The organism is Streptomyces sp. NPDC020917 (genome assembly GCF_044333795.1).
Lineage (GTDB): Bacteria > Actinomycetota > Actinomycetes > Streptomycetales > Streptomycetaceae > Actinacidiphila.
In genome coordinates this window covers 269,446-492,624 of sequence record NZ_JBIRRR010000002.1, presented here as the reverse complement: position 1 = coordinate 492,624, position 223,179 = coordinate 269,446, and the positions used below count along the sequence as shown (strand labels likewise).

Annotated in this window: 216 protein-coding genes, 4 tRNA genes, 1 other RNA gene and 3 pseudogenes; 115 read left to right on the top strand and 109 right to left on the bottom strand. The window is 72.9% G+C overall.

The features are described from left to right. Positions 1-69: 69 nt before the first annotated feature. The gene (locus tag ACH4TG_RS06235; protein WP_398240971.1) at positions 70-999 is read right to left on the bottom strand and encodes an RNA polymerase sigma-70 factor; all 930 of its coding nucleotides are present in this window, start codon (positions 997-999) and stop codon (positions 70-72) included. 200 nt (positions 1,000-1,199) lie between these two features. Between ACH4TG_RS06235 and ACH4TG_RS06230 the strand changes: the two genes are divergently transcribed. Continuing rightward, positions 1,200-1,682, top strand: coding sequence for a carboxymuconolactone decarboxylase family protein (locus ACH4TG_RS06230; protein ID WP_398240970.1), 483 nt, complete (start codon positions 1,200-1,202; stop codon positions 1,680-1,682). A 95-nt stretch (positions 1,683-1,777) separates the two neighbouring features. Here the strand turns inward: ACH4TG_RS06230 and ACH4TG_RS06225 are convergent, their stop codons facing one another. The 5 genes from ACH4TG_RS06225 to ACH4TG_RS06205 form a co-directional block, all read right to left on the bottom strand. After that, a complete protein-coding gene (locus ACH4TG_RS06225) occupies positions 1,778-2,740 on the bottom strand; it encodes an RNA polymerase sigma-70 factor (protein WP_398240969.1) in 963 nt (320 codons plus the stop codon). A 209-nt stretch (positions 2,741-2,949) separates the two neighbouring features. Further along, complete coding sequence (gene lysA / locus ACH4TG_RS06220) at positions 2,950-4,371, bottom strand: diaminopimelate decarboxylase (protein ID WP_398240968.1); 1,422 nt, start codon at positions 4,369-4,371, stop codon at positions 2,950-2,952. A gap of 13 nt (positions 4,372-4,384) precedes the next feature. Then, a complete protein-coding gene (locus ACH4TG_RS06215) occupies positions 4,385-4,765 on the bottom strand; it encodes an SAV_915 family protein (protein ID WP_398240967.1) in 381 nt (126 codons plus the stop codon). A 458-nt stretch (positions 4,766-5,223) separates the two neighbouring features. Continuing rightward, complete coding sequence (locus ACH4TG_RS06210; RefSeq protein WP_398240966.1) at positions 5,224-7,761, bottom strand: FtsX-like permease family protein; 2,538 nt, start codon at positions 7,759-7,761, stop codon at positions 5,224-5,226. 197 nt (positions 7,762-7,958) lie between these two features. Further along, positions 7,959-8,480: a hypothetical protein gene (locus ACH4TG_RS06205; protein WP_398240965.1), complete on the bottom strand. Its 522-nt coding sequence runs from the start codon at positions 8,478-8,480 to the stop codon at positions 7,959-7,961. Positions 8,481-8,712: 232 nt separating this feature from the next. On the opposite strand from ACH4TG_RS06205, the gene ACH4TG_RS06200 reads away from it, so the two are divergent. Together ACH4TG_RS06200 and ACH4TG_RS06195 are read left to right on the top strand one after the other, a co-directional pair. Beyond that, positions 8,713-9,267 carry a hypothetical protein gene (locus ACH4TG_RS06200; RefSeq protein WP_398240964.1) on the top strand — a complete coding sequence of 185 codons (555 nt, stop codon included), beginning with the start codon at positions 8,713-8,715 and terminating at the stop codon, positions 9,265-9,267. Further along, positions 9,264-10,586 carry a carotenoid oxygenase family protein gene (locus tag ACH4TG_RS06195; protein WP_398240963.1) on the top strand — a complete coding sequence of 441 codons (1,323 nt, stop codon included), beginning with the start codon at positions 9,264-9,266 and terminating at the stop codon, positions 10,584-10,586. The genes ACH4TG_RS06200 and ACH4TG_RS06195 overlap by 4 nt, the downstream gene beginning before the upstream one ends. Positions 10,587-10,646: 60 nt before the next feature. Here ACH4TG_RS06195 and ACH4TG_RS06190 read toward each other — a convergent pair whose 3' ends face one another. Then, positions 10,647-11,720 (bottom strand): alkene reductase, encoded by a 1,074-nt coding sequence (locus ACH4TG_RS06190; RefSeq protein WP_398240962.1) that lies wholly within the window; start codon positions 11,718-11,720, stop codon positions 10,647-10,649. 141 nt (positions 11,721-11,861) lie between these two features. Here ACH4TG_RS06190 and ACH4TG_RS06185 point away from each other — a divergent pair, with 141 nt between their 5' ends. Next, positions 11,862-12,254 (top strand): MerR family transcriptional regulator, encoded by a 393-nt coding sequence (locus ACH4TG_RS06185; protein ID WP_398240961.1) that lies wholly within the window; start codon positions 11,862-11,864, stop codon positions 12,252-12,254. Between the two features lie 63 nt (positions 12,255-12,317). On the opposite strand, the gene ACH4TG_RS06180 is transcribed toward ACH4TG_RS06185, so the two are convergent. Beyond that, entirely contained in the window at positions 12,318-12,566 is a 249-nt protein-coding gene (locus ACH4TG_RS06180) for a hypothetical protein (protein ID WP_398240960.1), read from the bottom strand. A 292-nt stretch (positions 12,567-12,858) separates the two neighbouring features. Here ACH4TG_RS06180 and ACH4TG_RS06175 point away from each other — a divergent pair, with 292 nt between their 5' ends. Further along, a complete protein-coding gene (locus tag ACH4TG_RS06175; RefSeq protein ID WP_398240959.1) occupies positions 12,859-13,380 on the top strand; it encodes a hypothetical protein in 522 nt (173 codons plus the stop codon). Positions 13,381-13,414: 34 nt separating this feature from the next. On the opposite strand, the gene ACH4TG_RS06170 is transcribed toward ACH4TG_RS06175, so the two are convergent. Next, complete coding sequence (locus tag ACH4TG_RS06170; protein ID WP_398240958.1) at positions 13,415-15,688, bottom strand: DEAD/DEAH box helicase; 2,274 nt, start codon at positions 15,686-15,688, stop codon at positions 13,415-13,417. Between the two features lie 334 nt (positions 15,689-16,022). Between ACH4TG_RS06170 and ACH4TG_RS06165 the strand changes: the two genes are divergently transcribed. After that, on the top strand, positions 16,023-16,358 hold the full coding sequence (locus ACH4TG_RS06165; protein WP_398240957.1) for a hypothetical protein: 336 nt from the start codon (positions 16,023-16,025) through the stop codon (positions 16,356-16,358). Between the two features lie 97 nt (positions 16,359-16,455). Here the strand turns inward: ACH4TG_RS06165 and ACH4TG_RS06160 are convergent, their stop codons facing one another. After that, on the bottom strand, positions 16,456-17,292 hold the full coding sequence (locus ACH4TG_RS06160) for a helix-turn-helix transcriptional regulator (protein WP_398240956.1): 837 nt from the start codon (positions 17,290-17,292) through the stop codon (positions 16,456-16,458). A gap of 112 nt (positions 17,293-17,404) precedes the next feature. Between ACH4TG_RS06160 and ACH4TG_RS06155 the strand changes: the two genes are divergently transcribed. Continuing rightward, complete coding sequence (locus ACH4TG_RS06155; protein WP_398240955.1) at positions 17,405-18,010, top strand: NADPH-dependent FMN reductase; 606 nt, start codon at positions 17,405-17,407, stop codon at positions 18,008-18,010. 10 nt (positions 18,011-18,020) lie between these two features. Here the strand turns inward: ACH4TG_RS06155 and ACH4TG_RS06150 are convergent, their stop codons facing one another. Further along, entirely contained in the window at positions 18,021-19,544 is a 1,524-nt protein-coding gene (locus ACH4TG_RS06150; protein WP_398241195.1) for a flavin monoamine oxidase family protein, read from the bottom strand. Between the two features lie 358 nt (positions 19,545-19,902). On the opposite strand from ACH4TG_RS06150, the gene ACH4TG_RS06145 reads away from it, so the two are divergent. The 5 genes from ACH4TG_RS06145 to ACH4TG_RS06125 all read left to right on the top strand — a co-directional run bounded on the left by ACH4TG_RS06145 (position 19,903) and on the right by ACH4TG_RS06125 (position 24,703). Beyond that, the gene (locus ACH4TG_RS06145; protein WP_398240954.1) at positions 19,903-20,907 is read left to right on the top strand and encodes a metal ABC transporter solute-binding protein, Zn/Mn family; all 1,005 of its coding nucleotides are present in this window, start codon (positions 19,903-19,905) and stop codon (positions 20,905-20,907) included. A 56-nt stretch (positions 20,908-20,963) separates the two neighbouring features. After that, positions 20,964-21,974 (top strand): metal ABC transporter ATP-binding protein, encoded by a 1,011-nt coding sequence (locus ACH4TG_RS06140; protein WP_398241194.1) that lies wholly within the window; start codon positions 20,964-20,966, stop codon positions 21,972-21,974. After that, the gene (locus tag ACH4TG_RS06135; protein ID WP_398240953.1) at positions 21,971-22,885 is read left to right on the top strand and encodes a metal ABC transporter permease; all 915 of its coding nucleotides are present in this window, start codon (positions 21,971-21,973) and stop codon (positions 22,883-22,885) included. Before ACH4TG_RS06140 ends, ACH4TG_RS06135 begins: the two co-directional genes overlap by 4 nt. Next, the gene (locus ACH4TG_RS06130) at positions 22,882-23,793 is read left to right on the top strand and encodes a metal ABC transporter permease (RefSeq protein WP_398240952.1); all 912 of its coding nucleotides are present in this window, start codon (positions 22,882-22,884) and stop codon (positions 23,791-23,793) included. The genes ACH4TG_RS06135 and ACH4TG_RS06130 overlap by 4 nt, the downstream gene beginning before the upstream one ends. A gap of 109 nt (positions 23,794-23,902) precedes the next feature. Beyond that, complete coding sequence (locus tag ACH4TG_RS06125) at positions 23,903-24,703, top strand: polysaccharide deacetylase family protein (protein ID WP_398240951.1); 801 nt, start codon at positions 23,903-23,905, stop codon at positions 24,701-24,703. A gap of 724 nt (positions 24,704-25,427) precedes the next feature. Here the strand turns inward: ACH4TG_RS06125 and ACH4TG_RS06120 are convergent. The 4 genes and pseudogenes from ACH4TG_RS06120 to ACH4TG_RS06105 all read right to left on the bottom strand — a co-directional run. Then, positions 25,428-26,756, bottom strand: coding sequence for a hypothetical protein (locus ACH4TG_RS06120; protein ID WP_398240950.1), 1,329 nt, complete (start codon positions 26,754-26,756; stop codon positions 25,428-25,430). Next, the gene (locus ACH4TG_RS06115) at positions 26,746-28,629 is read right to left on the bottom strand and encodes a hypothetical protein (RefSeq protein WP_398240949.1); all 1,884 of its coding nucleotides are present in this window, start codon (positions 28,627-28,629) and stop codon (positions 26,746-26,748) included. Before ACH4TG_RS06115 ends, ACH4TG_RS06120 begins: the two co-directional genes overlap by 11 nt. Positions 28,630-28,815: 186 nt before the next feature. Beyond that, positions 28,816-29,952, bottom strand: a pseudogene (locus ACH4TG_RS06110) (SpoIIE family protein phosphatase); the annotation flags it as partial. 246 nt (positions 29,953-30,198) lie between these two features. Beyond that, a pseudogene (locus tag ACH4TG_RS06105) lies at positions 30,199-30,723 on the bottom strand (ATP-binding cassette domain-containing protein); the annotation flags it as partial. 190 nt (positions 30,724-30,913) lie between these two features. Between ACH4TG_RS06105 and ACH4TG_RS06100 the strand changes: the two are divergent. The 6 genes from ACH4TG_RS06100 to ACH4TG_RS06075 all read left to right on the top strand — a co-directional run bounded on the left by ACH4TG_RS06100 (position 30,914) and on the right by ACH4TG_RS06075 (position 39,003). Further along, positions 30,914-32,008: an alpha/beta hydrolase gene (locus ACH4TG_RS06100; protein WP_398240948.1), complete on the top strand. Its 1,095-nt coding sequence runs from the start codon at positions 30,914-30,916 to the stop codon at positions 32,006-32,008. A gap of 422 nt (positions 32,009-32,430) precedes the next feature. After that, positions 32,431-34,149, top strand: a complete 1,719-nt coding sequence (locus ACH4TG_RS06095; protein WP_398240947.1) for an FG-GAP repeat domain-containing protein — start codon at positions 32,431-32,433, stop codon at positions 34,147-34,149. 79 nt (positions 34,150-34,228) lie between these two features. Next, entirely contained in the window at positions 34,229-34,969 is a 741-nt protein-coding gene (locus ACH4TG_RS06090; RefSeq protein ID WP_398240946.1) for a DUF72 domain-containing protein, read from the top strand. Between the two features lie 58 nt (positions 34,970-35,027). Further along, on the top strand, positions 35,028-35,375 hold the full coding sequence (locus tag ACH4TG_RS06085; protein ID WP_398240945.1) for an MmcQ/YjbR family DNA-binding protein: 348 nt from the start codon (positions 35,028-35,030) through the stop codon (positions 35,373-35,375). A gap of 260 nt (positions 35,376-35,635) precedes the next feature. After that, positions 35,636-37,441: a discoidin domain-containing protein gene (locus ACH4TG_RS06080; protein WP_398240944.1), complete on the top strand. Its 1,806-nt coding sequence runs from the start codon at positions 35,636-35,638 to the stop codon at positions 37,439-37,441. Between the two features lie 302 nt (positions 37,442-37,743). Then, positions 37,744-39,003, top strand: coding sequence for a S8 family peptidase (locus tag ACH4TG_RS06075; RefSeq protein ID WP_398240943.1), 1,260 nt, complete (start codon positions 37,744-37,746; stop codon positions 39,001-39,003). Between the two features lie 103 nt (positions 39,004-39,106). Here ACH4TG_RS06075 and ACH4TG_RS06070 read toward each other — a convergent pair whose 3' ends face one another. After that, a complete protein-coding gene (locus ACH4TG_RS06070; RefSeq protein WP_398240942.1) occupies positions 39,107-39,742 on the bottom strand; it encodes a TetR/AcrR family transcriptional regulator C-terminal ligand-binding domain-containing protein in 636 nt (211 codons plus the stop codon). Beyond that, complete coding sequence (locus tag ACH4TG_RS06065; RefSeq protein ID WP_398240941.1) at positions 39,739-40,125, bottom strand: VOC family protein; 387 nt, start codon at positions 40,123-40,125, stop codon at positions 39,739-39,741. Before ACH4TG_RS06065 ends, ACH4TG_RS06070 begins: the two co-directional genes overlap by 4 nt. A 154-nt stretch (positions 40,126-40,279) precedes the next feature. On the opposite strand from ACH4TG_RS06065, the gene ACH4TG_RS06060 reads away from it, so the two are divergent. Continuing rightward, positions 40,280-40,900, top strand: a complete 621-nt coding sequence (locus ACH4TG_RS06060; RefSeq protein WP_398240940.1) for a class I SAM-dependent methyltransferase — start codon at positions 40,280-40,282, stop codon at positions 40,898-40,900. A 13-nt stretch (positions 40,901-40,913) separates the two neighbouring features. Here ACH4TG_RS06060 and ACH4TG_RS06055 read toward each other — a convergent pair whose 3' ends face one another. The 11 genes from ACH4TG_RS06055 to ACH4TG_RS06005 all read right to left on the bottom strand — a co-directional run bounded on the left by ACH4TG_RS06055 (position 40,914) and on the right by ACH4TG_RS06005 (position 48,531). Next, positions 40,914-41,741 carry an isocitrate lyase/phosphoenolpyruvate mutase family protein gene (locus ACH4TG_RS06055; RefSeq protein WP_398240939.1) on the bottom strand — a complete coding sequence of 276 codons (828 nt, stop codon included), beginning with the start codon at positions 41,739-41,741 and terminating at the stop codon, positions 40,914-40,916. Continuing rightward, positions 41,738-43,021 (bottom strand): hypothetical protein, encoded by a 1,284-nt coding sequence (locus ACH4TG_RS06050; protein ID WP_398240938.1) that lies wholly within the window; start codon positions 43,019-43,021, stop codon positions 41,738-41,740. Before ACH4TG_RS06050 ends, ACH4TG_RS06055 begins: the two co-directional genes overlap by 4 nt. A gap of 101 nt (positions 43,022-43,122) precedes the next feature. Then, entirely contained in the window at positions 43,123-43,878 is a 756-nt protein-coding gene (locus ACH4TG_RS06045) for a hypothetical protein (protein ID WP_398240937.1), read from the bottom strand. Continuing rightward, entirely contained in the window at positions 43,875-44,462 is a 588-nt protein-coding gene (locus tag ACH4TG_RS06040) for an RNA polymerase sigma factor (RefSeq protein WP_398240936.1), read from the bottom strand. The genes ACH4TG_RS06045 and ACH4TG_RS06040 overlap by 4 nt, the downstream gene beginning before the upstream one ends. 65 nt (positions 44,463-44,527) lie before the next feature. After that, positions 44,528-44,935 (bottom strand): hypothetical protein, encoded by a 408-nt coding sequence (locus tag ACH4TG_RS06035; protein ID WP_398240935.1) that lies wholly within the window; start codon positions 44,933-44,935, stop codon positions 44,528-44,530. Between the two features lie 138 nt (positions 44,936-45,073). Beyond that, on the bottom strand, positions 45,074-45,628 hold the full coding sequence (locus tag ACH4TG_RS06030) for a dihydrofolate reductase family protein (RefSeq protein WP_398240934.1): 555 nt from the start codon (positions 45,626-45,628) through the stop codon (positions 45,074-45,076). A 141-nt stretch (positions 45,629-45,769) separates the two neighbouring features. Then, entirely contained in the window at positions 45,770-46,177 is a 408-nt protein-coding gene (locus ACH4TG_RS06025; RefSeq protein WP_398240933.1) for a rodlin, read from the bottom strand. A 181-nt stretch (positions 46,178-46,358) separates the two neighbouring features. Beyond that, positions 46,359-46,757, bottom strand: a complete 399-nt coding sequence (locus ACH4TG_RS06020) for a hypothetical protein (protein WP_398240932.1) — start codon at positions 46,755-46,757, stop codon at positions 46,359-46,361. Between the two features lie 167 nt (positions 46,758-46,924). Next, positions 46,925-47,419 carry a chaplin gene (locus ACH4TG_RS06015; protein WP_398240931.1) on the bottom strand — a complete coding sequence of 165 codons (495 nt, stop codon included), beginning with the start codon at positions 47,417-47,419 and terminating at the stop codon, positions 46,925-46,927. 124 nt (positions 47,420-47,543) lie between these two features. Further along, positions 47,544-47,789 (bottom strand): chaplin, encoded by a 246-nt coding sequence (locus ACH4TG_RS06010; protein WP_398240930.1) that lies wholly within the window; start codon positions 47,787-47,789, stop codon positions 47,544-47,546. A gap of 331 nt (positions 47,790-48,120) precedes the next feature. Continuing rightward, a complete protein-coding gene (locus ACH4TG_RS06005) occupies positions 48,121-48,531 on the bottom strand; it encodes a rodlin (RefSeq protein ID WP_398240929.1) in 411 nt (136 codons plus the stop codon). A 143-nt stretch (positions 48,532-48,674) separates the two neighbouring features. Here ACH4TG_RS06005 and ACH4TG_RS06000 point away from each other — a divergent pair, with 143 nt between their 5' ends. The 9 genes and pseudogenes from ACH4TG_RS06000 to ACH4TG_RS05960 all read left to right on the top strand — a co-directional run bounded on the left by ACH4TG_RS06000 (position 48,675) and on the right by ACH4TG_RS05960 (position 60,369). Further along, entirely contained in the window at positions 48,675-48,857 is a 183-nt protein-coding gene (locus ACH4TG_RS06000; protein ID WP_398240928.1) for a hypothetical protein, read from the top strand. A gap of 77 nt (positions 48,858-48,934) precedes the next feature. Continuing rightward, complete coding sequence (locus ACH4TG_RS05995) at positions 48,935-50,101, top strand: glycosyltransferase family 4 protein (protein WP_398240927.1); 1,167 nt, start codon at positions 48,935-48,937, stop codon at positions 50,099-50,101. Between the two features lie 641 nt (positions 50,102-50,742). Next, positions 50,743-52,635 carry an exopolysaccharide biosynthesis polyprenyl glycosylphosphotransferase gene (locus ACH4TG_RS05990; protein WP_398240926.1) on the top strand — a complete coding sequence of 631 codons (1,893 nt, stop codon included), beginning with the start codon at positions 50,743-50,745 and terminating at the stop codon, positions 52,633-52,635. A gap of 176 nt (positions 52,636-52,811) precedes the next feature. Beyond that, positions 52,812-54,092 (top strand): annotated as a pseudogene (locus tag ACH4TG_RS05985) (O-antigen ligase family protein); the annotation flags it as partial. Positions 54,093-54,754: 662 nt separating this feature from the next. Then, positions 54,755-56,482 carry a lipid II flippase MurJ gene (locus ACH4TG_RS05980; protein ID WP_398240925.1) on the top strand — a complete coding sequence of 576 codons (1,728 nt, stop codon included), beginning with the start codon at positions 54,755-54,757 and terminating at the stop codon, positions 56,480-56,482. Next, on the top strand, positions 56,479-57,294 hold the full coding sequence (locus ACH4TG_RS05975; RefSeq protein WP_398240924.1) for a polysaccharide deacetylase family protein: 816 nt from the start codon (positions 56,479-56,481) through the stop codon (positions 57,292-57,294). Before ACH4TG_RS05980 ends, ACH4TG_RS05975 begins: the two co-directional genes overlap by 4 nt. Next, positions 57,291-58,502, top strand: a complete 1,212-nt coding sequence (locus ACH4TG_RS05970) for a glycosyltransferase (protein ID WP_398240923.1) — start codon at positions 57,291-57,293, stop codon at positions 58,500-58,502. Before ACH4TG_RS05975 ends, ACH4TG_RS05970 begins: the two co-directional genes overlap by 4 nt. Positions 58,503-58,510: 8 nt before the next feature. Beyond that, a complete protein-coding gene (locus ACH4TG_RS05965; RefSeq protein WP_398240922.1) occupies positions 58,511-59,188 on the top strand; it encodes a lipopolysaccharide biosynthesis protein in 678 nt (225 codons plus the stop codon). Then, positions 59,185-60,369, top strand: a complete 1,185-nt coding sequence (locus ACH4TG_RS05960) for a GNAT family N-acetyltransferase (RefSeq protein WP_398240921.1) — start codon at positions 59,185-59,187, stop codon at positions 60,367-60,369. The genes ACH4TG_RS05965 and ACH4TG_RS05960 overlap by 4 nt, the downstream gene beginning before the upstream one ends. On the opposite strand, the gene ACH4TG_RS05955 is transcribed toward ACH4TG_RS05960, so the two are convergent. Continuing rightward, positions 60,335-61,699: a glycoside hydrolase family 26 protein gene (locus ACH4TG_RS05955; protein ID WP_398240920.1), complete on the bottom strand. Its 1,365-nt coding sequence runs from the start codon at positions 61,697-61,699 to the stop codon at positions 60,335-60,337. The genes ACH4TG_RS05960 and ACH4TG_RS05955 overlap by 35 nt on opposite strands. A gap of 370 nt (positions 61,700-62,069) precedes the next feature. On the opposite strand from ACH4TG_RS05955, the gene ACH4TG_RS05950 reads away from it, so the two are divergent. Together ACH4TG_RS05950 and ACH4TG_RS05945 are read left to right on the top strand one after the other, a co-directional pair. Further along, positions 62,070-62,492, top strand: coding sequence for a tyrosinase family oxidase copper chaperone (locus tag ACH4TG_RS05950; protein ID WP_398240919.1), 423 nt, complete (start codon positions 62,070-62,072; stop codon positions 62,490-62,492). A gap of 16 nt (positions 62,493-62,508) precedes the next feature. Beyond that, positions 62,509-63,375 (top strand): tyrosinase family protein, encoded by an 867-nt coding sequence (locus ACH4TG_RS05945; RefSeq protein ID WP_398240918.1) that lies wholly within the window; start codon positions 62,509-62,511, stop codon positions 63,373-63,375. A 118-nt stretch (positions 63,376-63,493) separates the two neighbouring features. On the opposite strand, the gene ACH4TG_RS05940 is transcribed toward ACH4TG_RS05945, so the two are convergent. After that, positions 63,494-63,784, bottom strand: a complete 291-nt coding sequence (locus tag ACH4TG_RS05940) for a chaplin (protein WP_398240917.1) — start codon at positions 63,782-63,784, stop codon at positions 63,494-63,496. A gap of 328 nt (positions 63,785-64,112) precedes the next feature. On the opposite strand from ACH4TG_RS05940, the gene ACH4TG_RS05935 reads away from it, so the two are divergent. After that, on the top strand, positions 64,113-64,658 hold the full coding sequence (locus ACH4TG_RS05935) for a DUF5949 family protein (RefSeq protein WP_398240916.1): 546 nt from the start codon (positions 64,113-64,115) through the stop codon (positions 64,656-64,658). Positions 64,659-64,748: 90 nt separating this feature from the next. Here the strand turns inward: ACH4TG_RS05935 and ACH4TG_RS05930 are convergent, their stop codons facing one another. Beyond that, positions 64,749-65,012, bottom strand: a complete 264-nt coding sequence (locus ACH4TG_RS05930) for a hypothetical protein (protein WP_398240915.1) — start codon at positions 65,010-65,012, stop codon at positions 64,749-64,751. A gap of 204 nt (positions 65,013-65,216) precedes the next feature. On the opposite strand from ACH4TG_RS05930, the gene ACH4TG_RS05925 reads away from it, so the two are divergent. Then, a complete protein-coding gene (locus ACH4TG_RS05925; RefSeq protein WP_398240914.1) occupies positions 65,217-66,278 on the top strand; it encodes a hypothetical protein in 1,062 nt (353 codons plus the stop codon). An 8-nt stretch (positions 66,279-66,286) separates the two neighbouring features. On the opposite strand, the gene ACH4TG_RS05920 is transcribed toward ACH4TG_RS05925, so the two are convergent. From ACH4TG_RS05920 to ACH4TG_RS05905, 4 genes are all read right to left on the bottom strand, one after another. Further along, the gene (locus ACH4TG_RS05920) at positions 66,287-66,871 is read right to left on the bottom strand and encodes a hypothetical protein (RefSeq protein ID WP_398240913.1); all 585 of its coding nucleotides are present in this window, start codon (positions 66,869-66,871) and stop codon (positions 66,287-66,289) included. A 29-nt stretch (positions 66,872-66,900) separates the two neighbouring features. Then, positions 66,901-67,308: a DUF1992 domain-containing protein gene (locus tag ACH4TG_RS05915; protein WP_398240912.1), complete on the bottom strand. Its 408-nt coding sequence runs from the start codon at positions 67,306-67,308 to the stop codon at positions 66,901-66,903. Between the two features lie 59 nt (positions 67,309-67,367). Beyond that, positions 67,368-69,092, bottom strand: coding sequence for a SpoIIE family protein phosphatase (locus tag ACH4TG_RS05910; protein WP_398240911.1), 1,725 nt, complete (start codon positions 69,090-69,092; stop codon positions 67,368-67,370). A 177-nt stretch (positions 69,093-69,269) separates the two neighbouring features. Continuing rightward, positions 69,270-69,758: a MarR family winged helix-turn-helix transcriptional regulator gene (locus ACH4TG_RS05905; RefSeq protein WP_398240910.1), complete on the bottom strand. Its 489-nt coding sequence runs from the start codon at positions 69,756-69,758 to the stop codon at positions 69,270-69,272. A 1,124-nt stretch (positions 69,759-70,882) separates the two neighbouring features. On the opposite strand from ACH4TG_RS05905, the gene ACH4TG_RS05900 reads away from it, so the two are divergent. Both ACH4TG_RS05900 and ACH4TG_RS05895 read left to right on the top strand, forming a co-directional pair. After that, positions 70,883-71,179, top strand: a complete 297-nt coding sequence (locus ACH4TG_RS05900; RefSeq protein ID WP_093712089.1) for a type II toxin-antitoxin system VapB family antitoxin — start codon at positions 70,883-70,885, stop codon at positions 71,177-71,179. A gap of 21 nt (positions 71,180-71,200) precedes the next feature. Continuing rightward, positions 71,201-71,875, top strand: a complete 675-nt coding sequence (locus ACH4TG_RS05895) for a LytR C-terminal domain-containing protein (RefSeq protein ID WP_398240909.1) — start codon at positions 71,201-71,203, stop codon at positions 71,873-71,875. Between the two features lie 198 nt (positions 71,876-72,073). On the opposite strand, the gene upp is transcribed toward ACH4TG_RS05895, so the two are convergent. Continuing rightward, positions 72,074-72,709, bottom strand: a complete 636-nt coding sequence (upp, locus tag ACH4TG_RS05890; RefSeq protein WP_398240908.1) for a uracil phosphoribosyltransferase — start codon at positions 72,707-72,709, stop codon at positions 72,074-72,076. 181 nt (positions 72,710-72,890) lie between these two features. On the opposite strand from upp, the gene ACH4TG_RS05885 reads away from it, so the two are divergent. The 4 genes from ACH4TG_RS05885 (at position 72,891) to ACH4TG_RS05870 (ending at position 74,433) form a co-directional block, all read left to right on the top strand. Then, the gene (locus ACH4TG_RS05885) at positions 72,891-73,067 is read left to right on the top strand and encodes a hypothetical protein (protein WP_398240907.1); all 177 of its coding nucleotides are present in this window, start codon (positions 72,891-72,893) and stop codon (positions 73,065-73,067) included. Between the two features lie 226 nt (positions 73,068-73,293). Beyond that, on the top strand, positions 73,294-73,833 hold the full coding sequence (locus tag ACH4TG_RS05880; RefSeq protein ID WP_398240906.1) for a hypothetical protein: 540 nt from the start codon (positions 73,294-73,296) through the stop codon (positions 73,831-73,833). After that, the gene (locus ACH4TG_RS05875) at positions 73,803-74,315 is read left to right on the top strand and encodes a nucleoside deaminase (protein ID WP_398241193.1); all 513 of its coding nucleotides are present in this window, start codon (positions 73,803-73,805) and stop codon (positions 74,313-74,315) included. The genes ACH4TG_RS05880 and ACH4TG_RS05875 overlap by 31 nt, the downstream gene beginning before the upstream one ends. Before the next feature lie 31 nt (positions 74,316-74,346). Further along, positions 74,347-74,433, top strand: a tRNA-Ser gene (locus ACH4TG_RS05870). Between the two features lie 74 nt (positions 74,434-74,507). Here the strand turns inward: ACH4TG_RS05870 and ACH4TG_RS05865 are convergent. The 17 genes from ACH4TG_RS05865 to ACH4TG_RS05785 form a co-directional block, all read right to left on the bottom strand. Beyond that, a complete protein-coding gene (locus ACH4TG_RS05865) occupies positions 74,508-75,803 on the bottom strand; it encodes a tyrosine-type recombinase/integrase (protein WP_398240905.1) in 1,296 nt (431 codons plus the stop codon). Positions 75,804-75,885: 82 nt separating this feature from the next. Further along, positions 75,886-76,107: an excisionase family DNA-binding protein gene (locus ACH4TG_RS05860; protein WP_398240904.1), complete on the bottom strand. Its 222-nt coding sequence runs from the start codon at positions 76,105-76,107 to the stop codon at positions 75,886-75,888. Positions 76,108-76,305: 198 nt separating this feature from the next. After that, positions 76,306-77,457, bottom strand: coding sequence for a DUF3631 domain-containing protein (locus tag ACH4TG_RS05855; protein ID WP_398240903.1), 1,152 nt, complete (start codon positions 77,455-77,457; stop codon positions 76,306-76,308). Then, positions 77,454-77,816: a hypothetical protein gene (locus tag ACH4TG_RS05850; RefSeq protein ID WP_398240902.1), complete on the bottom strand. Its 363-nt coding sequence runs from the start codon at positions 77,814-77,816 to the stop codon at positions 77,454-77,456. Before ACH4TG_RS05850 ends, ACH4TG_RS05855 begins: the two co-directional genes overlap by 4 nt. Beyond that, positions 77,813-78,718 carry a bifunctional DNA primase/polymerase gene (locus ACH4TG_RS05845; protein ID WP_398240901.1) on the bottom strand — a complete coding sequence of 302 codons (906 nt, stop codon included), beginning with the start codon at positions 78,716-78,718 and terminating at the stop codon, positions 77,813-77,815. The genes ACH4TG_RS05850 and ACH4TG_RS05845 overlap by 4 nt, the downstream gene beginning before the upstream one ends. Positions 78,719-78,985: 267 nt before the next feature. Then, complete coding sequence (locus ACH4TG_RS05840; RefSeq protein WP_398240900.1) at positions 78,986-79,672, bottom strand: hypothetical protein; 687 nt, start codon at positions 79,670-79,672, stop codon at positions 78,986-78,988. Between the two features lie 10 nt (positions 79,673-79,682). Further along, positions 79,683-80,006 (bottom strand): RRQRL motif-containing zinc-binding protein, encoded by a 324-nt coding sequence (locus tag ACH4TG_RS05835; protein WP_398240899.1) that lies wholly within the window; start codon positions 80,004-80,006, stop codon positions 79,683-79,685. 205 nt (positions 80,007-80,211) lie between these two features. After that, positions 80,212-82,401, bottom strand: a complete 2,190-nt coding sequence (locus ACH4TG_RS05830; protein WP_398240898.1) for an FtsK/SpoIIIE domain-containing protein — start codon at positions 82,399-82,401, stop codon at positions 80,212-80,214. Between the two features lie 86 nt (positions 82,402-82,487). Continuing rightward, entirely contained in the window at positions 82,488-82,685 is a 198-nt protein-coding gene (locus ACH4TG_RS05825; RefSeq protein ID WP_398240897.1) for a DUF6257 family protein, read from the bottom strand. A 205-nt stretch (positions 82,686-82,890) separates the two neighbouring features. After that, the gene (locus ACH4TG_RS05820) at positions 82,891-83,208 is read right to left on the bottom strand and encodes a hypothetical protein (RefSeq protein WP_398240896.1); all 318 of its coding nucleotides are present in this window, start codon (positions 83,206-83,208) and stop codon (positions 82,891-82,893) included. A 44-nt stretch (positions 83,209-83,252) separates the two neighbouring features. Beyond that, on the bottom strand, positions 83,253-84,089 hold the full coding sequence (locus ACH4TG_RS05815; protein ID WP_398241192.1) for a protein spdB: 837 nt from the start codon (positions 84,087-84,089) through the stop codon (positions 83,253-83,255). A 53-nt stretch (positions 84,090-84,142) separates the two neighbouring features. Next, positions 84,143-84,436, bottom strand: coding sequence for a DUF6303 family protein (locus tag ACH4TG_RS05810; RefSeq protein WP_398240895.1), 294 nt, complete (start codon positions 84,434-84,436; stop codon positions 84,143-84,145). Next, positions 84,433-84,729, bottom strand: coding sequence for a hypothetical protein (locus tag ACH4TG_RS05805; protein ID WP_398240894.1), 297 nt, complete (start codon positions 84,727-84,729; stop codon positions 84,433-84,435). The genes ACH4TG_RS05810 and ACH4TG_RS05805 overlap by 4 nt, the downstream gene beginning before the upstream one ends. A gap of 160 nt (positions 84,730-84,889) precedes the next feature. Continuing rightward, positions 84,890-85,087 carry a hypothetical protein gene (locus ACH4TG_RS05800; protein WP_398240893.1) on the bottom strand — a complete coding sequence of 66 codons (198 nt, stop codon included), beginning with the start codon at positions 85,085-85,087 and terminating at the stop codon, positions 84,890-84,892. Positions 85,088-85,105: 18 nt separating this feature from the next. After that, an RNA gene (locus ACH4TG_RS05795) (hammerhead ribozyme type II) lies at positions 85,106-85,175 on the bottom strand. Next, positions 85,175-85,555 (bottom strand): ATPase, encoded by a 381-nt coding sequence (locus ACH4TG_RS05790; RefSeq protein WP_398240892.1) that lies wholly within the window; start codon positions 85,553-85,555, stop codon positions 85,175-85,177. Before ACH4TG_RS05790 ends, ACH4TG_RS05795 begins: the two co-directional genes overlap by 1 nt. A gap of 7 nt (positions 85,556-85,562) precedes the next feature. After that, on the bottom strand, positions 85,563-85,736 hold the full coding sequence (locus tag ACH4TG_RS05785; protein WP_398240891.1) for a hypothetical protein: 174 nt from the start codon (positions 85,734-85,736) through the stop codon (positions 85,563-85,565). A 511-nt stretch (positions 85,737-86,247) separates the two neighbouring features. On the opposite strand from ACH4TG_RS05785, the gene ACH4TG_RS05780 reads away from it, so the two are divergent. Both ACH4TG_RS05780 and ACH4TG_RS05775 read left to right on the top strand, forming a co-directional pair. After that, entirely contained in the window at positions 86,248-87,006 is a 759-nt protein-coding gene (locus ACH4TG_RS05780; RefSeq protein ID WP_398240890.1) for a GntR family transcriptional regulator, read from the top strand. After that, positions 86,996-87,547, top strand: a complete 552-nt coding sequence (locus ACH4TG_RS05775; protein ID WP_398240889.1) for a GNAT family N-acetyltransferase — start codon at positions 86,996-86,998, stop codon at positions 87,545-87,547. Before ACH4TG_RS05780 ends, ACH4TG_RS05775 begins: the two co-directional genes overlap by 11 nt. Positions 87,548-87,969: 422 nt before the next feature. On the opposite strand, the gene ACH4TG_RS05770 is transcribed toward ACH4TG_RS05775, so the two are convergent. Then, positions 87,970-88,170, bottom strand: a complete 201-nt coding sequence (locus ACH4TG_RS05770) for a hypothetical protein (protein WP_398240888.1) — start codon at positions 88,168-88,170, stop codon at positions 87,970-87,972. Positions 88,171-88,239: 69 nt separating this feature from the next. Between ACH4TG_RS05770 and ACH4TG_RS05765 the strand changes: the two genes are divergently transcribed. The 5 genes from ACH4TG_RS05765 to ACH4TG_RS05745 all read left to right on the top strand — a co-directional run bounded on the left by ACH4TG_RS05765 (position 88,240) and on the right by ACH4TG_RS05745 (position 91,675). Beyond that, positions 88,240-88,836, top strand: a complete 597-nt coding sequence (locus ACH4TG_RS05765) for a TetR/AcrR family transcriptional regulator (protein ID WP_398240887.1) — start codon at positions 88,240-88,242, stop codon at positions 88,834-88,836. Between the two features lie 229 nt (positions 88,837-89,065). Continuing rightward, a complete protein-coding gene (locus ACH4TG_RS05760) occupies positions 89,066-89,206 on the top strand; it encodes a hypothetical protein (protein WP_398241206.1) in 141 nt (46 codons plus the stop codon). Positions 89,207-89,238: 32 nt separating this feature from the next. Next, a complete protein-coding gene (locus ACH4TG_RS05755; RefSeq protein WP_398240886.1) occupies positions 89,239-89,532 on the top strand; it encodes a Dabb family protein in 294 nt (97 codons plus the stop codon). Between the two features lie 308 nt (positions 89,533-89,840). Next, on the top strand, positions 89,841-90,668 hold the full coding sequence (locus ACH4TG_RS05750) for an RNA polymerase sigma factor SigF (protein WP_398240885.1): 828 nt from the start codon (positions 89,841-89,843) through the stop codon (positions 90,666-90,668). A gap of 167 nt (positions 90,669-90,835) precedes the next feature. After that, positions 90,836-91,675 (top strand): RNA polymerase sigma factor SigF, encoded by an 840-nt coding sequence (locus tag ACH4TG_RS05745; protein ID WP_398240884.1) that lies wholly within the window; start codon positions 90,836-90,838, stop codon positions 91,673-91,675. Positions 91,676-91,818: 143 nt separating this feature from the next. Here the strand turns inward: ACH4TG_RS05745 and ACH4TG_RS05740 are convergent, their stop codons facing one another. After that, positions 91,819-92,016: a hypothetical protein gene (locus tag ACH4TG_RS05740; RefSeq protein WP_398240883.1), complete on the bottom strand. Its 198-nt coding sequence runs from the start codon at positions 92,014-92,016 to the stop codon at positions 91,819-91,821. A 60-nt stretch (positions 92,017-92,076) separates the two neighbouring features. Here ACH4TG_RS05740 and ACH4TG_RS05735 point away from each other — a divergent pair, with 60 nt between their 5' ends. From ACH4TG_RS05735 to ACH4TG_RS05725, 3 genes are all read left to right on the top strand, one after another. Continuing rightward, positions 92,077-93,015, top strand: coding sequence for an aldo/keto reductase (locus tag ACH4TG_RS05735; protein ID WP_398240882.1), 939 nt, complete (start codon positions 92,077-92,079; stop codon positions 93,013-93,015). A gap of 222 nt (positions 93,016-93,237) precedes the next feature. Beyond that, the gene (locus ACH4TG_RS05730) at positions 93,238-94,794 is read left to right on the top strand and encodes an MDR family MFS transporter (protein ID WP_398240881.1); all 1,557 of its coding nucleotides are present in this window, start codon (positions 93,238-93,240) and stop codon (positions 94,792-94,794) included. A 361-nt stretch (positions 94,795-95,155) separates the two neighbouring features. After that, positions 95,156-95,617, top strand: coding sequence for a PPOX class F420-dependent oxidoreductase (locus tag ACH4TG_RS05725; protein ID WP_398240880.1), 462 nt, complete (start codon positions 95,156-95,158; stop codon positions 95,615-95,617). 1,033 nt (positions 95,618-96,650) lie between these two features. Here ACH4TG_RS05725 and ACH4TG_RS05720 read toward each other — a convergent pair. Genes ACH4TG_RS05720 through ACH4TG_RS05705 form a run of 4 tightly spaced genes read right to left on the bottom strand, consistent with a single transcriptional unit; the run spans position 96,651 to position 102,643 of the window. Then, positions 96,651-98,942 (bottom strand): ArnT family glycosyltransferase, encoded by a 2,292-nt coding sequence (locus ACH4TG_RS05720; protein WP_398240879.1) that lies wholly within the window; start codon positions 98,940-98,942, stop codon positions 96,651-96,653. Then, complete coding sequence (locus tag ACH4TG_RS05715) at positions 98,939-100,315, bottom strand: glycosyltransferase (protein ID WP_398240878.1); 1,377 nt, start codon at positions 100,313-100,315, stop codon at positions 98,939-98,941. Before ACH4TG_RS05715 ends, ACH4TG_RS05720 begins: the two co-directional genes overlap by 4 nt. A gap of 25 nt (positions 100,316-100,340) precedes the next feature. Further along, the gene (locus ACH4TG_RS05710) at positions 100,341-101,873 is read right to left on the bottom strand and encodes an ATP-binding protein (RefSeq protein ID WP_398240877.1); all 1,533 of its coding nucleotides are present in this window, start codon (positions 101,871-101,873) and stop codon (positions 100,341-100,343) included. After that, positions 101,870-102,643: a response regulator transcription factor gene (locus tag ACH4TG_RS05705; RefSeq protein ID WP_398241191.1), complete on the bottom strand. Its 774-nt coding sequence runs from the start codon at positions 102,641-102,643 to the stop codon at positions 101,870-101,872. Before ACH4TG_RS05705 ends, ACH4TG_RS05710 begins: the two co-directional genes overlap by 4 nt. Positions 102,644-102,896: 253 nt before the next feature. Here ACH4TG_RS05705 and ACH4TG_RS05700 point away from each other — a divergent pair, with 253 nt between their 5' ends. After that, on the top strand, positions 102,897-103,826 hold the full coding sequence (locus tag ACH4TG_RS05700) for an MEDS domain-containing protein (protein ID WP_398240876.1): 930 nt from the start codon (positions 102,897-102,899) through the stop codon (positions 103,824-103,826). A 168-nt stretch (positions 103,827-103,994) separates the two neighbouring features. After that, entirely contained in the window at positions 103,995-107,309 is a 3,315-nt protein-coding gene (locus tag ACH4TG_RS05695; RefSeq protein ID WP_398240875.1) for a choice-of-anchor D domain-containing protein, read from the top strand. A gap of 83 nt (positions 107,310-107,392) precedes the next feature. On the opposite strand, the gene ACH4TG_RS05690 is transcribed toward ACH4TG_RS05695, so the two are convergent. Both ACH4TG_RS05690 and pyrE read right to left on the bottom strand, forming a co-directional pair. After that, positions 107,393-107,986 carry a DinB family protein gene (locus tag ACH4TG_RS05690; RefSeq protein WP_398240874.1) on the bottom strand — a complete coding sequence of 198 codons (594 nt, stop codon included), beginning with the start codon at positions 107,984-107,986 and terminating at the stop codon, positions 107,393-107,395. A gap of 217 nt (positions 107,987-108,203) precedes the next feature. Continuing rightward, a complete protein-coding gene (gene pyrE, locus ACH4TG_RS05685; RefSeq protein ID WP_398240873.1) occupies positions 108,204-108,764 on the bottom strand; it encodes an orotate phosphoribosyltransferase in 561 nt (186 codons plus the stop codon). A gap of 95 nt (positions 108,765-108,859) precedes the next feature. On the opposite strand from pyrE, the gene ACH4TG_RS05680 reads away from it, so the two are divergent. Continuing rightward, positions 108,860-109,477 carry a GrpB family protein gene (locus tag ACH4TG_RS05680; RefSeq protein WP_398240872.1) on the top strand — a complete coding sequence of 206 codons (618 nt, stop codon included), beginning with the start codon at positions 108,860-108,862 and terminating at the stop codon, positions 109,475-109,477. Here ACH4TG_RS05680 and ACH4TG_RS05675 read toward each other — a convergent pair. Then, on the bottom strand, positions 109,458-109,898 hold the full coding sequence (locus ACH4TG_RS05675; protein WP_398240871.1) for a GNAT family N-acetyltransferase: 441 nt from the start codon (positions 109,896-109,898) through the stop codon (positions 109,458-109,460). The two genes, ACH4TG_RS05680 and ACH4TG_RS05675, sit on opposite strands and share 20 nt — an antisense overlap. Before the next feature lie 264 nt (positions 109,899-110,162). Between ACH4TG_RS05675 and ACH4TG_RS05670 the strand changes: the two genes are divergently transcribed. The 3 genes from ACH4TG_RS05670 to ACH4TG_RS05660 all read left to right on the top strand — a co-directional run bounded on the left by ACH4TG_RS05670 (position 110,163) and on the right by ACH4TG_RS05660 (position 113,188). Continuing rightward, positions 110,163-110,699 carry a hypothetical protein gene (locus tag ACH4TG_RS05670; RefSeq protein ID WP_398240870.1) on the top strand — a complete coding sequence of 179 codons (537 nt, stop codon included), beginning with the start codon at positions 110,163-110,165 and terminating at the stop codon, positions 110,697-110,699. Positions 110,700-111,059: 360 nt separating this feature from the next. Next, on the top strand, positions 111,060-112,112 hold the full coding sequence (locus tag ACH4TG_RS05665) for a beta family protein (RefSeq protein WP_398240869.1): 1,053 nt from the start codon (positions 111,060-111,062) through the stop codon (positions 112,110-112,112). Positions 112,113-112,447: 335 nt separating this feature from the next. After that, entirely contained in the window at positions 112,448-113,188 is a 741-nt protein-coding gene (locus ACH4TG_RS05660; RefSeq protein WP_398240868.1) for a hypothetical protein, read from the top strand. A gap of 128 nt (positions 113,189-113,316) precedes the next feature. Here ACH4TG_RS05660 and ACH4TG_RS05655 read toward each other — a convergent pair whose 3' ends face one another. Next, a complete protein-coding gene (locus tag ACH4TG_RS05655; RefSeq protein ID WP_398241190.1) occupies positions 113,317-114,246 on the bottom strand; it encodes an intradiol ring-cleavage dioxygenase in 930 nt (309 codons plus the stop codon). A gap of 347 nt (positions 114,247-114,593) precedes the next feature. On the opposite strand from ACH4TG_RS05655, the gene ACH4TG_RS05650 reads away from it, so the two are divergent. Further along, positions 114,594-115,346 (top strand): hypothetical protein, encoded by a 753-nt coding sequence (locus ACH4TG_RS05650; RefSeq protein WP_398240867.1) that lies wholly within the window; start codon positions 114,594-114,596, stop codon positions 115,344-115,346. 103 nt (positions 115,347-115,449) lie between these two features. After that, a complete protein-coding gene (locus ACH4TG_RS05645) occupies positions 115,450-115,698 on the top strand; it encodes a hypothetical protein (protein ID WP_398240866.1) in 249 nt (82 codons plus the stop codon). A 202-nt stretch (positions 115,699-115,900) separates the two neighbouring features. On the opposite strand, the gene ACH4TG_RS05640 is transcribed toward ACH4TG_RS05645, so the two are convergent. The 4 genes from ACH4TG_RS05640 to ACH4TG_RS05625 form a co-directional block, all read right to left on the bottom strand. Then, positions 115,901-116,224 carry a hypothetical protein gene (locus ACH4TG_RS05640; RefSeq protein ID WP_398240865.1) on the bottom strand — a complete coding sequence of 108 codons (324 nt, stop codon included), beginning with the start codon at positions 116,222-116,224 and terminating at the stop codon, positions 115,901-115,903. A gap of 476 nt (positions 116,225-116,700) precedes the next feature. Further along, the gene (locus tag ACH4TG_RS05635; protein WP_398240864.1) at positions 116,701-116,985 is read right to left on the bottom strand and encodes a CPCC family cysteine-rich protein; all 285 of its coding nucleotides are present in this window, start codon (positions 116,983-116,985) and stop codon (positions 116,701-116,703) included. A gap of 156 nt (positions 116,986-117,141) precedes the next feature. Continuing rightward, positions 117,142-117,214 (bottom strand) — tRNA-Arg (locus tag ACH4TG_RS05630). A 192-nt stretch (positions 117,215-117,406) separates the two neighbouring features. Beyond that, a tRNA-Ser gene (locus tag ACH4TG_RS05625) sits at positions 117,407-117,500 on the bottom strand. Between the two features lie 192 nt (positions 117,501-117,692). Between ACH4TG_RS05625 and ACH4TG_RS05620 the strand changes: the two genes are divergently transcribed. The 3 genes from ACH4TG_RS05620 (at position 117,693) to ACH4TG_RS05610 (ending at position 124,550) form a co-directional block, all read left to right on the top strand. After that, entirely contained in the window at positions 117,693-118,157 is a 465-nt protein-coding gene (locus tag ACH4TG_RS05620; protein WP_398240863.1) for an SSI family serine proteinase inhibitor, read from the top strand. Positions 118,158-118,604: 447 nt separating this feature from the next. Beyond that, positions 118,605-122,333 (top strand): PAS domain-containing protein, encoded by a 3,729-nt coding sequence (locus ACH4TG_RS05615; RefSeq protein ID WP_398240862.1) that lies wholly within the window; start codon positions 118,605-118,607, stop codon positions 122,331-122,333. A 792-nt stretch (positions 122,334-123,125) separates the two neighbouring features. Beyond that, positions 123,126-124,550: a PLP-dependent aminotransferase family protein gene (locus ACH4TG_RS05610; protein WP_398240861.1), complete on the top strand. Its 1,425-nt coding sequence runs from the start codon at positions 123,126-123,128 to the stop codon at positions 124,548-124,550. 109 nt (positions 124,551-124,659) lie between these two features. On the opposite strand, the gene ACH4TG_RS05605 is transcribed toward ACH4TG_RS05610, so the two are convergent. The 5 genes from ACH4TG_RS05605 to ACH4TG_RS05585 form a co-directional block, all read right to left on the bottom strand. Next, complete coding sequence (locus tag ACH4TG_RS05605) at positions 124,660-126,324, bottom strand: long-chain fatty acid--CoA ligase (protein WP_398240860.1); 1,665 nt, start codon at positions 126,322-126,324, stop codon at positions 124,660-124,662. A gap of 130 nt (positions 126,325-126,454) precedes the next feature. Next, entirely contained in the window at positions 126,455-126,979 is a 525-nt protein-coding gene (locus ACH4TG_RS05600; protein WP_398240859.1) for a SigE family RNA polymerase sigma factor, read from the bottom strand. 290 nt (positions 126,980-127,269) lie between these two features. Continuing rightward, positions 127,270-128,127 carry a DUF1906 domain-containing protein gene (locus tag ACH4TG_RS05595; RefSeq protein ID WP_398240858.1) on the bottom strand — a complete coding sequence of 286 codons (858 nt, stop codon included), beginning with the start codon at positions 128,125-128,127 and terminating at the stop codon, positions 127,270-127,272. Positions 128,128-128,186: 59 nt separating this feature from the next. After that, on the bottom strand, positions 128,187-129,272 hold the full coding sequence (locus ACH4TG_RS05590; RefSeq protein ID WP_398240857.1) for a ribokinase: 1,086 nt from the start codon (positions 129,270-129,272) through the stop codon (positions 128,187-128,189). A gap of 130 nt (positions 129,273-129,402) precedes the next feature. Next, entirely contained in the window at positions 129,403-129,708 is a 306-nt protein-coding gene (locus ACH4TG_RS05585; RefSeq protein ID WP_398240856.1) for a hypothetical protein, read from the bottom strand. 545 nt (positions 129,709-130,253) lie between these two features. On the opposite strand from ACH4TG_RS05585, the gene ACH4TG_RS05580 reads away from it, so the two are divergent. The 3 genes from ACH4TG_RS05580 (at position 130,254) to ACH4TG_RS05570 (ending at position 134,597) form a co-directional block, all read left to right on the top strand. Beyond that, positions 130,254-131,165, top strand: coding sequence for an LAETG motif-containing sortase-dependent surface protein (locus tag ACH4TG_RS05580; RefSeq protein ID WP_398240855.1), 912 nt, complete (start codon positions 130,254-130,256; stop codon positions 131,163-131,165). A gap of 172 nt (positions 131,166-131,337) precedes the next feature. Next, a complete protein-coding gene (locus tag ACH4TG_RS05575; protein ID WP_398240854.1) occupies positions 131,338-132,300 on the top strand; it encodes an NAD-dependent epimerase/dehydratase family protein in 963 nt (320 codons plus the stop codon). Positions 132,301-132,818: 518 nt separating this feature from the next. Continuing rightward, positions 132,819-134,597: an MOSC domain-containing protein gene (locus tag ACH4TG_RS05570; RefSeq protein ID WP_398240853.1), complete on the top strand. Its 1,779-nt coding sequence runs from the start codon at positions 132,819-132,821 to the stop codon at positions 134,595-134,597. Between the two features lie 41 nt (positions 134,598-134,638). On the opposite strand, the gene msrA is transcribed toward ACH4TG_RS05570, so the two are convergent. Beyond that, on the bottom strand, positions 134,639-135,154 hold the full coding sequence (gene msrA / locus ACH4TG_RS05565) for a peptide-methionine (S)-S-oxide reductase MsrA (RefSeq protein WP_398240852.1): 516 nt from the start codon (positions 135,152-135,154) through the stop codon (positions 134,639-134,641). 270 nt (positions 135,155-135,424) lie between these two features. On the opposite strand from msrA, the gene ACH4TG_RS05560 reads away from it, so the two are divergent. From ACH4TG_RS05560 to ACH4TG_RS05540, 5 genes are all read left to right on the top strand, one after another. Then, a complete protein-coding gene (locus tag ACH4TG_RS05560) occupies positions 135,425-136,519 on the top strand; it encodes a Dyp-type peroxidase (RefSeq protein WP_398241189.1) in 1,095 nt (364 codons plus the stop codon). Next, positions 136,516-137,325: a family 1 encapsulin nanocompartment shell protein gene (locus ACH4TG_RS05555; RefSeq protein WP_398240851.1), complete on the top strand. Its 810-nt coding sequence runs from the start codon at positions 136,516-136,518 to the stop codon at positions 137,323-137,325. The genes ACH4TG_RS05560 and ACH4TG_RS05555 overlap by 4 nt, the downstream gene beginning before the upstream one ends. 117 nt (positions 137,326-137,442) lie before the next feature. Then, entirely contained in the window at positions 137,443-137,943 is a 501-nt protein-coding gene (locus tag ACH4TG_RS05550; RefSeq protein WP_398240850.1) for a methylated-DNA--[protein]-cysteine S-methyltransferase, read from the top strand. Positions 137,944-138,009: 66 nt separating this feature from the next. Then, positions 138,010-138,558, top strand: coding sequence for an RNA polymerase sigma factor (locus ACH4TG_RS05545; protein WP_398240849.1), 549 nt, complete (start codon positions 138,010-138,012; stop codon positions 138,556-138,558). Further along, the gene (locus tag ACH4TG_RS05540) at positions 138,555-139,256 is read left to right on the top strand and encodes a methylated-DNA--[protein]-cysteine S-methyltransferase (protein WP_398240848.1); all 702 of its coding nucleotides are present in this window, start codon (positions 138,555-138,557) and stop codon (positions 139,254-139,256) included. Before ACH4TG_RS05545 ends, ACH4TG_RS05540 begins: the two co-directional genes overlap by 4 nt. 63 nt (positions 139,257-139,319) lie before the next feature. Here the strand turns inward: ACH4TG_RS05540 and ACH4TG_RS05535 are convergent, their stop codons facing one another. Next, positions 139,320-140,204 carry an EI24 domain-containing protein gene (locus ACH4TG_RS05535; RefSeq protein WP_398240847.1) on the bottom strand — a complete coding sequence of 295 codons (885 nt, stop codon included), beginning with the start codon at positions 140,202-140,204 and terminating at the stop codon, positions 139,320-139,322. 182 nt (positions 140,205-140,386) lie between these two features. On the opposite strand from ACH4TG_RS05535, the gene ACH4TG_RS05530 reads away from it, so the two are divergent. Then, positions 140,387-141,451 carry a chitinase gene (locus tag ACH4TG_RS05530; protein WP_398240846.1) on the top strand — a complete coding sequence of 355 codons (1,065 nt, stop codon included), beginning with the start codon at positions 140,387-140,389 and terminating at the stop codon, positions 141,449-141,451. A 76-nt stretch (positions 141,452-141,527) separates the two neighbouring features. Here the strand turns inward: ACH4TG_RS05530 and ACH4TG_RS05525 are convergent, their stop codons facing one another. From ACH4TG_RS05525 to ACH4TG_RS05515, 3 genes are all read right to left on the bottom strand, one after another. After that, entirely contained in the window at positions 141,528-141,830 is a 303-nt protein-coding gene (locus ACH4TG_RS05525) for an FG-GAP repeat domain-containing protein (protein ID WP_398240845.1), read from the bottom strand. Then, positions 141,827-142,057 (bottom strand): hypothetical protein, encoded by a 231-nt coding sequence (locus tag ACH4TG_RS05520; RefSeq protein ID WP_398240844.1) that lies wholly within the window; start codon positions 142,055-142,057, stop codon positions 141,827-141,829. The genes ACH4TG_RS05525 and ACH4TG_RS05520 overlap by 4 nt, the downstream gene beginning before the upstream one ends. A 162-nt stretch (positions 142,058-142,219) precedes the next feature. Further along, positions 142,220-143,608, bottom strand: a complete 1,389-nt coding sequence (locus ACH4TG_RS05515) for a serine/threonine-protein kinase (RefSeq protein WP_398240843.1) — start codon at positions 143,606-143,608, stop codon at positions 142,220-142,222. 247 nt (positions 143,609-143,855) lie between these two features. Between ACH4TG_RS05515 and ACH4TG_RS05510 the strand changes: the two genes are divergently transcribed. The 3 genes from ACH4TG_RS05510 (at position 143,856) to ACH4TG_RS05500 (ending at position 146,496) form a co-directional block, all read left to right on the top strand. Beyond that, positions 143,856-144,815 carry a Ku protein gene (locus ACH4TG_RS05510; RefSeq protein WP_398240842.1) on the top strand — a complete coding sequence of 320 codons (960 nt, stop codon included), beginning with the start codon at positions 143,856-143,858 and terminating at the stop codon, positions 144,813-144,815. A 46-nt stretch (positions 144,816-144,861) separates the two neighbouring features. Further along, the gene (locus ACH4TG_RS05505; protein ID WP_398240841.1) at positions 144,862-145,347 is read left to right on the top strand and encodes a hypothetical protein; all 486 of its coding nucleotides are present in this window, start codon (positions 144,862-144,864) and stop codon (positions 145,345-145,347) included. A gap of 282 nt (positions 145,348-145,629) precedes the next feature. Continuing rightward, positions 145,630-146,496: an alpha/beta hydrolase gene (locus ACH4TG_RS05500; RefSeq protein ID WP_398240840.1), complete on the top strand. Its 867-nt coding sequence runs from the start codon at positions 145,630-145,632 to the stop codon at positions 146,494-146,496. An 89-nt stretch (positions 146,497-146,585) separates the two neighbouring features. Here the strand turns inward: ACH4TG_RS05500 and ACH4TG_RS05495 are convergent, their stop codons facing one another. After that, positions 146,586-147,176, bottom strand: coding sequence for an SMI1/KNR4 family protein (locus tag ACH4TG_RS05495; RefSeq protein WP_398240839.1), 591 nt, complete (start codon positions 147,174-147,176; stop codon positions 146,586-146,588). A 23-nt stretch (positions 147,177-147,199) separates the two neighbouring features. Between ACH4TG_RS05495 and ACH4TG_RS05490 the strand changes: the two genes are divergently transcribed. Both ACH4TG_RS05490 and ACH4TG_RS05485 read left to right on the top strand, forming a co-directional pair. Beyond that, a complete protein-coding gene (locus ACH4TG_RS05490) occupies positions 147,200-147,355 on the top strand; it encodes a hypothetical protein (protein ID WP_398240838.1) in 156 nt (51 codons plus the stop codon). A gap of 222 nt (positions 147,356-147,577) precedes the next feature. After that, complete coding sequence (locus tag ACH4TG_RS05485; RefSeq protein ID WP_398240837.1) at positions 147,578-148,360, top strand: hypothetical protein; 783 nt, start codon at positions 147,578-147,580, stop codon at positions 148,358-148,360. A 97-nt stretch (positions 148,361-148,457) separates the two neighbouring features. Here ACH4TG_RS05485 and ACH4TG_RS05480 read toward each other — a convergent pair whose 3' ends face one another. The 6 genes from ACH4TG_RS05480 to ACH4TG_RS05455 form a co-directional block, all read right to left on the bottom strand. Further along, positions 148,458-149,228 (bottom strand): hypothetical protein, encoded by a 771-nt coding sequence (locus tag ACH4TG_RS05480; RefSeq protein ID WP_398240836.1) that lies wholly within the window; start codon positions 149,226-149,228, stop codon positions 148,458-148,460. Positions 149,229-149,392: 164 nt separating this feature from the next. Further along, positions 149,393-149,854, bottom strand: coding sequence for a hypothetical protein (locus tag ACH4TG_RS05475; protein WP_398240835.1), 462 nt, complete (start codon positions 149,852-149,854; stop codon positions 149,393-149,395). Between the two features lie 432 nt (positions 149,855-150,286). Next, positions 150,287-150,655, bottom strand: a complete 369-nt coding sequence (locus tag ACH4TG_RS05470) for a hypothetical protein (RefSeq protein WP_398240834.1) — start codon at positions 150,653-150,655, stop codon at positions 150,287-150,289. 113 nt (positions 150,656-150,768) lie between these two features. Then, positions 150,769-151,527 (bottom strand): hypothetical protein, encoded by a 759-nt coding sequence (locus ACH4TG_RS05465; protein ID WP_398240833.1) that lies wholly within the window; start codon positions 151,525-151,527, stop codon positions 150,769-150,771. Positions 151,528-152,119: 592 nt separating this feature from the next. Further along, positions 152,120-154,096, bottom strand: a complete 1,977-nt coding sequence (locus ACH4TG_RS05460) for a fibronectin type III domain-containing protein (protein ID WP_398240832.1) — start codon at positions 154,094-154,096, stop codon at positions 152,120-152,122. 136 nt (positions 154,097-154,232) lie between these two features. Beyond that, the gene (locus tag ACH4TG_RS05455; RefSeq protein ID WP_398240831.1) at positions 154,233-155,441 is read right to left on the bottom strand and encodes a HupE/UreJ family protein; all 1,209 of its coding nucleotides are present in this window, start codon (positions 155,439-155,441) and stop codon (positions 154,233-154,235) included. 168 nt (positions 155,442-155,609) lie between these two features. Between ACH4TG_RS05455 and ACH4TG_RS05450 the strand changes: the two genes are divergently transcribed. Together ACH4TG_RS05450 and ACH4TG_RS05445 are read left to right on the top strand one after the other, a co-directional pair. Continuing rightward, positions 155,610-156,284 (top strand): hypothetical protein, encoded by a 675-nt coding sequence (locus tag ACH4TG_RS05450; protein WP_398240830.1) that lies wholly within the window; start codon positions 155,610-155,612, stop codon positions 156,282-156,284. 173 nt (positions 156,285-156,457) lie between these two features. After that, complete coding sequence (locus ACH4TG_RS05445) at positions 156,458-156,943, top strand: hypothetical protein (protein WP_398240829.1); 486 nt, start codon at positions 156,458-156,460, stop codon at positions 156,941-156,943. Positions 156,944-156,974: 31 nt separating this feature from the next. On the opposite strand, the gene ACH4TG_RS05440 is transcribed toward ACH4TG_RS05445, so the two are convergent. From ACH4TG_RS05440 to ACH4TG_RS05430, 3 genes are all read right to left on the bottom strand, one after another. Beyond that, entirely contained in the window at positions 156,975-158,213 is a 1,239-nt protein-coding gene (locus tag ACH4TG_RS05440) for an FG-GAP-like repeat-containing protein (protein ID WP_398240828.1), read from the bottom strand. 177 nt (positions 158,214-158,390) lie between these two features. Beyond that, positions 158,391-159,524, bottom strand: a complete 1,134-nt coding sequence (locus ACH4TG_RS05435) for an FG-GAP-like repeat-containing protein (protein ID WP_398240827.1) — start codon at positions 159,522-159,524, stop codon at positions 158,391-158,393. 128 nt (positions 159,525-159,652) lie between these two features. Continuing rightward, complete coding sequence (locus tag ACH4TG_RS05430) at positions 159,653-162,001, bottom strand: tetratricopeptide repeat protein (protein WP_398240826.1); 2,349 nt, start codon at positions 161,999-162,001, stop codon at positions 159,653-159,655. A 186-nt stretch (positions 162,002-162,187) separates the two neighbouring features. Between ACH4TG_RS05430 and ACH4TG_RS05425 the strand changes: the two genes are divergently transcribed. From ACH4TG_RS05425 to ACH4TG_RS05410, 4 genes are all read left to right on the top strand, one after another. Continuing rightward, complete coding sequence (locus tag ACH4TG_RS05425; RefSeq protein ID WP_398240825.1) at positions 162,188-162,586, top strand: hypothetical protein; 399 nt, start codon at positions 162,188-162,190, stop codon at positions 162,584-162,586. Positions 162,587-162,642: 56 nt separating this feature from the next. Then, a complete protein-coding gene (locus ACH4TG_RS05420; RefSeq protein WP_398240824.1) occupies positions 162,643-163,143 on the top strand; it encodes a hypothetical protein in 501 nt (166 codons plus the stop codon). A 429-nt stretch (positions 163,144-163,572) separates the two neighbouring features. Then, positions 163,573-163,776, top strand: coding sequence for a hypothetical protein (locus tag ACH4TG_RS05415; protein ID WP_398240823.1), 204 nt, complete (start codon positions 163,573-163,575; stop codon positions 163,774-163,776). 164 nt (positions 163,777-163,940) lie between these two features. Then, positions 163,941-166,211 carry an FG-GAP repeat domain-containing protein gene (locus ACH4TG_RS05410; RefSeq protein ID WP_398240822.1) on the top strand — a complete coding sequence of 757 codons (2,271 nt, stop codon included), beginning with the start codon at positions 163,941-163,943 and terminating at the stop codon, positions 166,209-166,211. Between the two features lie 292 nt (positions 166,212-166,503). Here the strand turns inward: ACH4TG_RS05410 and ACH4TG_RS05405 are convergent, their stop codons facing one another. After that, positions 166,504-167,154: a response regulator gene (locus ACH4TG_RS05405; RefSeq protein ID WP_398240821.1), complete on the bottom strand. Its 651-nt coding sequence runs from the start codon at positions 167,152-167,154 to the stop codon at positions 166,504-166,506. After that, positions 167,142-168,401 (bottom strand): histidine kinase, encoded by a 1,260-nt coding sequence (locus ACH4TG_RS05400; protein WP_398240820.1) that lies wholly within the window; start codon positions 168,399-168,401, stop codon positions 167,142-167,144. The genes ACH4TG_RS05405 and ACH4TG_RS05400 overlap by 13 nt, the downstream gene beginning before the upstream one ends. A gap of 170 nt (positions 168,402-168,571) precedes the next feature. Between ACH4TG_RS05400 and ACH4TG_RS05395 the strand changes: the two genes are divergently transcribed. From ACH4TG_RS05395 to ACH4TG_RS05375, 5 genes are all read left to right on the top strand, one after another. Continuing rightward, positions 168,572-169,033: a hypothetical protein gene (locus tag ACH4TG_RS05395; protein ID WP_398240819.1), complete on the top strand. Its 462-nt coding sequence runs from the start codon at positions 168,572-168,574 to the stop codon at positions 169,031-169,033. A gap of 72 nt (positions 169,034-169,105) precedes the next feature. Beyond that, positions 169,106-169,807, top strand: a complete 702-nt coding sequence (locus ACH4TG_RS05390; RefSeq protein WP_398240818.1) for a class I SAM-dependent methyltransferase — start codon at positions 169,106-169,108, stop codon at positions 169,805-169,807. 716 nt (positions 169,808-170,523) lie between these two features. Continuing rightward, positions 170,524-171,942: a hypothetical protein gene (locus tag ACH4TG_RS05385; RefSeq protein ID WP_398240817.1), complete on the top strand. Its 1,419-nt coding sequence runs from the start codon at positions 170,524-170,526 to the stop codon at positions 171,940-171,942. Between the two features lie 153 nt (positions 171,943-172,095). After that, positions 172,096-172,389 (top strand): hypothetical protein, encoded by a 294-nt coding sequence (locus tag ACH4TG_RS05380; RefSeq protein ID WP_398240816.1) that lies wholly within the window; start codon positions 172,096-172,098, stop codon positions 172,387-172,389. A 615-nt stretch (positions 172,390-173,004) separates the two neighbouring features. Continuing rightward, positions 173,005-173,859, top strand: a complete 855-nt coding sequence (locus ACH4TG_RS05375) for a hypothetical protein (protein ID WP_398240815.1) — start codon at positions 173,005-173,007, stop codon at positions 173,857-173,859. A 6-nt stretch (positions 173,860-173,865) separates the two neighbouring features. Here the strand turns inward: ACH4TG_RS05375 and ACH4TG_RS05370 are convergent, their stop codons facing one another. The 3 genes from ACH4TG_RS05370 to ACH4TG_RS05360 all read right to left on the bottom strand — a co-directional run bounded on the left by ACH4TG_RS05370 (position 173,866) and on the right by ACH4TG_RS05360 (position 175,551). Beyond that, positions 173,866-174,603, bottom strand: coding sequence for a hypothetical protein (locus ACH4TG_RS05370; RefSeq protein ID WP_398240814.1), 738 nt, complete (start codon positions 174,601-174,603; stop codon positions 173,866-173,868). Further along, positions 174,593-174,778, bottom strand: a complete 186-nt coding sequence (locus ACH4TG_RS05365; RefSeq protein WP_398240813.1) for a hypothetical protein — start codon at positions 174,776-174,778, stop codon at positions 174,593-174,595. The genes ACH4TG_RS05370 and ACH4TG_RS05365 overlap by 11 nt, the downstream gene beginning before the upstream one ends. 185 nt (positions 174,779-174,963) lie before the next feature. Beyond that, complete coding sequence (locus ACH4TG_RS05360) at positions 174,964-175,551, bottom strand: hypothetical protein (RefSeq protein ID WP_398240812.1); 588 nt, start codon at positions 175,549-175,551, stop codon at positions 174,964-174,966. A 150-nt stretch (positions 175,552-175,701) separates the two neighbouring features. On the opposite strand from ACH4TG_RS05360, the gene ACH4TG_RS05355 reads away from it, so the two are divergent. After that, on the top strand, positions 175,702-176,625 hold the full coding sequence (locus tag ACH4TG_RS05355) for an FkbM family methyltransferase (protein ID WP_398240811.1): 924 nt from the start codon (positions 175,702-175,704) through the stop codon (positions 176,623-176,625). Between the two features lie 64 nt (positions 176,626-176,689). Here the strand turns inward: ACH4TG_RS05355 and ACH4TG_RS05350 are convergent, their stop codons facing one another. From ACH4TG_RS05350 to ACH4TG_RS05340, 3 genes are all read right to left on the bottom strand, one after another. Continuing rightward, positions 176,690-177,058 (bottom strand): hypothetical protein, encoded by a 369-nt coding sequence (locus ACH4TG_RS05350; RefSeq protein ID WP_398240810.1) that lies wholly within the window; start codon positions 177,056-177,058, stop codon positions 176,690-176,692. Then, positions 177,055-177,816 carry a GntR family transcriptional regulator gene (locus ACH4TG_RS05345; RefSeq protein WP_398240809.1) on the bottom strand — a complete coding sequence of 254 codons (762 nt, stop codon included), beginning with the start codon at positions 177,814-177,816 and terminating at the stop codon, positions 177,055-177,057. Before ACH4TG_RS05345 ends, ACH4TG_RS05350 begins: the two co-directional genes overlap by 4 nt. Before the next feature lie 239 nt (positions 177,817-178,055). Next, complete coding sequence (locus ACH4TG_RS05340) at positions 178,056-178,361, bottom strand: hypothetical protein (RefSeq protein ID WP_398240808.1); 306 nt, start codon at positions 178,359-178,361, stop codon at positions 178,056-178,058. 59 nt (positions 178,362-178,420) lie between these two features. Here ACH4TG_RS05340 and ACH4TG_RS05335 point away from each other — a divergent pair, with 59 nt between their 5' ends. Both ACH4TG_RS05335 and ACH4TG_RS05330 read left to right on the top strand, forming a co-directional pair. Continuing rightward, positions 178,421-179,176, top strand: coding sequence for a GntR family transcriptional regulator (locus ACH4TG_RS05335; protein ID WP_398240807.1), 756 nt, complete (start codon positions 178,421-178,423; stop codon positions 179,174-179,176). Positions 179,177-179,228: 52 nt separating this feature from the next. Next, the gene (locus ACH4TG_RS05330; protein ID WP_398240806.1) at positions 179,229-179,840 is read left to right on the top strand and encodes a hypothetical protein; all 612 of its coding nucleotides are present in this window, start codon (positions 179,229-179,231) and stop codon (positions 179,838-179,840) included. 20 nt (positions 179,841-179,860) lie between these two features. Here the strand turns inward: ACH4TG_RS05330 and ACH4TG_RS05325 are convergent, their stop codons facing one another. Genes ACH4TG_RS05325 through ACH4TG_RS05315 form a run of 3 tightly spaced genes read right to left on the bottom strand, consistent with a single transcriptional unit; the run spans position 179,861 to position 182,214 of the window. Continuing rightward, positions 179,861-180,634 carry an SAVMC3_10250 family protein gene (locus ACH4TG_RS05325; protein ID WP_398240805.1) on the bottom strand — a complete coding sequence of 258 codons (774 nt, stop codon included), beginning with the start codon at positions 180,632-180,634 and terminating at the stop codon, positions 179,861-179,863. 30 nt (positions 180,635-180,664) lie between these two features. Further along, complete coding sequence (locus tag ACH4TG_RS05320; RefSeq protein ID WP_398240804.1) at positions 180,665-181,429, bottom strand: glycosyltransferase family 2 protein; 765 nt, start codon at positions 181,427-181,429, stop codon at positions 180,665-180,667. Beyond that, positions 181,426-182,214: a GntR family transcriptional regulator gene (locus ACH4TG_RS05315; RefSeq protein ID WP_398240803.1), complete on the bottom strand. Its 789-nt coding sequence runs from the start codon at positions 182,212-182,214 to the stop codon at positions 181,426-181,428. Before ACH4TG_RS05315 ends, ACH4TG_RS05320 begins: the two co-directional genes overlap by 4 nt. 338 nt (positions 182,215-182,552) lie before the next feature. Here ACH4TG_RS05315 and ACH4TG_RS05310 point away from each other — a divergent pair, with 338 nt between their 5' ends. The 11 genes from ACH4TG_RS05310 (at position 182,553) to ACH4TG_RS05260 (ending at position 190,167) form a co-directional block, all read left to right on the top strand. Next, positions 182,553-182,846, top strand: a complete 294-nt coding sequence (locus tag ACH4TG_RS05310) for a hypothetical protein (RefSeq protein WP_398240802.1) — start codon at positions 182,553-182,555, stop codon at positions 182,844-182,846. Then, positions 182,843-183,997 (top strand): hypothetical protein, encoded by a 1,155-nt coding sequence (locus ACH4TG_RS05305; RefSeq protein WP_398240801.1) that lies wholly within the window; start codon positions 182,843-182,845, stop codon positions 183,995-183,997. Before ACH4TG_RS05310 ends, ACH4TG_RS05305 begins: the two co-directional genes overlap by 4 nt. Before the next feature lie 123 nt (positions 183,998-184,120). Further along, positions 184,121-186,217, top strand: coding sequence for a cell division protein FtsK (locus tag ACH4TG_RS05300; protein ID WP_398240800.1), 2,097 nt, complete (start codon positions 184,121-184,123; stop codon positions 186,215-186,217). Positions 186,218-186,397: 180 nt separating this feature from the next. Further along, the gene (locus ACH4TG_RS05295; RefSeq protein ID WP_398240799.1) at positions 186,398-186,649 is read left to right on the top strand and encodes a hypothetical protein; all 252 of its coding nucleotides are present in this window, start codon (positions 186,398-186,400) and stop codon (positions 186,647-186,649) included. 42 nt (positions 186,650-186,691) lie between these two features. Next, positions 186,692-186,886: a hypothetical protein gene (locus ACH4TG_RS05290; protein ID WP_398240798.1), complete on the top strand. Its 195-nt coding sequence runs from the start codon at positions 186,692-186,694 to the stop codon at positions 186,884-186,886. A gap of 17 nt (positions 186,887-186,903) precedes the next feature. Next, positions 186,904-187,119: a hypothetical protein gene (locus tag ACH4TG_RS05285; RefSeq protein ID WP_398240797.1), complete on the top strand. Its 216-nt coding sequence runs from the start codon at positions 186,904-186,906 to the stop codon at positions 187,117-187,119. A gap of 23 nt (positions 187,120-187,142) precedes the next feature. Further along, entirely contained in the window at positions 187,143-187,772 is a 630-nt protein-coding gene (locus ACH4TG_RS05280; protein WP_398240796.1) for a hypothetical protein, read from the top strand. Positions 187,773-187,774: 2 nt separating this feature from the next. Then, the gene (locus ACH4TG_RS05275; protein ID WP_398240795.1) at positions 187,775-188,074 is read left to right on the top strand and encodes a DUF6303 family protein; all 300 of its coding nucleotides are present in this window, start codon (positions 187,775-187,777) and stop codon (positions 188,072-188,074) included. Positions 188,075-188,161: 87 nt separating this feature from the next. After that, positions 188,162-188,488 (top strand): hypothetical protein, encoded by a 327-nt coding sequence (locus tag ACH4TG_RS05270; RefSeq protein WP_398240794.1) that lies wholly within the window; start codon positions 188,162-188,164, stop codon positions 188,486-188,488. Further along, positions 188,485-188,709, top strand: coding sequence for a helix-turn-helix transcriptional regulator (locus ACH4TG_RS05265; protein WP_398240793.1), 225 nt, complete (start codon positions 188,485-188,487; stop codon positions 188,707-188,709). The genes ACH4TG_RS05270 and ACH4TG_RS05265 overlap by 4 nt, the downstream gene beginning before the upstream one ends. 57 nt (positions 188,710-188,766) lie before the next feature. Continuing rightward, the gene (locus tag ACH4TG_RS05260; RefSeq protein WP_398240792.1) at positions 188,767-190,167 is read left to right on the top strand and encodes a tyrosine-type recombinase/integrase; all 1,401 of its coding nucleotides are present in this window, start codon (positions 188,767-188,769) and stop codon (positions 190,165-190,167) included. Positions 190,168-190,329: 162 nt separating this feature from the next. On the opposite strand, the gene ACH4TG_RS05255 is transcribed toward ACH4TG_RS05260, so the two are convergent. Beyond that, positions 190,330-190,416: transfer RNA gene (locus ACH4TG_RS05255), tRNA-Ser, on the bottom strand. A 51-nt stretch (positions 190,417-190,467) separates the two neighbouring features. Next, positions 190,468-192,444, bottom strand: coding sequence for a trypsin-like peptidase domain-containing protein (locus ACH4TG_RS05250; protein ID WP_398240791.1), 1,977 nt, complete (start codon positions 192,442-192,444; stop codon positions 190,468-190,470). Positions 192,445-192,617: 173 nt separating this feature from the next. Between ACH4TG_RS05250 and ACH4TG_RS05245 the strand changes: the two genes are divergently transcribed. The 3 genes from ACH4TG_RS05245 to ACH4TG_RS05235 all read left to right on the top strand — a co-directional run bounded on the left by ACH4TG_RS05245 (position 192,618) and on the right by ACH4TG_RS05235 (position 195,741). Next, a complete protein-coding gene (locus ACH4TG_RS05245; RefSeq protein ID WP_398240790.1) occupies positions 192,618-193,454 on the top strand; it encodes a glycerophosphodiester phosphodiesterase in 837 nt (278 codons plus the stop codon). A gap of 256 nt (positions 193,455-193,710) precedes the next feature. Next, complete coding sequence (locus tag ACH4TG_RS05240) at positions 193,711-194,388, top strand: ATP-binding protein (RefSeq protein ID WP_398240789.1); 678 nt, start codon at positions 193,711-193,713, stop codon at positions 194,386-194,388. Between the two features lie 381 nt (positions 194,389-194,769). Beyond that, positions 194,770-195,741 carry a DUF5926 family protein gene (locus tag ACH4TG_RS05235; RefSeq protein WP_398240788.1) on the top strand — a complete coding sequence of 324 codons (972 nt, stop codon included), beginning with the start codon at positions 194,770-194,772 and terminating at the stop codon, positions 195,739-195,741. Positions 195,742-196,446: 705 nt separating this feature from the next. On the opposite strand, the gene ACH4TG_RS05230 is transcribed toward ACH4TG_RS05235, so the two are convergent. Then, positions 196,447-197,130: a bifunctional DNA primase/polymerase gene (locus ACH4TG_RS05230; protein ID WP_398240787.1), complete on the bottom strand. Its 684-nt coding sequence runs from the start codon at positions 197,128-197,130 to the stop codon at positions 196,447-196,449. Between the two features lie 567 nt (positions 197,131-197,697). Here ACH4TG_RS05230 and ACH4TG_RS05225 point away from each other — a divergent pair. Beyond that, positions 197,698-199,293, top strand: a complete 1,596-nt coding sequence (locus ACH4TG_RS05225) for a PP2C family protein-serine/threonine phosphatase (protein WP_398240786.1) — start codon at positions 197,698-197,700, stop codon at positions 199,291-199,293. 94 nt (positions 199,294-199,387) lie between these two features. After that, positions 199,388-200,902 carry an aminopeptidase P family protein gene (locus tag ACH4TG_RS05220; protein WP_398240785.1) on the top strand — a complete coding sequence of 505 codons (1,515 nt, stop codon included), beginning with the start codon at positions 199,388-199,390 and terminating at the stop codon, positions 200,900-200,902. An 87-nt stretch (positions 200,903-200,989) separates the two neighbouring features. Here the strand turns inward: ACH4TG_RS05220 and ACH4TG_RS05215 are convergent, their stop codons facing one another. Beyond that, the gene (locus ACH4TG_RS05215) at positions 200,990-201,433 is read right to left on the bottom strand and encodes an ATP-binding protein (RefSeq protein WP_398240784.1); all 444 of its coding nucleotides are present in this window, start codon (positions 201,431-201,433) and stop codon (positions 200,990-200,992) included. Between the two features lie 205 nt (positions 201,434-201,638). On the opposite strand from ACH4TG_RS05215, the gene ACH4TG_RS05210 reads away from it, so the two are divergent. The 9 genes from ACH4TG_RS05210 (at position 201,639) to ACH4TG_RS05170 (ending at position 212,827) form a co-directional block, all read left to right on the top strand. Then, positions 201,639-202,442 (top strand): hypothetical protein, encoded by an 804-nt coding sequence (locus ACH4TG_RS05210; RefSeq protein ID WP_398240783.1) that lies wholly within the window; start codon positions 201,639-201,641, stop codon positions 202,440-202,442. A gap of 535 nt (positions 202,443-202,977) precedes the next feature. Next, on the top strand, positions 202,978-203,775 hold the full coding sequence (locus ACH4TG_RS05205; RefSeq protein WP_398240782.1) for a YcnI family protein: 798 nt from the start codon (positions 202,978-202,980) through the stop codon (positions 203,773-203,775). A gap of 182 nt (positions 203,776-203,957) precedes the next feature. After that, positions 203,958-204,650 carry an SCO family protein gene (locus tag ACH4TG_RS05200; RefSeq protein ID WP_398240781.1) on the top strand — a complete coding sequence of 231 codons (693 nt, stop codon included), beginning with the start codon at positions 203,958-203,960 and terminating at the stop codon, positions 204,648-204,650. After that, positions 204,647-205,267, top strand: coding sequence for a copper chaperone PCu(A)C (locus ACH4TG_RS05195; protein WP_398240780.1), 621 nt, complete (start codon positions 204,647-204,649; stop codon positions 205,265-205,267). Before ACH4TG_RS05200 ends, ACH4TG_RS05195 begins: the two co-directional genes overlap by 4 nt. A 7-nt stretch (positions 205,268-205,274) precedes the next feature. Further along, the gene (locus ACH4TG_RS05190) at positions 205,275-207,446 is read left to right on the top strand and encodes a copper resistance CopC/CopD family protein (protein WP_398240779.1); all 2,172 of its coding nucleotides are present in this window, start codon (positions 205,275-205,277) and stop codon (positions 207,444-207,446) included. Then, positions 207,443-208,870 (top strand): iron uptake transporter deferrochelatase/peroxidase subunit, encoded by a 1,428-nt coding sequence (efeB, locus tag ACH4TG_RS05185; RefSeq protein ID WP_398240778.1) that lies wholly within the window; start codon positions 207,443-207,445, stop codon positions 208,868-208,870. The genes ACH4TG_RS05190 and efeB overlap by 4 nt, the downstream gene beginning before the upstream one ends. A 279-nt stretch (positions 208,871-209,149) precedes the next feature. Then, on the top strand, positions 209,150-210,079 hold the full coding sequence (gene pheA, locus ACH4TG_RS05180) for a prephenate dehydratase (protein ID WP_398240777.1): 930 nt from the start codon (positions 209,150-209,152) through the stop codon (positions 210,077-210,079). Between the two features lie 604 nt (positions 210,080-210,683). After that, positions 210,684-211,973: a serine--tRNA ligase gene (serS, locus tag ACH4TG_RS05175; protein WP_398240776.1), complete on the top strand. Its 1,290-nt coding sequence runs from the start codon at positions 210,684-210,686 to the stop codon at positions 211,971-211,973. Then, positions 211,970-212,827, top strand: a complete 858-nt coding sequence (locus ACH4TG_RS05170; RefSeq protein WP_398240775.1) for an HAD family hydrolase — start codon at positions 211,970-211,972, stop codon at positions 212,825-212,827. The genes serS and ACH4TG_RS05170 overlap by 4 nt, the downstream gene beginning before the upstream one ends. Here ACH4TG_RS05170 and ACH4TG_RS05165 read toward each other — a convergent pair. The 5 genes from ACH4TG_RS05165 to ACH4TG_RS05145 all read right to left on the bottom strand — a co-directional run bounded on the left by ACH4TG_RS05165 (position 212,760) and on the right by ACH4TG_RS05145 (position 217,288). Next, entirely contained in the window at positions 212,760-213,500 is a 741-nt protein-coding gene (locus tag ACH4TG_RS05165; RefSeq protein WP_398240774.1) for a rhomboid-like protein, read from the bottom strand. The genes ACH4TG_RS05170 and ACH4TG_RS05165 overlap by 68 nt on opposite strands. 155 nt (positions 213,501-213,655) lie before the next feature. Then, entirely contained in the window at positions 213,656-214,375 is a 720-nt protein-coding gene (locus ACH4TG_RS05160; RefSeq protein WP_398241188.1) for an ABC transporter permease subunit, read from the bottom strand. Between the two features lie 78 nt (positions 214,376-214,453). Further along, complete coding sequence (locus ACH4TG_RS05155; protein WP_398240773.1) at positions 214,454-215,371, bottom strand: ABC transporter ATP-binding protein; 918 nt, start codon at positions 215,369-215,371, stop codon at positions 214,454-214,456. Continuing rightward, positions 215,368-216,291, bottom strand: a complete 924-nt coding sequence (locus ACH4TG_RS05150; RefSeq protein ID WP_398241187.1) for an ABC transporter permease subunit — start codon at positions 216,289-216,291, stop codon at positions 215,368-215,370. Before ACH4TG_RS05150 ends, ACH4TG_RS05155 begins: the two co-directional genes overlap by 4 nt. A gap of 1 nt (position 216,292) precedes the next feature. After that, complete coding sequence (locus ACH4TG_RS05145; protein WP_398241186.1) at positions 216,293-217,288, bottom strand: ABC transporter ATP-binding protein; 996 nt, start codon at positions 217,286-217,288, stop codon at positions 216,293-216,295. 445 nt (positions 217,289-217,733) lie between these two features. Here ACH4TG_RS05145 and ACH4TG_RS05140 point away from each other — a divergent pair, with 445 nt between their 5' ends. The 3 genes from ACH4TG_RS05140 to ACH4TG_RS05130 are packed head-to-tail and all read left to right on the top strand — an operon-like array spanning position 217,734 to position 221,780. Then, complete coding sequence (locus ACH4TG_RS05140; protein WP_398241185.1) at positions 217,734-219,659, top strand: SDR family oxidoreductase; 1,926 nt, start codon at positions 217,734-217,736, stop codon at positions 219,657-219,659. 37 nt (positions 219,660-219,696) lie between these two features. Next, positions 219,697-220,593 (top strand): metal-dependent hydrolase, encoded by an 897-nt coding sequence (locus tag ACH4TG_RS05135; RefSeq protein ID WP_398240772.1) that lies wholly within the window; start codon positions 219,697-219,699, stop codon positions 220,591-220,593. Positions 220,594-220,622: 29 nt separating this feature from the next. Further along, complete coding sequence (locus ACH4TG_RS05130; RefSeq protein WP_398240771.1) at positions 220,623-221,780, top strand: MerR family transcriptional regulator; 1,158 nt, start codon at positions 220,623-220,625, stop codon at positions 221,778-221,780. Between the two features lie 106 nt (positions 221,781-221,886). Here the strand turns inward: ACH4TG_RS05130 and ACH4TG_RS05125 are convergent, their stop codons facing one another. Further along, complete coding sequence (locus ACH4TG_RS05125) at positions 221,887-222,675, bottom strand: SDR family NAD(P)-dependent oxidoreductase (RefSeq protein ID WP_398240770.1); 789 nt, start codon at positions 222,673-222,675, stop codon at positions 221,887-221,889. A 5-nt stretch (positions 222,676-222,680) separates the two neighbouring features. After that, positions 222,681-223,106, bottom strand: coding sequence for a nitroreductase/quinone reductase family protein (locus ACH4TG_RS05120; RefSeq protein WP_398240769.1), 426 nt, complete (start codon positions 223,104-223,106; stop codon positions 222,681-222,683). Positions 223,107-223,179 lie beyond the last annotated feature (73 nt).

The following is a 223,179-nucleotide window of genomic DNA, read 5'->3' as shown; positions in this document are numbered from 1 at the left end:
CACGCCGGCCGGTGGAACGGGACCCGGCGGGACGGGGGAGCGCAACGGGGGAGCGGGTCGGGCGGGACGTCAGCGGGTCACCGCGGTCTCCTGCTCGACCCGCGACAGCTTCGCCGGGTTGCGGACGATGTACAGGCCGGTGATCAGACCGTGGTCGGTGCGGACCGCCACGACCCCGTCGAGGTCGCCGCCGAGCCGGACGATCAGCGCGGCATGCCCGTTCATCTGCGCGGGCTCGACCGTGCCGAGGCGGCCGATCCTCGGCAGGCCCACCGCGAGCAGCCGCGTCACCTTGTCGTACCCGACGACGGGTTGCAGGGCGGCCTGCTTGACGCCGCCCGCGTCGCCGAGGAACACCACGTCGGGCGCGAGCCGGTCGAACAGGCCCTGGAGGTCGCCGGTCTCGACCGCGTGCCGGAACGCCTCCAGCGCACCGCGGGCGTCGGCCGCGGAGACGTCGCCGTGCGGGCGCCGCGCGGCGACGTGCGCCCGCGCGCGGTGCGCGATCTGCCGCACCGCGGGCTGGGTCTTGCCGACGGCCTCGGCGATCTCGGCGTACTCCAGGCCGAAGACCTCGCGCAGCACGAACACCGCCCGCTCGGTCGGCCCGAGCGTCTCCAGCACCAGGAGCATCGCCATCGAGACGCTGTCGGCGAGTTCGACGTCCTCGGCGACGTCGGGCGCGGTGAGCAGCGGCTCGGGCAGCCAGGGGCCGACGTAGGTCTCCTTGCGGCGGGCGAGGGTGCGCAGCCGGGTCAGCGACTGGCGGGTGGTGATCCGCACCAGGTAGGCCCGCCGGTCGCGGACGCCGTCCAGGTCGACGCCCGCCCAGCGCAGCCAGGTCTCCTGGAGCACGTCCTCCGCGTCGGCGGCCGAGCCGAGCATCTCGTAGGCGACGGTGAACAGCAGGTTGCGGTGGGTCACGAACGCCTCGGTTGCGGCGTCCGGCAGGCCGCCGTCGGGTCGCCCGGCCTGGTCAGCGCTGTGTTCGCCCGTCATCCCCGCTCCCGCCCTTCGGTCGTTCCGCCGCCGCGCAGCGGTCCTTGCACTCCCCCCTAGGACGACGGCCGCGCGCGTCCTGTGACAGGTCCGTCCGGTGGCGCACGTCACATCCGGCAGCCGTCACAGCCCCTGGGCGGGCGGCATCTTGTGTTCGTTCCACGCAGGAGCATACGAACGCCACAAGTGAGGACGAACCCATGGAACCCCGGCTCAACCTGATGGACACCCCGACCGCCGCGAAGGTCGGCAAGCGGTTCTACAGCACCTCGGTCGCGCTGCAGGAGTCGACGACGCTGCCGAAGTCCCTCCAGGAACTGGTGTCGTTGCGGGCCAGCCAGATCAACGGCTGCGGCTGGTGCGTCGACATCCACACCAAGGAGGCGGCCGAGGCCGGCGAGACCCCGCTGCGGATCAACCTGGTCGCCGCCTGGCGCCACACCACGGTGTTCACCGGGGCCGAGCGCGCCGCGCTCGCCCTGGCCGAGGAGGTCACCGAACTCAGCGCCGGCAAGGGCGTGTCCGACGCGACCTGGGACGCCGCCCGGGCCCACTTCGACGACGACCAGCTGGGCGCGCTCGTCTGCCTGCTCGCGTTGATCAACGCGAGCAACCGGATGAGCGTGACCGTCAACATGCTGGGCGGGAGCTACGACCGCGGCGCGTTCGCCTCGCTCGACTGACCCGCGCGACCGGCCGGCGGCCCCACCTCCGGCACGCCACCGGGCCCGGCCCCCCGCGATCGTCCGGATGCGGGGGCCGGGCCCGGCGCCGGTTGTCAGGCGCCTGCCCGGGAGCCGGGACCGGCGCCGTCGAGGCGCGCGGCCAGGCCGTCGGCGATCCCGGCCTCGCGGTCGAGGGCGCGGGTGTCGGCCACCGGGCCGAGATGGGCGAGCTTGTCGGGGTTGCTCAGCGAACGGATGGTCCGCACACGGCCGTCGACGACGTCCAGGGTCCAGGTGGTGACCACCCGGCCGTCGCCGTCGCGGAAGATCGCCCCGGGCTGGCCGTTCAACTCGTGCACCTCCAGGGAGCCTTCGAGCCTGCCGAACAGGTCGGCCAGGCCGGCGATCACCCGCGCCACGGTCTCCGGGCCCAGGAACTCGCTCGCCACCCGCGGTGCCTTGCCGCCGCTGTCGCCGATCAACGCCACGTCGGCGGACAGGAGTGCGGTCAGCCCTTCGAGATCGCCGGTGCGGAACGCGGCGAAGAAGCGCCGGGCCAGCTCCTCGCGCTCCCCGCGGTCGGCCTCGAAACGGGTCCGGCCCGCCTCCATGTGGCGGCGGGCCCGCACCGCGAGCTGCCGGCACGCCGGCTCCGAACGGCCCACCGCCGAGGCGATGTCGGGGAAGCCGAACGCGAAGACCTCGCGCAGCACGAACACCGCCCGCTCCAGCGGGCTCAGCCGCTCCAGGAGCAGCAGCGCGGCCAGCGACACCGAGTCCCGCAGCTCGGCCGACCGCTCGGGGTCCTCGTAGGGGTCGGTCAGCAGCGGCTCGGGGAACCACGGCCCGACGTACGCCTCGCGCCGCACCCGGGCGGAGCGCAGCACGTCGAGCGAGACCCGCGTCACCACCGTCGACAGATAGGACCTGGCGGAGTCGGGCCGCACCGAAGCGGCCGCGTACCGCAGCCACGCCTCCTGCACCGCGTCCTCGGCCTCGCCGACCCTGCCCAGGATCCGGTACGCGATCGAGAACAGCAGCGGCCTGAGCTCCTCGAACTCCTCGGCGCGCGTCACACCGGCTCCCTCGTGCAGACCCACCCCCGGGAGGTGCGCCGCGGTTCACGGGCCCAACTCCCCTTCAGGCCGCGGCGGTCCACCGGCCGCACGCCCCACGCTCATCATAGGCACCGCCCGGACCCGCACCCGCCGGCGCTGCGGACGGGGGCGGTGAGCGGGCGGGCTCGGTGGAGAGGCGGGCGCGGGCGCCCGCGGATCCCGGCGGGTCAGAGGCCGACGTCGCGGTTGCGGAGGTCGGCCAGCGACTCGCGGCGCACCAGCAGCCGGACCCGGCCGCGGTCGACGGCCACCACGGGCGGGCGGCCGACCATGTTGTAACCCGAGGCCATGGACACGTGGTACGCGCCGGCCGCGGGCACCGCCAGCAGGTCGCCGGGCCGGATGTCGGAGGGCAGCGGCACGTCCGCGGCCAGCACGTCGCCCGCCTCGCAGTGCCGGCCGACGACCGTCATCAGCGACGGGCGCGCACCGGAGACCCGGCCGGCCAGCCGCGGCACGTACCGCACCCCGTAGAGCGCGGGCCGCGGGTTGTCGCTCATCCCGCCGTCCACGGCCACGAACGTCCGCCCGCCGGTGCGCTTGACGACCAGCACCCGGTACACGGCCACGCCCGCGGGACCGGCGATCGCCCGTCCCGGTTCGAGGGTCAGCCGCGGCACGTCCAGGCCCGCCGCGGCGCAGCTCTCGGCCAGCTCGGCGGTCACCTTCCGGGCCAGCACGCCGATGTCCAACTCCGGTTCGCCGGGCCGGTAGCAGATGCCGTGGCCGCCGCCCAGGTCGAGCTGCGGGAGCTGCACGCCGTGCGTGTCGCGGACCCGCGCCAGCAGCCCGACGAGCCGCCGCACCGCGGCCAGGTACGGCTTCACCGCGGTGATCTGCGAACCCAGGTGGCAGTGCAGGCCGACCAGTTCGAGTCGCGGCTGCTCCAAAATCCGGGTGAGGGCGTGCTGCGCGGAGCCGTCGGCGAGGGACAGGCCGAACTTCTGGTCGTCGGTGCCGGTCCGCACGTGGGCGTGGCCGCCCGCGGCGATGCCGGGCACCACCCGCACCAGCACCTTCTGCCGGTCACCGGCGGCGACGGACGCGGCGAGCCGCGGGATCTCCGACGGGCTGTCGACGACGATCCGGCCGACCCGCAGCCGCAGCGCCGCGTTCAGGTCCTCCGGGCTCTTGGCGTTGCCGTGCAGCACGATGCGGTCCGGCGGGAAGCCGGTGGTGACCGCCAGCTCCAACTCCCCCGCGGAGCACACGTCCAGGCCGAGGCCCTCCTCCTGCACCCAGTGCGCCATCGCCCGGCACAGGAACGCCTTCGCGGCGTAGACGACATCGGCGTCGGGGAAGGCGCGCAGATACGTGCGGCAGCGCTCGCGCACCTCCGCCTCGTCCAGCAGGTAGACGGGCGTGCCGTGGCGTTCGGCGACCTCGCCGAGCGGCACGCCGCCGACCGCGACGCCCGCGCCGGGCACCTCCCGGGCGGACGCCGGCCAGGGGGTACCGAGCGGTTCGCCGCCCGCGGGGTGCGCGGGGATGTTCCGGGATGTCGCGGAGGCGACGGGCGTCGCCGGGTCGCCGGGGCGCGTCGGGGTCACGGGGGTCACCTCTGTGGCCTGGGGCATGACGGTGGTCATCCTCGGCACCTCCTCAGCCGATCCAGAGGGTGAGTGCTTCGACGGCGGCGGCCATCGCGGTCACCCGCATCACGCCGACCATCTGGGGATCCCAGCTCGTCCGCGCTGACGGCTCGGAAGCGGGGGCGCTGGGCGCGGGCGGCGCCGGTACGGGTTCGGGCGCGGGCGCGGGCGCGGGCTGCGGCTTCGTCGCCGGTGTGCCGTCGTGGCGCACGGGCGGGGCCGCGAGCTGCGGGTCCACGGTGAGGGTGGTGACGCCGAGCGGCTCGGCCAGCGCCCGCAGCGCGGGCACCGACAGCCTGGTGCACGCCTGGTCGCGGCCGAGGACGTCGGTCATCCGGCGGTGCGTGGTGAACCCGACGGCCGTGCGGCCGCCGAGCGGGGTACGGAACATGCGGGCCGCGAATCCGTGGGGCCCCGGCCGGACCGGCACATACAGAAGTCCGGCCGGGAGTCGATCTGAGGGCTCCGGATCGTCCGTGGAAGTCGAGTCGTTCATCGCGAGGCTCCTTCGAGCACTGAGGTCCCCGGGCCGGGAAGGAAGCCCGGGGCACGTCAGTGACGGTATGTCCGCCCCGCCCGTCTCCCCCGCCGCCCCTGACGCACCCCTGACGGCGCACCCCCACGCGTTAGCGCAACGCTGATGCCGCGCCCCCGTGGGCTGCCTTTCCCCGGCCGCCCCCGGCCCCAAGGGCCACCGGGAACCCCGCCCCGCCCTCCACGTCGAACCGTTCACCGCGTGCCCGGGCAGCCGGGGAGCGCCTGCCCGGCGAGGGCCCGGCGGACCCCGTGAGCCCTTGACCGCGCCTTCGCGCAAGGGGCGCCGGGCCGAGGCCGGGGCGGGAAGTCCCGCTACTCCCCCGCGCCGGCCGCGTCCGCCGGGTGGGGGCGCAGGGCGACGCGGCCCGGGAGGGCGACGGCGGGCAGGGCGAGCAGGGCTGCCAGGCCGATGACGAGCAGGGACGCGGGCAGGCTCACGGACGGGGCCGCGCTGCCGGTCATGCCGGAGCTGAAGGCCGTCAGGACGGCGAGGGCGATGCCGGCGCCGAGCACGGCCGCCAGCGCCACGACGGCGGTCCCCTCGCACGCGAGCATCCGCAGCACCTGGCGGCGGGTCGCGCCGGCGAGCCGCAGCCGGGCGAACTCCCGGACCCGTTCGGCCGTGGACATCGCCAGCGTGTTGACCGCGGCGATCGCCGTGAACACCAGGACCAGGCCCATCGCCAGGAACTGGGCGCCCGCGCTCGACCGCCCCACCCGGGTCGTCAGGGCGTCGGCCGCGCCCCCGGGCGCGAGGACCCGCACGCCGGGGTAGGCGCGGACGGCCGCGGACAGCGCACCGGGCCCGGCGTCCGCGCCGGCACGGACCAGCACGGCCGCGGACAGCGGGTCGTCGACATGCCGGGCGACCAGGTCGTGGGCCATCGTCAGATCGCCGAACCCGAGCCCGCGGGCGTAGACGGCCGCCACGCTCAGGGTCACGCGGGTGCCGTCGCCGAGGGTCACCGGCAGGGTGCTGCCGGGCCGCAGGCCGCGGGCGCGGGCCGCGGTCTCGCTGACCGCGACGCTGCCGGCGCCGAAGTGCGCGAGCGAGCCGGAGACGACGTCCGGGTCCCAGGTGCGGGTCAGCCCGGCCGGGGTGACGCCCTGGGCGGGGTACTTGTCGAGCCCGACCCGCACGGTGGTCCGCACCACCTCGGTCACGGCGGTCACGCCCGGCACCCGCCGGACCGCGCCGGCCGCAGCGCCGGGCACGCCGGGCCCGTCGGAGACCAGCGTCCAGTCGGCCCGCGTGCCGTCCGCGGCCTGCCGGTGGGCGGCGTGCCCCAGCGTCGTCTGGGTGAACAGCACGGTCGAGGCCATGGCGACGAGCAGGGCGAGCGGGGTGACGGCCGCGGCCGTGCGGGCGGCGTTGCCGCGCAGGTTGCGCCGGGCGAGCACACCGGGGAAGCGGCCGCCGACCCGCAGCGGACCGGCCAGCAGCGCCGCCCCGGCCCGCACCAGGACCGGCCCGAGCAGCGAGACGGCCGCGGCCAGCACGACAACGGTCAGGAACGTCACGGGAGTTGCGGCCGGCTCGGTGTGCAGGACACTCAGCACGCCCACCAGCGCCCCGCCGCCCGCGAGCAGCACCAGCCCGGCGACCGTGCGGCCCGCCGAACTCCCGTGCTCCAGCACGGACTCGGCCATCGCCTGCGCCGGGGTGAGCCGGGTGATCCGGCGTGCGCAGACCCGCGCGGCGGCCCACGCGCCGGCCGTGGTCGCCAGCACGCCGGCGGCCATCGGCAGCAGGCCGACGGACGGCCGCAGGGTGGCCGGGATCGTGCCCATGTCCGTGAAACGGCCCAGCAGCCAGTGGGCGAGGGGGAGTCCGGCCACGGCGCCGAGGACGCCCGCGACGGCGCCGACGAGCAGCGCCTCGCGCCCGATCAGCCGCCGCAGCTGGCCGGCGGTGGCGGCGACCGAACGCAGCAGGGCGAGTTCGTGGCGGCGCTGCCGCAGCGACAGCGCGAACGTGCCGACGACGACCAGCACGGCGACGAGCAGCGCGGTGCCGCCGATGGCGCCGCCCATGCTGACGAGCTGGATCCGGGCCCGGGAGGCGTCGGGGAACTCCACCGGGCCGCGCCCGTCGCCGGTGTGCACCTCGGCGGTGGTGCCGGCGAGCGCCTGCCGCAGGGCGGCCGGGTCGAGCGTCCGGCCGGGCTCGGGCAGCACGCCGACGGCCGCGACCTGGCCCGGGCGGGCGGCGAGCCGCCCCGCTTCGGCGTCGTCGAAGAACAGGCTGGTCTGCTGGGCGAGATCGCCGCCGGCGGGCGCGGCGACACCGCTGACCCGGTACGTGCGGGGCGCCGAGGTCGACTGCACGGTGACGCGGTCGCCGGGTGCCAGGTGAGCGCGGCGGGCGAGGGCGCGGTCGACGACGACGTCCACGCCGGACTGCGGCGCCCGGCCGTCGACCAGGGTGAAGGGCGTCAGCCGTGCGGACGTCCAACTGTGGCCGTACGACGGCACGTCCGCGCTCGGCACGCCCATCACGACTGCGGGGAAGGTGAGTTCGGGCACGACGGCGGCGACGCCCGGGACGCGGGCGAGGTCGCCGGTCACGCGCGCGGGCAGCCAGACGCGTTCGGCCAGCGGCTTGGCCTTGTGCTTGACCTTCGTCTTGCCCTTCTTGTGCTTGACGGTGGTCTGGTGCACGTTCTGGTCCGCGGACACGACCACCGGCGCGGCGGCGTACCGCTCGGTGGCGATCCGGCCGGTCAGCCCCGTCTCCAGCAGGCCGCCGCAGGCGGTGACCAGGGCGGCAGCGCAGAACAGGGCCAGGAAGGCACCGAGGAATCCGCTCCTGCGGGCCCGGAGGGTTCGGAGCGCGAGACGCAGCAACATGGCGAGGTCCTTGGGGCAGAGGGCCGCACCGCTGATCCGGTACGGCGGCCGGCGAGCGGCCTGCCCGCCACGATCCCGGTTCGGCCCGCGCCGCACACTGGAGAGCCCCGCCGTCCTCGTACGGGGGTCAGCCCCCCCTTGCGCGCCGCTCTCGCCGCCGCGCCTGGCCCCAAGTCGGGCCCGGGACCTGTCCGGAGCTAGGCGGCGCGCAGCCAGGAGTCGAGGACGGCGAAGTCGCGGTCGGTGAGTCCGGAGCGGTGGTCGACGCGGTGGAGCAGGGCGCGGACGGGGTGCCGGGCCGCGACCCAGGCCCGGTCGGCGGCGGTGATCTCGTCGTCGACCCAGACGAAGGCGCGGCCGGCCGACCAGCCGAGGAGCGTGCGGGTCTTCCAGTGCAGCCCGCGCGGCGGCGGCTCGTCGGACAGGTCCGGCCAGCACACCACGGGCAGTTCGGGCAGGCCCAGCAGCGGCGAGATCCACAGGTTGGCGTCGAACTCCCAGGTCGTGGCCCACACCAGCTCGCAGGGCAGCGCCATGAGCCGGGGTCCGAGCGCCGGGTTGATCCGGGACAGCAGGGGGTGCACGGAACCGAGTCGGGGAACCGCGGCGCTCTCGTACGTCGGGTAGCCGTCCGGCAGTTGATCGGCCGAGGCCCCGAAGGGGATGAGCGGTCCGTCGACGTCGAGGAAGAGCAGCGGGGGACGTGCGGGACCGGTCACCCTTGCACCGTAACGGCCGGGGCGTGCCGGGACCCTCGCGGAGCGGCCGTGCTTCACCCGCCCAGCCGTCCTCCGCCGGCCGCCCTGCGCCGGCCCGCTCGCCCTCCGCCCGCAGCCACCCGCCGCCCGCCGATCCGTCATCAACTCCGCGCCACATTCCACTGTTGACACGTCGATGCTGGACCTTCTATTTTTGACAGGTCGGAATCGGAACGCTCAGTCGGAGACTGCCATGTCGTACCTGCGCACCTTCCTCCCGTGGATCCTCTTCGCCGTGCTGCCGTCCGGCAGTTGGCAGTGGGCCGCGCTGGCCGCCCTGGGCGTCGCGGTGGCGGTGGTCGTCGGGCAGCTGCGGGCCGGTGCGGGGCCGGACGCCCTGATCATCGAGATCGGCTCCGCGGTGTTCTTCGCCGTGCTGGCCGTGATCGCCTTCGCCGACCCGCACTCGGGCGTGCACGCCTACACCGGGGCGCTGTCCTCGGGAATGCTCGCGGTGATCGCCGGGATCTCGCTGGCCGTCGGGAAGCCGTTCACCCTCGGCATCGCCAAGCGCACCACGCCACGCGAGTACTGGACCGCCGAGCCGTTCCTCCGCGTCAACAACGTGATCACCTCCGTGTGGACCGCGGCGTTCGCCGTGACCGCGGGCGTGCTCACCGCCGTGGCGCACGCCGGCCACGCCCACTCCGCCCTCGCCACCGTCCTGCAGATCGCCGGCTTCGCCGTCCCGATGGTCTTCACCGTCCGCTACGTCGCCCGCGTCCAGGCCGCGGCGGCCGCCCGATGAGCGCCACGCCCGCGGCTCCCCGCCACCTGTCCGGCAACTACGCCCCGGTCACCGAGGAACTCACCGCGTACGACCTGCCGGTGACCGGGCGCGTCCCCGCGGAGCTCTCCGGCTGGTACCTGCGCAACGGGCCGAACCCGGCCGACGCGGCCTCCGGCCACTGGTTCTTCGGCGACGGCATGGTCCACGGCGTGCGGCTGGACGGCGGCCGGGCGGTCGCCTACCGCAACCGCTGGGTGCGCACCACCAGCCTCACCGACGGCGCCCGGCCCTACGACGCCCAGGGCCGCCGCGACCTGACCGCCGGCCCCGCCAACACCCATGTGGTCCGGCACGCGGGCCGCACCCTGGCGCTCGTCGAGACGGCCCTGCCGTACGCGCTCACCCGCGACCTGGACACCGTCGGCCCGTACGACTTCGGCGGCCGGCTGCACACCGCGATGACCGCGCACCCCAAGACCTGCCCGGCGACCGGCGAACTCCACTTCTTCGGCTACGGCATGCTGGAGCAGCCGTTCCTGACCTACCACCGGGCAGGCGCGGACGGGGAGTTGGTGGTCAGCCGGCCCGTCGAGGTGCCGAGGCCGACGATGATGCACGACTTCGCCCTGACCGCGGAGCACGTCGTCTTCATGGACCTGCCCGTCGTCTTCGACGTCGAACTCGCCCTGGCCGCACGGACCATGCCCTACCGCTGGGACGACGGCCACGGCGCCCGGCTGGGCGTGCTGCGGCGCGACGACCCGCACGGCGCGGTCCGCTGGTTCACCGTCGACCCCTGCTACGTCTTCCACCTGCTCAACGCCTACGACGCACCGGACGGCAGCATCGTGCTGCACGTCATGCGCTACCCGGAGATGTGGCGGCGGACGGGCGAGACCGTCGACCGCGGGCAGCAGGCCGTGCTGTGGACCTGGACCGTCGACCCCGCCACCGGGACCGTCCGCGAGGAGCAACTCGACGACCGGCCCGCGGAGTTCCCCCGGGTCGACGACCGGCTCACCGGTCTGCGCGCGCCCTGCGGTCACGTCACCAGCGGCCATGCCGTGGTCCGCTACGACCTGGCCGGCGGCTCCACCGCGGTGCACGACTTCGGCGCCCACCGCACCCCCGGCGAGGCCGCGTTCGCCCCCGCCGACGGCGCGCCCGGCGGCCGCGGCTACCTGCTCACCTACGTCCACGACGCCCGCACGGACGCAAGCGACCTGGTCGTCCTCGATGCCGGCGACCTCGCGGCCGCGCCCCTGGCCACCGTCCACCTCCCGGCCCGCGTCCCCTTCGGCTTCCACGGCAACTGGCTGGCCGACGAGGCGGATTGAGGCCAGGCGGGGGGCTGCGACTGGTGGGGGAACAGGTGCGGGTCAGGCCGCTGAGGCCGCTCAGGCCGCGTACTGGTAGGCCGGGTAGGTCAGATAGCCGTTGTCGCCGCCGGTGTAGAAGGTGGCCTCGTCGACCGGGGCGATCGGCGCTCCTGTGCGCAGCCGCTCGACGAGGTCGGGGTTGGCGAGGAACGCCCGGCCGAAGCTGATCAGATCGGCGCCGAGCCCCAGCCAGTGGTCCGCCGCGGCGCGGTCGGCCTGCTTCGGACCCATCGGCATCACCGGGTTGACGATGAGCGCACCGGGCCACGCGCGACGCAGCGCGGTCAGGGTCGGCTCGTCCGTCGTGGCCTCGATGTGCACGTAGGCCAGGTCCAGCCGGGCCAGTTCGGCCAGCAGCGCGGCGTACAGCTCCGGCACCTCGGTCTCCCGCACGCCCCAGAAGGTGCCGCCCGGCGAGAGCCGGATGCCGGTGCGGGCCGCGCCGACCGCGTCGACGGTCGCGGCGGCGGCCTCGACGGCGAAGCGGATCCTGCCGGCCACCGAGCCGCCGTAGCCGTCGGTGCGCAGGTTCGCGTTCGAGGAGAGGAACTGCGAGATCAGGTAGCCGTTGGCGCCGTGCAGCTCGACCCCGTCGAAGCCCGCGTCGACCGCCCGCCGCGCGGCCCGCGCGTAGGACTCGGCGTGCTCGGGGATCTCGTGCGTCTCCAGCGCGCGCGGTTCCGGCGCGGGCTGCGGGCCGGTGGGGGTGAACACCTCGCCCACCGCGGGCACGGCCGAGGGCCCGACCGGCTGCAGCCCCGTGGTGTCCGGGTGCGAGACGCGGCCGCCGTGCATCAGTTGGGCGAAGAGGCGGCCACCGTTGGCGTGCACGGCCTCGGTCACCGGTCGCCAGGACGCGGCCTGCTCGTCCGTGTGCAGTCCGGGCGTTCCCGGGTTGGACTGGCCGACCAGGCTGGGCTGCACGCCCTCGGTCACGATCAGCCCGGCCGTGGCGCGCTGCGCGTAGTACGTCGCCATCGACGCGGTGGCCAGGCCGTCGGCGGTGGCGCGCACGCGCGTCATCGGGGCCATCACGACGCGGTTCGGCAGGGCGAGCGAGCCGAGCCGGTAGCCGCTGAGCAGTGTCGTCATCAGGGCACTCCTTGCCTTCGGGTTCCCGGATCTCGGGCCCGGCAGCTACGCTAAAACCTGACATCGATGTGAGAGGCAAGCCCGCGATCGGTGACGCGGCTCACACGCGGCGGGACGGACGAGGAAGGCGAGGCGGGCGCGATGCGCATCGGAGAGCTCGCGCGGCGCAGCGGCGTCAGCGTCAGGTCGCTGCGGTACTACGAGGAGCAGGGCCTGCTCAGGAGCGAACGCAGCCCCAGCGGGCAGCGCCACTACGGCGACGGGGACGTCGAGCGGGTGCTGTTCCTGCAGCGCCTCTACAACGCGGGGCTCTCCAGCCGCACCATCCTGGAGCTGCTGCCCTGCGTGGACGCGCCGAGCCTCGGCAACTCCCTGGCCGCGCTGGAGCGGATGGCCCAGGAGCGCGAGAAGCTCTCGGCCCACATCGACGACCTGATCCGCACCCGCGACGCGCTGGACGAGGCGATGCTCCGGGCCCATGAGGCCAAGCAGCAGATGGAGGCATGCGCGTCCGGCGCGTCAACCGCCGCCTAGGTTCGACGCCGCGCCCCCGGATCACGCCCGGGCCCCGGCGGACCCGCCCTGCCCGGCCCCGGCCTAGCGACGGAAGATCAGGAAGGCCGAGGTGTGCCCGCGGTTGTCGCCGGCGAACGTGGACCGGTCGAGCCGCCAGCCCAGTTCCTCGACGGCCTCGATCACCTCGCCCACCGCGTCCAGCGACCCCGACCACCCCGGCTCCAGGACCCCCTGGTCGATCCGGCACACGAACACCGTACGTCCGGCGTCCAGCACCTTCTGCGCCTCGCCGCGCACGCCGGCGGCCCCGGCACCCTTGCTGATCCCCATGCGAGCCCCCTCATGACGTGATCACCCATTCCACCCGATCAAGCCGCCCGCGCGACACCGCCGTTGCCCACCCGTCCACCCTCCCGGGAAGCCTGCGGGTCCGCGGCACCCCGGTCCGGACGCGGCGGCATCGCGTAGGGGGCGATCCCAGGGCGGTGGGGGACGAGGGGTGGCGACCCGATGGAGGGCCACGAGGCTACCGCCCCGGCGAGAAGCCGGCGTTGCCGGATCCGGCCCAGCGGTGCTCAAGGTGTCTGGTGCCGCCCTCGCGGGATGGCCCAAGCTGGCCCGCATGGACTGGTTGCCACTGCTCTCCACCCTGGCCGGGGCCGCGATCGGCATCGTCGCCACGCTCATCGCCGACCGGAACCGGTGGAAGCGCGAGGATGCCAAAGAGGCCCTGCGGCTGCGTCTCGACGTCTACACGCAGTACACCACCACCGTGAAGGTCCTCGGTGAGACCCTGCGGGCCCTGGCCGAACGCGACCATGCCACCGACGGCGAGCGGGCACTCGCGCTGCGCCAAGCCTTCCGGGACTCGGGCATCTCCATCGCATCGGAGCGGATGTGGCTGATCGCGCCCCAACGCGTCGTCGCGGCCTCCAACAACGTGTTCCACTGCCTGCGCCGCATCTGCGACGGCTACGCCGGCGGCACCGCGGTCAGCAGCCCCGAGGATCGCGCCCGCTGGGAGGCACGCGGCATCGCGGCCGCAGAGATGCGCAAGCTGATGCGCGACGACCTCGGCGTCGGCCCGCTCACCGAGCGCCACACCCCCCTCATCCCCGACGACGACCACCCCGCCGCCACGTGACCACGCCGAAGGGCGACGTGAAAGGCCCGCCTGGCTAGGCGCGTTCGGCGTGCAGGCGGAGCTGCTCCTCCTCGACGATGCGCCGCGCGAGCGAACCCTCGGAGATGTCCACGGCGTCGGGAGTGGCGGCGGCCACCTCGCTGCGGCGCGCATAGGCGTCGAAGAGGCGGGACTTGGACTCAAGGATCTGCAGCAGCCGCTGGTCGACGCCGGTGGTGGTGAGCAGGCGGTGGACCTGGACCGGCCGCACCTGGCCCATCCGGTGGGCGCGGGCCACCGCCTGGTGCTCGATCGTCGGCTTGAGCTGCGGCTCGCAGATGATCACCACCGACGCGGCCTGCAGATTGAGGCCCACGCCACCGGCCTCGATCTGCGCGAGCAGCACGGCGTGGCCCTGCACGGCGCCGAACGCGTCGACGGCTGCCTGGCGTTGGGCCGGCGTCTGGCCGCCCGCCAGCGGACCGTGCACCGCCGCGGGCCCCGCGTCCTCGACGAGCGCCTGCCGCACGGCGGCCAGCACGTCGCGGAAGTACGAGAACACGACGACCTTGAGGCCGCTGCCCGCCGCCTCGGCGACGAGTTCCCGCAGCCGCTGCAGCTTCGCCGACGTCCCGGGGCGCGCGAACGCGGCCCGCCGCATGGCCATGAAGTTCCCGCCGGCCACCGCCTCCCGGTAGGCGTCCTGGTCGGCGGCCGACAGCTCCTGCCACTCGTCGGTTTGCACCAGCGTGGGCAGTTCGGTGAGCACGTCCGCCTGGTTGCGCCGCAGGTACGCCGGTGCGACGGCGGCGCGGAAGGCGTGCGACCCGGCGGCGCCGTCCGCCGCGCCCACCTCGGGCACCAGATCCGGCTGCAAGTGCCGGACGAGCGCCCGGAATTCGCCGACCCGGTTCTCCATCGGGGTGCCGGTCAGGAAGAGCACGCGCTCGCTGCCCGCGGCCCACTCGGCGACGGCCCGGGACCTGCGCGTCTCGGGGTTCTTCACGTAGTGCGCCTCGTCCACGACGAGCATGGCCACGTCGACGCCGCCGTCCGCCGGGGGAACCGCCTTCCCCGGTCCGAGCCCATCCCCCTTCACGAGGACGGGAGTTGCCGGGACCGGAGCCGCCGCGTCTGGTGCGGGAGCCGGCGCGGTGAAGCCGCGCAGCGCGTCGTACGTGGTGACGCCCACGCCGCCGCGGGCGCGCCACTCCGCGAACGCCTCGTGCCGGTCGGGGCCGTGCAGCGGGACGGCCCGCAGAGCGCTGCGGCCGCGGATCTCGCGCGTCCAGTTGACGAGGACGCCCGCCGGGCACACCACCAGGAAGTGGGTCCGGCCGCCGGCCGCGAGGTGCGCGAGGGCGGCGACGGCCTGGACCGTCTTGCCCAGCCCCATCTCGTCGCCCAGGACGACCCGGCGCTGCGCGAGCGCGAACCGGGCCCCGAACGCCTGGTAGCCGCGCAGCGACACCCGCAGGTGGGAGTCGTCCAGGGGCTGCTCCCTGACCCGTTCGGCCACCTCGGACGGCAAGTAGCCCTCGGCGGCGGCCCGGTCGGGGCCGCGGCCGGACAGTTCGGCGAGCAGGCTGTAGTACTCGGCCGACCGCACCTCGAAGTCGACCCACGCCTCGATCTCGCCGGCCGGGGCACGCAGCAGGTCGACGGACGCCTGGGCGAGCAGTTCCGGCACGCCGTCGCGCTTCGCCCGCGCGCAGACCTCGCGCAGCCGGTCGGCCGCGGACAGCGCCTGCTCGCGCGCCGCCCGCCGCAGCAGCCACAGGCGGAACCGGCCGGCCGCAGGACCGGCCTGCGCCAGCAGCGGTGCCAGCTCCCGGTCGAGCGCCTCCGCGACGCCGACCGCGCGGCGCGCCTGGGGTCCGGCCTCCACCAGCCGGTGCAGCGCGACGACCAGCGCGGTCGTGCGCGGCGCGCGGTCGGCGAACTCGATGCGGACGGCGACCGTCTCCTCCACCGCCCCCGCGATCTGGCCGGCCGCGGCGAGCGCCTGGTCCGCGGTCTGCGGACCGACCCCCGGTATGTGGCGCAGCTCGTGGCGCCCGGCCTTCAGCACGTCACCGACCGTGGCGTACCCCGCGGACTCGACGGCGCCGAGCCGCAACCGGCCCTCGGTGACGTCCTTCAGCCGCGCGACCGGGATCGCCGCCAGCTCCCGCGCGGCCAGCTCCTCGCGGATCGCCCGCAGCGGCTGCCCCACCTCGGCCACCGCAGCCGCGTGGTCCTCCGGCACCGCGCGGGCCGCCGCGGCCAGCCGTGCCGCGGCCCGGAGCGCGGCACGCCGCTCGCGCAGTGCGCTCCCCGCCCGTGCCATACCGCCCCCGTCCTCTGCCGTTTTCACCGCTTTCGCGTCGCCTCATCCTTCCACGCGGCCCCGACATCCCGGGTTCCGGTTCCCGGGTTCCGGGGCGTCGCGCGTCCCGCCGGCCCGGCGCCCCCGATGCGGCCATGCCTTCCGCGCGGGACGTCCCGCGACCCCGTCCCGGCCGCGGGCGCCCGCCCCGCCGCGCACCCCACCCGCGCGCCCGCGGCGGGCCGGCCGGCGCACCGGCCGTGCACAGCCCGCAGGTTGCCGGGTTCAGCGGGCCGTGGCGGGCAAGAACATGGGCATGGGTTCGTCAGAGCCGGAGCAGAGGAGAGCGCACGGAATGTCCGCAGCGGAAGCAGAGCCCGCCCCCGATCCCCGTCCCGTGCACGCCACCGCGGCGTACCGGGCGGAGGCGACCGGAGGCAGCGAGCGCTGGCACCTGGTGGTGCGGGGGCTGGACCACCATCCCGACCGGGGCCAGGTGGACGCCCTGGTGGTGACCGTGACGCCGGGCCCGGGCGGCGGCCTCCCGGCCACCGAACTCGACCGCATGCTGCGGCAGTGCGGGTTCGCCCGGGACGGCGAGTGGGCACCGGCCCCCGACGGTCCGCGCTGGACCGTCCCCTGCCACCAGCGCGACCCGGGCGCCGCTCCGCCCCCTCCGCGCCACCGCTGACGACGCAGCCGCGACGGCAGGAGGACGCACGGGTAGAACGTGCGGGTAGGGCAGCGGCTAGGACGCGGCAGCGGGACGTCGCTGTGGAGAGGCGCGCCTAGGAGATGGCGCGCAGGCGGCCGTGCCCGGGGCGGCGGAGCTGTTCGACGGCCTGGACGCTGGCCTCGTCCGCGGGCAGGAAGACGACCAGTTGCTGGGCGTCGCCAGGGAGTTCGAGGGTCTCGCGGCGCAGCCTCAGGTCGCTGCCGGAGGGGTGCCGCAGCCGGAGGACGCCGCGCTGCGGTACGACGTGGCTGTGCAGGCGGCGGGTGAAGTCGGGGCCCGCGACGGGCGCGAGCTCCGCGGTGAACCACTCGCTGTTCTCCACCGACGGCCCGAGCCACAGGTCGAAGGCCAGCTCGTCCGCGACCGCGTCCCAGTCGGCGAAGAACGCCCGGGCGCGCGGGTCGGTGAAGACGAAGCGGGTGAGGTTGGGCGAGCCGGCGTCGAGCAGCCCGGTCCCGCCGGCGACCGCCTCGAAGCCGCCGGTGTACGCGAGGACGTCGCCGAGCCGGTTGGTCACCAGCGCGATGCCCGGTTCGAGCAGGCGCAGGGTCTCCAGGACGGACGGGCGCACGGTGTGGCGCGGCGGCGCGGGCCGCGCGTGGACGACGCACTCGCCGCCGCTGATCTTGGCGAGGTAGCGCAGGTGCTCGCGCTCGACGCCGTCGAGGCTGAGCCCGTCGGCGAGCGCGTGCACCACCGCGACCGACGGGCGGCGGTCGCGGCCCTGCTCGATGCGGGTGAGGTACTCCACGCTGATGCCCGCGCGGGCGGCCAGGTCCTGCCGGCGCAGGCCCGGCGACCGGCGGCGCCCGCGCTCCGGCAGCCCCAGCGTCTCCGGCTGGATGCTGTCGCGCTTGGCCCGGATGAAGTCCCCCAGCGGCGTGCCCATGCGTCCGAGCGTAGGCCGCCCCGCGCCCGTCCGGCAGCGCTCAGGCTGGCCCTGGCAGGGCCAGCCTCGAGCCGGTCTGGCTACGCCCGCGGGACCGCCCGATCGTGGAGGCATGGACACCATCACCACCACCCGCCACAAGCTCGTGATCCTCCTCGGCAGCGTCAGGGAGGGCCGGTTCGGCCCCGTCGTCGGCACGTGGGTCACCGAACAGGCGCGGCTGCACGGCTACTTCGATGTCGAGGTGGTCGATCTGGCCGACCTCGACGTGCCGTTGTCGCTGCCCGCCGCCTCGCCGAAGCACGCGGGCGACGGCTACCCGCGGCCCGAGGCGATGGCGGCGCTGACCGCGGCGCTGGAGGGCGCGGACGCGTTCGTCGTCGTCACGCCGGAGTACAACCACAGCTACCCGGCGTCCCTGAAGGCCGCCATCGACTGGCACTTCACCCAGTGGGCGGCCAAGCCCGTCGCGTTCGTCAGCTACGGCGGCGCAGCCGGCGGCCGGCACGCCGTGCTGCACCTGGAGAACGTGCTCACCGAGCTGCACGCGGTGACCATCCGCGAGGGCCTGGCCTTCCCGAACTACTTCACCTCCTGGCAGGACGGCCGCCCGCTCGACGCGAACGCCGCCGGGTACGCCAAGACCATGCTGGAGCTGCTGGCCTGGTGGTCCGCCGCGCTCCGCACGGCCCGCGACACCACCCCCTACCCGGGCTGAGCCGCCGGCCTCAGGCCAGGACGCGGCGGTGGAGGGCCGTCACCGCGCTCCTGGCGGAGGTGAACGCGCCGTGCTGCCAGGCGTCCATGTAGCTGAGCCAGTCGCCGGCGAAGTACACGCGGCCGGACGGCTCGGTGAGCGGCTTGTACCGCGGGGCGTCGGGGCCGCCGGGCGTGCTGTGCCAGGCGGCCTCCTGGTACGGGAACTGCCGCCAGTGGTGGGAGAACGACGACACCAACTCGCTGCGGTACTTCTCGCCGTAGATCTTCACCCCGGCCGCCACCGCCCGCTCCTCGCGGGCCCGCGGGGTGAGCGCGGCGTAGGAGTCGGCTCTGGAACCGGTGTTGTAGTAGCCGATGACGACGCCGCGCCGCCCGTGGAAGCCGTAGGACGGGTGCCAGATGTGGGTCACGTCCAGGTCGGTCTCGGTGATGCCGCCGTAGATCCGGTGGTCGGTCTCCCACCACCGCGAGCCGTACTCCAGGCCGATCTTGCCCGCCGAGGACGGGGTGATCGCCTCCAGCGCGGACTGCACGCCGGGCCCGAGGTTGTGCGGCACCTTGGCGAGGATGTTGGGCGGCATGGCGGCGACGCAGAAGTCGGCGTCGACGGTCCTGGTGCGGCCCGCCTGGGTGTACGTGACGGTGACGCCGTCGCCGGTGTCGGTGACCCGGGTGACCGCGCAGCCGATCCGGATCCGCTGCTGCCCGACGGCCTGCGCCAGGGCGTGCGGTATCCGGTCCATGCCGCCGACCGGCTGGAACATCAGCATCGCCTGGTCGAACTCGAACTCGAAGGCGAAGTAGCGGCCGACGCCGGTGGCGAAGACCTCCGACACGGAGGGCACGCCGCCGGCCACCACGCCCGGCGTGCCGGCGGCGGCCGGCCACACGGAGTAGCCCCGGCGGGTGCTGCCGGTGTAGTCGAAGGTGTCGCCGAGGTCGCCGTAGTCCTTCAGGAACTCCATCAGCCGCTCGCGGTCGGCGGCGGTCAACTCCGCGTCCAGGGCGCCCTGGTCGGCGGCCTTGGCGAGCAACTCGGTGACGTAGCCGAACATGTCGGCCTTGGCGGCGCGGTAGCGCATCGGCGCGGTCATGCCCGCGGCCTCGTTGTACAGGTAGGCGTCCGCGTTGACGTTGGTGAACACCTCGATGGGCACGCCGAGTTCGCGGCAGTAGTCGAGGGTGACCATCCACTGGGCGATACGGGCCGGCCCGGCGTTCATGTACTGGCCGTCGGAGAAGCGGGCGGTCTGGCGGTTGCCGTAGAGGTCGGTGGTGGTGTCGCCGCCGCGCACCGTGAAGTTGCGGCCGCCGGGCCGGTCGCGGGCCTCCAGGACCGTGCAGTCGTAGCCCGCCTTGCCGAGTTCGTAGGCGGTGGTCAGTCCGGCGATGCCGCCGCCGAGCACGACCACCTTGGCGGCGGCGCGTCCGGTCAGGGTGAAGTCGCCGGTCCGGGGCGCCCGGTAGGGGGCGCCGCGGGTGGCCGCCTCCGCGGTGGGCGTCAGACCGAGCGCGCCCATGGTGGCGAGCATGGCGCCGGCGCCACCTGTGGCACCGACGGCGCGCAGGAAGTCGCGGCGATTGAACCGGGTCATCTGTCGTGTCCCCTTTCGCTGCTGGCGGAGGGGACTCTGGCAGCGCGGCGTTACGCCCCGTGCGGCGCCGCGTGTCCCCCACGTAAGCGCAACCTCTCCCCGTCCCGTGCTCCGCACGTCACCCGCGTGTCCGGCCGGGTCCCGGGGCCGCCCGCCGAAACCGCCGGTGAGGGCCCGCTGGTCACAAGATGGCAATGATTTTCATCATTTTCCGGCCGACCATGGTTGTGAAAGTCATTTTCATCTACGGTGAGGAGGTCAGCACCGCCCAGTCCGGTCAGGAGAGCACCCCGTCATGAAGGCAGCACCACTGCGTCGCCCCCTCCGCCGGAGGCGGTCCGCGCCGGTCACGGCGTCCCGGTTGGCCCTCGGCGGGGCCGCCGTGGTCGCCGCACTCACCGTCGCGGCCTGCTCCACCGGCTCCCCCTCCGGGGCGGCCGACCCGGCGGCCGGCGGCAAGGCCGACGCGAAGGGGGGCGGCCGGACGATCCAGGTGGTGGCCGCGGAGAACTTCTGGGGCAGCATCGCCAGCCAGCTCGGCGGCAGCCACGTCCACGTGACCAGCATCATCGACAACCCCGACGCCGACCCGCACGACTACGAGCCCACGGCGGCCGACGCCCGGTCGGTGGCGGGCGCGCAGTACACGATCGTCAACGGCATCGGCTACGACGCCTGGGCGGACAAGCTGCTGTCGGCCACGCCCGGCTCCGGCCGGACCGACCTGAAGGTCGGCGACCTGGTCGGCATCAAGCCCGGCGGCAACCCGCACCGCTGGTACTCGCCCTCCGACGTGCACGCCGTCATCGACCGGATCTCCGCGGACTACAAGAAGATCGACCCGGCGGACGCGGCCGACTTCGACCGGCTCAAGACGGCGTTCGAGACGCAGACCCTCGCCCCGTACGACCACGCCGTCGCCGGGATCAAGGCGACGTACGCCGGCACCCCCATCGGCGCCTCGGAGTCCATCGTCAGCCCGCTCGCCGAGGGCCTGGGCCTGAAGATGCTCACCCCCGCAGGCTTCCTGAACGCGATCAGCGAGGGCAGCGACCCGACCGCGCACGACAAGGCGCTGATCGACCGGCAGATCACGGGCAGGCAGATCAAGGTCTACGTCTACAACAGCCAGAACGCGACGCCGGACGTCCAGCAGCAGGTCAAGGCGGCCAAGGCCGCAGGCATCCCGGTGGCCACCGTCACCGAGACCCTCACCCCGGCCGGGGCGTCGTTCCAGGACTGGCAGGTCCGCCAGCTCCAGGGCATCCAGCAGGCCCTGGCGAAGGCCGCGGGCAAGTGACCGCCGGACCCGCCGGGCCCCGGGCAGCCGGCGCCACCGGGACGACCGTCCCGGTGGTGTCCCTGCGCGGCGCGTCGGTACGCGTCGGCGGCCGCACCCTGTGGTCCGGCGTCGACCTCGACGTCGGCACCGCGCGCGGCACCGGGAGCACCGGCACCGGCACCGGCCACTCCGGCAGCGCGGGCCACGACGGCCTGGCCCGGGGCGAGTTCGTCGCCGTGCTCGGCCCGAACGGCGTCGGCAAGTCCACGCTGCTCAAGGTCCTGCTGGGTGTGCTGCCGCCCGCCGGCGGCCAGGTGCGGGTGCTGGGCGCCGCGCCGGGCAAGGCGGGCGACCGCGTCGGCTACCTGCCGCAGCGCCGCAGCTTCGACGCGTCGCTGCGGCTGCGCGGCGTGGACGTCGTCCGGCTCGGCTGGGACGGCGACCGCTGGGGCGTGCCGCTGCCGTTCTCGGCCGGCCGGCGGGCGGCCGCCCGCCGGATCGCCGAGGTGGTGGAGCTGGTCGGGGCCGGCGCCTACGCGCACCGGCCGATCGGGCAGCTGTCGGGAGGCGAGCAGCAGCGGCTGCTGATCGCCCAGGCACTGGTCCGCCGGCCCGAACTGCTGCTGCTGGACGAGCCGCTGGACAGCCTCGACCTGCCCAACCAGGCCGCGGTCGCCGCGCTGATCGGCCGGATCTGCCGCGAGGAGGGCGTGACCGTGATGATGGTCGCGCACGACGTGAACCCGATCCTGTCGCGGCTGGACCGGGTGGTCTACCTCGCGGAGGGCGGAGCGGTCAGCGGCACGCCCGCCGAGGTGATCACCTCCGGGACGCTGACCCGCCTGTACCGCACGCCGATCGAGGTGCTGCGCACGTCGGACGGCCGGCTGGTCGTCGTCGGCCAGCCCGAGGCGCCCGCGCACCACAGCGACCGCCACGCGGGACCGCCCGCGCCCCGCGCCGCCGAGGGAACGTCCGGCCCGTCCGGGGACCGGGTGGCCGAAGGGCCCGGGGCCGAAGCGGCCGAACCGCACGGGGACCCCGCGGCCGGCCGGCCCGCCACGCCCGCGGGCGGCCGGACATGACCGCGCTGGCCGCCGTATACGGGCAGTGGTCCTGGAATCCGGTGACCGACCTGCGCGAGATGTGGGCGTTCCCGTTCATGCTGAACGCCTTCCGGGCCGGCACGATCACCGCGGTCGCGTCCGCGGTGATGGGCTGGTTCATGGTGCTGCGGCGGCAGAGCTTCGCCGGGCACACGCTGGCGGTCGTCGGCTTCCCCGGCGCGGCCGGCGCCGTGCTGGTCGGCGCGTCCGCGGCCTACGGCTACTTCGTGTTCTGCGTGGCCGCCGCGCTGGTGATCGCGGCGGTGCCGCGGGCCGGCCGGGACGCGGGCGGCCAGGAGGCGGCGCTGACCGGCACCGTGCAGGCGTTCCTGCTGGCCTGCGGCTTCCTGTTCACCGCCCTGTACAAGGGCCTGCTCGGCGGGGTGACCGCCATGCTCTTCGGCAGCTTCCTCGGCATCACCACCACCCAGGTGTGGGTGCTGCTCGCGGTGGCCGCCGCCGTGCTGGTGCTGCTCGCCGCGATCGGCCGGCCGCTGCTGTTCGCCTCCGTCGACCCGGACGTCGCCGCGGCCCGCGGCGTGCCGGTCCGGCTGCTGTCGACGGCGTTCCTGGTGCTGCTGGGCGCGGCCGCCGCGGAGACCAGCCAGATCACCGGCACGCTGCTCGTCTTCGCCCTGCTGGTGATGCCCGCCGCCACCGCCCAGGCGCTGACCGCGCGGCCGGGGCCGAGCCTGGCGCTGTCCGTGCTGATCGCGGTCGCCGTGACGTGGCTCGGGCTCACCACCGCGTACTACTCCGACTATCCGCTCGGGTTCTTCGTGACGACCTATGCCTTCGCCGCCTACGTGCTGGCCCGCCTCGGCCGGCTGGCCGCGGACCGGCTGCCGCGCCCCGCCCCGGCCCGCGTGCCGGCCGGAGGTGCGGCATGACGTACGCCATGACGCACGCGATGACGCAGCCGCTGGCGGCGGTCCCGGCCGCGGGACCGCACCTGACGGTGCTGGCCGGCGCGCTCGGCCACCCGTTCTTCCAGCACGCGCTGCTCGCCGGCACGGCGATCGCCGCCGCGGCCGGGCTGACCGGCTACTTCCTGGTGCTGCGCGCCCAGGTGTTCGTCGGGGACGCGCTCAGCCACGTGGCGTTCACCGGCGCCCTGGCCGCCCTGGCGATGGGCGTCGACCTGCGGATCGGGCTGTACGCGGCGGCCATCGCCGTCGCGCTGCTGCTCGGCTCCCTGGGGCGCCGCGGACGCGCCGACGACGTGGCCATCGGCAGCGTCTTCTCCTGGATCGTCGGCCTGGGCGTGTTCTTCCTGACCCTGTACACCACCTCCCACAGCGCCGGGAACGGCAGCGCAGGGGTGAGCGTGCTGTTCGGCTCGATCTTCGGCCTGTCCGCGACCCAGGCGCTGACCTCGGCGCTGGTCGGCGCGGGCATCTGCGTCGCCGTGGTGGCCGTCGCGCGGCCGCTGCTGTTCGCCTCCCTCGACGAGGCGGTGGCCGCGGCCCGCGGGGTGCCGGTGCGGACGCTCGGCTTCGTCTTCCTGGCGCTGGTCGGCGCGTGCGCGGCGGAGGCCACGCAGGCGGTGGGATCGCTGCTGATCCTCGGGCTGCTGGCCGCGCCCGCCGGGGCCGCGCACCGGCTGACCGGCCGTCCGCTGCCGGGGCTCGCGCTGTCCGCGCTGCTCGCGGTCGCCGAGATGTGGACCGGGCTCGCCGTCAGCTACGCGGTGCCGCGGATGCCGCCCAGCTTCAGCATCCTGGCGGCGGCCACCGCCGTGTACGCCGCGACGTACGTCCCCCGCCTGCGGCGACGCCCCGCGGTGGTCCCGGCCTGACGGGTCCGGCGCCCCGGGGGAGGGCGGCCGGGGAGTACCTATACGCCCTGTGTATAGTTCCGGGCGGTCCGCGCGTGCGGGCCCGCGATCGACACAGGGGGATCCCCGCATGCGAAGCACGATCACGCCGGCCCGCGGGCTGGCGGCGCTCCTGACCACGGCCGCCCTCGGGCTGGGCCTGGGCGGCTGCAACGGCTACGACGCGACGGCGCCCGCCAGCGCGCGGCAGAACGCGACAGCCGCCGGCCGGGCGTCGTTCGCATCCGGCCCCGACGGCACGGTCGACTGCCGGAAGGCCAAGTGCGTGGCGCTCACCTTCGACGCCGGGCCGAGCGTGCGGACCCCGCAGATCCTGAGCATTCTCAGCAAGTACCACGTGCACGCCACGTTCTTCACGCTCGGCAAGAACCACGTGATGGTGCACCCCGAGATGGTGCGGCAGATGGCCGCGGACGGTCACGAGATAGAGACCCTCACCTGGTCGCACCAGATACTCACCAAGATCAGCAAGGCCGAGGTGCGCAAGGAGATCACGGAGGGCCGTGACGCGGTGGAGAAGGTGACCGGCGTCCGGCCCACTCTTCTGCGCCCGCCGCAGGGCCGCACGAGCAGCGCGGTGACCGCGATCGCGAAGGACCTCGGCATGGCCGAGGTCGAGTGGAGCGCGAACGGGGCGGACTACCGGACGACGGACCCGGCGTTGATCACTTCGCGGATACTGAAGCAGACGAAGCCGGACGGGATCATTCTGCTGCACGACTTGGTGGACCCCACCAATGAGGGATACAACGGCACGGTTGCGGCGATACCCGGGATCATCAGTGCGCTCCAGCAGCGCGGGTACACCTTTGTGACGGTGCGTCAGCTTTTGGCGCCGGGGGCGCCGCAGGCGGGCAAGGTCTACAAGTAACTCCCCCGCTCCGCCTGAGGTGCCCCGTGCGGCTTCCGGGGTGCCTCTCGCTGCGCGTGGCCGTCTGCGGGTCTCGTCGCGCCCCCGGCGTCCGGGGTGCCTCTCGCTGCGCGTGGCCGTCTGCGGGTCTCGTCCTGGCTGGTCGCGCAGTTCCCCGCGCCCCTTTCGGTGCACCTTCGGTGGGTGGGGTCAGGGCCGCCACGGGAGTATCTCCTCGGAACTGTGCGTGCGGCTCCCTCCGCGAAGTGGGCCGGGTGTGTGCACAGTTCCTGCGGGGACACTCCCGCACCGTCCCCTCCCAGGCCGGCCCCCGTCTGCGGGAAGCAATTGGGCGGGGGCCACCCATAGGGGCGCGGGGTCCCCCAGCGCTTCGCCTGGGAGGTGCCCCCAGCGCGACAAGCCACAACGGCGCGGCACCCGGCAGCGGCGGCCCGGGGGCTGCCCGGATTCCCGCCCCGGAGGGGCGATGCTCCAGGAGCGCGGGGAACTCCGCGCCCAGCCGCAACGCACGTCGCAGACGGCAAAGCACCCCCGGGGGCTGCCCGGTTGCCGCAGGGGCGCGGGGAACTGCGCGAACAGCCACAGCGGACCGTTCGGCGGCAACGCACCCCGAAGGGGCAGGACCAGCCCCGCAGGGGCGCGGGGAACTGCGCGAGCAGCCACAGCGGACCGCGGGACGGGGACGCACCCCCGGGGGGCTGCCGGGGAGGCGGGGCGGGTGGCCCTAGGCGGAGCCGGGGAAGCCGGGGAAGCCGCGGAGGATGCGGGGGACGAGGGCGTCGGGGTCGTCGGAAGGGGCCCCCTGGGAGGTGAGAGCGCCATAGCCCGTGGCGGCCCAGACACTTCGCTGCGGGGGGAGTTCGAAGTAGGGCACGCGGCGCCCGTCCGCGTCGACGTCCGTCAGGACCTCAGGCGCCCGATGCCCGCGCACCGCCTGCCCGCAGGCCCGGCACGCGGCGACGTGCAGCGTGTCCCGTCGCCCGAGCGGCCGCCAGTCCAGGCGCCGCGTGGCCCGGCCGTGCAGCGGATCGAAGAAGCACAGCGGCAGCGCGTCCTCGCGCCCCTCGTACGCGTCGCGGCCCTGCGCGACCAGCACAAGGACGCCGACGAGATCGGGGGTGCCGTCCGCGGCGTCGAGCACCTTGCCGGCGGCGGCGTACGCGTCCAGCGCCCGCCCCAGGCCGGGACGGCGCTCCGGGTCGGCGTCCTCGAGGAGTTCGCCGAGCGCGATGACCTCGGCGTCGGCCCGGCGCCGCAACGCGGCTGTGTCGGCGGCCTCCTCGGCGGCGAACACCGCCTCGGGGAAGGCGAACGGCGAGCCGGCGCCGCGCCGCGCGCCACGGCGCCGCCGCACCAGCCACAGCCCGCCGCCGGCGCACAGCACGACCGCGGCCACCACGCCGAGGACCACCGGAAGCGCGGAACTCCCGCCGTGCGCACTGCTCGTGGCACCCGCGGACGGGGAGGGCGCCGCCGGGGAGCCGTTGAGGTAGGCGGTCGCGTCCTTGTAGACGCGGTCGCCGTCGCCCTGCGCGATGAGGTCGACGGCCCGGCCGACCCGGGCGGCGAGCCCGGCGTCCTTCATGTCCTTCTGGAACTCGACCGCGGCGACCGCGTGGAACACCTGGTGCCGGTCGGCCGGCCATTCGGTGCCCTGGAGGGAGTCGTAGGACGGGTCCATCGTGATGAGGATCAACTCCCGCTGCCCGAGGCGCTCGTGCAGCACGTCGCCGAGCACCTGCGGGTCGCCGTCGAACGCGTCGCCCTTGGTCAGCGGCACCAGCGCCACCTTGATCGGCAGCTTGGTCCGCCCGATGCGGGCGGTCAGCCGGGACTGCTCGGCGGGGGGCACGGCGGCGGCGTAGGCGGGGTCGACGTAGACGGGCGAGCGGGCCAGCGCGTCAGCGATCCGCTGCCCGGCGGACGGGGCGGCGACGGCGGAGCCGGCCGCCGCGAACAGCGCGGCCAGCAGGATGCCGACCAGCGCGATGCCGCCCGCCGCCACGGAGCGGCGGCCCGGGCCGGTCGTGAACGGCCCTGCGTCACCGGACACTTGCGTACTCCTTCGTGGTGGCGACGAGCCGGGAAATCCCGTCGCGGGCGGCCGGCAGCGGTCCCGGCGCCTTCTCGTACGGCACCCGGCCGGAGCCGCGCGGGCCCGGCAGGGTCAGCCGGCGGGCGTCGAGCGCGGCCGAGCCGCGGCCGGGCCGGCAGGCGGCGCAGGCGTGGGCGCCGTCGACGGCCGGGCCGTGCAGCGGGTTCACCGCGCACAGGGTGCGGTAGGTGCGGCCGGCCAGGGCGGCCCGGCCGGCGCGGGCAAGGACGGTCGCGGCGGCGAGGTCGGCGGGTCCGGGCTGCGGGCCGTCGTGCCGGCCGGGCCCGCCGGTGAGCAGCATGGCCGCGTCCAGGCACTCCCAGGCGCGTTCCCGGCCCGGGGCGTCGTCCTGCGCGGCGGCCACCTCCTCTGCCAGCGCCTTGACTTCGCTGCCCGCGGTGCGGGACAGCCAGCCGGCCGTGGGGTGCGCGGGCGCCTCCTGCCCTTTCGCCGCCCGCCGCCGGCCGCGGGCGAACGCGCCCGCGGCGCCGGTGACGGCGGCGGTGATGCCGAGCAACAGCCCGGCGGCGAGGGCGCCCATGAACAGGCCGGGCCAGAAGTCCCCGTGGAACAGCGGCGGAAGGCGGTGGCCGGCGACCGGCTCCGGCGGATCGTCGGGCCCGTCGGGGGCCGGATCGGAGTGCGGCACCGTGCCGAGGTACGTCATCAGCTGGTCCAGCCGCTGGCCGAGGCGGTGGTCGACGGCCGGGTTGTCGTCGTGGTCGTAGGCGAGGGACATCGGCAGGTCCAGCGTCAGCCGGGCGGCGTCCACGGGGATCCCGAAGTCGTAGACGTGGACGTCGCCCCGGAGCGGATCGGCGATGACGTAGATGCCCTTCTGGTGCAGCCTGCGGTGCAGTCCGGCGGCGAACACGCTCTGGTCGCCGGCCGATTCGTCGTCGCTGAGCTGCGGCACCACCGCGATCTTCACCGGTCCGGGGGTGTACGCGGCGATCCTGCGGGCGAGTTCGGCCTGCTGTGAGGCGTCCAGCACCTGCGGGCTCTCGGGGTCGGAGTAGACCGCGGCGTGCTGGAGTCCGGCCGCCACCCGGTCCAGGCGGGTGGTCAAGTCGGCCTGCGTGGGCGCCTGCTGCGGGCCGTCGACCTTCTGGTCGAAGACCTGCGGCGCGCCCAGCAGCACGGTCGCCGCGAGCGCCGCGGCCGCCGCGCTCTCCGGCAGCCGCAGCCCCGTCCTGCTGCGCTTGCGCCGCACGTACAGGCCGATGAGCAGCACGCTCAGGGGGACGGAGGTCAGCAGGACGCCGGTGAGGAAGCCCTGGTTCTGGCGGTCGGTGCGGTCGATGTAGAAGGGCGCGACGTCCTTGCCGGTGTTGCCGTACTCCGCGCGCAGCTGGTCGGCGCGTGTGGCCGCGCGCTGCGGGCCCGAGGCGACGGCGTCGGTGAACGCCTGGAACGAGCGCAGGGCTCCCGCGTCGTAGGGCAGCGAGTACAGGGCGATGTCGGAGGCGTCGGTGGCGGGCGCCGAGACCCCGAAAGTCCGGGCGCTCTCCACGCCGTTCGGGCCGACGAGGACGTAGAGGCCGTCGCGGCCGAGCCGGTCGTGGACGGTACCGAGCAGCCCGTCCCAGGACTGCTGGGGCAGCACCAGCACAAACGTGGGGACGCCGGTGCGCCTGGCCGCGGCCGCGAAGGCCGGAGCCGTGGATCGCGGTACCTCGCGCGGGAGTTGGTCGGTGAGGTACACCGGGTCGGTGCGCAGGGCCGCGGCCAGCGCCTCCGCCTGGGACGGCTGCGCCGCCGCGGTTCCGGTGGCCGCGCCCCACGCCAGTGCCGCGGCGGCCACCGCGACACCCCATCTACGCCACGTCATGGCCCGCCTCCCCGTTAACCGGCGCCTGCCCGCAGACTATCGTCGCGTCCTCGCCGTCCGACCTCAACGCACGCGGCCCGCCGGCCGGGTCAAGGGAGGGTCAGGGACGCGCGCACGGCCGGGCGGACGAGTCCGGGCCGCGCGTACGGGCCGCGCATCCGGGCCGGGCGCGGTCCCGCGCTCGCCTCAGCGGCGGGCCGCGGGAAGCGTCTGCTCGATCCAGATGATCTTGCCCTCCGCGGTGTACCGGGTCCCCCACCGCTCGCCGAGCTGGGCGACCAGGAACAGCCCGCGGCCGCCCTCGTCGGTGGTCGCCGCGTACCGCAGGTGCGGGGCGGTGCTGCTGGCGTCGGCCACCTCGCAGATCAGGGTGCGGTCGAGCAGCAGCCGGACCCGGATCGGGCCCGCGGCGTGCCGGATCGCGTTCGTCACCAGCTCGCTCAGCACCAGTTCGGTGGTGAACTCCAGGCCCTCCAGGCCCCAGCGCCCCAGCTGCTCGGCGGCCCGGGTGCGCACCGCGGACACCGCCGCCGGGTCCTGCGGCACGTCCCACTGCGCGATGTGGTCGTCGGGCAGCGCCCGGGTGCGGGCGATCAGCAGCGCCACGTCGTCCTGCGGCACCGCGGGCAGCAGCGCGTCGCACACCGCGTCGCACGTCGCGTCGGGACCGCGGTCCGGGCCGGACAACGCGTACCGCAGCCGGTCCAGGCCGTCGTCGATGTCGCGGGTGCGGTCCTCGACCAGCCCGTCGGTGTACAGCACGATCCGGCAGCCCTCGGGCAGCTTCACCCCCACCGACTCGAAGGGCAGGCCGCCCAGGCCCAGCGGCGGCCCGGCGGGCACGTCGAGGAAGGTGGCGGTTCCGTCGGGCAGCACCAGGGCGGGCGGCAGGTGCCCGGCCCTGGCCAGGTCGCAGGTCCGGCTGACCGGGTCGTAGATCGCGTACAGGCAGGTCGCGCCGGCGATGGTGGCACCGCCGCCGGGCCCGGCCTCGTCCTTGTCGATCCGGGCCACCAGGTCGTCCAGGTGCGCGAGCAGGTCGTCGGGCGGCAGGTCGAGCATCGAGAAGTTGTGCACCGCGGTGCGCAGCCGTCCCATGGTCGCGGCGGCGTGCAGCCCGTGGCCGACGATGTCGCCGACGACCAGCGCGACGCGCGCGCCGGACAGCGGGATCACGTCGAACCAGTCGCCGCCCACGCCGGCCTGCGCGGGCAGGTAGCGGTAGCCGACGTCCAGGGCGTCCTGCTCGGGCAGCCCGTGGGGCAGCAGGCTCTGCTGCAGGGTGACGGCCATCCGCTGGTTGCCGGTGACGGCCGAGTCGATCTGCTCCTGGGTGGTGTAGCGGTTGTCGAAGTCGCCGGTGTTGCGGCCGACCCGCAGCACCGCGATCCGGTCGGCGACCGCGCGGACCTCCTCCATCTCGTGGCTGACGAAGACCACGCTCGTGCCCTCGTCGCGCAGCCGGCGTATCAGGTCCAGCACCATGTCGGCCTGGCGCGGCCCGAGGGCGGCGGTGGGCTCGTCCAGCACCACCAGCTCCGGCCGGCCGATCAGCGCCCGCACGATGGCCACGCCCTGCCGCTGCGCGCCGGACAGCGAGGCGACCGGCACCCGCAGGCTCGGGATCTGCACCGACAGCGCCTCCAGCATGGCGCGGGCGCGCTTCTCCATCCCGACCTCGTCGAGCATGCCGAACCGGCGCAGCTCGCGGTTGAGGTAGAGGTTGTCGACGGTGTCGAGGTTGTCGCACAGCGACAGGTGCTGGTGCACGGTGGCGATGCCGAGGCGCTGGGCGTCGAGCGGGCGGCGCGGGTCGGCGTCGCGGCCCCGCCAGGCGACGGTCCCCACGTCGGGCACGGTCACCCCGGAGATCACCTTGACCAGGGTGGACTTGCCCGCGCCGTTGCTGCCGACCAGGCCCACGACCTCGCCCTCGTGCACGTCGAGATCCACGTCACGGAGCGCCTGCACCGCCCCGAACCGCTTGCCGACACCGCGCACGGTGAGCAGCGGAACCTCGCTCACGGCACCACCTCCGCCCCTGCCGGCACGGTTCCGGTTACCGAGTCTGCCCGTCTGGCCGCTCCTGCGCATCGGGATGAACGGAAAGGAGTGACCTGCCACGACTGAACCATTCCCCCCGAACAGCCATCTAACGGATGGATGCGGAGGCCGCCGACCCGCGGACCGCGTCCGGAGCCGACCCGCGGCCGCACACCCGTGCCGTGCGGCGGGTCCGACTCGTTATCGAGCCGCCAGGCGGCCCGCGATCCCAGGGAGCGTCATGAGTCTCACCGGCAGCGCACTCTTCGTGCTGAGCATCCTCGTGGTGCCGGTGGTCATGGTGGGGATGCTCGTCGCCTGGAACCGGCTGCCGGGACCGCCGGCCGTGCGGCTCGCCGGCCGGCTCGGCATGGTCCTGGTCAGTCAAGCCGCCGCCGTGCTGGCCGTCCTCATCTGGGTGAACAACACCTACGGCCTCTACGAGTCGTGGAGCGACCTGATGGGCGACAACGGGCAGGTCCAGCTGAACGCGGCCGGCCCCGGCGGTCACGGCGCGCCGGCCGACCCGGCCGTCGAGAAGCAGGCGGTGTTCACCACGGGCCAGGACGGCGTGCTCAGGACCACCGCGATCGGCGCCCGCTCGCACATCACCGGCACCGTCCTGGTGTGGCTGCCCCCGCAGTACTCGCAGCCCGCGTACCGGCACACCCGCTTCCCGGTGGTCGAGCTGTTGCCCGGCTACCCCGGCAGCCCGGGCGCCTGGTTCGGCGCGATGGGCGTCGGGCGGGAGATGGCGGCGCTGATCGCCGGCCACCAGGTGTCGCCGATGATCCTGGTCGCGCCGAAGATGAACGTGCTGGGCCGGGTCGACCCGGGCTGCGCCGACCTGCCGCACGGCGCCATGACCTCCACCTGGCTCGGCACCGACGTGCCCGACCTGGTCAGGCAGCACTTCAGGGCGGAGGCGGGCGCCCGCCACTGGGCGACGATGGGCTACTCCGCCGGCGCCTACTGCGCGGTCAACACCGCCCTGCACCACCCGGGGACCTTCCACGCCGTGGTCAGCCTGTCCGGCTACAACGCGCCCGAGGCGTCGCTGGTGACCCGCGACCCGGCCCTGGCCCGCGCCAACAACCCTTACCTGGAGCTGCACAACGCCAAGCACCAGCCGAACGTGGTGCTGCTGATGGCCGGCAGCTACCAGGACAGCGACACGGTGTACGCGGCGAAGGCCCTGCTGAGCGCGCTGCACCACCAGGGCACGAGCCGCCTGCTGACGATCCGGCGCGGCGGCCACAACACCCAGGTGTGGCGGGCGATGCTCCCCACCGCCCTGGGCTGGCTCTCCCAGCAGGTCGCCGGCACCCACATCTGACCGGCCGGCGGCCCGCCGGGCCGGCCCTTCGGGCGCGGCCCGGGCCGCGCGAGGCCGGGAGTGCCGTCCGCCGTGCCCGTCCCCGTACCGGTTCGTGCTGCGTCATCGCCTTGCCCCTTTCCGGGCGATCGACCCGGCCGCCCCCTGGCTGGCGCGCGGCGGGTGCCCTCCGGCCACCCTTGCCGACCGGACGCGGGCGCGCCAGCGTCCACGCACGGAGAACTGACTGCACGTCAGAACGGGATATGCCCCTGCACTCTGCCGGAGGGCAGGTCTAGACTCACCTGGCCCGGGCCGAACACGTGCTCGCCCGGCCTCATGCTGCTGCGCTCATGACGCAGCGCAGTTCAGAATCCCGTGGGGGGATCATGTTTTCTCACTCTTCTTCGGCGCGCCCTGCTGCGCGCCGCCACGGCCGCCTGGTGGCGGCCTGCACGGCCGGTGTGCTGGCCGCCGGCGCCTTCGCGCTCGGCCCCGCCGGAACCGCTTTCGCGGACGGCGGCTCCGCGCCGCACAAGGTCCAGCTCTCCGCGCCGCAGAACACCACCCACCCGACGTCCACGCTGAAGAAGCACAAGAAGACGTCGTTCTCGACCGCGGCGGGCAGCGCGCTGACGACGCCGCGCTACGACTACGACGGCGACGGGTACAGCGACCTGGTGGTCCAGGAGCTGGACCACTCGGTCGCCGTCCTGAGCAGCGCCAAGATCACCCAGGGCCAGCAGGGCTACACCACGCTGGGCACCTCGAACGTCCTGTACCGGGACATCCTCATGCCCGGCAAGGTGTCGAGCGGCTCGGCGGGCGGCGAGGTGCTGGGGCTGACCCAGTCCGGCCACCTGAGCCTGTTCGCCTCCGCGGACGCCCTGGTGAACGGCTACGCGAACTGGACCGGCAACGGCTGGCAGATCTACAACCAGGTCGTGGCCGTCGGCGACATCGACGGCAACGGCTACGGCGACCTGCTCGCCCGCACGCCGTCCGGCGACCTGTACCTGTACAAGGGCACCGGGAACGGTTCCGCCCCGTTCTCCGGCCGGGTCCAGGTCGGCTACGGCTACGACATCTACGACCAGCTGATCGGCGCCGGTGACATCACCGGCACCGGCTACGAGACGCTGGTCGCCCGCGACCTCAACGGCGACCTGTGGATGTACAAGCTGGACGGCACCGCCGCCAAGCCGGTCGCCTCCCGGGTGAAGATCGGCTACGGCTGGAGCAGCTACAACCAGCTGATCGGCTGGGGCGACGACAACGGCTCCACCGGCCAGATCATGGGCCGTACCGCCGACGGCACCCTGTACTGGTACACCGGCACGGGTACGGGCACCGGCACCGGCACGCTCACCCCGCGCGAGCGCTTCGGCCCGGACTGGAACTCGCCGGTGGTCTCCGGCCAGGGCCACACCGCGGTGTGGGGCAAGAGCGACCTGATCGCCGTGAGCACCGGCGGGACGCTCTACTACTACTTCAGCTACAACACGGGCGTGTACAGCGCCCGCCAGCAGCTCGGCACCGGCTGGAAGGGCACCAAGCTGATCCTCCCGGTGGCCCTGACCGACAGCGGCGACGTCCCGCTGCTGGAGATCTACAACGGCCAGCTGTGGAACGACCAGGGCTCCGCGCCGGTCTACATCAGCTCCGGCTGGGGCGGCTACAACAAGGTGTTCGGCCCCGGCGACCTGAACAACGACGGCCGCTCCGACCTGCTCGCCCGCGACACCAGCGGGGTGCTGTGGCTGCTGACCGGCCGCGGCGACAACTCGTTCTACAACCGCGTCAAGGTCGGTCCCGGCTGGGGCCAGTACAACCAGCTGACCGGCGCCGGCGACATCAACGGTGACGGCTACGCCGACATCGTGGCCCGCGCCGGCAACGGCCACCTGTACCTGTACCTGGGCACCGGCAACAGCAAGGCGCCGTTCAAGTCCCGCATCGACATCGGCGGCGGCTGGAACAGCTACACCAAGCTCGCCTCGTCGGGCGACATGGACGGCGACGGGCGCGCGGACCTGGTGGCCGTGACCCCGGGCGGCCAGCTCTACCGGTACAGCGGCACCGGCCACATCGGCACCAAGACGTTCAAGCCGAAGGCGAAGATCGGCACGGCGGGCTGGAACTCCTACGCCGCCCTGTACTGATCCTTCGGCCGGCCCCGCTGTGGGCCGTCCGATCCACGTGCCCGGTACGCCTCCCCGCGTACCGGGCACGTATCGCGTCATGCCCCTGCTCATCGGAACCTCCGGGTGGCAGTACCGGGACTGGCGCGGCGGGCTCTACCCGCAGCACCTGCCGCAGCGGCTGTGGCTGGAGGAGTACGCGGCCCACTTCGCCACCGTCGAGAACAACAACGCCTTCTACCGGCTGCCGACCGCCGAGACGTTCGCCGACTGGCGGCGGCGCACGCCCGACGGATTCGTGATGGCGGTCAAGGCCAGCCGCTACCTCACGCACATCAAGCGGCTGCGCACGCCGGAGGAACCGGTGCACCGGCTGATGGAGCACGCCGCCGCCCTCGGCGACCGGCTCGGCCCGGTGCTGCTCCAGCTGCCGCCGAATCTGAAGGCCGATCCCGGCACCCTCGACGCGTGCCTGCGCTGCTTCCCGCGCACCGTGCGGGTGGCCGTCGAGCCCCGGCACCCCTCGTGGTGGCAGCGCGAGCGCGAACTGCGCGCGGTACTGGAGCGCCGGGACAGCGCGCTGTGCTGGGCCGACCGGGACTCGCGCCCGGTGGCACCGCTGTGGCGCACCGCGTCCTGGGGCTATCTGCGCTTCCACGGCGGCCGCGCCACGCCGGCCCCCCGCTACGGCCGTACCGCGCTGCACTCCTGGGCCGAGCGGGTGCGGGAGGCGTGGCCCGACGAGGACGACGACGTCTACGCGTACTTCAACAACGACACCGGCGGCGCCGCCGTCACCGACGCCCGGGCCTTCGGGCGTCAGACCCTCCTGCGACGATGAGGGAGCTACAGCGCCGGGTCCCGCCGGCCCCGCCCCGACACCCGAAGGCCGGCCATTGATGCTCGATGCCGAGGACGTCCGCCGCATCGCCCTGTCCTTCCCCGCGACGGTGGAGAAGGAGCTGTGGAACCACCCCACGTTCCACGTCGCGGGCCGGATGTTCGTCACCGTCCCGGACGACGGCACGTCGTTCGCGGTCCGCTGCCCGCGGCACGAGCGCGCCGAGCTGATCGCCGCGGAACCCGGCAAGTTCTGGGTCCCGCCGCACGAGGCCCACTCCTCGTGGGTCCGCGCCCGCCTCGCCGCCCTCGACGACGAGGCGGAGCTGCACGACATCCTCCTCGACTCCTGGCGGCAGGCCGCCCCCGCGGACCTCGCGGACACCTTTCCCCCGCCGGCGTCCTGACCGGCCGATGACCGGCCCGATGATCGGCCGATGACCGGCCGGGTCGTCCGGACACCCCCGGAGCCGTGGGGGTGTCCACCCAACTGCTGGGCGGAAAAGGGCTGTTACGGGGGTCCGTAAACGTTGCCGGAACCCTTGACAGGGGTACGGGGAGCGACGACTCTCCTGAGAGCGCTCTCACAGTTCCCTGACGCCCACGGCGCCCGCGTCCTGACCAGTCGCGGTCGCCAACCCCCCACAACAGGTGAAGAGGAGTACGCATGTCCCTCAGAGACACGCGGCTGCGGGCACGCCGGCGGTGGTCTGCCGGCCGGGCCGCGGTCGGGGCGGTGGCCCTGGCCGCCATCGCCACGGCCACGCTGGCCGGTACGCCGTCCCAGGCGGCCCAACCCCCCACCACGGCCGCGGCGCGGCCCGCCGCGGTCCAGCCGTCCGCGGTACCGGCCGCACCGGCCGGGTTCACCACGACCTGGAGCGACGACTTCAACGGCGCCGCCAACACCGGCCTGGACACCGGGACCTGGCGGTACGACGCCGGGCCCGGCAGCAGTTTCGGCACCGGCGAGATCGAGACCACGACCACCAGCACCTCCAACGTCTACCAGGACGGCAACGGCCACCTGGTGCTCAAGGCCCTGCACTCGGGCACCGACCCCAACTCCGGCTGGACGTCTGGCCGGGTGGAGACGCAGGCCGACGGGTTCGGCGCGGTGCCCGGCGGCGTCGTGCGGATGCAGGCCTCCATCCAGCAGCCGGACGTGACCACGGCCAACGGGGCCGGCTACTGGCCGGCGTTCTGGATGCTGGGCTCGCCGCTGCGGATCGGCGTCGGCTGGCCCGGCTCCGGCGAGGTGGACATCCTCGAGGACATCAACGGCCGCAGTTCGGTGTTCGGCACCCTGCACTGCGGGGTGGGCTCCGGCGGCCCGTGCAACGAGACGACCGGCATCGGCTCGGGTGAACGGGCCTGCTCCGGCTGCCAGACCGGGTACCACACCTACGCGGTGGAGATCGACCGCTCCACCTCGCCCGAGCAGATCCGCTACTACCTCGACGGCGCCAACTACTTCACCATCAACTCCAGCCAGGTGGACGCCGCCACCTGGGCCAACGCCGTCGACCACAGCTACTTCATCATCTTCGACCTGGCCATCGGCGGCGGCTTCCCCGCGGCCTTCGGCGGCGGCCCCAACGCGAACACCGTCTCCGGCGGGCAGTTGAACGTCGACTACGTCGCGGTCTACAACAAGCCGCCGGCCGGCAGCCTGGGCACGAACATCGCCCAGGGCAAGCCGACCACCGCCTCGTCGGCGGAGAGCGCGTCGTTCCCTGCGTCCAACGCCACCGACGGCGATCTGACCACCCGCTGGTCCAGCGGCTTCTCCGACCCGCAGTGGCTGCAGGTCGACCTCGGCCAGAGCTACAACCTGACGCACGCGACGCTCACCTGGGAGGCGGCCGCGGCAGCGGCCTACCAGCTACAGACGTCCAGCGACGGCACCAACTGGACCACCGTCTACTCCAATGCCAACAACCCGCAGGACATCCAGGACACCGCGCTGAACGCCACCGGACGCTACGTGCGGATCTACGCGACCAGCAGGGCCTCCCAATGGGGCGACTCCCTCTACGAGTTGGCGCTCTACGGGACACCGGGGTCCGGCGGCGGAACCGGCGGCACCACCCTGCTCTCGCAGGGCCGCACGGCCACCGCCTCCTCCACCGAGAACGGCAGCTTCACCGCGCCGAACGCGGTGGACGGCAACACCGGCACCCGCTGGTCCAGCGCGTTCTCCGACCCGCAGTGGCTGCAGGTCGACCTGGGCGCGACCCACACCATCAGCCAGGTGGTGCTCAACTGGGAGGCGGCGTACGCCACCGCCTACCAGATCCAGACGTCGAACGACGGCACCAACTGGACGACGGTCTACTCCACCACGACCGGCACCGGGGGCACCCAGACACTCAACGTCTCCGGCAGCGGCCGCTACGTGCGGATGAACGGCACCGCACGGGCCACGCAGTACGGCTACTCGCTCTGGGAGTTCCAGGTCTACGGCAGCTGAGCCGGGTCTCACGGGCCGGCTTCCCCGGCTCTCCCCGCCCCGCGCCGGGCCCGTTCGGGCCCGCGGCGCGGGGCGGTCCGCGTGCGCCCGGCCCACCCGCACCTGAGGCTCCGTCAGAACACCCCCCGGGTGGCCCCGCGAACGTACTCCGAACGCCGCCAATCGACTGATGCGGACGCCCGCTGACGGTGTGTCGTGATCATCAGACCTCATGATCGTCGGACGTTGGGACGGCTTTCACCTGCGTGATGCGCTTCACGCGGGTCGTCGCTGTCCCCTACGGAGTTCCACGGAGACCACAGATGCGCATGCTCGCACGCGGCCTCACGGCCGCGGTCACGCTGATCGCCTCGGCGGCAGCCCTCCCTGCGGCCACGGCCCAGACCACGCAACCCACCCCCCGGCCGGAGCGCAGCACCCTCGCGCCCCTGCACCGCGCGATCGACGCGGTGCCCGACCAGTACATCGTGACCCTCGACAACGGCATGGACCCGTCGGCCTTCGCCCACCAGTTCGGGGTCGCGCCGATGTTCCACTACACCAAGGTCTTCTCGGGCTTCGCCTCGACGTTCAGCGCCTCGCAGCTGGACGCCGTGCGCCGCACGCCCGGCGTGGCGGCGGTCGAGCAGAACGCGACGGTGACCGCGGACGACCTGGGCGGCACCACCGACCGCGACGCCACCGCCACCCGCACGCCCACCACCCGGCACCCGGGCGCGGGCCTGCGCGGCAGCCGGGCCGCCGCCGCCTCGTGGGGCCTGGACCGGATCGACCAGCGCAACCTGCCGCTGGACAACCAGTTCACCACCATCGGCGAGGGCCAGGGCGCCACCGCGTACGTGCTGGACACCGGGATCGACTACGGCCACAGCGAGTTCGGCGGCCGCGCGGTGCCGGGCTACGACGCGATCGGCGACGGCCGCAACGGCGCGGACTGCGAGGGCCACGGCACCCACGTGGCCGGCACCATCGGCGGCGCGACCTACGGGATCGCCCGCAAGGCGACGCTGGTCAGCGTGCGCGTGCTGGACTGCCAGGGCGAGGGCACCCTCGCCGGCATCATCGCCGGCATGGACTGGGTGGCCCAGAACGCCCACCAGCCGGCCGTGGCCAACGCCTCGCTCGGCGGCAGCTACTCGCCCGCGCTCAACGACGCGGCCGACGCGCTGTCCGACAGCGGTGTGCTGCCGGTGGTCGCGGCCGGCAACGACAGCGCCGACGCCTGCAACGTCTCCCCGGCCAGCGCGCCGCGCGTGCTGACCATCGGCGCGACCGACCGCACCGACCACGAGGCGAGCTACAGCAACTCCGGCTCGTGCGTGTCGATGTTCGCGCCCGGCACCTCGATCGTCTCGGCCAAGCTCGGCGGCGGCAGCGTCGCCCTCAGCGGCACCTCGATGGCCAGCCCGCACGCGGCCGGCACGGCCCTGCTCTACAAGGCCGAGCACCCCGACGCGGACGCCCTGTCGGTCGCGGACGCGCTGAGCGCCAACGCCACCCAGAACGTCCTGACCGTCAACGGCGGCTCCCCGAACCTGCTGGTCTACACCGGCGGCCTGTGACGGGTCCCGACCCCCTCGCACCACACTCCCGAGGACCTCTGAGGCCACTTCCCCGGTCTCAGAGGTCCTCTCCTGTTCCCGCCGCTCCTGTTGCCGCGCCCGCTCAGTGGCGGTGGCGGCGGTCCTCGCGCGGCTGCTCGCTGATCCGCACCAGCCGGTCGAAGTCGACGGCCACACCGCGCAGCAGCAGGTCGACCAGCCGCCGGGCCGACTCGCGGTCGACGGGGGCGCCGCCGAACAGCGCCCGCTGGTAGACCACCGAGGCCAGCAGGTCCACGAAGAGGTCCGGGTCGACGTCCGGTCGCAGGTCGCCGCGGGCGACCGCGCGCCGGACCGCGACGGCCGCCGCGCCGCGGCTCGGCTGCACGAGCGTCTCGACGAGTGCGCGGTGCAGCTCGGGGTCGGCGGCGCAGTCCGCCACCAGCGGTGCCAGCACGCCGCGCGGCAGCCGCCCGTCGAGCGCCTCCGCCAGCAGCCGCACGCTCTGGTGCAGGTCGCAGCGGGTGCAGTCGTTGTCCGGCACCGGCGGGGTGACCAGCACGGTGGCGAGCGCGTCGATCACCAGCCGCTGGCGGACCGGCCAGCGGCGGCGGATGGCGGCCTTGGTGGTGCCGGCCCGCGCGGCGGCCTTCTCCAGCGCGAAGCCGGCGTACCCGCCCTCGCGCAGCAGCCCGACGGTCGCGGTCAGCACCGCCGCGTCGATCGCGGGGTCGCGGGGCCGCCCCACCACGGCGCTCACGCCCGGACGTCCTGCGGGTACCAGCGCAGCTCGACGGTGTTGCCGTCCGGGTCGCGCACGTAGACCGAGGTCGCCCAGCCGCGGGCGCCCCAGCGCCTGACCGGGCCCTCCAGCACGGTGAACTCGCCGGAGTCCAGCACGTCCTGCCAGTCCAGCGGCTCCACCACCAGGCACAGGTGGTCGACGTTGGACTCGCCGCGCGGGCCGTGGACCAGGTCGATGACCGTGCCCTCGGTGACCCGCACCGAGGGGAAGGGGGCGGATCCCGCCCGCCACTCGTCGACCCGCTCGGCCGCCAGGCCGAGCCGCCCGCCGTAGAAGTCCAGGGAGCGCTCGACGTCGGTGACGTTGAGCACCAGATGATCGAAGGCCGTCACGTGCATGGGGTTCCCCCAACCGTCGTCGTGTCCGTGCGGTCGTCCCGGACCGGCCCGATTTACGATCCGATCCGGTTCGGATCGTAATAGCCGCGGGCGGCAGCGTCAACGGGAGGGGCCGCGGTGGGAGACTGGAGGGGGACGTCACCGGAGGTAGCTCATGGGTGTCTACACCGAGCAGGTCGTGCCGCGGGTGATCAACGTCGCCTGCGGGGTCGCCGAGGCGGGCCGGCTGCGCGGCCGGGTGTGCCGGGACCTGACCGGCGAGGTCGTGGAGATCGGCTTCGGATCCGGCCACAACGTCCCCTACTACCCGCCCGCGGTGACGGGCGTGGACGCGGTGGAGCCGTCCGACGTCGGATGGCGGCTGGCCGCCCGCAGGGTGGAGGGCGCCAGGGTCCCGGTGCGGCGCTCCGGGCTGGACGGCCAGAAGCTGCCGTTCCCCGACGCCAGCTTCGACACGGCGCTGTCCACCTGGACGCTGTGCACCATCCCCGACGCGGACGCGGCCCTGCGCGAGCTGCGGCGGGTCCTCAAGCCCGGCGGCACCCTGCACTTCGTCGAGCACGGCCTCGCCCCCGACGCGCGCGTCCGCCGCTGGCAGTACCGCCTGGAGCCGCTGCAGAAGCGGCTGCTCGGCGGCTGCCACCTCACCCGGCCGATCGCCGACCTGCTGCGGACGGCCGGCTTCACCATCGGCGAGCTGGACGTCTTCTACGAGAAGGGCGCACCGAAGACGATGGGCGCGGCCTCGCTCGGCGTCGCGGTCCCCGCGCCCTGATCCCGCTCCCGGCTCAGACGTCGCTGAGCGCCTGCACCGCGTCGTACCCCGGCACCGGTCCCGCCGGACGCCGGCCCGCGCGGACGTCGGCGGCAGCCGCGACGGCGGCGCCCAGGGCGCGGCGGAAGAGCAGCGAGCCGAGGCTGACCCGGGCGACGCCCAGCGCGCCGAGTTCCGCGACGGTCGGGCCGTCCGGCGCGTAGAGCACGTTCAGCGGCACGCCGAGGGTGCGGACCAGCGCGGCGATCCGCTCGGGGTCGCTCAGCCCGGGCACGAACACCCCGTCCGCGCCCGCCTGTTGATAGGCGGTGAGCCGCCGCCCCGTCTCGTCGGGGCCGGCGGGCCGGAGCCAGTGCGTGTCGGTACGGGCGTTCACGAACACGCCGGGGACGGCCGCCTTCACCGCGGCGACCTTCGCGGCGTGCACGTCCGCCGGAGTCAGCGTGCCGTCGGCCCGACCGTCCTCCAGGTTCACCCCGACCGCACCGGCCCCCGCCAACTCGCCTACGAAAGACGCCACTTCGTCCGGGTCGTCGCTGAACCCGCCTTCGGCGTCGACCGACAGCAGCCATGCGCCGCCGCCGAGCCGCCGGGCCACGGCCAGGGTCTCCTCGCGCGCCGCGCCCGCTCCGTCCGGCAGCCCGGCGGCCGCGGCCACACCCAGGCTGGTGGTGCCGACCGCCGCGAACCCCTCCGCGGCGAGCGCGGCGGCCGACGCGTGGTCCCAGGCGTTCGGCAGCAGCAGCGGGGCGCCGGCACGGTGGTGCAGGGCTGCGAACTCCCGTGCGCCGTCGCGGGTTTCGCCGCCGTGCGCGCCTGCCGTCGCGCCTCCGCCGGTCATGACGCGTCCCGCGGCAGCCGGCCCACGGCGTCGGCGTAGTACGTCGACCCCTCCAGGTGGAAGGCGAGTTGGCGGAACGTCCAGCCGCGGCCCGGCGAGTGGTCGAGTTGCTCGGGCGTCAGCGCGCCCAGCCGCTGCGACCACATCCGGGCCAGCCGCGTCAGCCGGCTGCGCGCCTCGTCGAGGTCCTCGGGCGTGAACGGCGCCAGGTCGCCCGGGGTGGTCGTCGCCGAGGCGTGCCAGTGGTCGGGCTCCGGCTCCTCCCCGGCGAGCCGCGCCTCCAACTCCGCGAGGTGGTCCAGCAGATGGTCGGCGGTCCGGCGCACGGCCTTGTGCGGCGTGTAGACGCGGTCCTCGCTCGGCACCGGCCGCCCGTCCCACCGCGTCCAGGTCTCCGCGACGTCCAGGAGGTGCGCCACCATCGCGGACACCACCTGCGCCGGGTCCCGCCCGTCGGTCCCCGGCACCTCGTCGGGGTCCTCCGCCTCCAGGACGCCCGCGGCCAGGGCGAGCGCGTGCGCGGCGCCCGGGCAGCGGCGGGGCTCGGCGCCGAAGGTGAGGACCGGGTGGCCGGCGGGGTCGCGGTTCGCGGCGGGGTCCCGGTTGGCGGCGGCGACGTCCAGCAGGACCAGGTCGCCCGCGGCGATCCGGGTACCGCCGATCCTGGTGTCGCGCACCGCGAGCCGGCGCATCGCGAGCACCGGCGGGTCGTGCCGCAACGTCGCCTCCAGCACGTCCTCGACGGACGCGGTCGCCGCGTGCGGGTGCCGGCGGGCCCTGGCGACGAGCGCGGCGGTGGCGTCGCACGCCTGCACGAGCAGGCCGATGCGGTTCGCCGCCGCCTCGTCGCCCTCGGTGCCGATGCGCGGCACCAGCCAGGCCACGGCGGCGTCCGCCTCGGCGGCGGTCTTCTCGTCGGCCGCGCCGAAGTACGCCCGGGCCGCGGTGGCCACGGCCTCCGCGACGCGGTCCGGCTCCGCCAGGCCCAGGGCCCCGGCCAGCACACGGACGACCAGCAGCCGGTCGTCCCCCGCCGGCTCCGCGGCCGCCTCCCGGGCGGCGGCAGCCCGCAGCACCCGTGGTTCCAGCCGGGCCAGTTCGTCCTCCACCAGGCCCCTGCGCCGGGTGTGCTCGTCCCCGGCGCAGAACCGGGCCACGCTGCCGCGCAGCCACTCGATCCCGTAGGGCCGGCCGCCCTCAGCGGGAACCGGCACGAGGTGCGGGTCGCTCAGCGCGGCCGCCACCTCCTGATACCCCTCGACCACATGCTCGCTCGCCATGCCTCCACGCTAGGCGCGGGACGTTTCGGCCCTCACCGAACGGACGGCCGCGGGCGGCGGCCGGTCATGGCCAGGCACCAGGGCCAGGGCTAGGGCTAGGGCTAGGGCGTGATGGTGATGGTCACGCCGAGGGACAGGGGTGTGGCGGTCGTCGGGTGGGCGGTGAGGGCCTGGCAGTAGGCGTGGACATGGGTGGGGCCGCCGGCCTGCTTGGTGAGGCGGGCCAGGTCCGCGGGGTCGAGCGGATGGCCGCCGGGCGCGTTCGCCTCCTGCTTGAGGTAGGCCACGCACAGGCCCTTCAGGCTGCGCGGCCGGGCGCTGGGCGTGGGCGACGTCGCCTTCGGCGGGTGCGTCATGGTCGGCGCATGGCCGGGCGTGCTCGGCGGTGCGGCCGGCGCGGTCGTGGGCGCGGGCAGGACCGGCGCGGGGGAGGTGGCCGGGGGTGACGCCGGTGGCGTCGTCGGCCGCGGGGTGTCCGGGTGCGAGTGGTGGAAGGGCCGCGGCAGGTCGCCGCCCTGCGCGGCGATCGCGACGCCGCCGAGCGCGAGGGCGGCCGCCGCGCCGCCGAGCAGCGCCTTGACGGTGAACGAACGCGGGCCGCTGCTGCGCCGCACCCCGGCCCGCCCGGCCACCGCCCGCTCGGCCCGTACCGCCGTCCCGGCCCGTCCGGCCTTGGCGGCGTGCGCCTCGCGGAACGCGGCCAGCGCCGCGGCCTCGCCCTCGGGCCGCCCCTCCAGCGGACGCGCGGCCGCGGCGAGCAGCCGTGCGATGTCGCTCTCGGCGTCCCGCCCGTCCAGGACGCGTTCCGCCGCCGCGGGGTCGGGCCACCCCTCACCGCGCCGCCTGCGCTGCCTCATTCCTCTCCCCTCCCCACCGCGAGCTGCTCCGACAGCCGCTTCAGGCCGCGGTAGGCGGCCGTCCGCACCGCCCCGGGCCGCTTGCCCAGCACCTTCGCCGCCATCGGGGCGTTGAGCCCCAGCACCACGCGCAGCAGCACGGCCTCCGCCTGGTCCTGCGGCAGTTCGGCGATGAGCCCCAGGGCCGTCTGCGTGGACAGGTTGTCCAGCGCCTCCCCCGCCGAGTCCTGCAGCGTCACCGGCTCGCTGGTGCGCTCGTCGAACGCGGCCGTCCGCGGACGGGACTTGATCCGCCGCAGGTGGTCCATCGCCCGGTGCCGCGCGATGGCCGCCGCCCAGCCGCGGAAGCCCTGGCCGTCGCCGCGGAACCCGTCCAGGTCCCGGACCACGTCGTGCCACGTCTCGGACGCCACGTCGTCGGCGTCGTCGCCGACCAGGCCGCGCAGGTAACCCAGCAGCATCGGATGGACCTCGCGGTAGACGGTGCCGAACGCGGCCTCGTCACCGTCCCGGGCCCGCGCGACCGCGTCGCCCAGTTCCCCGTCGTCCATCCTCGCGCGCCGGCGCACCTCCGCCTTGCCCACTGCACCTCTTCGCGCTCACCGTCACGTGCGACCTTGCCCCGTCCGGGCCCGTGGACCGGCGGGCCTCACGACCGCGCCCAGTCCGTCACCTCCAGGCAGTACCGCTGCAGGCTGTCCTGCGGTCCGTTCTCGTACCGCAGCACGGCTCTGCCGAGCGGGTCCCACATCCGCCCGTCGGGCGTCCGCAGGCCGAACGGCTGCCCGAATCTATCGCGCTCGTGCTCATCGATGACCACCCAGGTCGCGCCCGCGGTCCTGACCAGCACCTGTCCCGCGTACGCGCCGAATCCGCGCAGCGCGGGCAGCACCGCCTCCAGGGGCGGCTGCTCGCGGCGGATGCCCCCGATGAGCCGGTCGACGGTGGCCAGGCTGGCCGGCGTGTAGTCGAGCCGGATGCCGGAGCCCTCCCGTACGACGGCGACGATGTCCGCCGCCAGCCGGGGCGCGCTCGCGGCCGGCGGCAAGGTGGTCACCGCGTGTTCCATCAAGTCCCTCCGCCCGCTGGTCCGTCCGCACGTTCCGTCCGTCATGCCACCGCGCGGAACCGCACGGCACACAACTGGGGCGCAGAGCGGCGGCAAAACGTCACACCACCGGCCCGGCAACCGGCGTCAGCGGTGCCGGACCGCGTAGGTGAGGTACGCGAACGGCCCGGCGCGCTCCACATCGGTGAGTTCGAGGGCGTCGGACGTCAGCCTCCGGGGCAGCACCGGCGCGCCCCGGCCGAGGAAGACCGGCGCGACCCCGAGCACCACCTCGTCCAGCAGGCCCTGGTCGGCGAACAGGCCGACCAGTTCGCCCCCTCCGACCAGCCAGACCACCCCGTCGCCGGCGGCCGCGGCCATCGACGCGTGGACCGGCCGCACGTCGCCGCGCACGAAGGTGATGTCGGCCCCCGGGATCGCCGGCAGGTCCCGGTGCGTGAACACCCAGCAGGGCCTGTCGCCGTACCACTCGGGCCACTTCCCGGGCTGCTCGAGGAGCCCCTCCTGGGCCAGGACCCACTCGTAGGTGGTCGCGCCCATCGCGAAGGCGCCCACCCGCGCGAAGAACGGGGTGAACCGGTCGCTGCGGCTCTCGATCCCCAGCAGCCAGTCCAGCGAGTTGTCCGGGTCCGCGATGAACCCGTCGACGGAGGTGGCCGTGTAGTACGTGGTCTTCGCCATCGCCCCACGGTAGGCGGGGCCACCGACAGCCGCGGGTGCCGCGGGCGGGCAGCGGCGCCCGGTGACGCGGGAGTACCCCGGAAAAAGCGGAACGGGCCGCCGGCCGAGATCGGCCGGCGGCCCGCTGCGGGGCGGGGTGCCTCAGTGGTTGGCCTCGCCGTTGCCGGACAGGACCGGGATGTTGCTGAGGACGTGCGACAGCGGCTCGTCGCCCTTGATCTGGCTGCTGTTCTCGGTGCACTGCTGGTTCTGCGGGGAGGACAGGACGTTGATGTCCTGGGCGGTGATCGGGATGAAACCGATCAGCGAGCCGACGTTCGCCTTCAGCGGCAGGCCGACGCACGGCTTGTTCAGGGTGCCCTGGACCAGACCGATCTGGGGGCTCTCGGTGCCGCCGGTCGCGGTGTTGCCGTAGGCCTGCTCGGCGCCGTTGCCGTTCACCGTGGTGGTGCCCTCGTCGTTGCCGATGGCCATCGCCGGGGAGGCGGTGGCGCCGACGGCGACGACCGAAGCGGCGAGAGCAGCACCGGCGAGCATCTTCTTGATCATTGTTGTCCCTTATTTGGTGCTTGGATGCACGGTTCGGAAAGGTCTGGTGGAGCGGTCTGATCAACCGCCCACACGGGGATTGGTTCCGGCGTTTCACTCCGACGGGCGAGAGCCGGACCTGCGATGACGTCCGATCGCCGCAGGCCGCCGGTGGGGCCGGAGCCGGGGCCGGCTGGCGGCCTCAGCCGCCGAGCGGAAGGCCGCCCAGCGGCAGCCCGCCGAGCGGGAGACCGCCCAGGGGCAGCCCTCCGAGCAGGGAGGAGGCGGGCAGAGCTCCGCTCAGTCCGGGCACGGAGGCGCCGTGGGCCGTGTCCGTGACCTGGCCGAGGAGGCCGCCGGCCGCGACCGGGCCCTGCAGGTCGCCCGTGGTCCGGTCCGCCGTCTGCAGCGTCTGGCCGAGGGGCGTGCCCTCGACCACCTTCTGCACCGGCTGGGCGGCCAGGAGCTCGTCGACGCCGCCGTTGATGCTCGTCGGCATCCCGGGCGTGGCCGCCGCGCCGCTGTCCGCGAAGGCGGGAGCCCCCACGCCGACCGCGATCACGGAGCCGGCCACGGCCGCTGCAATCTTCGAGTACTTCACTTGCCGCCCTTTCGGTAGCTGACGCCGTATTTCGTCGTCTGTCGTTCTCCGTGGACAACGACGAGGGATTGCTGCGGAAACGTCGAGTAAACGGCGAACCGGACAATCACCCGAACGGTGTTGATCGGCGCGCTATTGCTCGTATCTAATGCCGGGCGCGCGCCGGTCTAATGCCGGGCGTGCGCCGGGCGCGCCTGGCGGCGGCCGGCGAGGGCCTGCGCCGGGCGCACGCCGCGCCGGTAGAGCACCGCGCCGCCCAGCAGCAGGGCGGCGCCGGCCCCGGCGGCCAGCCCGAGCTGCTCGCCGCCGGACCCGGTCTCGGCCATCCGCGGCACGTCGGCCTGCGGCTGCGGCGTGGCGGGCGGGGCGGTGGCCGGCGCCGGGGGAGGCGTGGTGGTGGGCGTCGGGGTGGGCGTGGCCGGCGCGTCGGCGCAGGAGCTGCCCAGCGCCGGGTTGAGGGCGGCCACGGCGTTCACGCTGTCGCCGCAGACGTTCACCGGCACGTCCACCGGCGCCGAGATGCTGTTCCCGGACAGGAGGCCGGGCGAGCCGGCGGCGGTGCCACTGGCGTCGGAGTCCGCGCTGGCCAGGCCGCCCGTGGCCGCCAGGACGCTGCCCGCGGCGGCGACGGTGAGCAGGCCGCGGCTCAGGATGTGTCGCATCGGTCGATCTCTCTCCGCTGTGAGGGGTGGTGCCGGTGGATGCCGACACGCACCGCCCCGGGGCGCGGGTACGCGCTCCGGGGCGGTACCTGTGCGGGCCGCGGGGCCCGGCAGGTCGACGTCGTCAGTTGCCGCTCACGTCGGCGCAGGTGCCGCCGAACGCCGGGTTGAGCAGCCCGATGACGTCCACGGTGTCGCCGCACAGGTTGACCGGGACGTCCACGGGGACCTCGACGGCGTTGCCGGACAGCACGCCGGGCGAGTGCGCCGCGCCACCGATCGCGCCGGAATCGGCGAAAGCGGGGGCAGCGGCACCGCCGAGGGCGATCATCGTGCCCGCGGCGAGGGCCGCGACCTTCGTGTACTTCACTGTGACTCCTTTTCCGAGAGCGGTGCGATGGTCCGTCACGGATTTCATGACGGCCGTCCCCGGAATTCCGGGACCGGCTGTACCGCTACCGACGGGGCTAACGAGGGCCGGCGGCAAGAGGCAACTCCCCGGCCGGCATGCCGATCACTATCCACTCGAATGGTGGGTGTACGCGATCGGAATGACGGGGTGGGGAATTACGGTGCCGGAGGAATTCCCGCCCGTGCCCGACGGGCGGGGAACGCCGGACGGCCCCGGCCGGCCGACGGGGGTCGGCGGCCGGGGCCGCGCGGGGCCGGGGCGATGGCCGGCGTGGGCCGGCGCCGGGCCCTCAGCCGTTGTGCGTGCCGTTGCCGGACAGCACCGGGATGTCGTCCAGGATGTGCGAGAGCGGCTCGTCGCCCTTCGACTGCGTCGAGTTCTCGGTGCACTGCTGGTTCTGCGGCGAGGACAGCACGTTGAGGTCCTGCACGCTGATCGGGACGACGCCCACCAGCGAACCGAGGTTGGCCTTGGCCGGCAGCGCGATGCACGGCTTGTTCAGCGAGCCCTGGATGAGCGCGAAGGACGGGCTCATGTAGCCGCTGGTGTACGTGTTGCCGTACGCCTGCGTGGAACCGTTGCCGTCGGCGGTGGTGGTTCCGTGGTCGTCGCCGATGGCCATCGCCTGCGGGGCGACCGTCGCGGCGACGCCCGCGAAGGAAGCGGCGACAGCGGCCGTCGCGAGGATCTTCTTGATCACGGTTGGTCCTTCTGAGAGAGGTTGCCCCGGTACCAGGGCCGATATGACCAACACCGCGGACCACGGTTGGTAATGATCCTTCACTCGAATGGATAAAACGGGCACGGAGGGTGGGTTTCACCCTCGCGCAAGGGTGCGGAGACATGCCCGCCCTTGACTATTTGTCCACCCCGATCATGCGATCGTCATACGAAATCAAGAGCAGTGAAGTGCCGCGCGTCGTACCCGATTTCCTCGAGGAACGTGCATTCCTGTTCTGGGGGGATTACCTGACAGGCACGGTAATCGTTGACCGCTACGCGACCCCGCCGCTCGCCGGAGGGTGAACGGGCCGCGGACGAACTGGACTTGGGCTTCTCCGGAGCCTCCCGGAGGAGCCCCGGAGAGAGGGAACGGCGCCGCGATGCCGCAACACCCCTACGGACTCGCCGGGTTGGCGGTGCTCCATATGACGCAGCCGGTCGAGGGCGGCGTGGCACGCGTCGTCACCGACCTGGCCGCCGCACAGGTGCGGGCCGGCGCCCGCGTCGTCGTCGCCTGCCCGTCCGGCGGCCCGCTCGCGCACGCGGTCACGGCCGTGGGCGCCGAGGCCGTCCGCTGGCCGGCCCGCCGCGCACCCGGGCCCGGGCTGCCCGTCGAGGTCACCGCCGCGGCCCGCATCCTCGGCGACGTCGACCCCGACCTGCTGCACCTGCACAGCGCCAAGGCGGGGCTGGCCGGCCGGCTCGCCGCCCACGGCACCGTCCCCACCGTCTTCCAGCCGCACGCCTGGTCCTACGAGGCCGCCCGCGGACCCGTCGCCGCTGCCGCCGTGCGCTGGGAACGGCACGCCACCCGGTGGACCGAGCGCGTGGTGTGCGTCAGCGAGGCCGAACGCGCGTCCGGCCGGGCGCACGGCATCCGGGCCGCGTGGTCGGTGATCCCCAACGGCGTCGACACCGGGCACTTCACCCCCGCCGCGGACCCGGCCGCGGTCCGGGCGACCCTCCCCGCCCTGTCGGGCCTGGACCCCGACGCCCCGCTCGTCGTCTGTGTCGGCAGGCTGTGCCCGCAGAAGGGGCAGGACGTGCTGCTGCGCGCCTGGCCCGCGGTCGCCGCGCGGCTCCCCGGGGCCCGCCTGGTGCTGGTCGGCGACGGGCCCGACGCCCCGCGCCTGCTCGCCGACGCCCCCGACGGTGTGCTGCTCGCCGGCCCGGTCGCCGACGCCCGCCCCTGGTACCAGGCCGCGGACGTCGTCGTGCAGCCCTCCCGCTGGGAAGGCATGGCGCTGGCCCCCCTCGAAGCGATGGCCTGCGGCCGGCCGGCCGTCCTCACCGACGTGGCGGGCGCCAGGGAGAGCCTGCCGTACGGCGACGCCGCCCACTGCGTGGTGCCCGTCGGCGACGAACCCGCCCTGGCCCGCGCCCTGCTGCGGCTCCTCACGGACCCCGCCCTGCGCCGCGCCACCGCCCTGCGCGCCCTCGCCCACGTCCGCGACCGCCACGACGTCGACACCGCGACCTCCGCCGTCGCCACCCTCTACGCCGACCTCCTCACCCTCCCCGCCCCCCAGCTGGGAGCCCCCCGATGACCCACCCCGACACACCACCCCCCGACTTCCCCCCGGAGGACCGCGGAGACCCCCGCGAGCGTCCCCCCACCAGCCCGCAATCGAACCACCCCCACCAGCCCCCACCAGGGTCGCGAGGAACTGCGCGCCCAACCGAGGCGGACCCGGACCCGGCAACGCACCCCGCTCGGGCAGACGCAGCCCCGCAAGGGGCGCGGGGAACTGCGCGCCCAACCGAAGCCGACCGTACGACGGCAACGCACCCCACCCCGGCAGACGCAGCCCCACCAGGGCCGCGAGGAACTGCGCGCCCCACCCAAGCCGACCGTACGACGGCAACGCACCCCACCCCGGCAGACGCAGCCCCGCAAGGGGCGCGAGGAACTGCGCGCCCCACCCAAGCCGACCGTACGACGGCAACGCACCCCACCCCGGCAGACGCGGCCCCGCAAGGGGCGCGAGGAACTGCGCGCCCCACCGAAGCCGACCGTACGACGGCAACGCACCCCGCAGGACGGCCTCCGCTCCCAGAGCGGCCTACTCCGGCGGAGCCGAACGCAAGCCAGGCCGCAGGCCACATCGTTCCGCTCGTCCCCCAGGCGACCCCGACGCCTGGTCCGGCCATCGGCCAACTGGCCCCGCAGGCCCCGCAGGCCCCGCACGTGACGCACCTCGGCGGCCCTCAGTGCCTGACCGGCCCGCAGGACCTCCCCCACATCCCCCACCTCATCGAACTCGGCGAACTCGGCGAACTCGGCGACGGCGCCGACCACGGGAACGTCACCCCGTTCGCCCCCCGCGCAGGGACCCTGGCGACCTGCGACTCGCCCACGTTGAATCTGTGGTGGCGCGGCCCCGGGCCCACCGGCTCCCCCACGGTGACCGTGGAACTCGCCAGGGAAGCGGCCGTGGACACCGCCGGCCCCCCGCACCGCGGCACGGTCGTCGCCCTGCGCCACCCCGGCGACCCCGTGGACGCCGCCGCCGTTCCCGGCACCCCGGCCGTCCAGGCCGCAGAGCCCGCACCGCCCGCACGAGCCGATCGCACCGCACAGGCCGCCCATCCCGCCGCGGCGCAGCCGCAGCCGCACCCGCACCCGCCCGCACCGACCCGCACGCCGCAGGCGAACCCGCAGGCGAACCCCCCGGCGAACCCCGCCCCCCGCGCCCGCCCCCGCGGGCTCCGCCCGCACGGCGGAACCCTGCTGATGTGCGCGGACGCCGCCGGCGTGCTCACCGGCGCGCTGGCCGCCCAGGCCACCCTCGCGGCCACCGCCGTCGCCGCCGCCGTCCTGCTCGTCGCCCTGTACCGGCGCAACCTGTACCGCCCCGGCTTCGCCCCCGCGGCCCTCGCGGAGGTGCCGGCGATCGCCGCGCGGGCAGCGCTCGGCTGGGGTGCGGCCGCCCTCGCGGTCAGCGCGATGGACCTGCCGGGGCTGCTCGGCGCGGTCGCCGCCACCACCGCGACCGCCTGCGCCCTGCGCGCCGCCGTGCACGGCCTGCGGCGCCGCGCCGCCCGCCGCGCACCGGGCTCCACGCTGATCGTGGGCGCGGGACCCGGCGTCCGGCAGGTCACGTCCGCGCTGCACGCCCACCCTGAGTACGGCATGCGCCCGGTGGGCGTCGTCACGCCGGGGCCCGGCGCGGGCGCGACCGACCCGGCCGTGCGGCTGCTGGCCGCCGCGCTGCACGCGCAGGCCCCGGACGACCCGCCGGACGTCCCGCTGCCGGTGCTTGCCGGGCACGCCGAGATCACCCGCGCGGTGATCCAGAACTCGGTGCGGCACGCCGTCGTCCTCGGCCCGCCGACGCTCGACGCGCGCACCACCGCGACGGTGCGGCTGCTGGCCGCGCAGGGCTGCTGCGTCTGGCACGCGGAGGAGGGCGGGCGCGCCCGCCGCGGACCGGCGTCCACCGCCCACCTGTGGGGCTTCTCGTGCCGGCGGCTGGAGGTCGAGCCCTACCCGGTGCCGCTCCCGGGCCGGTGGGCCAAGCGGACCATGGACACCGCAGCGGCCGGCCTCGCGCTGCTGCTCCTCGCCCCGCTGCTCGGCGCGTGCGCGCTCGCCGTCCGCCTCGCCGACGGACCCGGCGTGCTGTTCCGGCAGGAGCGGATCGGCCTGGGCGGACGGCCGTTCACGCTGCTGAAGTTCCGCACGCTGCGGCCGCGCAGCGCCGACGAGTCGGCGACCCGTTGGAACGTCGCGGGCGACCACCGGATGAGCGCGGTCGGCCGCCTGCTGCGCCGCACCTCGCTCGACGAGCTGCCCCAGCTGTGGAACATCCTGCGCGGCGACATGAGCCTGGTCGGGCCGCGGCCCGAACGCCCGTACTTCGTCGAGCAGTTCAGCACCGCCTACCCCGGCTACGAGGACCGGCACCGGATGCCCGCGGGCCTGACCGGCCTGGCCCAGGTGCACGGGCTGCGCGGCGACACCTCGATCGCCGACCGCGCGCGGTTCGACAACCACTACATCGACAGCTGGTCGCTGTGGCAGGACGTGGCGATCATCCTGCGCACCGTCCGCGCGGTGTTCCGGATGGGCGGCAGCTGATGGCCCACGCATCCCGGCCCGCCCGGCGACCGGCGTCCGGTCCCGCCCCGCACCCGGCCTCCGGCCCGCACCGGCAGCCGGCGGCCCGGCCCGCCCCGCGCAAGGGACCGTCGCCCACCGCGCCGGATGCCCCGCACGCCCCGCGTGCCCGGGGCGCCCGCCGGTCCCGCGGCCCGCTGCCGGCCCGGTTCGCGCCCCTCGCACCCCTCGCGCCCGCCGTCGCCACGATCCTGCTGCTGGCCGTCCCCGTCGCTACCGGCGACGTCAGCACGTCCGGCAAGGTCACCCCGGCCGACGCGGCCTCCGCGGTGCTCGTGCTGATGTGCGCGGCGCGGCTGGTGCGGGAGCGGCGGCGGCCGCTGGGACGGCTCGCGGCGCTGGTGCTCGGCGCGCCCGTCGCGGGTTTCGCGGTGGCCGCCGTCACCTCGCTCGACCCGGGCGCGGGCGTGGCCGGGTTCCTGCGCTACGCCCAGGTGTTCGTCGTGGTGCCCGCCGCGGTGGTTCTGCTGCTGCGCGACCGGCGGGACTTCGCCGTGGTCGCCGGCGCGATCGTCCTGCTCGCACTCGTCCAAGGCGGCGTCGGGGTCTGGCAGTTCGCGACGCACACCGGCGCCTCGTACGCGGGGCAGGACGTGCGCGCGGTCGGCACGTTCGGCCCGTCGGACGTGATGGGCATGGCCACGGTCGTCGCGTACGGGGTGGTGATCGCGGCCGGGTACGCCCTCGCGCCGGGCAACCCGCGCCGGCTGCGGCTGGCCGCGCTCGCCTGCACGGCCGCGCTCGCGGTGCCGTTGGTGGTGTCCTTCAGCCGCGGCACGTGGATCGCCACGGCCGCGGCGTGCGCGGCGATGACGGTGCTGGCCGGGGGGCGGCAGGCGGTGCGGGTGTTCGCGGCGACCGCCGCGGGCGCGGTCCTGCTGGTGGGCGGGGTGGGTGTCGGGTCGCAGATGATCGGCCAGCGCCTCGCCAGCATCACCCAGGTCACCAGCGCCCCCGACTCCTCGGTCACCGACCGGTACGCGCTGTGGTCCGCCGCGGTGTCGATGTGGCGCGAGCACCCCGTGACCGGCGTCGGCCTCAAGCGGTTCCCCGACGAGCGCGACTCGCACGCCTCCCTCGCGCTGTCCTCGGGCAGCGACACCGCCGGGGCCGGGCAGGCGTTCACCCGCGAACCCCTGCTCTCCCCGCACAACATGTACCTGCTGGTGCTCAGCGAGCAGGGCCTGCTGGGCTGCGCGCTGCTCACCGGCTCGTGGGCCGCGCTGCTGGTCCGCGGCACCGCCCGCCTCACCCGGCGGCCCCGCCCGCCCGGCCGCCGCGCCGCACCTCCGGCCTGCGGGCTGGCCGCGCTCGGCCTGCTGCTGTGGACCTGCGTCGACTTCCTCTACGCCGACATCGGCGGCCCGGCCACCGTCCTGACGGCCCTGGTCCTGGGCCTGTGCGCCTGGTGGCCGCTGCACACCGCGACGCCGACGACGCCCGCCCTGACGCCGGGGCCGGGGCCGGGGCCGGCGACGACACCGAGCCCCACCCTGGACCCGGCCTCCCCCGCTCCCGGCGCCTCCCACCGCGCGCCGGCCCGCCGCCCGAAGTGGGCCGTCGACCCCGACGACGAGCCGGCGCCCGCCCGGGCCGCGCGCACGGCCCCGCGTCACACGGGCCGCCGCACCGCCGACGCGCCGGGCCTCCCCGGACAGGACCGCCCCGCCTCGGACCTCAGGCCCTCCGACCTCAGGCCCTCCGACCTCACGCCCTCCGACCGGGCGGCCTCCGAGCTCCCCGCGTCCGGACTCCCGGCCCCGGAATTCCTGGCCCGCCCCGGCGGTGCGCCATGACCCGCCCGGCGCCCCGCGGACGCCACCGGCAGCCGCGCTCGACATCCCCGATGCCCTCGACGAACCCGACGCCCCCGGTCCTGGGAGCGCCCCCCCGGAGGCTCCCCGCGCCGCCCGCGCCACCCGCACCGGACCCGCAGCCCGAGCCGGCACGGACCGCCCCGCCCCGGAACGTCCGCGCACAGCCCGCCGGCCTGCCGCCCGCCGGACCGCAACCCGTCCAGGCGGAGCCGGTCGCCCGGAAGCGCGTCCCCGCCCGGTCCACGGCCTCGCGGCCCTTCATCGTGGACGCCGATCTCGCCATCACGGGTCACGCGAACCTCATCCCCGCGGCCTCCGGTCACCCGGCCCCTCCCACCGAGCACAACGGCCCCGCGAGGCGGGCCTCCGGCCCCGCCCTCCCGGTCGAGCCGGAGCGGACGGCGGCCGAGGGCGGCGGGGAGCGGGGGCTGGCCCGGGCCGCGGGCGTCACCGCGGCGCTGACCGTCGCGGGCTCGCTGCTCGGTCTGGTGCGCGACCAGGCCGTGGCCCATCTGTTCGGTGCGGGCGCGGAGAGCGACGCGTTCCTGGTCGCGTGGACGGTGCCGGAGATCGCCGCGACCGTGCTGATCGAGGACGCGATGGCGCTGCTGATGGTGCCCGCGTTCAGCGCGGTGCTGGCGCGCGGCGCCGGGACGCGCTCGCTGGTGCGCGGCACGCTGCCGCGGCTGCTGGCGTTGCTCGCCGTGCTGACCGCGGGCCTGGCCGCCGGCGCCCCGCTGCTCGTGGAGCTGCTCGCGCCGGGGCTCGCCGATCCGCGGACGGCGGTGGCCTGCACCCGCCTGACCGCCCTCACCGTCTTCACCTTCGGCCTCGCCGGCTACGTGAGCGCCGCCCTGCGCGCGCAGCGCCGTTTCGTGCCGCCGGCCGCGATCTACGTCGCGTACAACGTCGGCATCGTCGCCGTCCTGCTCGCCCTGCACGGCCGTTACGGGGTGCGGGCGGCGGCAGCCGGCGTGGCCGTCGGGGGAGCACTGATGGTGCTCGTCCAACTCCCGGCATTCCTGGCGGCGTTGAGGCAGGAACCGAAGCAGGGGCCGGAGCAGGCACCCCGGCAGGGCCGGCGGCAGGGCGGCCGGCAAGGGCGAACAGGCCCCCGTGACAAGCCCGTTCACCGTGACGCGCTGGGCGCCGCCCTCCTCGTCCCGGTCGTCTTCTTCACCGTCGGGCGCCAGGCCCAGGTGCTGCTGGAGCGCTTCTTCGCCGCGCCGCTGCCCGCGGGCGCCATCTCGCATCTCAACTACGCCCAGAAAGTGGCGCAGTTGCCGATGGTGCTGTCGCTGATGATCTGCACGGTCACCTTCCCCGCGGTCTCCCGCGCCCTGGCGCTGGGCGACCGGGAGCGGGCCAGGCAGCGCGTCGAACGGGATCTCACGCTCGCCGGCGTGGTGGTCCTGGTCGGCGCCGCGTACGTCGTCGCCTGCGCCCCGGCGATCGTCCATGTGCTGTTCCAGCGGGGCGAGTTCGGGCCGTCCGACACCACGGCGACCGCCGCGGTGATGCGGGTGTACGCGCTCGGGCTGCTGGGGCAGACGATGGTCGGCGCGCTGATCCGGCCCTACTTCTCCGCCGCCCGCCCGACCTGGTACCCGGCGCTGGCGATGGCCGCCGGGCTGCTGGTCACCGCCGCCGGCGACGCCGCGGCCGTGCGGCCGTGGGGCGCCTGCGGCATCGCGGCGGGTAACGCCGCCGGCATCACCGTCACCGCCGTCCTGCTGCTGCACGGCATCGGCGCGCACAGCGTCGCCGTCCGCGCCCGCAGCCTGGCCCCGGGGCTCGCCAGGATCGCGCTGGCCGCCCTCGCCGCGACCGCCGCCGGCTGGGCGCTGACCGCGGCCGTGCCCGGCGCGCTCACCGCCGCGCTGCTCGGCGGTCTCGCCGTGCCGGCGGTGTTCGCCGCCGCCGCGCTGGCCGTGCGCGCCCCGGGGGTCCCGTATCTGCTCGCCACCGTGACACGTAAGGCCCGCTCATGACCCCTGAACTCGTCGGACCCGCACGGCGGTCCGTGACCGCCAGGCGCGCGCCCTGGGCGCTGATGTACCACGCGGTGGGGGACCCCCGCGACGACCCCTACCTGGTCACCGTCGGCCCCGACCGGCTGGCGCGGCAGCTGCGCTGGCTCTGCCGGCACGGGCTGACCGGCGTCAGCATGCGCGAGCTGCTGGCGGCCCGCGCGCAGGGCCGCGCGGACCGGCTGGTCGCCCTGACCTTCGACGACGGCTACGCCGACTTCCTCACCACGGCGGTGCCGCTGCTGCGCGAACACGGTCACACCGCCACGGTGTTCGTGCTGCCCGGCCGGCTCGGCGGCCTCAACGACTGGGACGTGCAGGGGCCGCGCCGGCCGCTGCTGGACGCGGCCGGCATCCGGGCGGCCGAGGCCGAGGGCATGGAGATCGGCTCGCACGGCCTGATCCACCAGGACCTCACCGGCACCGACGACGCGACGCTCGCCGCCGAGACCACCGAGAGCCGGCGGCTGATCGGCGAGATCACCGGGACCGCGCCCGTCGGGTTCTGCCACCCGTACGGCGCGCTGGACACCCGCACCCTGCTCGCGGTGCGCCGGGCCGGCTACGCCTACGCGTGCGCCGTCGACCCCGGTCCGCTCGCCGGCATGTACGCGATGCCGCGCACGTACATCGGCAACCGCGACAACTCCCCGCGCCTGCACGCCAAGCGCCTGCTGCACCGGCTGCGCGGCGCGCACCTGATCGAACCGGCCCCGCATGCGGACCGCGCCCCACGCCCGGAGCCGACCGCACTCCCGAGGGAGGACTCATGAAGGTCCTGCACGTCATCACCGGCCTGGGCATCGGCGGCGCCGAGCAGCAACTGCGGCTGCTGGTACGGCATCTGCCCGCCGAGAGCGAGGTCGTCACCCTCACCAACCCCGGCCCGGTCGCCGACGCGCTCATCGCCGACGGCGTCACCGTCACCCACCTGGGCATGGCCGGCAACCGCGACCTGACCGTGCTGCCCCGGCTGGCGAGGGTGATCCGCGCCGGGCGCTACGACATCGTGCACACCCACCTGTACCGGGCCGCCGTGTACGGCAGGGTCGCGGCGCGGCTGGCCAGGGCGCGGGCGGTGGTGGCCACCGAGCACTCCCTGGGCGCCACCCAGATCGAGGGCCGTCCGCTGACCCCGGCCAACCGCGCCCTGTACCGGGCGACCGAGCGGCTGGGTGGCGGCACCCTCGCGGTGTCCGGCACGGTCGCCCGGCGGCTCGTCGAATGGGGCGTCCCAGAGCACCGGATCCACCTGGCGCCCAACGGCATCGACCCGGCCGCGTTCACCTTCTCCGCGCCCGCTCGCCTGGCCGCCCGCACCCGGCTGGGCATCCCGCTGCACGCCTACGTGGTCGGCGGGGTGGGCCGCCAGGTGCGCGAGAAGAACTTCGACGGCCTGATCCGCGCGGTCGCCGCCGTCCCCGACACCCACCTGCTGCTGGCCGGCGACGGGCCGGAGCACGTGATGCTGCTGCGGCTGGTGCACCAGCTCGGTGTGGCCGACCGGGTGCGGTTCGCCGGCCCGGCAGAGGACCCGAGCGCCGACAACCCGACCGTGCCCGAACTCCTCGCCGCCATGGACCTGTTCGTGTCGCCGTCGCCCGAGGAGGCGTTCGGGGTCGCGGTGGTCGAGGCGCTGGCGTCCGGGCTGCCCGCCCTCTACGTGGCCTGCCCGGCCGTCGAGGACCTGCCGCCGCACGACGCGCCGGGCGCCCGCCACGTCGAGGCGTACCAGCTGGCCGCCGCGGTCCGTGAGGAGCGGCTCACCGGGCCGCGCCGCCTGCCGGTACCCGCGGCCGTCGAGCACTACGCCATCGCCCGCACCGCCGAACGCGTCATGGCCGTCTACGAGGCGGTGCTCGACCCCGGTGCCGCCGCCGCACCCGCGCCGGCGCCCGAGACCGCCGCGGTCTCCGTCCCCGAACCGGCCTCCCCGCCCGCCGTGGCCCCGGAGCCGACCGCCGCACCCGCCGAGAAATGAGCCCGACGATGAACGACGTCCGCGAACCGCGCTCCCGCAGGACGCGCGGCACCTCGTGGTGGCGCGCGCTGCCCCGCTGGATCCCGCTGCCGGTGGGCGCCGGCCTCGGCCTCGTCTGCGGCCTCGGCTACGGGCTGGCCGCCACGCCGCAGTACACGGCCACCGCCTACGTGCTGGTCGTCCCCCAGCACGGCGCGGACCCGCAGACCGCGCTCGGCTTCGCCCAGGCGTACGGCCGGATCGCCGCCGGCCCCGAGGTGCTGGCGGGCGCGCAGACCGCGGCCGGCACCCCGGCCGCCTCCCTGCGCGGGCACGTGGCGGCGGCGACCTCGCCCGACGCGCCGATGATCTCGGTGACCGGCACGTCGGACACCGGGGGACAGGCCGCCAGGATCGCCGACGCCGTCGCGAACTCCCTGACGGCGACGGGGAACCGCACGTCGGAGGCGACCGGGGTACGGCTGCTGCTGTTCTCCCCCGCGGCCGCCCCGGCCGGCCCGTCGTCCCCCTCGGCCACGCTGTCCGCCGCGGTGGGCGCCAGCGCGGGCGGCCTGCTCGGCGGCCTCGCGCTCCTCGCCCGCCGCCGCCCCGAGGACGGCTACGACGGGCACGACCCGTACGACCCGCGCAGCGCCGCCGTCCCGTCCCCCTCCCCGTCCCACGAGCACCCCCGGGCCGCCGTATGACCGCCCTGACCCCCGGCACCGTTCACACGCCCGGCGCCGGGGCCGCGGTCGCCGGCACCGCCCCCGCCGCCGGGGAGCTGACCGTGCAGATCTGCCGTGACGCCGACGCGTTCGGCGGGCTCGCGCAGGCGTGGGGGCGGCTGTACCGGCGGTGCGGGCCGGCCACCGCGTTCCAGAGCCACGCCTGGCTGTGGTCGTGGTGGCTGTCATACGGCGGCCGCCGCGGCCTGCGGGTGGTGCTGGTGCGGCGAGGCAGCGAACTCGTCGCCGCGGCACCGCTGATGCGCGTGCACCGCCCCCTGCCGGTGCTGGTGCCGCTGGGCGGCGCGATCACCGACTACACCGACGTGCTGCTCGCCGACGACGAGCCGGACGCGCCGGCGGCGCTGGCCCGCGGCATCAGGCGGGCGGCCCGCGGGGCCGTGGTGGACCTGCGCGAGGTGCGGGCCGGTGCGGCCGCCGAGCGGCTGTTCGCGTGCTGGTCCGGGCCCCGGCGGCGGATGCCGGACTCGATGTGCCTGGAGTTGCCCGGGCTACCGATGGACGGGCTGATCGCGCGGGTCGGCAGTTCCCGCGGCCAGCGGATCCGCTCGTCGCTGCGCAAGCTCGACGCGGCCGGGATCGAGGAGCGCGACGTGCCCGCGCAGGACGTGCCGGCGGCCGTCGGCACGATGGTGCGGCTGCACCTGGTGCAGTGGCGCGGCCGCAAGGTGACGCCCGAGCACGCCCGGCCGCGGTTCGCCGCGCATCTGGCCAGGGCCGCCGCGCTGATGGTGGCCGCCGGGGACGCGACCGTCACCGAGTTCCGGATCGGCGGACAGGTCATGGCCGCCAACCTGACCGTGCTGTCACCGCAGTTGGCCGGCGGCTACCTGGTCGGCGCGCACCCGGCACTGCGGGACGAGAAGGTCGACGTCACCACACTGCTGATGCGGCACGGCGTCCGGCAGGCCGCGGGCGGCGGCCGGGAGACGCTGAGCCTGCTGCGCGGCGCGGAACCGCACAAGTCCCACTGGCGGCCCGAACAGCGCGCCAACCAGCGGCTGCTGCTGTCCGGCCGCGGCTCGGCCCTCGCCCTGCTGGCCCGCTACGGCCTGGCCAGGGCGCGGGCGGCCGCGGCCGGCTCGTCGCGGCTGCGCCGGCTGCTCAGGAGGCCTGCGCGGCCTTCGGGCGAAGCCTGACGCACACCCCGCCGCCGGCGTGCCGCTGCCCCGTCTGCGGGCTCATCTCCACCGGCGAGCACGTCTCCACCGTGCGGCGGCCTCTGCCGCCGCCCTGCGCCGGCACCGCGGGCGCGGGCGAGGCGGCCTGGCCCGTCGGGGCCGCGGGCGGCTCCGTCTTCTTGCCGTACATCAGCGCCCGGTACACCGCCGACGCCTTCGGGTTCTTTGCGCACCGCCACACGCCGTGCGGGCAGTAGTCGGTGATCGTCTGGTACAGCGGGTGGTGGGAGCCGATCCAGGACAGCATCTGGGCCATGTAGTCCGGGTTGTCGCCGTTCCTGAACAGGCCCCACTCCGGGTACGAGACGGCCTTCTTGTGCGCGGCGGCGAAGTCGACCTGCGCCTGCAGGCCGTACGGCTCGGTGACCTGGTCGGAGAAGCTCTCGCCGCCGGGCTGGTCGTAGGAGTCCATGCCGATGATGTCGACGGTGGAGTCGCCGGGGTAGCACGCGGTCCAGGCGATGGCGTCCCGCCCGCGGTTGGGCGCGAAGTCGAAGCGGAAGTGCTGGCCGGGCACCGCGCGCATCGCGTCGACGATCCGGTTCCAGTACGCCTTCCAGCCCTCCGGGTCGGGACCGCAGCGGTGGCTGTACGTGGCGCCGTTCATCTCCCAGCCGAGCACGATCACCGTGTCGGGGACGCCGAGTCGCACCAGGCGCTGGGCGAGGCGGGTGAAGTGCGCGTCGTCGTCTCCCCGCGCGCCGGCCTGGATGAGGTCGCGGACCTCGCCGTCCGGCAGGCTGTCCTCGTTGCGCTCCTGCATGGGGACGTTGAGCACGAACATCCGGCCGGGCTCGGCGCGCTGCCACCGCGCCCACGGCTCCAGCAGGTCCCCGGCGCCCTCGATGGAGTCCCAGCTGTCGCCGGGCAGGTAGGTGTGGCCGACCCGCACGGTGGTGCCGCCCAGCCAGCTCTGCAGGGCCGACAGGTTCTGCACGCCGTCCTCGCCGGAGTCGGTGAACGCCCCCATCGGGGCGAGCGAGCCGCCCTTGCTGCCGGTCCTGGCGGCCGCCAGGGCGCCCAGCAGGGCGTTCCCCGGCCTGCCGGCCGGCGCTCCCGCCGCCGGCTGCGACGCGCCCTCGGGCCGGCCGCTCGTACCGCCAGAACCGCCGGTGGACGCCGCGCCCGCGGAACCGGCCGCGGTGCGGTCGGCTGCCGGGGCCGGCAGCGGACGCGGCCTGGCCGGCGACTCGCCGCCGAGCGCCGATGCCGCCAGCCCCGCAAGCAGCAGGGCGGCCGCGGCCGCCCCGATTCCGGTTCTCGCCACCCAATGACGTCGGACGGCCATGGTCACTCCCTCGTCGTCGGCGGACGGCGCCCCGAGTCGCACCGCCTACTGACGATCAGTCATAACGTACGAAGAACAAATGCGCGCCGCCGATTCGGCCGAACGTGCGGCAGCCGCATTCCCGTACCGGGAACCGGTACCGGCACTCTGCCGTCGATCCCTCCCGAAAGGACTCTCCGCCACCCCGCCAATACCGCCGCGAAGGAATTCCCGACATCACTCGGCCGGATGAATTTCCCTTGCCCGCTTGCCGATTATCCGCAGTTTCCCACTCGTTCGGGGAGAGGATGAGCCCCGCTCGGGCGCGGCAGAAGGGCCGATCCGGGCGGCCGGGCGAACAGCGGAACGCCCAACACGAGAGGAGCCGGCCATGGTGACGCGCAGAAGGGTGATCAGAACCGGCCTTACGACGGTGGCCGCCGTGTCCGGTACCGCGGCGGCGATGCGGCCCATGCTGGCCGCGGGAAAGCCCGCGGCGCACGGCACGGCGACGGCCGGGGGATCGCCGGCGGACGCGGTGCCGGCCGTCCCCGCCGGCACCCCGCTGTTCGACGAGGTCTACCGGGGCCGGCGCATCCAGGGCTTCACGACCGCCGACGACGACCGCATGGGCATCCTCGTCGACGGCCGGCCCCTGCACGTCATGCGGCGGGTCGACGGCACCTGGATCAGCATGGCCAACCACTACCAGCCCTACCCGACGCCGCTGGCCACCGCCCGTGGCGCGGTCGACGTCATGGGGCGCGCCTCCCTGGCCGCCGCACCCGTCCACCTCCCGTTCCTCCAACCCTGACCGCGGGAGGCCGACCGTGTACACGCGCATGAACCAGCGGCATCTGACGAGCAGCCAGCGCACCCAGTTCGTGCAGGCCGTGCTGGAGCTCAAGGAGGCCGGCCGCTACGACAAGTACGTCAGGCTGCACGCCGAGTACTTCGCGTCCGACGGCGAGACCGGGCTGCGGGTCGCGCACATGGCGCCGACGTTCTTCCCCTGGCACCGGCAGTTCCTGCTGACGTTCGAGCGGGAACTGCAGACGATCGACCCCGGCGTCAGCATCCCGTACTGGGACTGGACCGTCGACCGTTCGGCGACCTCGCCGCTGTGGGGTCCGGACTTCATGGGCGGCAACGGCCGCGACAGCGACGGGCAGGTGATGACGGGCCCGTTCGCGTACCGGACCGGCGACTGGCCGATCACCTTCGGCGTCACGCGGGAGCCCTACCTCACCCGCAACATCGGCCGCCCGGACCGCCCGATCGTGCTGCCCACCAAGGCCGAACTGGACAACGCGCTCGCCATGGGCACCTACGACACCGCGCCGTGGAACTCCGCGCCCTCCACCATGGGCTTCCGCAACAAGATCGAGGGCTGGACGGTCAGCGAGACCAAGGGCGGCTACCTGCACAACCGGGTGCACCAGTGGATCGGCGGCCACATGATCGGCGGCGCCTCGCCGAACGACCCGGTCTTCTGGCTGCACCACGCCTTCATCGACCTGATCTGGATCCGCTGGCAGCGCAAGCACCCCGGGTCGGGCTACCTGCCGGCCAAGCCGCTGGCCGCGCACGACCCGGAGCACGGCCGGGTGATCAGCGCCGGCGAGCCGATGCCGCCGTTCGGCGTGAAGCCGTCCGCAGTCCTCGACCACCGGAGGTTCTACCGTTACGAAGAGTAGGTGCGGGGGCGGGCAGGTCCACGACGAGCGACCGGGGCCGCGCCCCCCGGCATGCCTGCGGCCCCACGCCGCCCTGATGGGGGTTCAGGGGGCGGGAGGCCGCGGGAGCGCCTGCGGACTACCAGCTGCCGTTGCCGCCCTTGCCACCGTCGTCGCCGCCGCCGTGGGCGGAGACGTTGTAGCACTGGGCGCCGAAGCCCGGGTTGAGCAGCCCGATCACGTCGACGGTGTCGCCGCACGCGTCGACCGGAACGTTCACGGGCGCCTCGACGAGGTTGCCGGACAGCACGCCCGGCGAACCGGCCGCGGCACCCTGGGCGTCGGCGTCGGCAGCCGCCACACCGGCGCCGCCGGCCAGCACGGCACCCGCGGCAATGGTGAGGGCCGCAGCCTTTGCGATACGCGACATCAAGATCTCCCTGAGACGAGAATCAGCCGCAGACCCTGCGGCTTTTGACGCTCTGCGCAACTGGGCGAGATCACGCGTGGTCACGCATGTTGAGCTGAACCGGTGACGCACGGATTCCTCCAGGAGCCGCCGGCCGTACTGTTCGGCCGAGCAGTTCGGCCGAGCAGCACGGCCGAGCCGATCAGGGGTGGCCGAGAATGCGCGCGCCCCGTTCGGGTAAACGCAGGCACGCGGAATTCCCCGAACGGGCGAATCCTGGCGCTCGGGGTCGCCCGCAGGAGTGCCAATGAGGGCGGGTGCCGCCGGTGCGCGATTAGGGTCCGGACGCATGAGCCAGACGAATGCCGCGGCCGCCTCGCGGACCTCGCCCACCCGTCCCGGCGGCAACGCCGCGTCCGCCGCCCCCCTCCCGAGCCGGCTCGGCACCCTCGTGGTGATCCCGTGGGCCGGCGCGAGCGAGGAGGACGGCGAGGACATGTCGTTCCTGATGGCCTACTCCCTCGGCGACGGGGTGGACGGGCCGGAGGGCACCGAGCGGGCGGTGCTGGAGGCCGCCGAGGAGATCGGCCTGCCCGTCGGCGGCGCCATCCTCGACGTGGCCAGCGCCCAGCGGCCCCCGGTCAAGGTGCTGGTGGAGGGTGGCAAGGCGATGGTCACCATGCCGTACCTGCGCGCCAACTGCCCCGTCCCCGACCAGTGGACGGCCGCCGCCCGGGCCCGCCGCTCGGTGTACCTGATCCTCGCCAGCCGGCCGTGGCCGCAGGCCGTGCCGGGTGCCGTCCTCACCGAGGCGGACCTGCGGGCGTTCGCCGGCGACCCGGAGGTGCTGGGCACGGCCGCGCACGCCCTGGTCCCGGTCGGCTCGCTGCAGTAGCCGTACCCCGGGCCCGTTCCGCCCCCGCACGCCCGAAGGGGCGCCCCCGCGACGGGGGCGCCCCTTCGGTCGTGAACGGGCCTGCGCGGGTCAGCCGTTGACCAGCTGGTTCCCGGCGTTGACGGCGTCCGTCCCGGCCTGCACCGCGTTCTTCACCGCGGTGACCTTCTGCCCGACCCCGGACTCGTCGAGCACGCCGGAGGTGGCCGCGCCGGCCGACGTGCCCGCGGCCTGAGCGGTCATCGCCGTGCTGGTCAGGGTGCCGCCCAGGTCAGCGGCGAGGGCGGCGGGTGCGGCGGCGGCCAGCAGGAAGGACCCGGCCGCGGCGGTGGTGAGGATTCGGCATACGTTCATGGTCCCTACAACGCCGGGCCCCCGCGCCAGGGCACGCCCCCGGCGCCCAGCCGTCACCTCCCGTCCGCCGACTTCACCCGGACAGGCCGCACGCCCTGTTGCGGGCCCGTGACAACCAGCGCACAGCGCAAGGACGTTGCGTGGGCACCATCTACTCAGCGCAGCACGCGCCGACCACGCATGAACGTCCTGGGGGAAATCGTCATGTCCGCTCCTTCCCGCCGCCGCACATCCGCCGCCATCGCGCTGACTGCGGGCATCACCGCCGGCGCCGCCCTGATGCTCACCGCGTGCGGGCCGGACGACCCGACGAGCGCCGGGTCCACCGCGCCCAGCGCCACCGCCACCGCCACCGCCACCGGCGCCGGATCCGGCAGCGGCTCGGGCAAGGGCGCGGGCAAGGGCTCCGGTGCCAAGCCGGTGGTCTCCACCTCGCCGGTGCTCAACGGCACCGGGCACAACGGCCTGACGATCAGCGACGGTTCGCGGTACGTGGTGATGAACGGCACCCGGGTGGACTTCGGCACCGCGGTCCGCGACCTGTCCTGGTCCCCCGACGGCCGCAAGGCCGTGTTCATCGACGGCGACGGCGACCTGGCGACCAGCAACCCGGACGGCAGCGGCCGGGTGGTCGTCGCCCGCAACCCCGGCAAGCAGAACTGGTCGCACCCCACCTGGATGGTGCGCACCGCCGACAAGCAGAGCGGCCTGCCCGCCGCCGACAACCTGTTCTTCGCGGTCCGCACCGCGAACGGCGTCTCGAAGCTCTACGGCGTCCCGGCCACCGGGCACGACGCGACACCCGAGGTGCTGAGCCTGAACAGCGAGTCGGGCGAGGACATCAAACCGCTGCCGCAGTCCGGCAACGCCTGGCCCAGCGCGGCCGGCACGTACGGCACCGCCGTCTACGCCAACCCCGGCACCGGCCAGGTGTACATCCGCGACGACAACCTGCGCCAGCAGGGTGCCGCGCTCACCCACGGCTCGGAGCCCACGCTCGCCCCGACGCAGGACCAGGACATCGTCTTCGTCCGGTCCGTCGGCGGCCACGACCACCTGTTCCTGGAGCACTCCACGGACAAGGGCCCCACCTTCCGGGACCTCACGCCGAACGCCACCACCGACTACACCGAGCCGGCCTGGTCGCCCGACGGCCGCACCATCGCCGCCCGCACCCCGGACGGCATCGCGACGCTGCCCTCCGACGGCTCGCACGCCCCGGTGACGGTCTCCGGCTACCACGGCCTGCCCGCCTACCGCGCCTGACGCCTGAACTACCCTTTGCTGCGAGCGAGTTCGGCCCTCAGCTCGGCCAGGTGCGCGTCCGCCGTGTCGTGCGGGAGGAACTCCACGACGTCGACGAACCGGAACAGCACCTGGGTGGGCGTGACCGCGAACTCGTAGTCGGCGAAGCCCACCACCGCGCCCAACTCCCCGCGCACCGCGCCCCGGACGACATGCTCGGTCATGGCGTCCGGGGCCTGCGCGTCCAGGCCGCGGCGCGCGTTCGGCCGCGCCAGGTAGGGGCACACCATCGAGGCGTAGAGCATGCACGCCCGGTGCCCCGGGCCCTCAAGCGTTGCCGCGAGATTGCGGTACGGCCGCCCGGCCGCCCGTGCCTCGCCGATCGCCCGGCTCTCCGCGGCGCCCACCACGCGCCACACCGGGCCGCGCGGCATCAGCACGTTGCACACCGAACACAGCCGCTCCCGGGCGCAGTTCGCACTGCGCTCGTAGTCGGTCAGCGCGAACTGCGGCTGCTCGCCCTCCCACGGGGTGATCGCCGGCACGGGATAGCCGCGCACGTCACGCGGCCTGGCACCGACCGACGGCGGCATGGGGACGGAGTCGAAGCGCACCGCCCATGCCTATCAGGTGCGGCCCGCGGTCAGGAAGAACTCTCCCTGCTCCGGCGCCAGTCGGCGACCGCCTGCTCGACGTCGTACGGCAACAGGTTCAGCGGCGGGCCCTCCGGCGGTACCCGGATCGCCGCCTCGATCTTGGCGTTGACCTCGGTCAGGATCCGCCGCACCTGCTGCTCCGAGGGCGCCTCGGCCGCCGCGGCCAGCGCGTCCTCCGCCTCCTTGCGCAGCACCAGGCTCGGCGGCAGGAACGACAGGCCCTCGCGCCGCATCTTCCCCCTGATCCACCACATCTCGTCGTAGGGGGTGTTCAGCGACGGCAGCGGCTTGCCCGCGCCCGGCAGGTCGGCGAACGCGCCGCGCTCCTCCGCCTCGCGGATCTGCTTGTCGGCCCAGGTCTCGAAGGACACCCCGGGCGGCTTGCGTTCGGTCATCTCGCACCCCTTCGCGCCGGTCGGCGGGTTCGCGTGTGCCGTGCGCCTTCGAGCGTACGTCAGCCGGCGAACGGGCCGGCCGGACCGGCGGCACCCGCGGCGCGCGCGGCCAGCACCGCCACGTCGTCCTCGGCCGCCTCCGGCGCGAGGCGGTGCACGATGCGCGCCAGCAGCGCGTCCAGCGGACCCGCCGCCTGCGGCAGGCTCAGCCCCGCCAGCCGGTCCAGCGAGTCGTCGATGTCCTCGGTGCGCCGCTCGACCAGCCCGTCGGTGTACAGCAGCAGGACGTGCCCGTCCGGCCACGCCACGTGCACCGTCTCGTACACCCCGCGCAGGTCCGCGCCCAGCGGCGGCCCGGGCGGCACCGGAAGCAGGCCCACCGTCCCGTCCGGGCTGATCACCGCGGGCGGCAGGTGCCCGGCGTTGGCGAACCAGGCGTCGCCGCGCACCGGGTCGGCCAGCCCCAGCAGGCAGGTGCCCGGGCGCTCGGCGCCGGCCGCGGTCAGCAGCTCGTCGAGGCGGCGCAGGATGCGGTCGGGCGTGCGGTGGCCGTCCTCGCCCTCGTACTCCCCGGCCACCACCCGCAGCATCGACCGGTAGTGGCTCATCTCCACCGCCGCGTCCACGCCGTGCCCCATCACATCGCCCATGGCCAGCAGCGTCAGCCCGCTCGGCAGGGCCAGCGTGTCGAACCAGTCGCCGCCCACCAGATCGGTGGCCCCCGCGGGCAGGTAGTGCGTGGCCACGTCCACCCGCGGATGCGGGACGCCGGGCGCCGCCAGCAGGGCGCGCTGCAGCTCCACCGCGATGCCGTGCTCGCGGCTGTAGCGCCGCGCGTTGTCCAGGCTGATCGCCGCCCGGTCGGCCAGTGCCCTGGCGACCGCCGCGTCGTCCTCGGTGAACGCCGGCGAGTCGCCCGCCCGGACCATCGACACGGTGCCGATCCGCGCGCCGCGCGCGGACAGCGGCACCACCATCCCCGAGTGGATACCGGCCGCCCGGTACGCCGCCACCCGCTCCGGGTTCGGCGCGGACCGGCTCAGGCTCTCGTCCGACCCGAAGTTCGACACCACCGGCCGCCCGGTCTCCAGGCACCGGGGGATCGCCGCGCTCGGCTGGTAGTCGACGTACTCGCCCGGGACGCCGAACTGCCGCACCTTCGCCGCCAGCGGCGCGCGCGCCGCCATCGCGGCCCGGCGCAGCCGCAGCATCCCGTCCGGCGCGGGGCGGTGGCCGTCGCCGGTCAGCGACAGCACCTCCACCGTCGCCACGTCCGCGATCACCTCGACCAGCAGGTCGCACAGCTCCTGGCAGGTCCGCTCGGTCTCCAGCGTCGAGCCGATCCGCACGGCCGCCGCGTCGAGCAGCAGCAGCCGCTCCCGGGCCCGCTCCACCTCGCGCTGCGTCTCCCGGTCCGCGCTCACCTCCTGCACGACCGCGCCCAGGCCGTACACCCCGCCGTGCCCGTCCTCGATCCGGTGGTAGCTGCCCTGCCAGTAGCGGCGGGCGTGCAGCGAGTCCGCCCGGGTCTGGCCGCTGGTCATCGTCTCCCGGCTCAGGCCGTCCGCCAGCACCTGGCGCAGCACGTCCTCGCGGGCGTCGACGCCCGGCACCACCTCGCCGAACGTGCGCCCCACGTGCGCGGCCGCCGGAACCCCGTTCATCCTGGCCAGCGCCGGATTGACGTACCGGAAGCGCAGCGACGTGTCGAGCAGGGCGACGCCGGCCTGCGTGCCCTCCAGCAGGGCGCGCCACAGCCACTGGCCCGACGGGAGGTCGTGCATCGTCCCTCCTGCTCCGCATACTGCGTACTGCGTACGGCGTTCCGGGCTCCGGCGCGGCGCTGCGCGCGCCGGGTGGGCCCGGCGCCGTGGTGGTCCCGCCTTCCACAGTGCCGGGCGCCGCGCGGATCGGCGATTCAGAGGGGCTCGGGGGGCGCCAGCCTGCCGCGGGGGCGTGCGTCAGCCTGCCGCCGGGGGCGTCCCCGACTCCGCGTCCAGGGCGTCGGCGATGCGGTCACGCAGCGGCGTGTGCTCCAGGGCGGCGAGCGCCTCCTCGACCAGGCGGCCCAGCGGGTACGGCAGCTCGGCCTCGAAGGCCCGCACCGCGGTCACGGTGGCCGCCCACTCGCGTTCGAGCGCGGGCACCAGCGCCTCGGCCTTCGCGGTGAGCCGCACGATCCGCTGCCGGGCGTCGGCGCCGGCCTCCGTGACCACCAGGTCCTGGCGGACCATCTGGGCGACGGTCTGGCTCGCGGCGGAGTGCGTCACGCCGAGGGAGCGGGCGAGGTCCCTGATCGAGGCCGGCCCGTCCGCGGCCAGGACCCGCACGACGGGCGTGAAGCGCGGCCGGAACCCGTCCGCCAGCCCGAGCGCCGGGTAGGCCGACGCGACGTCGGCGTCCAGCAGCTCCAGCAGGTGCCGCAACCTGGTGCCCAGCAGTTCGGTCATACCCCCGATTCTGCGGCTCCCCCTGAGGTGTTCCGCCGCCGCCTCCCGTACTCCCTCCTTTCCCCCTGCCCTGGCCGGCCGTCTGCCGTTCTCGCCCCCACCCCTCCGGGGTCCGGGGTGCCTCTCGCTGCGCGTGGCCGTCTGCTGGCCTCGTTCTGGCTGCTCCGCATCCGGGTTGCCCTCGGCTTCCGGGGTGCCCCGAGGGTGCTTTGCCGCCTGCCGCGCCGTCGTGGCTTGTCGCGCAGTTCCTCGCGCCCCTGGCGGTGCACCTTCGGTGGGTGGGGTCGGGGCCGCCACGGGAGTATCTCCTCGGAACTGTGCGTGCGGCTCCCTCCGCGAAGTGGGCCGGGTGTGTGCACAGTTCCTGCGGGGACACTCCCGCACCGTCCCCTCCCAGCCCGGCCCCCGTCTGCGGGAAGCAATTGGGACGGGGGTCACCCCCGCAGGGGCGCGGGGAACTGCGCGACCAGCCACAGCCGGTCCGCACCCGGCAACGCAGGCCCGGGGGCACCCACGACCCCCGCCCCGGAGGGGCGATGCACCAGGAGCGCGGGGAACTCCGCGCCCAGCCATGCACGCACGTCGCAGACGGCAAAGCACCCCCGGGGGCTGCCCGGCTGCCGCAGGGGCGCGGGGTCCCCCAGCGCTTCGCCTGGGAGGTACCCCCAGCGCGACAAGCCGAGACGGCGCGGCACCGGGCAGCGGCGGCCCGGGGGCTGCCCGGATGCCCGCCCCGGAGGGGCGATGCTCCAGGAGCGCGGGGAACTCCGCGCCCAGCCATGCACGCACGTCGCAGACGGCAAAGCACCCCCGGGGGCAGCCCGGCTGCCGCAGGGGCGCGGGGTCCCCCAGCGCTTCGCCTGGGAGGTACCCCCTGCGCGACAAGCCGAGACGAGACCAGCAGACGGCCACGCGCAGCGAGAGGCACCCCGGGAGCCGAGGGCAACCCGGCTGCGGAGCAGCCAGAACGAGACCAGCGGGCGGCCACGCGCAGCCAAAGGCCCCCCAGAAGGAGCAACAGGGAAAACCTTTTGCCGTGCTTGCCCCAAAAAGCGAGGGAACCCCAACCCTCGCACCCAGCGCCCATGCTGCGCCCGAACGAGCCAGCCCGGTAGGCTTTCCGTGTGATCTTCAAGCGCATCGGAAACGGGCGGCCGTACCCGGACCACGGCCGGGTCAGCACGCGCGAGTGGGCGGACGTCGCCCCCCGTCCCGTGCGGCTGGACCAGTTGGTGACCACCAAGGGCCAGCTCGACCTGGAGACACTCCTGGCCGAGGATTCCACGTTCTACGGGGACCTCTTCGCCCATGTCGTGAAATGGCAGGGCGACCTCTATCTCGAGGACGGCCTGCACCGGGCCGTGCGCGCCGCGCTCCAGCAGCGTCAAGTGCTGCATGCCCGGGTCCTGGAGATGGACTGACAATCCGCTTACGCTGCGCTCATGAGCATGCTGACCCCCTCCGGAATGGGCGGGAAGTACCGGATCACGGGAAACGCTTACCCGCGCATGCGCCGACCGCGTCGGCGCGGCCGGATCGTCGCGGGCCTGGTGGCGTCCGTCGTGGTTCTGGGCCTGTTCGGCTGGGGAGCCCTGCAGCTCTTCCACGTGTTCAACGGCGATGACGGCGGCGCCAAGGCCAACGCCGGGCCGCAGAGCACCCCGAGCTGCAAGCCCGCGCCGACCCCGACCCGCACCGCCAAGCTCGCCCCGCTGCCCCAGCCGGCCGGGGTGACCCTGAACGTCTTCAACGCGACCACGCGCGGCGGCCTGGCGAAGTCCACCGCCGACGAGCTCGCCAAGCGCGGCTTCAAGGTCGGCACGTTCGGCAACGCGCCGACCCCGTACGACAAGAAGGTCACGCAGTCCGCGCTGGTCGTGGCCGGTCCGGCCGGCGAGGCGGCGGCCCGCGAGGCCGGTACGCAGGTCGCCGGCTCCACGGTGAAGATCGACCCGTCCCGCAAGGGCGCGTCGGTCGATCTGATGATCGGCGACGGCTTCAGCGTCCTGGCCACGCCCGCGGACGCCGCCAAGGCCCGGATCGTCGCGGCGAACCCGCCGCCCCCGAAGCCGGTCTGCACGGTGCCGACGACGGCGGCGGCCAAGCCGAAGGGCTGACGGCCGAAGGACTGAAACTCCGGCCGCCGTCCTGGGGCGGGGGCCGGGGCCATCGGAAGAGCCTCCCGGCGCGTGGCCGGAGCCCCTCGCCGGACCTGTCACCGCCGGCCCCAGGTGAAGGCCGCCGACGGCCTCAGGAGGCGATTGCCGACGGCCCCAGCCGGCCCTCCAGGCTGAGGCCCCCTGCGCGTTCCGGCCTCAGCCGACCGTCCCGTAGAGGCGGTCGCCCGCGTCGCCCAGGCCCGGGACGATGAACCCCTGCTCGTTGAGCCGCTCGTCGACCGCTGCCGTGACCACGGTGACCGGCTTCCCGGCCAGCTCGCGCTCCATCAGCTCGACGCCCTCGGGCGCGGCCAGCAGGCACAGCGCCGTCACGTCGTCCGCGCCGCGCTCGATGAGCAGCCGGATCGCCGCGACCAGGGTGCCGCCGGTCGCCAGCATCGGGTCGACCACGTACACCTGCCTGCCGGACAGGTCGTCGGGCATCCGGGTGGCGTAGGTCTGGGCGGCCAGCGTCTGCTCGTCGCGGACCATGCCCAGGAAGCCGACCTCGGCGGTCGGCAGCAGCCGCACCATGCCGTCCAGCATGCCCAGGCCGGCCCGCAGGATCGGCACCACCAGCGGGCGCGGGTAGGACAGCCGGACGCCGGTGGTGGGCCCCACGGGGGTGCGGATGTCGACCTGCTCGGTCCTGACGTCCCGGGTGGCCTCGTAGGCGAGCAGGGTGACCAGCTCGTCCGCCAGGCGGCGGAAAGTCGGCGAGTCGGTGCGCTCGTCGCGCAGCGTGGTGAGCTTGTGCGCGACCAAGGGGTGGTCGACAACGTGGAGACGCATGGGGACGACTGTATCGGGACCCTCCGCCCGCGTGTCCTGGCACCTTCCCCGCGGGCCCGTCCGGGGCGTCCTCCGCACCTTCTGCGGCCCGGCTGGGGTAAACCGCCCGATCGGGGGAAACTGGACGGGTACGCCCGGTGCGCCACCCGGGTGAACCGAAACGGGGACGGTGAAGTCCACGATGCCGGACGCGACGGACCGCAACGCCGAGGACCGCGAGATGGAACGCCGCAGGAAGCGGGCGGTCTTCCTGTGCGAGATGGACGAGGCCAAGGCGCTGCGCGAGCGGGTGCAGCCGCGGCGCGCCCGGGCGAACCGCATGCGCCAGCAGATGCGGATGCGGACCTTCCGCTGGTGATCCACCGGCCCGCAACAGGCCGCCAAGATCACGCATTTACCCGAAGGTGACGAAGAACTGGCACGTCGCGGTGCCGAAGACCTCTCGCATCGCCGTTGTTTCTGCCACGATGCCGATGGGTGGGACCGACATGAGGCTGCGACGGCACGGAGCAGTACAGTCCTCATGAGCGACAACAAGCAGCCCTGCCCGGTCCGGACGGCCTGAGACCAGTGGGAGAGTCACGGTGTACTTCGCCGCACTGCTCGCGCGCACCGAGGACGGTTGGCAAGCGAGCGAACCCGATCTCGACGATGTGGAAACCCTCGCCGACCTGAGCGATCTGGCCCGTGCGGCCGGCGAGGAGGATGAGACGGTCCTGGTCTTCATCGAGCAGGAGGACGCCTGGTTCGGCGTCATCCGGCTCGACGGTGAAGACGATCCCAGGATCTACGTGTCCGACGCGGCGGCGGCCGCCCGTAGCTCGTACGGGGAGATCCTGCTCACCGACGAGGTGCTGGGTCGCGACCCGGAGGACCTCGACGACCTGGTCGACCTCGACGGAACCGAGGACGGCGAGGACAACGACGACGAGGACGCCGTCGCCGGTCCTTCCGAGGACCATGTGCCGGTGGGCCCGCTCGGCGAGACCGGCCTGCTGGCCGACCTCGGCATGAGCACCAAGGAGCTGCTGGCGCTCAGCGGCGACGGTGCGCTGACCGGGGAGGCCCTGGGCGAGATCGCCGACGCCCTGGGCTGCGCCGACGTCCTGGAGGCGGTCCGCTGACGGCGACCCCGCCGGCCGATCCCGTCCGCGACCCCTGGGCGTCCGCGATGCGGCTCGCCCTGGCGGAGGCGGAGCACGCCCCGCTCACCGGTGACGTACCGGTGGGCGCGGTCGTGCTGGGACCGGACGGCGAGGTGTTGGCGCGCGCCCGCAACGAGCGCGAGGCCACCGGGGATCCCACGGCCCACGCCGAGGTCCTCGCGGTCCGCCGCGCGGCCGCGGCACTGGGGCGGTGGCGGCTGACCGGCTGCACCCTGGTGGTCACCCTGGAGCCCTGCACGATGTGCGCGGGCGCGATCGTGCTGTCCCGGCTGGACCGGGTGGTCTACGGCGCGGCCGATCCCAAGGCCGGAGCGGCCGGTTCCCTGTGGGACCTGGTCCGCGACCGCCGCCTCAACCACCGCCCGGAAGTGATCGCCGGAGTCCTCCCGGAGGAGACCTCGGCGGTCCTTACCCGCTTCTTCCGCACAATCGATTTCTGAGCACTGCCCCGCGTGGGCTAGGATCTCTCTCGGTAGCGTGTCCGAGCGGCCTAAGGAGCACGCCTCGAAAGCGTGTGAGGGGGCAACTCCTCCGTGGGTTCAAATCCCACCGCTACCGCTCTGAGCAGGACCGATGGGGCAACCGCCATTTTTGGCGGTTGCCCCATCGGCATTCTGGTCTCAGTTCTGGTCTCAGTTGGCCGGTACGAGAGCGCCTGACGAGCCGTCGCCCTCGTCTCCGGGTTCCCCAGCCGCGGCGCCCCACAGTGTGCTCCCGACCCGCTCAGCGATGCTCTGCAGTACCGGATCTGTGGCGTGCTGGTAACGCCTCCGCATGGCTCCTCCGGGCTCCCAACCCATCACCTTGTCGACGGCAGTGTCGGAGATGCCCAGGAGGAAGAGCACCGTGGCCGCGGTGTGACGAGCATCATGCAGCCTGCCGTCCCGGACCTTGGCATCCGCCAAGAGCCGCTTCCACTCGTCGTAATCGAACCGAGGGTTGATCGGCTTGCCCACGGCGTCGGTGAACACCCAACCGTCGTCCTCGTGCGTGACCGTCCAGAGCTGCCGTGCCGCCTTCTGCGCTCCACGCTGGACGACCCGGTGCTTCTCCAGCATCGTCACGATCTGCGGAGGCAGTCCCACGGGCCTACGACCGGCCCGAGACTTGGTGTCCTTGGTGGCTGGTCGGATGGGCCGCCGTTCGGGGCAGTACCCCCCGTGTGTCTTCCCGCAGGTCCCAGCGCATCCGTGCTCGTACTTGGGTCGCAGGCGACTACGACGGACCCTCAGAATGCCTGTGGTGAGGTCCACATCGGCCCACTTGAGTCCCAGCGCCTCGCCCTGCCGCAGGCCCAAGGCCAGCGCCAAATACCAGCGCACCGGATCGCGTCGCCTGGCCGCCGCTTCCAGCAGCCGGGTGATTTCCTCCAGCGTGTAGGGCTCCACCTCCTCTTCGGTGACGGTGGGAGCCTTGGCCAGGCGCGCCGGGTTCTGCGGAATGTGCCGGCGCCGTACGGCCTCGTTGAGGGCCGCCCGTAGGGTCCGGTGCGACTGGTGGACCGTCGCGGGCTTGCTCCCAGCGGCCCGCATCTTCTTGTAGAACCGTTCGATGTGCTCGGGCTCTAGCTTGTCGAGGCGGTGGGCGCCAAGGCCCGGCGACAGGTGGACCCGCACCGCGACGCGGTATCCCGCGATCGTATTGACGCTCACCACGGGTTCGGCGATGTTCTCCACCCAGTGCTCTAGCCACGCCTTGACCGTCCACGGCTTGCCGGGCTTGGGCATCCTGCCCGCATCCCGGAGTTTCTCCAGCTCCTTCACTGCCTTGTGGATCTCGGGCTTGGTTTTCCGGGATACGTGCCTCCGGTCGGGGGTGCCGTCGTCTTTCACGCCAACGGTCACCCGACCGTGCCAACGGCCGTCATTCCCGAGGTAGATGGTGGATGCGCCATTCGGCTGACGGGTGCGCTTCGGCTTCTCTTCCACAGGTCACTTCCAAGATTGTGGGCAGGCGAAAGCCGAGGTGGTGGCGCCCGTGGAGACGCCACCACCTCGGGTGTTGCGAGGTTCAGGCCGCGCGGTGCTCCTGACGCAGCCGGGCGACGTACTGCGGGATGGCCTCAGCGGGCACGCGCCGCAGCCTCCCAACGGGCACCGACTCCAGGGCGCCAGAGCGGATGAGCTTGTAGCAGGTGGTCCGACCGATCGTGAGGCGACGGGCAGCCTCTTCGACGGTGAGCAGGATGAGTTCCGCGCTCGTGGCGGACTCGGTGACAACGGCGGTGGTCACTGCGACTCCTTCGCGGTGCGGGGCTTCGGGCCCCTCTTCCTCTGGATCCGCTACTTCCGCTACCTCCGCTACCGCGCAGGTCAGGGGCTTGTGGGTGGTAGCGGATGGGGTAGCGGGTAGCGGATGTGCCGCTACCGGCCGGAGGCCCGACCGGTAGCGGATGTGCGGCGCTGGTAGCGGATACGAGAGCGCGTGCCGCTACCTGCTCGGGGCCTCTGACCTGCGCGGTAGCGCAGGTAGCGGAAGTAGCGCACTCTCAGGGAGAGGGGGGCAGTAGCGGGTCCATGCGTCGTGGAGGTCGCTGGCGTAGTAGCCCTTGACGACCCCATCGCCGGTCTTGATGTTCCGGGCCTTGATCGGGTCGTTGTCGGCGGTGACGTACTCCCCGAGCCGCTTGGCCAGCGCTCGGGCATCCAGCGGCTTACCGCCGATGTCGGCCCACGGGGAGTCGTCCAGGGAGTTGAGGCTGACCAGGATGTGCGCGGTCGGCATCCGCTCGGAGCCGTTGAAGATCAGCCGTAGGTCGGTGAGCAGCTTGATGCCGATGCTGGCCTTGTCGCTCTGCTTCGCGGCCTTGACCAGTTCCAGGCAGGCCACGCGGGCCCGCGCCGGCCAATGCCCGCCTGCCGCATCGGCCACCGCCAGCAGCGGTTCCCACACGTCTGCCGGCCGGTCCGTCACGCCCTCCGGCATCTCCGGGAAGGCGCCGTCCACCTGCGCGCGGACGCTCGCGGACCACTTCGCGAGCCGATCCCGCAGGGCGTGGCCTTCGGGTTCGTTGAGCCGCTTGCGCCACGGCTCGATCACCTCGTTGGGCGCCCGGCGGCGCATCCGCACGATGACCGAGCGGGTCAGGATCGTGTCCGGCAGCGATCCGAGTCCTGCCATAGCGACCGCGCAGAACGACGGGAACTCGGTCGGAGTCTGCGACGATCCGTCGCCGACGCACCGCCACGTGGACGCACCGCGCCGGTGGCCAGCGTTGATGAACGCCCGGAGCTGCTCGTCACCTCCGGCCAGCGGGCCGAAGATGGCGTCCACCTCGTCAAACAGGATGGTGGGGCGAGTCTCGGTCGCGGACACCGCCCGGAACATGGCGTTGGCCGTGGCGTTCGCGGCCATCATCCGGTTCGGGACCAGGGTCTCCATCACCTCCAGGGCCCGGGACTTGCCCGACCCCGGCTCGGGCGACAAGAACGCGATCCGCGGTGTGGAGTCGAACGCGTCCACCAGGTGCGCGTGGGCATCCCACAGCGCCACGGCGACGTAGGCGGCTTCCAGGGGAAAGACGTTGAAGCGACGGTGGAAGGCTTCCACCTCGTCCAGCAGGGCAGCGCCGTTCTCGCTCATGCCGCCTGCCTCCTCTCCGGTGCGGGGTTGAGCAGCGGGCACACCTCGCGGTGCGCGTTGTGGGTCTCGATCAGGACCAGCACGTCACGGCGCCCGGAGGCTTCCACGTGCCGACCGCACAGGCAGTCCGAGGTGGCCCACGGGATCGTGTTCCAGCTCGGCGGAGCGACGACGTGCAACCACGCGATGGGCTGGCGCCCATCTGCCGGGCGCGGGTCAGGGAGAAGGGATGAAAGGACGCCTTCGGCGACGACCTTCGGCGCCCCACCCACCGTGACGGGTGCGGCCGGTGTGGCGGTGCTGGGCTGGTCAGGGGTGTCGGTGAGGCTTTTCAGGCGGGGGGATCCGGTGTGGTTCATGCCGTCTCCCGGGGTCGAGCGGTACGGATGGACCAGTCCAGGGCGCTGCGGATGGTGGCGCGGCACTCGGATGCCGGCAGTCCCGCCGACTCGCCCCCCGCCTGAAAAGCCTCCTCAACGGCGGTGCGGTCGAGGTCTCCCCACGCCACGAACCGGCCCACCGCCCGCACCGCGCGCAGCAGTTCGGCGTTCCGCCCGCCCTCACTCGATCCGCGCACTGCGGTGACCTCGCGATCGAGGACCACCACGGCGAGTCGGGGCGCGTTGCGGGGCGGTGTGGGCCGGATCGAACCCGTCACGGGCCTCTGAGGGGCCGTCAGGGCGCTTTGGAGCCATCCGGGTAGGTTTGTTGGGGGAGCATCCGACAGGGCCGCATACGGGCCCTCAGGGACGCGACTGCCGGGGGCGACGACTTGCCCGCCCCATGCGCGGGTGTCCACCTTCTTGGCGAGGGTGCCCGCGGTGTTGGTCAGCCGAATGCCGGGCGGGGCGGTGAAGTACAGGTGCGTGCCGCCGCTCGCGGTCCGGATCGTGCGGGTGACCGGGACGGCCTGTCCGGCGCGCTCGCAGAGCGCAGAGAAGTTCGTCGCGCCGTCAGGCGTGCCCTTCTCGTCTGTCGCCTTGACCGTGTCCAGGTCCACCACGACCAGCCCGGCGGGGCCGGTCGCGATACCGACGTTGAACGCCCCTGCTGCCCAGCAGCGCTCGATGCGGGCGGGGTCGGTTGTGGCGCGCTGCTCGAACGTCCGGTGACCACCTCGGCAGTCCCCCGTTCCGGGGCAGCGGCGCTCGCCGTGCAGCGCGGGCACCTTGCTGCCGGGGCGCAGCGGGATGACGGGCCAGCCGCGCCCGGCGGCGGCTAACGCTGCGCACAGCAGCGCGGGTCGGTCGGGATGAGCCATGCTGGGAGTTCTCCAGTTCCTTGATGGGGTGCTGGTGTCGGGGCGGCCGCGCTTCTTTGGCGAGAGGGAGCGGCCGTTCCGTTCACAGGGGGGGATATGGCGGGTTGGCGGTATTGGGTGTTGATGTTGGGGCCCGCCGTGGTGGTTGGGGCTGGGCTTGTGGCATGGGGACGGCTGTCCGTGCTCCAGGCCGCCTTTCTGCCGTGGGTGCCGCTTGTCATCGCCTTGGGCAATCGGCCGAAGCGCTGAACTCTTTCGCTGGCGGGGTCATCGAGAGGCGGGGCAGCAGCCCCAATGCACGACGCGGCCGGTCAGTCCGTGGCCGTACTCGCCGACTCCCGGGCAGGGGTACTCGGTGGTCCAGGCGAACGGGCGGATGTCGGCGGCGCCGGCGAAGACCCGCAGGGCCGCGCCGTCCGGGGCGTCAGGCAGGGCGTAGACGCGCCCTCCGTCCAGGGAGGCGAGCAGCCGCGCGGCGTGGTGCTCGCAGCCGCTCACACCGGCATTGGTGGCGTCCAGGACCGTGACGACCGCAGGGCCGATGCAGGGCGTGGGGTCGTCGGGGTGCGCGGCCGGACACCGGGGAGCGACGGGGAGGGTCAGGGGCGGTCCAAGCCACACCGCGGGGACCGCGCCGGGGGTGCCGGCGGGGACGGGGTCGGCGATCCAGCCGTGTCCGTCGCGGGTGAAGACGGTGGGGTGCGCGGTGAGCGTCCAGCGGCCGGTGCGCAGGTCGTTGCGCAGGTCGGTGAGGGCGTCGCCGAACAGGGGGTCGCAGACGGGGTCGTGCAGGTAGGTGCGGGTGTACCAGTGGAAGGCGGCCAGCGCGCGGCGGGTGTCGAGGGAGCCAACGGCGATCATGCCTTCGTCGTCGTCCTCCCCGAGTCCGCACAGCAGCAGCCCGTATCGCTCGGCTGCCATTTCGTCGCGGGTGGGCGTGAACGTCTCGGTCATGCGGGGTCTCCTAGGCGACGGTGAGCGGGTCGTGACAGGGCCAGCAGCAGCCCAGCGCGGGTGGGATGACGTAGCCGCGATCGAGGCGGCAGGCGGGGCAGGTGCGGCGGGCCCGCATCATCGCGGCGTGGGAGCGCCAACGGCCCGCGGTCATCGGCCGAACGGGAAGCGCTCGGGTGCGGTCGTAGAGAAGTGCGAAGCGCCGTCCGCGTCGCCACCGGATCTCGGCGACAGGATCGACGCCCCCGGGCCGCAGTCCCGCGGCGCGCAGTTGGCGGCGGGTCAGCAGCCCATCGGGGGCGCAGCGGTAGGGGTAGACGGGCAGGGCAGGCACGAACGCTCTCCCTTCTCGCTTTGGTGACTGTGCGTACAGGGAGGGAGGCATGAGGGACCCCGGGAACCCGTGTTTTCGGGGTTTCCGCAGGTCCGAGCGGGGTGCCTCCCTGACTCCCTGCGAGGGTGTTGGTGCTGATCAGGTCAGGGAGGCGGAGTCAGGGAGGCGGTCAGGGAGAACTCCCTGCCTCCCTGACTGCCTCCCTTCACTCAGCGTCACTCTCGGCGGTGTCCTCGGCCCGGTCGTCCAGCGCCTCACGGACCCGATTGCGGTCCACGACCATGCGGCCATCGGACTTGCGGACCGCACCGGAGGGGGCGAGCACCTCGCGCAGATCGGCGAACGTCCACTCGCGGTACTCGCGGCCGTTGCGCTCGGAGAGGCGGTTCAGCACCTCCTGCGTGCGCATCCGCTCCGCCTGCCCGAGCACCGCGAAGATGTCGGCGAGGTGGTCCACTTCCTCACCGGCCGGAGCGTCGGACGCTGCCGCGGGCGTGATGCCCTCGCGCAGCGCCAACGCCCGCGCCACGACCGGGCCGACCTGGTCAACCTCTGCGTCCTTGCGGACGTAGTAGGCGCGGACCAGCTCGAACGCGTTGGGGGTGAACCCGACGGTCAGTGCGGTGCCGATGTTCTCGGCGGGGTTGAGGGTGGTGGCGGTGATGCCGGCGCGGTGCTTGCCGGTGCCGAGCAGGCCGTCGTTGGCGACGTGGTCGCCGACCGCGAACGCCACCCGCTGGTTGGTGTTGCGGGTGACGTCCTTCGGGATGCTGGACGCGGTCGGGGAGACGGTGACGAACACCAGCGTGATGCCGACTTTCCGGGCCTTCTTGAGCACCTTGATGGCCAGCTCAGCGGCCTCCGGGCCGTACTTCTTGTGCTCGAACAGCTCGTGGCACTCATCGAACACCACCACGCGCGGGCGCATCCGCGGGTCCCGTTCGGCAAGTTCCCGGGTGAGCTTGGCGGTCTCGCCTCCCAGCTCCTCGAGCAGCTTGCCGCGCCGGGTGACCTCGTCGCGCAGGTCCCGCAGCGCGTCCAGCGCGTCCTTGACCTGCTCGTCGTCGTCGCCCTTGACCAGGGTGCGCAGGCGCTCGCGCATCGGGTCGTAGTCGACGTTGTAGGCCATGACGTACACGTCGATCTCGACCAGCGGATCGAGCATCGCGCCCAGGAGCAGGGCCACGACCAGGGACGACTTACCCGAGCCCATGATGCCGCCGACCATGTAGTTCTTGGCCATGAGCTTGCCGAACACCGGCTCTCCGCGCTGGGAGATCCCGACCGGCACGCCCTTGAAGTAGTCCGCGGACCCTTCGGTGAGTAGGGGCCACGGCGGGACCTTGCCCGACAGGCTGCCCTGGTCGGCCACCCACAGATCGAGGGTGCCCGGCGCGGTGCTGGGCTCGGTCGGCCACACCTCCACGGGCAGGCGCAGCAGGTTGTGGGCGAGCACGTCCTTGTGCTTGTTGATCATCTCGACGGTGACGCCCATCGGGAGCTGCAACTGGGTGTGCCAGCCGTTCCCGAGCCGGGTCGTGGGCTGAACCCATCGGGCCTGCCAACCAGCCTTGAACGCCTGGTTCAGCGGGCCGATACCCAGGTGCCGCAGGGCGTCCAGGATCGCGCCCTCATCCGGCACCACATCGCGCTGCTCCTGCTGGTCGGCGGGCAGCGCCCACTGAGGTGCGGCCTGGCCCTTGCGTCCGATGTTCCACAGCGCTGCCAGTCCCAGCCAGGGGCCGAAGAACGTGGCAGGTCCCCACACGATCGACGCCAGCCAGACCAGGGTCTGTATGGCGTGGATGGTGAACATGATCGGGGCGATGGTCAGGCCCGGCTGCTTCTCGGCGATGGCCAGCACCACGCCCAGCGCGAGCAGGCCGCCCGCGGTGCCGACGGTGCCGACCGCGGCGGACTTCACCATCCGCGGCCCGGCGGTCAGCAGCTCCATCCGGCGCCTGTGGCGCTCCTCCCGGGCCTTGGCTGCCGCCTGCGCCCACTCCAGGGCCACCTCATGCTGACCGGCCGCCTCCGCGGCGCGCATCATCCGCTCATGCCGGGCGACCGTGCGCGCATCCCAGGCGCGCTTCGCAGTGATGCGGACCCCGCCCAGGACGTAGGCGGTGTGGCGTGCGGCCAGGCGGACGCCGGTCTTGGTGTGGTCGTGGGTGATGACGTGCAGCGTCACACCCGCGGCACGCTTGAGGTGGCCCGCGGCACGCGCGGCACGGACCCATCCTTCCTTGCCCATTCCCGGGATGCCGGAGGGGATGACGACGCCCTCCAGCACGCGCGGCGCGGGGTCGTCGGCGGGAGCCGGTTCGGGGGTGCGCTTGGTCAGGTCGGGGGCGGGTCGGGGCCGCCGCGCGTCAAGGTCGATGATCTCCGTCATGCTGATGGTCCCTGCTCTCTGAGTTCAGGTGCGGGGCCCGGACCGGCCGGATGTCTTGGCGGATAGGCGGCCGGTCCGGGGCGAAGTCACTTGCTGGCCGCGGCGGCGGCCTTCTCGGCACGCTTGCGCGCGCCGTCGAGGATGCGATCGAGCTTGCGTTGCAGGTCGCGCTGGTCAACGTCCTCGCCCGCCACGCCGCGTTTGGCCATGCGGGCGATCAGCCAGGCGACCTTGGCGGCTTCCCCGGCAGTCAAGGGCGGGTCGTCTCGGTGGGTGCGGATCACGGTGGTCCTCCCCGGTCAGAGCTTGCGGAGTTCGTTGGTGGCGCACAGGACCGGCCCGATCAGTGGGCCGATCCGGTGCACTGTCCACCGCCCGCCGGTCAAAGGGCCGGGCGGGACTTCATCGACGATCCGACCGGTCCTGCCGACCGCGTGCGGGTCATCCGCGCAGGCCACGATCAGGACGCGGTCTCCGGCAGCGAACACGTCACCGCCTCCGGGCGGTGCCGCGGATGTCGCGGTAGATGCCGTAGACGACCAGGGCGACCAGGGCGGTGCAGGCGGCTGCGATGGCCAGGGCGACCGCAGCGAACGCCACGGTGACCATGAGCATTGAGCCGCCCACGGCGATGGCCAGCCACTTACCCGCCTGTCCGGCGCCGGACTGCTGGACGACGACCGGCGGTGGAGCCGCGGGCTGCTGGGCGGCTTGAGCGGCTTGGATCGCGGCGAGCACCATCGCGAACTGCTCGCCCTGCCGGGCGGCTTCCACGGCGTCGGCGGAAGCCTTGCTGATCTCGGACACGTCTGTGCCTCCGGTCTTCCAGTCGGGGTGGAACGGGGTTGGGGTCAGCCGGTCGCGCCATCGGCGGTCAGCCGCTTCCAGCACGCCCGCAGCCGCGTCTCAGACGCGCTGTGGCCCCCGGCGCGGAACCGGGTCGCGGCCTCGCGGTACGAGGGCGGCGGGGTCTGGGAGGCGAGGATCTGGCCGACGATCGCGTCCAGGTCGTCATCCGACAGGGCGGGTGCGTCCAGCGCGGCGATCGGCTCGAACGGGCCCCACACCGGAAGCTCCCAACGGGGCTCTGACGTGGGCGTCGCACGGCCCGTCACGCTGCCCAGCGCGGCCGCGGTGTTCTCTTCCTCACGGGCCTTGTTCAGCACCGCCCACGCCTCCGACAGGGCGGCGGCGGTAGCGGCTTGAACCCGGGCGACGCGGGCGCCGGCCTCGGTCACCGCGGTGAGGCGGGTCTCCTCGGTGGTGGCGTCGGCCCGCAGCCTCGCCCGGGCGACGGCCGCGACATCGCGGGCGTCCTGCTGGATCGTGCGGATCGACTCCAGCGCGGTCGGGGTGAGCGCGGTGCGCTCCCACAGGCTGTGGACAAGCCACAGGGCTTTGGCTGCGATCGGCAGCCATGCCACGGCCAGCCACGCACCCGCATGCGCTCCCGCGAGCAATGCGTGAGCGACCAGGACACCGGTCGCGAGCAGGCCGAACGACCAGCCGACCGCCGTGACCGGGGTGGAGTGGTCGCCCTGCGCAGCAAGACGCCGCTCGTAGGCCAGCGTCGCCAGCCAACCCCCGTCCAGACCGAGACCGACGACCAGAGCGACCGGCCACGGCATCGCCTGACCGAGCCACATCACGACCACGGCCAGCGTGAGCACCATCGACACCAGGGTCATGGCCACGGCCGGGGCGACGGTCAGCAGGCGCTTGAAGGGCTTCCGAGTGCGGTTCACTCCTGCTCACCTCCCATGTGGCGCACGTCGATCCCCGCGATCAGGGCCACCGGCCCACAACGGGGAGAGTCGGGGTCGGGAAACAGCTCGGCCCACTCCCATTCGGCGCCGGGAGCGGGCTGGTAGCCGAGTTCGGCGAGCGCGTCGCGGCGCTGCGCAGGGGTGGGGATGTCGGCGCCGTCGTCCCACCGGTACTCCGGGCACTGGGCGGGCCAGGGGCCCGCAGGGTGCACGAACAGGTACCAGGTCAGGCAGTCCATCGCGAGGATGGCCCGCTCGGTGATGCTCATGCCGCCACCTGCCTTCCGCGCGGGCGGCGACGGGCCGGAACGGCGGGGCGGGCCGGGGCCAGGTCCAGCAGCTCCGGCATCGTGCGGCCGATCGTCTCGACGGCCAGCGCGGTGGTGCGGTCGTACAGGCCCGGGTCGTCGGCGAGGATGTCCCGGGCCGCAGCCTCGCGGGCGGCGCGCTCCTCCTCGCTCTCACCCTCCACGCCAAGCCACAGGTCCAGCGGGGTACCCAGGGCAAGCTCAACGAACTCAGTGGCGTTTGCGGCCACGTGACCAGCGACGATACTTCTCATGGGTCGTGCACTCTCCTTAGACGGTGGGGAACGGCCCGAAAGGGCGGCCCCGGAGTTGCACCTCCGGGGCCGTCAGCCGTTCAGCAGTGGGGGGTACCCCGGGCCCGATTCGATCGGGCACCCTCACGGCGGATCCGGGGCGGTGGGTCAGCGCTTCGGCTCAGTGACCGTCGTCGCAATGACGGATCGTGTACGTGTACATGCCGCACTCGGAACCGTCGTTGTCGAACCGGACGTCGGCCTGCACCTGGTTGCCGTTCGCGCCGGTTCCCCTCGTGTCGTTGGTCACCGTTCCGTGGTCCTGACGACCACTGGTCACCTCATAGACACGATCGCCCTTGTTGAAGAAACGCCCCATGATTCGATTCCTCCTCGGTTTCGTCTGTCTCATCAGGACCGGTTGACGAATTCCGGTCGACGCCCCCGCGCGGGGGGGGGTTTCGACTCAGCGGTCTACGACGTCCTTGTCGAGGTCGCGGTGGTGAACGGTGACGGTGTGACCGGCGATGGTGAGCAGGTCGGCCAGGTCCATGGCGAAGCTGGGGGCGCGGTGCCTGCCCCCGGCGCAGCCATCGGCGATGACGAGCGGGACCGCACTGGGCCCCGCTGCGAACGCGTCCGCTGCCGCAGCCACGACGCCCACCAGGGCGGCAATGCCGGGCGTTGCCCGGACCGCCGCGCGAACCGGTTCGTCCAACGCGGTCATGTACCGCAACTCCGGGCTGACGTGCGGGTCCCGGAAGTGCTCGCGCAGATCGATCGAGAGGTGCGCGGCCGGCGGCTCCCCGTGCAGGAAGCCGAACGACGTGATCACGACGACGCTCATCCCACGGTCACCAGCCCTTCGGCTGGTTCGTCAGGTGAGCGGCGTCCTCGTACGCGCCGCGGGCCTGCTCCTGCTGCCAGGTCAGATCCGCGCCGGTCGGCGCCGGTTCCTGCGAGGTGAGTGCAGCGGCCATGGAGTCAGCGGCTGACTGCAACTGCCACGCGGTGTCGGTGGTGCTCATCGGCGACCACCGCCGTTCTCCGAGCGCTTGTTGGCCTCCCGGACCTTGTCCGAGAGCTCCCGACGCTCGTCTTCTGTCAAACTGCCGATCACAGGTCCTCCAGTCAGGTGCCTGTACCGCAGCGCCCGGGTCGTACCCCGGGCGCTGCACTCGTTTGAGGTCGCTTCCTGCGGCCCCATGCCGACCACCGCCACGAACGGGCGCGATGGACGACATGCAGCACAGGTCTGCAAACGCGCAGCTCAGAAGCCACGCGAACCGCCTTTTCGACTCGGGGAGGCGGGGCCCACCTATTGAGTTCTCAAGGAACCGGCGCTTCCTTCGAGCCCGTCTCACGGGGCCCTCCGGGCATCGCTGAGCAGCCCAAAGAAGGGCCACCCGATTGGTGGTTCCGATGGTTCTACTGGTACCAACCACCTGAGAGGGATGCTGCCCCGCACCCTGGGGGGCTGTCAAGGACATTGGTTCAGGTTGTTGGTACCAGTGCCGTTCGTGAGGCATCATGTGCGGCATGGCGACCGGACAGACACCCCTGTACATGCAGCTCGCGGACAAGCTGCGGGCCAAGATCGGCACGGAGATCCAGCCGGGCGACACGATGCCCAGCGAGCGAAGCCTGTCGGAGACCTACTCGGCCTCACGCAACACCGTCCGACTGGGACTCCAGAGGCTTGTCTCTGAGGGGCTCATCTCTCCAAGTCAGGGTCGCGGTTACATCGTTAACCGGCAGGACGTACTGGTCTACAATGCGTCGAAATCCGAAGAGAAGGATCGCCGTATTTCGGCAGGTGTGGACGCTTGGGTCCAGGACATCCGCGAGCAGGGGAGAAATCCGAGTCAGCAAATTACTGTCGGCATCGAAAAGGCTGACCCGCTGATTGCCGACAAGCTCAATCTTGAACCAGGCGACTTGCTTCTCGTTCGGCGCCGGGTTCGCTATGTGGATGAACAACCTTGGTCCACCGAGGATTCGTACTACCCTCACGAATTGGTTCGCGATACTCCGATCGCCGAGCCTGCCGATATACCACAAGGCGTAATTGCCTACATGGCCACAATTGGCCATGCGCAGGTTAGGTATGTCGATGACGTATCAGCCACCATGCCAAATCCCAAACAAGCGGACCTCTTGTCTATGGACCCTGGAGTGCCTCTGCTGGTAAGGATGCGCGTCGGCTACACCACAGATCGGCCTGTGCGTGTCACCGTGACCGTAATGCCGACTGACCGTAACGTCTTGCGCTACGAATTGGGAACCCATGAGCAGTGACGGCGAAGCGTGGGCCATTCGGGCCGCCCGAGATGAAGACGCTCCGGTGATAGCGCAGATGTGGGCTGAGGCATCATTTTGGCTAAAGAGTCGCGGCTATGATCAGTGGCAGTACCCCGCGGACCCCGTGAAGATTGGCCGAGATATTCGACTTGGCAATGCGTTCTTGGTTTTCCGGGAGCGCGAATGCGTCGGGACTATATCGATCGACGAGTCCGCCGATCCCGAATTCTGGGCGGAGAGCGATGTTCCTGGTGATGCGCTCTATGTCCACCGCATCATTGTGCTAGACGTCGCTAGGGGAACATCTTTGGGAGCGTCGCTTCTGGATTGGGCATCAGAGCGAGCCGAAATAGCCGGGAAGAAGTGGCTCCGGCTCGACGCCTGGAAGACGAACTCGAAACTTGGTCGGTACTACGAGTCTCAAGGCTTTGAGCACGTGCGGACAGTTGACTTGCCGCACCGTAACTCCGGTGCCTTGTACCAGCGGCGCGCGGGCCTGGTTAATCGTCAGGGGCCGGCGTTGGTAGCGGCTCCTTGAGTCGCCGTGGGCACCAGTACGTGCGTAGGGCCCGGTCTGGATAGGCCGGGCCCTACGCACGCCGCGAACACCCGGCGCCGCAGGTCAGAGTCCCGGCTACTGGTCTCAGTTCTGGTCTCATTCACCACGGTCCGCGGCCGTTCAGCGCCGTTCATGGGCCCACTCCCATCGCAGGCAGGTACGTCCCTGACCTGCGCCGTACGCCCGCTCACAGACCTCGAAAGCGTGTGAGGGGGCAACTCCTCCGTGGGTTCAAATCCCACCGCTACCGCTCTGAGCAGGACCGACGGCGGCCCTACGAATTCTCGTAGGGCCGCCGTCGACGTTCCGGCTCCTGCTTCTGCCCCTGCTCCCGCCCCAAGTCGGCCGGTATGGGCGCTCCTGACGGGCCGTCGCCCTCGCCTCCCGGTCCCCTCGGGCCCTCACTCCTGCCCGCGGGACCCCTCGCGGAGCGCCTGTACGGCGGTGACGACGAGGAAGCTGGCGGCGAGCACCGCGAAGAACAGGCCGACGGTGGCCGCGGTGCCGACACGGCCGGGCGGGAAGACGATCTGTCGCGCGATGTTCAGGCCCGCGATCGTGATGAGGTACATCCACCACGGAGCCCGGCGGTAGCGGTACATGGTGTGCGCCCTTCTTTTTCACACGGACGTATCGAAATCAATGTAACACGCGTGTGTGATAATCGCCGGGTGCCGAAGGTCGTGGATCACGAGGGGCGACGGGGGGAGCTGGCCCTCGCGCTGTGGCGCGTCGCGCTGCGCGACGGCTTCGACGCGGTGACCGTCCGCTCGGTGGCCCAGGAGTCCGGCTGGTCGGCCGGGGCGCTGCGGCACTACTTCCCGGACAAGACCCAGATGGTGCTGTTCGCCATCGACTTCGTGGTGGAGGCGGTACGGGAGCGGATCGGCCGGGCCAACGCGGCCGCCGGCGAGCTGTCGCTCGAGCTGGTCCAGGACCACCTGGAGCAGCTGCTGCCGCTGGACGACGAGCGCCGGCTGGAGTCGGAGGCCTGGTTCGCCCTGGTCGCCCTCGCGCACCGCGACCCCTCGGCGGCCCGACGCCGCGCCGAGGTCGATGACCTGATCCGCGACTCGGTGGAGAGCGCCGTGGCCGCCCTGGAGGAGCTGGACGCCCTCGGCGCGGGCCGCACCCGGGCGACGGAGACGACACGGCTGCACGCCCTGCTGGACGGCATGGTGCTCCAGCTCCTGGCCCACCCGCCCCGGCTGACCCCCGCCCAGGCCCGCGCCGTCCTCACCCGCCACCTGTCAGACCTGCGCACCTGAGACCCGCCCGGCCCCCCGCCGCGCCCGCCCTCCGAACGCACCGCCGCGCCCCCGCGCGGCGGGTTCGGTGGGGTGGTCAACTGCGATCGTTTTTAAGCATGATGAGGCTGACCGGTCGTCTGATTACGCTGTTCGGTGGATAGACTTCATCGATTGCAGACTTGTCACCGCTGGCGCGGACGCGTGGCCGAGGAGGGGCGAGAACATGGCACAGGCCAAGAAGATCACCATGTATGCACTGGTGCTCTTCATCCTGTACACGATCATCGACCAGCCCGCCCGAGCAGCCGACCTCGTACAGGTGGGGTTCGTCGGCATATCCAACGCTGCCAAGAGCATCGGGCAGTTCATGCACGACCTGGCCAACTGACCGGCCAGTCCGCAAAGGTGGGAAGGGGTTCCATGATCCGGCATCTGGTGCTGTTCAAGCTCAACGAGGGCGTCGACCGCGACGAGCCGCGGGTCGTCGCCGGCGCGAAGGCGTTCGCCGAGCTGGGCGCCAGGATCTCCGAGGTCGTGTCCTGGGAGTGCGGCTGGAACGTCTCCGAGCGGCCGATCGCCTACGACTTCGCGATCAACTCCTCCGTCGCCGACACCGACGCACTGGAGCGCTACCTCGCCCACCCGGCGCACCAGGAGGCCGTCGCGCCCTGGGGCGAGTTCGCCACCTGGGTGATCGCCGACTACGAGATCTGAGGGACGCCCCGCCGGCCCGCCGCCCCTCCTGGCACGCCCGGCACGTCCGCCGTTCGACCCCGCCCCCCGCGCCTCACGGCGCCGGGGGCTTTGTCGTGCGCCCGGCACCCGTACGCCCGTGCGACCGCGTTCGTACAACACGGCAATATACGGTGCTTGCGCAACCTGGACATGAATTGTGATGCTATGTCTGCTTTTCCCAGTTTTTGCCAGCTTCTCCGGCTTTCGCGGCGGGGGCCGCCACCGCTCGTGCGCGCGCCCCGGATGCCGCCGATGCTCGGCTCGCGTGGACCGATAAGGGGTGTGGTGTGCCGGTGTCGGCCCGTACGGCGTCAACAGCCTATCCGCGTGGCAGGACGCGGGCGCCGAACAGCAACGCGGCGGACGCGCGGGCGCTGACCCAGGTGCTCTTCGAGCAGATCGCCGAGTTGGAGCCGGGCACGCCGGAGCACGCCCGGGTGCGGGCCGCACTCATCGAGGTCAACCTGCCGCTGGTGCGCTACGCCGCGGCCCGCTTCCGCAGCCGCAACGAGCCGATGGAGGACGTGGTCCAGGTCGGCACCATCGGCCTGATCAACGCCATCGACCGGTTCGATCCGGAGCGCGGCGTGCAGTTCCCGACGTTCGCGATGCCCACCGTGGTCGGCGAGATCAAACGTTACTTCAGGGACAACGTGCGGACCGTGCACGTCCCGCGGCGGCTGCACGAGCTGTGGGTCCAGGTGAGCGGGGCCATCGAGGACCTGACCGTGCTGCACGGCCGCTCCCCCACCACCGCCGAGATCGCCGAGCGGCTGAAGCTGTCCGAGGACGAGGTGCTCGCCTGCCTGGAGGCCGGCCGCGCGTACCACGCCACCTCACTGGAGGCCGCCCAGGAAGGCGACGGCGCCCCCGGCCTGCTGGACCGGCTCGGCTACGAGGATCCGGCGCTGTCCGGCGTCGAGCACCGCGACCTGGTGCGCCATCTGCTGGTCCAACTCCCCGAGCGGGAGCGGCGGATCCTGCTGCTGCGCTACTTCGGCAACCTGACGCAGTCGCAGATCAGCGCCGAACTCGGCGTCTCCCAGATGCACGTGTCCCGGCTGCTCTCCCGCAGCTTCGCCCGGCTGAGGTCCGCAAACCAGCTCGAATCGTAGCCCTCCGGGATTAGGCCACCTGCAAAGATATGTCGACATGGCGCTACAGCGTGTTGCCGACATGTGACATTCTGCGGATACCGCGTTTGTCGCGGGCGGACCTCCGGTATTCCAGAGGAGGAACAACCGTCGCTCGCGACACCCGTCCGCGACCTCAAGGGGGTGGCATGTCCGTACAGGTGGGCAGTCCCAAGGTGCTCCGTACCGACGCAAGCGCACCGCACGACGCTCTTCACGGCGAGGCCATCGACACCCGTACGCTGTCCCGTTCGCTGTTCCTGCGGCTGGCGGAACTGCCGGTGGACAGCCCGGAGCGCACCTACGTGCGCGACACGCTGATCGAGCTGAACCTGCCCCTTGTGCGGTACGCCGCCGCCCGATTCCGCAGCCGGAACGAGCCGATGGAGGACATCGTCCAGGTCGGCACCATCGGCCTGATCAAGGCGATCGACCGGTTCGACTGCGAACGCGGCGTGGAGTTCCCGACGTTCGCGATGCCCACCATCGTCGGCGAGGTCAAGCGCTTCTTCCGCGACACCTCGTGGTCGGTGCGGGTGCCGCGGCGCCTGCAGGAGCTGCGGCTGGCACTGACCAAGGCGAGCGACGAGCTGGCGCAGCGCCTCGACCGCTCCCCGACGGTTGCCGAACTGGCCACCTGCCTGGGGGTGTCCGAGGAGGACGTGGTGGACGGCCTGGCCGTCGGCAACGCCTACACCGCCAGCTCGCTGGACTCCCCGCCCCCGGAGGACGACGGCGGCGAGGGCTCGCTGGCCGACCGGCTGGGCTACGAGGACACCGCGCTGGAGGGCGTGGAGTACCGCGAGTCCCTCAAGCCGCTGCTGGCCCAACTGCCCTCCCGCGAGCGGCAGATCATCATGCTGCGGTTCTTCGCCAACATGACCCAGTCGCAGATCGGCGAGGAGGTCGGCATCTCCCAGATGCACGTCTCCCGCCTGCTGACCCGCACGCTGGCGCAACTACGTGAGGGCCTCACCTCGGAGGGCTGACGCACGAGCTCCCGGAGTGGCCGGTCGAGGAACGAGGCCGACCGCGAAGGGAACGAGCAGAAAGACCGACCGAAGGACGCACGGGCTGACGCGCAGGCCGACGGCGAGGAGCGGTCGGCCTCGGCTCGCGGTGAGGCGGGGCCTTACTTGAGTGCGAGGGCGACCACTCCGATGATCACGACCAGCGCGACGACCACGCCGATCACCAGTCCGGTACGGCTGCGGGACTCCGCACGCTGCACCTCGGCAGTCGCCGGCCGCTCATCCACGAAGGCGCGAAACATCTGCGTGCTGCCCGCGGGGTCGTAGTTGTTGTCAGGGTTCGGGGTGTGGTTCGCCATGCCGCCTGACCCTAGCGTGTCAGCGGAATACCCGGCACCCCCCTGGTGTTGCGGTGACCCATGGCACGCATCGGCAACTCTGATCTCGACGTATTCCCCCTCGCCCTCGGCGGCAACGTCTTCGGCTGGACGGCGGACGAGGCCCAGTCCTTCGCCGTCCTCGACGCCTACACGGCGGCCGGCGGCGACTTCATCGATACCGCGGACACCTACTCGGCCTGGGTCGACGGCAACTCCGGCGGCGAGTCCGAGACCGTCATCGGGCGCTGGCTGGCCCGCCGCGGCAGACGCGACGACGTCATCGTCGCCACCAAGGTGGGCGCCCACCCGGACTTCAAGGGCCTCAAGGCCGCGACGATCAAGAAGGCCGCGGAGGCGTCGCTGCGCCGCCTGGGCACCGACCACATCGACCTCTACTACTCGCACTTCGACGACCTGGACACCCCGGTCGAGGAGATCGTCACGGCCCTGGACGCGCTGGTGAAGGAGGGCAAGGTGCGGGCGCTGGGCGCCTCGAACATCTCGCCCGAGCGGCTGGCCGCGTCCCTGGACTTCGCCGAGCGCGAGGGCCTGACCCGCTACGAGATCCTCCAGCCGCACTACAACCTGGTCGAGCGCGGCCACTACGAGGGCCCGCTCGCCGACCTGGTCGCGGCCCGCGGCCTGTCCGCGGCCCCTTACTACGGCCTGGCGGCCGGCTTCCTCACCGGCAAGTACCGGCCGGGCGCCGCGAGCGTCGGCAGCGCGCGGGAGTACCGGGCCGCGACGTACCTGGAGCAGGAGCGGGGCCCGAAGGTACTGGCGGCGCTGGACGAGGTGGCCGCCGCGCACGGCGCCGAGGTGGCGACGGTGGCGCTGGCGTGGCTCGCCGCCCAGCCGACCGTGGTGGCGCCGATCGCCAGCGCCCGCACGGTGGAGCAGCTGCCGGCGCTGGTCGCCGCCGCCGGGCTCAAGCTCGGCCCGGAGGAGGTCGCGGCCCTCTCGGCCGCCGCAGCGTAGCCCGCGGCACCGTTTTCGTCCTGACTCATCCGGCTCGTCCCGCTGAGACGAACCCCACCCGGTGTGGGGTTCGTCTCAGCGGACCCACAGCAAGTGGCGTATGCATGCATTTTCCCCTACGGTTGCTTTAGGCAACTAACATGGAGGTGTGCGAGGCCAGTGGCGTCGATACGGACCCAGAGCGACCCGAGCGGGACACCGGCGCACGCCGGTGACGCTCCCATGTCGCACCGGCAGATCATGGAGGCACTGTCCGGCCTCATCCTCGGACTCTTCGTGGCGATCCTGTCGTCCACGATCGTCTCCAACGCGCTCCCACGGATCCTCGCCGACATCGGTGGTGGCCAGAGCGCGTACACCTGGGTCGTCACCGCCTCGCTCCTCGCGGTCACCGCGACCACCCCGATCTGGGGCAAGCTCTCCGACCTGTTCAGCAAGAAGCTGCTGATCCAGCTCGCGCTGGTGATCTACGTGGTCGGCTCGGTCGTGGCCGGCTTCTCGACCAGCCCGGGCATGCTGATCGCCTGCCGCCTGGTCCAGGGCGTCGGCGCGGGCGGCCTGTCCGCGCTCACCCAGGTGATCATGGCCGCGATGATCTCGCCGCGGCAGCGCGGCCGGTACAGCGGCTACCTCGGCGCGGCCTTCGCGGTCGCCACCGTCGGCGGCCCGCTGATCGGCGGCGTCATCGTCGACTCGGCGCTCGGCTGGCGCTGGTGCTTCTACGTCGGCGTGCCGTTCGCCGTCATCGCGCTCATCGTCCTGCAGAAGACGCTGCACCTGCCCGTGGTGAAGCGGCAGGTGAAGATCGACTGGGCCGGCGCGTTCTTCATCACCGCCGCCGTGTCGCTGCTGATGATCTGGGTCTCGCTCGGCGGCCAGAACTTCGCCTGGATGTCCTGGCAGACCTTCGTGATGGTGCCGGCGGCCCTGGTGCTCGGCGCGATCTTCCTGTTCATCGAGACGCGCGCCGCCGAGCCGATCGTGCCGCTGCGGCTGTTCCGCAACGCCACCATCACTCTGACCTCGCTGGCCAGCCTGTTCGTCGGCGTCGCGATGTTCGCCGGCACCGTCTTCCTCAGCCAGTACTTCCAGCTGGCCCGCGGCAAGACCCCGACGATGTCCGGGCTGATGACCATCCCGCTGATCGCCGGGCTGTTCCTGGCGTCGCTGTTCAGCGGACGGGTCATCACCCGCACCGGCCGGTGGAAGGGCTTCCTGGTGGGCGGCGGGCTGCTCGTCACCGCGGGCGCCGGCACGCTGGGCATGATCCGCGCGAACACCCCGTACGCCGAAGTCGCCGTCTACATGGCCCTGCTGGGCCTCGGCATCGGCATGATGATGCAGAACCTGGTGCTCGCCGTGCAGAACCAGGTGTCTGCGGCCGACCTCGGCGCCGCCAGCTCCCTGGTCACCTTCTTCCGGTCCCTGGGCGGCGCGATCGGCGTCAGCGCGCTGGGCGCGGTGCTCGGCAACCGGGTCACCCACTTCGTCACGCAGGGCCTGGCGGCCCTGCACGTGAAGAACGCGGGTGGCGCCGAGGGCGGCATCCCGGACGTGGCGACGCTGCCCGCGCCGGTGCGGGGTGTGGTCGAGGGCGCCTACGGGCACGGAGTCGGCGACGTGTTCCTCTACGCGGCCCCGTTCGCGCTGATCGCCTTCCTGCTGGTGCTGTTCGTCAAGGAAGTTGCCTTGCACAACCGAAGCGGTTTGCAGCAGGCCACGGCGGGTACAGGCCGTTCGGCCGATGACGTCGCGGGGGCGGCGGTCGGCGAGAAGTAAAGGATTCCCGGCCGTCGGCCTGTTCCCGCAGCGGAGAGGTCCAGGCAGGCGGTTCGGGAGGAGGGTCCTGGCGGCAGCCGAGGCAGGGGACGGCCGAGGCCGGCCGCCGGGGCCCGTACGTACCGCGCCGCGCGAGGTTCGCGTGGCGCGGTTCCGTTTGCTCCGGTGGGACCGGTCCGCTTCGTGCGGGTCCGCTCGGCGCGGGGCGGGTCCGCTCGGCGCGGGGCGGGTCCGCTCGGCGCGGGGCGGGTCCGCTCGGCGCGGGGCGGGTCCGCTCGGCGCGGGGCGGGTCCGCTTGGCGCGGGGCGGAGGGGGCCGGTGCCTTCCCCGTGGCGCGGGGGCGCGGACGTAGGGTGCGGTTATGGCTCCCAACATCGCCACGAACACGAGCGTCGACCTCGACGCACTCCTCGACTTCGTCCGGCCGCGGCACCGGGCGATCCTGCTCACCACCCGGGCGGACGGCCGACCGCAGGGCTCCCCGCTGACGTGCGGCGTCGACGACTCCGGGCGGATCGTCGTCTCGACGTACCCCGAGCGGGCCAAGACGCGGAACGCGCGGCGTGATCCGCGGGCCAGCGTGATCGTCCTGTCGGACGAGTGGAACGGGCCGTGGGTCCAGGTCGACGGCGTCGCCGAGGTGCTGGACGTTCCCGAGTCGGTCGAGCCGCTCGTGGAGTACTTCCGCAACATTTCCGGGGAGCACCCGGACTGGGACGAGTATCGCGAGGCGATGGTGCGGCAGGGGAAGTCCCTGATTCGGATCACGCCGGAGCGGTGGGGGCCCATTGCGACGGGTGGGTTCCCGGCGCGGCTCGCCTGAGTCCCCGGCTCCGCCTGAGGTGGACCGAGGTGCGGCTTCCGGGGTGCCCCCGGCCGTGCTTTCCCGTCCAACGGTTCGCTGTGGTTGTTCGCGCTGGGGGACCCCGCGCCCCTGGCGGCTTCCGGGGTGCCCCCTGGCCGCCGTGGCCGTCTGCCGGTCTCGTCCCGCCTGAGCGCGCAGTTCCCCGCGCCCCTGGCGGTGCACCTTCGGTGGGTGGGGTCGGGGCCGCCACGGGAGTATCTCCTCGGAACTGTGCGTGCACCTTTTCCGTGAAGTGGCCCGGGCGCATGCACAGTTCCTGCGGGGACACTCCCGCACCGTCCCCTCCCAGCCCGGCCCCCGTCTGCGGGAGGAATGGGCCTGGGCTTCCCTGCCCACCGGGCGCACCCATGGGGGCGCGGGGTCCCCCAGCGCTTCGCCTGGGAGGTGCCCCCAGCGCGACCAGCCACAGCGGACCGTCCGACGGCAACGCACCCCCGGGGGCACCCCGGATTCCCGCCCCGCAGGGGCGATGCTCCAGGAGCGCGGGGAACTCCGCGCCCAGCCACCCACGCACGTCGCAGACGGCAAACCACCAGGCGGGGCAGCCCAGTTGCCGCAGGGGCGCGGGGTCCCCCAGCGCTTCGCCTGGGAGGTGCCCCCAGCGCGACCAGCCACGACGGCGCAGCACCCGGCAACGGCGGCCCGGGGGCACCCCGGATTCCCGCCCCGCAGGGGCGATGCTCCAGGAGCGCGGGGAACTCCGCGGCCAGCCACAACGCACGCCGCAGACGGCAAACCACCAGGCGGGGCACCCCAGTTGCCGCAGGGGCGCGGGCGGGGAACTTCGCGACGAGGTAGGACGAAGCCCTCGTGCGGCAACGCGCAGCGAGGGGCTCAACCCGGCGAGGGAAGTGCTTCCAGGCGGTCCTCGTCGGCGGCACCGGCTCCTACGACTACAAGCGCAGGACGCCGAGGAGTCCTGACCCCCGACCGGAAAGGGGGAACCCCCGCGCGGAGGGGGGGAGTTCCGCGCGGGGGGCGATTGGGGGCGTCAGGACTTGGGCTGCGTCAGGTCGTAGACCGTGGTGGAGCCGACCGTCTTGGCGGTGTAGTGGGCCTCCACCCAGGTGGAGATCTGGGAAGCGGTGCCGGAGCCGCCCATGCCGCCGCCACCGCCGAAGCCGCCACCACCGATGAAGTAGTGGATGCGCCCGTCGGCGACGTACTTCTGGAACTGCGCCAACGTCGGTGACGGGTCACTGCCGTTGAAGCCGCCGATCGACATCACCGGCTTCTGCGCGGCGAGTTGGTAGCTCGCCTGGTTCTGCGAGCCGATCGCCGCCGCGACCCACGTGTACTTGCCGGCGTTCGCCTTCAGCAGCGCGGTCATCTGGGAGCTGACCTTGGCGCCGTCGAGCAGGCCGCCCATGCCGCCGCCTCCGCCGCCGCCGAAGCCGCGCATCTCGCCGAGCCCGCCCTGGGCCTGGTTGCCCTGGCCCTGGCCGTTGGTCTGGCCGTTGCCGTTGGTCTGGCCGTTGCCCTGGCCCTTGCTGGTGCCGCCGCCGGGCATCCCCGGGAAGCCGTTCTGCCCGCCCTGCGGCATCTGTCCCTGCGGGAACTGCCCCTGTCCGGTGGTGCCACCGGTCGTGCCGCCCGGGAACTGGGGCATCCCCTGGCCGCCGAAGCCGCGCCCGCCACCGGGAGCGCCTCCGCGGCCGCCGCCCGGGAAGCCGCCCATGCCGCCCTGGACGGACGGTCCTGCCGTGACGATCGAGCCGCTGTGGCCGGTGCTGACCGTGTCCAGGGTGTAGGCGACCGGGCCGCCGAGCGCCGCCGCCAGTCCGGCCACGGCCGCGACCGTGCCGACGCGGGCCACCGTACGTCCGGGCCACGCGGCGGCGAGGAGGCCGAGGGCCGCAGCCAGGCCGGCGACGACCACGGCGGTGCGCAGCCACGGGTGCCAGCCCGACGACCGGCCGAGCAGTTCGGCCGACCACAGGCTCGTGCCCAGCACGCCGACGGCCAGGGTGCCGGCGGCCGCCCAGTGGTCGCGCCGCTGCCACAGCACGCTCGCGCCCATGCCGACCAGCGCCGCGATGTAGGGCGCGAGGGCGATGTTGTAGTACTGGTGGAAGATCCCGGACATGAAGCTGAAGGTCGCGAAGGTCATCAGCAGGGCGCCGCCCCAGAGCAGGAACGCGGCCCGCGCGGTGTCCGCGCGGCGGGCCCGCCGGGTGACGACCAGGCCGGCGACCAGGGCCAGGAAGGCCGCGGGCAGCAGCCAGGCGATCTGGCCGCCCATGTCGGCCTCGAAGAGGCGGCCGATGCCGGTCTGCCCCCACTGGCCGCCGCCGCCCGGCCCTCCGCCGCCGCCGACACTGCCGGTCTCGTTGCCGGTGATGCGGCCGAAGCCGTTGTAGCCGAAGGTCAGCGACAGGAAGCTGTCGTCCTGCGAGCCGCCGATGTACGGGCGGGACGACGCGGGCCACAGCTCGACGATCGCCACCCACCAGCCGCCGGCCAGCACCATCGCCAGGCCCGCGTACAGCAGTTGGAGCAGGCGGCGGCGCACCGGGGTGGGCGCGCACACCGCGTAGACGACGGCGAGCGGCGGCACGATCAGCCAGGCCTGCAGGGTCTTGGTGAGGAAGGCGAGGCCGAAGACCGCGCCGGCCACCACCAGCCAGCGGGTGCGGGCGCCCTCCAGCGCGCGCAGCACGCAGTAGACGGCGGTGACCATCAGCAGCGCGAGCAGCGCGTCGGGGTTGTTGAAGCGGAACATCAGCGCGGCGACCGGCGTGACCGCGAGCACGGTCCCGGCCAGCAGGCCCGCGCCGACGCCGAACCGGCGGCGGACCGCCGCGTACAGCACGCCGACGGTGGCCACGCCCATCAGGGCCTCGGGCACCAGGATCTGCCACGAGCCGAGCCCGAACACCCGGACCGACAGCGCCATCGGCCACAGGGCGGCCGGCGGCTTGTCCACGGTGATCGCGTTCGCCGCGTCCGAGGAGCCGAAGAAGAACGCCTTCCAGCTCTGGCTGCCGGCCTGGACGGCCGCGGAGTAGAAGGAGTTGGCGTAGCCGGACGCGCTCAGGTCCCACAGGTAGAGCACGAGGGTGCCGACGAGCAGGCCGAGGAACGCCGGCCTGGCCCACGCCGGGTCCTCCGGCCGCCCGCGCCACAGCCGGGCCGCGCGCGAGGCGGGCCGCGCCGGGGCGGCCGCCTCGGGCCCGTCGAGGGCGGGCGCGTCGGGCACGGGCGTGTGGAAGGTCTGCGCCGGCAGGTTCCCGGGGGGCGGGAGATTGCTCGGCGGAGGCGGGGTGTTGCTCGGCGCGGTCATCGCGCACTCCTCAGATCGGGGGCGGTTTCGTGGGGGGCCGCGGGAGTCTGGTCGGGAACGGGTTCGTGGATGACGGGTTCGTGCAGGGCCGGTTCCTGGACGGCGGGTTCCGACGCCGCCGGCGTCCGGTCGGGGAACACCCAGGCGCGGAAGAGCAGGAACCGCAGGATCGTCGCCGCGAGGTTGGCGGCGATCAGCGCGGCCAGTTCGGTGCCGTGCCCGGGGTGGGCGCTGGCCGCGTGGACGGCCGCCAGCGAGCCGCTGGTCAGGGCCAGGCCGATGCCGAACACGACCAGGCCCTGGGCCTGGTGGCGGACGGCCCGGTCCCGGCCGCGCACCCCGAAGGTCAGGCGCCGGTTGGCCGCGGTGTTGCCGAGCGCGGACACCAGCAGCGCGAGGGCGTTCGCGGGCTGCGCGCCCATGCCCAGCCGGAACAGCATGTACAGCGCGAGGTACACCAGGGTGCTCAACGCGCCGACCACGCAGAATCCGACGAGCTGGCGGGCGAGCCCCGGGGGCACGTCGGGCAGGTCGCGGTCGCGCGGGTCGTCGCCGAAGGGGCGGCGCAGCCGGTCCAGGGCGAGCCGGCCGGTGGCCAGCGCCCGCCCGACCCGCCACACGCCGCGCAGGTCGTCGGTGGCGGTGCGCACGATGTCGACGCTGCTGTCGGGGTCGTCGACCCAGTCGACCGGCACCTCGTGGATGCGCAGTCCGGCGCGTTCGGCGAGCACCAGCATCTCGGTGTCGAAGAACCATCCGCTGTCCTCGACCATGGGCAGCAGCCGCTGCGCGACGTCCCCCCTGATGGCCTTGAAGCCGCACTGGGCGTCGGAGAACCGGGCGGCGAGCGAGCCGCGCAGGATCAGGTTGTACGTGCGGGAGATGAACTCCCGCTTGGCGCCGCGCACCACGCGCGAGGACCGGGCGAGCCGGGAGCCGATGGCCAGGTCGGAGTGGCCGGAGATGAGCGGTGCGACCAGCGGCAGCAGCGCGTTGAGGTCGGTGGACAGGTCGACGTCCATGTACGCGAGGACGGGTGCGTCGGACGCCGTCCACACCGTGCGCAGCGCGCGTCCGCGGCCCTTCTGCTCCAGCCGGAAGTACTCGACCTCCGGGAGCTCCGCGGCCAGGGATCTGGCGACCGCGGGGGTCAGGTCGGTACTCGCGTTGTCGGCGACGGTGATCCGGAACGGGTAGGGGAAGGTGCCCGACAGGTGTGCGTGCAGGCGGCGCACGCAGGGCTCCAGGTCGTCCTCCTCGTTGTACACGGGGATGACGACGTCGAGCACGGGTGCGCCGGCTGCGTGGTCAGGGGCTGCGGCCGTGACCGGCAGATGCTGCCGGGCGGGCAGGTTGCCGAGTGGGGTTCGCATGGTTCGACCCTCGGCAACCGCCCTGTCATGACGATGTGGCGAAGCTTGGCACCGGCTGTGAGTGCGCGGGCGGCAGAGTGACGCTGAACACGGTGCGTCCCGGGGCGCTGTCGACGGTCACGCTGCCGCCGTGCGCGGCGACCACGGAGTGGACGATCGCCAGCCCGAGACCGGTGCTGCCGGCGTTCCGGGAACGCGAGGCGTCACCGCGGGCGAACCGCTCGAACACCCGCCGCCGCAGCTCGTCGGGGATGCCGGGGCCGTCGTCCTCGACCTGCAGCAGCACGCCGCCGCGGGGCGGCCGGGCGACCCGCGCGGTCACGGTGGTGCCCGGCGGGGTGTGGGTGCGGGCGTTGGCGAGCAGGTTCGTCAGCACCTGGTGGAGGCGCTGGGCGTCGCCGTGCACGCAGGCCGGCCGGTCGGGCAGGTCCAGGCGCCAGTGGTGGTCGTGCCCGGCGGCGCGGGCGTCGCTGACCGCGTCGACCACCAGCGGCGACAGGTCGGTCTCGGTGAGGCTGAGCGGGCGGCCGGCGTCCAGCCGGGCGAGCAGCAGCAGGTCCTCCACGAGCGTCGTCATCCGGCCGGCCTCGGACTCGATACGGCCGAGCGCGTGCCGGGTGTCGGGGCCGGTCGACTCCCGCCCGCGGCGGGTGAGTTCGGCGTAGCCGCGGATGGACGCCAGCGGGGTGCGCAGCTCGTGGCTGGCGTCGGCGACGAACTGCCGCACCCGCATCTCGCTCTCCTGGCGGGCGTGCAGGGCCGAACCGACGTGCCCCAGCATGCGGTTGAGGGCCGCGCCGACCTCGCCGACCTCGGTGCGCGGGTCGGCGTCGCCGTCCGGGACGCGTTCGAGCAGCGCCACCTCGCCGCGGTGCAGCGGGAGTTCGGAGACGCGGGTGGCGGTCGCGGCGAGCCGGCGCAGCGGTTCCAGGGCGATCCGCATGAGGGCCGCGCCGGCCAGGCCCGCGGCGACCAGGCCCGCGGCGGTCACCGACACCTCCACCCACATCAGGGTGGACAGGGTGTCCTCGACGCCCGCGGTGGTCATGCCGACGATCACGGTGGTGCCGTCGGAGGACGGCAGCGCGGACTCCACCCGGTAGGTGCCCAGATCCGGAATGTGCAGCGTGTGCGGCTTCCCGTCGCGCGGCACGCCGGCGAACGACGACGCCTGCGCCTGGGTGAGGTCCTTGGGGACGAGCTGGCCGCTGCTGGAGTTGGTGGCGCTGACCGCGGCCTGGCTGACGGTCCCGGTCGCGGTGACGATCGCGCCGACCGTCTCGCCCTCCTGGCCGCCGCCGGCGAGGAACGCGAACGGCAGGCCCGAGGCGTGGTACGGATCGGGCGGCGGGGCCTGGTCGGGGCGGTGCGGGCCGGAGGCGCGCATGGCCACGTCCTGGACCTTGGAGTCCAGCTGCCCGTACAGGAAGTCGTGGAGGGCGAATATCGTCACCGCGCCGATCACCGAGCACACCACGGCGACCAGCGCCACGCAGGACGCGACCAGGCGGCGGCGCAGCGACCAGCGGCGCCGGGGCCCGGGCCGCGTCCCGGTCACGCAGGTTCTCCCGGCTTGATCAGGTAGCCGGCGCCGCGCCGGGTGTGGATCATCGGCGAGCGGCCGGCGTCGATCTTGCGCCGCAGGTAGGAGATGTACAGCTCGACGACGTTGGCCTGGCCGCCGAAGTCGTAGCTCCACACGCGGTCCAGTATCTGCGCCTTGCTGAGCACCCGGCGCGGGTTGCGCATCAGGTAGCGCAGCAGCTCGAACTCGGTGGCCGTCAGGTGGATGTTGTCCCCGCCGCGGCTGACCTCGTGGCTGTCCTCGTTGAGCACGAGGTCGCCGACGACCAGCATCGACTCGTTGCGCACCGCGGCGGCGCCGGAGCGGCGCAGCAGGCCGCGCAGCCGGGCCACGACCTCCTCCAGGCTGAACGGCTTGGTGACGTAGTCGTCACCGCCCGCGGTCAGGCCGGCGATGCGGTCCTCGACGGCGTCCTTCGCGGTCAGGAACAGCACCGGCACGTCCGGGGTCTCCCGGCGGAGCCTGGCCAGCACCTCCAGCCCGTCCATGTCCGGCAGCATCACGTCGAGCACGACCGCGTCGGGCCGGGCCTCGCGGGCCGCGCGCAGGGCGGAGGAGCCGTCGGACTCGGTGCGGACCTGCCAGCCCTCGTAGCGCAGCGCCATCGAGAGCAGGTCGGCCAGCGGCGCCTCGTCGTCGACGACGAGCACCCGCACGGGGGAGCCGTCGGGACGGGCCAGCTCGCCCGCGGGGGCCGGAACGGCCGCGGTCTCGGCGGCGCCCGCCGAGGTGATCGGGGTCATCGGAGAGGTGGTAGCCATGCCGACCACCCTGTGGGCCCGCTATGAAAGGAGTCTTGGCCGTTTCTGTGAATCGTCTGAGAATCCGGTCGGAGGGCCCCGGGCAGACCCGGTCGCCCGCTGTCCGCCGTCCGCCGTGATCACCGTCCACCATCGGGCGGTCGGATCCGGTCACACCCGGTCGGCTGGGGTCACGGGCGGGGGAGAAGCGGTCTGCGGGACCCGCGGGACGTCACCCGGGCGTACGTTCCTGGCCATGGCTGGAGGGGCCGGCAGGACCGAAGGTGCCGGCGGGACGGCCGGCGCCGGCAGGGCCGGCGGGGCCGGCGGAGCACGCACGCCCCGGGCGGTCGCGGTCGAGCGGCTCGCCCCGGGCGATCACGCCTGCCTGCCGTCCGACGGACCCGAGGGGCGGTGGGCGCTGCGCGCCGCCTTCGCGGCCGCCGGGCTGGCCCGCGGGGAGCGCGTGCTGCTGTTCCCCGGCGCGGGCACCGATCCGGCGCACACCCTGGAGCGGCTCGCCGCGCACGGCCTGCCGGCCCGGCAGGCGGCGGCCGACGGCCGTCTCGCGGTGATCCGCGACTTCCCCGGCTACGACCCGGTGCGCGGCTTCGAGCCCGAGGTCCGCACCGGCTACCTGGTACGGGCCGCGGAGGTCGCCAGGGCCCGCGGCTTCACCGGGCTGCGGGCGGCCGGCGACATGGAGTGGGCGACCGGGCCGGACGTGGACGCCGCGGCGCTGGCCGACTACGAGCGGAGCCTGACCCCGCTGTTCGCCGAGCTCGGCTTCACCGGGCTGTGCGAGTACGACCGCCGGGCGTTCCCCGCGCGGGTGCTGGATCCGCTGCTGCACACGCACCCGCTGTCGGTGGTCCCGGTGCCGGGCGCGCTGCACGCGGTGCGCGACGGCGACGTGCTGCGGCTGGCCGGTGACGCGGACCTGGCCACCCGCACCGTCTTCGAACTGGCCGTCCGGGAACCGGGCCTGGCCCTGATCGACCTGACGGGTCTGGCCTTCCTCGACGCGCACTGCGCCCGCGAACTCGTCCGGCTGGGCGCGCCTGCGGCCGGCGTCCCGGCGGGGCCGTCGCTGCAGTGCACGGGGGCGCAGGCGCGGCTGCTGAGGATGTGCGGGATGCACTCCGACCAGGGCGTCGGAGCGCTCGTCGTCAGAGGTGAGGGGTAGCCCCACAGCGGCGACCCTTTGTGTGATTGGATGCGCGGGCCCGTGCCTGTGCGCCGCGCCCTCCCGTGTCATCGAGGAGGCCGCCGCGGCCCAGGGGGGACGCGGGCCACTTTCACCAGGGGACTCAAGAGGGGGGTTTCGTTGGCGACTTCGGAAAGGGACCGCGTGGTGGGCGCCACCACGCGGTTCCACAGACTCAGACGCGCCCGGCGGCGCGGGCTGGCGCTCGCCGTCACGGCCGCGGTGACCGCGGGACTCATCGGCGTGGGCGTCGCGCAGGCGCAGGCGAGCGAGACGACCGGTTCGGTCGACACCCTGCGGACCGGATGGGACAAGAGCGAGCCGGACCTCGGCCCGTCGGACGTGCGCTCCTCGTCCTTCGGGCAGCTGTGGAAGGCTCCCACGCAGCTCGACGGGCAGATCTACGCCCAGCCCGTCGTGGTCGGCGGCACGGTCGTGGCCGTCACCGAGAACAACAACGCGTACGGCCTGGACCGCACCACCGGGGCCGTGCTGTGGCAGCGCAGCTTCGGGCCGGCCTGGCCCGCGTCCACGCTCAACTGCGGCGACCTCACCCCGACCATCGGCAGCACCGCGGCGCCGGTGTACGACCCGGCCAGCGGCGCGGTCTACCTCACCACCAAGGTCGACGACGGCCCGAACCCGCTGAGCCCGCACTGGTACATGCACGCGCTCGACCCGGTCACCGGCGCGGAGAAGTCCGGCTTCCCGGTGACCATCCACGGCACCCCGTCGAACGACCCGTCGCAGGCGTTCCTGCCCGCGTACGAGATGCAGCGGCCGGGTCTGCTGCTGCTCGACGGCGTGGTGTACGCGGGCTTCGGCGGGCACTGCGACGCCCAGCCCTACCGCGGCTACGTCGTCGGCGTCAGCACCACCAACCCGTCGGTGACGTCGATGTGGGCGACGGAGACCGGCGCCAGCAACAGCGGCGCCGGCATCTGGCAGGCCGGCGGCGGGCTCGTCTCGGACGGGCCCGGCCGGATCTTCCTGGCCACCGGCAACGGCGTCAGCCCGGCGCCCGGCCCCGGCAGCGCGCCCCCCGGCACGCTCGCGGAGTCCGTGGTCCGGCTGCAGGTGCAGGCCGACCGGAGCCTGAAGGCGGCCGACTTCTTCAGCCCGGTCGACGCGCCGACCCTCGACCAGCGGGACACCGACCTGGGCTCCGGCGGCCCGGTCGGCCTGCCGGACAGCTTCGGCACGCCCTCCCACCCGCACCTGATGGTGCAGCAGGGCAAGGACGGCCGGGTCTTCCTGCTGGACCGCGACGCCCTCGGCGGCCGCGCCCAGGGCGCCGGCGGGACCGACGGCGTGGTGGGCACCACCGGGCCGCTCAAGGGCCAGTGGGGCCACCCCGGGGTCTGGGGCGGCGACGGCGGCTACGTCTACCTCGTCGGCAACGGCGGCTCCCTGGTGGCGCTGCGCCGCGGCGTCACGGGCTCCGGCAACCCGGCGCTGTCCGTCGCCGGATCCAGCCAGGACTCCTTCCCGTACACCAGCGGCTCGCCCGTGGTGACGTCCGACGGGACGCGGTCGGGCAGCGCCCTGGTGTGGGTGGTCTGGTCCGGCGGCCCGACCGGCGTGAACGCCCAACTGCGCGCCTACAACGCGGTTCCCGACGCGAACGGCGTGCTGCCGCTGGTGTGGTCCGCGCCGATCGGCACCGCCCCGAAGTTCGCCACCCCGGCCACCGACGGCGGGCAGGTGTTCACCGGCACCCGCGACGGCCGCGTCTACGCGTTCGGCAACCCGGTGGGCAGCCCGCTCAAGGCCGGCCCGGTCGACTTCGGGCCCGTTCCGGTGGGCACCTCGGTGAGCACCGACGTCGTCCTGACCGAGAACCAGAACCCGTCGCGCTCCCTCGCCGTCAAGAGCGTGACGGTGGACGGCCCGTTCACCGCCGACACCTCGGCCCTGCCGTCGAGCGTGCCGGCCGGCGGGCAGCTGACGGTCCCTGTCTCGTTCACCCCCGCAGCCGTGCTGGGTGCGAGCGGGACGCTCACCGTCACCACCGACGCCGGGACGTTCGCGCTGAGCCTGCACGGCGTCGGCACCAAGGCCGGTCTGGCCGCGTTCCCCGGCACGGTGGCGTTCGACAACCAGCCGACGGGCACCAGCGCCTCCATGAACGTCCAGCTGACGAACACCGGCACGGACCCTGAGGTCATCACCTCCGTCACCGCGCCCGGCGGGCCGTTCACCGCGGCCAACCTGCCGAGCGCGGACACCGCGAACCCGACGGTGATCCCCGCTCAGGGCTCGATCGTCGTGCAGGTCGGTTACGCGCCGACGGGCACCGGCACGTCCACCTCGCAGATCACCCTGAGCAGCACCAGCGGCCCGCTCACCATCCCGATCAAGGGCAGCGCGATCAGCGGCTCGGGCCACCTGGTGTTCAGCCCGACGACCCTGGCGTTCGGCACGGTCGTCCGCGGCACGTCGGCGACCCGGACCTTCACCATCACCAACACCGGGAACATCCCCGTCACCATCACCAAGGCGAAGGCGCCGGCGGGCGCGTTCAGCAGCGCCGACCCGCTCCCCGAGGGCCTGGTCATCGGCCCCGAGCAGAGCATCCGGCAGTCGGTGACCTTCGCCCCGGCCACGAGCGGCAGCCAGTCGTCCAGCTACGAGGTCACCGGGGACGCCGGGCAGGGCGCGCAGCTGGAGAAGCTCACCGGCACCGGCGTGCCGTCGCCGTCGCTGGTGGGGACGCTGCTGGCCCGGGACTCCTCGGGCACCCTGTGGCAGTACCACGGCACGGGCATGCCCACCCCGCCGCTGGACGCGCGCTCGGCCATCGGCGGCGGCTGGAACACCTACAGCCTCATCACCTCGGTGAGCCGTGAGCGGGCGGACGGCACCGGCACCGCCGTCGGCCGCGACAGCAAGGGCGTGCTGTGGTTCTACCAGCAGACCGGCTCCCCGAAGGCGCCGTTCGCGGCGCGCACGCAGGTCGGGCCGGGCTGGAACGTCTACAACGCGATCGTCGGGACCGGCGACCTGACCGGCGACGGCAAGGCCGACCTCGTCGCCCGCGACGCCAAGGGCCAGCTCTGGCTCTACCGCGGCACGGGGAACGCCACCGCGCCGTTCGCCACCCGCACCCTCATCGGGGCCGGCTGGAACATGTTCACGACCCTGGTGGGCAGCGGCGATCTGACGGGTGACGGCAAGGCCGACCTCGTCGCCCGCGACGCCAAGGGCCAGCTCTGGCTCTACCGCGGCACGGGGAACGCCACCGCGCCGTTCGCCACCCGCACCCTCATCGGGGCCGGCTGGAACATGTTCACGGCTCTGGCCGCGACCGGCGACGTGACGGGCGACGGCAGGGCCGACCTCGTCGGCCGGGACAGCAAGGGCGGCCTGTGGCTCTACCAGGGCACGGGCAGCGCCACGGCGCCGTTCGCCGCCCGCACCTCGGTCGGCCCGGGCTGGAACACCTACAACGCGCTGATCTGAGCGCGCCGTTGCGGGGGGAGTCCGATGTCCCGGACTCCCCCCGTCTTCGTCCCGCCGGAAGCCGCGGGGGGCGCGGCGGGGTCCTAGGCGCCCTGGCCCTGCTGCTCGTTCCGCTCCTGCCGCGCCCTCTGCTCGCCCTGTTCTTCGGCGAGGAGCTGGAACGCGACGGCACCGTCGAGGGACTCGCGGATGATGTCCGCGTGACCGGCGTGGCGGGCCTGCTCCTCGACGAGGTGCAGCAGGATCCAACGGGCGCTGCGCTTGGCGTCCTTGGGGAACCACGGCGCCTCGGGCAGCGCGACGACCACCTCCAGGTCCGGGAGCGCGGCCACCGTCTCCTCGGTCTCCCGCGCCACCCGGTCGAACTCCGCGAGGACGCCGTCGAGCGTCTCGCCGGGCAGCAGGCTGAACTCGTCGCCCCAGCTCGCGGTCCGCTCCTCCGTGGACCGGTCGTCCTTCGGCCCGCGACCCATCAGCACCTGCTGCACCCAGTGCTCCTCCATGTGCGCCGCGTGCTTGACCAGCCCGCCCAGCGACATCGCGCTGGCGCTCGGCCGCGCCGCCGCCTGCTCGTCACTCAGCCCGCGCACCGCCCGCCGCAGACCGCCGCGCTGCGCCTCCAGGAACGCCAGCAGGGACTCCCGCTCGTTCGCCACCGCATTCACCAGGCTCGGCATGACGCCCACCTCTCCGCTCGCACCCGCTCATCCGGCCGGCTCCGCGCCGCCCGCCCTGACACCTCCCACGCTAGGAGGGCTTGCGGTCAGGTTCTGTCCGCAAGAGTCCGCGGATCAGGATCGGCCGGATCTGCTCCGGATTCCCTCCGGGTCGGGTGCGGTGCCGGAGCCGGGCTGGGGCCGGGACCGGGCTGGGGCCAGGTCAAGGTCGGACCGGTCAGTCCTGGGCGGCGCGGTGCAGGTCGGCGGCGGTCAGCAGGGCGTGCAGGGGGATGGACGCGGCGGCCAGGGCCTCCCGTCCGCCCTGCTCGCGGTCGATCACGCACAGGGCGCCGGTGACGTCCGCGCCCAGGGCGCGCAGTTCCGCGGTGGACAGCACGATCTGGCCGCCGCTGGTGACGACGTCCTCGACCACCAGGACGCGGCGCCCGACGACGTCCGCGCCCTCCGCCAGCCGGCACGTCCCGTACGTCTTGGCCTGCTTGCGCACGAACGCGGCCGGCAGCCCGGTGTGCCGGGCCAGCGCGGTCACCACGGGGATGCCGCCCATCTCCAGCCCGGCCAGCACCTCGGTGCCCGGCGGCACGAGCGGGGCCATGGCCGCGGCCACCGCGTCGAGCAGCACGGGGTCGGCCTCGAACCGGTACTTGTCGAAGTACTCGGTCGCCGTGCGGCCCGAGCGGAGGACGAACTCCCCTGTGAGGCGGCTGACGTCGTGGATGCGGCGGGCGAGGTCGGCGCGGGCATCGGTCCTGGGGGCATCTGCTGCTGAGGTCACGGCACGAGAGTGTTCCAGGCGGCCCGGGCGCCGTAGCCCACCGCGCGGCCCCGGGGACGACAGCCGGCGGCCCCGCCGTCCGTAGACTCGGGCAGATGTCCCCCACCGCAGACCAGCCCCCCGTCGTGGTCGACGCCGTGCCCGACTGGCGGGCGCAGGGCCTCGCCCTGGCCGCCGACGTGCTGGCCGTCGTCGGGCCGACCGCCCGCTACGTCGAGCACATCGGCAGCACCGCGATCCCCGGCATGGCGGCGAAGCAGGTGTTCGACCTGCAGGCCGGCGTCCTCGATCTGGCCGCCGCCGAGGCCGCGTTCGACGCGCCCCTCGCCCGACTCGGCTTCCGGCGCTCCCCGTTCGAGTCCGACCACGTGCCCGCCGGGATCGACGACGACCCGGGCCGCTGGGCCAAGCGGCTGTGGAGCCGCCGCGACCATCCGGACCCGGTGCGGCATCCGGACGTCAACCTGCATGTGCGGCTGGTCGGTTCGCCCAACGAGCGGCTGGCGCTGCTGTTCCGCGACTGGTTCCGCGCGCACCCCGAGGCGGTGCCGTCGTACGCCCGCTTCAAGCAGGTGCTGGCCGGCACGGTCGCCGACACCGGCACCTACGCCGACGTCAAGGACCCGGTCGTCGACCTCGTCATCGCCGTCGCCGAGCCCTGGGCGGCCGCCACCGGCTGGGCTCCGCGCGGCGTCACGGCAGCCGGAGCGTGATGTACGGGATCGTGTCGCCGTCCAGCAGGTAGCGCTCGACCTCCACGAAGCCCTGCGCGCGGGCGAAGAGCAGCCCCTCGTGGTTGGACTCCAGCACGACCGTCTCGATCGCGCCGGCGCCGAGCGCGCGGGCCTGCTCCAGGCCCTGCCCGTACAGCCGCGTGCCGTAGCCCTGCCGGCGGTGCCCGGGCAGGACGCGGGCGATGACGGTCACCGTCGCGTCGTCGCCCTCCGGCGCCCGCACCGTCATGCACCCCACCAGCGCGTCACCGGCGTAGGCCACGTCGAGCACGTTGCGCGTGCTGCGCTCGCGCACGTCCTCCAGCGACAGCGCATGCGTCGGGATGATCGTGTTGTGCACGTGCCGCCAGTCGCGAAACAGGGCATCGCCGTCCGCACGGAGGATTCGAAGGTCAGCCATGGGGCCAGGGAATCGGGCGGGGGCGGGGGCGTCAAAGCCTTATCGCCTCCGGCGCGGTCGCCCGCCCGGGACGGGTCCGCCGTTCCGAGGCGTCCGCCGGTCCGCGAAGGGGCTGCCCGCCCGGGACGGGTCCGCCCGTTCGCGAGGGGCGACCGCGTCGCAGGTGACGTCCGTCCCGGTGTGCGCCACCGGGTTCACGGACGCACCGCGGTAGCCTGCACCGGCCGGCCACAGGGCCGGTGACCGCGGGAGGGGGGCTGCCGCATGCCGCGCCGACGCACGAGCGCCCACGCCGAACTGTCCGGTGCGCGACGGGTGGTGGTGCTGGCGGTGGCGTTCCTGCTGCTGCTCGGCGGCGGGGTCGCCGCGCTCGTCGACAGCGTCCCGCACCTGGGCTACGCGGCGCGCCTGCAGGGCACCCCCGGCGTGCTGACCGTCGTCGGCTGCGAGGACACCGGCACCGGGCGGGAACGGCGCCGCGAGTGCGTCGGGATCTTCCGCTCCGACGACGGCAGGAGCGACGACCCGGACGCCCACATCGGCGACTCGCTGGCCGTCGGCCGCACGGTCCCGGTCCAGCGCACCCACGCGGGCGGCTACGTCCGGGTCGGGTTCGCCGCGTTCTGCGGCTGGCTGTCCGTCGCCTTCCTCGGCGTCCTCCTCGCGGGCCTCGTCGTCATGACCGGCGTCTCCCTCGCGCTGGCCACTCCCGCCAGGGGCGGCTGGCTCACCTTGGGAGCCGTCCTGGCCGCGGCCCTGGCCTGCGCCCTGATCAGCGCGATCGGCAGCGCCCTCGCCTGACCGCCTGACCCGCCCGCCGCGCCGCCGGAGCCTGTGGTGGCCGGCCGCAGGGACTGCTGAGTCGTCCCAGCCCCCGCGGCCACCCGTTCTCCACCACAGAGTACCCGGGACGACCCGCACATCCGCCCAAGAACAGCGGCCCGTCCCGGCTGCTCTTCTCCTGTCCCCGCATCGCCGCGCCATGCAGAGCTCTTCACACAAGCGGCCGCTCGCACCGCGGGCGACCGCGGGAACCCGGCGGGGCCGGGGCGTCGGAACTGTCCGATTCCCGGCCTTTCGGCTGGAGCAGGAGCCCGTCACGCTGGGTGGTGAGCCCTCCTGCCGACGGGCGGAGTGGTACGCGGATCGTTGGGGGCGGCGATGGCGTACGTGCCGATACTGAAAGGCAAGCTCGGCGAGTTCCTGGCGTTGGGGGAGATGGCTCCCGACGTCCGGCGCCAGGTCCTCCCCGTCCTGGAAGTCGTCGTTGGCGACTCCCGGGTACGCGACGTCCTGGAGACCTTTCGCGAGCACGCATGGCGTCAGCTGCCCACAGGGCTGAGCGTCGCGGTGGACTGCGGGGCCTTGTGGGAGAGCGGCCCGGTCGGCGGGGTCTGGACCGGGCACTCGCTGAACTGGCTCAGCGAGGCGTTCGGCGCGTGGCTGCTGCCCCTGATACCGGTCTTCCGCCCCGGCGATCCGCCCGGATCGCTCCTGGAAGTGCGCGGGGTCCAGCGTGCGCACGGTCAAGGGGCCCTGCTGAGGCTGGACATGCGGTCCTGGGCGGGCGCCCCAGGCACCGAACGGAGCGTGCGTGCGGCCCTGAAGCGTGTGCGATTACCTCCCGAAGAGGTGGACCTGGTGCTCGACGCCGGGTTCGTCTCGGGGGACACCGCTGTCACGAACGCCCTTCCAGTGATGCTGAACGCCCTGAACTGGGCGCGCACCGCACCATGGCGGAGTATCACGGCGGCATCCGGCGCGTTCCGACGTTCGGTGGCCGACCTCTCCCGCGAGCACCCCAACCTCCTGCACCGCTGGGATGCGAGCCTGTGGCGCAAGATCGCGGGCAGCACCGACGACCGGCCGCCGGAGTTCGGCGACTACGGGGTCAGCCATCCCGTGGCGCCGCGCCGAGCCGGGCGCGCCACGATCCCGCACCTGCGCTACACGCTTCCCGACGACTGGGTCGTCTACGTGGCGGACAGGCAGGCGTCCGGCAACGACGACTTCTTCCGCATCAGCCGGGCCCTCGTGAGATCGGACGACTGGCCCGACCGCGGTGCGTCGATGTCGTGGGGGGATGCCCAGATCGCGCTGTGCGCCTGGCAACAACGACCCAAGGCCGGGACGGCCACCCACTGGCGCGCGTGGGCGACGTCGCACCATCTGGCCGCCGTCACCGAATCCCTGCGGGCCTTCGGGCGCCCCTGAGGTTCGTCGGCCCGCCACCCGCCGTTCGGCGAAGGAGCCGTCGCCGTCCCACGCGGCGCCCGCCCGATGCCCCTCGCCTGGGGCGCCGATGTCAGTGGGCGTGCCTAGGCTCTGGCCATGAGCACGATCGGCGAGTACGTGCGCGTCACGCCTGGGGAGCTCGAGCGGGCGGTTCGCGAGCCCGAGCGTGCTCCGGACCTCGTCGAGGAGGTCGAGCGCAAAGGCAGTTCGCTCCCTGGTGCGGCGGTCCCGCGGAGCTGCCCCTTTGGCCCACGCCGCCCACGCCGCCCACTCCGGCACCGCCGACCCCGGCGCCCTTTGAGGGGATCACCGACATGACGGACTGGTCGCAGCTCGACCACGCGTACGGCACGGCGGAGGACGTTCCCGGGCTGCTCGACGAGGCTGCCCGGGACCCGCGGGGCGCGGTGTGGGGTGAGCTCTGGTCCCGGCTGTGCCATCAGGGCACCGTCTATCCGGCCAGCCACGCCGCCCTGCCCGTGCTGACCCGGATCGCACGTCAATACCCGCCCGGGGAGCGGCAGATGGCGGTCGTCCTCGCCGGCAACATCGTGGCCGCCTCCGACCAGCCCTACGGGGACGAGGACGCCCACGAGACGCACGCGGCGGAGGTCACCGAGCTGCGCGGCCTCACCGAGGAGGCCCTCGGCGACCCGTCCCTGGCCGACGATCCGGACACGTACGTGTACCTGCTCCAGGCCCTGCTCGGCTTCGAGGGCGTCGACGTCTGGTCCGAGGAACTCGAGGGCCTGAACGACGGGGAGTACGCGGTTGCCTGCCCCGCGTGCGAGGCCGAGAACTACGTCGCGCTCGGGCCCCACGGCTGCTTCTCGACGACCGACAGCATGTACATGCGCGAGGGCGCGGCCAGGAAGCTCCCCCTGCAACCCGCCGAGCCCTCGGCGATGGAGGGCCTGGCCCGCAGGCTGCACGACCGCGCCCTCGCGGACGGCCATCCCGACGTCGCGACCAAGCTGACCCTTGTCTTCGGCCGGGCCCGGTGCGCGGCGTGCGACGCGGCGTTCGACGTCGCCGAGGCCGTCGCGGATCGTTGAGCGTGGTGGCCGGCCGGACGCCGGCCGTTCGCGCATGGAACGGCACCCGGCGACAGACACGGCGAGAGGCCCCCGGACGTCTCCGGGAGCCTCTCGCCAAGGTGCCCTCGGGCAGGCGCCGTTCGCCGTCAGGCGGTGGGGGACGGGGACGAGGTGGGCGCGGGACCGCCACCGCCGGGCGCGCCTTCGCCGTCGTTGGTGGCGGCGGGGTCGACGGCCATCGTGAGGTAGCCGACGACGCCGTGCTCGATGTGCCGCCGGTCGTAGGCGAGTGTGAGCAGGCCGCCCTGCGTGCCGGTGCCCGGGTAGAGCATGTCCTGGTCGAGGGTGACCCGTTCGACCGTGTTCGCCGCATACGGGGCGATGCCCATGGTGGCCTTCACCGCGTCCTCGGCGAAGTAGAACTGGCCGGTGTGGCAGGTGCGTCCGCCGGTGTAGCCGTCGGGGGTGCGGGCGCCGCCGGTGTGCACCTTCGTGTGGATGTGGACGGCGCGTCCGGTGTACCAGCCGGGGAAGACCGTGCGGAAGGTGACGAACCCCTGGTGGTCGGTCATCTGGATGCCGCGCAGCCAGGTGAGGTTGTCGGTCGGGGTCTGGTGCCCGCCCCCGCCACCGCCACCGGGCGGCGGGTCCGTCGGCGTACCGGACGGCGGGTCGGTCGGCGTACCCGGAGGCGGACTCCCGGGCGGCATGCCGCCGCCCCCGTTGCCGGTCTGGGTGTATCCGGAGTAGACGCCGGAAGCGTCGCAGTGCCAGATCTCGACGGCGGAGTTGCGGATCGGTTTGCAGGTGGCGCTGTCCACCGCACGCAGAACGAGGACGAGGGGAATTCCCGTGCGGTCCTCGACCACGTTCCTGCGGAAGAGTTCGTAGTCGATGTAGTACGGGCCTTCGATCTGCTCGGTGGTCAACTGCATACACGCGTCGGACGCGGAGGCGGCCGCCTTGACGGCGGCGAGCGTGCTGGTGCCGGCGGCGCCCTCACTGTCGGCGGCCCGTGCGGCAGCCCCTGCGCCGGTGAGGGCGACGGCACCGGCCGCGCCGCCGAGGACCAGCATGCGGCGGCGTGAAAGGAGTTGGGAGACGGCGGCGTTGTCTGGCTCTTCACGAGAGGTTCTGGACATGCACGGGACGCTAGGGACGCCCCCTGTGCGTGAATTGTGAATGAGCCGCCGTCAACGCGCCAATATCTGACCGGTTGCCGGCTAGCCGGGCCAATCACATGTGCCGATCCGTGCCCATATTCAGGGCGATAAGCGAATTCGGCGTGCCCCGCCCGGAGTTGGCGAAACCGTGAGTTGCGTGACATCGCCGAAACGCAGGGGGCGGGTCGCCGGCAGTGCCCCTTCCGGGCTTCCGTTTGTAGGGTGGGCGGGCAATGGCCGTGACAGGAGGGGGACTTGAGGTGACTGCAGGGCAGGCGGGGATACGGCGCTTCACGCAACGCACGGGTGTGGCCCTGGTGGCCGTCGGCGCCCTGGCGGCGTGCGGCGGGGGCGGCGGTGGTGGTGGCAGCACTCCCTCTGCCGCAGCTGCCTCCGATGCGGCACCCTCCGGCGCGACGCCCACCGGATCTGCGTCCACCGGGACCGCGCCCGCGACGGCGCCGGTCACCCGCGGCGCCCCGAGCGGTCCCGCCGACTCCAGCGTCGTGCTGACCCGCGCGGACCAGGCGAAGGCCGTGCTGCCGCCCAAGAACGCCCTGCCCGGGGGCTGGAGCACCAACGGCTCGGACGCCCTGCGCGGGGACCCGGTGCGGAGCGACGACGACTGCTCGTTCGAGCCGTGCACCGGCGCGAAGTTCACCGGCTATGGCGACTACCACGGCGCGGGCGACGCACCCGCGCACGACAACGTCCAGGCGTACGACACCAAGGCGCACGCGCAGAGCGCCTTCACGCAGGCGGCCGCCGGCGGCGACGGGTACGTCAAGACGTCGGGGCCGAAGATCGGCAACGAGTCGCAGTACTTCACGCGTACCGCCGACGGCGGCACCGACCAGGTCATCCTCTTCCGCGTCGGCACCGTCGTGGCCGAGGTGTCCCTCGCGCAGGGCAGCGCCAACCCCGAGGACCTGCAGAAGCTGGCCGCGACCCAGGCCGAACGCACCGCCCAGGTCCTGGCGGGCCAGACCCTCACCTGGCAGCGGCATCGCTGAGGCGCCGCCGACAGCGTCCACGGCCAGCGCAGGGCGACGGCGGAACGGCCGACGTCCGGCCGCTCGGTGACCGCCCCGGCACCCGACTTGTACAGTCCTCGGCATGCGATGCGGGGTGTGCGGGTCCCAGCGCCTGAGCCCGGTGGGCCAGCTGCGCCCCGGCAGCAAGATCAATGACCGGCTTGAGTTCAAGGTCGGTCGACCGCGACTGCTCAAGTTCCGGCCGAAGTTCGAGGTCGCCTTCGCCCGCGCCTGCCTCAACTGCGGGACCCTGTTCCCCTGCCTCGGCGAGGACGAGCGCCAGCGGCTGGCCGAGCTGGGCGACGAGGCCGAGGACGAGCCGAAGCCGTGAACTCCCGTCGGCTGCCGCGCACGAGGCGGACGAACGCGGCCGGAGCGTCCGTCCGAAGACGGCCCGGCGTTCTCAACTCGGCGGGTATTCCTGCGGGGGTGGCTTTCTTTGCCACCTCAGCGAAGACGGCAGCGCACCGGTGGCCTGCGACCTGCCCTTCGGCGGGTTGCGCTGATGCTGGTTGCCCCCGGCATGCACTTCGTCAGTCCTCGTCGATCCCGCACGGCTCAGAGGCGGTCCTGCGCCTCACCTGCAGAACGAAGATCAGCGCAACAGTGACCGCCAGCACGACACTCACCGAGTCGGAAATCTCGACAATGGCGAAGGATGCGCCCAGCAGGTGCGGCACCTTGGCAATCACCATGCCAAGGCCCATGAGCAGGGGAAGCCACGCCAAGGAGTGGCGCATGGCCTGGCCGGCGCTCGCTCGTTTCTGCGTTCTCACCCGCTTCACCCGCTCCCACCAGAAGCGACTGACAGCGAGCAGGACCAGCACACAACCCATCACGACGATGGACCAGTCCATGAACCCGAGCATCGATTCCCCTCCCTCGGCACGGATCTTCCTCCTGTGCGGCGAAGACGTTCATGACCGGGTGCTCTCACAGAGGCGGCGGTGGCGGCGCCGGGTGCTTCTGACGCCGTCGTCGCCTCCGTTCTGAGAAGAGCCCCGACAACGCCACGACAACGGGAAAGAGCACCACCTGACGCCACGTCTCGTGATCCCACCAGCGAAGGAGCGCCACGCCGAGGCCGGCCCACACGCCCCAGAAGACAACCGTCAGCAACAGGCGCACTCGCTCGCTCATTTGGCCCCCAGCCCCCACAGCCCGGTCCCGCGGGATCGTTCATCAACCGATGACGGACGCCCCACCTGTTTACCCACCCCCTCCCATCAGGCAACCAAACCCCAGGAAGGGAGAGTTGCCACGCCCGCCAACGGCCGCCAGAAGCACACCGTAGGTCGACGCGGAGGCGAGCGAGGACGAGGTGCGGACTTCCTCAGCTCGGCGGGTACTCCTGCGGGAGCGGATCACGGACGAGGGCGACGCGCCGCTCGTCACTGGCACCCAGGCGGCGGAAGTTGCTGCGGGCCTCGGTCAGGCTCAGCCCGCGGTTGGGGCCCCCGCGCACCTCGTCCGCGTCGTGGTCGTCCTGGCCGTCGTCCTCCCAGAAGCACACGGGACAGATCTCGTAGTAGTTGCGCTGGCTGAGCGTGACGTAGAAGCAGCACGGGCACCGGTACGGGCCGCCCTCCGGGCCACCTTGCACGTTGACGAAGGTCACCGGCTCATCGTGCAGACACACGGCGGGCAGCGCTACCGCGTTCTGAGGCCCGCCCCGGCAGACCCCACGACGGGCGGTGCCGTACGTCGCCGCCGCGCCGCCGTGCAGGACAACGCCAGAGGCCCCCGGACGATGTCCGGGGGCCTCTGACCTGTGTGCACTCGGCAGGATTCGAACCTGCAACCTTCTGATCCGTAGTCAGATGCTCTATCCGTTGAGCTACGAGTGCGGGGCTTGCGTTCCGGCCTGGCGGGCCGGGCGGCGTTGCGTGGACAACATTACATGAGGCGGCGCGGGAGGCGAAATCGATATGGCGCGGGTGGGCTGACCTGGGGAAACGGGGGAAACGGGGGCCTGCGGAGTGGGGGTCGCCGGAACGGCGGGAGCCCCGCCGACGGGGTCGGGCGGGGCTCCGGGGTGTTGGCGGAGGCGGAGGGATTTGAACCCTCGATGGGCGGTAAGACCCAAACCGCATTAGCAGTGCGGCGCCATAGACCGGACTAGGCGACGCCTCCTGGGTACGAACCCGGGTGACCGGGCGCGCGGGGAAATGATGGCACAGCCGGGAGGGCTGCGACCAATTCGAGAATACGGTACAAGGCCGGGCCTGGGCAGGGCAAAGGGGTTCGTGCCGCACGGCGGGTCCGGCGCGCCCACGATGGGGCGAATCGGGGGGCTCGGTCCCCCTTGGCAGGTAAGGAGGCGGAATGATCCGTATCACCTCCGGCTCCGCCCGCCGCACGGCGTCCCTCGCCGCGGCCGCGACCACCCTCGCCGCCGCCCTCACCGCGTCCGTCTCCCCGCTCGCGGCCTCGTCCGCCCAGGCCATGGGCCTTCCCCGGATGGTCCCCGACCGGCTGACCGTCTCCTATGACGACGGTGCCGGACACGCCCGCGCCTACGACCTGACCTGCACCCGGTTCAGCGGCGGCTCGGGCTGCGCGCAGCTCGAGCGGATCGGCGGGCCGGTTCCGGCGGTCCCCGCAGGGCAGGCCTGTTCGATGATCTACGGCGGCCCCGAGCGCGCCGAGGTCAGCGGGACCTGGGACGGCCGCCGGGTCAGCGAGACCTACCGCAGGACCGACGGCTGCGAGGTCTCCCGCTGGAGCCGCATGGTCCCCGCACTCCCCGCCCCCGGCCCCGCCGCCCAGCCCGGCCCCCTGCTCGGCTGACAGCACCACCCGACCCAGGAGCCCGACGGCAGCGCCCGGCCGAGCAGGCCGGAGGCAGTCCGACCGAGCACCCCGCATCCGAAGGCACCCGCCCGAAAGTGCCCCGCCCAGAGGCTCCACATGACCGCAAAAGCCGCGATTTCGGCCGTGCCCAACACCCCACCGGGCCGACCCCCCAAGGGAACCCGCCTCGTTCGTGACGTACGCCACACCCGTCCCGTACAACCCTCAACCCCTCAGTCCACAGCGCCACATGGGTATCCGGGGCACCTACGTGAAACGCGACACGTACACTCGGTCTAGTGACATGACCCAGGGGCGGCGGCAAGATGGGGCGCCCGTGACGACAGCCGACCGCGCCACGTGACGTCGCACGAGAAGCACGCGCGCGGGGCAGCCCGCGGGAGCGCGGTTGCAGCACATGCGGTTACAAGGAGGACGCGTCTCGTGAGCAGCAGGCCATCAAGAGGCGCTGCTCGCCTCGCATCGATACTCGACGCCCTCCCCGACGCGCTGCTGATCGTCAACGCCAACGGCACCGTGGTCAACGCCAACGCGATCGCGCTGGAGACGTTCGAGACGCCGGGTACGGCGCTGGTGGGGCGGGGGCTGCTCGACCTGCTGCCCTCCTTCGACCCCAAGCGGATCCCCGGCTCGATGCGCTCCCCGCGCGAGGCGCAGGAGGACACCAGGACCAAGCCGACCCGGATGACCGCCCGCCGCACCGACGGCAGCGACTTCCCGGCCCAGGTCACCAGCGCGAGCCTGGAGGACGGCCGCACCCCGTACGCCGAGACCGGCGGCAGCCTCCCGCACTACACCGGCGACGAGCTGCTGATGCTGGTCGTCCGCGACCTGTCGGGGACCGTCGACACCGAAGCCGAACTGGCGCGCCAGCAGCGGCAGACCGAGATGATCCTGCGGGCCGCGGCCGAGGGCGTCGTGGGCGTCGACACGGCCGGCAAGGTCGTGCTGGTCAACCCGTCTGCGGCGCAGATCCTCGGCCACCGGGCCACCGACCTGGGCGGCAAGGAACTCCACCCGCTGGTCCACCACTCCCGCCCGGACGGCTCACCGCTGGCCTACGAGGAGACGCCGCTCGCCGACACGCTGCGGTCCGGCCGCAAGCACCGGGTCCGCGGCCAGGTGCTGTGGCGCAAGGACGGCCGGCCGGTGCCGGTCGACCTGACGACGGCGCCGGTGCGCGACGGCGACCAGCTGGTCGGCGCGGTGATGACGTTCACCGACCGCTCGCAGTACGACACCCTGGCCGCGCGCGCGGGCCAGCTGCAGGCGCTGCTGGACACCTCGCTGCGCGGGCCGCTGGCCGAACTGCGCGGCGAGCTGACGGGGCTTGCCGCCGACCCGGCCGGGCAGCTGTGGCCCGAGGCCAACCAGATCCTGCACCACCTGTCCGCCGGCTACGCCCGGATCACCACCCTCATCGACAACGTGCTGGCCTTCCAGCGCCTGGACCGCGGCGAGGACAAGCTGCGGCGGGAGCCGGTCGGCCTCGACGACCTGGTGGGCGCGGCCGTCGAGGGCGCCGTCGAGCTGATCGGCCCCGGCCGGGCGCAGTACGCGGTGCACGCGCCGGCGGTCCAGGTGTCGGTGGACGGCGAGCGGATGGCCAAGGCGCTGGCGCACCTGATCGCCGACGTGACGGGCGTGGACTCGGCCGGCAACGCGATCGCCCACGGCGGCGACTCGACGATCGTGGTCGCGGCGGCGCGGCGCGGCGACGTCGTCCGCATCGACGTGCGCGGGCCCAGCGCCGGCGGCGACCCGGTCCATCTGCCGCTGGCCCGCGGGATCGTGGAGCTGCACGGCGGCGTGCTGCAGACGCACGAGGTGCCCGGGCAGGGCAGCGCGTACGTGCTGGAGGTGCCGGTGGGCACCGACGACGGCACGTCCGACGACGACGCGGCCGCGGAGGCCGCGAGCACCGGCTCCGGTCCGGCCTCCCAGGGCGGTGGCAAGGCACCGCGGCAGCGGAGCGGCGGCGCGCACGGCCGGCCGGCGAAGGACGTGACGGTCGGCACCGGGACGCCGGAGGCGTCGGACCGTTCAGGGGCCGAGCAGCGCGCGGACGGCGAGACGGCCGCCCACCGCGGCAAGGAGCGGCAGCCGGGACGCGACGGCGCGGCGGCCGGTCCCCGGACACCCGGAACGGGAACGGGAACGGGTCAGGCGAACGAATCTGGCCCGGGCGCCGGTTCGCCTTCGGGCGGTTCCGGTTCCGGCGCCGAGGTGGAACTGCGGTCGCAGCAGCCGCGCAACCCCGCCGACGGCACCGCCGCCCCCTGGGCGATCCCGGCAGCCGCCGACCAGAATGAGGCCCCGACCGGGCGGCGCCGCGCGCTGCGGCGCCCGATCGGCCGCGACGGCAACGACGGCAGCGGCCCTGCGCAGGGCGGCGGCCCGGTCGAGGACCACACCGGGGGCCACAGCGGCGAACGCGGCACCCCCGCGCAGCCGTCGGCCGAGCAGCACCAGCCGCAGCCCACCGGCCGGCGGGCGCGCCGCGCCGCGGCCGAGCAGCCGCCGCACGGCGCCGAGGGCCGTTACGAGCTGCCCGCGCGGCCCATCCCGAACGCGCTCCCGCCTGCCGGCCAGGACGCCGGGCCCGAACAGGGGCCGCTCGTACCGCCGCAGGGACAGCCCGTCCCTCCGCAGGGCCGGCACGTGCCGCCGCAGGGGCAGCACCACGGGGATCCGTCCGCGCAGGCCCGGCAGCAGGTCCAGCCCGAGCAGCCCGCGCCGCCGACCGTGTCGCCGGCGGCGCCTCCGGCCGAGGCCGGCTGGCCGGCGCCCGATCCGAACCGGCCCGCGCTCCCCGCGGCGCCGGCGTGGCCGGCCGCGCCGCAGCCGCCGCAGCAGATCCAGCCGCCGCGGCAGGCACCGCAGTTGGAGCCCCCGCAGGCGCAGCAGCCCGCGCAGTCGCAGGAGCCGGCGCCGGGCCCCCAGGCGCACGGCCAGGGGCGTGCCGCCATCAGCGTGCGCACCCTCGGTCAGGGCGTGCCCTACGGCGTCGACCCGCGCACCCAGCCGCCCACCGGCCCCGCCGGTTCCGGGCGGCGGCGCAGGCTCGGCCCCGAGCAGCCGAGCCAGGCGTCGATCCTGCCGCACGTACCGAGCCAGGTGCCCGGTCCCGGCGGCGAGACGCAGGCACGGCAGCACCCGGCGGCCGACCCCGACAGCGGCCAACTGCCCGTTCGCAAGCCCGAGGCGCCCAGGGACGACGACCGGGAGACCGCGCTGCTGCGGCCCGTGCCGTCCGGGCCGCCGACGCCCCCGGTGCCGATGGTGCCCGCCGTGCCGCCCGTGCCGGTGGAGGGCGGCCGCTCGTACGCGATCGGCGCGCCCGCGGCCGGTGCCGCCGAGGGGCCCGAGCCGCTGGACGGCCCGAACGGCGCGGTGGACGTCACCGATGTGGCCGACGCCGCGGACGACCGGCACGACGTGCCGCTCGACGAGCCGCGCCGCCTGCTGGTGTGGCCGGAGCCCGACGTGTCGACCCGGCAGGCGCTGACCGACCGCGGCTACCGGCCGGTGATCGTGCGGTCCCGCGAGGAGGTCGACGCGCAGGTGGCGGAGCCGCCGGCCGCGCTGTTCGTGGACCCGCTGACCGGGCCCATCACGCGGACCGCGCTGCAGTCGCTGCGGCAGGCGGCGGCCGCCGCGGACGTGCCCGTCCTGGTGACGGCGGGGCTCGGCCAGGCCACCCGCGAGGCGGCGTACGGGGCGGACCCCGCGGTCCTGCTCAAGGCGCTGGCGCCGCGCGACAGCGAGCAGCACCCGCCGCGGGTCCTGCTGGTGGAGAGCCACGACCCGATCGCGCAGGCCTTCGCGGCGACGCTGGAGCGGCGCGGGATGCACGTCACCCACGCAGACTCCGAGGCCGACGCGATGACGCAGGCCGCGCAGGTCCACCCCAACCTGGTGGTCATGGACCTGATGCTGATCCGGCGGCGCCGGCAGGGGATCGTCGACTGGCTCCGCGGCCATGCGCGCCTCGAGCGGACGCCCCTGGTCGTCTACACCTCGGCCGACATCGACCCGGCCGAGCTTCCGCGACTCGCGTCAGGCGAGACCGTCCTCTTCCTCGCGGAACGGTCGACCAGCACGGATGTCCAGGCGAGGATCGTGGATCTTCTGGGCAAGATCGGAGCCTAGGCACTGCGTGAGCCCGCCCCGAACTGGCTCGCCCTCCTCCCCCACGGTGCCCCGCCCGGCCTCCCGGGCCGCCCCCTGGCCTCCGTCCCCGTCCAACGGTCCGCCGTGTCTTCTCGCGCTGGGGGTACCTCCCAGGCGAAGCGCTGGGGGACCCCGCGCCCCTACGGGATCTGGGCTGCCCCTTGGGCGTCATTGCCGTCTGCGACGTGCGTCGTGGCTGGGCGCGGAGTTCCCCGCGCTCCTGGAGCATCGCCCCTCCGGGGCGGGGGTCGGGGTGCCCCCGGGCCCGCGTTGCCGGGTGCCCGGTGCGTCGTGGCCGGTCGCGCAGGGGGCACCTCCCAGGCGAAGCGCTGGGGGACCCCGCGCCCCTTCGGGTGCGCCCGATGGGTAGGGGAGCCCGGCCCAATTTCTTCCCGCAGACGGGGGCCGGGCTGGGAGGGGACGGTGCGGGAGTGTCCCCGCAGGAACTGTGCATCTGCCTGGGCACCCATTCGGGAAGAGCCGCACGCACAGTTCCGAGGAGATACTCCCGTGGCGGCCCCGACCCCACCCACCGAAGGTGCACCGCCAGGGGCGCGGGGAACTGCGCGACAAGCCACGACGGCGCGGCAGGCGGCAAAGCACCCCCGGGGCAGCCCGGAAGCCGAGGGCAACCCGGATGCGGAGCAGCCAGAACGAGACCAGCAGACGGCCACGCGCAGCGCGAGGCAGCCCGGGAGCCGGGGGCGGCCACGGAGGGCGGGGCAGGAATGGTCGGAGGCGCACCCTGGGGCGGGGGGTAAGGTGCGGGTCGTGGAGGGCGGTGGACTCGGGCGCGACCTGCATGTGGAGTTGGGCGGGCCCGGCGGCCGCCGCGCCGCCCTGACCGCGGCCCTGCGCGAAGCGGTCAGCAGCGGGCGCCTCGCACCGGGCACCACCCTGCCCCCGTACCGCTCGCTCGCCGCAGACCTCGGCCTCGCCCGGAACACCGTCGCCGAGGCGTACGCCGAACTCGTCGCCGAGGGCTGGCTGACCGCCCGTCAGGGGTCGGGCACGCGCGTGGCGGACCGCGCCGCGCCCCCGCCGGCGGCCGAACCGCCCACCGCCCCCGCCGCCCGGCCCGCGTACGACCTGCGGCAGGGACAGCCGCACACCGGCTCGTTCCCGCGCAGCGCCTGGCTCGCGGCGGCCCGCCGCGCCCTGACCGCCGCGCCCAACGACGCGTTCGGGCCGGGCGATCCGCGGGGCCGCAGGGAGCTGCGCGAGGCACTGGCCGGATATCTGGCGCGGGCCAGGGGTGTACGCGCCTCGCCCGAGCGCATCGTGGTGTGCTCCGGTTTCGCGGGCGGGCTGCGGCTGCTGGCCGGGCTGCCGCAGGTGCGGCGGGGGCGGCCGATGGCCGTCGAGGAGTACGGCCTGGCGCACCACCGCGGGATCCTGGACCTCGCGGGCCTGCGGACCGTCCCGGTCCCCGTCGACGTGGACGGCGCGGACACCGCCGCGCTGCCCGGGACGCGGGCCCGCAGCGTGCTGCTGACGCCGGCCCACCAGTTCCCGACGGGCGTGCCGCTGCACCCTTCGCGGCGCGCGGCGGCGGTGGAGTGGGCGCGGCACGCGGACGGGCTGGTGCTGGAGGACGACTACGACGGGGAGTTCCGGTTCGACCGGCAGCCGGTCGGGGCGCTGCAGGGCCTGGACCCGGAGCGGGTGGTGTACGTCGGCTCGGCGAGCAAGAGCCTGACGCCGGCGCTGCGGATGGGCTGGATGGCGTTGCCCGCGCACATGGTGGAGCCGGTGGTCGAGGCGAAGGGCGCGCGCGAGCAGACGCTCAGCGCGCTCGACCAGCTGACACTCGCGGAGTTCGTGGAGTCCGGCGGCTACGACCGGCATCTGCGGGGGATGCGGCAGCGCTACCGGAGGCGCCGCGACCAGCTGGCGGCGGCGCTCGCCGCCCGGGTGCCGCACGTCGAGGTGGCGGGGGTCGCGGCCGGGCTGCACGCGGTGCTGCGGCTGCCGCCGGGCACGGAGGCAGCGGTGCTGGCGGCGGCGGGCCGTGCCGGACTGGCACTCGACCCGCTGTCGGCGTTCCGCCATCCGTCGGCGGCGGGCGCCGCCCCGGACGGCGTGGTCGTCGGCTACGCCGCGCCGCCCGACCACGCCTTCACCGCCACCCTCGACGTCCTGTGCCGCGCCCTGGCCCAGGCCACCCGCCGACCCGCCGACCCGCTGACCCGCTGACCCGCTCGCCCGCTCACCCGCTCGCCCGCCGACCCGCTCACCCGCTCACCCGCTCACCCGCGGGCGGGCCGTACCGAACGGATCCGCGCGGATCCACGGGCGGCGCGGCTCACGACAGTTGCGTGACGTCCAGTTCTCCGTCCGCGTAGGACCTGCGGAGCACCTTCTTGTCGAACTTGCCGACGCTCGTCTTGGGGACCGCCGGCACCACGGCCCACCGCTCGGGGACCTGCCAGTGGGCGACCCGGGCCTCCAGGAACGCGCGCAGCGCGGCGTAGTCGGCGGTGGCGCCCTCGCGCAGGACGACGGTGGCGAGCGGGCGTTCGCCCCAGCGCTCGTCGGGGACGGCGACGACCGCGGCCTCGGCGACGTCGGGGTGGGCCATGATGTGGTTCTCCAGGTCGACCGAGGAGATCCACTCACCGCCGGACTTGATGACGTCCTTGGCGCGGTCGGTGAGGGTCAGGTAGCCGTCCTCGGAGATCACGCCGACGTCGCCGGTACGCAGCCAGCCGTCGGGGCTGAACTTGTCCTCGGGACGCAGCGGTTCCTCGCCCGCGCCCCCGAAGTACGCGGCGGCGATCCACGGCCCGCGCACCTCCAGCTCACCGGCAGACCGGTTGTCCCACGGCATCACCGAGCCGTCGGGGCCGATCAGCCGGGCCTCGACCGAGGCGGGGAAGCGGCCCTGGGTGATCCGGTGGGCCCACTCCTCCTCGCCCTCGGCACCGGCCGGCGGATGGGCGACGGTGCCCAGCGGGGACGTCTCGGTCATGCCCCACGCCTGGACCAGGCGGACGCCCAGCTGCTCGTCGAACGCCTTCATCAGGGACGGCGGGCAGGCCGAGCCGCCGATGGTGACCTGCTTGAGGGACGTCACGTCGCGCGGCTTGGCGGTGAGTTCGGCGAGCAGCCCCTGCCAGATGGTGGGGACGGCGGCGGCGTGGGTGGGGCGCTCGCTCTCGATCATCTCGGCGAGCGGCGCCGGCTGCAGGAACCGGTCGGGCATCAGCAGGTTGATGCCCGACATGAAGGCGGCGTGCGGGATGCCCCAGGCGTTGACGTGGAACATCGGGACGACCGGCAGCGAGGTGTCGTGCGAGGTCAGGCCCATCGACTCGGCCGCGTTGACCTGCAGGGAGTGCAGGTAGACCGAGCGGTGGGAGTACACCACGCCCTTGGGGTCGCCGGTGGTGCCGGAGGTGTAGCACATGGCCGCGGCCTCCAGCTCGTCCAGCTCCGGCCAGTCGTAGCGGGTCGGGCGGCCGGCGATCAGCTCCTCGTAGGCGTGGACCTGGGGCCGGTTCTCGGCGGGGACGGCGTCGAGCACGGAGGTGTCGCCGGGGCCGACGACGACCAGGTGCTCCACGGACCGGAGCTGCGGCAGCAGGGGCGCGAGCAGCGGCAGCAGGGTGCCGTTGACGAGGACGACGCGGTCGGCGGCGTGGTTGACGATCCAGACGAGCTGGTCGGCGGGCAGCCGCAGGTTCAGGGTGTGCAGCACGGCGCCCATCGACGGGATGGCGAGGTACGCCTCCATGTGCTCCGCGTTGTTCCACATCAGGGTGGCGACGCGGTCGCCGCGGCCGATGCCGAGCTCGTCGCCGAGCGCGTGGGCGAGCTGGATCGCGCGCACGCCGATCTCGCGGAACGTGCGGCGCCGCGGTGCGCCGTCCCCGGTCCACGTGGTGACCGTGGATTTGCCGTGCACCAGCGAGCCGTGCACGAGGATACGGGTCACGGTCAGGGGGACATCCTGCATGGTGCTCAGCACGCGGGCCTCCGGCAACGACGGCGGGGTCGGTTGCCCGCGATTCTGCTGGCATACCGCGTGGTATGTCACTACCTCGCGCCCAATTCGTCCCGTCTCGATCCGGCGGCGCGGGGCCAGCGGCCTGCGCGGGTCACGCCACGCACAGCTCCAGTTCCGGATCGTCACGCAGCTTGCCGAGGGCCCGCGACACCGCGCTCTTCACGGTGCCGACCGAGACGCCGAGCGCCTCGGCGGTCTGCACCTCGCTCATGTCCTCGTAGTAGCGCAGCACGACCATGGCCCGCTGGCGCGGGGGGAGCCGGGCTATGGCCCGCAGCAGGGCGTCCCGCTGGGCCTGCTGCTCGACCGGGTCCGGCTGGCCGGGGGCCTGCGGCTCGGGCAGCTCGTCGGTGGTGAACTCGTCGACCTTGCGCTTGCGCCACTGCGACGTGCGGGTGTTGACCAGGGTCCTGCGCACGTAACCGTCGACGGCGCGGTGGTCGTCGATCCGGTCCCAGGCCAGGTACGTCTTGGTCAGCGCCGTCTGCAGCAGGTCCTCGGCGTCTGCGGGGTTGGGGGTCAGGGAGCGGGCGGTGCGCAGCAGCGTCTGCCCCTTGGTGCGGACGTAGTCCGTGAACTGGGTGGCGTTGGCGCTGGTGCACACAGGCGTGGTCATGGCTCCACGCTAGGAGCACTCCCGGGGGCGGCGGATCGGCCGCAAGTGCCGAAGCGAGGTCACCCTCAGGTCGTAGGCCGGGGGTCTTCCCCACCTTCCGAGGGGGGACCCGGGGGTGTACGTCCCTGAGGGGATCCACCTGGGGGACCACCCCTGGGGACGCCCCCACGCTGCCCGGGGAGGCCCGGGGACGGCCGGGAAGACGGCCCCCGGGGTGCGGAAGCGCACCCCGGGGGCCGTCCCGCGGTCCGCAGGACGGCCCCTGGGGGTCCCGCGGTCCGCGGCCGGTGTCAGCCGACGACGGCGACCGGTGCGTCGACCAGGTTGCGGTCCACGTTGAGGCTCATGCCGCCGTGGGACTCGGTGACGCTGCCGTCGTACTGGTGGATGCGGGCGTGGGGGGTCCAGGCCGTGTCGGAGATCGCCGGGTCCGACGTGACATCGGGGGTCACCCCCCAGCGGCCGTACCAGAGCACGTCGGGCAGGTCGCCCTTGCCGGCCGCGCGGGCCTCGTCCATGTGCTGCACGCCGGAGTCCGCGCTGCTGTAGAAGCCGGTGACGTACCCCTCCGCGTGCACCTGCCGGTCCCAGGCCTGGACGTAGGCCAGGGTGGTGGCCTTGCAGGCGGAGTCGCCGATGTCGTACGCCTCCATGTCGAGGTACAGCGGGCTGCCCGGCTGGATTCCGAGCGCCTGCGCGGCGGCGACCGCGTCCCGGCCCTCGCTGGTGCCCTGGGAGGAGGGCGCGGAGCCGTCGATCTGGAAGGGGTTCTTGTTGCTGCCCTCGACGCAGGGGGCCTGCGACCCGACGTAGATGGGCAGCAGGTTCCAGCCCGCGTCGGTGGTCTGCCGCACCCAGTCAGGGGTGAGGTTGCGCTGGGAGCTGCAGGCGCGGGCCCGGCCGCCGAAGTAGATGCCGGCCGCCCGGTAGCTGGAGTGGGCCCGCCAGGCGTCCATGGTCGCGAGGTCCGGGGCCTGGCAGGTGTCGAAGCCGTCGCCCTGGAAGATGCGGGCCGCCGCCGTCCTCGGGTGGTGGTGCCCCGGGACCGCCGCGGCCGCCGACGGCGGGGCGAGCGCGGGGGTGAGCAGACCGGTCAGCGTGAGCGCCCCGGCAAGCAGATAACGGGCGAATGTCTTCTTTTCGGTCATTTGGTGAGTCAACGATGCGCACACCCCGCTGGCCGCGCAGACACGCCGCCACTGCTCCGTCAGAACGCCCTGCCTGGACGTCCCCTACGCCAGGTCGGCGGTGCGAGAAGTTTTCCACAGGCTGTGGACGACAGATGGGCGCCGGGCTCCTGCACCGCGGCGGCACCGGCCCGCACCGCCCAGCCGACCGCGCCGGCCAGGGTGTCGCCCTCGGCCAGCCGCCACGCCAGCGCGCCGGTGAACGCGTCACCCGCGCCCGTGGTGTCGACGGCCTCCACCGCGGGGGCCGGCACCAGCGTGCTGACGCCGTCCGCGCCGACGACCACCGCGCCCGCCGGCCCGAGCGTGACCACCGCCGAGCGCACGCCCAGCCGCAGCAGGTCCTCCGGCACGGCAGCGTCCTCGCCGTCGCCGTCGCCGTCGCCGCCACCGGCACCCGCACCCGCACCCGCACCCGCACCCGCACCCGCACCCGCACCCGGATCGTCTCGCGCACCGGCCTCCCGCACCGGGCCGGCACCCTCCCCCGAGGGCGCGCGGTCCCCCGCGCCCGGCCCTTCGGCGGACGCCGCCAGCAGCACCCGCATCTCGTGCTCGTTGACCACCAACGGGTCGGCGTGGGCCAGCACTTCGGCCGCCTCGGGGGCGCCCGCCAGGGCCTCCGCCGGAGAGGCGTTGAGAACGAAGCGCGGTGCACGGCGGGCCGCGGCCCGCACCGCCGCCAGCGGCACCTCGCACTGCGCCGACACCACCCGCACCCGCGCGGTGACCGCGGACTCCACCTCGGCGGCGGTCAGCCGGGCATTGGCGCCGGGCGCGACCACGATGCTGTTCTCGCCGCCGGAGGCGACCGTGACCAGGGCGACGCCCGTCGGCACGCCGGCCGCCGCCGACAGCGCCGAGGTGTCCACCCCCGCGTCCCGCAGCGCCGCGGCGATCAGCTCGCCGTGCGCGTCCCGGCCGACCTTCCCGCAGAACCCGACGCGCGCGCCGAGCCGGGCCGCGGCCACCGCCTGGTTGGCCCCCTTGCCGCCCGGATGGACCGCCAGGTCCGTGTCCCCGAGCACCGTCTCCCCCGGTCCCGGGTGCCGCGGCACGCCGACCACCAGGTCGGCGTTGGCCGATCCGACCACCAGCAACGTCATTCCGCTTCCCGCACTCGGCACACCTCCATCCTCCCGCGACCGGCGACGCGCGGCGGCACCCCAGTGCCGCCGCGCGTCTATCTCCCTTCTCCGGACGGCGCGTCAGCGGGACCGCGTCACCGGAGCCCTGTCACCACAGCCGGGTGAAGTGGATGCTGACGTTGTCCTGATGGATGGCGGTGAAGCCGGATCCGGCCACGCTCGCCGTGTTGTTCTGGTTCGAGGCGCCTGCTCCGGTGGCCGCCTGCTGGGTCGTCGTCACGTTGCCGAAGTTGCCGCCGCCGACGTTGCCGCCGGAGTTGCTCACCACCGTCGCGTTCGAGTGGCCACCCGCGAAAGCGCCGTCGTCGGCCGCGGCGGTACCGGCGAACAGCACCGCCGCGACGGGCAGTGCCGCAACTGCGGCCAGGACTCGGACGGTACGGATGCGTGCCATGGTGTTCCCTCCCAGGGACATTTCTTCGCTGTGCGGCGGGCGGCCGGCCGACCGCTCCACCGCTTCTCTTCGGCGTCGCCACAGCCAGAACTGCCCACGTCAGCGCGCCGGAACGCGCCCGCATGATCCTTTTCGCCCGCACGCGTGACCGATGTGTCGATAAACCCCTGAAGTGACGCTCACGGGGGCATTCGCGCCGGCCCGGCGCCACCGGAGCGCGCCCGCCCGGCGCACCGCGCCCCAGGTCCGGGCCGCGCGCCCCGCCCACCGGGCCCTGGAACCACCGGAATTCACCGTGCCGCATATTCCGGCGGAATGCGGCGAACTTCCCCTCCCCGCCTGTACACCGGCGACGCGCGCACGGCATACTCGGTCGCTCCGGCCCCCGTTGGCCGGACCATCATCTTTCGGCATCGAGACGCCTCGCAGGCCCCGGGCGGTGCCCCTTCCGCGCCCGCCTCCGCAATCCGCGCGGAGAGCACGGAGTTCACCGGTCCGAGTGCCGGCACCTGGCTGCCCGACCAGCATTCAGGGAGCAGAACCCAGTGCGTGCAATCACCAGACGAGCCATAGGCGTCGCAGTCGGCGTGGGCTCCTTCACCGCCGCCATCACCATGGCGGGCACCGGCGTGGCCCAGGCCCACGGCGGCAAGTGCGACCGAGCGGGGATCGAGCACTCGATCGACGACGGCCAGACCTGGACCCACGACGGCCGCATGGACGGCGACAAGGTCCCCACCGTCGTGAAGGTCCGGCTCACGGACACCGAGCGCATCGGCGACGGGTGCACGTACAACGTGTCGCTCGCCTCCTACAGCGCCGAGGGCCCCAAGTGGGAGAACTCCGGCACCCAGGCCTTCCTCGGCTTCGCCACCACCACGCTGAGCAAGAAGAGCCCCGAGGCCACGCTCGACGTGAGCCAGTGGGCCCCGGAGTGCTTCGGCCAGATCGACCTGTACGGCAACAACACCAAGTACGACGGCTCGTCGGACTCCGCCGCGCTGCCGCACTACCCGGACTCCGCGACGCCGACCAACCTGATCACCGCCTGGAACGGCGGCCAGGAGTGCCAGCAGTCGCCCTCGCCGTCCCCGTCGGACGAGACCACCTCCCCGACGACGCCGAGCACCTCGCCCAGCACGGACACCCCGTCGACGAGCCCGAGCACCGACACGCCGTCGACCAGCCCGAGCACGGACACGCCGTCGCCGAGCGGGTCGCCTACCACCAGCGCCCCGGCCGTGGGTGACAGCAGCTCGCCGAGCCCGTCCGCCGGCAGCACCGCCCCGCCCACCGGCACCCCGTCGGTGCCGCCCGCCGACTCCAGCGGCAACCTGGCCGAGACCGGTGGCAACGGCACGCAGACCGCCACCTTCGCGGCCGGCGGCGCCGTGCTGCTGCTCGCCGGTGGCGCCGCGGTGTTCTTCACCCGCCGCCGCCACTCCCGCGCGCACTGAACCAGCGACGCACCCGCAAGGCTGACGTGACCGGCTGAACCCGGCACCCGTCGCACGACGGCACGGCCGCTCCCCGCATCCGGCGGGGGGCGGCCGTCGCCGTGTCGCGCACCGGCGCGAAGCAGGCCGGAAAGGGCCGGACCCGGCCGGACAGGTCGTAGGCTGGCCCGTCATGCGCATCCTGGTACTCGGCGGAACGTCCTTCGTGGGACGCGCCATCGTGGAAGAGGCCCTCGCCCGCGGCACCGACGTCACCCTGTTCGGGCGCGGCCTGACCGGCCCGGAACTGTTCCCCGGCGTGCCGCGGCGCATCGGCGACCGCGGCACCGGCGACTACTCCGCGCTGGAGAGCGGCAGTTGGGACGCCGTGGTGGACGTCAGCGGCTACCTGCCGCGGCACGTCCGCCAGTCCATGGACGTCCTGCGCGACCGCGTCGGCCGCTACCTGTTCGTCTCCAGCCACGCCGTCTACCGCCCCGGCGCGGCCCCCGGATCCGACGAGGACGCGCCGCGCCGCACGCCGGTCCGCGACACCGAGGTCCTCGACGGCGACACCTACGGCCCGTTCAAGGTCGCCTGCGAGGACGACGTGCTGGCCCGCTACGGCAGCCGCGCGACGCTCGTGCGGCCCGGCAAGGTCGTCGGCCCGCACGACCCGTCCGGCAGCTTCACCTACTGGGTGCGCAGGGCCGCCCAGGGCGGCACGATCGCCCTGCCCGCGGACCCCGCGCAGCCCGTTCAGGTCGTCGACGCGCGCGATCTGGCCCGCCTGGTCGTCCAGTTGACGGCCGACGACCGCGCGGGCGCGTTCCAGGCGGTGGGGCCGGCGGAGCCGGTGACGCTCGGCGGGCTGATCGCGACCTGCGCGGAGGTTGCGGGGGCGCGGGTGGAGGTGGTGCCGGTCGAGGTGCCGGCGGACGAACTTCCGCCCCTGTTTCCGCTGGTGCGGGCGGACTGGACGTCGCAGCAGCGAAGTGCTTTGCGGGCGCGGGGGGTTGGGCTCGGCGCGACGCCTCTTGCCGTGACCGCGGCCGATGTGCTCGCCTGGGACAGGTCCCGGGGCGAGCCGGACCTTCCCTCGGGGTTCACCCCGGCCCAGGAGCGGGCTCTCCTGGACCGCGCCGTCCGTCGCTGACCCTCGTCCTTTCTCCTCCCACCCGCCCACCCGTTGAACTCGTCCGTCAGGTGGACGTCTCTCGTGGTGGGTCGGGGCCGCCCCGGGAGTATCTCCTCGGAACTGTGCGTGCGGCCTGCCCGCCGGGTTCCCCGGGAGTGTGCACAGTTCCTGCGGGGACACTCCCGGACCGTCCCCTCCGGTCGCGCCGGCGGCTGCCGGGCCGGTGGGGGTGAACAGGTACTCCCGGGTTGCCCGGGAAGAGGCCCTCACCCCCCACCGGCCGTCAGCCGCCGGCGCGACCGGAGGGGACGGTGGGGCGGTGTCCCCGCAGGAACTGTGCGTCCGCCCGGGTGCCATAGCGGGAAGGCCGCACGCACAGTTCCGAGGAGATACCGGGCCGGCGGCCCCGACCCACCCACGAGAGACGTCCACCTGAAGGACGAGTTCAACGGGTGGGCGGGTGGGAGAAAAAGGAACGGGCTGAGGGCGGTAGCCCTCAAATGGACAAAAGAACGAGGGTGCGCGACGTTCGAAGGGTGAGCGCCGCCCGCCTGGTATGGGTCAACGTGGGACGTCCGAAGGACGTCGCGTGGCACGGCCGCACCGTCCACACCGGAGTGTGGAAGACCCGCGTCACCGGGCCGAGAATGGTGCGCCGGCTGAACGTGGACGGCGACGGCCAGGGCGACCTCGCCGGTCACGGCGGCGAGATGCGCGCCGTACTGGTCTACCAGCTCGCCTCCTACCGCCACTGGGCGCAGGAGCTGTCCCGCGACGACTTCGTCCCCGGCCAGTTCGGCGAGAACTTCACCGTCGACGGCCTTGCCGACGACGAGGTCTGCATCGGCGACCGCTACCGCATCGGCGCCGCACTGTTCGAGGTCACGCAGCCGCGGGTGACCTGCTACCGGGTGGGCCTGCGGATGGACGAGCCGCGGATGGCCTCGCTGATGGTCGCGCACGGCCGCCCCGGCTTCTACCTGCGGGTGCTGGAGGAGGGCGAGGTCGAGGAGGGGCAGGACGTCGTCCGGGTGGCGCAGGGGCCGGGACGGCTGACGGTCGCCGCGGCGGACGCGCTGCTGTACCGGTCGGAGCATCCCCGCGACGAGCTGGAGCGGGCGCTGCGCATCGAGGCGCTGAGCCCGGGATGGCGGGCGTCGTTCGAGGCGCTGCTGCGGCAGGAGGGCACGGGTGCGGGCAACGTCGGGTTGACCGCTGAGGCGTCGGCGCCGCCGCCCGCGTGGCCCGGGTTCCGTCCGCTGGCGGTCACCCGGATCGACCGGGAGAGCCGGGGCGTGCGCTCGCTGTGGCTGGCGGAGCCGGACGGCGACCCGCTGCCCGCGGCGGCGCCGGGCCAGTACCTGACGCTGCGGCTGGACCCGGGCGGCGGCGGGGCGCCGCTGGTGCGCAGCTACTCGCTGTCGGGGCCGCCGGACGCGGGCACGTACCGGATCAGCGTGAAGCGGGAGCCGAAGGGCGCGGCGGGCACCGTGCTGCACACCCGGGTGGGTGTCGGGGACCGGCTGCAGGTGGCGGCGCCGCGCGGCACGTTCACCCTCGCGGACGGCTCGGGCCCGCTGGTGCTGGCGTCGGCCGGGGTGGGGGCGACGCCGCTGCTGGCGATGCTGAACGTGCTGGCCGCGCGCCCCTCGGAGCGGCCGGTGTGGTGGCTGCACGGAGCGCACGACGGCGGCTCCCACGCGTTCGCGGCGGAGAGCCGGCGGCTGCTGGCCCGGCTGCCGGGAGCGCACGTGCGGATCTGCTACAGCCGTCCGCGTCCCGAGGACCGGGCGGGTGCCGACTACGCCGCGGCCGACTACACGGACGCCGGGCACCTCGACGCGGGCGTGCTGGAGCGGGCCGGGGTGCCGGCGGGCGCCGAGGCGTACCTGTGCGGGCCCGAGGCGTTCATGGCGGACCTCGCGGAGTCGCTCGCCGCGCGCGGCGTGGCCCGGACGGACATCCACACCGAGGTCTTCGGCACGGCGTCCGGCAGCACCCCCGGAATCGCGGCGGAGCCCTCGGGCCCGCCGCACGCGCCGCCCGGCCAGGCCGGAACGGGGCCCGCGGTGACGTTCGTGCGCAGCGGCCTGACCGTGCCGTTCGACGGCCGGCACGGCACGCTGCTGGAACTGGCGGAGGCATGCGACGTGCCGGTGCGCTGGTCGTGCCGCACCGGCGTCTGCCACACCTGCGAGTGCGGGCTGCTCAGCGGCGAGGTGTCCTACGACCCGGAGCCGCTGGACGCCCCGGCCGGCGGCAACGCGCTGATCTGCTGCTCGCGGCCGGCGCGGGACGTCGTGCTGGACCTGTGAGCGCACGGCTCAGCGGTCCTGGACCCTGTCGAGCGCGGGGCTCAGGCCTTGCCGCTGCGGGCCGGCAGCTTCCAGCCGGGCCGCGGGAAGTGGCAGGTGTACCCGGCGGGGTAGCGCTCCAGGTAGTCCTGGTGCTCGGGCTCGGCCTCCCAGAAGGGGCCGAGCGGCGCCACCTCGGTGACGACCTTGCCCGGCCACAGGCCGGACGCGTCGACGTCCTCGATGGTGTCCAGGGCGACGGCCTTCTGCTCCTCGTCGGCGTAGAAGATCGCCGACCGGTAGGCCAGGCCGATGTCGTTGCCCTGGCGGTTGCGGGTGCTCGGGTCGTGGATCTGGAAGAAGTACTCCAGGATCGTGCGGTAGTCCGTCACCTCGGGGTCGAAGAGGATCTCGATCGCCTCGGCGTGGGTGCCGTGATTGCGGTACGTGGCGTTGGGCACGTCACCGCCGGAGTAGCCCACGCGGGTCGAGGTCACCCCGGGCTGCTTCCGGATGAGGTCCTGCATCCCCCAGAAGCATCCGCCGGCCAGGACGGCCTTCTGCGTCTGCGCGGCCATGTCAGTCCTTCCCTCGTCGTCGGGGGTGGATCGCACCGGATCTCCCCATGTGCGGAACCCGCCGGCCGTCGGCAAAATTCCCTGGCAGGGCAGTAGGGTCCCAAGAGGGCCTTCCCCGCCGCAGGGCACGCCGGTGTCGAAAGGGAGAACGCGTTGGCATCCTCGCTCTTCCCCCCGCAGGAACCCTCGTCCGCGTCGGGCCCGCTGCTGCCCCCGCAGCCGCAGACGCCACCGCAGTCCGCGTCGGCGCCGCAGCCCGGGGCGGCCGCCGTGCAGCCGCCGGCACCTGAGTCGCAGCAGGTCCTCGCGCCGCTGACCAGTGCTGCGGCCTTCCTCGTGCTGACGATCGAGGAGGGCGGCGAGGAGACCGTGCGGGACCTGCTGGGGGACCTCGCCGGGCTGGCTCGCGCCTTCGGCTTCGGGGCCCCCGACGCCGGCCTGAACTGCGTCGCCGGGATCGGCTCGGACGCCTGGGACCGGCTGTTCGCCTACCCCCGCCCGGCCGAGCTGCACCCGTTCCGGCCCATCGACGGCCCCCGGCACCACGCCCCGGCCACGCCCGGCGACCTGCTGTTCCATCTGCGGGCCACCCGGACGGACCTGTGCTTCGCCTTCGCCTCGGAGATCATGCGGCGGCTGCGCGGCGCGGTGGTGCTCCAGGACGAGGTGCAGGGCTTCAAGTACCTGGACGTCCGCGACCTGCTCGGCTTCGTCGACGGCACGGAGAACCCGGTCGGCGCCACCGCCCGCGCGGCCGTGGTCATCGGCGACGAGGACCCGGAGCACGCCGGCGGCAGCTACGTGATCGTGCAGAAGTACCTGCACGACCTCGACACCTGGAACGCGCTGCCCGTGGAGGCCCAGGAGCGCATCATCGGCCGCACGAAGGCCACGAACATCGAACTGGACGCGCCCGGCTCGCACGTCGACCTGAACACCGTGGTCGGGCCGGACGGCGAGGAGCGGAAGATCCTCCGCGACAACATGCCGTTCGGCAGCCCCGGCCGCGGCGAGTTCGGCACGTACTACATCGGCTACGCGCGCACCCCCGAGGTGACCGAGCTGATGCTGGAGCGGATGTTCGTGGGCGTGCCGCCGACCGGCCACGACCGCATCCTGGACTTCTCGACCGCCGTCACCGGCACGCTCTTCTACGTCCCGTCCGCCGACCTCCTCGACGACCTGCCCCCGCTTCCCGCGACCGCCGCCCGCACCGCGGCGCCCGGCCCGGCCGCGCCGCCGGACCCGCCGGGCGACCGGCCCGACCTGCCCGGCACCCCGCCCTCCCCCGACGGCGGCGCGTCCGGCACCGGGTCCGACGGCAGCCTCGGCATCGGCAACCTGAACAGGAGCACGCTCCCGTGAACAACCTGCACCGCGAACTCGCGCCCGTCTCGGCCGCCGCCTGGGCCGACCTGGAGGCCGAGGCCCGCCGCACCTTCACCCGCCACATCGCGGCCCGCCGCATGGTGGACGTCCCCGAGGCCGCGGGCCCGGAGTTCGCCGCGGTGGCCACCGGGCACCTCGCGCCGGTCGACCCGCCCGCCGAGGGCGTCACCGCGCACATGCGGCTGGCCCAGCCCGTCGTGGAGCTGCGCGTCCCGTTCACCGTCGACCGCGGGCAGGTCGACAGCGTGGAGCGCGGCGCGAAGGACCCGGACTGGCAGCCGGTCAAGGACGCCGCCCGCAAGCTGGCCTTCGCCGAGGACCGGGCGGTCTTCGAGGGGTACCCGGCGGCCGGCATCACCGGGATCAGGTCCGCCGCGTCCAACCCGGAGCTGACCCTGCCGGCCGACGTGCGGGCCTACCCCGACGTGATCAGCCAGGCCATCACCGAGCTGCGGCTGGCCGGCGTGGACGGCAGGTACAGCCTGGCGCTGAGCGCCGACGCGTACACCGCGGTCAGCGAGACCTCCGACCAGGGCTACCCGATCCACGCCCACCTGGCGCGCCTGGTGGACGGCGACATCGTGTGGGCGCCGGCCATCGACGGCGCGTTCCTGCTGGCCTCCCGCGGCGGCGACTTCGAGCTGGTCATCGGCCAGGACGTGTCCCTCGGCTACCTGAGCCACACCGCCACCACCATCGAGCTGTACTTCCAGGAGACGTTCACCTTCCTGGTCCACACCTCGGAGGCGATCGTCGCGCTGCAGCCCGCCCCGAAGGCGTAGCCGGCGGGATCAGCAACCGGTCCGCCCGGACGCTCTCACGTTTCCGTCCCCGCGTGCGTCTACCTGGTGCAGGCGCCGGCGGAACAGGGCCGCGCGCCGCGAGAGGAGGGCACACGCATGCGCACGCACACCGTCGCCGGCTCCCCGCTGGGTGACCTGGTCGTCGTCGCCGAGGACGGGGCGGTGACCGGGCTGTACTTCGCGCAACGGCACCGGGGGCGGCCGGCGCAGGAGGAGTTCGGCGACCGCGACGACAGCTGCTTCCTGGAGGTCAGGCAGCAGCTCAAGGAGTACTTCGGCGGCGAGCGCCGCGCCTTCGAGCTGCCGCTGAGCCCGCGCGGCGACGACTTCCAGCTCCGGGTGTGGCGGCTGGTCGCCGCGATCCCGTACGGCCGGACCCGCAGCTACGGCGAGCTGGCCGACGAGCTCGGCGACCGGTCGCTCGCCCAGGCGGTCGGGGCCGCGGTGGGCGCCAACCCGCTGTGCCTGCTCGTCGCCTGCCACCGCGTGGTCGGCGCCGACGGCCGGCTGACCGGCTACGCGGGCGGCCTGGACCGCAAGCGGTTCCTGCTGGAGCTGGAGGAGCCGGTCCAGCAGCGCGAGTCCCGGCTGTTCTGAACGGTGCGGGAGGCGATGCCGATGGGTCGAGCGGGTACGGGCACGGGCTCACGCGCAGGCGGGGACGTGGCTGCGGCGCCGGAGGCCCGCTCGCACGCGGGCGCGCTTACCGGCGCGGCGGCGGCGCGGAAGCCGCCGTTCGAGGAGGTCGTGGCCGCGTACGGGCCGATGGTGCTGCGGGTCGTCCGGGCGGTGCTCGGGCCGCACGACGCCGAGGACGCCTGGTCGGAGACGTTCCTGGCCGCGCTGGGCGCCTATCCCGAGCTGCCGGCGGACGCCAACGTCGAGGCGTGGCTGGTGACGGTGGCGCACCGCAAGGCCGTCGACGTGACCCGCGGCAACGCCCGCCGGCCCGCCCCGGTCGGCGCGGTCCCGGACCGCCCGGCGGCCACCGGCCGCCCCGACGACAGGGACCCCGACCTCTGGCAGGCGCTCGCCGCCCTGCCCGAGCGGCAGCGCCACGCGGTGGCGTACCACTACCTGGCGGGCCTGCCCTACCGGGAGATCGCCGCCCTCACCGGGGGCAGCACGGACGCCGCGCGCAGGGCCGCGGCCGATGGCATGAAGACCCTGCGCCGCACCTACCCGCACCCGCCGTCCACGGAGGAATCATGATCACCCACGACCCGGCCACCGACCCGGTCCCGGCGAGCGGCCCGGTCCCCGCCACCGGCCCCTGTCCGGGCGCCGCCCTGACCCCCACCGATCCGCTGCTGGCCGCCCTCACCGCACCGGGCGGTGCCGAGGACGACGCGCGGACGGCCGCGCGGCTGCACGCCCGGCTGGTCGCCGAGGCCGGCGGCGCGGGCCTGCTCGACGTCGCCTACCGCACGCTGGACACCCCGGCCGGGACGCTGCTGCTGGCCGCCACCGAGCAGGGCCTGGTGACGGTCGCGTACGCGGTGCAGGACCACGCGGCGGTGCTGCAGGGGCTGGCCGACCGGATCAGCCCGCGGGTGCTGCACGCGCCCGGCCGGCTGGACGCCGCCGCCCGCCAGCTCGACGAGTACTTCGCCGGGCGCCGCCGCACCTTCGAACTGCCCCTGGACTGGCGCCTGTCGAAGGGGTTCCGGCGCGAGGTGCTGGTCCACCTGCCGCACATCGCCTACGGCAGCACCGAGAGCTACGCGCAGGTGGCCACCGCGGCGGGCAGCCCGCGCGCGGTGCGGGCGGTCGGCACGGCGTGCGCGACCAACCCGCTGCCGGTCGTGGTGCCGTGCCACCGGGTGGTGCGTTCGGACGGCACGCACGGGCAGTACGTCGGCGGCGCCGACGTCAAGGACCTGCTGCTCGGCATGGAGGCCGCCGCGTGAGCCCGTGGCGGTGGCCCGAACCGCTGGCGATCGCCCTGAGCCGGCGGCGGTCGCCCGCGTGAGTCAGCCGGCCCTCGCCGCGCCGCCGAGCCCGGCCTGGCCGCCGCCCGGTTCCGTGCCCCCGCCCGCGCGCGGCCCGGTCGTCCCCGGGCCGTCGCCGTCCGGCGGCTCCGGACCGGTCTCCGGTCCGTCCGCGGCGCCCGGCCGCGGCCGCGGCGGCGACAGTTCGCGGGCCAGCAGGGTGGCGCCGGCCACCGCGCCCGGCATCAGCACGACCGCGACGAACGGGACGAGGAAGGCGAGCACGAGCGGCACGCCGAACCCGAGGACCAGCAGCAGCCGGTGGCGCAGCAGCCGGATCCGTACCGCCATCGGCACGTCGCGCCGCTGGAAGGCGACGGCGGACAGCTCCAGGGCGAGGAAGAAGCCGGAGACGCAGAAGCCGATCGCGGGCACCACGGTCTGGCCCACGAAGGGCAGGAACCCGGCGGCGAACAGCACGAGGCCGAACGCCGCGACCCGCACCAGCACATAGAGGCTGTCCACCGCCGAGATCCACAACTCCCGCCACAGCGACCGCTCCTGGGGCTCCGGCGCATGGCCCTCCGCCCGGTCCACCCGCTCGGCCAGCGCCTCGTAGAAGGGCTGCCCGACCAGCAGGGTGACCGCCGTGAAGGAGATCAGCGCGAGCAGCAGTCCGCCCCCGAACAGCAGCGCGGTGAGCAGCCCGCGGAACAGTCCGGGCCAGGGCGACGCCCAGTGGTCGGCGAACGGTGTGGCCCAGTCGACGAAGTCCGCGCCCCACAGCGCGAGGACTACCAGCGCCGCGGCGTAGCCGACGAGCGTGAGCAGGGCCGGGACCATCCCGAACCGCCAGTCGCGCCCGTGGCGCAGGGCCCAGCGCTGCCCGTCGGCGAGCAGCCGCACTCCGTGGATGAGATCGCGCATGGCCGGATCGTACGGGTTGCCGTTCGCGCCAACCCCCCTTTGGTCCAGACCTATTGACGGGTCCGGTGGCCGCTCCTACGGTCGGGTGCTGCGCGCAGGTCACTCCACTTCACCCAGAGCCGGGCTTCAAGCCCCCCCACTTCAGCTCACGCCCATGGCACGCGGCGAGAAGGGAGCACAGCATGTTCCGTCGGAGGTTGCGCACGTTACGCCTGGTGGGTGCCGCACTGGCACTCGCCGCCCTCGTCCAGATCCCCGCCGCCGCGGCGGCGACCCGGTCGGCCGCGGCCGACACCTGCGCGACGAAGCCGAGGCCGTCCGGCAAGGTCCTGCAGGGCTACTGGGAGAACTGGGACGGTGCCGCCAACGGCGTGCATCCCGGCCTCGGTTGGATCCCGGTCACGGACAGCCGGATCGCCGCCCACGGCTACAACGTCATCAACGCCGCCTTCCCGGTGATCCTTTCGGACGGCACCGTCGAGTGGCAGGACGGCATGGACACCGGCGTCAAGGTCCCCACACCCGCCGAGATGTGCCAGGCCAAGGCCGCCGGGTCGACGATCCTGATGTCGATCGGCGGTGCGGCCGCCGGTATCGACCTGAGTTCGAGCGCCGTCGCCGACCGCTTCGTCGCGACCGTCGTGCCGATCCTGAAGCAGTACAACTTCGACGGGATCGACATCGACATCGAGACCGGCCTGGTCGGCAGCGGCAGCATCGGCACGCTGTCCACCTCGCAGGCCAACCTGGAGCGCATCATCGACGGCGTGCTCTCCCAGATGCCCGCGGGCTTCGGCCTGACGATGGCACCCGAGACCGCCTACGTCACCGGCGGCAGCATCACCTACGGCTCGATCTGGGGCGCGTACCTGCCGATCGTGAAGAAGTACGCGGACAACGGCAGCCTGTGGTGGCTGAACATGCAGTACTACAACGGCAGCATGTACGGCTGCTCCGGCGACTCCTACGAGGCCGGCACGGTCGCCGGCTTCACCGCCCAGACGACCTGCCTGAACAACGGGCTGGTCGTGCAGGGCACCACGATCCGGGTGCCCTACGACAAGCAGGTGCCGGGCCTTCCCGCCCAACCGGGCGCGGGCGGCGGCTACATGGCACCGAACCTCGTCAGCCAGTCCTGGAACGCCTTCCAGGGCGGCCTCAAGGGCCTGATGACGTGGTCGCTCAACTGGGACGGCTCCAAGGGCTGGACCTTCGGTGACAACGTCCGCTCCCTGCAGGGCCGTTGATCCTCATGTCGTGAGCGGCCCGTGAGATGCCGGTGCCCCGGCCCTGTGAAGGGACCGGGGCACCGGAACGGAGCGGTCAGATCAGCGCGTTGTAGGTGTTCCAGCCGGCGCCGATCCTCACCCGCGCGGCGAAGGGCGCCGCGGCGCTGCCCGTGCCGTGGTACAGCCACAGCACACCGGAGGCGTCACGCGCCACCAGGTCCGCCCTGCCGTCGCCGGTCACGTCCCCGGTCCCGGCGAGGGCGCTGAACATGTTCCAGCCGCCGCCGATCCGCACCCGGGCCGCGAACGGCGCCGCAGCACTTCCGGTGCCGCGGTAGAGCCACAACACACCCGACCCGTCACGGGCGACGAGGTCGGCCCTGCCGTCACCGGTCACTGGTATCCGGCGGTGCCGTCCTCCTGCTCCAGGACCCCGTCCTGCCCGGCGGCGACGATCGACAGGTCACGGATGACGGTGGCGCCCGGCGCCGGGATCTGCACGTCCGGCGAGCCCGCGGCGTAGGCCGCGCCCGCCTGCGTCACCACGGTCCCCAGGCCGAGCGCCAGCATGCACGCAGCGGTCGCCCCCGCGGCGCAGGCCCGCGCCCGCACTGCTCTGCTCATTCTGTTGTCCTCCCCGACCAACGGCTCGGCCGGTGTGAGGAGTTCTCCTCGACCCACCCCGGCCAGCCCCCCAAGCGGCCGATCGAACGGATCGTGCCGCAGGCGGAAGGTATCAGCAGATCCCGGCGGCCTCCCAGATTCCGTCCGGCGCCGTGACCAGCGTCATTCCGCCGGGCTCCAGTACTCCAGCGTGGCGTCGAACTGGCCTATCCAGGCGGCGAGTTCGGCAGGGTCGCGGGTGGTGACCTCGCAGGAGTGCACCGTGCCGTCGTGCAGGGCGAGCGCGACCGCGAGGACGTGGCCGCGGCCGGGCGCCCGCTCGCACCAGGCCACGTCGATCGCCGGCCAGGGGAACGTCACCGTGCTGCCGTCGGAGCCCAGCGACATGCCCTCGCCGTCCAGGACGACCGCGTTCCTGCGGTCCATCGCGAGGAACTCCGGGGCGGCCCCCGCGCCCATCGGCGGAATGGCGGCGCCGGGCGCGTACGGGGACGGGGACAGCGACGGCGGGGGCAGCAGCGGGGGCGCCGGAGGGTACGCGGGCGGGGCGGGCATGACGGGGGCGGGCATGACGGGAGTCGGCATCGCGGGGGCGGGCATCGCAGGCGTCGGGGCGCCGGTGTGAGGGTACGCCGGTGGCGCGGGGGGCCCGGGCGGGGCAGGCAGCACGGGCGGTGCGGTCGGCGCGGGCGGCGCGCCGGGAACGGTCGGAGGAGGCGGGGCGCCGGGCGCGGGCGGAGCAGCCGGGCCGGGAGCGGGTGCGGGTGCGGGTGCGGGTGCGGGTGCGGGTGCGGGTGCGGAAGTCAACGGGCTCAGCCAGTCGAGGAGTTGGTCCGTGCCCGGGCGGCGCTCCGGGTCCTGCTCCAGACAGGCGGCCACCACCGGCCGCAGCGGCTCGGGCAGGGCCGCCAGGTGCGCGCCCTGCTGGCCGCCGTCCTGCGGCGCCCCGTCCAGCCGGATGCCGCCCACGACGCCGCCGGCCGCCGCGACCAGTACCGCGCCGAGTGCGAAGACGTCCGCGGCCGGCCCGGGGTCCAGGCCCGCGGCCTGCTCGGGCGCGAGGAACCCCGGCATGCCGAACCGCGGGTCTCGCAGCACCCGGGCCAGGGAGAAGTCCAGCACCCGGGGGCCGTCCGCGGCCATCACGACGTTGCCCGGCTTCAGGTCCCGGTGGACCAGGCCGCAGCGGTGGACCTCCTGGAGTGCCTCGGCGAGCGCGACGCCCAGCGCACGCAGCCGCGGCTCGTCCAATGGGCCTTCGGAATAGAGGAGTTGGGCCAGCGTCGGGCCCGGTACGTAGGCGGTGGCCAGCCAGGGTGCCGCCGCGTCCGGGTCCGCGTCGACCAACGGCGCGGTGTGCAGCCCGCCCACCGCGCGGATCGCCGCCACCTCGTCCCGGAGCCGTTCCCGGAACGCCGGGTCGGCGGCCGGCTCGGCGCGGACCACGCGGACCGCCAGCTGCCGTCCGCCGCGGGACCGGGCCAGCCACACCCCGCCCAGCCGGCCCTCGGCGAGCCCCCGCACGATCTCGTACCCGCCGACCTTCTCCACCCGCGTTCCTCCCGTTGGCCCGGCCCACGATTATCGCGTAGGCCGTCCGGGTGGCGGCGCCGCGACGGCCCGCCGGAGGTCCGGCGCCCGGCCCTCGTCCAGGGGTCCGTCACCCTCCGGGAGCGGCGGGGCGCGGCTGCGGCGGGGCGCCCGGGGACGGCATGCCCGTCACCGCCCGAACTGCGGGAGCGTGCCCGCGCGCCTAGGCTGCGCTTGAGGGGGAGGCCCGTACGCGGAAGGCGCCGCCATGCCCCCAGTCGCCCAGTTCACGCTCACCTTCGGCCTGGTCGCGATCCCGGTACGCCTGCTGGCCGCGACCACCAGCCACAAGATCGGGTTCCGGCAGATCCACCTGCCCGACCAGGGCCGGGTGCGGTACACGAAGATCTGCGAGATCGACGAGCACCCGCTGATGCCGGAGGACATCGTCCGGGCGTACGAGGTCGGCAAGGACCAGCTGGTGCCGATCACCGACGAGGAGCTGGACAACCTGCCGCTGCCCACCGCCAAGACCATCGAGATCAGCGGGTTCCTCGACCTGGCGGCGATCCCCGGCGAGATGTACGACAAGCCGTACTTCCTGGCGCCGCAGAACGCGGCGGCGAACAAGCCGTACGTGCTGATGCGCGAGGCGCTGGCCCGTTCCGGCAAGGCGGCGGTCGGCAAGTACGCGCTGCGCGGTTCGGAGAACCTGGGCATGATCCACGCCCAGGGCGACGTGCTGGTCCTGCAGCGGCTGCGCTGGCCCGACGAGGTCCGCTCCGCCGAGGACGCGGCGCCCCGGCAGGACGTCGCCGTCACCGACGAGGAACTCGCCGGCGCGCTCGGCCTGATCGAGGCCCTCGGCGACATCGACATGCAGCAGATGCACGACGAGTACGCGCACGCCGTCCAGGAGCTGATCGAGGCGAAGATGACGCACCAGGCCCCGCCCAAGGCCCCCGAGCCGGCAGCGGAGGAGGCCGGCGTCACCGACCTGATGACCGCCCTCCAGCGCGCCACCGAGCAGGCCCGTGCCGACCGCGGCGAGGACGCCCAGGTCCACCCCATGTCGGGCCGCAAGACCGCCGCGAAGTCCGCGAAGGCCGCGAAGAAGACCGCCGCCAAGAAGTCCGCGGCGAAGAAGACGGCAACGAAGAAGGCCGCCTCCGGCGCGAAGAAGACCCCCGCCAAACGCACCGGCGGCACCGGCAAGCGCGCGGGCTGACGCCCTAGGCTCTCCCGCACGGCAGGTTCGGGTGCGAGGGGGCACGGTGACGACGGACGGGGCGGCGGCCGAGCTGCGGGAGAAGCTGGACGAGGTCTTCGACCAGTCGATCGTCCACCACGGGTTCACCCCGTACATGCGCGACTACGAGATCGTGATCCACGCGATGGCCGATCCCCGCACAGGGATCCAACCCGCCTACCTGCGCTACCTGTTCCGGTACTGCGTGCAGGCGCACTGCGAGTCGACCGTGCATCCGGCGACCTGGCGCGCGTCCCTGGACGACCGGCTCACCGACTACGAGACCGGCGCCGACCTCGACGGGTTCGTGTGGGGGGTGGCCTGGCAGCCGATGTACCCGGGAGCCTCGGTCGTCACCGACTCCGCGACGGCGCGGCGGTGGGCCCAGGAGGTCGGCATCGACTTCCACGAGGTGCGGATCGAGAGCAACGCCCACCGGCTCACCCTGGTCTTCTCGGACCTGGAGGTCAGCGAGGTCGCCCCGGGCTACGCGCCGTACACGGCCGACTGACCCGCGGTCGCGGTGCCGGCCGCTCAGCCGCCTCGACCAGCCCGTGTGAGGGCGGCACTTCCGTCGCGCAGGACGCCCGTCCACGGGCCACCGCGCGGAAAACCGGTTGGGCGAGCGGCCGCGCGTTGGTAGCGTGCGTCGCACCGTGACAGCACGCGAGGAGGTGAGACCCATGAACGCAGGACAGACGTGGGTGCTCCCCCTCTTCGTCACGGGTGGGCGATCGGCTTAGGTGCCGATGGGAGCGCCGGAACTCAAGGCCCTCCCGAAAGGCACCACCTCATGAATACTGCGCAGTTCACCGCCGAGACGATCTCCGGCGGCATCCGCGAACGCGACTTCATCGTCGGTGACGTGACCGGCGTCCTCTGGTCCGCGTCCCACGACCCGGCCTCGCCCACCTCGGCCTCCCCGGAAGGCACCCGGCAAGGCACGGCGCAAGGCACCCCGCAACCCACCCCGCTGATCCTGCTCGGCCACGGCGGCGGCAACCACAGGAAGTCCCCGGCCATGTCGGGCCGGGCCGAGCGCCTGGTGGCGGCCGGCTTCTCGGCCGTCTCGATCGACGCGCCCGGGCACGGCGGCCGCCCCCTCACCGCGCACGACGAGCGCGAGATCGCCGAGATGCACCGGCTCATGTCCACCGGCGAACCGGTCGGCCCGGTCGTCGTCCGCTACAACGCCCACCTCGCGGATCGCGCCGTCCCCGAGTGGCAGGCCACCCTCGACGCCCTGCTGGAACTGCCCGAGTTCGGCCCGGACACACCCGTCGGCTACTTCGGCCTCAACATGGGCACGGCGATCGGCGTGCCGCTGACCGCCGCCGAACCCCGCATCCGCGCCGCCGTGTTCGGCCTCTTCTGGCCCGACATCGTGGCCGCGATCGCCCGGCGCATCACCATCCCGATCGAGTTCGCGCTCCAGTGGGACGACGAGCACATCCCGCGCGACGCGGGCCTCGCGCTGTTCGACGCGTTCGCGTCCGAGGAGAAGACGCTGCACGCGAACGCGGGCCGCCACAAGGAGCTGCCGCGCTTCGAGGCGGACAGCGCCGTCCGCTTCTTCGCACGCCACCTCCTCGGCGGCACCTCCGTGACCGCGGCCCCGAGCCCGGCCCGGGCCGTGACCGCGACGGCGGCCACCGCCTGACCTGGAGCCGTACGCCGGCGCCCGCGAGACCGACTCCCGGGCGCCCGGCGCCCACTTCACCCCACCCGGTGCCACCGGCAACGCCTGCCTCACGCCTCGTCGAACCACGACTGCCCGGCGGACCAGTGCCCGACCCACCCCGCGAACCCCGGCTCCGCGGTGGTGAAGCCGAACTCCGCCCCGAACGGCCCCGCGCCCTCGCCCGTGATCAGCCAGATGTGACCGCGGTGCGGCCCCGTGACGACCAGATGCCAGTACATCCCGCAGCCGTCCGTCCCCAGCACCACCGAGCCGTGGTGGAAGACCTCCTCGATGCGCGCGTCGAGTTCCGCGCACGGCTCGGCGCCCTCGTTCTCCCAGTACCACGCCTCCGTCAGGGGGAACGCCCTGTTCAGGACGCGTTCGGGCCGCCCCGCGCCCCAGTCGGAAGGGAGCGACGCCAGCGGAACGAGCCCGTAGTCGGGCGGCCCGGCCTTGGAGCCGTCGGCGATCTCCGCGACGAACGTCCGGTACGGCTCCGGCAGGACGACTCCGTGCCGCTGCTCGAACTCCCGCACGCCGTCCCAGCCGAGCGCCGCCCCGCACCCGGCCCCACCCCCGCCACCGCCGTTCCCCTCCCCGACCTCGAAAGCCGCACGGAGAAGGGCCAGTTCCGCCGGATCCGCGTGTTCCGTGTCCATACGCCCATAGCTACCACCTGGGTATGACACCGCCGTTACCCGGCGACCACCCGGTCCCCGCGAGGCGGCCCTGTCAGACCCGCTCCCTCACCATCCAGGGGTTCTACCGCCTGACTCCCGAATCCGCCGACGTGCTGGCCGGGTTGGTGGACTCCGCGGCGCCGGCCGGGACCGCCTGAGCCGCGCTCACGCCTCCCTCCCCGAACCGGTCCGGGCGGAGACGTCGAAGCGGCTGGCGGGACTCCTGGGACGGCCGCGGCGCAACACACCGAAAGTGGCCGTGACCTGCAGGTTGGTTGGCCAGAACGCCGGGTACACAAGCCTCCACCCCACCCGCGAAGGGGCGCGGCAGGGGTGAGGCGGCGGGTCGGGGAACCCGCCTGGGGGCAGGGAGGGCCATCATGAACGACGGCATGCGGCCGGCCGCGGTCGGCAGGGACGGGGTGGACCGGCGCACGGCACTCGGCTGGGGAGCGGCACTCGGCTGGAGCGCGTCCGCGCTGGCCGGCGTGGCCGGGCTGACCGCCTGCCGGCCCGGCACCTCGCACGGATCGGCGTCGGCGGTGTCCAACGGCGAGACCTGGCTCGGCAAGCTGGCCTCGGACCTGGCACTCGACCTGGCCGTGGACATCGTCAAGGGCGCCCTGGACAAGGGCTGGACGTCCTGGCGCGAGCCGATCCAGAAGCACCTGTACACGCTCGCGGACACGTACCCGTACCTCGTGCACAACAGCTACCCGGCCGCCGTCCCGCCTGCCTTCCTCATCGGGCTCTGCCGGGCGTCGACGGTGGACGGCGCCACGGACGCCCTGCTCACCTGCGTCAACGGCGGCAAGGACATCGTCATGTTCCAGCCCTGGGCCAGGACGGCCCTCAGCGGGTTCGTCCACGACCTCACGCACGGCCGCAAGGACGCCGACCTCGCCGTCTACCAGTCCCAGGCCCTCCGCGGCCTCATCCCGAAGGGGCTGCGCCCCAACTCGGGTGCCTCGCCCAGGAAGGGCGTCGAGTGGATGACGTACGAGGCCCACGACGGCTGGGTGGAGATCTACCGCACCGAGGAGGCGTCCGGCACCAAGGTCACGATCAAGGCCTCGGCCATCTGGGACGCCCAGCACCGGCCCACGGTCAAGACGTACGACTACAAGGAGGTCTCCCCGTCGCCGAGTTCCGCCCCGGCGTGAGGGCGCGACCGGGACGGCCGGTCCCTGACGAGCGGCCCTCGCGGGACCATGGTCCCGCCCATGGTCCCGGGCGCCCGCAGCCCCCCATCCCCGCTGGTCAGGACGTCGCCGGCAGCCGGTCGTACATCCGGAACGTGTAGGTAGCGTCGTACGTCATCAGGTTCCCGCTCGGCGCCGGCAGTCCGAGCCGGCGGTTGAGCAGCCCCGTCAGCGGCCCGCAGCCCTCGGCGGCGGGGGCAGCGAAGGTGTCGTCGTACGCGGAGAACGCGATGAGCGGCGGATCCTGGGACAGCCACTGCGAAGGCCCCGACCGCTTCAGCTGGAAGTCGACCGGCGCGCTCGCCCCGATGGTGCAGTCCCGCGGCAGCAGCGGGCTCACCAACCGGAAGCGCAGGCTGAACTGCCCGGTGTAGAAGTCGGATCGGCCACCGTACTCCGGCGTGATCGCGAGCCGGAGCTGCCGCACCTGATCACCTGCAGCGGTGCCGGTCAGCCCGCCCGGAACGGCGGTGGGCGCCGCGTGCATCGCGCCCCACACCTGCCCGTTGGTGCCGTCCGGCATCGGCCCCTCGGCGTGCGTCATCGTGATGGGCGCGAGCGTCACGCTGACCTTGCCCATCGTCAACCGGGGTGCCGCCGTGTGCACTTCGCACCGCCAGCGGGCCGGATCGACCCCGGGCGGGAGGGCCGGGCAGTCCCCGAACTGCGCCACCGGCTGGGCGGTGGCGGGGCTCTGCCCGTCATCGGCGTACGCGGAACCCGGTGTGGCGACGGTGGCAAGACCGGCCAGGGCGGCGGCCCCGGCGGCGGCGACCGCCGCACGGCGCGCGAGGGACGGACGGAGGCTGAGGGCAGTGAGTTTCACCATGCCCACCAGCCTGCTGACCCGCGCACCCACCCACCATCAGTGACTCCCCCGCCCCACCCCCCACCCGCCCCTGACCTCGCGTCAGGGATCCCCCCGACCCCGCCCCTGCGGCAGTCTCGGCCTTCCCCCGCCTGGCCTGCGGTCCGGCTCCCTCAGGGCAGGGCTCAGCCGCCGACTGCTTTGAGGAGGACGTCCCGCGCGTGAGCCGTTGCCTTCGTACCAGCCGCAACGGCGGCGGCCTTGGACGGGAAATCTCCGTAGATGATGAGGACCCCGCCCACGCGGACGAACATCGTGTATGCGCGCTCGCCGGCGTCCGGCGAAGCCGACGGGGCGGTAGGACCGCCGTTCCACGTCGTCTCCTCCTGCACGAACGCCTCGTCGCCCAACTGCGCCTTGGTCAGCGCGAAGCGCACGGTCTCCGCGGGGATGGCCTTGAACCCCACCGCGGTCACCGTGGTCTGCGGGCAGGCCGCCGTCAGTTCCCACTTGAGCGCGACGTAGTGGGCGGCTTGATCACGGGACATCGGCACGAGTGCCTCGCGCGGGCCCGGGTCGTCACCTGAACCGTCCGAGTCCGTCCAGCGGACCACGCGGGGGGCCTGTGTCCGGTACAGGTCGGTCACCACGCTCCTGGCGGAGGCAGGGCAGTCCGCCTCGAGCTCGCCCCTCCGTGGCCCCGTTCCCGTCCCCAGCCCCCCGGTCGTTCCCGGGTCTCCGCCCTTCGACGCCAGAAGCGCGGGCATCAGTTCGCGCTCCGTGAAGACCCTGGATCCGGCCGCACTGCCGTCAAGTCCCGCAACGGGTGCGGCTGATGCGGACGACGGCGGCGGATTCGCGTGGCCGCTGCCGCCACCGGTCCCCTCCTGACCGCAGGCAGCCGCAAGCAGAGCCAGTGACACGGCACCGGCCACCGTCATGGGACGTCGCACGTTCCCTCCCCTTTCTCAGTCCCGTCCGCAGCCCGAGCCAGTGGACCGCCGGACGTCGAGCGCACACTCTCCCAGGCGGAGCCGGCCCGGCGAGGAAAACCGGACAGCCGTCGCGGGTGCGTCGCTCTACGGCTCGAGCGGTAGGGAGCTGAACGGGGGCAGGATCGCGATGACGGTCAGTGCCAGGGCGCTCAGCACCACGGCCTCCGTCAGGGCCACCACCCGGACCGTCTTGCTGCCGGGCGTGCTCCTGACGAACAGCGAGACGAAGGGCGGGACCATCGCCAGCAGCGCCAGCCAGACCGGGCTTTGGTACCTGCGCGGGACCTCGGGCACGCCGGAGTCGCTGAGTTGCGGCAGCATGAACCAGCCGATGCAGTAGGCCGCGACCAGCCCGGCCAGTGCGTAGGTCAGGGCCGTGAGGACGTCGAGTCGCACGTCCCGGGGCCCGGCCTCCGGGCGCTTCGGCGGGGTCGGAGCGATCTGGTGCGTCATACCCCTCAGCAGACCAGGCCGGCGCCGCCGTGCGGATCCGTCCCGCTACTCAGGCCCGGCTCGCCGGGTACTCACCTCCGCGAGCGCGGACTCGACGCGTACGGACACAGCGGTCAGGAGGATTCGGGGGAGTCCGGGACGGTGGCGGGCGAGGACTGGTCGCGGGCGCGGAGGGTCGCCTCGACGGCCTCCTTGACGCGGGCGTCCTCGCGCTGCCGGGCGCGGGCGCGGCTGCGGCGGGTGAGCAGCAGGGCGCCGACGGCGGCCGCGGCCACGAGGACGATCAGCGCGGTCAGCGTCCAGGGGACGGCCCAGCCGTGGGCGGTGGCCCTGACCGGCTCGAGCGGGGAGGTGGAGCCCGAGGCGTCGGTCAGCAGCGGGGTCAGCGTCACGGTCGCGCTCAGCCGGAATCCGGGTGCCACGCCGTGGACCGGCACCTTCACCTTCCAGGTCTCGCCAGGCAGCAGGGAAGGCGGCGCGGCGACGTCCTTCGCGTCGGCCTTCAGCCAGCCGAAGGGGCCGGAGAGCGAGACGGCCTGCCGGGCCGAGAGGGTGGCGTTGCCGGTGTTGTGGATCGTGTAGCTGACGGTGGCGTCGCCCGTCCCGAACGGGTTGGCGGTGCCGCGGTAGCCGGTGTGCAGATCCTCGACCGCCAGGCCCGGCCGGAGTTCACCGCTGACCCGCAGTGCGATCTTGATGCCGAGCCGCCGGTCGACGGTGATGCCCTGGTCGGCGTCGGGCTGCTTGAGCGAGGTGAGGATGCCGCCCACGTGGTCGCCGGGGGTGGCGTTGGCGGGGACGGTGACGGTGAAGGGGACGTCGGCGGTCCTGCCCGGCTGGACGACGACGCTGTCGCGTCCGGGCGGGTCCACGCGCCGACGCCGGTCGACTTCTTGTCCCGGGTGAGCAGGTCGAGTTGGCCGGTGCCGGTGGTGAAGCCGTCGGAGGCGTAGACGGTGAGGGTGAGCGGGTCCTTGCCGTGGTTGGCGACGGTCATCGTGTCCTTGATCGCGCCGCCGGGGTTGATGCTGTAGCCGAAGCTCGACCGGTCGGAGCCGTAGGTGTTGGCGGCCGTCCTGACCGTCCAGCTGACGTCGCCGTCGGCGGCGCGCGCGAGGCCGGTACCGGGTCCGGCGATCGTGGCGGCGAGGGCCGTGAACAGCGCCAGGGCGACGGTGCGGACGAGGGCGGTGCGGGCTGGGCGGGTGGTGGCGCGGCGCGCGGCGCGGGCAGTGGCGCGGCGCGTGGTGGTCGCGTGCATGTCGGGTTTCTCCTGGCGCGGTGAGGGCGGGGCGGACGCCCGAAGGCATCCGCCCCGCCCAGGTGTCACGGTCGGACCGGCCGTCCGGGTCGGGTGGTCCGTCCCGGTCCGTCCCGGGTCGGTCCCGGGCGGAACGGCCGCCCGTGGTGCTCCGGCTGCCCGGGCGGAGCAGCCGAGCGCGGTGGTTCAGCCGAGCGCGGTGGTCAGCTGCTCAGCGCGGTGATCGTGAGCGTGGCCCGGTAGCTGCCCTTCTCGACGCTGTCCGGGATGGTGAGGCTGAGGTCGGCACCGAGCTTCGCCGTGCCCCTGGCGTGGCCCTGGGCCGCGGAGCCGAGGCCGCGCGAGACCGACAGGCCCTTGCCCTGGTCGGTGTAGCCGGAGACGACGGTGGTTCCGGCCTGGGCGCCCGCGCCGCCCTGCAGCACGCGCGGTGACCAGCCGAGGTAGGAGCCGGAGAAGGTCTTGCCGGCGTCCTTGAAGTCGCTCACGCTGGCCGAGACCGACCAGGGGGCAAGCGAACGGCGGGTGTCCGACACGGCGATCGGGTTGATCCGGCCGTTGGCCGCGAAGCGGTCGCCGCCCTGCTCGACGGCGGTGCCGAGGTCCACCAGGCCGTTTCGGCCGTCGATCGTCCAACCGAACTCGCCCGGGGCGGCGTTGGGCACGTTGACCTGGATGTCCTGGCCGTCACCGTGGTACGCGTGCACGGTGAAGTCGTCGACGATGGAGCCGACCGGCTGGGCGGTGGTGGTGTTGTTGCACCAGACGCCCTTCTCGACGGCCGAGTTGGGGGCCTCGCAGGTGCCGCTGCGGACGTTCTGGACCACCAGCTGGTCGTTGCGCACCTGGACCTTGACGTAGGTGCGGACGTGCTCCTGGTTCTGGACCGAGTTGTACCAGTAGTTGTCGGGGTTCAGGGGGTCCGCCCCGTTGCCGGCGCCGCTGGTGCCGCTGCCGTCCGGCTGCGTGATGTCGTAGTACTTCGAGCCCGACGCGGAGTTGGCCGTCACGTAGACGACGCCGCCGGGGCCCGGGTACAGCTCGGCCTCGCCGGGCTTCTCGTTAGGGTTGGCCTTCTGGCCGTTCTTGATCTCGTAGCTGCGCGAGTAGCTGTGGTCGTGGCCCTGGAGCACCAGGTCGACACCGAGCTTGGAGAACGTCGTCGGGAAGTCGACCCGGCGGGCCTTGTTGTCGGAGTCCTTGGCGTGGTCGGCCGGCGAGTAGATCGCGTGGTGGTAGACGAGGACCTTCCACTTGGCTTCGGAGCCGTGCTTGTCGATGACGTCGGTGACGTAGTTGATGTGCGCCGCGTCACCGCCGCCGCCCTGGGAGGTGGCGTAGCTGTTGCTGTTGAGGTCGATGAACAGCACATCCTTGTAGATGTACCAGTAGTCACCGCCCGAGGAGTTGGACGCCGGGTTGCCGTTGGAGTAGTAGGCAGCCGAGTTGTCGGTGTTCGGGGTACTGAAGTGCTGCTCGTACGCCTTGCCGCCGACGTCGTGGTTGCCGATGGTGGCGGCCCACGGGTACTGGCGGAGCTTGTCGAGAGCCAGGAAGGAGTTCCACTGGTTCTCGTCGTTGGCGCTCTCGACCTGGTCGCCGCCGGACACCAGGAGTTCGGCGTTCGGGTTGGCCGTCAGGGCGACGTCGAGCGTGTCCTTCCAGCCGGCGCCGTCCTCGGCCACGTCCTTGGACGAGCCGATCTGCGGGTCGCCGAAGAACAGGAAGTCGTAGGTGCCTTCGAAGTCCTGCGTCCTGAACGAGTAGGTCGCGGACCAGTTGCCCTCGCTGCCGACGCGGTACGAGTACCGCGTCTGCTCCTTGAGGTTGGTGACCGTCGCATGGCGGTTGAAGCCGCCGCTGGTGGCGATGTTCGCCGTGCCGGTCGCGGCGAAGCTCGCGGCGTCGGCCGGGAAGTCCCCGCCCGTGAGCGAGCTGGTCTCGGCGACCTGGAGCTGCTGCGCGGTGTCGGCCGAGGAGTACCAACTCACCGTGCGCTGCGACTCGTTCGCGCCGACACCGAGGATCACACCGGTGATCGCGGTGGGTTCCGCGGCACCGGCGGGTGACACCAGGCCGCTGCCCAGCGCCACGGTCAGGCCCAGAAGCGCCGCGGTGGCCCCGGTGGCCACGCGACGCCGCACGGGCCCGGCGGCCCGTGTCGAGGGTCTCACGTTCATCAGTTTCCTGTTCCTTCTGCGTACGGAATGTACTGGAAGTGGGGACGTCAAGTTCTCAGCGCCCGGTAAACCTGCACTAAATACGTTCTTTGCGATACCTAAACTTTTGTGAGGGCAAAAAAAATCTGCTGTTCACTCAGCGGCCGAATACCCGCTGCGTGAACCACACCAGTCCCATGGCGAACACGCCCGCGGAGATCGCCCCGGTGGTGGCCAGACCGGCTGCGGGCGCGCGCCGCCGCAACAGCGTCAGCACCGGGAAGACCAACGCGATCAGGGCCAACTGCACAGCCTCGATACCGACGTTGAACACCAGCAGCGACCACAGCAGCGTCCACGAGAAGGCGCGGTCGATGCCCAGCGCGCCCGCGAAGCCCAGGCCGTGCACCAGCCCGAAGCAGAAGACCACCGCCAGCCGGGTCCAGCCCGCCCGGTCCAGGCCGAAGTGACCGCCGTGCGCCGCGCGGAGTTCGGCGGCCCGACCGCCGTGCCGCCACAACCGCCACAGGTACCAGCCGGCGACCACCGCGATCGACAGGGCGATGACCGGCTCGACGACCGCCGTGGGCACGTCGACCAGCCCGAGCGCGGCGAGCATGAACGTCACCGAGTGCGCCAGGGTGAAACTCGTTGCCGCCAGCACCACTTCGCGCAGCCGCCGCGACCCGGCGATGAGCGCCAGCAGGAACAGGATGTGGTCGGTGCCGGTCAGCAGGTGCTCGGTGCCCAGCCGGAAGAACTCCCAGAACCGCTCGTACCAGGCCTGGTGGGTGGAGAACGCCGGATGCGCGGCGTCCAGCGCGGCGCTGCCCGTGCGGCCGTCGATGTCGTACGTCACGATCGTGCGGGTCCCGGTGACGTACGTCTCGGCGTCCGGGAACAGCCCGCTGCGCACCTCGTGGTCCCCACCCTGCTCCGGGCACGTCCAGTCGAGCAGCAACGTGGCATACGGGACGCCCTCCTTGCGGCCCATCGTGAAGTCGCCGGACTGCGCCGGGGTGCACCGGCCGCCCTGCGAGGAGACGGAGAAGCGCCGGTCGACGTAGGTGACGGCCGCCTTCCGGTGGGCGTTGAGCGCGGCGGCCTGGGCCCGGGCGTCGCCCGCCTCGAAAGCGGCGGTGCCGGCCCGGAACAGCGGGTCGTCGTGCGCGGCGTCGGCGGCCGACACGACGTAGAGGTCGTACTCGAGCTGCAGCTTCGTCCGCGGGCGGCCGTCGTCACCGCTGGTGATGTCGACGTACACCACCGAGGAGAAGCCGTGGGCGGCCGCTGGTGCGGCCGTGCCCAGGAAGGCGATCAGCGCCGTCACGGCCGCCACGGCGCCGAGGCGTATTCGGGATGACATGGTGCTCCTTTGGTTGCCAGCGCACCGTGCACGCGCGGGGTGAACGGAGCCCGGCCCGGCGGCGAATGCTGGAACAACAACCGCGAGGACGACACCTGCGGACGGATAGGGCAGCGCGCGGCATAGCAGGATGGCGGCACATCCCGCCGCCCCTCCCGGAGGACGAACGTGTTGCGCCCCTCGCTTCTGGCTGTCGCCGCGCTGACCGCGGCCGTCGCGCTGGCCACCGGATGCGGTGCCGGCGACGACTGGTCGCGGCCGCACGCCCGACCGTCCGCCGTCGGCACGCTCGGCCCCGGCTTCGTCGACCGCGCCGACCCGCCCGGACCGGAGGCGACCGCCACGCCCGAGCCCGGTTCGTGGGACGGGGTCAGCCCGTCGAAGGGCTTCCGGGTGGTCCTGCTCACCGCTGGCGACGACCGCCCCACCGGCGCGCTCGTGACGGCGGTCGAGGAGTGGGCGGCCGAGGAGCACGTCACGCTCAGGACGGTGACCGCCGAGGGCGGTCCCGACCTGCTGCCCAGCATCACCAAGGCGCTGGACTTGCACCCCGACCTCATCGTCAGCGCGGGCAACGACCTGATCGACCCGCTGGCCACGGTCACCCCGAACCACCTTTCCCAGCAGTTCCTGGTGGTGGGCGCGGAGTTGGCCGAGCCCACCGGGAACGTCACCGCGGTCGACTGGTCCGGCGCCTCCTTCCGCGGCGAGGGCCTCGGCATGTCCTCGACCTACGACGCCGCGTCCTTCACCCCCGAACGCTGCGCCGCCTCGATCCGCGCGGGCGTCGCCGCCGTCCTCAACGACCTGACGGGCATCGTGCTCTGGCTCGACAAGATCTGACGCGCCGCGCGCGCCCACCGGCAGCGGACGGAACGCTGGCTGCCCGAACCGTCGGGCGGCACCCCGCGGTCCTCCCATGAAGCGGGCCGAGGGGTGGTTCCGACGGCCGCTGCACCGCTGTGATAGAGGCAAGGGGCACGCGGCAGGCACGCGGGAGACGAGGAGGGGGCGCTGTGGCGGCGACGAAGAGCGGTGTGGGCCGGAGAGTGGGGGACTTCCTTCCCCGCGAGCTGGGACAGGACCGGGAGCTGGGGGTCTTCGCGCTGCGCGGCCCGAACCCGTACCTGCGGGCGGGCCTGCTCGCCCTGGTGTGGACGGTGATCCCGGTCGCCGTCCTGCAGTTGTGGAAGTTCCGCTACCTGGCGGTGACGCGCGAGGCGGTGGTCGTCGTGACCGTCTCCAAGTTCACTCTGGCGCCGCGCACGGTGGAGTCCGTGACTCCGCGGAACCAGGCGCGCCTGCACGGCGTGCACCACGGATCGCTGTGGACCCGCTTCTGGTTCACCGACGCGGAGGGTGCCCCGCACCGGTACAACATCAGCCGCGCGCACCGCAGGGACCTGGACGCGTTCCTCGACGCGTTGGGCGCCCCGCCCCGGCCGGGAACCCAGAGCGAGCCCACCGGCACCTCGCACGGCCGGCACTCGGCGCCTCACTGAGTCCCGGCCGCGGCTGGGGCCAACGCGCCGGTCAGAACGCCCACACGTACGGGGCGCTGTCCCACGGCATGTCGGGCATCGGATTGCTGAAGGTGCCGTTGCCGATGCCCGAGTAGTAGTACATCTGCTGGGGGAAACCGCGGGAGAAGTCGCTGACCCCGTCTCCATCCAGGTCCCCGGTGGCGAAGAGCTGCTGGTCGGAGGGCCAGCTCGCGCTGTACTTGGTGCGGGTGGCGAACGAACCCCTGCCGTTGCCGGGGTAGAGCCACAGGCCGCGGGAGGTGTCGCGGGCGATCAGGTCGCTCTTGCCGTCACCGGTGACGTCCCCCACTCCGATGAGCGCGTTGATGGAGTTCCAGCCGCCGCTGCCGATCTTCACCCGGGTACTGAACGAGCCCCGGCCGTTGCCCGGGTAGAGCCACAGCACACCCGCGGTGTCCGCGGCCACCAGGTCCCGCCTGCCGTCACCGTTCAGGTCGCCGACCGCCGCCAGCTGCCGCATGCTGTTCCAGCCGCCGCCGACCTTGACCCGGGTGCCGAACGCGCCCTTCCCGTTGCCGGGGTAGAACCACAGCACGCCCGAGGTGTCCCGGGCGAAGATGTCCTCCCGGCCGTCCCCGTTGTAGTCCCCGTGCCGCACCAGCTTCGTCATCGAGTTCCACCCACCGCCGATCAGGTGCCCGGAGTCGTCCCCGGGCAGGAACCACAGCTTGCCGCCGTAGGCGCGTTCCAGCAGGTCGGGGCGGCCGTCGTTGTTGAGGTCACCGAACTGCGCGGCGGCGGGAAGACCCGCCGGGCGGGTCCGGGGGCGGAACCAGTCCATGTACTGGGTCCCGTAGCTGAGTTCGAAGTCCGAGTACGCGATCCGGATCGAGCTGACGACGTTGTTGTACTGCCCGTCGAAGACCCGCGTGAGGTCGATGGCGCCGTTGTGCGGGCTGACGTACATCGAACCCAAGGAGCTCGACGTGTAGTTGGCGCCGTCGAACAGGCCGATGTAGAGGCCCGAGTTGTTCACGAACGACGAGATCGAGTTGTTCCAGATGCCGAGCGAGGGCTGGTTGCCGGAGTACGTGGTCATGGCGCCGCCGTAGTTCCCGTACTGGAAGACGCAGAACTTCCCGGCCGGGCAGCGCGACGAGGGGTCCTTCGTGGCCGCGGCGGCGGACGGCGCACCGACGAGGGCGCCGGCCGCCAGCGCGGCGGCAACTCCCAGCGCGGAGGCGGACTTCCAGCGGGCCGGCCGGCGGGCGGTGGTACGGGCCGGCAAGCGGGCGGCGCTCCGGGCGGAGCGGCCAAGGCGCCGCATGAGCGAGGTGATCGGCATCGGTGTCTCCGGTTCGGGCCATGGACCGCACAAGGGCCGCACGACGCGGCGGTCGCGGTCGGAGGGAGGGGAGCGGGGAGGGCCGCCGCACGGGTGCGGCGGCAGAGTGCAGCGGGCCGGTCAGAAGACGAACTGGGCCTCGCGGGCCCAGCCCTCGTACACGCGGGCCCTGATGGTGCCGGTGCCGGTGCCGCGGTAGACCCAGACGTCGTGGGAGCGGTCGTGCGCGACGAGGTCCGGACGGCCGTCCCCGCTGACGTCACCGGCACCGTAGATCTCCTGCATGGCGTTCCAGCCGCCGCTGCCGATCTTCGTACGGGCCCCCAACCGTCCCTTGCTGTTGCCGGGGTAGAGCCACAGGCGCCCGGACGTGTCCCGTGCCACCAGGTCGCTCCTGCCGTCACCGGTGAGGTCGCCGGAACCGACGAGGGCGTTCATGGAGTTCCAGCCGCCGCTGCCGATCTCCACCCGGGTACTGAACGAGCCCCGGCCGTTGCCCGGGTAGAGCCACAGCACACCCGCGGTGTCCGCGGCCACCAGGTCCCGCCTGCCGTCACCGTTCAGATCGCCGACCGCCGCCAGCTGCCGCATGCTGTTCCAGCCGCCGCCGACCTTCACCGGCGCGCCCAACGCACCGTGCCCGTCGCCCGGGTAGAACCACAGCACGCCCGAGGTGTCCCGGGCGAAGATGTCCTCCCGGCCGTCCCCGTTGTAGTCCCCGTGCCGCACCAGCTTCGTCATCGAGTTCCACCCACCGCCGATGCGGCGACCGGGGCCCTGGCCCGCCTCGGAATAGAGCAGCCCGTCCTTGCTGCGCGACACCTGGTCGGCGAATCCGTCGTTGTCGAGGTCACCGAACTGCGACGCGGCCGGCAGACCAGCCGGCCGGCGGCCGATGTAAGCGCCCCAGCGGGTGTAGTCGCGCGGGGTGCCGCAGTCCGAGCCGTCCCGGGAGAACTCCACCGAGCTGATCGCGTTGTCGAGTTGCGGGGTCGGGCTCTCGTCGAGCGAGAGGGTCCCGTTGTACAGGAGCCACTCGTCTCCCCCGACAGTGCCGTAGTTCGCGTCGGAGTACAGGCACATGGCGAGGTCGCCGAAGTTCGCGATCGAAGTGATCCGGTTGTCCCAACTCCCCAGGGACGCACGGTCGCCGGTGATCTCGGTCATGGCGCCGGTACCGCGGGCGCCGTCGAAGACGCAGACCTTCCCCCAGGCGCACCGGTCATAGCCGGTTGCGGCGTGAGCCGGCCCCACCCCGGTCAGCAGACCTGCGCCGACAGCCGCGGCAGTGATGAGCGCGCGCACGGAAAAACGCACGTACCCCCCCCTAGAGCGCAATGCGTTGAGTCGGCGCCCACGCGGCGCCGAGGAGCGCATCCTAGCTACTCCCGGAGCCTGGCGTCGTTGATCACGCGCGTCTCGGGCGTGATCCTCTCCAACTCGGCGCGGAGTTTGACCGCGCGGGGGTCGTTGATGCGGTCGAGCACGATCTGCGCCTGCTGCCAGTGGTGGCGTCCCTCGGGCGTCTGGCCCTGGCTGCACAGGGCGTTGCCGAGATTGACCAGGACCGTGGCCTCGCAGTAGACGTTCCCGGACTGCCGGTGCAGCGCGAGTGCCCGGGTCAGGCTGGCGAACGCCGTCCGGTGGTCGCCGAGTTTCAGCTGGGCCTCGCCGAGGTTGCCGAGCGCGATGCCGACGGCGGCCGGGGAGCCGGCGGCCTCGTAGACCGACGCTGATTCCAGGAAGCTCGTCGCGGCTTCGTTCAGCTTGCCCAGTCCGAGCTGCGCGTGGCCGATGTTGTTGAGGGTGTTCGCCTCACTCGTGAGGTCACCGATCTCCCGGCTGATGGCGAGCGCTTGCTGGTACTGGACGAATGCCTCGTCGCTGCGCCCGAGGTTCTGCAGGACGTTCCCGATGTTGCCCAGGGCCGTCGCCTGGCCGATCCGGTCGCCGCTGCTGACCCGAACCGCCAGGGCCTGGCCGTAGTACGCCAGTGCCTCCTCGTTGCGGTTGAGGTCGTGGTGGGCGATGCCCAGGCCGTTGAGGATGCGGCTCTCGCCGTTCCGGTCGCCGATCTTCCGCGCCGCGTCGAGGCCGACCCGATACGTGCCGAGCCAGTCGGTCCAGTACTTCCGCAGGTCGAAGAAAGTCCAGAGGCTGACCGGGAGTTGCCACGCCAGGTCGAACATCTCCAGCCGGGCGGCCTGCTCGGTGGCGGCCACCAGGTTGGAGCGTTCGGCCTCCAGCCAGGTGAGCGCCGCGGCGCGGTCGGCGAAGTCCAGCGGCCGGCAGGCCGGGGAGAGGGGAGGCAGGTCGAGGCGGAGCGGCAGGGTCCGGAGCCGGCCGGCGGCAGCGGTGGCGGTGTGGAGGTACCAGGTCACCAGGCGTCGCATGGCCTCGTGCCGGTCGGCGTCCGCCTCCTCGGCGGCGGCCCGTTCCGCGGCGTAGAGACGCAGCAGGTCGTGGAACTGGTAGCGGCCGGGCGCCGGAGCCTGGAGCAGGTGCGTCTCGGTCAGGAACTGCGCCGCCCGTGCCGCGTGTTCGGGACTCGTTCCGAGCAGCGCCGCGCTCGCCGGGAGGCTGATGTCCCTTCCCGCGGGCAGGCCGAGGAGCCGGAAGAGGCGCGCCGGGTCCGAGGGTTCGTAGACGGGAGTCGGCAGGCTCGCGTAGCTGACGGCGAAGCTGGATCGCACCGCCCGGTCCTCGACGCTCAGTTCGTCCAGGCGGCCCTGCTCCGTGGTGAGCCTGGCGGCGAGGGCCTGAACCGTCCAGTCCGGGTCGGCGTGCAGCCGTGCCGCCGCGATCCGGATCGCCAGGGGCCACCCACCGCACGCGTCGAGCACCCGGGCGCAGGCCTTCTCCTCGGCGCCGTACCGGTGAGGGCCCGCGATGCGTACGAACAGTTCACGTGCTTCGAGCGCGTCGAGCGGACCGAGGCCGACGCGGTGGCATCCGTCCAGCGCGGCCAGGCGGTTGCGGCTGGTCACCAGCACGGCACACGGGCCACGACCGGGCAGCAACGGGCGGACCTGGGCGCTGTCGGCGGCATCGTCCAGCACGATCAGCATCCGGCGGCCCGAGAGCGTACTGCGGTACAGCGCCGCGCGTTCGTCCTGGTCGGTCGGTACGTCGCCTCCCTCGACGCCCAGGCCGCGCAGCAGTTGGGCGAGCCCCTCGCCAGGGGAGAGCGGTGCTGTGCCACCGCCCCTCAGCTGCACGAACAACTGCCCGTCGGGAAACGCCTCGGCCAGTTGGTGGGCGACGTGCGCGGCCAGGCTGCTCTTCCCGATCCCGGCAGGCCCGACCACCACGGCGACGGGAACGGCGCCCGTGCCCCGACCCGCCGCCGTCAACACGTCGGCGAGCGCGACGCTGTCGGCGAAGCGCCCGGTGAAGTCCGCAAGGCTTGAGGGAAGTTGCGCCGGAGGCCGCTTTCTCGCGGCCGGGGCGGCGTGCTGATCCTGTTCCTCCCCTGCCTGGGCCAGTTGCTCGACGGCGGGAGTTGCCGGCGGTCGCGCGGCGGAGATCAGACGGGCCCTGTCCTGATCGGTGAGTTCCAGTGCGTCCGCCAGCAGGCGCACCGTGCTGAGCCGGGGATGCCGCGCGCTGCCGCGCTCCAGATCACGGATGGCGCGGGGAGAGAGGCCGGATCTCCCGGCCAGATCCTCCTGCGTCAGGCCGGCCCGCAGCCGCCACTCGCGCAGCACCGAACCGAACGGGGTCGTTTCCACGGCCCTGCCCCTCCCCGTAGCTGTCTCCCCGAACCACTCACTCAGAGCGTAGCCACAACTTCCCCTTAACTGCCCGCCAACCTCCTGGGGTTGGGAACCTCTTGACTGCCAGGCTCGACGTCGTCGGGACAGCAGGCCGTTCCCGACATCGGCAGCCTTGCCGTTCGTTCCACAAGGGGGAATTCCATGCGGTTGAAACGCCTGTTCACCTCGGGAGCCGTGGCCATGGCACTCGCCGTCTCGTGCGCGGCGGCCACGGTCGGCACGGCCCACGCGGACGAGAGCACCCTGACCTGGGAGCCGTTGACCACGACGCACTGGGTCGGCCTCTACAGCATGCCGGACGCGAGTTCGGCCAAGGTGCCTTGGGCGGATCTCCGCCCGGGAGGAGACGCCGTCCAGTACGACTGCTGGAAGGCCGGAGCGTACATCGGCAGCGCCGGGGACGTCTGGTACCACACCTGGAGGGCCTTCTACCGGCTGACCGGCTACACGGCGTACGTCTACCCGGCGTGGACCTTCGCGCCCTACGTCGACGGGGCCGCGGACTTCCACAACCACACCATCCCGCAATGCAATTTCTGACGCGCACACCCGAGAGCCCGTCGAATTGCGACCCTTCGCCGAAGGCAGGTAGCCCCATGTTCCGTCGTATCGGCCTGGCCCTGTCGGCCTCGGTGCTGCTGGCCGGCGCCATCGTCGGGGCCGGGGCCACGAGTGCCTCGGCCAACACCTGGGGCGGCGGTTGCCGCTCCGACAGCGCCGGCTGGGCCAAGGAGCCGGGCGGTATCACCCTCAACCCCTGCCTCTACGTGAACAGTTCGAGCTTCGTCTTCGGCTCTCTGGAAGCCGAGAACCCCAACAGGGTGAACGCGGACTACTGCGCGCAGTTGCTGCGGGTGCTGGGGAACGGAAGCACCGAAGTGGACTTCGACTTCGGCTGTGCCGGCTGGACCAGCTCCGACGGGGTCAACTACTCCGCTCCCGGCGACAGCTTCAACCTCTGGGCGCCCAGGGGCACCCTCGCCCATCCCGGCCCGGGCGTCTACGTCCTCCAGATCGGCTACTGGGCCACCATCAACAACAACTACGCCTACTACGGCAACGCGCAGAGCCCGCGCATCTACGTCGACCAGCCCTAGCCTCCTGACTCCCCGGGGCGGATGGCGGAAAGCGCCCCGCCGTCCCGGGCTCCGGAGCCTGACCACAGGCCGACCGCGCACCGGTCGACCGTGTGATCCGGGGGCACACACGTGGGCCAGGCAACCAGGCAGGGGCGGCCTCCGAACAATGGAGGCCGCCCCTCCCTGCGTTCACCGCGGCGGCGGAGGCCGTCTTCCGCCACTACCTGAAGGTCCTCACTGCGGCGCCTGCGTCGGAGTAGCCGAGCTCTTGCCACGACCAACGATTCGTAGGTTCACCAGGGGAAATCGCACCACGCACGATGGTTTCTTCGCTGGAATCGCCCAAGTGGCTTGGATTGCAAGGCTTCGCTATGCTGAGGCCACCAACCCGACGGGTGGCGACCGCCCCTCTCGGGGTCCGGACCGCTGCCCCAGTCAGGTGCACCTGTGGCCAAGAACGACGAGCCCGATCCGCGCCTGCGGCTCTCCCTCACATGGAGCGTCGTGAGTGGTGGCGGCATTGCAACGGCCATCGCCTCAGGAAGAGTTCAGGACCACACGGCCATCTGGGCCCTGGTCGTGCTCGGCGCGGTCGGGCAGTGCTGTGAGACGGCCAAGGCCGTGTCGCGCCGCCGCCGTTCGGGCCGCTGATCCGGCCCACGGCTGGTCCGCCCGCGCAACGTCGCTCCCCCAATCGCCCCGCTGGGCCGGGCACTTGAGTCAAAAAAGTCGGTCTGCGTACAACCATTCGACGCTTCCGGGTGTCCCGATCTGGAAGGCGCCGGGTGCGCCAGGTCGTCGGAGGAGGAAAAGACGTGAGCCAGACCGGTCCCGTGGTCCGCCGGCGGTTGACCGCGGCCGTCACCGCCGTACTCACCCTGACTGCCGGGACCTCATTGTCACTCGTCTTGTCACCGCCTCCGGCCATCGCAGCTTCGACTGCCACGGGTGGCACCGCCGCCGGACCCACGGCCGGGCAGACGCCGATCAGCATGCCGGCCGGCGTGGTGGTGACGGGCATCGGCAGGACCGGATTCCTCAGCGTCGTCCAGGGCCCCGATCCCCATCCACGGTGGACGCGGTGGGCAGACGGGTCCACGACCGAACTGGGCGGCAAGGCGGCGGGTTCCCCGTCCGACATCGTGGTCCAGGAGCAGGACGACGCGTTCATCCTGCGGGACATGAGCGCCGCCGGCCCACCGGTGCGGATCGAACGCAGCACCCTCGGCAGCAGCTACACCCTGCTCCGTCCCGTGGGTGCCACGCTCGTCATGACCGTCCCCAACGCGGCCGGTGGGAACGACCTGCACCTCGTCGACATGCAGGACGGCATCCTTCGCGACCGGCGGGTCACCGGCCTCCCGGACAACGCCCACTTCGACGGTGCAGCCACCGACACCCCCGCCGGCACGTTGATCGCCCGCTACGCCACCGACACCCCCGCGTCGCCGACCTACCACCTTGCGCTCGTGGACATCGCCACCGCTGCGGTCGTCGAGGCACGCGACACGCCGGACGCCTCAGTAGTGACCGGCATGTCGGCCTCGTCGACGTACCTGGCCTGGGGACAGACCAACCGGAGCGGGGGCCGGACCGTCGTCGTCTCCCCGCGCGGCGGCGGCCTGGATCAGCGCATCGCGTTGACAGGAGCCGGCTCTCTCAGCGTCGACCTGCTGCAGGACTGGGTCCTGTACGCGCAGAAGGGCGGCGAACTGGCCACTGACCCGAACCCGCTCTACGCCTTGACCGCCCTCTCCCTGAAGACCGGCGCCACCGTCAAGCTGCTGGACGACGCCTTCAGCGCGTTGACCGCGGCCGACGGCACGGTCATGGCTCAGGGCGGCACCCTGGCCCAAGGAGAGGGTGAGTACCGGATCTCCCTGGACTCGCAAGGGACGCCCGTCGCCACCATGGTGGCCAGCAGCGGCGAGCCGACGGCGATCGAGATCCAGGGGACCGTTCCCCCCGTGATCGACCTCGACCGCAATCGCGGCGCCTTCTCCTTCGACACCACGCTCAGCCGCCCCGGCGCGCGGGTGGACATCGAGGTTGTCCACACGGCGTCCCAGCGGCGATGGGCCGTGACGCGGATTCCTTATGACACCTGGACCCCCGGCCCGCAGACCCTCAGTGTTCCGTGGGACGGCCGGCTTGATCTGGTCAAAGGCGAGTCGGGCGAGTTCATCGCCGCGTACAACGGCGCCTACTCCTGGCACATCAAGGCAACCCCGCTCAACGGCATCGGTCCCGCGGCGGAGCTCTCCGGGACGTTCACGGTGACCCGCAAGCCAGCACCGCACGACTTCAGCGACAACGGATCCCCCGACCTTCTCGTGGTCAGTTCCACGGGCATGCTCAACCGCTTTGACACCGCCTTCCGCGCGGACGGCGGCCGGCTGTACTACTTGCCGTCAGCCTCGACCGTCGGTCCGGGTTGGCAGACCTACGACCGGTTCGCGTCCGCCGGCAACCTGGGCGGCACCTCCGCGTCCGACATCGTGGCCCGCGACAGGACGGGCACGTTGTGGGTCTACGAGGGCACCGGCACACCGGGCGGCGCGCCCTTCCGGCCCCGCACGAAAGTGGGTGGCGGCTGGCAGATCTACGACACGATCACCGCTGGCAGCGACCTGAACGCCGACGGCAGGCCCGACCTCCTCGCCATCGACAAGACCGGGGTCCTGTGGCTCTACCCGGGCACAGGCTCCCTCTCCGCGCCCTTCGCTCCTCGCAGGAAGATCGGCGGCGGCTGGCAGATCTACAACCGGATCTCCGCCGTCGGCAACATCGCGGGGGCTGACGCCGGCGACCTCGTGGCCCGGGACAAGGACGGCATCCTGTGGCTCTACCTCGGCAAGGGCAACGGAACCTTCGCCGCCCGGACCAGGATCGGCGGCGGTTGGAACGCCTACAGCCAACTCGTCGCGGTCGGTGACGCCAACCGCGACGGACGCCCTGACCTCATCGGCTACGGCGCAGGAACCACTTACGTGTACACCGGCACCGGCAACTGGCGCGCACCCTTCGCACCGCGCAAGGCGACCATGGGCACCAAGCCTGACTTCTGGAACCTCGCAATCTTCTGACGACCCCGCGACCATCGGCACACGCAGCCGCGCGGGGTGACGGGGGCGGAGCAGAGCACCGTCGGCCCGTCCCGCGCAGGTGTACCTCCGTAGGCTGCCGACCTGCCGTGATCACCGTGCGGCTTGCTGCTGTAGTGCCCAGGTGGGTGGTCTGGCACGGTCTCGGTCATGCCTGCCCGGTGCTCGCGGGGAACTTCTTCAGGAAGTCTTCCACGTCATCGCGTGAGTGGAACGAAACGTTCAGCCGGGTCGGCTTCGCGTTGCCGGGGAACTGCAGGTACAGGATCGCCTACTACCCGGTCGCAACGCCCAGGAAGCGCAGCACCGCCAGGACGCGGCGGTGGTCGGCGTCGGCCTTGGGCAGGTCGAGCTTGGTGAAGATGCTGTTGATGTGCTTCGCGACAGCGCTCTCGCTCACCACCAGCTCGGCGGCGACGCCGGAGTTGGACCGGCCGCCCGCCATCAGCTCCAGCACCTCCCGCTCGCGCGGTGTCAGCCGGTCGAGCGGATCGCTGTGCCGACGCACCAGCAGCTGCGACACGACCTGCGGGTCGAGCGCGGTGCCGCCGGCCGCCACCCGGCGTACCGCCTCGGTGAACTCCTCGACGTCGGCGACCCGTTGCTTGAGCAGATAGCCGACGCCCGAGGTGTTGGCGGCGAGCAGATCGGCGGCGTACCGCTCCTCCACGTACTGCGACAGCAGGAGCACGGCGGTACGCGGATACTGGCGGCGGATCACCAGCGCGGCACGCACTCCCTCGTCGGTGAAGCCGGGCGGCATGCGCACGTCGACCACGGCGATGTCGGGACGGTGCTCCTCGACGGCCGCCAGCAGCCCTTCTGCGTCGGCGACCTGCGCGCACATCTCGAAGCCGGCCGCCTCCAGCACCTTGACCACGCCGATGCGCAGCAAGAGGGAATCCTCGGCGATCACGGCGCGCACGGCAGCTCCACGGTGATGACGGTCGGGCCCCCGGCGGGGCTGCGGCAGGAGAACGTGCCGTCGACGGACGCGACGCGCTTGGCGAGCCCGGCAAGCCCGGTACCGCCGCCGGCCGCTGCGAGATCCGCGCCGCCCGCGCCGTCGTCCGCGACGACCACCAGCAGTGTCTCCCCGATCCGCTCCACGGTCACATCCGCCCGGGTCGCCTGGGCGTGTTTGACCACGTTCGTCAGGGCCTCGGAGACCACGAAGTACGCGACGGCCTCGACCGTGGGTGAGGGGCGCTGCGGCAGGTGCACCGCCACGCGCACCGGGATCGGGAGGCGGGCGGCGACCCCGGACAGCGCGGCGTCGAGGCCGCGGTCCTCAAGGACGGCCGGATGCAGGCCGCGCACCAGGCTGTTCAGCTCGGCGATCGCCTCCTTCGCCTCGCGGTGCGCCTCGTCGATCACCTTGCGGGCATCCGCCGGCAGGTCGCCGAGGGTGGCCCTGGCCAGGCCCAGGTTGACGGCGAGCGAGACGAGGCGCTGCTGCGCGCCGTCGTGCAGATCGCGCTCGATCCGCCGCCGCTCGGCGTCGGCGGCGTCGAGCACGCCGGCCCGGCTCTCGGCGAGGTCGGCGACCCGGCGGGTCAGCTTCTCCGTGCGGCTGGGGCCGAGCAGTACCTCGGCCGCCCGGGTGTCCAGCCGCACCAGAGCGCCGGTCAGCCGGGGCCCGAGGAACAGCAGGGCGAGGCCGCCGGCGGTGATGTACGCGGCCTGCGTGGTGTACCCGAATTCGGTGACCCGCCATTGCGGGGGCAGCGCCCAGATCCACACGTAGATGGAGGCGGCCACGAGACCGGCGGCCCAGACGGCGAGGACGGCGAGATCCAGGACGGCCAGCAGCGGACCCGCCACGGCGTGGTAGCAGACCTGCCGCCACAAGGCCCGCGACGTCAGCCGGCGCACCGCCGACTTCCAGTTGCGCCCCGGCCCGGGTGCGGCGGGGCGCGGGAGGTCCTTGCCGATGAGTGCCCGGTAGCGCAGCCGCTGCCCGGCGGTCAGCAGGGGTGTCACCAGGAGCGTGAGCAGCACGGGCAGCGGAGTCACGGCCGGCACCAACGCCGCCAACGTGCCGAGCAGCCAGAGCCACATGGGCACAACGGCGAGGTGGAGCGGCAGGCCGGCGGCGACGAGCGCAGCCCGGTGTCCCGCCCTGCGGAACGGCCGGCCCAGCACCAGCTGCAGCCACGTCGTGAATTGCATGCGTCAAACGGTAAAGCCGCAGGCCATCCCCGTGCCATGACGCTCCCGCCCGGTTCAGGGGTGCACTTGTCTCCACCCCAGGTCGGAACCCTGCGTGACTGACGGCGCCTGGTGTGCGGCGGAGGGTGGAGCACGTGAAGGGGACAGCCGACGGGGAGCGGGGGAAGAGGATGCGTCAACTGGCCTTGTGCGATGAGGAAGTGGCCGGCGCCGAGGTGATCCCGTTGTACGAAGAGGCGGAGGAGCCGCGCCCGGCGCGGGGCATGCGGCGGGCCGGGGCGCTGCTGGTCGCCTGCGGGCTCGGCCTGCTGCCGTGGCTGTACGTGCTGGCCACCGGCCTGCCGGCCACCGCGACCGCGGCGCACTGGCCGGTCGCCTGGGTCGGGCTCGACGCGCTGGAGGCGCTCGGCCTGATCGCCACCGGCCTCCTCGCCGCCCGTGGTGACCGGCGGCACGCCCTGGCGGCCGCCGCGACCGCGACGCTGCTTGCGGTGGACGCCTGGTTCGACACCACGACCGCGGCCCCGGGCGGCGACTTCGCCACCGCGGTCGCCATGGCGCTCGGTGCCGAGCTGCCGCTCGCCGCGCTGTGCGGCCGGCTGGCGCTGCGGGCGCTGGGCCGGCGCGCGTGACGCCTACCGCCTACCGCCTACCGCCTACCGCGAACGACGATCCCGAACCGTATCGATCCACCGGAGAACACCATGCACCGCATCATTACCGCCCCCATCTCCCCGATCCCGGCCCGGACCCGCTGGGCGGTCGCCGCCGGCGTCGGCGCCGCGTTGGCCGCCGCCTGGTGGATGGGCGACACGGCGCCCTATCCGTACGCCCAACGCGGCCTTCTCGACGTGCCGTTGCCGTTCCTGACAGCCGACCGGATGGACGCCGTACTGCAACCGCGGCCGGGGGAACGGATCCTGGAGATCGGCCCGGGGACCGGCCTGCAGTCGCTGCATGTCGCCCCGCAGCTCGGGCCGGAGGGACGGCTCGAAGTGCTCGACATCCAGCAGGAGATGCTCGACCACGTGATGTGCCGGGCCGAGCGCGACGGCGTGGCGACGATCAGGCCCACCCGCTCGGACGCACGCGAACTGCCCTACGCCGATGGGACATTCGACGCCGTATACGCCGTGACCGCGCTCGGCGAGATCCCCGAGCCGGATCGGGTACTGCGCGAGGCGGCACGGGTGCTGGCACCAGGCGGACGGCTGGTGATCGGCGAGTTCTTCGACCGGCACTGGATCCCCTTCGGCCGACTGCACCGGCTCGCCGACGGCGCCGGCCTCCACCTGACCGAGCGCCGCGGCCCAAGCCCGGCATACCTCGCCCGCTTCCGCCCCTGCACAGCCGCGGCCGCAACCGCGGCCCCTACCGCGGCCCCCACCGCGGCCAGCCACGGCTGAAGTCCTGCGCGAACTGCCCAAGGACCTCTGCCCGGAGTCCAAGGTCACCTCGGCACTCGCGGACATGCGCAAGCTCGGACTCCATCCCCTCGTGATCGGGGTGGACGAGTGCCAGATGTGGTGGGTCCACAGCGTCATCCGGACGGCCCAGCAGGCAAGAAGGTCCACCGCTGGAGCGGTGAGACCTGCTCATCGGACCCTCCGGTGCGGCTGGCTCGCGTACTCCCGTCATGTAGGCAGCGCCATACGGCTGAACCGCATCCCGACACCCGTCGACCAGCAGTGAGCGGACGAGGTGGATAACTAGGTTTCCAAACACACATCTGAGTCACCCGCCCTCATATTGTGGCCTCGACCTGCCCCCGGGGCGCGGGGTCGCGGGGAGGTCGCGACAGCCCCCGCACACGCGTGGGGTTTGTCTCGAATGCCGCCGTCACCAGGTGGCCGAACGGGTCTGGCTCACCGACCCGTTCGGAGGTTTGATGCACGTATCCCGTGCCTTGCGTTCGATCGTTGCCGTCGCCTCGGTGGGAGCGGCGTTGCTGGCCTCCCCTGCGTGGTCCGCCGCGCCCGCCGCCAGAACGGCACTAAGGACGGTCGACCACGCGCAGGCTACTCGGTCCCCTGACTCCGGCCCCGCAGTGCACCATGACACCTCGCCGCCGTTGCGTGAGCTGTCGCAAAGTTCCAGACAGCTCCGGCGCGCATCCGACCCCATGCCCCCCAGAAAAGGGCCGCACCCGTCCTCCGTCAGGGCCGCCGGTCCCGACCGGGTGGTGCAGAACCGCAACGGCAGCCGGGGGCGTATCCGGTTCGGCGTCAGTTTCGAGGGCGTCCGGGAAGGCGGGGGCACCCCTCCTGACCCCAACGCCTCGGTAGGCTCCCGCCAGGTCGTAGAGATCACCAACTTCAAACTCGCGGTGTACTCCAAGTCCGGTACCACCCTGCTGGGGCCACTGACCACCGAGACCCTGTTCAGCGGATTCGGCGGACCGTGCGAGAACGCCGAGAACGACTTCCTCGGGGACCCCGAAGTCCGCTGGGACTCCCTGGCCCACCGCTGGATCATCAACCAGTTCGCCAGCGACCCCGCAACCAACACGAATCGACTGTGCGTGGGCGTCTCCCGCACCGCGGACGCCACCGGCGAGTACTACCGCTACGCATTCGGGTATCAGACCCTCCCCGACCACCCGAAGTTCGCGGTGTGGCCGGACGCCTACTACGTGGTCGCCACCGCCGCCGGGTCGCTCTTCGAGGCGTGCGCCTGGGACCGGGACAGGATGCTGCGCGGAGCCGACGCCGACCAGCAGTGCTACACCCTCCCGGCTTCGACCATCCCGATCGGCTCGGACCTCGACGGCACGACCCCACCCCCGCGGGGCGAGCCCAACCTGCTGATCAACCTCGGCCCCACCGACGACACGCTGCAGTACTGGCGGTTCCACGTCGACTGGGCAGACCACGCCCGCACCACCCTCACGGGCCCGCAGGAGTTGAAGGTGGCCCCTTACACCCGGGCCTGCGAGAGTACCGATCCCACCCACTGCGTCCCCCAGGCCGGCACCACCCAGAAACTGGATTCGCTCTCCTACTCTCCTATGTACCGGTTCGCTTACCGCAACTTCGGCGACCACGAGTCCCTGGTCGTCAACCAGGCGGTCGATGCCCGGGGCGGAGTGGGCGTGCGCTGGTACGAACTGCGGCTGCGCCACGGCCGACCGGTCGTCCGCCAGCAGAGCACCTACGCTCCGGACCCCACGTACCGGTGGATGGGCTCCGCAGCCATGGACAAGAACGGCGACATCGCCCTGGGATACTCGCAGTCGTCGTCCCGGACCCGTCCCTCGATCCGCGTCACCGGACGCCTGGCGCACGACCCGCCGAACCTGATGACGTTCCACGAAACCACCGTGTGGACGGGCGCAGGCTCCCAGACCGGGAGCAACCGCTGGGGTGACTACACCTCCATGGCGGTCGACCCGGTGGACGGCTGTACGTTCTGGTACACCAACCAGTACCAACCTGCCGACGGCACCGGAAACTGGAACACCCGTATCGCCTCCTTCCAGCTCTCCGACTGCCACGCCCACCATGGCCACGGCCCCCAGAACGGCCACCACCGTCACGGCTGACACCACCGGGGTGAACGGCGCACCACCGTCCACCCCGGACCCGCTCGAACCGTGCCCATCCCGCCGGCGCTCGTGTCCATGCTCCGCACGCATCTCGCGGAGTACCGCACAGCCACCGATGGCCGCCTCTTTCGGGCCGCTGGAGGAGGGCGATTGCGTTCCACCGAGTACGCCGAAGTGTGGCAACTCGCGCGGTGCCAGGCGCTCTCCAACGCTGACCAGGGGACGCCCCTGGCAGAAGTCCCGTACTCGCTGCGTCACGCCTGCGTGTCCCTGTGGCTCAGGGCCGGGGTCGATCTGGTGGAGGTCGCACGCCGCGCCGGCCACAGCGTGACCGTCCTCTACCGCTTCTACGCGAAGGTGATCAAGGGACGGGAGGAGGCGGACAACGCCCGCATCACAAGGGCTCTGGCCAGCGCGGAAGCCGGGCCGAGCGACGGAGCGTAGTCACCGAATCTGGCCCGCGCATGGCCCGTACGGACTGACCGCGGCCGGGATACCGGCGGCTCAAGGTGAGACAGGACACGAAAGAGCGGGTGCCCCGAAGCTCGGGGCACCCGCTCTGTCCTGCTGCTACTTCCATCCTGGCGGAGGCTGTGGGATTTGAACCCACGGTGACATCGCTGCCACGACGGTTTTCAAGGGAACTACTCCTGAGGGAAGTACAAGCACGGTGACCAGCAAGGGAGTTGGGCAGCACTCGATGTCCCGGTGGAGTCTGACCACAGGTTGACCACACGATGCCCCGCACCTCCTGGTGCCAGGCGTTGTCCCACGCCAGGCAATTCGACCACAGGTTGCACTCCCGACGCGCACACGCGATGTGATGCACGGAGCGCCGCCACCCACACTGGTGACCGCCGAGCAGTCTCCGAACTCCACAAGGAGTTGGACGTGGCGCACAGGGGGTCCGAAGCCTCCCCTCCACCACCCACCCCATAGCCCCTGGCCAATCAGTACACGTTCTTCGTGACACCGCCTTCGATTCGGCCGTGCGGTACCTGTCGGCGCGGGTACCCTGATGCCTCAACGCTGGACAGAGGGTGGGGATTCGGGGCGATCATGGTGAAAGAAGACCCGGAGGAGCTGTTGGCTTCGGAGTGGGCGCTGGCGAAGGATGAACTGGCCACCCGCAATCGAGCCCTCCGAAAAGCTGACGGGGAACTCCAGAATGACTCCATATCCGATAGCGAAAAAGAACGGCTTCGAGTTTTACGCGAGAGGTTGGAGTTGGCGGTAAATAGAGCCAATAGTCGACTCCAATACCTGTCGGAGAGACGGCAGAAAACGCAAGAAATTGTTCAGCATATTGTCGTCACCGGCGGCGACACGGTGATTAACTCTGTCAGCGGGTCGGGATCACAAACTAACACACTCGGCGAATCAACGGACCAGCGAACGCAGCGGGTTTCCCTCGCAGAGAAGCAACAAGACTTCCATTTCAACTTCCTGAATCGCTCTCTCACCCAATCCAACATAATGTTTTGGGTGAGCGTTGTTTTTATGATCTCCGGCGGCGCCATCGTTCTCGCCTGCATAGCCCTTCTAGCATTCCGCGACGGGCAAAGCGGCGTCAAGTGGGCCTCAGGAACAGTGGGAGCAGTCTTCACTGCGGCGGGTGGAATCTTGAATAGACAAGCCCGACGGAAAGATGAACACATCACCAACGAGGCCAAGGGGGTCGCCGATAAAATCGACTCGAACGACCGATTCGAGAAAGCCACATCGCTAATTGAACGCGTAGCGGACCCCGACCTCAAAGATCGGCTTAAAGCCACTGCCGCCATGGAACAACTCGGATTCAATCCAGACCCGGACACCATGGCGCAGTTGTTGATACCGCCGCACGCTGAAAGGCCTACGAGAGAACTCTCTGCGACCCAGGAATCCGCGGAAGGGTTTGATAATCCGATGTGAAGCACCTTACGGCCGGTATAGTCGCGCGGTAGGGTCTTGCGGACGGACCCGGTCGGATGGGGTCACGTCATAGCCAATCTCGCGAAGTGTCGCCGCAGCTTCTTCGTGGGCGTCGCGGACGGCTGCCTTAAGCTGCAATATTCGCCATTCACGCATATGACGCTCAATGATGCTATCCCAGCCAGGCAATACGTCAATCGCATACTCCCGCTCAAGAAGGAGCAGCACGTCCTCCAGCGCTGGTCGGAGCCGATGTCCTCCCACGGGAAAGTGAACCTCTGCGAGTCGCGGAAGTGAGCGCTTCCGCATCCCGTCGTTCGGGCGTCCCTTTCGCTCAGCGAGACGCAGAAGATATGCCATCTCGTCTCGATGTGCGTGCACGTGGAAATGAGCCCCAGGAGGGTTCTCCCATTCCCGCTCGTACTCGTATCTAACAAGTGGTTCACGAGAGTCGGTGAAGTACACATGAACCTTGGCGGTGACCGTTGCCAGGTACTTACCAGTCCCGTCCCAACAGCACCAGTACTGTGCGGACAAAGTGAGGCAGGACACGCCTCCGATGCTGATCGGCACCTGGCACGCCTTCGCGTCGTCCCCAATCGACGTCACGTAGACGCGGTCCCCCAGATTCCGAGCAAGGAACTGCGGGGAGTCCTCAGCCAGGACTCCCCGCGTCAGATGTGTCAACTCGTCAGCGAACTCGGTCGCCTTGTCTTCGAGAGTGGGCTCGTCGTCAGCGGTCACCGTCAAGAAGGTAGTCGATGCCTTGGATAGTGTGCCAAACGTCCAGCTCGTCCGAGTTCAGGCTGTAGCTTGCAGCGCGCTCTGCCAGCTGGCCGTCGGTCATGCCGACCTCTTCGAGAAGCCGCTCGCGCTGTGCTTCAAGTTCCTCACGCGTCGTGCGAATCATCGTTGACATGGCGCGCTCCTCCGTCGGTCGATGCGGAACAGTCAAGCAGGCCGCACTGACAACGACCGTAGAACGTGAAGGGACATCCGCCAAACTCAGCCTCACCATACGAGCTACCCGGATCAGAAGATCGATAAAGTCGCAGGTCAGAAGAGTGGCCGACGGATCAAGAGTCGCGATAGCCCTCGGCTCCCTCACCCCATGACCGGGCCGTGATCAGATTGATCCGAACGGTCGCGACGGGTCGGCGGCAACAGCAAGTCACGGTCCTGGTGGCTGTCACCGATGACGGAGCCGCTTACACCCAGGTCGACACGGGCCGCCTCGTGGAGGGCGTTGATGCAGCGGAAGACGGCCCGGTTACGCTCGCGCCAGTCGTCCAGGGTGCCGGGCTGCTTCCCGGTCGCCTGCCAGTCGACCTCGCGCGAGGCCGCGTTGAGGTCGTGGGCGACCTCGATCACCTCGTCGCCGGCCAGGAGCATGATGCGCTCGAACGCGCGGCCCTGTAAGCGGATGGCGTCGGCCAGCTGGGCGCGGAGCTGGGGCTCCGGGTCGTCGCTGAGACGGATGCCCTCGCGGTGCTCGTACAGCTCGACGGCCAGGAAGACGGCCGCGCGTACGCGGTCGACGTAGTTCTCGTAGGCGCTGAGCTTCCTGTCGTCCCAGCGCGTGAGCAGTTCGCGGCGGATGCGCTGCCGCTCGGTCCAGTAGTTGGTGACGTAGGTGGTGAGAGCGCCCAGGAGGACGGCGGCGATCGTCAGTAGCTGCTCCGACGTGCTCAAGCCGTCCCCCACCCGCCGAGTCATAAAGACGTCTTGAGGATTCTAGGAGGCCGGGTCGCCGACCGGGGCGAACTCAGGAATTCCGCCAGGCCAGGCCGCATCGCGGCACAGTGCTACCGTGCCTGTGGCAGCTCGCGGAGAGGCGAACGGATGAGCAACCCCACCTCAGAGACCCTGGTCACCCTGGGTCGCTGGTACGTACGCAATGCCCCCGGCACCCTCTTCAAAGCCCCTCTGGCCGGCCAGCTCCTCAACCCGCACCTCCGCGATGAACCGCGTCGGCGCGTCACCGAGACGGCCATCGGCGCACGGTTCGCCGTCGACACCCAGGACCTCATCCAGCGGTACCTCTACCTGTTCGGCGTGTGGGAGCCGCGGATGACGCAGTGGCTCACGCGCCGGCTGCGCTCCGGCGACACCTTCGTGGACGTCGGCGCGAACATCGGCTATTTCAGCGTGCTGGCGTCCCAACTCGTAGGCCCCGAGGGCCGCGTCGTCGCCATCGAAGCCTCGGAAGCGTTCAACAACCGGCTCCGGCAGAACGCACAGCTCAACGGCTGCGACAACGTCCGCATCGCGCACGTGGCCGTCTCCGACAAGCGGCAGACGCTGACGTTCATCCTGTCCAGCAACAACAACATGGGCGCGAACAGCATCGTCCCCTGGGACGGCCCCGTGGAGTCGAAGTTCGAGATCGAGGCGCAGCCGTTGCCGGAGATCCTGGACGCGGACGAGATCGCGAAGGCGCGGGTGATCAAGGTCGACGTGGAGGGCGCCGAGGGCAGCGTCGTCCGCGGCATGGCTCCACTGCTCGACCACCTCCGCCCGGACGCCGAGATCACGGTCGAGGTGACGCCCGAGCGCATGGAGCAACTCGGCGACTCCGTCGAGGAGTTGCTGGACACCATGCGGGACCACGGCTTCCACGTGTACCGGCTCGCCAATGAGTATGCCGCGGAGACGTATCCCTCGGCGCTCAGCGGCGCGTCCGCGGTACCCGTGCGGTGGCGCGGCCCCGTGACGGACGAGAGCGATCTGATCTTCTCGCGGGTCGACACGGAGACCCTGCCTTGACTTCGAAAGCGGCGGCTGCCCGGTACACCCTGCTTGGTGTACCGGGCAGCCGCCGTTTCTGCTTTTACGGGACGTTTCCGGGTTGCGCGGACTGCGCCGGTTCTTCGGGCTCGGCAGCCGTCACGCGTTGTCCGCGGCTGACCGCGACACGAAGTGTCAATGTCAGGTACTCCGTCAGACGCCGACCCGTGTAGCGAAGCTCTTCCGGGCCGGATCCCGGGTTATCGAGAACACCCGGAACAACATCCAACAACTGTTGTGCCATGTCGAGTTGGATCGACTCAATGGCGTCGGCCATCTGGGATACTGGGCCTCCGTCACCGCTGAGGAAGGCGGGTTTGCCTTCGGGAGAGGTCCACGGCAGCAACCGAAGGCCGGAGTTGAGGGGATGGACCTCCTGTCCGGATGACGGTTCGGTCGGCAGCTCGGTCATACACGGGCCTCTCTCTGGGCAATCAGGCTGGTGAGGACAACCTCCGAGCGATCACCGGGCAGGACGAGCGTCGAGTACGCGACGATCGCGCCGTCCGAGGTAGTGCTGATGCGTTCGACAGCGAGGACCGGGACCTTGGCGCCCAAGCGCAGCGACTGTACTTCCGCCCCCGTGGGGAAACGGGCGGTGACCAGGTCGGTGCTGGACGCCACGGACACCCCGGTCTCGTCGGCGACGCGGCGAAGGATGTCGTCGCCCCACGGCGAGGCGCCGATGTGAGGCATGGTGAAGCGGGCTATGCCGTGGGGGATGTAGACGCGTGCGAGGGACTGGGGGCTGTCGCCACGGTGGCTGAGGCACACGTACTCGGTGACGGGAGCGTCGCTGGGCACCCGCAGGCGGGTGGATACGGCGCCGGTCGCGGCGATGTCGGCCGAGCTGACGATGACGTGCAGGCCGCTACCTGGTGACGTCGGGTAGATCAGCCGCTTGGGCGGCCGTCGCACGAAGTTGCCGCGGCCCTGGAACTTGTCGATCAGCCCCTCGGCGCGGAGCAGTTCGAGGGCTTCCCGCAATGTCGGGACGCTCACCCGGTAGTGCGTGGCGAGCCGGGACTCCGGAATCAAACGCTCCCCCGCTGCCAGTTCGCCGGACGTGATGAGCCGGCGGAGATCCTCGGCCACTTGCTGGTGGCGGGCGGTCATGGCGTGCAGACCAGCAGCCTGGTCGATGTGGCCCTCCGCCGCCGAGCCGTCCATTCCTCGGCGCTGAGGACGTAGGGGCGGACAAGCGGGACGTCGTCCCCGTGGAGGTACGGCTGCGGAGGATGCGGTTGGCGCAGGCCGAACCGATGAGGTGGGCTGGGCGGTTGGTCCGTCTGTCGGTTTGCCGAGGCATGACTCGGCGCGCGGTGACGGTGACTTCCCTTGGCAGGGAGGAGCTGCTGGGCGAACCAGACAGCGGTTCTGCGGAGTTGTTTGAACACAGATCTCAGCTCCTACGGCTGATCGCGCGCATCCGCGGCGGCGGTGTCGTTCGGTGCGGGCGTGCTGTTGTGGAACGCGGCCCATAACGAGCGACCGCGCGCGCTGCTGTCGGCGAGACCGAACCAGTCGGCTTTGCCGAGCAGCGCCAGGAGACGGGGCCAGGACGCGTCGGGGAACGTTCGCGGCACGGCTGCCTCAAGTGAGGTGTGGCCGCGGTCTTCGACCCGCTTCGGCCTGAGTCCTACGGCGGTGAGGCCCGTGGCGACCTCGGCGATACGTGATTCGGGCGGGGGCACAAGGCTGTCCTCCGTTGCCACCAGAACACTCTGAGTGAATCTAGTTAACTAGATTAGAGCTAGTGGACTAGATTGTCCACATGCCTGATCAGCCGCCGTACCTCCGCATCGCAGACGTACTGCGCGAGCGCATCGCGAACGGGGAGTGGGTTCCCGGAGACCGCCTCCCGTCCCGCGCCGATCTCGGCCAGGAGTACGGCGTCGGCGACAACGTCATCCGCCGAGCGCAGGAACTGCTCATCTCTCTGGGGACGTTGGAGGGCCGTGCCGGCTCCGGCACCTACGTGGCGGAGCCGCGCAAGCGATTGCGCATCGTCCGCTCAATCTTCCGCGAGCAGGCCGGCGGCTCGCCGTTCGCCGCGGACATGGCAGCTCTGGGGAAGCGGGGCACTTGGGAGAGCCGGACGGACGCGAAGATCCCGGCTCCTGTTGAGATCGCGGCCCGACTCGGCATCGCCGAGGGTGAGTTGTGCGTGCGCACTGCGTACGAGTTCCTCGCCGACGGCAAGCCTGTTCAGCTCTCGACGAGTTGGGAGCCGTACGCCTTGACGGGCGGCACGCTCGTCGTCCTCCCCGAGGGCGGCCCGCACGGCGGCATCGGCGTCGTCCGCCGCATGGCCGAGATCGGCATCACGATCACCCGGGCCGTCGAACAACCCTCACCGCGAACCGTGACCGCGGAGGAGGCCGGCCTGCTCGGGGTCCAAAAGGGCACGCTGGTCACGCACATCGTGCGCACCTACTACGCCGAAGACGGCCGCCCCGTCGAGACCGCGGACATCGTCGTCCCTGCTGGCCTCTGCGAGATCGTCTACGAGGTCCCGGTGAATTCCTAGCACAACGCACCGCGTTGCTACAGAAGGCACCGAACGAAAGAATCATGATCTCATGTCAAGTGACAATGTTTCCCTCATAGTTGACCTGGCCACAGCGTTAGTCGCCCTTGGTATTGGCACCCGCCTTGGTTACGTACTTTCATCCCGTGGAACCGCACGGGACGTCGCCATGATGGAGCGACACTTCGAGGCAAGCAGGCAACTATTCGAGCGCCAGTGTGAGCTCCAGTTCATAGCCGACCGAAGAAGTCGGGCCCGCGAGGAACTAAAAAAGAGCTACGTTGATCTCGGGATTTGGCTGCATACCCTTGAGCGAACTATCGATGAAATAAACGCCGGTGCTAAAACATCTCGTCCTCACGTACGCAACAAAGCCCGCGGCATTTTAGGAGACCGCCCTTGGAGTGTCATTTCGCCACCAGCCGCCCTAGCCTCATCAGAATTCTACTGGAGCAGCGAGGTCAGGAAGCTTGTAACCAAACTAGAAGCACCCTACGCAAACTTCATCTCGCGCGTATCCTCAATCATCAGGCGTCAGTCAACCGACGAGGAGTCCGCCGAGAATTTCGATCAGCAGGCATGGGGGCTCCGAAACGAGCTCATCTCGATCATTCACGAGATCAAGACGCAAGCACGGGCCGACTTGATGCAAGACGGGATGTAAATGTTTACGGCATTCCCCCGTTAGCGATTCCGACGCCGAAGAAATCTTCGAGAATTGGAGTTGGCGGTAGACTCAGTGCTCACTTCGACATACAAGGGGGTAGCTACCAAGAGTCGGTCGAACCAGGACGAGTTATCGATATCCATGAGCACGATTGCGTGTCCTCGGAGTCGTCCGCGCGTCAATGGTGGGTATCGTCGATTGAGCCAGCCATAGACCCCCTGTGTCGCGGTTTCCATTAACTGCTGACTCTTGCGAGTAGGCAGGATTTCACTCAGAAACTCTGGAATTACATTTACGCCGTTTTCTTCCCGATCCTCGACTTCAAGGATCAGGTCGTGAAGCCATGTCGTATCCGACCCCATGCGGCCGCCGACTATGGCATGTGTACGCAAATGGCGAACGGAGCCGCAGAGTAGGAATCCCATATCTCGTGGCTGACCGCTAGATCCGCTTGGCACGCTACCCACGAATAGAGCAACGTCCTCTGGCGGCCTTCCGCTATCCTCATGTACGGCGACCTGAGCCATGGCCAGATCGAATCGAATCCACTGATTTGGATGCAATCCGAACTCAGTGAAGTCGACAGGAAGAAGCTCCCGCTCGATCTTTCTCCTTGCCCTCTGAACCAGTGCATGTGAAGCCGTTGATTGGGAATCCTGCCAGGTGGTCGAACCGGATATATCTGCGATCGGCGGAATCTTCAGTGTTCCCTGAAGGCCCTTCTGGGAAGGTGCCTGCATTCCTAAGCGCCCGTAGATCTTACGCTCAGATACGTAAATCAAGTCAGGCATTCATCACCTCGCGCACAGACTGGTTCCTACTCAACCCAAGGTGTTCCATACGCAGTCACTCATAGCTTGTACTCTTCCCTGCACTACTGCCATACGGGCTTCGCGTTCGGCCGCGTCGGTGTGACTCGCCTGGGCGGTGGCTTGGCCTTCCCACTTGCGGTAGAGGAGGCCGTACTCGCGGGTGAAGTAGCCGCGGCTGACGGTGTTGAGGGCGAGGAGGAGGCCGGTGTCCTCGGAGGCGGGGAGGGCCATCCAGCCGCCGAGGGCGAGGAGGAGGTCACGGCGGATGAAGAGGGTCGCGGGGTGGACCTGGGCGCGGTAGTCGTGGGCCTTCCAGTGCTCGACGACGGCGCCGCGTTCGATGGGGCCGTCCTCGGGGTCCTGGTCGAAGCCGGCCGTTGAGCCGTCTGGGAGAAGGTCCAGGACGCGGGAGGTAGCCCAGCCGAGGGTGGCATCGCCTTCGAGAAGGGTGAGGTCGCGGGCCAGGGCTCCGGGGGTCAACTGGTCGTCGGCGTCCAGGACTTTGACGTAGGGGCCGGAGGTGTAGGCCAGGGCCATGGTGCGGGCGACGCCCGGCCCGCCGGGGCGGCCCTGGTGGAAGGTAACCCGCGGGTCGTCCGGGACGTGGGGGCGTACGGCGTCGCTGGCGCCGTCTTCCTGGATGATCCAGTGCCACTCCCAGCCGTCCGGCAACTCCTGTGTGCACAGCGACTTGTAGGCGTCGGCGAGGAAGAGTGCGGAGGGGGCGTGCACGGCGGTGATGACGTCGATGCGGCGGTCCGCCACGGCGGTCACCACCTTTCCAGTGGGGTGACGAAGGTCATGACGGTGCGGTCGCCCGGCAGCCGGACGAACGAATGCTCCACCACACGGCCGGTGGTGTCGTACGAGGTCTTGCCCAGGATGATCAGCGACGTGCCGGGGGGCAGGCCGAGCTCCTCGGCCTCCTCGACGGACGGTGGCCGGGCCAGGACGCGCTCCTCGATCCGGTCCAGCTCGATGCCGATGGTGTGGAGTTGGCTCTGCGTACCGCCGGGCCACGGCTCGTTCGACGCGTCCAGGAGATCGGGGTTCGTAGCGACCACATCGCGGACGAGGTAGGAGTCGACGAGGCTGAACGGGTAGTCCTCCGCGTCGTAGCGGGTGCGATAGGTGCGCTCCACCATGACCGTGCCGACTGGCACATCGAAGATCTGCGCCAGTTCCTCGCCCGCCTCGACAAGGCCGTATGACGCCTGGAACACCAGGTCGTCCACTTCGAGCCCGGTGTCGTGCTCGGTGGCGCCGGTCTTCTTGCGCTGTGGCTCGGGTTCGCGGGCCCGGTCCTTCTCCCACTGGTGGCGGACGTTGGTCCGTTGCACGGGAGTACGCGGCCGGCGGACGAAGTTCCCGCGGCCGTGCTGCTTCTCGATCAGCCCCTCGGCTTGGAGGAGGCCCAGCGCCTGGCGCAGGGTCGGAAGGCTCTTGCCGTACCGCTCGACGAGGACGGTCTCCGTGGGGAGACGGTCGCCGGGTGCGAGTTCACCTGCGCGGATGCGGTCACGTAGATCGTCGGCGATCCGTTCGTACGACTTGGCCATGCCGGTCACCGTCCTCATCGTTTGGCTGCGCCAGCTTACAACTCCTAAAGAGGTCTTGACGAGTTGAGGACTGAGGGTTCATAGTTCTAGCTACTCCTAAAGAGGACCTGAGGACAGGATCTCTTGAGGACTTGATACGTCCTGAGCGCCCAGAGGCTCCCGCTCGTCCACCGAGCGGTCCGAAGACAGCGCCCGACCCTTGAGAACTCCACAGAGCGCCAGAACAAACGAAATGTCTTTGGCCCCGGCCCGGCCGCGCCCGCCTCACACGGCAGCGCGGCCCTCGCCGGGCGCCACGGACGCACGCCTCTTCTCACCTCTGTCACCAGGAGAAATCGATGCACGTCTACTTAGCTCGCCACTGCCACTTACGGGAGCCTCCGCCGCCGGACCGCGCGGACGACTTCCGCGAGCTGTTCGCCGGCCCACCGCCCGACCGTCCCGAGTCCGCCGAGGAGCACGCGGCCCGCTCGGCCGCGGCCCGCGATGTGCTCGCCGAGCTGCTGCACGAAGGCGCGTCCGACGTCCTCACCATGGAGGACGCGATGTACGCGCTGCGGCTGACCGGTCCCTCCCTGCTTCGTCCCGACCGTCCGACGCACCGGCCATGCACGTGGCGGTGGGCGGCATGACGACACCGCTGCCCGTTCTTGTCGCCTACGGCACCGCCGCACTACTCGCGCTTGGGCTGACGGTGGCCATCGTCCGCCAACTGCGGCGGGGAACCCTGGCTGTCCGTGTCGCCGCCCTCGCGGCGGTCGCGTGTACGGCCTACAGCGCCGACACCTCGTGGCGCTTCGCCGCCGACTACCTCGACATCACCGGGCCCGCCGAACGCGCGGCCATGTTCGGCGCCGCCGAACTCGCCCTCTTCGCCACCGCGTTGATGGCACGGCAGAACCTCAACGGCCCGACCGCGGCACCCGGCATCCCCGGCGTACTCGTCTGGGTCATCACCGGCGTGCAGATCATCCCGGCCTACTCCGAGTCCGGGCCGATCGGCGGCACGGTCCGCGCCTTCGTGGGTCCCGTGATGGCCGCGATGCTCTGGCATTTGGCCATGGGGATCGAGCTGCGCCACCGTCGACCGGACGCCTCGTCCAACGGCTTCGGGGCACTGATCGTCCGCGAACTGCGCGAACGCCTCCTGTCACGGCTCGGCATCGCCGAGCGGCACCGGGACGCCGCGCAGATCACCCGCGACCGCGCCACGGTGCGGGCCGTGGCTCTGGCCGCGCGGCTCGCCGAGATCAGCCCGGAGCGACGCGAGCGGCGTCGCGGCCGACGCTTCGCGCGCCGCTTGGCGGTCGCCGTCGCCCGCGCGTCGGTCGGGACGGACGTCGAGCAACGCGCCAAGCTGCTCGATCAGTTGGCCGCGCGGCGCAACGCCACTTCGCTGGCGACGATCACGCTGCCGGCGCCCTGGCTCGCGCCACGCGATCCGGTAGCGTCCGCGCTCGCGAGCGAAGTGCGCGACCATATGGCCCGGGCCGCGATGAACGTCCGCCGCCTCCCCAGCCCGTTCACCGACCTTCCACCGGTAAACGGGGTGAACGAGGCGAACAGCGAAGCCCGTTCAGAGCCGCGTTCACCCGTCAAGCTGGGCACCAATGACGCGTTGGCCGTCATCGAACGCGGCTGGGCCGCCGGCCTGAGCGTGCGGGAGACCGCACGGCGGGCGACGCGTGCCCCGAGCTACGTCCACGGGGTGTTCACCCGCCTCGACGGTGAACGCGGGCCGCGTTCAGTGAACGCCTCTGGCGGTACTCGGCACGACGGGTGAACACCTACCGCAGCGGCCCGGCAGCAAGAGTGCCTGCACTTTACGCACCCGTTCAGGCTTCGGGCTCCCTTGCCCTGTCGTAGCGGAGCCAGTCACGCAGACCACCTCACGAGAGGTCCAAGGATGAATCACACCAAGCAGGGCCCGCCAGAAGGGCCGTTGCCGCCGCCCGCAGCGGTTACCGCCGCGCAGGACGGCACGATCTTGGTCGACAAGCCCGGTGGTCGCACCGGCCTCGGGCTGCTTGATCGTGTGCGCGGCGCGAAGCGGCGCCCGGTCGTACCCCCGTGGGCTCGGTCGCGGCGGGAGTTCGGCAGCGCCGCGAAGGGCGTTGCCGCGTACGCCGGGCACGTCACCGCGTATCACGCGATACGCACCCCTTGGTACGGGCTGCGGCTGAGCCTGCGCGCGCCGGTCGGTGGCGCCCGGTTCGTCGGCAGCTTTCTGCGGTGGCTGGCCGACGCCGAGGGCGAGCCGCTGCGGCGGGTCGCCGCGGCGCGCGAGGACATCGAGGAGTACCTGAAACTGTCGCGGCAGCGCGATCGGCGGGTGCGCTGGCGGACGGTCGTCGGCGTGATCGCCGTGTTCCTGGTGACGTTCCTCGGTCTGGCCAGCTACGTACTCGCCCCGGCCTGGCTCCTCCTGCTGGCCGCCGGCGCGTTTGGGATGGGGCTGGGCAGGATCGGGCAGCCTGCGGACGATCCGATTATCCACAGGGCTGTGGATATCCCGAAGGCCACCAAGCTCACCAGCGACATCGTGCTACGGGCCCTCGGCTCCCTCGGCATCCCCGCCATCAGCCAGGCACAAGCGAAAGGCGGTCCGGGCTTCGCGTTCACCGCCCCGATCACCCGCGACGGTCCCGGCTGGCTCGCCGAGGGCGACCTCCCTTACGGCGTCACGGTCACCGACGTCATCGACCGGCGGGAGAAGCTCGCCTCCGGGCTGCGTCGCCCGCTCGGCTGCGTCTGGCCGGAGGCCGTGCCCGACGAGCACACAGGCCGGCTCCGCTTGTGGGTCGGCGATCAGGACATGTCCAAGACCCGCCAGCCCAAGTGGCCGCTGCTCGACGTCAAACCGCTCGACCTGTTCAAGGCCCAGCCGTTCGCCACCGACCAGCGCGGAAGGTGGATCGCGCAGGCCCTGATGTACGTCTCGGGGATCATCGGAGCCGTACCCCGCATGGGCAAGACGTTCCTCCTCCGGCTGCTTCTGCTTATCGCGTGCATGGACTTGCGCGCCGAGGTGCACGCCTACGACCTCAAGGGCACGGGCGACCTGGCCACCGTCGGACGCGTCGCGCACCGCTACCGGGCCGGGGAGGAAGAGGAGGACATCGCCTACGCCCTGGCCGATCTCCGGGAACTACGCGCCGAGTTGAGGCGCCGCGCCAAGGTACTGCGGGAGCTGCCGAAGGACCTCTGTCCGGAGTCCAAGGTCACCTCGGCGCTTGCAGACATGCGCAAGCTCGGGCTGCACCCCATCGTCATCGGGGTGGACGAATGCCAGATGTGGTTCGAACACCCCAAGCGCGGTGCGGAGTTCGAGGAGCACTGCACAGACCTCGTCAAGCGCGGCCCGGCGCTCGGGATCACCCTGCTCCTCGCCACACAGCGCCCGGACGCCAAGTCCCTACCGACCGGAATCTCCGCGAACGCCACCATGCGGTGGTGCCTCAAGGTCATGGGGCAGATCGAGAACGACATGGTCCTCGGCACCGGTTGCCACAAACGCGGCGTCCGCGCCACCATCCTGGCCTGGGGCGACAAGGGCATCTGCTGGTTCGTCGGCGAGGGTGCCGACGCCCGCATCGTCCGCACCGTGGGAGTCGACGTCCCCACCGCCGACGCCATCGCCTCGCGCATCTACGAGCTGCGCAAGCGCGCGGGAACTCTGACCGGACACGCCCTCGGCGAGGGTCCGGCGGAGGAGGCCGGCGCCTCTTACGACCTGCTCGCCGACCTCAGTGCGGCCCTCCCTCCCGGCACCGACAAGATGTGGAGCGAGGCCGCCCTCACCCGCCTCACCGAGCTCCGCCCGGACGTCTACGGCACGTGGACCACCGAGCAACTGGCCACCGCCGTAAGGCCGTACGGCATCCGCACCGTCCAGGTCTGGGGCACCACCGAGGGAGGAAAGGGAGCCAACCGCCGCGGGCTGCGCCGCCGAGACGTGCTCGCTGCCGTGGAGCGGCGAGAAGGCGGGAGCGCTGCGGCATAGCAGCCTCCTCGGGCTCCACTGACCGCACTCATCAGCCCCTAGCAGCGCTGACCTTGCTAGCACTCCGCCCCGCTAGACCTAGCACCCCCGCTAGCGCCCCGCACCCCCTCTGACCTGGCCGCTAGCGACTAGCGGCCAGGTTCCCGCACGCCCTGATTCCGCCCTGGAAAGGGGTTCGCCATGTCCTCACTCGGCGCCGCTATAGCGCTCGCCGTCATCACCATCGCCGCCTACGCCGCGCTCTGCACGGCCAGCCCGGTCGGCTACTGCCGCAAGTGCCGCGGCTTCGGATTCAAGATCAAGCAGAACCGGCGCGGACGGATCGTCCGCGGCCGGACCTGCCGCCGCTGCGACGGCTACGGGCAGCGCATCCGCCTCGGACGACACCTCTACAACGTCGCCACCCGCCTGCATCGCGAAGGCACCCGCTGACCGCCACACCGCGCAACCGCCACCGAGAAAGGCACCGCAGAAATGGCCTTCAGCATCTCCGCCCTCGTCCTCTTCGGCGCCCTGCTCGCCCTGCTCATGCGCTACCGCGCGCTGGGCGCAGGAGCCGCCGTCGTCGCGCTGCTCTTCGGGTTCTACCTCGCCCGCAGCGGCGCCGCCCCCTCCATCGACCAGATCATGACCGCCCTGCGCGACGCCCTCCCCAAGTCCGGCAACTGACCTGCAAGGAGCCCACGATGTGTACCACCATCAGCGCCACGCCCCGCATATCGCTCATGGCCATCGGCGAACTCCGTGACGTCCTCACCGCGCTCGAACTCGGCCAGGGCCCCGCAGCGATCGCCGGCCTGATGGCCATCGACGCCGAGTCCTGGCAGGTCATCGAACACCGCCTCGCCGCCGTCGGCGGCAACCTCCGCCACCTCCTCGACAACGCCGGCCACCTCGTCTGAACCCGAACCGGAGACCCACGCACATGACCACCTGGCACAACAAACTCACCGACAGCGTCAACGCCCTCGGCGCCGCCACCCGCGAACTCCACGCCGCCCACAGCCACGCCCGCCACGCCGCCTGGTCCGCCGACCCCGGCCGCATCGCCCCCGCCACCGGCTTACTCGCCATCCCCGGCGCCGAGCCCGTCCACCCCCACGACGAAGCCCTCTGGCAACTCAACGACCTCTACACCGTCCTGGAACACCACACCCACGAGCTGTACGAGAACGCCGCCCTCGGCTACGCCTACGGCACCGCCAACGCCCTCACCGCCGTCCTGCGCAACCAGCACCCGTGCCTCGTCGAGCTCCCCCGCGACGCGCACGGCCGCTACCTCTACCCCGCCCAGGGCCTCCCCGACCTCGACCACTCCCTCACCACCAGGGTTGGAGGCCGCGAACTCGACCGGCTCCGCACGCGATTCGCCGAGTGCCTGAACACCCACGACACCGAGAGCGCCCAGCGCTCAGACGACGAACGCGCCGACGTTCTGGCCGCGTTCACCACTGACCTCGCCGACGCAGCGTTCGCCTACGCCGAGCACGCCGAACGCGTCCTGCACCATCTGTTGGAGTTCGCGGACGCGCACGGCTTCCTCCAGGCGGGCTGAGCATGACCCGAAAGCCCGCGCTCCAGGCGCACCTCATCCAGTCCTGGGACGGCACCAACTGGCAAGTCTTCGTCGCCGAACCCGAAGAATCCCGCTGGCCCCACGTCCCGTTCCCCATCGGCGACGGCGTCCCCACCATCAGCGCACGCACCACCGCCCTGCGCGCCCTCGGCTACCGGCCCATCGACGACGGCACCGCCTGGGAATGGATGGAGACCTTCTTCGAAGGCGACCCCGAGGGCCAGGTCTCCCTTATCGCCAGCATCAAGGTGACCGTGGCCGCACGGTCCGAGGACACCTGACTCTGCCCGGGGCAGCGGCCAGTCGGCCAAGATCACCCGCTGCCCCGGCCTCCCACCCGCATCAACGGCACAGGAGGTAACCCCAGCATGACCTACGACGACCCCCCGCCGCCCCTCGCGGCCCAAGCGAACGCGCTCCGTTCGTTACTCCGCCTCGCCGAACTCCACCCCGAACTGCCCGGCGCCTACGTCGTGTCACACAACATCGACGCCGACCGCATCGACGTTCAACTCGACAACCCCAGCAGCTTCGAAGCCTGGCGCGAGGCCCTCACCGCTTCCCCCGCATCGGTCCGGTCGAAGCCCTGCGAGGACCGGGAGTTGCTGGAGTTCACCGCCCCGGCGCACCCGTCGACCATTCGCGTCTACGCCATCTTCCCCCGGCTCACCAACGACGCAGGGGCAAGCGCATGACCGGTACACGACCCGGGGCACACTCCCGCACCTCCGCTCGCCGCAGCCTCAAACTCCCCGAAGTCCTGGACGAGATCGGCATGTCCCGCTCCGCCTTCTACCGTCTGCGCGCCCGCGGAAAGGCCCCGCGCTGCGTGCGGCTCCCCAACGGTCAGATCCGCGTGCGTCGCAGCGACCTCGACGCCTGGTGGTCCACCACCTGCGACAACCTGTCCGACTGACCCAGATCCCGGGTGCGCGCCCGGCAAGGGGCGCGCACCCGGCCCGGAGGTGGTCACGTGCTGACCTACAACGTGCGGATCTGGAGTGTCCGGAGCCGCCCGAGCAAGAGTTCGCCCTTCCAACTGCGCTGGCGCGTCGGTACGGAGGTTCACTACGAGGTCTTCTCCAACGTCACCCTCGCCGACGGGCGCCGCTCGGAGCTGATGTCTGCCGTCCGTCGCGGCGAGCAGTTCGACACCGAGACCGGTCTGCCCGCGAGCGAGTTACGTGAGCGCAAGTCGCCGACATGGTACGAACATGCCTGCGCGTACGCCCTCATGAAATGGCCGCGGGCCGCGGCGAAACACCGCGCCGGCATCGCGGAGGCGCTCACCGTCGTGACGCCGGTTCTCGTTTCCTCGGTCAAAGGGATGCCGGACCGTGCGGTGCTCCGGCGAGCGCTGCGCACCTGGGCGTTCCAGATGTGCCGCTCGGAGGGCGGCGTCGTCGCGCGCAAAGACGCCGAGCCCATTCCGGAAGAGGAGTCGGCAGCCCTGGCCTGGATCGCCAAGAACTCCCTCAAGATGGCCGAGTTGGGAACCTCCGAGAGGATGCGCGCGGCGCTGACCGCCCTGTCGCTGAAACTCGACGGAACGGCCGCCGCCGACAACACGTTCCGGCGCAGGCGGACCACACTCAACAACGCCCTTCGGTACGCGGTCGAGCGGGATCTCCTGACCGTGAACCCCCTTTCGCGCATCGACTGGACTCCGCCGGAGACGGACGACGAAGTCGACTTCCGCTATGTGCCCGAACCCGAACTCGCCCGCGCTCTCATCCGGGCAGTGGCCCTGCAAGGTGCGCGGGGGGAACACCTCGAAGCCTTCTTCGGCTGCCTGTATTACGCGGCTATGCGTCCCTCCGAGGCTGCCGCCCTCGCCAAGAAGGCGTGCGTTCTCCCGGACGAAGAGGCCGAAGACGCCTGGGGCGAACTTGTCCTGGCCGAGTCCCGGCCCGAAGTCGGATCGGGCTGGACGGACGATGGCCGGTCCTTCGAGACACGGGGGCTGAAGCGGCGCGCGCGCAAGGCGACCAGATCCGTGCCGATTCCGCCGATCCTCGTCCGCATGCTGAGGGAGCACATCAGGGTCCACGGGATCGCGTCGGACGGGCGCCTCTTCCGCGCGGCCGGCGGGGGACGTGTCCGCTCCACGGAGTACACCGAACTGTGGCAGGCGGCACGGGAGAAGGTGCTCTCTGCCGACGAGTTCGAAACGCGGCTCGCCGAAGTCCCCTACTCCTTGCGGCAAGCAGGAGTGTCCCTGTGGATCAAGGCAGGAGTGGACCCGGTCGAGGTCGCCCGGCGGGCAGGACACAGCGTCGCAGTCCTCTTCCGCTTCTACGCGAAGATCCTTCGCGGCGTGCAGGGCCATGCCAACGAGATGATCAGCCGCGCCCTGGCCGACCAGGACGGATGACGGAACGTGGCCGCCGTCCAGGGCTCCGGAACCTGACCACAGGTTGACCACACGCACTGGTCGGCAGTGGGATCCGGGGGCACACACGTGGGACAGACCAACAGGTAGGGGCGGCCTCGGGAACTCCGGAGGCCGCCCCTACCTGCACGTTTACCGCTACTGCGGAGGCTGTGGGATTTGAACCCACGGTGACATCGCTGCCACGACGGTTTTCAAGACCGTTCCCTTAGGCCGCTCGGGCAAGCCTCCCCGCGGCGCCGGCGGGCGCCGCGGGGACAGCTTAGTGGGTGGCGGGAGGGGTTACTGGCTGCTGTCTCCCTTGCGGCTGCCCAGGGTGAGGGTCGTGGTGTGGGAGGAGCCGCCGCGGGTGTAGGTGATGGTCGCCTTGTCGCCGGGCTGGTGCTGCCAGATCTCGCCGATCAGGGTCTGGCCGCTGTCGATGATCGTGTCGTCGAACTTGGTGATGATGTCGCCGGGCTTGAGGCCGGCCGCGGCGCCGGGGCCGCCCGCCACGATCGCGTCGCTGCTGCTGGCGATCTGCGCGCCGTCGCCGTCGTACGCGGAGTTGAGGCTGACGCCGATCACCGGGTAGACCGGCACGCCGGTCTTGATCAGCTGGTCGGCGACCCGCTTGGCCTGGTTGATCGGGATGGCGAAGCCGAGGCCGACGCTGCCGCCCTGGCTGCCGGGCGAGCTGCTGCCGCCGGGCTGGATCGCGGAGTTGATGCCGATCACCGCGCCGTCGGCGTTGAGCAGGGGCCCGCCGGAGTTGCCGGGGTTGATCGACGCGTCGGTCTGGATGGCGCTCATGTACGACTGGCTGCTGCCCTGGCCGTCGCTGGAGGCGACGGGACGGTGGACGGCGCTGACGATGCCGGTGGTGACGGTGCCGGACAGGCCGAACGGCGCGCCGATCGCGATCGTGGCGTCGCCGACCACCGCGTTGTCGGAGTTGCCGAGCGGCAGCGGGCTGAGCTTGATGCCGCTGGCGTCCTTCAGCTTGACCACGGCCACGTCGTAGCCGGAGGCGCGGCCGACGACCTGGGCGTCGTAGGTGTTGCCGTTGGAGAAGGTGACGGTCAGCTTGCCGCCGTTCGCCGCCGGGGCCACCACGTGGTTGTTGGTGAGGATGTGACCCTGGGTGTCGTACACGAAGCCGGTGCCGGTGCCGCTCTCCTGCGAACCGCTGGCCTTGATCGTCACGACACTGGGCAGCGCCTTGTTGGCGATGCCCGCGACCGAGGTGGGGGCCCGGTTGAGGGCCTTGATGTCGGCGGGCGCGGAGACGGTCGTCGAGCTGGAGTCGTTGTTGTTGTGCTTGGCCGCCTCGTAGCCGATGCCGCCGCCGACACCGCCGGCGACCAGTGCGGCCACCAGGACCGCGGCGACCATGCCGCCGATGCCGCGCTTCTTGCCGGGCGGCGGGGTGGGGGAGCCCCACACCGGTCCGCCGGGCGCGCCGGGGCCGCCGTGGCCCGGTTGGGTGTGCGGGGCGTCGTACGGCGACTGCCCGCCCGCGGACGCGTACGCCGGGGTGGCGGGGACCGCGAAGGGGTCGGGGGAGGGGTGCTGCGAGCCGGCCGGCGGCTGCTCCGCCGCGAAGGTCGCGGTCTGCGGTGCGTCGTAGGGGGACGCGGGGGCCGCGGAGGTCGACGGCGCCTCGTACGGGGACGGCGCGGGAGCCGTGTGGGTCGCGGGAGCCGGCGGCGCGTCGTACGGGGACGGCGCCTCGTAGGGAGACGGCTTCGGCGCCTCGAACGGCGACGGCGAGGGGGAGGACGCGGACGCCTGGGCGGCGCTCGCGCCCGCACCGCCGTTCAGTGCGGCCGGCGGCGGTCCGTACGGGGAGGGCGGGCCGACCGGCGGCGGCGCCTGCAGCGGCGGTGCGGACGTCTGGACCTGCGGCGCGGAGTGCGGCTGGGCAGGGTGCGCGGGCGGGGCGGCCGGTGCGTGCGGGGCCGGCGGCTGGTCCGTGCCGTGCACGGGCAGCACCTCGGTCCGGGGCTCGTCCGCGGAAGCGGGAGCGGGAGCGGCTGCGGACCCGGCGGCCGCGGAGGACCCGTCGGACGGGCCGGACGGGGACGGCCCGGCGGATCCGTCGGCGACGGAGTCGGTGGGCGTGGCGGGTGCCGCGGCGGGCGGCGCCACCGGAGGAGCCGCCGGCGGAACGGGCGCGCCGGCGCGGTCGGCCGCGGCACCCTCGTGCGCTGCCGCTGCCGGCTCCGCATTCGGAGCCGGCAGGGGGGACCCGGACCCGGCTTCGTTCTCGGTGCTCACAGCGAATCTCCTCGGAGTTCAGAGTTCAGCAGTCAGGTCGCAGCGTTCACGACACATCGTTTACGTGGACACAGCATTTCTCACGGCGTGTCGGACCGCCGTAAGCGGTAGCTGTGCGACGCTCGCGCCAGCGTGTACCACGGGGGCCGGTGGGACGGTGGCACGATGGCCCGGTGACGTCTGCGCGCGCGGTCCCGGATGCGTACCCCGGGGGCCGGCCTGTCCAGGTCGTGGCCCACCGCGGTGCGTCCGAGGACGTACCAGAACATACGCTCGCCTCGTACCGGAAGGCCATCGAGGACGGTGCGGACGCCCTGGAGTGCGATGTTCGCCTCACTGCGGACGGCGAGCTGGTGTGCGTGCACGACTGGCGGGTGAACCGGACGTCCAACGGCCGCGGGGCCGTGTCCTCGCTGGAACTGGCGGACCTGGCGGCGCTGGACTTCGGCTCGTGGAAGGGCCGCACCGCCGACCACGAGGCGCCCGAGCGGTACGACCCCGGCGAGCGCAGCCGGGTACTGACCCTGACCCGCCTGCTGGAGCTGGTCGTGGACACGGAGCGGCCGGTGCAGCTGGCCATCGAGACGAAGCATCCGACGCGTTGGGCCGGACAGGTGGAGGAGCGCCTGCTGGAGGTGCTCCACCGCTTCGGTCTGGACCGTGCCGCACTGCCCGGCGAGCCCTCGCCCGTTCGGGTGATGAGTTTCTCGTCACGCTCGCTGCGCCGGGTGCAGGCTTCGGCGCCGGGCCTGCCGACCGTCTATCTGATGCAGTACGTGCTGCCGCGGAACCGCGACGGGCGGCTGCCGGCCGGGGTGCGGATCGCCGGGCCGGCGCTGCGGATCATCCGCGCCAACCCCGGGTACGTGGCGCGATTGCATCGGGCGGGACACGAGGTGCACGTGTGGACGGTCGACCGTCCCGAGGACGTCGAGCTGTGCGTGCGGCTCGGTGTCGACGCGATCATCACCAATCGCCCGCGCAAGGTGCTGACCCAGCTCGGCCGCTGATCAGAGAGGGCGCGGGGGTCATCGGTGCCCCGCAGGGACCCAGCCCGGCACCCCCGCGTCCGTCACAGGGAGTGCAGGGGGGCGTGCGGAGCGCAGCATCGGGCGGTTGCCCGCGCCGGATCGTGTCGGTGGCATAGGCCGGTGCCGCGGGGCGCCAGGCGTGCGGCAAGAGATCGCGGTTGGCCTGTTTCCGGTCGACTACGGACGGGCATTGACCCTGTGGCGTGGGGTGAAGGAGGTCTCGGGGGTGTCGTTGATGGTGGCGCAAGAAGTGCCGACGTCCACGACCATGGCCCTACCCCATGGTCCGACCGGAGTCGCTGACGCACGCAGGAGACTGCGCGCCGACCTGTTCGCGCGCGACGTGCCCGAACCGGTCGTGGACGACGCGGTGCTGATCCTTTCGGAGCTGCTCAGTAATTCCTGCCGGCACGCCCGGCCCTTGGGCGAGAGCGACGAGGGCGGGCACAGGAACGGGCAGGCGGGCGCGCAGGCGCCCGCCGGACGTTTGCCGCAGCCGCCGGCCGGCCGGGTGGGCCGGCCGCGCGGGGCTTCCGGGGACGCGGGTCCGGACCTGGGCCCCGGCCTGGGCCCCGACCTGGGCGCGGAGGCGGGCATACGAGCCGCCTGGTCGGTGGACGGGGACGGTCTGCTGGTCCTGGAGGTCACCGACGGCGGCGGGCCCACCCGCCCGCGGCCGTCCAGCCCCTCGCTGACCGCGCACGGCGGCCGGGGCCTGGGCATCGTGGGCAACCTGGCGCTGCGCTGGGGCGTGCGCGACGCGCCCGGCGAGGTCACCGTGTGGGCGGTGCTCGCGGTCCGCGGCCGGCACGCCCGGCGCGACGACTCGCTCGGCACCGGCATCAAACTGCCCCTGGGCGTCCCGCTCGACCTGCCGCTGGACCTCGCGGAGTCGCTGGACGACCTGGGCTGAGGCCCTCGGGGCGGGCCGGGCCGAACGCGCGCAGCCGAAAGCGCGCCCTGCCGGCGCCCCGCGCCTCACCTCGCCGGCGCCGCGCACCCCGCTCGGGACGCGCGCTCCCGCCTCATGGCGCGTCCGCCGTCCGGGACCGCCGCACCCGCGCGCCCGGGGAGCCCCGTCCCGCGGCACACCCGCCGCGCGCCCGGTGAGCCCCGTCCCGCGGCACACCCGCCCGCGCACCCCCGCGAGCCCCGGCCCGCGGCACGCGCCCCCGCGCACGACCCGAGCGCCATGACCGGCACGGCCTGCGCGAACCCCGTGAACGGCAGGAGGCCGCCCCTCCGGGCGCTAGGCTCGCGGCCGTAACACCGCCGCAACGGGAGAGACCGAGTCATGGCCAAGAAGCGCGCGACCGCCACCCAGACCAAGGGCCCCAAGGCCGAAGCCGGGGCCGCCGTTCCCGTCGTCGGTGCGCGCGAGCCCTGCCCGTGCGGCTCGGGCCGCCGCTACAAGGCGTGCCACGGCCGGGAGGCCGCCCACGCCGTCACCGAACTGGTCCGCCGCCCGTTCGAGGGCCTGCCCGGGGAGTGCGACTGGATCGCGCTGCGCGAGCTGGTGCCTGCGGCGACCGTGGAGCTGACGCTCAAGGACGCGCTGCCGGAGGACGTGCCCTCGGTCACCCTCGGCACGGTGCTGCCGATGGCCTGGCCCGGGCTGCGCCGCGACACCGGCGCCGTGCTGCTCGGCCTGCAGAACGACGCGGCGTCCGGCGACATCAGCCGCGACCTGGCGGACACCCTCCAGCGGGCGCTCACCGCCGAGCCGGGCAACCCCGTCGAGGGCCGCCGGCCCGCACCCGACGGTCCGCGGCTCCAGGACCTGCTGGACCTGAGCGCGCCGTTCGAGCCGCAGGTGCAGACCGGCTTCGAGTTCTGGCTGGAGGACGCCGACGCGGCGACCGGCGAGGTGGCCGCGTCGCTGGAGCGGGCCAACCAGGCGGCGATCCCGACCGCGCGGCTGACCGGCGTGGACGCCGCCTACTGGTGTGAGACGCCGGAGAAGAACCACCTGCGGTGGGTCATGCCGCACGCCGAGGAGGCGCTGCTCGACGCGATGGCGCGGCTGCACGTGGCAGGGGCCTCGTCGCTCGGCGAAGGCACCCGGCTGGTCGGCTCGTTCCGGGCGCACGGCCTGCTCGTCCCGGTCTGGGACCTCCCGGTCGGGATGACCGCCGACGACGTCGAGAAGCCCGCCGCGGAGTTCGGCGACCGCCTCGCGGAGACGCTGGCGCGCACCGGGCCGCTGACCGCCGACGAGCGCAAGGCGCGCAGCGGCTTCACCAACCGCCAGATCACCCTGAGCTGAGACCGGACAGGCCAGGGCGGGCCGGAAAGGCCGGGCCAGGCCGGGACTTCGGGGTCGGCACCCCCCCGAAAAGGGGTGCCGACTGAGCGGTCGGTCAGTGATTCCGCTCACAAGTCCCTTGGAAACGCCGGGGAATCGGCAGGACCGCCCGTTCGGGGAATTTGCGATCGGACGAAGTCTTGTTACCGTTTAAACAGCCCGGTCGCTGATGCATCCCCCGTCGTCAGCGACCGGGCGTTTCCATGCCGTGCCCCGGAATGCGAGCCCGCGGTCGCCACCGCGAGCACCAGCACGAGGGCGAGTGCCGCCACGCTGGCGACGGCGACACGACGCAGCCCTTCCGGGCAGCCGGACGCCCGGTCACCTCGCGACGCCTGCCTCCGGGGATCCCCGGAGGCAGGACCGCCCGCGGGAGAGGCGCCGTCCGGCCGCGGCTGCGGATTCACCTGGCTCACCTGCGCTCATCTGCTCGTGTGCTCGTGTCGGTTGACGCCTTCGGTCCCGCCACGGACCGAGTCCCGCCCCGCCCCGCGCACTCGAACATAGCGAACTCATTCACCGCAAACGGGACATTCACCCATCTGCGAGGTGCGCCCCGCACACGCGCGTACGGGGCGCCTCGCCGTCACGGACGGGTGGCTGCCGGACGGGTGGGTTCGGACGGCCCGGACAGCTCGGACGGGGGTTGCTTTCGGACGGCAACCGTCAGAACCGCAGCCGGTCCCCGTCGGGTGCCGTCCGCCCCGCCCGGACCAGCGCGTCGACCAGGGTGTCGATCGGCGGCAGCCAGGGCGCGGGCGCGTCCTTGCCGGTCATCGGCGGCCGCACCCACTGCGACCCGCCCCCGCTGCCGCAGGACGGCAGCGGGAGGTAGCCGCCGTCACCGTGGTAGCGCAGCGAGGTGGGCACCCACTCCTGGCTGTCGAGCAGCTCGCCGAGCTCGTCCAGGGAGTAGGGGGCCACGAGGAAGAAGTAGCGGGTGGGTGTCGCGGCCACCGGACCGAGCCGGAAGCCGAAGTGCTCCAGGGCGGTCAGCGCCTCGGCGCCGGCCGTGGCCGGCAGGCTCGCGGCCGACACCTGGTCACCGGTGGCCAGCATGATCGGCGCGTCCGGCCTGCTGGTCCACCACCAGCGCACCATCCGCGGGTCGCGGGTGGCGGCGAGCAGTCCGGGGTCCAGCGGATGGGCCCCGGGTACGGGGCAGTTGGGCCGCAGGCAGGCACATGGCTGCCCGGTCGACGGCCACCAGCCGCCCGGCTTGTCGAAACCGGCTCCGGGCACCACACGCCACTGCCAGTGCTCGGCGTACATGAGCGCCGCGTTGAGGTACGCGGTCCGCCCCTCTCGCTTCAGGGAGAGCTTGCGTCGCCTTCCGAGGATCTCGCGCATCAGCGCTCGTTCCTTTCCGTTAACGCCCAGGGATCTGCCCATTGCACAACGTAACTGTCGAGCACACCGCATTCGAGGCAGCGCATCACGCTGCCAGCCGAGCGTGGAATGTGGCGCAGGGTGGCGCTCGCAAGGCGCTTCGTTCGTCCGGTGGGCCCAAGTCGCGGAGGATCCCCGGACGAGCACAGCACCCTTCACCACTCGGGGTTGGGTCGGCCGTCAACTGTTCACGTACTACGACGCTTGAGCCTGACTTCGGGTTCCTACCCATCACCCGCGATACGACGCGCTGTTGGCTGGCATCAGTCGACCGTGCGCATGGACCGGGGGTGTCGGTTTCCGGCCAACGTACGGCGCGCGCCCCGCCGGCCGCAAGACTCCGACACCTTTCCGTGTACCAGGACAATCCTGGACATGCCCACGATCGTGCGTGTAGAAGTGGGGTCCTTGATAGCGGCGCAGCACGACATGGGGGTTTGCGATGCTATTCATGCAGATGCTCCGCGCATTGCGGACGAAAAGCGCTGATTGCCCCGCCCGCCGGCCGCCGACCGGAGGCTCCCGGCCATGAGCACCGCCCACGTCAGAAAAGTGGCCGGAACCGAACCGCCTCCTCCGGCCCAGGCGCACACTGACGCCGCGCCGGCCGCCCAGGCGACCGCCGTCGTCCCCTCCCCTGCCTCCGTTCCGCAGGCCACGTCGGGTCCCGTGCACTCCGCACTCGCCGCCCGCGGCACCCCCGACCAGGCACTGGCCGTCCAGGACCGGCTGGCCGCCTGGGTCTGCGACCTGTCGCTGCTGCACGAGCTGACCGAACGCCTCACCCGCACCGCCGTCCTCGAGGACGCGCTGCACGAGGTGCTGCGGGCCGGCGCCACGCTGGTCGGGGCGCGCCGCGGGATGATCGCCCTCGAACCGGCGGACGGCCTCGGCCCCGACACCTCCGTCGGCCTCGGCCTGGGCCACTGCGACCTCGGCACCCTGGAAACCGTCCCGCACCTCGTGCCCCCGGCGGGCCCGCGCGACGGCGCCTGCGGCCCCGCGTGCCCGGGCGGCTGCACCACCGTCTGCGCGGGGACGTGCGCCGGCGCGGCGGTCGCTTCCGGCTCGGCCACGGCCGCCGATCCGCGCGGCGAGGTCGTGCACCGCGACCTGCTCCACGAACCGGGCCTGTCCCCCCGGCACCGCGAGGTCGCCCACCAGCTCGGCCTGGGCGCCAGCTACGCCCTCGCGCTCACCGCCGAGACCGCCGGCCGCCTCGGCACCGCCGTCTGGTTCTACGACGAGCCGGCCGCACCCGCCGAGAGCCAGCGCCGCCTGGTCGGGCTCTACCTGCGCCACGCCGCCGAGCACCTGGCCCGCTGCCTCACCCTCAGCCGCGCCGAGAGCGTCACCGCCCGGCTGGCCGCCGAACTGCTGCCCGCCCGGCTGCCGCGGGTGCCCGGCGTGCGGATGACGGTGCGCCACACCACGGGACCGCGCGGCGGCGGCGACTGGTACGACGCGCTGCCGCTGCCCGAGGGCGCGCTGGGCCTGGCCGTCGGCGGGGTCACTGGCGCCGGCCCCGGCGCGGTCGCCGCGATGGGACGGCTGCGCGCGAGCCTGCGCGCGTACGCCGTGATGGAGGGCGAGGACCCGGTCGCCGTCCTCTCCGACCTGGAACTGCTGCTGCGGCTGACCGAACCCGCCCGCTCGGCCACCGCGCTGTTCGGCTACGTCCAGGCGGCGGCCGGCACCCCGGGCGGCGCCTCGGGCGGCGCCTCGGACGGCGGCGGCAACGGCGGTCGCAGCCGCAAGCTGACACTGGCCGGTGCCGGGCACTGCCCGCCGCTGATCGTCGGCGACCGCCGCTGCGAGTTCGTGGAGACCTCGCTGTCCGCGCCGCTGAACATGCTCAGCTGCTGGGAGGCACCCAGCGTGGAGCTGTCCGTGCACTCCGGCGAGAGCCTGCTGCTTTTCACCGACGGGCTGCTGCACCGCACCGGGGAGCCCGCCGACCGGGCCTTCGCCCGGGTGCACGCCGCAGCGCAGGGCGCGTCGCGGGCCGTCCGCGCCGACCCCGACCTGCTCGCCGACCACATCGTCCGCACCGTGCTGCCCGACGGCCTGGACACCGCCGACGGCGTGGAGGACCTGGTCCTGCTGGTTGCCCGCTTCGACTGAGCCCCGCCCGGGGTCCCGGTCGCCCGGCCCCGCCGGGCCGTTCCGGCCTGCCCCGGGCGGAGGCCGTCTTCCCTCCTGCGCACGCCCCCATACGATGGGACGAAAGGTTCATCTGAGGAGGCAGGACGTGGCGGAGGCCCAGGAGAAGCAGGACGCGCAGGACGCGCAGGGGGGACAGGACACGCAGGACAAGCCCATCAAGCAGCGCAAGAACGGGCTGTACCCCGCGGTCTCCGACGAGCTGGCCGCCGTCATGAAGTCCGGCTGGGCCGACACCGAGCGCGCCGGACTGCAGCCGGTCCCCCAGGCGTCGTACGCGGCGGCCCGCCGCGCCGCGCTGTCCGCGCGGTTCCCCGGCGAGCGCATCGTGGTGCCCGCGGGCAAGCTGCGCACCCGCTCGAACGACACCGAGTACCCCTTCCGGGCGTCCACCGAGTACGTCCACCTCACCGGCGACCAGACGCAGGACGCCGTCCTCGTCCTGGAGCCGCTGCCCGGGGGCGGGCACGAGGCGACCGCGTACCTCCTGCCGCGCTCCAACCGGGAGAACGGCGAGTTCTGGCTCGACGGCCAGGGCGAGCTGTGGGTCGGCCGCCGCAACAGCCTCACCGAGGCCGAGCAGCTGCTGGGCCTGCCCTGCAAGGACGTCCGCAAGGCCGCCGACGAGCTGCGCGAGGCGACCGGCCCGGTCCGCGTGGTCCGCGGCCACGACGCCGGCGTCGAGGCCGCCCTCACCGACAAGGTGACCGTCGAGCGCGACGCGGAGCTGAAGTCCTTCCTCTCCGAACTGCGGCTGATCAAGGACGAGTTCGAGATCGGCGAGCTGCAGAAGGCGTGCGACTCCACGGCCCGCGGCTTCGAGGACGTGGTGAAGGTCCTGGACCGCGCCGAGGCCACCTCCGAGCGCTACATCGAGGGCACCTTCTTCCTCCGCGCCCGCGTGGAGGGCAACGACGTCGGCTACGGCTCCATCTGCGCCGCGGGACCGCACGCCACCACCCTGCACTGGGTCCGCAACGACGGCCCGGTCCGCTCCGGCGACCTGCTGCTGCTCGACGCCGGTGTGGAGACCGACACCCTCTACACCGCCGACGTCACCCGGACCCTGCCGATCAACGGCACCTTCACGCCCCTTCAGCGCACCGTCTACGACGCGGTCCACGAGGCCCAGCAGGCCGGCATCCAGGCGGTCAAGCCGGGCGCCGCCTACCGCGACTTCCACGAGGCCGCCCAGCGGGTGCTCGCCGAGAAGCTGGTCGAGTGGGGCCTGGTGGAGGGCCCGGTCGAGCGGGTACTCGAACTCGCCCTGCAGCGCCGCTGGACCCTGCACGGCACCGGCCACATGCTCGGCCTCGACGTCCACGACTGTGCCCAGGCCCGCACCGAGGCGTACGTCGACTGCACGCTGGAGCCCGGCATGGTGCTCACCGTGGAGCCCGGCCTGTACTTCCAGGCCGACGACCTGACCGTGCCGGAGGAGTACCGCGGCATCGGCGTGCGCATCGAGGACGACATCCTCGTCACCGAGGACGGCAACCGGAACCTGTCCGCCGGGCTGCCGCGGACGTCCGGCGACGTCGAGGCGTGGATGGCCGCGCTGCGTTCCTGAGCGCGGCGCCGCCGGCCTGCCGGCAGGTCCTGCCGGCCGTCCCGCGGCGGTCCTGCCGGCGGTCCGACGCCGGCAGGACGGGGACGGCTACGACGCGGTCAGCAGGACGTCGTCCCGCCACTTGAGCACTTTGTCGAAGGCCACGACCGTGCCGTGCCCGGGCCGGTCGTGGAAGTGGACGTGGTCCACGAGTGCTTCGATCAGGATGAGTCCGCGTCCGTGCTCGGCGTACTGCCCGCGATGGGCGGCCTGCCGGGCCGGATGGCGGAAGCGGTCGCGGGGAAGGCCCGGTCCTGAGTCGGCCACCTCGATACGGCAGCGGTCACCGTCGATCGTCGCGGTGACGCTGTATCCGGTCGCCGTTCCGGCATGTTCCACGGCGTTCGCACAGGCCTCGGTGAGGGCCACCGAGAGGTCGAAGGAGATGTCGGGGTGGACCCCGGCCGTCTCCATGGTCCCCAGCAGGAGTCGCCGGGCCAGCGGAACGCTCGCAGCCTCGCGCCGCAAATGGAGTGACCACCAGATGCTCATGCTCCAGCCTCCTGGCTGCGGCTCGACATACGGATACGTATTGCCGCGAAGGGCACTCCGTAAGCGTGGTGTTGACGTGATGCCGCTCATTCGGCCGATGCGTCAGCCCGGCGAACCGGTGTAAAGGGACACTCGGTACGCACCACCGCGAGCCGGTCACCCGCCGTATCGCGCCGCGAGCGCGGGTGAGAGGATGGCGCCCGTCATGGCATCTCCAGCTCCCGCCGGCTCCGTGCGCGCAGGCGCCGGCCTGCGACTCCTGCGGGCCGCGGTGTTCACCGCGGTCTGTGTGGCGCTGGCCGCGGCAGGCCACGGCGTGGCCTCCGGCCGCTCCGTGCCGGTGTGGTCGCTGGTGCTGGGGTGGCTCGCGGTCTTCGCGGTGGTCGCCCCGCTGGCGGGACGCGAACGCCGGATGCCGGCGATCGCCGCGGTGCTCGCCGTCGGGCAACTCGCGCTGCACACCGTCTTCAACGCCGGGCAGATGTGCGCGAGCGTGGCGGCCTCGGCCGCTTCGGCCGCGCACACCGGCGGCGGGCAGTCCGGCTCCGGCGGGCTGCTCGCGGTGGCCGCACGGCTGGTGTGCGACGGCCAGGGGGCACGGCTGACGCCGGAAGGCGCCCGCCACATCGTCACCCAGGCGGGGCTGGACCCCTCGGCGCTGGCCGCGCCGGCGTCCGCCATGCCGGGCATGCCCGGGCCGATGGGCCCCGGCGCCATGGCCCACTCGCTGTGCTCGCTCCCGATGCTCCTCGGCCACCTGCTGGCCGCGGTCGTCGCGGGCTGGATACTCCGCCGCGGCGAGGCCGCCCTGTGGCGGCTGGCCCGCGGGGCCTCCGGCCTCGCGGTGGCGCTGCGCCGGGCGTTCACGCTCCTGTCGGGCCTCACCGCGTGGATGCCGTCCGCCGGACCGGCCTGCCCGCCGCCCGCGCCGACCGCCCGCCACCGCACGGTCTGGCTGCGCCACACGGTGGCCCGCCGCGGCCCGCCGCAGGTCGTCCTGGCGGCCTGACGCGCGACGTCCTCCACGGGTGAGGCGACGTCACCGCGCAGGTCAGCCCTGCTCCTCCCCCGCACCACGCAGCCCCCTCCGCCCCTAGGGACCCGCGACTCGTCGCGAGCCCCGGTCCGGATCCGGCTGCGCCCGCACCCCGCAGGCACCACGAGACGCTCCCGGACCACCGGTTCGGGCCGGCCCGGCCTGCGGCGGTACCGCGCCCGACACATCCGGTACACACCTGTACATGCCTATGTGTACCTGTACATCCGGATGATGCCGCGTCGCGGTTCCGCGGATCGGCCCGATCGGCCCCGGCACGGGCGCCGTTCGCGCAGGCCGTCCGCGATGCCGCCGAGGGCGCGCCGCGCGGGCGCCGCGCGGCGCGTGGCGGGCAACCGCGGTACGTCAGGCAGCGCTGCCGGCGGATCCGCGGACGGGAGGAGCGGTCCGGCCCGCCGGCGCGTCACCGGGTCCATACCCGGGCCCGCGCGGGCGGCGACTCGTCACCCGGATCCGACCCCACCTCACATCGTGGAGACAACAAGCCATGAGCGGTTCCCCCACCACTGCCCGCCGTACGCCGCTGCGCGCCCGTGCGGCGGCCGTCGCCGCGTTCGCCGGCGGCGCGGTCCTGCTGTCGGCGGTCCCGGCCTTCGCCCACGTGACCGTGCAGCCGTCCGCCGCGGCCAAGGGCAGCTACAGCACCGTCGCGTTCAAGGTGCCGAACGAGCAGGACGCGGCCTCCACCGTCCGGATCGAGGTCAACCTGCCGGCCGATCACCCGATCGCGTCGGTCTCCCTGCAGCCCGTCCCGGGCTGGACGGCCAAGGTCACCACGTCCAAGCTGGCGACCCCGCTGAAGACCGACGACGGCACCGTCGACCAGGCCGTCACCAAGATCGTGTGGAGCGGCGGGAAGATCGCGCCGGGGCAGTTCCAGCAGTTCCCCGTCTCGTTCGGCCCGCTGCCGCAGGACACCGGTTCGCTGGTGTTCAAGACCCTGCAGACGTACGACAACGGCGACATCGTGCGCTGGATCGAGGTGCCGCAGGCCGGGCAGCCCGAGCCGGAGAACCCGGCGCCCAGCCTGACGCTCACCGCGGCCTCCGCCACGTCCGGCACGGCGGGCACCCCGGCGGCCGCGCCGGCCGGTGACACGTCGAAGGGCGGTAAGGCCCCGGCCACCGCGTCGGGCGGCAGCAGCAGCGACGGCACCGCCCGCGGCCTGGGCATCGCCGGGATCGTGATCGGCGCGGCCGGCGTCGCGTTCGGGGTGCTGGCCGGACGCCGGCGCTCGGCCGGCGGCGGCAGTGGCACGGGCGGCGGCACCAGCGCCTCCGCCTGAGCCTCGTGGCGCCGGCCGCCCGGCCGGCGCCACCCGAGCCCGCGTCACCTGACCCCCTGTGACCTGCTCCGGCCGCGCCGACCGATCCGGCCGGCCGGCGGATCCGGTCCCCGACCCGCCGGGCGGCCGCCGCATCCCGCGGCCGCCCGGCCCACCTCAGCGAAGCGAAAAGGACCACCTCCATGCGCACCCTCTCCCTGCCGCGCGTCTCCCGGCGCACCGGCGTCAAGGTCGCCGCGGCCGCGCTGACCGCGGCCTGCGCCCTGACGCTGGCCGGCTGCGGGAGTTCCGGCTCCGGCTCCTCGGCCGCGGACGCCGGGAACGTCGCCGACGTCTCGGGCTCCACCAAGGCGGGCACGCTGCTCGACACCCCGTTCACCAAGCCGGACCTCGATCTGACCGACAACCACGGCAAGCCGTTCGACCTGGTGAAGCAGACCGCCGGGCACCCCACGCTGCTGTTCTTCGGCTACACCCACTGCCCCGACGTGTGCCCCACCACCATGAGCGACATCGCGCTCGCCAAGTCCCGGCTGCCCGCGGCCGACCAGGCGAAGCTGCGCGTGGTGTTCGTCAGCTCCGACCCCGAGCGCGACACCCCGGCCCGCCTCAACGCCTGGCTGGGCGCGATGGACAAGAGCTTCATCGGGCTGACCGGCAAGTTCTCCGTCATCCAGGCCGCCGCGCGGTCGGTCGGCGTCGGCATCGAGGCGCCGGTCAAGGAGAAGGACGGCAGCATCAGCGTCACCCACGGCGCCGAGGTGCTGGCGTTCTGGCCGAAGGACGACAAGGGCCACGTGCTCTACATGTCCGGCACCACCGCCGAGCAGTACCAGCACGACCTGCCGAAGCTCATCAGGAGTGAGGCGCCGTGACCGCGCCCGAGTCCGACGCCGTGACCGCGCCCGGGTCCGGCACCATGCCGGCGGCCGGCGCCGGCGAAGCCCGCGCGGAACTCGGCCCGCAGGCCGGTGCGGGCGGGCGCGCACGCCGGCGGCGCAGGGTCGCCGGCGCGGTGACCGGTGCCCTCGCGGGCGGCGCGGCCGTCGCGCTGGCCGCGGTCGTCGGGCTCGGCGGCTGCTCGGCCACCAGCGCGTCCGCGCACGCCAAGGGCCCGGCCAGGCTCTCGGTGAGCGACGGCGGCTACGTCCCGCAGCCGCTGCTCACCGACATGGCCGCCGCGTACGTCACCGTCGTCAACAGCGGGGGCGCGCCCGCCGAACTGACCTCGGTGACGACCCCGCTGGCGGCGCACGTCACCCTGCACACCACCCAGGGCACCACCATGCGCCAGGTGCCGTCGCTCACGATCCCGGCCGGCGGCCGCCTCGCCCTGGGCACCGGCGGCGACCACCTGATGCTGGAGAACCTCACCCACCGGCCGGCCGTGGGTGACACCGTTCCGCTGACCTTGCACTTCACGCACGCGACGCCCGCCACCGTGACGGTCACCGTGCCCGTGCGCCCCACGACGTACCAGCCGAAGGACTGACGAGCCGATGAACCCACGGTCGTACGTGCGCTCCTCCGCCGCCCGGTTCGCCGCCCTCGCGGTGGCGCTGCTGGCGCTGCTGCTGGGCACCGCCGCGCCCGCCTCCGCGCACGCGGCGCTGATCCGCACCGACCCGGCCTCCGGGTCGGTGGTGGCGACGGCACCCCAGCGGGTGGTGCTCACCTTCTCCGAAGGGGTGCTGCTGTCCGCGGACTCGCTGCGGGTGCTCGACCCGCGGGGAGCGAACGTCGCGGTCGGCACGCCCGGCCACGCCGACGTCGCGGACTCGGGCTCCACGGCGACCGTGGCCCTGAAGTCCGGCCTCGGCAACGGCACGTACACCGTGGCGTGGCGGGCGGTGTCGCAGGACAGCCACCCGGTGGCCGGCGCGTTCACCTTCTCGATCGGCTCGGCCTCCCGGACGACCGTCGACCTGTCCGGTGCGGCGGCGGCCGGCGGCGGGGCGGCGTCGACGCTCTACGGCATCGCCCGCTACGTCGCCTACTTCGGGTTCGCGCTGCTCGTCGGCGGCTCGGTGTTCCTCGCGGTGTGCTGGCCGCGCGGCGCGCTGCGCCGACCGCTGCAGCGCCTGGCGGCCGGCGGCTGGGCGGCGCTGGTCGGCGCGACGATCGCGCTGATCATGCTGCGCGGGCCCTACGTCAACGGCGGCGGGCTCGGCGGCGCGTTCGACCTGAGCGTGATGCGCACCTCGCTGGAGAGCCGGCCGGGCGCCGCGCTGCTGTCGCGGCTGCTCCTGCTCGCGGCCGCCGCGGTGTTCCTCGCGGTGCTGTTCGGCAGCTACGCCAAGCGCGAGGACCCGGAGGAACGCGCCGACCTGGCCTGGGGCCTGGGCATCGGCGGCAGCGTCGTCGCGGTGGGCATCGCGGCGACGTGGGCGATGGCCGAGCACGCCTCGGTCGGCATCCAGCGCCGCCTGGCGATGCCGATCGACGTCGTCCACCTGCTGTCCATGGCGGTCTGGCTCGGCGGCCTGGTGACGCTGCTCGTCGCGCTGTGGGCGCCGTCCATGGCCCGCGCGGCCGTCCCCGCGTTCGCCGTGCGCCGCTTCTCGGTGCTCGCGCTGACCGCGATCACCCTGCTGGTCGGCACCGGCACCTACCAGGCGTGGCGGCAGATCGGAACCTGGCGGGCGTTCACCGACACCTCCTACGGGCGGCTGCTGCTGATCAAAATCGGTCTGGTGGCCACGCTGGTGGCCGTCGCCTGGTTCTCCCGGCGCTGGACGCACGCGCTCGGCCGGACGACGACGACCGCGGCGGCGGCGGGTGCCGGGGCGGCGAAGGGCACCGAGGTGAAGAGCGCCGAGGTGAAGAGCGGCCAGGTCAAGGCAGGTGCCGGCAGGACGGGTACCGGCAAGGCGGGTGCCGCGAAGGCCGGTGCGGCGGCGGTGAAGGAGCCGGCGGTCACGGCGGCGGCCGGCGAGAGCGCCGCAGCCGGCGGCACCGCGACCGCGGAGGACACCGCGGGTGCCGCGGACCCGACCGGGACGGCCGAGGCCGAGACCGGGTCCGGCGGCGGGCAGGGCGCGGGGGCCGGCGACGGCGGCGCGCCGGAGGGCGGCGACAGCAAGCGCGCGGCCCAACTGCGCCGCCAGCAGGCCGCCCGCAGCGCCGCCCAGGCCAGGAAGGCCCGCGAGGCGGACCCGGCGCGCGGCGCGCTGCGCCGCTCGGTGCTGGTCGAGGCCGGCATCGCCGTCGTGCTGCTCACGGTGACCACCATGCTGTCGGGTTCGCAGCCCGGCCGGGCCGCCGAGGAGCAGAAGGGGCTGGCCGCGGCCCCGCCGGCCCCCTCGGCCACGTCCACCGTGCCCGGCGAGGTGACGGTGTCCGTGCCGTACGACACCGGTGGTCCCAAGGGCAGCGGCACGGCCGCGTTCAGCATGTCGCCCGGCCGTGCGGGCGTGCCCAACGAGGTCCATCTGGAACTCACCGGCGCCGGCAGCCTGCCGGTCGACGTCCCCGAGGTGCGGCTGGCGTTCACACTGCCGGCCCAGCGCCTGGGCCCGATCCAGGTGCCGCTGATCCGCCTCGGCGCCGGGCACTACGTCGCCACCAAGGTCCAGCTCCCGATCGCCGGGACCTGGCAGATGTCGCTGACCGTCCGCACCTCCGACATCGACGAGGTGACCGAGACGAAGAACGTGGAAGTCACCTCATGAGCACCCTGAACGACGGTTCCCGCCACGACGCCTCCCGCCCCGACGCGTCCCGCCGTGACCCCGCCCGGCGTGATCCCGCGCGGCGCGGGGCGGACAACGGCGCGAGCACCCCCGCCGCGTCGCGGCCGGCGGACGCCCCGGCCGGGGACGGCGCCGTGACCCCGCTGAGCCGGAGGCGGCTGCTCGGCACGGCCGGTGCCGTGGGCGCGGCCGGGCTGGTCGCCGGAGGCGCCGCCGGGGCCGGGATCGCGGGGGCGGCGCAGGACCGCCCCACCGCGCTGGCCTCCATCGGCAGCACCTCCATCCCGTTCGAGGGCGTCCACCAGGCCGGCATCGCCGAACCGGCCCAGGCCCGCGGCCATCTCGTGGCGTTCGACCTGGCCCCGGGGGCCGGCCGGAAGGCCGCGGCCGCGCTGCTGCGCCGCTGGTCGGACGCGGCCCGGGAGATGACGCGGACGGACCGTCCGGGGACCCCCGCGGTCTACGACGACCAGGTCGCCGACGACGCCGGGCCCTCCTCACTGACCGTCACCTTCGGCTTCGGCCGCAGCTTCTTCGCACGCACCGGCCTGACCGGCGAGCTTCCGCAGGCCCTGGCGCCGCTGCCGGACTTCCCCGCCGACGCGCTCGACCCCAGACGCAGCAACGGCGACCTGTGGGTGCAGATCGGCGCGGACGACGCGCTGGTCGCCTTCCACGCGCTGCGCGTGGTGCAGAAGGCCGCGCGCGACACCGCTACGGTGCGCTGGCAGATGAACGGCTTCAACCGGACGCCGGGCGCGACCGCGCGGCCCATGACGGTGCGCAACCTGATGGGGCAGATCGACGGCACCAACAACCCCAAGCCGTCCGAGTCGGGCTTCGCCCGCACCGTGTTCGTGCCGGGGGCGGGCGCCGCGAGCACGGACGGCACGTCGGGCACGGGCGGGTCGCCGGCGTGGATGGCGGGCGGCTCGTACGCGGTGGTGCGGCGGATCCGGATGCTGCTGGACTCCTGGGACCACCTGTCCGTGGAGCGGCAGGAGAAGGTGATCGGGCGCCGCAAGTCCGACGGCGCACCGCTGTCCGGCGGCACCGAGACGACCCCGGTCGACCTGGAGAAGATCCGTCCCGACGGCTCGCTCGCGATCGCCGGGGACGCGCACATCCGGGTGGCCGCGGCCGCGAGCAACAGCGGCGCGGCCATGCTGCGGCGCGCCTTCTCGTACCACGACGGGATCGGCACCGACGGAACCCCGGACGCGGGCCTGCTCTTCGTCGCCTGGCAGGCCGACCCGATGCGCGGCTTCGTCCCCGTCCAGCGCAAGCTCGACGGCGGCGACGGCCTCTCCCGCTTCCTCCGCCACGAGGCGAGCGCCCTCTTCGCCGTCCCTGGCGGGGCGGGCCCGGGCGAGTACGTCGGCCAGCGGTTGCTGGAGGGCTGACGCACGAGGTCCCGGAGTGGCCGGCCGAGGAACGAGGCCGTCCGCGCAGGGACCGAGCAGGAAGACCGACCGACAACAGGCCGGGGCTGACGCACGAGGTCCCGGAGTGGCCGGCCGAGGAACGAGGCCGTCCGCGCAGGGACCGAGCAGGAAGACCGACCCACAACAGGCCAGGGCTGAGCGCGTCCTCAAGGGGCCGGGGTCTGCCGGGGGTCAGGCCCAAGGGTGAAGACGCGCGATCCGTCAAGGGGGGCGCGGCGCGGCCGTTAGGCTGAGGGCATGTCGCCGGCGAGCCGCTACACCTATCTGGGACCTGAAGGCACCTTCACCGAGGCAGCGCTGCGCACGCTGCCGGAGGCCGCGACCCGGGAGCTGGTGCCGATGGTCTCGGTGCCGGCCGCGCTGGACGCGGTCAGGAACGGTGATGCCGGCGGCGCCCTGGTACCGATCGAGAACTCGGTCGAGGGCGGCATCACCGCCACGCTGGACCAGCTGGCGTTCGGCGAGCCCCTGATGATCTACCGCGAGGTGCTGCTGCCGATCGCGTTCGCGCTGCTGGTCAGGCCGGGTACGGCGCTGGCGGACGTGAAGACGGTGACGGGGCATCCGGCCGCGCAGGTCCAGGTGCGCAACTGGATGGCCGAGCACCTCCCGGAGGCGCTCTGGGAGTCGGCCGCGTCGAACGCCGACGGCGCCCGCCTGGTGCAGGAGGGCCGGTTCGACGGCGCGTTCGCGGGCGAGTTCGCGGCGCCGACGTACGGGCTGGAGCCGCTGGCGACCGAGATCCACGACGCGGCGAACGCCACCACCCGCTTCGTGCTGGTGGGCAAGCCGGCCCGGCTGGCGGCGCCGACCGGTGCGGACAAGACGTCCGCGGTCTTCTGGCTGCGCGACGACCACCCGGGCGCGCTGCTGGACCTGCTGCAGGAGTTCGCGATCCGCGGGGTGAACCTGATGCGGATCGAGTCCCGGCCGACGGGTGAGGGCCTCGGCAAGTACTGCTTCTCGGTGGACGCCGAGGGGCACCTGACCGACCGGCGGCTCGGCGAGACGCTGATGGGTCTGCGGCGCCGCTGTCTGAAGGTACGATTTCTGGGTTCGTATCCCCGGGCTGACGAGATCGCACCGTCGGTGGCCCGCGGGACCACGGACATCGAGTTCACCGAGGCCGCGGACTGGCTGAACCGCGCGCTCGACGGCCGCGCCTGACGGCGTTCACCCGCGCATCTGAGGCGCCCCGGGGGATCCGTCCCGCCGGGGCTTTCGGCGCGCTGTCCCCACAGTCCACCGAGTTATCCACAGGCCCATCCGGCTGCCTGTGGGTAACGTGGGGACAAGTCGACACCCGAGTCGGACCAAGTCGACAAATGGGTACACACGCAACACCGCGGACCGAAGTGGCGCAGGTCACCCCGTGTCAGCCCAATTCCTTCGACCCATCCTTGCGGGGGAACACTTCTCACTCCAAAGAGAGTGTGAGGCGCGTTTGGGTGGGGAATCCATAGCCGAACACCGGCCTGGGGAAATGATCTCCGCACTTCTCCACAGATCTTCCCCACACCCTGTGGACAAGGTGCGGAAAGTCCCCCGGGGCCTGTGGATAACTCCCCGCCGGGTCGCCCCCCGCAGCTTGATCAACTCCGGTTCTCCACAAGCCGGATGCCCCCGGGGAGGGATCCCCCGAAGTGGGTTGACCAGCCCTTTTTCATGGTCATTTTGGGGTGCATTTCGCTTTCCCTGGCAAAGCGGACAAAGATCGCATTACGCCCCTAAGTTGTCGCGTCCGATGCCCTCGCGCCGGTAGCCTGTAGCCGTGATTGACCTTCGCCTGCTTCGTGAGGACCCCGACCGTGTGCGCGCGTCCCAGCGCGCCCGTGGAGAGGACGTCGCGCTCGTCGACTCCCTCCTCTCCGCCGACGAGCGGCGCAGGTCCTCCGGTACCCGCTTCGACCAGCTGCGCGCCGAGCAGAAGCAGCTCGGCAAGCTGATCCCCAAGGCGCAGGGCGAGGAGAAGGCCGAGCTGCTGCGGCGCACCAAGGAGCTGGCCGACGCGGTCAAGGCCGCCGACGCCGAGCAGCAGGAGGCGGCCGACGAGGCGCAGCGGCTGCTGCTGCAGATCGGCAACCTGGTCCACCCGGACGCGCCGGTCGGCGGCGAGGAGGACTTCGTCGTCCTGGAGCAGCACGGCACGCCGCGCGACTTCGCCGCCGAGGGCTTCACCCCGCGCGACCACCTGGAGCTCGGCGAGCTGCTCGGCGCCATCGACACCGAGCGCGGCGCCAAGGTCTCCGGCTCCCGGTTCTACTACCTGACCGGCGTCGGCGCCCTGCTGGAGTTCGCGCTGGTCCAGGCCGCCATCTCGCAGGCGACCGCGGCCGGCTTCACGCCGATGCTCACCCCCAATCTGGTCAAGCCCGCGGCGATGGCCGGCACCGGCTACCTCGGCCAGGTCGAGGACGACGTCTACCGGCTGGAGAAGGACGACCTCTACCTGGTCGGCACCTCCGAGGTCCCGCTGGCCGCCTACCACATGGACGAGATCCTCGACGCGGGCCGGCTGCCGCTGCGCTACGCGGGCTTCTCCTCCTGCTACCGGCGCGAGGCCGGCTCGTACGGCAAGGACACCCGCGGCATCTTCCGGGTCCACCAGTTCGACAAGGTGGAGATGTTCGTCTTCACCACGCCAGAGGAGGCCGAGGCCGAGCACCAGCGGCTGCTGGCCTGGGAGAAGCAGTGGCTCAGCGCGCTGGAGCTGCCGTTCCAGGTGGTCGAGCTGGCGTCCGGCGACCTCGGCGCGTCCGCGTCGCGGAAGTTCGACTGCGAGGCGTGGATCCCCACGCAGGGCAAGTACCGCGAGCTGACGTCGACCTCCAACACCGACTCGTTCCAGGCCCGGCGGCTCAACATCCGGGCCCGCGACGCCGAGGGCACCCGGCCGCTGGCCACGCTCAACGGCACGCTGTGCGCGGTGACCCGGACGATCGTGGCGGTGCTGGAGAACCACCAGCAGGCCGACGGCTCGGTCCGGGTGCCGGAGATCCTGCGGCCGTACCTCGGCGGCCGCGAGGTCCTGGAGCCGCTCTCCGCCGCCTCGGCCAAGTGAGCGCCCCCGCAGGGTCCGCGGCCCGGCGGCCCGGCATCGCGCCGGACCGCCCGCTGCCGTACCGGCTGGTCGCCACCGACCTGGACGGCACGCTGCTGCGCAGCGACAACACCGTCTCGCAGGCCTCGCGTGACGCGCTCGCCGCCGTGGTGGCGGCGGGCGCGGCGCACATCATCGTCACCGGCCGCTCGGTGCCCTGGACCCGCCATGTGCTGGACGACCTCGGCTACCAGGGGCTCGCGGTGTGCGGCCAGGGCGCGCAGGTCTACGACGCGGGCACGCACCGCCTGCTCACCTCGGTGACGCTGGACCGGCAGCTGGCCGGGCTGGCGCTCGCCAAGATCGAGGCCGAGGTGGGCCCGGTCGCGATAGCCGCCAGCCGGGACGGGCTGGCGGGCGAGGTGCTGGTCGGCGAGGGGTACGTCTTCCACCCGGAGCTCCCGGTCATCCACATGACCGACACCACCGAGCTGTGGGCCGAGCCGATCAACAAGCTCTACATCCAGCACCACGGCCTCGGCGACGACGGTCTGGCGCAGGCCGCGCAGGCCGTGGCCGGCGACCTCGTCGGGGTGACCATGGCCGGCGAGGGCATCGTCGAGCTGCTGCCGCTGGGCCTGACGAAGGCCACCGGGCTGTCGCTGGCCGCCCGCCGCCTGGGCGTCACGGCCGCCGAGACCATCGCCTTCGGCGACATGCCCAACGACGTGCCCATGTTCGGCTGGGCCGGGTACGGCGTGGCCATGGCCAACGCGCACCCCGAGCTGAAGGCGGTCGCCGACGAGATCACCGCGTCGAACGACGAGGACGGGATCGCGGCGGTGCTGACGCGGCTTTTCGGCCCGGTGGAGTGAAGGCGTAGCAGCACAGGCCGATCAGGACCGCCGTGAGGTGGCCGAGGTCGGTGAACGTGCCCCGGTTCAGCACCGGATAGGTGAAGAACGCCAGCACACCCGCCAGATACCCCCAGCGCCAGGGCCACGGCACCCGGTAGGCGAGCACGCCCACGACCCCGGCCAGCCCGTAGCTGACGCCTATGTCGATGGTGTGCGCGAGCGAGCGCGGCAGGCGGGCGTCGCGGATCCCGAAGAACACCGCCTTCTGGCTGACCAGGGTGGCTCCGATGTGTGCGATGGCCGCGACCAGCAGCCAGCGGGCGGTGCCCAGCCAGCGTTCCGCGGTGGCGTGCACCAGCTCGAACAGGACGGCGTAGAACAGCAGCGCGGACGGCGTCTCGATCCAGAACGCGCTGGCGAACAGTACGCGGACCGGGTGAGTGTGCAGCTGCACGAGGTTGGTGCTGACGTGGTGCAGCAGGTACGAGCGCAGGCGCGGCGACAGGCCGGCCGCCACGGCGCTGGTGACGGCCAGGACCAGCAGCCAGGTGTGGGTGCCGGGCGTCGAGCGGACCCGGTCCGCGGCCGCACGGAACACCCGGCCGGGCGTGACGCGGCGCTGTACGAGGGCCGCCCGGGGAAGCGTACGGCCCGGCGCGGCGGGGGAGGTCTCCGGGACTTCTGGGGCCACGCTCCAGTCTTAACCGGCAGCCTGTGAACCCGCTGGGTGGACACACTCCCGCGGGTTCACTGCTCCTTCCGGGTGAACGGGCCGCCTACCGCCACCCCGGGGAGTCCGGCCGCACCTCCCCGGCGGGCTCGCGCACCTCAGCTCGGCAGGCCCGCTCACTCCTCCCCGGCGAGCTTGAGCGTGCGCAGCTTGCGGGCCGCGAACCAGGTGGCCGCCGCGGTGACCAGCACCAGCAGCACCACCCCGGTGGTCAGCGAGACGTCCGCGGTGACCGCCGAGTCCACGCTCAGGCGCTGGGCGATCGACAGCGACCACTGCTGGACGCTCAGGGTGCGGGCGCCGGGCACCACGTTGCCGATGACGCCCTCCCACACCAGCGCGTAGACCAGGCCGACGACCACCGCGTGCCGGGTGAGCACGCCCAGCATCAGGAAGATCGCCGAGTAGGCCACGGACGCCACGGCCGCCGCGACGGCGAAGGCCACCGCCAGGTGCTGCCCGTTGCCGTTGAGCACGAACCCGGCCACCAGCGTGGGGATCGCACAGAACGCGACGCTCACCCCGATCGCCACCAGCAGCTTGGTGGCGACGATGGTGGACCGCTTGATCGGCTTGGCCAGCAGGTAGACGATCGCGCCGTCGTCGATCTCCGGGCCGATAGCGCCGGTGCCGGCGATCACGCCGATCAGCGGCACCATCGCGCTGAGCGCGAAGCCCTGCAGCAGGTTGGCGGTGGTGTTGTCGTCCTGGCCGGCCAGGGCGCGCACCGCGCTGACGATGATCAGCAGCAGCAGCGGCAGCGCGAGCAGCAGCATGGCGCGGCGGCGGCCGAGCAGCCCGCGGTAGGTGAGCCGGGCCACGGTCGGGTGGTAGATCCCGGCCTGCACCGGGGGCACGGCCTGGGTACGGGGTCCGGCGGGGCCGGCAGCGGTGGTGGACATGCGCGCGGCTCCTTACGCCGTGACCAGGTAGGAGAAGACGCTCTCCAGGGACTCGTCGGACGGCGAGACCGTGAAGAGCCGGATGCCGTGGTCGCGGGCGATCCGGGGCAGGAACTCGGTGAAGGCCGCGAAGTCGACCGCCTGGATCCGCAGCGCCTTCTCCGACCAGTCCAGCTCGATGCCGGCCGTCGAGGCGTGCGCGATGAGCACCGACGCCAGCTGCCGGTCGTCGCTGGACCGGACCAGGTAGCGGTGCGGGCGGTCGGTCATCAGCCGGCGGATCTTGCGGAAGTCGCCCGACGCGGCGTGCCGCCCGGCCACCACCACCTCGATGTGGTGGGCGAGCTGCTCGACCTCCTCCAGGATGTGCGAGGAGAACAGCACGGTGCGGCCCTCGGCGCCCATCTGCCGCAGCAGCTCCATCAGGTGCAGCCGCTGGCGCGGGTCCATGCCGTTGAACGGCTCGTCGAGCAGCAGCACCGACGGCTCGTGCACCAGCGCCGACGCCATCTTGGCGCGCTGCCGCATGCCCTTGCTGTAGGTCTCGATCCGCCGGTCCTGCGCGTACTCCATCTCGACCGTGGCCAGCGCCTTCTGCGCCGCGGCGCCCGGGTCGGGCAGGCCGTGCAGCTCGGCGTTGGCGACGACGAACTCGCGGGCGGTCAGGAAGTCGTACATCGCCTCCCGCTCGGGGACGATGCCGATCTGCCGGTACGCCTGCTCGTTGCGCCAGATGGGCACGCCGTCGAGGGTGACCGCGCCGGTGGAGGGCGCCAGGAACCCGGCCATCATGTTGATCAGGGTGGACTTGCCCGCCCCGTTCGGTCCCAGCAGCCCGGTCACGCCGGGCCCGATGGACATGGTGATGTCGTTGACCGCCACCACGTTGCCGAACCAGCGCGACGCCTTGTCGATGCCGATGGTCGTCACGCCATGCCCACCTTCCGGTAGCGGCGCATCAGCAGCCCGAAGCAGGCGGCGATGACACCGAGGACGACCAGCAGGTACACCAGCCCCGCGGCCATGTCGGGCGGCCCCGCCGCCTCGGGGAAGGCCGAGCGCGCGCCGAGGAACCAGGTCTGGAAGCCGTCGATCAGGGTGATCGGCGAGAACACGCCGAGCCAGCCGATCACGTGGTACTTCTCCTGGCTGGCGGCGACGCCCTGGACGCTGGAGACCGCGCCGTAGGAGATGACGAACAGGGCGATGACCGCGGCCACGCCGAACCCGCGCCGCGGGGTGACGGCGGCGATCACCAGGCCGATCCCCGCGAACAGCAGGGAGAGCAGGACTACGGACACCAGGCCCTTCGCAAACCCGGCGGTCTGGTCGCCGAAGTCGAGCTTCGCGAGCAGCGCGCCGATGTAGAGGATGAGGAGCGGCACCGCGGTCAGCAGGAACAGCGCGGTGGCCAGCGCCGCGAACTTCGCGAGCACGTAGTCGATGCGCTCGATCGGCCGCGAGAAGTACAGCGGAGTGGTCTTGAACCGCAGGTCCCGCGAGACCGACTGCGGTGCCTGCGAGGCCACGAACAGCGTGATCACCGCCTGGAGCAGCACCGCGTAGCGGGTGTACGCCACCGGCAGCTTGTTCATGTGGGTGAAGATCGCCACGGCCACCATGATCAGCGCGGGCGCGCACATCGCGCCCAGCAGGATCATCGGCAGCACCTTGGACTTGGCGCTGCGGCCCAGCCCGTAGGCACCGCGCAGGCTCTGGCTGAACAGGGACTGGCGGGCGTAGGCCCGGCCCAGCCGCGGCCCCTCGTACTTGCGGTAGCCGATGTTGTGGATGACGTCGGTGGGCGACGCCGCGGGGGCCGCGGACGGCGGACCCGGGACTGCTGCCACGTCAGGCTGCGTCACGGCCGTCTCCTTCCTGGCTCGTTCCGGGCGTGGCCGGGGCGGCGTCTGCTGCGCCGCTGTGGTCGGGGTGGCCGGTGTGCTCGGTGTGCTCGGTGTCGTCGGTGAACAGTTCGGCGATGCGGTGGCGGCGCTGCTCCATGCGCACCAGGCCGACGCCCAGTTGCGCGACCGCGTCGCGCACCAGGTCGTAGCTCTCGTCGTCCGCGATGTCGACCAGCAGCAGATGGCCGCTGGCCTGGACGGTCAGCCCGGCGGCGCCGAGCATCGCCAGCAGGTCCTGCTCGCGGTCGGTGACCTCGACCGCGACCGAGGCGGTGGCCTGGGTGAAGTCGCTGGTGGACGAGGCCCGCAGCAGCTTCCCGCCGTCGATGACGACGATGTGGTCGCTGGTGCGCTCCAGCTCGCCGAGCAGGTGCGAGGTGACCAGCACCGAGATGCCGAAGTCGGTGTGCACGCGGCGGATCAGGCCGAGCATCTCGTCCCGGCCGGACGGGTCCAGGCCGTTCGTCGGCTCGTCCAGCAGCACCAGCTTCGGGTCGTGCACCAGCGCCTGGGCGAGCTTGACGCGCTGCTTCATGCCGGTGGAGTAGCCGCCCATCGGGCGGTACCGCTCCTCGTAGAGGCCGACGTGCCGCAGGGTGTCGGCGGTGCGCTCGCGCGCCGCGGTCGGCGGCAGCCCCGACATCCGGGCCATGTGCACGACGAACTCGGTCGCCGACACGTCCGGCGGCAGGCAGTCGTGCTCGGGCATGTAGCCGACCAGGCCGCGGATCTCGGCGCCGTCGGTCGCCACGTCGAGTCCGAGCACGCGGGCGCGACCCTCGGTCGCCGGGGACAGCCCCAGCAGGATCTTGATCAGGGTCGACTTGCCGGCCCCGTTGGCCCCCACCAGCCCGGTCACGCCGGGGGTGACGTCCACGGTCAGCCGGTCGAGGGCGGTCACCCGCGGGTACCGCTTGCTCAGGCTTTCGGTAGCGATCACAGTCACGGGACGACCGTAGTGGTGTGCGCCACACGGGAGCGTCCGTCAGGAGTCTCTATTTCTCCTAGTCCTGCGGGCTGATGGTCCCGTAGGGGTCCCTCCCCCGGAGGAGGAGCGCAGGTCAGGGTCGGTGGCCGATCGGCCGGGGGCGGTCGGCCGGACGGCCGGGCCGGGTGGCCGGGTGGCCGGGGACGAAGGGGCGGTCCGGGGGCTGTCCGGGGACGGTCCGGGCGGGGACGGCGGACCGGACGGGCCGGCGTCCAGGGGTTTTCCACAGGCCGGGAGGGGGTCTTGACCCTCCCATCGACGGCTGTCACATTGATTCGTGTCATCGTCGGGGAGCGCTTGAGGGCGGGTGAGGGACGTGGACGGCACGCGTGGGAACGACGGCGCGGACGGCCTGAACGACGGGGGCGGTGCGGACGGTTCGGGTGCTGCGGCGGAGGTGGCCGAGGCGGCGCGGGAGCACTTCGTGGCCGGCGCCGGCGGGGTGCGGCTGTGCGTGGCCGAGTACGGGGACGCGGAACTGCCCACCGTCGTACTGCTGCACGGCTACCCGGACAGCAAGGAGGTGTGGTCCGACGTCGCCCGCCGGCTGGCCCCCCGCTTCCACGTGGTCCTCTACGACGTACGCGGGCACGGCAGGTCGGACGCGCCCGCACCGCTGCGGGGCGGCTTCACCCTGGAGAAGCTGACCGAGGACTTCCTCGCGGTCGCGGCGGCCGTCAGCCTGGACCGGGCGGTGCACGTTGTCGGCCACGACTGGGGCTCGGTGCAGGGCTGGGAGTTCGCCACGGTGCCCGCCACCGGGGGCAGGCTCGCCTCCTTCACCTCGATCTCCGGCCCCTGCCTCGACCACTTCGGCCACTGGATCCGCCGCCGGGTCCGCCGCCCCACCCCGCGGCGGGCGGCCCAGGTGCTCGGCCAGGGCGCCAAGTCCTGGTACGTCTACGCGCTGCACACCCCGGTGCTGCCCGAACTGGCATGGCGCGGCGTGCTCGGCCGGCAGTGGCCCAAGCTGCTGGCCCGCGTGGAGAAGCTGCCCTCCGACGGCTATCCCACCGCCTCCCTGGGGGACGACGCGGCCCACGGCGCCTGGCTCTACCGCGACAACGTCCGCAAGCGGCTGGGCAGTCCGCGGGACGACGCCTTCGCGCACGTCCCCGTGCAGCTGATCACGCCGACCGGCGACGCCTTCCTGTCCGAGCGGCTCTACGACGACCTCGACACCTGGGTACCCGACCTGACACGGCGCACCCTGGCGGCCAAGCACTGGGTGCCGCGCTCCCGGCCGGACCAACTGGCCCGCTGGATCACCGACTTCGTGAACCGGGTCGAGAACGGGGAGACGCCGCCGGGAGCGGCGGGGCCGGGAGCCGACGGCACGAGCGGGGCTGCGGACGAGACCGGGACCGGGATCAGCAGCGACGGCGGCAGCGGCAAGGGCCCCCGCGCGAGCGGGCGTTCGCGCCGGGGCGGGGTCCTGCGCGGCGGCCGGTCCCCGCGCAAGAGCGGGGACGTGCTCGGCAGGGCGCTGCCCGCGGCCCGGGAGCGGTTCGCCGGGCAACTGGTGCTGGTCACCGGCGCGGCGAGCGGCATCGGGCGGTCCACCGCGCTGGCCTTCGCCCAGGCGGGCGCGCGGGTGGTCGCCGTCGACCGGGACGCCGAAGGGGCCGCGCGCACCGCCGAGTCCGCGCGGGCCGCGGGGGCGGCCGGCGCCTGGGCCGAGGCCGTCGACGTCTCCGACGGCGAGGCGATGGAGAAGCTGGCCGCACGCACCCTCGCGGCCCACGGCGTCCCCGACGTGGTGGTCAACAACGCCGGCATCGGCCTGGCCGGCCGTTTCCTCGACACCACGGTCGAGGACTGGAAGCAGGTCCTCGACGTCAACCTGTGGGGCGTCATCCACGGCTGCCGCGTCTTCGGGCGCCTGATGGTGGAGCGCGGCCAGGGCGGGCACATCGTCAACACCGCGTCCGCGGCGGCCTTCCAGCCCTCCAAGGCGCTGCCCGCGTACAGCACCTCCAAGGCGGCGGTGCTGATGCTCAGCGAGTGCCTGCGCGCCGAACTCGCCCCGCACGGCATCGGCGTGACCGCCCTGTGCCCCGGTCTGGTCAACACCCCGATCACCGGCAGCGCCCGGCACGCCGGCGTCAGCGAGGAGGAGCAGGAGCGCCGCAGGGCGAAGTCCGCCCGGCTGTACCGGCTGCGCAACTACCCGCCGGAGAAGGTCGCCCGGGCCGTCGTCCGCGCGGTCCGGCAGGACACCGCGGTGGTCGCCGTCACCGCGGAGGCGCACGGGATCCGGCTGCTCTCCCGGATGTCCCCCGGGGCGCTGCGCGCGCTGGCCCGTGTCGAACCCCCGCTCTGATCCCCCCTCGTCCCCCCTCTGCAAGGAGGCACCCCCCGTGAGTTACGCGATCAAGCCGCGCCGGGTCTCGTTCGACTGGAAGCAGACACCGCTGCACTGGATCCCCGGCGAGCCGACCGCCACCCATGTCATCAACGTGCTGCACCTGCTGCTGCCCGCCGGTGAGCGGTGGTTCGTCAAGGTCTTCAAGGAGGCGCTGCCCCTGGTCACCGACGAGCGGCTGCTCAAGGACGTCAAGGGGTTCATGGGCCAGGAGGCCACCCACAGCGTCCAGCACGCCTACGTGCTGGAGCACCTCGCCGAGCAGAACCTCGACACCGCCGCCTACACCCGGCACGTGGAGTGGATGTTCGACGTGCTGCTCGGCGAGCGGCCGCCGCTGGGCATACCCGTGCCCCGCCGCGAGTGGCTGCGCTTCCGGCTGTCGCTGATCGCCGCGATCGAGCACTTCACGGCGATCCTCGGCGCCTGGGTGCTGGACGCGGAGGCCCTGGACGGGGCGGGCACCGACGAGGTGATGCTGGACCTGCTGCGCTGGCACGGCGCCGAGGAGGTCGAGCACCGCGCGGTCGCCTTCGACATGTTCCAGCACGCCGGCGGCAAGGGAGCGGTCCGCTACCTGCGACGGGCCGAGGGCATGGCCTTCGCCTGGCCGGCCCTGGTCTACCTGTGGATCGTCGGCGCCCGGTTCCTGCTGCGCCACGACCCGCAACTGGCCGCCGGCCGCTACCGCCTCAAGGACCACCGGTCCGCCGCGCGCCGCGGGCTGCTGCCGTCCTGGGCGTCGCTCAACGCCGCGATGCCCCGCTACCTGCGCCGGTCGTACCATCCGTCCCAGGAGGGATCGCTGCGCAAGGCCGTCGAGTACCTCGCGGCGTCCCCGGCCGCCCGGGCGGCCGCGGGCGGTCCGGCCGGACGCGCCGCAGCCTCCTGACCCCGCAGGGACCACGGAGGAGTGAGGGCGTGACCACCGCCGCCGAGCAGCCCGCGTACCGGATCGAGGACCTGTCCCGCCTGAGCGGGACGACGGTCCGCACGATCCGGGCGTACATCGACCGGGGGCTGCTGCCGAGACCCGAGCGCCGGGGCCGGGCCAACGTCTACGGGGACGCGCACCTGGCCCGGCTGCGCCAGATCGCCGACCTGCTGGAACGCGGCTACACCCTGGCCAGCATCAAGGAGCTGCTGGCCGCCTGGGACGCGGGCACCGGGCTGGGCGGCGTCCTGGGGCTGGTGGAGGAGGTGGACCGGCCCTGGTCGGACGAGCAGCCGGCGCGGATGACGCTCGCGGAGCTGACCGCCGCGTTCCACGGCATCACCGACCTGTCGGCGATCGAGGAGGCCGTGCAGCTCGGCATCCTGGAACCGGTGCCGGACGCCGGCGGGGAGTTCCTCGTCCCCAGCCCTCAGGAGCTGGCCGTCGCCGTCGAACTGCACGCCGCGGGCGTGCCGATCACGGCGATCACCGGCCATCTGCGCGAGCTGCGGGAGCAGGTCGAGCACATCTCGGAGCGCTTCCTGGAGTTCACCACCGAGTACGTCTTCCAGCGGTTCCTCCAGCATCCGCCGAACGAGGAGGAGGTCGAGGAGGCGGCGGACCTGGTGCGGCGGCTGCGCCCGCTGGCCCAGCAGACCGTCGACGCGGAGCTGGCCCGCGCCATGCGGATGCGGGCCACCGAGCACATCAGGCGCCACCTCGACGACGCGGGCCTGACGCCGCGGCTCCCCTCGCGCTCCGCCGACGCGGCGGCGACCGCGACCGCGCCCGCGCCCGCGGCGGTCGCCGCCACGGGCCGCGGCTCGGACGGGACGCCCGAGGTTCCACCAGAGCCCGCGCCGGACGGTTTCCCGGACGCGGTCCCGGACGGCGCTTCAGCGGAGGCGGCACAGGTCGGCGCCCCGGGGGGCAGGGGGTCGGCAGACGCCCAAGGGAACGCGCTCCCCGCTGCCCCCGTCGCCGTTCCCGTCGCCCTGCCCGCGGCGACCGTCGACGCGGTCCGCGGGCTGGTCGGGCCCGAGCGGATCGCCGCCTTCGTGGCCGCGGCGGCCGACCGCGAGGTCGCGGCCCGGCGGATGGACGCGCTGGCCGCCGCGGAGGCCGAGGCCACCGCCCGCCCCTGACACCGGGCCCGCCACCGGCCCTGAGGCCGGCCGGCCGCACCGGAGGACGCGCGCTCGGGCCCAACGGCCGAGGGGAGCGCGCCACCGGTCGCAGCCGTCCCGGGGGTCAGACCATGACCGCCCCGCCGGCGACGTCGAGTACGATCCCGGTCACCCAGGAGGCCGTGTCGGACACCAGGTAGAGGGCGGCTTCGGCGACGTCCTCCGGGGTGCCGAGGCGCCGGAGGGGGTGGTCGGCGGTGAGCGAGCGCTGGATGTCCTCGGGGATGTTCCGCCGGTTCCGCTCGGTCATGATCGTCTCGGGCGCGATGCAGTTGGCCCGCACTCCGGACGGGCCCGCCTGAGCCGCGAGGTCCTTGGTGAACAGTTCGATGCCGGCCTTGGCCGCCGCGTAGGCGACCGGCGAGCGGGAGTTGGGCCGGCGGGCGGCCGCCGAGGAGACGGTGACGATGCTGCCGCGGCCGCGTTCCTTCATGCCGGGCAGCACGCTCTTGACGGTCAGGAAGGTCGCCGTGAGGTTGGTGTCGACCGCGGCCCGCCAGTCCCGCTCGTCGATCAGCTCGATCGGGCCGGGCGGCACCGGGTTGCCGCCGGCGTTGGCCACCAGGATGTCGATCGGTCCGCAGGCGGCCTCGACGTACTCCCGCATCGCCTCGACCTCGTCGAACCGCGTCAGGTCGGCGGTGACCGCGTCTACCTTCCCGCCGTCCCAGGAGATGCGCGCGCGGACCGCCTCGACGGCCTCCGCGTCGCGGCCGTGCACCACGACGTGCGCCCCGGCCAGGGCGAAGCGCGCGGCGATGGCCGCGCCGATCCCGCGCGAGCTGCCCGTGACCAGGGCGACCCGCGACCGCAGGCCGTTCGCCGGTGCCGCCGGCGTGGACTTCGGCGTCATCGCGCTCACCTCGCCCTGCGGCCGGTGACGGTGATGCGGAAAGCCGGGTGGTCGGCCGGGTCGGGCAGCGCCTTGAACGTCCTGGTGACGTTGGGCATCCCGCCGAACTGCCGCAGGTACTCCTCCACGAGGCCGGGCAGCTCCCCCACCGGGACCTCCTGCGCGGTGAACTCCTCGACCGCGCCCTTCCGGGTGAGCCGGCCGTTGCCCGCGGCCCTCAGGTTCCGCGACCACTCGGTGTCCCCGTAGGCGGCCATCAGGTACTCCTGCCCGTCGTGCGCGAGCACCGCCACGGGGGTGGAGCGCCAGGCGCCGGTGGTCCGCCCCGGCACCGACAGGACGCTGACGACCTGCGGTTTGAACAAGCGGGCCATCCGCCCGCCGATCACGCGCGCCGCCCACGGCGGACGCAGGTAGTGCGTGGCAGTCATGGCTGCCTCCTCCCGTACGACTGACATCAACGTTAGATATCGAACGGTGAGGAGTCAAACGTTTAGACATCTA

Bases quoted from the DNA above. Each gene is read 5' to 3' on its own strand.
- ACH4TG_RS05680 (WP_398240872.1), top strand. From the start codon at position 108,860: ATGTCCCCCACCGCAGACCAGCCCCCCGTCGTGGTCGACGCCGTGCCC.
- ACH4TG_RS05520 (WP_398240844.1), bottom strand. From the start codon at position 142,057: ATGAGCAGAGCAGTGCGGGCGCGGGCCTGCGCCGCGGGGGCGACCGCT.
- ACH4TG_RS05280 (WP_398240796.1), top strand. From the start codon at position 187,143: ATGACCACCTGGCACAACAAACTCACCGACAGCGTCAACGCCCTCGGC.
- ACH4TG_RS05335 (WP_398240807.1), top strand. From the start codon at position 178,421: ATGCCTGATCAGCCGCCGTACCTCCGCATCGCAGACGTACTGCGCGAG.
- ACH4TG_RS05660 (WP_398240868.1), top strand. From the start codon at position 112,448: ATGACGGACTGGTCGCAGCTCGACCACGCGTACGGCACGGCGGAGGAC.
- ACH4TG_RS05530 (WP_398240846.1), top strand. From the start codon at position 140,387: ATGTTCCGTCGGAGGTTGCGCACGTTACGCCTGGTGGGTGCCGCACTG.
- ACH4TG_RS06135 (WP_398240953.1), top strand. From the start codon at position 21,971: ATGACCGCGCTGGCCGCCGTATACGGGCAGTGGTCCTGGAATCCGGTG.
- ACH4TG_RS05595 (WP_398240858.1), bottom strand. From the start codon at position 128,127: ATGACCGAAAAGAAGACATTCGCCCGTTATCTGCTTGCCGGGGCGCTC.
- ACH4TG_RS05225 (WP_398240786.1), top strand. From the start codon at position 197,698: ATGAGCACCGCCCACGTCAGAAAAGTGGCCGGAACCGAACCGCCTCCT.
- ACH4TG_RS05600 (WP_398240859.1), bottom strand. From the start codon at position 126,979: ATGACCACGCCTGTGTGCACCAGCGCCAACGCCACCCAGTTCACGGAC.
- ACH4TG_RS05670 (WP_398240870.1), top strand. From the start codon at position 110,163: ATGCCGCGCCGACGCACGAGCGCCCACGCCGAACTGTCCGGTGCGCGA.
- ACH4TG_RS05665 (WP_398240869.1), top strand. From the start codon at position 111,060: ATGGCGTACGTGCCGATACTGAAAGGCAAGCTCGGCGAGTTCCTGGCG.
- ACH4TG_RS05790 (WP_398240892.1), bottom strand. From the start codon at position 85,555: ATGAGCGTCGTCGTGATCACGTCGTTCGGCTTCCTGCACGGGGAGCCG.
- ACH4TG_RS05935 (WP_398240916.1), top strand. From the start codon at position 64,113: ATGAGCCAGACGAATGCCGCGGCCGCCTCGCGGACCTCGCCCACCCGT.
- ACH4TG_RS06235 (WP_398240971.1), bottom strand. From the start codon at position 999: ATGACGGGCGAACACAGCGCTGACCAGGCCGGGCGACCCGACGGCGGC.
- ACH4TG_RS05925 (WP_398240914.1), top strand. From the start codon at position 65,217: ATGTCCGCTCCTTCCCGCCGCCGCACATCCGCCGCCATCGCGCTGACT.
- ACH4TG_RS05905 (WP_398240910.1), bottom strand. From the start codon at position 69,758: ATGACCGAACTGCTGGGCACCAGGTTGCGGCACCTGCTGGAGCTGCTG.
- ACH4TG_RS05330 (WP_398240806.1), top strand. From the start codon at position 179,229: ATGTCAAGTGACAATGTTTCCCTCATAGTTGACCTGGCCACAGCGTTA.
- ACH4TG_RS05315 (WP_398240803.1), bottom strand. From the start codon at position 182,214: ATGGCCAAGTCGTACGAACGGATCGCCGACGATCTACGTGACCGCATC.
- ACH4TG_RS05735 (WP_398240882.1), top strand. From the start codon at position 92,077: ATGGCACGCATCGGCAACTCTGATCTCGACGTATTCCCCCTCGCCCTC.
- ACH4TG_RS05720 (WP_398240879.1), bottom strand. From the start codon at position 98,942: ATGACCGCGCCGAGCAACACCCCGCCTCCGCCGAGCAATCTCCCGCCC.
- ACH4TG_RS05385 (WP_398240817.1), top strand. From the start codon at position 170,524: ATGCCCCCCAGAAAAGGGCCGCACCCGTCCTCCGTCAGGGCCGCCGGT.
- ACH4TG_RS05815 (WP_398241192.1), bottom strand. From the start codon at position 84,089: ATGACCCTGGTGTCGATGGTGCTCACGCTGGCCGTGGTCGTGATGTGG.
- ACH4TG_RS05460 (WP_398240832.1), bottom strand. From the start codon at position 154,096: ATGAACGTGAGACCCTCGACACGGGCCGCCGGGCCCGTGCGGCGTCGC.
- ACH4TG_RS06145 (WP_398240954.1), top strand. From the start codon at position 19,903: ATGAAGGCAGCACCACTGCGTCGCCCCCTCCGCCGGAGGCGGTCCGCG.
- ACH4TG_RS06100 (WP_398240948.1), top strand. From the start codon at position 30,914: ATGAGTCTCACCGGCAGCGCACTCTTCGTGCTGAGCATCCTCGTGGTG.
- ACH4TG_RS05715 (WP_398240878.1), bottom strand. From the start codon at position 100,315: ATGCGAACCCCACTCGGCAACCTGCCCGCCCGGCAGCATCTGCCGGTC.
- ACH4TG_RS06160 (WP_398240956.1), bottom strand. From the start codon at position 17,292: ATGGGCACGCCGCTGGGGGACTTCATCCGGGCCAAGCGCGACAGCATC.
- ACH4TG_RS05390 (WP_398240818.1), top strand. From the start codon at position 169,106: ATGCACCGCATCATTACCGCCCCCATCTCCCCGATCCCGGCCCGGACC.
- ACH4TG_RS06025 (WP_398240933.1), bottom strand. From the start codon at position 46,177: ATGATCAAGAAGATGCTCGCCGGTGCTGCTCTCGCCGCTTCGGTCGTC.
- ACH4TG_RS05585 (WP_398240856.1), bottom strand. From the start codon at position 129,708: ATGGCACGCATCCGTACCGTCCGAGTCCTGGCCGCAGTTGCGGCACTG.
- ACH4TG_RS05535 (WP_398240847.1), bottom strand. From the start codon at position 140,204: ATGCGCGATCTCATCCACGGAGTGCGGCTGCTCGCCGACGGGCAGCGC.
- ACH4TG_RS05240 (WP_398240789.1), top strand. From the start codon at position 193,711: ATGGTGGCGCAAGAAGTGCCGACGTCCACGACCATGGCCCTACCCCAT.
- ACH4TG_RS05275 (WP_398240795.1), top strand. From the start codon at position 187,775: ATGACCCGAAAGCCCGCGCTCCAGGCGCACCTCATCCAGTCCTGGGAC.
- ACH4TG_RS05930 (WP_398240915.1), bottom strand. From the start codon at position 65,012: ATGAACGTATGCCGAATCCTCACCACCGCCGCGGCCGGGTCCTTCCTG.
- ACH4TG_RS05740 (WP_398240883.1), bottom strand. From the start codon at position 92,016: ATGGCGAACCACACCCCGAACCCTGACAACAACTACGACCCCGCGGGC.
- ACH4TG_RS05205 (WP_398240782.1), top strand. From the start codon at position 202,978: ATGAGCGGTTCCCCCACCACTGCCCGCCGTACGCCGCTGCGCGCCCGT.
- ACH4TG_RS05455 (WP_398240831.1), bottom strand. From the start codon at position 155,441: ATGTCATCCCGAATACGCCTCGGCGCCGTGGCGGCCGTGACGGCGCTG.
- ACH4TG_RS05420 (WP_398240824.1), top strand. From the start codon at position 162,643: ATGTTCCGTCGTATCGGCCTGGCCCTGTCGGCCTCGGTGCTGCTGGCC.
- ACH4TG_RS05345 (WP_398240809.1), bottom strand. From the start codon at position 177,816: ATGGACGGCTCGGCGGCGGAGGGCCACATCGACCAGGCTGCTGGTCTG.
- ACH4TG_RS05425 (WP_398240825.1), top strand. From the start codon at position 162,188: ATGCGGTTGAAACGCCTGTTCACCTCGGGAGCCGTGGCCATGGCACTC.
- ACH4TG_RS05675 (WP_398240871.1), bottom strand. From the start codon at position 109,898: ATGGCTGACCTTCGAATCCTCCGTGCGGACGGCGATGCCCTGTTTCGC.
- ACH4TG_RS05950 (WP_398240919.1), top strand. From the start codon at position 62,070: ATGGTGACGCGCAGAAGGGTGATCAGAACCGGCCTTACGACGGTGGCC.
- ACH4TG_RS05960 (WP_398240921.1), top strand. From the start codon at position 59,185: ATGACCGCCCTGACCCCCGGCACCGTTCACACGCCCGGCGCCGGGGCC.
- ACH4TG_RS05210 (WP_398240783.1), top strand. From the start codon at position 201,639: ATGGCATCTCCAGCTCCCGCCGGCTCCGTGCGCGCAGGCGCCGGCCTG.
- ACH4TG_RS05705 (WP_398241191.1), bottom strand. From the start codon at position 102,643: ATGACCCCGATCACCTCGGCGGGCGCCGCCGAGACCGCGGCCGTTCCG.
- lysA (WP_398240968.1), bottom strand. From the start codon at position 4,371: ATGACCACCGTCATGCCCCAGGCCACAGAGGTGACCCCCGTGACCCCG.
- ACH4TG_RS05295 (WP_398240799.1), top strand. From the start codon at position 186,398: ATGTCCTCACTCGGCGCCGCTATAGCGCTCGCCGTCATCACCATCGCC.
- ACH4TG_RS05965 (WP_398240922.1), top strand. From the start codon at position 58,511: ATGAACGACGTCCGCGAACCGCGCTCCCGCAGGACGCGCGGCACCTCG.
- ACH4TG_RS05305 (WP_398240801.1), top strand. From the start codon at position 182,843: ATGACGACACCGCTGCCCGTTCTTGTCGCCTACGGCACCGCCGCACTA.
- ACH4TG_RS06080 (WP_398240944.1), top strand. From the start codon at position 35,636: ATGTCCCTCAGAGACACGCGGCTGCGGGCACGCCGGCGGTGGTCTGCC.
- ACH4TG_RS05745 (WP_398240884.1), top strand. From the start codon at position 90,836: ATGTCCGTACAGGTGGGCAGTCCCAAGGTGCTCCGTACCGACGCAAGC.
- ACH4TG_RS05885 (WP_398240907.1), top strand. From the start codon at position 72,891: ATGCCGGACGCGACGGACCGCAACGCCGAGGACCGCGAGATGGAACGC.
- ACH4TG_RS05300 (WP_398240800.1), top strand. From the start codon at position 184,121: ATGAATCACACCAAGCAGGGCCCGCCAGAAGGGCCGTTGCCGCCGCCC.
- msrA (WP_398240852.1), bottom strand. From the start codon at position 135,154: ATGGCCGCGCAGACGCAGAAGGCCGTCCTGGCCGGCGGATGCTTCTGG.
- ACH4TG_RS05265 (WP_398240793.1), top strand. From the start codon at position 188,485: ATGACCGGTACACGACCCGGGGCACACTCCCGCACCTCCGCTCGCCGC.
- ACH4TG_RS05215 (WP_398240784.1), bottom strand. From the start codon at position 201,433: ATGAGCATCTGGTGGTCACTCCATTTGCGGCGCGAGGCTGCGAGCGTT.
- ACH4TG_RS05120 (WP_398240769.1), bottom strand. From the start codon at position 223,106: ATGACTGCCACGCACTACCTGCGTCCGCCGTGGGCGGCGCGCGTGATC.
- ACH4TG_RS05285 (WP_398240797.1), top strand. From the start codon at position 186,904: ATGTGTACCACCATCAGCGCCACGCCCCGCATATCGCTCATGGCCATC.
- ACH4TG_RS05125 (WP_398240770.1), bottom strand. From the start codon at position 222,675: ATGACGCCGAAGTCCACGCCGGCGGCACCGGCGAACGGCCTGCGGTCG.
- ACH4TG_RS05845 (WP_398240901.1), bottom strand. From the start codon at position 78,718: ATGGCTCATCCCGACCGACCCGCGCTGCTGTGCGCAGCGTTAGCCGCC.
- ACH4TG_RS05955 (WP_398240920.1), bottom strand. From the start codon at position 61,699: ATGGCCGTCCGACGTCATTGGGTGGCGAGAACCGGAATCGGGGCGGCC.
- ACH4TG_RS06015 (WP_398240931.1), bottom strand. From the start codon at position 47,419: ATGCGACACATCCTGAGCCGCGGCCTGCTCACCGTCGCCGCCGCGGGC.
- ACH4TG_RS06215 (WP_398240967.1), bottom strand. From the start codon at position 4,765: ATGTTCCGTACCCCGCTCGGCGGCCGCACGGCCGTCGGGTTCACCACG.
- ACH4TG_RS06130 (WP_398240952.1), top strand. From the start codon at position 22,882: ATGACGTACGCCATGACGCACGCGATGACGCAGCCGCTGGCGGCGGTC.
- ACH4TG_RS06060 (WP_398240940.1), top strand. From the start codon at position 40,280: ATGGGTGTCTACACCGAGCAGGTCGTGCCGCGGGTGATCAACGTCGCC.
- ACH4TG_RS05470 (WP_398240834.1), bottom strand. From the start codon at position 150,655: ATGACGCACCAGATCGCTCCGACCCCGCCGAAGCGCCCGGAGGCCGGG.
- ACH4TG_RS05995 (WP_398240927.1), top strand. From the start codon at position 48,935: ATGCCGCAACACCCCTACGGACTCGCCGGGTTGGCGGTGCTCCATATG.
- ACH4TG_RS05760 (WP_398241206.1), top strand. From the start codon at position 89,066: ATGTATGCACTGGTGCTCTTCATCCTGTACACGATCATCGACCAGCCC.
- ACH4TG_RS05230 (WP_398240787.1), bottom strand. From the start codon at position 197,130: ATGCGCGAGATCCTCGGAAGGCGACGCAAGCTCTCCCTGAAGCGAGAG.
- ACH4TG_RS05800 (WP_398240893.1), bottom strand. From the start codon at position 85,087: ATGGGGCGTTTCTTCAACAAGGGCGATCGTGTCTATGAGGTGACCAGT.
- ACH4TG_RS05540 (WP_398240848.1), top strand. From the start codon at position 138,555: ATGATCACCCACGACCCGGCCACCGACCCGGTCCCGGCGAGCGGCCCG.
- ACH4TG_RS06050 (WP_398240938.1), bottom strand. From the start codon at position 43,021: ATGGCGAGCGAGCATGTGGTCGAGGGGTATCAGGAGGTGGCGGCCGCG.
- ACH4TG_RS05365 (WP_398240813.1), bottom strand. From the start codon at position 174,778: ATGTCAACGATGATTCGCACGACGCGTGAGGAACTTGAAGCACAGCGC.
- ACH4TG_RS05655 (WP_398241190.1), bottom strand. From the start codon at position 114,246: ATGCTGGTCCTCGGCGGCGCGGCCGGTGCCGTCGCCCTCACCGGCGCA.
- ACH4TG_RS05480 (WP_398240836.1), bottom strand. From the start codon at position 149,228: ATGGTGAAACTCACTGCCCTCAGCCTCCGTCCGTCCCTCGCGCGCCGT.
- ACH4TG_RS05770 (WP_398240888.1), bottom strand. From the start codon at position 88,170: ATGTACCGCTACCGCCGGGCTCCGTGGTGGATGTACCTCATCACGATC.
- ACH4TG_RS06090 (WP_398240946.1), top strand. From the start codon at position 34,229: ATGCCCCTGCTCATCGGAACCTCCGGGTGGCAGTACCGGGACTGGCGC.
- ACH4TG_RS05550 (WP_398240850.1), top strand. From the start codon at position 137,443: ATGCGCACGCACACCGTCGCCGGCTCCCCGCTGGGTGACCTGGTCGTC.
- ACH4TG_RS06125 (WP_398240951.1), top strand. From the start codon at position 23,903: ATGCGAAGCACGATCACGCCGGCCCGCGGGCTGGCGGCGCTCCTGACC.
- ACH4TG_RS05970 (WP_398240923.1), top strand. From the start codon at position 57,291: ATGAAGGTCCTGCACGTCATCACCGGCCTGGGCATCGGCGGCGCCGAG.
- ACH4TG_RS05700 (WP_398240876.1), top strand. From the start codon at position 102,897: ATGGCTGGAGGGGCCGGCAGGACCGAAGGTGCCGGCGGGACGGCCGGC.
- ACH4TG_RS05495 (WP_398240839.1), bottom strand. From the start codon at position 147,176: ATGGACACGGAACACGCGGATCCGGCGGAACTGGCCCTTCTCCGTGCG.
- ACH4TG_RS05855 (WP_398240903.1), bottom strand. From the start codon at position 77,457: ATGAGCGAGAACGGCGCTGCCCTGCTGGACGAGGTGGAAGCCTTCCAC.
- ACH4TG_RS06150 (WP_398241195.1), bottom strand. From the start codon at position 19,544: ATGCTCGCCACCATGGGCGCGCTCGGTCTGACGCCCACCGCGGAGGCG.
- ACH4TG_RS06030 (WP_398240934.1), bottom strand. From the start codon at position 45,628: ATGGCGAAGACCACGTACTACACGGCCACCTCCGTCGACGGGTTCATC.
- ACH4TG_RS05830 (WP_398240898.1), bottom strand. From the start codon at position 82,401: ATGACGGAGATCATCGACCTTGACGCGCGGCGGCCCCGACCCGCCCCC.
- ACH4TG_RS05730 (WP_398240881.1), top strand. From the start codon at position 93,238: ATGTCGCACCGGCAGATCATGGAGGCACTGTCCGGCCTCATCCTCGGA.
- ACH4TG_RS05915 (WP_398240912.1), bottom strand. From the start codon at position 67,308: ATGACCGAACGCAAGCCGCCCGGGGTGTCCTTCGAGACCTGGGCCGAC.
- ACH4TG_RS05190 (WP_398240779.1), top strand. From the start codon at position 205,275: ATGAACCCACGGTCGTACGTGCGCTCCTCCGCCGCCCGGTTCGCCGCC.
- ACH4TG_RS05620 (WP_398240863.1), top strand. From the start codon at position 117,693: ATGATCCGTATCACCTCCGGCTCCGCCCGCCGCACGGCGTCCCTCGCC.
- ACH4TG_RS05235 (WP_398240788.1), top strand. From the start codon at position 194,770: ATGGCCAAGAAGCGCGCGACCGCCACCCAGACCAAGGGCCCCAAGGCC.
- ACH4TG_RS05350 (WP_398240810.1), bottom strand. From the start codon at position 177,058: ATGACCGAGCTGCCGACCGAACCGTCATCCGGACAGGAGGTCCATCCC.
- ACH4TG_RS06185 (WP_398240961.1), top strand. From the start codon at position 11,862: ATGCGCATCGGAGAGCTCGCGCGGCGCAGCGGCGTCAGCGTCAGGTCG.
- ACH4TG_RS05310 (WP_398240802.1), top strand. From the start codon at position 182,553: ATGCACGTCTACTTAGCTCGCCACTGCCACTTACGGGAGCCTCCGCCG.
- ACH4TG_RS05805 (WP_398240894.1), bottom strand. From the start codon at position 84,729: ATGAGAAGTATCGTCGCTGGTCACGTGGCCGCAAACGCCACTGAGTTC.
- ACH4TG_RS05375 (WP_398240815.1), top strand. From the start codon at position 173,005: ATGGTGAAAGAAGACCCGGAGGAGCTGTTGGCTTCGGAGTGGGCGCTG.
- ACH4TG_RS05490 (WP_398240838.1), top strand. From the start codon at position 147,200: ATGACACCGCCGTTACCCGGCGACCACCCGGTCCCCGCGAGGCGGCCC.
- ACH4TG_RS05810 (WP_398240895.1), bottom strand. From the start codon at position 84,436: ATGAGCATCACCGAGCGGGCCATCCTCGCGATGGACTGCCTGACCTGG.
- ACH4TG_RS05200 (WP_398240781.1), top strand. From the start codon at position 203,958: ATGCGCACCCTCTCCCTGCCGCGCGTCTCCCGGCGCACCGGCGTCAAG.
- ACH4TG_RS05500 (WP_398240840.1), top strand. From the start codon at position 145,630: ATGAATACTGCGCAGTTCACCGCCGAGACGATCTCCGGCGGCATCCGC.
- ACH4TG_RS05840 (WP_398240900.1), bottom strand. From the start codon at position 79,672: ATGACCGAGACGTTCACGCCCACCCGCGACGAAATGGCAGCCGAGCGA.
- ACH4TG_RS06165 (WP_398240957.1), top strand. From the start codon at position 16,023: ATGTCCGCAGCGGAAGCAGAGCCCGCCCCCGATCCCCGTCCCGTGCAC.
- ACH4TG_RS05325 (WP_398240805.1), bottom strand. From the start codon at position 180,634: ATGCCTGACTTGATTTACGTATCTGAGCGTAAGATCTACGGGCGCTTA.
- ACH4TG_RS06055 (WP_398240939.1), bottom strand. From the start codon at position 41,741: ATGACCGGCGGAGGCGCGACGGCAGGCGCGCACGGCGGCGAAACCCGC.
- ACH4TG_RS05725 (WP_398240880.1), top strand. From the start codon at position 95,156: ATGGCTCCCAACATCGCCACGAACACGAGCGTCGACCTCGACGCACTC.
- ACH4TG_RS05575 (WP_398240854.1), top strand. From the start codon at position 131,338: ATGCGCATCCTGGTACTCGGCGGAACGTCCTTCGTGGGACGCGCCATC.
- ACH4TG_RS05850 (WP_398240902.1), bottom strand. From the start codon at position 77,816: ATGAACCACACCGGATCCCCCCGCCTGAAAAGCCTCACCGACACCCCT.
- ACH4TG_RS06085 (WP_398240945.1), top strand. From the start codon at position 35,028: ATGCTCGATGCCGAGGACGTCCGCCGCATCGCCCTGTCCTTCCCCGCG.
- efeB (WP_398240778.1), top strand. From the start codon at position 207,443: ATGAGCACCCTGAACGACGGTTCCCGCCACGACGCCTCCCGCCCCGAC.
- ACH4TG_RS05640 (WP_398240865.1), bottom strand. From the start codon at position 116,224: ATGGACTGGTCCATCGTCGTGATGGGTTGTGTGCTGGTCCTGCTCGCT.
- ACH4TG_RS05290 (WP_398240798.1), top strand. From the start codon at position 186,692: ATGGCCTTCAGCATCTCCGCCCTCGTCCTCTTCGGCGCCCTGCTCGCC.
- ACH4TG_RS05400 (WP_398240820.1), bottom strand. From the start codon at position 168,401: ATGCAATTCACGACGTGGCTGCAGCTGGTGCTGGGCCGGCCGTTCCGC.
- ACH4TG_RS06075 (WP_398240943.1), top strand. From the start codon at position 37,744: ATGCGCATGCTCGCACGCGGCCTCACGGCCGCGGTCACGCTGATCGCC.
- ACH4TG_RS05355 (WP_398240811.1), top strand. From the start codon at position 175,702: ATGAGCAACCCCACCTCAGAGACCCTGGTCACCCTGGGTCGCTGGTAC.
- ACH4TG_RS05910 (WP_398240911.1), bottom strand. From the start codon at position 69,092: ATGCACGACCTCCCGTCGGGCCAGTGGCTGTGGCGCGCCCTGCTGGAG.
- ACH4TG_RS06190 (WP_398240962.1), bottom strand. From the start codon at position 11,720: ATGACGACACTGCTCAGCGGCTACCGGCTCGGCTCGCTCGCCCTGCCG.
- ACH4TG_RS06230 (WP_398240970.1), top strand. From the start codon at position 1,200: ATGGAACCCCGGCTCAACCTGATGGACACCCCGACCGCCGCGAAGGTC.
- ACH4TG_RS06155 (WP_398240955.1), top strand. From the start codon at position 17,405: ATGGACACCATCACCACCACCCGCCACAAGCTCGTGATCCTCCTCGGC.
- ACH4TG_RS05220 (WP_398240785.1), top strand. From the start codon at position 199,388: ATGGGACGAAAGGTTCATCTGAGGAGGCAGGACGTGGCGGAGGCCCAG.
- ACH4TG_RS05510 (WP_398240842.1), top strand. From the start codon at position 143,856: ATGCCCCCAGTCGCCCAGTTCACGCTCACCTTCGGCCTGGTCGCGATC.
- ACH4TG_RS06000 (WP_398240928.1), top strand. From the start codon at position 48,675: ATGCCCGCCCTTGACTATTTGTCCACCCCGATCATGCGATCGTCATAC.
- ACH4TG_RS05780 (WP_398240890.1), top strand. From the start codon at position 86,248: ATGGCGACCGGACAGACACCCCTGTACATGCAGCTCGCGGACAAGCTG.
- ACH4TG_RS06195 (WP_398240963.1), top strand. From the start codon at position 9,264: ATGAGCGCCACGCCCGCGGCTCCCCGCCACCTGTCCGGCAACTACGCC.
- ACH4TG_RS05785 (WP_398240891.1), bottom strand. From the start codon at position 85,736: ATGAGCACCACCGACACCGCGTGGCAGTTGCAGTCAGCCGCTGACTCC.
- ACH4TG_RS06115 (WP_398240949.1), bottom strand. From the start codon at position 28,629: ATGACGTGGCGTAGATGGGGTGTCGCGGTGGCCGCCGCGGCACTGGCG.
- ACH4TG_RS05690 (WP_398240874.1), bottom strand. From the start codon at position 107,986: ATGCCGAGCCTGGTGAATGCGGTGGCGAACGAGCGGGAGTCCCTGCTG.
- upp (WP_398240908.1), bottom strand. From the start codon at position 72,709: ATGCGTCTCCACGTTGTCGACCACCCCTTGGTCGCGCACAAGCTCACC.
- ACH4TG_RS05645 (WP_398240866.1), top strand. From the start codon at position 115,450: ATGCGATGCGGGGTGTGCGGGTCCCAGCGCCTGAGCCCGGTGGGCCAG.
- ACH4TG_RS05270 (WP_398240794.1), top strand. From the start codon at position 188,162: ATGACCTACGACGACCCCCCGCCGCCCCTCGCGGCCCAAGCGAACGCG.
- ACH4TG_RS05975 (WP_398240924.1), top strand. From the start codon at position 56,479: ATGACCCCTGAACTCGTCGGACCCGCACGGCGGTCCGTGACCGCCAGG.
- ACH4TG_RS05775 (WP_398240889.1), top strand. From the start codon at position 86,996: ATGAGCAGTGACGGCGAAGCGTGGGCCATTCGGGCCGCCCGAGATGAA.
- ACH4TG_RS06180 (WP_398240960.1), bottom strand. From the start codon at position 12,566: ATGGGGATCAGCAAGGGTGCCGGGGCCGCCGGCGTGCGCGGCGAGGCG.
- ACH4TG_RS05940 (WP_398240917.1), bottom strand. From the start codon at position 63,784: ATGTCGCGTATCGCAAAGGCTGCGGCCCTCACCATTGCCGCGGGTGCC.
- ACH4TG_RS06065 (WP_398240941.1), bottom strand. From the start codon at position 40,125: ATGCACGTGACGGCCTTCGATCATCTGGTGCTCAACGTCACCGACGTC.
- ACH4TG_RS06200 (WP_398240964.1), top strand. From the start codon at position 8,713: ATGTCGTACCTGCGCACCTTCCTCCCGTGGATCCTCTTCGCCGTGCTG.
- ACH4TG_RS06170 (WP_398240958.1), bottom strand. From the start codon at position 15,688: ATGGCACGGGCGGGGAGCGCACTGCGCGAGCGGCGTGCCGCGCTCCGG.
- ACH4TG_RS06045 (WP_398240937.1), bottom strand. From the start codon at position 43,878: ATGAGGCAGCGCAGGCGGCGCGGTGAGGGGTGGCCCGACCCCGCGGCG.
- pheA (WP_398240777.1), top strand. From the start codon at position 209,150: ATGTCGCCGGCGAGCCGCTACACCTATCTGGGACCTGAAGGCACCTTC.
- ACH4TG_RS05590 (WP_398240857.1), bottom strand. From the start codon at position 129,272: ATGACGTTGCTGGTGGTCGGATCGGCCAACGCCGACCTGGTGGTCGGC.
- ACH4TG_RS05755 (WP_398240886.1), top strand. From the start codon at position 89,239: ATGATCCGGCATCTGGTGCTGTTCAAGCTCAACGAGGGCGTCGACCGC.
- ACH4TG_RS05895 (WP_398240909.1), top strand. From the start codon at position 71,201: ATGAGCATGCTGACCCCCTCCGGAATGGGCGGGAAGTACCGGATCACG.
- ACH4TG_RS05485 (WP_398240837.1), top strand. From the start codon at position 147,578: ATGAACGACGGCATGCGGCCGGCCGCGGTCGGCAGGGACGGGGTGGAC.
- ACH4TG_RS05395 (WP_398240819.1), top strand. From the start codon at position 168,572: ATGCGTCAACTGGCCTTGTGCGATGAGGAAGTGGCCGGCGCCGAGGTG.
- ACH4TG_RS06210 (WP_398240966.1), bottom strand. From the start codon at position 7,761: ATGTTGCTGCGTCTCGCGCTCCGAACCCTCCGGGCCCGCAGGAGCGGA.
- ACH4TG_RS06175 (WP_398240959.1), top strand. From the start codon at position 12,859: ATGGACTGGTTGCCACTGCTCTCCACCCTGGCCGGGGCCGCGATCGGC.